At 65.7% G+C, this 224853-nt stretch carries 221 protein-coding genes, 3 tRNA genes and 1 riboswitch (2 of these 225 only partly in view); of the genes, 79 read left to right on the top strand and 145 right to left on the bottom strand.

What is annotated here, in order from left to right; all coding sequences use genetic code 11:
* Positions 1-1333, bottom strand: partial view of an ATP-dependent chaperone ClpB gene (gene clpB / locus GSH16_RS06050; protein WP_160852859.1) — the 5' portion only. It extends 1274 nt beyond the left edge of the window; the window shows 1333 of its 2607 coding nt (coding positions 1-1333); it begins with the start codon at positions 1331-1333; its stop codon lies beyond the left edge, outside the window.
* A gap of 236 nt (positions 1334-1569) precedes the next feature.
* On the opposite strand from clpB, the gene pyrF reads away from it, so the two are divergent.
* Positions 1570-2256, top strand: coding sequence for an orotidine-5'-phosphate decarboxylase (pyrF, locus tag GSH16_RS06045; protein ID WP_160852857.1), 687 nt, complete (start codon positions 1570-1572; stop codon positions 2254-2256).
* A gap of 66 nt (positions 2257-2322) precedes the next feature.
* Entirely contained in the window at positions 2323-3576 is a 1254-nt protein-coding gene (locus GSH16_RS06040) for a DNA polymerase IV (RefSeq protein WP_160853075.1), read from the top strand.
* Between the two features lie 195 nt (positions 3577-3771).
* Here GSH16_RS06040 and GSH16_RS06035 read toward each other — a convergent pair whose 3' ends face one another.
* A complete protein-coding gene (locus GSH16_RS06035) occupies positions 3772-4629 on the bottom strand; it encodes an N-formylglutamate amidohydrolase (protein ID WP_160852855.1) in 858 nt (285 codons plus the stop codon).
* A gap of 133 nt (positions 4630-4762) precedes the next feature.
* Between GSH16_RS06035 and GSH16_RS06030 the strand changes: the two genes are divergently transcribed.
* Together GSH16_RS06030 and ykgO are read left to right on the top strand one after the other, a co-directional pair.
* Positions 4763-4837, top strand: a tRNA-Val gene (locus GSH16_RS06030).
* A 93-nt stretch (positions 4838-4930) separates the two neighbouring features.
* Positions 4931-5056, top strand: a complete 126-nt coding sequence (gene ykgO, locus GSH16_RS06025; protein ID WP_010141322.1) for a type B 50S ribosomal protein L36 — start codon at positions 4931-4933, stop codon at positions 5054-5056.
* Between the two features lie 93 nt (positions 5057-5149).
* On the opposite strand, the gene GSH16_RS06020 is transcribed toward ykgO, so the two are convergent.
* From GSH16_RS06020 to GSH16_RS06010, 3 genes are read right to left on the bottom strand one after another with little or no spacing between them, the layout of a single operon-like run.
* Positions 5150-5761, bottom strand: a complete 612-nt coding sequence (locus tag GSH16_RS06020; protein WP_160852853.1) for a TadE/TadG family type IV pilus assembly protein — start codon at positions 5759-5761, stop codon at positions 5150-5152.
* A complete protein-coding gene (locus tag GSH16_RS06015; RefSeq protein WP_160852851.1) occupies positions 5761-6303 on the bottom strand; it encodes a TadE/TadG family type IV pilus assembly protein in 543 nt (180 codons plus the stop codon). Before GSH16_RS06015 ends, GSH16_RS06020 begins: the two co-directional genes overlap by 1 nt.
* Positions 6300-7670, bottom strand: a complete 1371-nt coding sequence (locus tag GSH16_RS06010) for a TadE/TadG family type IV pilus assembly protein (RefSeq protein WP_160852849.1) — start codon at positions 7668-7670, stop codon at positions 6300-6302. The genes GSH16_RS06015 and GSH16_RS06010 overlap by 4 nt, the downstream gene beginning before the upstream one ends.
* Before the next feature lie 572 nt (positions 7671-8242).
* Here GSH16_RS06010 and aqpZ point away from each other — a divergent pair.
* Both aqpZ and GSH16_RS06000 read left to right on the top strand, forming a co-directional pair.
* Positions 8243-8938, top strand: coding sequence for an aquaporin Z (gene aqpZ / locus GSH16_RS06005; RefSeq protein ID WP_160853073.1), 696 nt, complete (start codon positions 8243-8245; stop codon positions 8936-8938).
* A 92-nt stretch (positions 8939-9030) separates the two neighbouring features.
* Positions 9031-10074, top strand: a complete 1044-nt coding sequence (locus GSH16_RS06000) for an aldo/keto reductase (RefSeq protein ID WP_160852847.1) — start codon at positions 9031-9033, stop codon at positions 10072-10074.
* A 16-nt stretch (positions 10075-10090) separates the two neighbouring features.
* On the opposite strand, the gene GSH16_RS05995 is transcribed toward GSH16_RS06000, so the two are convergent.
* The 9 genes from GSH16_RS05995 to GSH16_RS05955 form a co-directional block, all read right to left on the bottom strand.
* The gene (locus GSH16_RS05995; protein ID WP_160853071.1) at positions 10091-11314 is read right to left on the bottom strand and encodes a phenylacetate--CoA ligase family protein; all 1224 of its coding nucleotides are present in this window, start codon (positions 11312-11314) and stop codon (positions 10091-10093) included.
* Entirely contained in the window at positions 11314-11625 is a 312-nt protein-coding gene (locus tag GSH16_RS05990) for a DUF6958 family protein (protein WP_160852845.1), read from the bottom strand. The genes GSH16_RS05995 and GSH16_RS05990 overlap by 1 nt, the downstream gene beginning before the upstream one ends.
* A complete protein-coding gene (locus GSH16_RS05985; RefSeq protein WP_160852843.1) occupies positions 11625-12449 on the bottom strand; it encodes an ABC transporter ATP-binding protein in 825 nt (274 codons plus the stop codon). Before GSH16_RS05985 ends, GSH16_RS05990 begins: the two co-directional genes overlap by 1 nt.
* Before the next feature lie 68 nt (positions 12450-12517).
* Positions 12518-13804 carry an ABC transporter substrate-binding protein gene (locus tag GSH16_RS05980; RefSeq protein WP_160852841.1) on the bottom strand — a complete coding sequence of 429 codons (1287 nt, stop codon included), beginning with the start codon at positions 13802-13804 and terminating at the stop codon, positions 12518-12520.
* 75 nt (positions 13805-13879) lie between these two features.
* Entirely contained in the window at positions 13880-14956 is a 1077-nt protein-coding gene (locus tag GSH16_RS05975; RefSeq protein ID WP_160852839.1) for a branched-chain amino acid ABC transporter permease, read from the bottom strand.
* Positions 14943-15170, bottom strand: coding sequence for a hypothetical protein (locus GSH16_RS05970; RefSeq protein WP_160852837.1), 228 nt, complete (start codon positions 15168-15170; stop codon positions 14943-14945). Before GSH16_RS05970 ends, GSH16_RS05975 begins: the two co-directional genes overlap by 14 nt.
* Positions 15171-15174: 4 nt before the next feature.
* Positions 15175-16161 (bottom strand): branched-chain amino acid ABC transporter permease, encoded by a 987-nt coding sequence (locus tag GSH16_RS05965; protein WP_160852835.1) that lies wholly within the window; start codon positions 16159-16161, stop codon positions 15175-15177.
* A gap of 12 nt (positions 16162-16173) precedes the next feature.
* Complete coding sequence (locus tag GSH16_RS05960) at positions 16174-16989, bottom strand: ABC transporter ATP-binding protein (protein ID WP_160852833.1); 816 nt, start codon at positions 16987-16989, stop codon at positions 16174-16176.
* Entirely contained in the window at positions 16986-19022 is a 2037-nt protein-coding gene (locus GSH16_RS05955; RefSeq protein ID WP_160852831.1) for an AMP-binding protein, read from the bottom strand. Before GSH16_RS05955 ends, GSH16_RS05960 begins: the two co-directional genes overlap by 4 nt.
* A 263-nt stretch (positions 19023-19285) precedes the next feature.
* Here GSH16_RS05955 and GSH16_RS05950 point away from each other — a divergent pair, with 263 nt between their 5' ends.
* Positions 19286-20221: a threonine/serine dehydratase gene (locus GSH16_RS05950; protein ID WP_160852829.1), complete on the top strand. Its 936-nt coding sequence runs from the start codon at positions 19286-19288 to the stop codon at positions 20219-20221.
* Between the two features lie 3 nt (positions 20222-20224).
* On the opposite strand, the gene GSH16_RS05945 is transcribed toward GSH16_RS05950, so the two are convergent.
* The 6 genes from GSH16_RS05945 to GSH16_RS05920 form a co-directional block, all read right to left on the bottom strand.
* On the bottom strand, positions 20225-20665 hold the full coding sequence (locus GSH16_RS05945) for a globin domain-containing protein (protein WP_160852827.1): 441 nt from the start codon (positions 20663-20665) through the stop codon (positions 20225-20227).
* Between the two features lie 195 nt (positions 20666-20860).
* A complete protein-coding gene (locus GSH16_RS05940; RefSeq protein WP_160852825.1) occupies positions 20861-21313 on the bottom strand; it encodes an Hsp20 family protein in 453 nt (150 codons plus the stop codon).
* A 145-nt stretch (positions 21314-21458) separates the two neighbouring features.
* Positions 21459-22295 (bottom strand): trypsin-like serine peptidase, encoded by an 837-nt coding sequence (locus GSH16_RS05935; protein ID WP_160852823.1) that lies wholly within the window; start codon positions 22293-22295, stop codon positions 21459-21461.
* 42 nt (positions 22296-22337) lie between these two features.
* Positions 22338-23639, bottom strand: a complete 1302-nt coding sequence (glcF, locus tag GSH16_RS05930; protein ID WP_160852821.1) for a glycolate oxidase subunit GlcF — start codon at positions 23637-23639, stop codon at positions 22338-22340.
* A 48-nt stretch (positions 23640-23687) separates the two neighbouring features.
* Complete coding sequence (locus GSH16_RS05925) at positions 23688-24833, bottom strand: FAD-binding protein (RefSeq protein ID WP_160852819.1); 1146 nt, start codon at positions 24831-24833, stop codon at positions 23688-23690.
* Positions 24830-26266, bottom strand: a complete 1437-nt coding sequence (locus tag GSH16_RS05920) for an FAD-linked oxidase C-terminal domain-containing protein (RefSeq protein ID WP_160852817.1) — start codon at positions 26264-26266, stop codon at positions 24830-24832. Before GSH16_RS05920 ends, GSH16_RS05925 begins: the two co-directional genes overlap by 4 nt.
* Positions 26267-26353: 87 nt before the next feature.
* On the opposite strand from GSH16_RS05920, the gene GSH16_RS05915 reads away from it, so the two are divergent.
* On the top strand, positions 26354-27055 hold the full coding sequence (locus GSH16_RS05915) for a DUF599 domain-containing protein (RefSeq protein ID WP_235912947.1): 702 nt from the start codon (positions 26354-26356) through the stop codon (positions 27053-27055).
* Between the two features lie 95 nt (positions 27056-27150).
* Positions 27151-28359, top strand: coding sequence for a porin (locus GSH16_RS05910; RefSeq protein ID WP_160852815.1), 1209 nt, complete (start codon positions 27151-27153; stop codon positions 28357-28359).
* A gap of 13 nt (positions 28360-28372) precedes the next feature.
* Here the strand turns inward: GSH16_RS05910 and GSH16_RS05905 are convergent, their stop codons facing one another.
* From GSH16_RS05905 to GSH16_RS05890, 4 genes are read right to left on the bottom strand one after another with little or no spacing between them, the layout of a single operon-like run.
* Complete coding sequence (locus tag GSH16_RS05905) at positions 28373-30493, bottom strand: hypothetical protein (RefSeq protein ID WP_160852813.1); 2121 nt, start codon at positions 30491-30493, stop codon at positions 28373-28375.
* Positions 30493-33324: a DUF4159 domain-containing protein gene (locus GSH16_RS05900; protein ID WP_160852811.1), complete on the bottom strand. Its 2832-nt coding sequence runs from the start codon at positions 33322-33324 to the stop codon at positions 30493-30495. Before GSH16_RS05900 ends, GSH16_RS05905 begins: the two co-directional genes overlap by 1 nt.
* A complete protein-coding gene (locus tag GSH16_RS05895; protein WP_328803181.1) occupies positions 33325-34242 on the bottom strand; it encodes a DUF58 domain-containing protein in 918 nt (305 codons plus the stop codon).
* On the bottom strand, positions 34239-35252 hold the full coding sequence (locus GSH16_RS05890) for an AAA family ATPase (RefSeq protein ID WP_407941050.1): 1014 nt from the start codon (positions 35250-35252) through the stop codon (positions 34239-34241). Before GSH16_RS05890 ends, GSH16_RS05895 begins: the two co-directional genes overlap by 4 nt.
* Before the next feature lie 91 nt (positions 35253-35343).
* Between GSH16_RS05890 and GSH16_RS05885 the strand changes: the two genes are divergently transcribed.
* Complete coding sequence (locus GSH16_RS05885; RefSeq protein ID WP_160852809.1) at positions 35344-35988, top strand: DUF1285 domain-containing protein; 645 nt, start codon at positions 35344-35346, stop codon at positions 35986-35988.
* Positions 35989-35992: 4 nt separating this feature from the next.
* On the opposite strand, the gene GSH16_RS05880 is transcribed toward GSH16_RS05885, so the two are convergent.
* The 9 genes from GSH16_RS05880 to GSH16_RS05840 all read right to left on the bottom strand — a co-directional run bounded on the left by GSH16_RS05880 (position 35993) and on the right by GSH16_RS05840 (position 43982).
* Complete coding sequence (locus tag GSH16_RS05880) at positions 35993-36517, bottom strand: RNA pyrophosphohydrolase (protein WP_328803180.1); 525 nt, start codon at positions 36515-36517, stop codon at positions 35993-35995.
* 10 nt (positions 36518-36527) lie between these two features.
* Positions 36528-37856: a S41 family peptidase gene (locus GSH16_RS05875; RefSeq protein ID WP_160852807.1), complete on the bottom strand. Its 1329-nt coding sequence runs from the start codon at positions 37854-37856 to the stop codon at positions 36528-36530.
* The gene (locus tag GSH16_RS16070) at positions 37853-39028 is read right to left on the bottom strand and encodes a murein hydrolase activator EnvC family protein (protein ID WP_160852806.1); all 1176 of its coding nucleotides are present in this window, start codon (positions 39026-39028) and stop codon (positions 37853-37855) included. The genes GSH16_RS05875 and GSH16_RS16070 overlap by 4 nt, the downstream gene beginning before the upstream one ends.
* Complete coding sequence (gene gpmI / locus GSH16_RS05865) at positions 39025-40566, bottom strand: 2,3-bisphosphoglycerate-independent phosphoglycerate mutase (RefSeq protein ID WP_160852805.1); 1542 nt, start codon at positions 40564-40566, stop codon at positions 39025-39027. Before gpmI ends, GSH16_RS16070 begins: the two co-directional genes overlap by 4 nt.
* A gap of 100 nt (positions 40567-40666) precedes the next feature.
* Complete coding sequence (gene rlmH, locus GSH16_RS05860; protein ID WP_160852804.1) at positions 40667-41137, bottom strand: 23S rRNA (pseudouridine(1915)-N(3))-methyltransferase RlmH; 471 nt, start codon at positions 41135-41137, stop codon at positions 40667-40669.
* A gap of 9 nt (positions 41138-41146) precedes the next feature.
* Positions 41147-41488 (bottom strand): ribosome silencing factor, encoded by a 342-nt coding sequence (rsfS, locus tag GSH16_RS05855; protein WP_235913039.1) that lies wholly within the window; start codon positions 41486-41488, stop codon positions 41147-41149.
* 202 nt (positions 41489-41690) lie between these two features.
* A complete protein-coding gene (locus GSH16_RS05850; protein ID WP_160852803.1) occupies positions 41691-42632 on the bottom strand; it encodes a nucleoside hydrolase in 942 nt (313 codons plus the stop codon).
* A gap of 155 nt (positions 42633-42787) precedes the next feature.
* Positions 42788-43024, bottom strand: a complete 237-nt coding sequence (locus tag GSH16_RS05845; RefSeq protein WP_160852802.1) for a YdcH family protein — start codon at positions 43022-43024, stop codon at positions 42788-42790.
* Between the two features lie 82 nt (positions 43025-43106).
* Positions 43107-43982: a branched-chain amino acid aminotransferase gene (locus tag GSH16_RS05840; RefSeq protein WP_160852801.1), complete on the bottom strand. Its 876-nt coding sequence runs from the start codon at positions 43980-43982 to the stop codon at positions 43107-43109.
* A gap of 194 nt (positions 43983-44176) precedes the next feature.
* Between GSH16_RS05840 and GSH16_RS05835 the strand changes: the two genes are divergently transcribed.
* The 6 genes from GSH16_RS05835 (at position 44177) to dxs (ending at position 49515) form a co-directional block, all read left to right on the top strand.
* Positions 44177-44692, top strand: coding sequence for a MarR family winged helix-turn-helix transcriptional regulator (locus tag GSH16_RS05835; RefSeq protein WP_160852800.1), 516 nt, complete (start codon positions 44177-44179; stop codon positions 44690-44692).
* Positions 44689-45402, top strand: a complete 714-nt coding sequence (locus tag GSH16_RS05830) for a response regulator (RefSeq protein WP_205523968.1) — start codon at positions 44689-44691, stop codon at positions 45400-45402. Before GSH16_RS05835 ends, GSH16_RS05830 begins: the two co-directional genes overlap by 4 nt.
* A 78-nt stretch (positions 45403-45480) precedes the next feature.
* Positions 45481-46416 carry a histone deacetylase family protein gene (locus GSH16_RS05825; protein WP_160852799.1) on the top strand — a complete coding sequence of 312 codons (936 nt, stop codon included), beginning with the start codon at positions 45481-45483 and terminating at the stop codon, positions 46414-46416.
* A complete protein-coding gene (locus tag GSH16_RS05820) occupies positions 46413-46652 on the top strand; it encodes an exodeoxyribonuclease VII small subunit (protein WP_160852798.1) in 240 nt (79 codons plus the stop codon). The genes GSH16_RS05825 and GSH16_RS05820 overlap by 4 nt, the downstream gene beginning before the upstream one ends.
* Positions 46653-46675: 23 nt before the next feature.
* A complete protein-coding gene (locus GSH16_RS05815; RefSeq protein ID WP_160852797.1) occupies positions 46676-47563 on the top strand; it encodes a polyprenyl synthetase family protein in 888 nt (295 codons plus the stop codon).
* Between the two features lie 23 nt (positions 47564-47586).
* The gene (dxs, locus tag GSH16_RS05810; RefSeq protein WP_160852795.1) at positions 47587-49515 is read left to right on the top strand and encodes a 1-deoxy-D-xylulose-5-phosphate synthase; all 1929 of its coding nucleotides are present in this window, start codon (positions 47587-47589) and stop codon (positions 49513-49515) included.
* Between the two features lie 38 nt (positions 49516-49553).
* Here the strand turns inward: dxs and GSH16_RS05805 are convergent, their stop codons facing one another.
* From GSH16_RS05805 to GSH16_RS05795, 3 genes are all read right to left on the bottom strand, one after another.
* The gene (locus GSH16_RS05805) at positions 49554-50237 is read right to left on the bottom strand and encodes an outer membrane protein (protein WP_160852793.1); all 684 of its coding nucleotides are present in this window, start codon (positions 50235-50237) and stop codon (positions 49554-49556) included.
* Positions 50238-50340: 103 nt separating this feature from the next.
* On the bottom strand, positions 50341-50943 hold the full coding sequence (locus tag GSH16_RS05800) for a phosphatase PAP2 family protein (RefSeq protein ID WP_160852791.1): 603 nt from the start codon (positions 50941-50943) through the stop codon (positions 50341-50343).
* 94 nt (positions 50944-51037) lie between these two features.
* Positions 51038-51487: a tRNA (cytidine(34)-2'-O)-methyltransferase gene (locus GSH16_RS05795; protein WP_160852789.1), complete on the bottom strand. Its 450-nt coding sequence runs from the start codon at positions 51485-51487 to the stop codon at positions 51038-51040.
* Positions 51488-51643: 156 nt separating this feature from the next.
* Between GSH16_RS05795 and petA the strand changes: the two genes are divergently transcribed.
* Genes petA through GSH16_RS05780 form a run of 3 tightly spaced genes read left to right on the top strand, consistent with a single transcriptional unit; the run spans position 51644 to position 54311 of the window.
* Positions 51644-52204 carry a ubiquinol-cytochrome c reductase iron-sulfur subunit gene (gene petA / locus GSH16_RS05790; RefSeq protein WP_160852787.1) on the top strand — a complete coding sequence of 187 codons (561 nt, stop codon included), beginning with the start codon at positions 51644-51646 and terminating at the stop codon, positions 52202-52204.
* A 15-nt stretch (positions 52205-52219) separates the two neighbouring features.
* Positions 52220-53509 carry a cytochrome b gene (locus GSH16_RS05785; protein ID WP_160852785.1) on the top strand — a complete coding sequence of 430 codons (1290 nt, stop codon included), beginning with the start codon at positions 52220-52222 and terminating at the stop codon, positions 53507-53509.
* A 22-nt stretch (positions 53510-53531) separates the two neighbouring features.
* Positions 53532-54311 carry a cytochrome c1 gene (locus tag GSH16_RS05780; RefSeq protein ID WP_160852783.1) on the top strand — a complete coding sequence of 260 codons (780 nt, stop codon included), beginning with the start codon at positions 53532-53534 and terminating at the stop codon, positions 54309-54311.
* A 57-nt stretch (positions 54312-54368) separates the two neighbouring features.
* Here GSH16_RS05780 and GSH16_RS05775 read toward each other — a convergent pair whose 3' ends face one another.
* From GSH16_RS05775 to thiB, 3 genes are read right to left on the bottom strand one after another with little or no spacing between them, the layout of a single operon-like run.
* Positions 54369-55070, bottom strand: coding sequence for a thiamine ABC transporter ATP-binding protein (locus GSH16_RS05775; RefSeq protein ID WP_235912944.1), 702 nt, complete (start codon positions 55068-55070; stop codon positions 54369-54371).
* On the bottom strand, positions 55054-56640 hold the full coding sequence (locus GSH16_RS05770) for a thiamine/thiamine pyrophosphate ABC transporter permease ThiP (protein WP_160852779.1): 1587 nt from the start codon (positions 56638-56640) through the stop codon (positions 55054-55056). Before GSH16_RS05770 ends, GSH16_RS05775 begins: the two co-directional genes overlap by 17 nt.
* Positions 56616-57620, bottom strand: coding sequence for a thiamine ABC transporter substrate binding subunit (thiB, locus tag GSH16_RS05765; RefSeq protein ID WP_160852777.1), 1005 nt, complete (start codon positions 57618-57620; stop codon positions 56616-56618). The genes GSH16_RS05770 and thiB overlap by 25 nt, the downstream gene beginning before the upstream one ends.
* A gap of 48 nt (positions 57621-57668) precedes the next feature.
* Positions 57669-57768: riboswitch (TPP riboswitch) on the bottom strand.
* Between the two features lie 95 nt (positions 57769-57863).
* Here thiB and aroC point away from each other — a divergent pair.
* From aroC to GSH16_RS05750, 3 genes are read left to right on the top strand one after another with little or no spacing between them, the layout of a single operon-like run.
* Positions 57864-58967, top strand: a complete 1104-nt coding sequence (aroC, locus tag GSH16_RS05760) for a chorismate synthase (RefSeq protein ID WP_160852775.1) — start codon at positions 57864-57866, stop codon at positions 58965-58967.
* A gap of 15 nt (positions 58968-58982) precedes the next feature.
* Complete coding sequence (locus GSH16_RS05755; RefSeq protein ID WP_160852773.1) at positions 58983-59699, top strand: haloacid dehalogenase type II; 717 nt, start codon at positions 58983-58985, stop codon at positions 59697-59699.
* A gap of 48 nt (positions 59700-59747) precedes the next feature.
* Positions 59748-60545: a mechanosensitive ion channel family protein gene (locus GSH16_RS05750; protein ID WP_328803174.1), complete on the top strand. Its 798-nt coding sequence runs from the start codon at positions 59748-59750 to the stop codon at positions 60543-60545.
* A 4-nt stretch (positions 60546-60549) separates the two neighbouring features.
* Here GSH16_RS05750 and GSH16_RS05745 read toward each other — a convergent pair whose 3' ends face one another.
* Entirely contained in the window at positions 60550-61776 is a 1227-nt protein-coding gene (locus GSH16_RS05745) for a class I SAM-dependent RNA methyltransferase (RefSeq protein ID WP_160852769.1), read from the bottom strand.
* A 126-nt stretch (positions 61777-61902) separates the two neighbouring features.
* Here GSH16_RS05745 and GSH16_RS05740 point away from each other — a divergent pair, with 126 nt between their 5' ends.
* A complete protein-coding gene (locus GSH16_RS05740) occupies positions 61903-62406 on the top strand; it encodes a VOC family protein (protein ID WP_160852767.1) in 504 nt (167 codons plus the stop codon).
* Between the two features lie 3 nt (positions 62407-62409).
* Here GSH16_RS05740 and GSH16_RS05735 read toward each other — a convergent pair whose 3' ends face one another.
* From GSH16_RS05735 to GSH16_RS05715, 5 genes are all read right to left on the bottom strand, one after another.
* The gene (locus tag GSH16_RS05735) at positions 62410-63336 is read right to left on the bottom strand and encodes a sterol desaturase family protein (RefSeq protein ID WP_160852765.1); all 927 of its coding nucleotides are present in this window, start codon (positions 63334-63336) and stop codon (positions 62410-62412) included.
* Positions 63329-63754 carry a hypothetical protein gene (locus GSH16_RS05730; RefSeq protein WP_160852763.1) on the bottom strand — a complete coding sequence of 142 codons (426 nt, stop codon included), beginning with the start codon at positions 63752-63754 and terminating at the stop codon, positions 63329-63331. Before GSH16_RS05730 ends, GSH16_RS05735 begins: the two co-directional genes overlap by 8 nt.
* Before the next feature lie 76 nt (positions 63755-63830).
* A complete protein-coding gene (locus GSH16_RS05725; protein ID WP_160852761.1) occupies positions 63831-65663 on the bottom strand; it encodes an ABC transporter ATP-binding protein in 1833 nt (610 codons plus the stop codon).
* The gene (locus GSH16_RS05720) at positions 65660-67498 is read right to left on the bottom strand and encodes an ABC transporter ATP-binding protein (RefSeq protein WP_160852759.1); all 1839 of its coding nucleotides are present in this window, start codon (positions 67496-67498) and stop codon (positions 65660-65662) included. Before GSH16_RS05720 ends, GSH16_RS05725 begins: the two co-directional genes overlap by 4 nt.
* Positions 67491-67760: a hypothetical protein gene (locus GSH16_RS05715; RefSeq protein WP_160852757.1), complete on the bottom strand. Its 270-nt coding sequence runs from the start codon at positions 67758-67760 to the stop codon at positions 67491-67493. The genes GSH16_RS05720 and GSH16_RS05715 overlap by 8 nt, the downstream gene beginning before the upstream one ends.
* A gap of 223 nt (positions 67761-67983) precedes the next feature.
* On the opposite strand from GSH16_RS05715, the gene hemF reads away from it, so the two are divergent.
* Positions 67984-68883, top strand: coding sequence for an oxygen-dependent coproporphyrinogen oxidase (gene hemF, locus GSH16_RS05710; RefSeq protein WP_160852755.1), 900 nt, complete (start codon positions 67984-67986; stop codon positions 68881-68883).
* Complete coding sequence (locus GSH16_RS05705; protein ID WP_160852753.1) at positions 68880-69470, top strand: hypothetical protein; 591 nt, start codon at positions 68880-68882, stop codon at positions 69468-69470. Before hemF ends, GSH16_RS05705 begins: the two co-directional genes overlap by 4 nt.
* Here GSH16_RS05705 and GSH16_RS05700 read toward each other — a convergent pair.
* From GSH16_RS05700 to hslO, 5 genes are all read right to left on the bottom strand, one after another.
* Positions 69447-70028: a LysE family translocator gene (locus GSH16_RS05700; protein WP_160852751.1), complete on the bottom strand. Its 582-nt coding sequence runs from the start codon at positions 70026-70028 to the stop codon at positions 69447-69449. The genes GSH16_RS05705 and GSH16_RS05700 overlap by 24 nt on opposite strands.
* Before the next feature lie 40 nt (positions 70029-70068).
* The gene (locus GSH16_RS05695) at positions 70069-70674 is read right to left on the bottom strand and encodes a LysE family translocator (RefSeq protein WP_160852749.1); all 606 of its coding nucleotides are present in this window, start codon (positions 70672-70674) and stop codon (positions 70069-70071) included.
* A 78-nt stretch (positions 70675-70752) separates the two neighbouring features.
* The gene (locus GSH16_RS05690) at positions 70753-71907 is read right to left on the bottom strand and encodes a CCA tRNA nucleotidyltransferase (protein ID WP_160852747.1); all 1155 of its coding nucleotides are present in this window, start codon (positions 71905-71907) and stop codon (positions 70753-70755) included.
* Positions 71907-72524: an NUDIX hydrolase gene (locus tag GSH16_RS05685; protein WP_160852745.1), complete on the bottom strand. Its 618-nt coding sequence runs from the start codon at positions 72522-72524 to the stop codon at positions 71907-71909. Before GSH16_RS05685 ends, GSH16_RS05690 begins: the two co-directional genes overlap by 1 nt.
* Before the next feature lie 55 nt (positions 72525-72579).
* Positions 72580-73602 (bottom strand): Hsp33 family molecular chaperone HslO, encoded by a 1023-nt coding sequence (hslO, locus tag GSH16_RS05680; protein ID WP_160852743.1) that lies wholly within the window; start codon positions 73600-73602, stop codon positions 72580-72582.
* Between the two features lie 156 nt (positions 73603-73758).
* Between hslO and GSH16_RS05675 the strand changes: the two genes are divergently transcribed.
* A complete protein-coding gene (locus tag GSH16_RS05675; protein WP_160852741.1) occupies positions 73759-74223 on the top strand; it encodes an NUDIX hydrolase in 465 nt (154 codons plus the stop codon).
* Here GSH16_RS05675 and GSH16_RS05670 read toward each other — a convergent pair.
* From GSH16_RS05670 to GSH16_RS05655, 4 genes are read right to left on the bottom strand one after another with little or no spacing between them, the layout of a single operon-like run.
* A complete protein-coding gene (locus GSH16_RS05670; protein ID WP_160852739.1) occupies positions 74184-74648 on the bottom strand; it encodes a YaiI/YqxD family protein in 465 nt (154 codons plus the stop codon). The two genes, GSH16_RS05675 and GSH16_RS05670, sit on opposite strands and share 40 nt — an antisense overlap.
* Positions 74645-75589 carry an AEC family transporter gene (locus tag GSH16_RS05665; protein WP_160852737.1) on the bottom strand — a complete coding sequence of 315 codons (945 nt, stop codon included), beginning with the start codon at positions 75587-75589 and terminating at the stop codon, positions 74645-74647. Before GSH16_RS05665 ends, GSH16_RS05670 begins: the two co-directional genes overlap by 4 nt.
* The gene (locus GSH16_RS05660; protein WP_205523967.1) at positions 75586-76335 is read right to left on the bottom strand and encodes an NYN domain-containing protein; all 750 of its coding nucleotides are present in this window, start codon (positions 76333-76335) and stop codon (positions 75586-75588) included. Before GSH16_RS05660 ends, GSH16_RS05665 begins: the two co-directional genes overlap by 4 nt.
* Entirely contained in the window at positions 76335-77447 is a 1113-nt protein-coding gene (locus tag GSH16_RS05655; RefSeq protein WP_160852735.1) for an S-(hydroxymethyl)glutathione dehydrogenase/class III alcohol dehydrogenase, read from the bottom strand. The genes GSH16_RS05660 and GSH16_RS05655 overlap by 1 nt, the downstream gene beginning before the upstream one ends.
* 182 nt (positions 77448-77629) lie before the next feature.
* On the opposite strand from GSH16_RS05655, the gene GSH16_RS05650 reads away from it, so the two are divergent.
* Both GSH16_RS05650 and GSH16_RS05645 read left to right on the top strand, forming a co-directional pair.
* Positions 77630-78754, top strand: coding sequence for an APC family permease (locus tag GSH16_RS05650; protein WP_160852734.1), 1125 nt, complete (start codon positions 77630-77632; stop codon positions 78752-78754).
* Between the two features lie 39 nt (positions 78755-78793).
* Positions 78794-79075 carry a DUF6455 family protein gene (locus GSH16_RS05645; protein WP_160852732.1) on the top strand — a complete coding sequence of 94 codons (282 nt, stop codon included), beginning with the start codon at positions 78794-78796 and terminating at the stop codon, positions 79073-79075.
* 3 nt (positions 79076-79078) lie between these two features.
* Here GSH16_RS05645 and arfB read toward each other — a convergent pair whose 3' ends face one another.
* Positions 79079-79501: an alternative ribosome rescue aminoacyl-tRNA hydrolase ArfB gene (gene arfB / locus GSH16_RS05640; protein ID WP_160852730.1), complete on the bottom strand. Its 423-nt coding sequence runs from the start codon at positions 79499-79501 to the stop codon at positions 79079-79081.
* 66 nt (positions 79502-79567) lie between these two features.
* On the opposite strand from arfB, the gene GSH16_RS05635 reads away from it, so the two are divergent.
* The gene (locus tag GSH16_RS05635) at positions 79568-80065 is read left to right on the top strand and encodes a cupin domain-containing protein (RefSeq protein WP_160852728.1); all 498 of its coding nucleotides are present in this window, start codon (positions 79568-79570) and stop codon (positions 80063-80065) included.
* A 257-nt stretch (positions 80066-80322) separates the two neighbouring features.
* On the opposite strand, the gene GSH16_RS05630 is transcribed toward GSH16_RS05635, so the two are convergent.
* The 4 genes from GSH16_RS05630 to GSH16_RS05615 all read right to left on the bottom strand — a co-directional run bounded on the left by GSH16_RS05630 (position 80323) and on the right by GSH16_RS05615 (position 83742).
* Positions 80323-80955, bottom strand: a complete 633-nt coding sequence (locus tag GSH16_RS05630; protein WP_160852726.1) for a queuosine precursor transporter — start codon at positions 80953-80955, stop codon at positions 80323-80325.
* A gap of 120 nt (positions 80956-81075) precedes the next feature.
* Complete coding sequence (locus GSH16_RS05625) at positions 81076-81708, bottom strand: HAD family hydrolase (RefSeq protein ID WP_160852724.1); 633 nt, start codon at positions 81706-81708, stop codon at positions 81076-81078.
* Positions 81709-82917 (bottom strand): MFS transporter, encoded by a 1209-nt coding sequence (locus GSH16_RS05620; RefSeq protein WP_160852722.1) that lies wholly within the window; start codon positions 82915-82917, stop codon positions 81709-81711.
* A gap of 75 nt (positions 82918-82992) precedes the next feature.
* The gene (locus GSH16_RS05615; RefSeq protein WP_160852720.1) at positions 82993-83742 is read right to left on the bottom strand and encodes a TerC family protein; all 750 of its coding nucleotides are present in this window, start codon (positions 83740-83742) and stop codon (positions 82993-82995) included.
* Between the two features lie 185 nt (positions 83743-83927).
* Here GSH16_RS05615 and GSH16_RS05610 point away from each other — a divergent pair, with 185 nt between their 5' ends.
* The 4 genes from GSH16_RS05610 (at position 83928) to GSH16_RS05595 (ending at position 90376) form a co-directional block, all read left to right on the top strand.
* Positions 83928-85589 carry a Y-family DNA polymerase gene (locus tag GSH16_RS05610; protein WP_160852718.1) on the top strand — a complete coding sequence of 554 codons (1662 nt, stop codon included), beginning with the start codon at positions 83928-83930 and terminating at the stop codon, positions 85587-85589.
* Between the two features lie 755 nt (positions 85590-86344).
* Positions 86345-86653, top strand: a complete 309-nt coding sequence (locus tag GSH16_RS05605; protein ID WP_160852716.1) for a hypothetical protein — start codon at positions 86345-86347, stop codon at positions 86651-86653.
* A 310-nt stretch (positions 86654-86963) separates the two neighbouring features.
* On the top strand, positions 86964-89840 hold the full coding sequence (locus GSH16_RS05600) for an error-prone DNA polymerase (RefSeq protein ID WP_160852714.1): 2877 nt from the start codon (positions 86964-86966) through the stop codon (positions 89838-89840).
* A 95-nt stretch (positions 89841-89935) separates the two neighbouring features.
* A complete protein-coding gene (locus GSH16_RS05595) occupies positions 89936-90376 on the top strand; it encodes a c-type cytochrome (RefSeq protein WP_160852712.1) in 441 nt (146 codons plus the stop codon).
* Positions 90377-90481: 105 nt separating this feature from the next.
* On the opposite strand, the gene GSH16_RS05590 is transcribed toward GSH16_RS05595, so the two are convergent.
* The 8 genes from GSH16_RS05590 to GSH16_RS05555 form a co-directional block, all read right to left on the bottom strand.
* Positions 90482-90934 (bottom strand): I78 family peptidase inhibitor, encoded by a 453-nt coding sequence (locus GSH16_RS05590; protein ID WP_235912941.1) that lies wholly within the window; start codon positions 90932-90934, stop codon positions 90482-90484.
* 20 nt (positions 90935-90954) lie between these two features.
* On the bottom strand, positions 90955-92439 hold the full coding sequence (gene glpK, locus GSH16_RS05585; protein ID WP_160852710.1) for a glycerol kinase GlpK: 1485 nt from the start codon (positions 92437-92439) through the stop codon (positions 90955-90957).
* A gap of 132 nt (positions 92440-92571) precedes the next feature.
* Positions 92572-94521, bottom strand: coding sequence for an acetate--CoA ligase (gene acs, locus GSH16_RS05580; protein WP_160852708.1), 1950 nt, complete (start codon positions 94519-94521; stop codon positions 92572-92574).
* Between the two features lie 105 nt (positions 94522-94626).
* Entirely contained in the window at positions 94627-95391 is a 765-nt protein-coding gene (locus GSH16_RS05575) for an ABC transporter ATP-binding protein (RefSeq protein WP_160852706.1), read from the bottom strand.
* Positions 95388-96146, bottom strand: coding sequence for an ABC transporter ATP-binding protein (locus GSH16_RS05570; RefSeq protein WP_160852704.1), 759 nt, complete (start codon positions 96144-96146; stop codon positions 95388-95390). The genes GSH16_RS05575 and GSH16_RS05570 overlap by 4 nt, the downstream gene beginning before the upstream one ends.
* Positions 96147-96157: 11 nt before the next feature.
* Positions 96158-97351: a branched-chain amino acid ABC transporter permease gene (locus tag GSH16_RS05565; RefSeq protein ID WP_160852702.1), complete on the bottom strand. Its 1194-nt coding sequence runs from the start codon at positions 97349-97351 to the stop codon at positions 96158-96160.
* A gap of 3 nt (positions 97352-97354) precedes the next feature.
* Entirely contained in the window at positions 97355-98383 is a 1029-nt protein-coding gene (locus GSH16_RS05560; protein WP_160852700.1) for a branched-chain amino acid ABC transporter permease, read from the bottom strand.
* A gap of 98 nt (positions 98384-98481) precedes the next feature.
* Positions 98482-99825, bottom strand: a complete 1344-nt coding sequence (locus tag GSH16_RS05555) for a substrate-binding protein (RefSeq protein WP_160852698.1) — start codon at positions 99823-99825, stop codon at positions 98482-98484.
* 212 nt (positions 99826-100037) lie between these two features.
* Between GSH16_RS05555 and GSH16_RS05550 the strand changes: the two genes are divergently transcribed.
* From GSH16_RS05550 to GSH16_RS05535, 4 genes are read left to right on the top strand one after another with little or no spacing between them, the layout of a single operon-like run.
* Positions 100038-101372, top strand: coding sequence for an XRE family transcriptional regulator (locus GSH16_RS05550; RefSeq protein WP_160852696.1), 1335 nt, complete (start codon positions 100038-100040; stop codon positions 101370-101372).
* Entirely contained in the window at positions 101369-101857 is a 489-nt protein-coding gene (locus GSH16_RS05545; protein ID WP_328803172.1) for a response regulator transcription factor, read from the top strand. Before GSH16_RS05550 ends, GSH16_RS05545 begins: the two co-directional genes overlap by 4 nt.
* Complete coding sequence (locus tag GSH16_RS05540; protein WP_160852692.1) at positions 101850-102110, top strand: hypothetical protein; 261 nt, start codon at positions 101850-101852, stop codon at positions 102108-102110. The genes GSH16_RS05545 and GSH16_RS05540 overlap by 8 nt, the downstream gene beginning before the upstream one ends.
* 3 nt (positions 102111-102113) lie before the next feature.
* Entirely contained in the window at positions 102114-104819 is a 2706-nt protein-coding gene (locus tag GSH16_RS05535; RefSeq protein ID WP_235912939.1) for a sensor histidine kinase, read from the top strand.
* Here the strand turns inward: GSH16_RS05535 and GSH16_RS05530 are convergent.
* From GSH16_RS05530 to GSH16_RS05500, 7 genes are all read right to left on the bottom strand, one after another.
* Complete coding sequence (locus GSH16_RS05530; protein WP_160852690.1) at positions 104805-105743, bottom strand: ornithine cyclodeaminase family protein; 939 nt, start codon at positions 105741-105743, stop codon at positions 104805-104807. The genes GSH16_RS05535 and GSH16_RS05530 overlap by 15 nt on opposite strands.
* Positions 105740-106924, bottom strand: coding sequence for an amino acid aminotransferase (locus GSH16_RS05525; protein WP_160852688.1), 1185 nt, complete (start codon positions 106922-106924; stop codon positions 105740-105742). The genes GSH16_RS05530 and GSH16_RS05525 overlap by 4 nt, the downstream gene beginning before the upstream one ends.
* A gap of 2 nt (positions 106925-106926) precedes the next feature.
* Positions 106927-107508, bottom strand: coding sequence for a GNAT family N-acetyltransferase (locus tag GSH16_RS05520; protein WP_160852686.1), 582 nt, complete (start codon positions 107506-107508; stop codon positions 106927-106929).
* The gene (gene sseA / locus GSH16_RS05515) at positions 107505-108356 is read right to left on the bottom strand and encodes a 3-mercaptopyruvate sulfurtransferase (protein WP_160852684.1); all 852 of its coding nucleotides are present in this window, start codon (positions 108354-108356) and stop codon (positions 107505-107507) included. The genes GSH16_RS05520 and sseA overlap by 4 nt, the downstream gene beginning before the upstream one ends.
* 105 nt (positions 108357-108461) lie before the next feature.
* Positions 108462-110522 (bottom strand): DNA helicase RecQ, encoded by a 2061-nt coding sequence (gene recQ / locus GSH16_RS05510; RefSeq protein WP_160853055.1) that lies wholly within the window; start codon positions 110520-110522, stop codon positions 108462-108464.
* A 38-nt stretch (positions 110523-110560) separates the two neighbouring features.
* Positions 110561-111124 carry a 16S rRNA (guanine(966)-N(2))-methyltransferase RsmD gene (gene rsmD, locus GSH16_RS05505; protein ID WP_160852682.1) on the bottom strand — a complete coding sequence of 188 codons (564 nt, stop codon included), beginning with the start codon at positions 111122-111124 and terminating at the stop codon, positions 110561-110563.
* Complete coding sequence (locus tag GSH16_RS05500) at positions 111124-112335, bottom strand: NAD(P)/FAD-dependent oxidoreductase (RefSeq protein WP_160852680.1); 1212 nt, start codon at positions 112333-112335, stop codon at positions 111124-111126. Before GSH16_RS05500 ends, rsmD begins: the two co-directional genes overlap by 1 nt.
* A 104-nt stretch (positions 112336-112439) precedes the next feature.
* Between GSH16_RS05500 and GSH16_RS05495 the strand changes: the two genes are divergently transcribed.
* Positions 112440-112931, top strand: a complete 492-nt coding sequence (locus tag GSH16_RS05495; protein WP_160852678.1) for a peroxiredoxin — start codon at positions 112440-112442, stop codon at positions 112929-112931.
* A gap of 5 nt (positions 112932-112936) precedes the next feature.
* On the opposite strand, the gene GSH16_RS05490 is transcribed toward GSH16_RS05495, so the two are convergent.
* The 13 genes from GSH16_RS05490 to GSH16_RS05430 all read right to left on the bottom strand — a co-directional run bounded on the left by GSH16_RS05490 (position 112937) and on the right by GSH16_RS05430 (position 127504).
* Positions 112937-113230, bottom strand: coding sequence for a 4a-hydroxytetrahydrobiopterin dehydratase (locus tag GSH16_RS05490; protein ID WP_160852676.1), 294 nt, complete (start codon positions 113228-113230; stop codon positions 112937-112939).
* Complete coding sequence (locus tag GSH16_RS05485) at positions 113227-114414, bottom strand: GNAT family N-acetyltransferase (protein WP_160852674.1); 1188 nt, start codon at positions 114412-114414, stop codon at positions 113227-113229. The genes GSH16_RS05490 and GSH16_RS05485 overlap by 4 nt, the downstream gene beginning before the upstream one ends.
* 53 nt (positions 114415-114467) lie before the next feature.
* Positions 114468-115247 carry a glycerophosphodiester phosphodiesterase family protein gene (locus GSH16_RS05480; RefSeq protein WP_235912937.1) on the bottom strand — a complete coding sequence of 260 codons (780 nt, stop codon included), beginning with the start codon at positions 115245-115247 and terminating at the stop codon, positions 114468-114470.
* Positions 115240-115704 carry a RidA family protein gene (locus GSH16_RS05475; protein WP_160852670.1) on the bottom strand — a complete coding sequence of 155 codons (465 nt, stop codon included), beginning with the start codon at positions 115702-115704 and terminating at the stop codon, positions 115240-115242. Before GSH16_RS05475 ends, GSH16_RS05480 begins: the two co-directional genes overlap by 8 nt.
* Before the next feature lie 109 nt (positions 115705-115813).
* Complete coding sequence (gene garD, locus GSH16_RS05470) at positions 115814-117304, bottom strand: galactarate dehydratase (protein WP_205523966.1); 1491 nt, start codon at positions 117302-117304, stop codon at positions 115814-115816.
* Positions 117305-117331: 27 nt separating this feature from the next.
* Positions 117332-118582 carry an enolase C-terminal domain-like protein gene (locus GSH16_RS05465; protein ID WP_160852668.1) on the bottom strand — a complete coding sequence of 417 codons (1251 nt, stop codon included), beginning with the start codon at positions 118580-118582 and terminating at the stop codon, positions 117332-117334.
* Positions 118575-119729 carry an enolase C-terminal domain-like protein gene (locus tag GSH16_RS05460; RefSeq protein ID WP_160852666.1) on the bottom strand — a complete coding sequence of 385 codons (1155 nt, stop codon included), beginning with the start codon at positions 119727-119729 and terminating at the stop codon, positions 118575-118577. Before GSH16_RS05460 ends, GSH16_RS05465 begins: the two co-directional genes overlap by 8 nt.
* A 12-nt stretch (positions 119730-119741) precedes the next feature.
* On the bottom strand, positions 119742-120629 hold the full coding sequence (locus GSH16_RS05455; RefSeq protein ID WP_160852664.1) for an alpha/beta hydrolase fold domain-containing protein: 888 nt from the start codon (positions 120627-120629) through the stop codon (positions 119742-119744).
* A complete protein-coding gene (locus GSH16_RS05450; protein ID WP_160852662.1) occupies positions 120626-121828 on the bottom strand; it encodes a mandelate racemase/muconate lactonizing enzyme family protein in 1203 nt (400 codons plus the stop codon). The genes GSH16_RS05455 and GSH16_RS05450 overlap by 4 nt, the downstream gene beginning before the upstream one ends.
* Entirely contained in the window at positions 121825-123528 is a 1704-nt protein-coding gene (locus GSH16_RS05445; protein WP_160852660.1) for an ABC transporter ATP-binding protein, read from the bottom strand. The genes GSH16_RS05450 and GSH16_RS05445 overlap by 4 nt, the downstream gene beginning before the upstream one ends.
* Complete coding sequence (locus tag GSH16_RS05440) at positions 123503-124642, bottom strand: ABC transporter permease (protein WP_160852658.1); 1140 nt, start codon at positions 124640-124642, stop codon at positions 123503-123505. The genes GSH16_RS05445 and GSH16_RS05440 overlap by 26 nt, the downstream gene beginning before the upstream one ends.
* Positions 124635-125621: an ABC transporter permease gene (locus GSH16_RS05435; protein ID WP_205523965.1), complete on the bottom strand. Its 987-nt coding sequence runs from the start codon at positions 125619-125621 to the stop codon at positions 124635-124637. Before GSH16_RS05435 ends, GSH16_RS05440 begins: the two co-directional genes overlap by 8 nt.
* Positions 125622-125686: 65 nt before the next feature.
* On the bottom strand, positions 125687-127504 hold the full coding sequence (locus tag GSH16_RS05430) for an ABC transporter substrate-binding protein (RefSeq protein WP_235912935.1): 1818 nt from the start codon (positions 127502-127504) through the stop codon (positions 125687-125689).
* Positions 127505-127722: 218 nt separating this feature from the next.
* On the opposite strand from GSH16_RS05430, the gene GSH16_RS05425 reads away from it, so the two are divergent.
* From GSH16_RS05425 to GSH16_RS05405, 5 genes are all read left to right on the top strand, one after another.
* A complete protein-coding gene (locus tag GSH16_RS05425; RefSeq protein WP_160852654.1) occupies positions 127723-128445 on the top strand; it encodes a FadR/GntR family transcriptional regulator in 723 nt (240 codons plus the stop codon).
* 58 nt (positions 128446-128503) lie between these two features.
* Entirely contained in the window at positions 128504-129682 is a 1179-nt protein-coding gene (locus tag GSH16_RS05420) for a mandelate racemase/muconate lactonizing enzyme family protein (protein WP_160852652.1), read from the top strand.
* Positions 129683-129722: 40 nt separating this feature from the next.
* Positions 129723-130523, top strand: a complete 801-nt coding sequence (locus tag GSH16_RS05415) for an NAD-dependent epimerase/dehydratase family protein (protein WP_205523964.1) — start codon at positions 129723-129725, stop codon at positions 130521-130523.
* 257 nt (positions 130524-130780) lie between these two features.
* The gene (locus GSH16_RS05410) at positions 130781-131518 is read left to right on the top strand and encodes an MlaA family lipoprotein (protein ID WP_160852650.1); all 738 of its coding nucleotides are present in this window, start codon (positions 130781-130783) and stop codon (positions 131516-131518) included.
* A complete protein-coding gene (locus GSH16_RS05405) occupies positions 131499-132122 on the top strand; it encodes an MlaC/ttg2D family ABC transporter substrate-binding protein (RefSeq protein ID WP_160852648.1) in 624 nt (207 codons plus the stop codon). Before GSH16_RS05410 ends, GSH16_RS05405 begins: the two co-directional genes overlap by 20 nt.
* Before the next feature lie 61 nt (positions 132123-132183).
* On the opposite strand, the gene GSH16_RS05400 is transcribed toward GSH16_RS05405, so the two are convergent.
* Positions 132184-134247 (bottom strand): transglycosylase domain-containing protein, encoded by a 2064-nt coding sequence (locus GSH16_RS05400; protein WP_160852646.1) that lies wholly within the window; start codon positions 134245-134247, stop codon positions 132184-132186.
* 288 nt (positions 134248-134535) lie between these two features.
* Between GSH16_RS05400 and GSH16_RS05395 the strand changes: the two genes are divergently transcribed.
* The 7 genes from GSH16_RS05395 to GSH16_RS05365 all read left to right on the top strand — a co-directional run bounded on the left by GSH16_RS05395 (position 134536) and on the right by GSH16_RS05365 (position 140998).
* Positions 134536-134874 carry a P-II family nitrogen regulator gene (locus GSH16_RS05395; RefSeq protein WP_160852644.1) on the top strand — a complete coding sequence of 113 codons (339 nt, stop codon included), beginning with the start codon at positions 134536-134538 and terminating at the stop codon, positions 134872-134874.
* 34 nt (positions 134875-134908) lie between these two features.
* Positions 134909-136225: an ammonium transporter gene (locus GSH16_RS05390; RefSeq protein WP_160852642.1), complete on the top strand. Its 1317-nt coding sequence runs from the start codon at positions 134909-134911 to the stop codon at positions 136223-136225.
* 124 nt (positions 136226-136349) lie between these two features.
* Entirely contained in the window at positions 136350-136808 is a 459-nt protein-coding gene (locus GSH16_RS05385) for a GAF domain-containing protein (protein WP_160852640.1), read from the top strand.
* 65 nt (positions 136809-136873) lie between these two features.
* Entirely contained in the window at positions 136874-138679 is a 1806-nt protein-coding gene (gene ade / locus GSH16_RS05380) for an adenine deaminase (protein WP_160852638.1), read from the top strand.
* Complete coding sequence (locus tag GSH16_RS05375) at positions 138676-140172, top strand: AMP nucleosidase (RefSeq protein ID WP_160852636.1); 1497 nt, start codon at positions 138676-138678, stop codon at positions 140170-140172. The genes ade and GSH16_RS05375 overlap by 4 nt, the downstream gene beginning before the upstream one ends.
* 189 nt (positions 140173-140361) lie before the next feature.
* Positions 140362-140652: an HU family DNA-binding protein gene (locus GSH16_RS05370; protein ID WP_160852634.1), complete on the top strand. Its 291-nt coding sequence runs from the start codon at positions 140362-140364 to the stop codon at positions 140650-140652.
* Positions 140653-140800: 148 nt separating this feature from the next.
* Positions 140801-140998 (top strand): hypothetical protein, encoded by a 198-nt coding sequence (locus GSH16_RS05365; protein WP_160852632.1) that lies wholly within the window; start codon positions 140801-140803, stop codon positions 140996-140998.
* A 6-nt stretch (positions 140999-141004) separates the two neighbouring features.
* Here the strand turns inward: GSH16_RS05365 and maoP are convergent, their stop codons facing one another.
* From maoP to mutM, 10 genes are all read right to left on the bottom strand, one after another.
* Positions 141005-142225, bottom strand: a complete 1221-nt coding sequence (maoP, locus tag GSH16_RS05360; protein ID WP_268893926.1) for a DUF413 domain-containing protein — start codon at positions 142223-142225, stop codon at positions 141005-141007.
* Between the two features lie 78 nt (positions 142226-142303).
* The gene (gene gyrB / locus GSH16_RS05355) at positions 142304-144721 is read right to left on the bottom strand and encodes a DNA topoisomerase (ATP-hydrolyzing) subunit B (protein WP_160852628.1); all 2418 of its coding nucleotides are present in this window, start codon (positions 144719-144721) and stop codon (positions 142304-142306) included.
* A gap of 75 nt (positions 144722-144796) precedes the next feature.
* Positions 144797-145420, bottom strand: a complete 624-nt coding sequence (locus GSH16_RS05350; RefSeq protein ID WP_160852626.1) for a LysE family translocator — start codon at positions 145418-145420, stop codon at positions 144797-144799.
* Positions 145417-145854 carry a VOC family protein gene (locus GSH16_RS05345; RefSeq protein ID WP_160852624.1) on the bottom strand — a complete coding sequence of 146 codons (438 nt, stop codon included), beginning with the start codon at positions 145852-145854 and terminating at the stop codon, positions 145417-145419. The genes GSH16_RS05350 and GSH16_RS05345 overlap by 4 nt, the downstream gene beginning before the upstream one ends.
* Positions 145851-146966, bottom strand: a complete 1116-nt coding sequence (recF, locus tag GSH16_RS05340; RefSeq protein ID WP_160852622.1) for a DNA replication/repair protein RecF — start codon at positions 146964-146966, stop codon at positions 145851-145853. The genes GSH16_RS05345 and recF overlap by 4 nt, the downstream gene beginning before the upstream one ends.
* A complete protein-coding gene (gene dnaN, locus GSH16_RS05335) occupies positions 146966-148084 on the bottom strand; it encodes a DNA polymerase III subunit beta (RefSeq protein WP_160852620.1) in 1119 nt (372 codons plus the stop codon). The genes recF and dnaN overlap by 1 nt, the downstream gene beginning before the upstream one ends.
* A gap of 130 nt (positions 148085-148214) precedes the next feature.
* A complete protein-coding gene (dnaA, locus tag GSH16_RS05330) occupies positions 148215-149606 on the bottom strand; it encodes a chromosomal replication initiator protein DnaA (protein WP_160852618.1) in 1392 nt (463 codons plus the stop codon).
* Positions 149607-150055: 449 nt separating this feature from the next.
* On the bottom strand, positions 150056-150322 hold the full coding sequence (gene rpsT, locus GSH16_RS05325) for a 30S ribosomal protein S20 (RefSeq protein ID WP_160852616.1): 267 nt from the start codon (positions 150320-150322) through the stop codon (positions 150056-150058).
* An 86-nt stretch (positions 150323-150408) separates the two neighbouring features.
* Positions 150409-151185 (bottom strand): enoyl-CoA hydratase, encoded by a 777-nt coding sequence (locus GSH16_RS05320; RefSeq protein WP_160852614.1) that lies wholly within the window; start codon positions 151183-151185, stop codon positions 150409-150411.
* Between the two features lie 63 nt (positions 151186-151248).
* Positions 151249-152115: a bifunctional DNA-formamidopyrimidine glycosylase/DNA-(apurinic or apyrimidinic site) lyase gene (gene mutM / locus GSH16_RS05315; RefSeq protein ID WP_160852612.1), complete on the bottom strand. Its 867-nt coding sequence runs from the start codon at positions 152113-152115 to the stop codon at positions 151249-151251.
* Positions 152116-152245: 130 nt separating this feature from the next.
* On the opposite strand from mutM, the gene ubiE reads away from it, so the two are divergent.
* A complete protein-coding gene (gene ubiE, locus GSH16_RS05310) occupies positions 152246-152998 on the top strand; it encodes a bifunctional demethylmenaquinone methyltransferase/2-methoxy-6-polyprenyl-1,4-benzoquinol methylase UbiE (RefSeq protein WP_160852610.1) in 753 nt (250 codons plus the stop codon).
* Position 152999: 1 nt separating this feature from the next.
* Entirely contained in the window at positions 153000-154532 is a 1533-nt protein-coding gene (gene ubiB / locus GSH16_RS05305) for a 2-polyprenylphenol 6-hydroxylase (protein ID WP_160852608.1), read from the top strand.
* Here ubiB and GSH16_RS05300 read toward each other — a convergent pair.
* Positions 154509-155393: a phosphotransferase gene (locus GSH16_RS05300; protein WP_235913035.1), complete on the bottom strand. Its 885-nt coding sequence runs from the start codon at positions 155391-155393 to the stop codon at positions 154509-154511. The two genes, ubiB and GSH16_RS05300, sit on opposite strands and share 24 nt — an antisense overlap.
* A gap of 5 nt (positions 155394-155398) precedes the next feature.
* Positions 155399-156892: a M48 family metalloprotease gene (locus tag GSH16_RS05295; protein WP_160852604.1), complete on the bottom strand. Its 1494-nt coding sequence runs from the start codon at positions 156890-156892 to the stop codon at positions 155399-155401.
* Between the two features lie 109 nt (positions 156893-157001).
* Here GSH16_RS05295 and GSH16_RS05290 point away from each other — a divergent pair.
* A tRNA-Arg gene (locus GSH16_RS05290) sits at positions 157002-157078 on the top strand.
* Between the two features lie 70 nt (positions 157079-157148).
* Here GSH16_RS05290 and GSH16_RS05285 read toward each other — a convergent pair.
* Entirely contained in the window at positions 157149-157427 is a 279-nt protein-coding gene (locus GSH16_RS05285) for a hypothetical protein (RefSeq protein ID WP_160852602.1), read from the bottom strand.
* 207 nt (positions 157428-157634) lie between these two features.
* On the opposite strand from GSH16_RS05285, the gene GSH16_RS05280 reads away from it, so the two are divergent.
* The 3 genes from GSH16_RS05280 to GSH16_RS05270 all read left to right on the top strand — a co-directional run bounded on the left by GSH16_RS05280 (position 157635) and on the right by GSH16_RS05270 (position 160104).
* The gene (locus tag GSH16_RS05280) at positions 157635-158282 is read left to right on the top strand and encodes a phosphoribosylanthranilate isomerase (RefSeq protein WP_205523963.1); all 648 of its coding nucleotides are present in this window, start codon (positions 157635-157637) and stop codon (positions 158280-158282) included.
* A gap of 5 nt (positions 158283-158287) precedes the next feature.
* On the top strand, positions 158288-158911 hold the full coding sequence (locus tag GSH16_RS05275; RefSeq protein WP_160852600.1) for a ribonuclease HII: 624 nt from the start codon (positions 158288-158290) through the stop codon (positions 158909-158911).
* Between the two features lie 83 nt (positions 158912-158994).
* Entirely contained in the window at positions 158995-160104 is a 1110-nt protein-coding gene (locus GSH16_RS05270; RefSeq protein WP_160852598.1) for a site-specific DNA-methyltransferase, read from the top strand.
* Positions 160105-160201: 97 nt separating this feature from the next.
* On the opposite strand, the gene GSH16_RS05265 is transcribed toward GSH16_RS05270, so the two are convergent.
* Both GSH16_RS05265 and mutY read right to left on the bottom strand, forming a co-directional pair.
* Positions 160202-161347 carry an alkane 1-monooxygenase gene (locus tag GSH16_RS05265; protein ID WP_160852596.1) on the bottom strand — a complete coding sequence of 382 codons (1146 nt, stop codon included), beginning with the start codon at positions 161345-161347 and terminating at the stop codon, positions 160202-160204.
* Between the two features lie 30 nt (positions 161348-161377).
* Positions 161378-162424, bottom strand: coding sequence for an A/G-specific adenine glycosylase (mutY, locus tag GSH16_RS05260; protein ID WP_160853045.1), 1047 nt, complete (start codon positions 162422-162424; stop codon positions 161378-161380).
* A gap of 98 nt (positions 162425-162522) precedes the next feature.
* Between mutY and GSH16_RS05255 the strand changes: the two genes are divergently transcribed.
* On the top strand, positions 162523-163062 hold the full coding sequence (locus tag GSH16_RS05255) for a DUF721 domain-containing protein (protein WP_160852594.1): 540 nt from the start codon (positions 162523-162525) through the stop codon (positions 163060-163062).
* A gap of 28 nt (positions 163063-163090) precedes the next feature.
* Positions 163091-163777: a DsbA family protein gene (locus tag GSH16_RS05250; protein ID WP_160852592.1), complete on the top strand. Its 687-nt coding sequence runs from the start codon at positions 163091-163093 to the stop codon at positions 163775-163777.
* A gap of 9 nt (positions 163778-163786) precedes the next feature.
* Here GSH16_RS05250 and lpxK read toward each other — a convergent pair whose 3' ends face one another.
* The 6 genes from lpxK to GSH16_RS05220 all read right to left on the bottom strand — a co-directional run bounded on the left by lpxK (position 163787) and on the right by GSH16_RS05220 (position 168971).
* Entirely contained in the window at positions 163787-164785 is a 999-nt protein-coding gene (gene lpxK, locus GSH16_RS05245) for a tetraacyldisaccharide 4'-kinase (RefSeq protein ID WP_160852590.1), read from the bottom strand.
* On the bottom strand, positions 164785-166089 hold the full coding sequence (locus GSH16_RS05240) for a 3-deoxy-D-manno-octulosonic acid transferase (protein ID WP_160852588.1): 1305 nt from the start codon (positions 166087-166089) through the stop codon (positions 164785-164787). The genes lpxK and GSH16_RS05240 overlap by 1 nt, the downstream gene beginning before the upstream one ends.
* A gap of 3 nt (positions 166090-166092) precedes the next feature.
* Positions 166093-166335 carry a DUF4170 domain-containing protein gene (locus tag GSH16_RS05235; RefSeq protein WP_160852586.1) on the bottom strand — a complete coding sequence of 81 codons (243 nt, stop codon included), beginning with the start codon at positions 166333-166335 and terminating at the stop codon, positions 166093-166095.
* A 56-nt stretch (positions 166336-166391) separates the two neighbouring features.
* Positions 166392-167192 carry a 3'(2'),5'-bisphosphate nucleotidase CysQ gene (locus GSH16_RS05230; protein WP_160852584.1) on the bottom strand — a complete coding sequence of 267 codons (801 nt, stop codon included), beginning with the start codon at positions 167190-167192 and terminating at the stop codon, positions 166392-166394.
* On the bottom strand, positions 167179-168525 hold the full coding sequence (locus GSH16_RS05225; protein ID WP_160852582.1) for a TldD/PmbA family protein: 1347 nt from the start codon (positions 168523-168525) through the stop codon (positions 167179-167181). Before GSH16_RS05225 ends, GSH16_RS05230 begins: the two co-directional genes overlap by 14 nt.
* A gap of 83 nt (positions 168526-168608) precedes the next feature.
* On the bottom strand, positions 168609-168971 hold the full coding sequence (locus tag GSH16_RS05220) for a VOC family protein (RefSeq protein ID WP_160852580.1): 363 nt from the start codon (positions 168969-168971) through the stop codon (positions 168609-168611).
* A 113-nt stretch (positions 168972-169084) separates the two neighbouring features.
* Here GSH16_RS05220 and GSH16_RS05215 point away from each other — a divergent pair, with 113 nt between their 5' ends.
* Together GSH16_RS05215 and GSH16_RS05210 are read left to right on the top strand one after the other, a co-directional pair.
* Positions 169085-169849: an SDR family oxidoreductase gene (locus tag GSH16_RS05215; protein WP_160852578.1), complete on the top strand. Its 765-nt coding sequence runs from the start codon at positions 169085-169087 to the stop codon at positions 169847-169849.
* 4 nt (positions 169850-169853) lie between these two features.
* Positions 169854-171107, top strand: a complete 1254-nt coding sequence (locus tag GSH16_RS05210; RefSeq protein WP_328803168.1) for a TIGR03862 family flavoprotein — start codon at positions 169854-169856, stop codon at positions 171105-171107.
* Here the strand turns inward: GSH16_RS05210 and GSH16_RS05205 are convergent.
* The 5 genes from GSH16_RS05205 to GSH16_RS05185 form a co-directional block, all read right to left on the bottom strand.
* Entirely contained in the window at positions 171104-171709 is a 606-nt protein-coding gene (locus GSH16_RS05205; protein WP_160852576.1) for a glutathione S-transferase family protein, read from the bottom strand. The genes GSH16_RS05210 and GSH16_RS05205 overlap by 4 nt on opposite strands.
* Positions 171710-171720: 11 nt before the next feature.
* Positions 171721-172743, bottom strand: a complete 1023-nt coding sequence (holA, locus tag GSH16_RS05200) for a DNA polymerase III subunit delta (RefSeq protein WP_160852574.1) — start codon at positions 172741-172743, stop codon at positions 171721-171723.
* Positions 172740-173249 carry an LPS assembly lipoprotein LptE gene (gene lptE, locus GSH16_RS05195; protein ID WP_160852572.1) on the bottom strand — a complete coding sequence of 170 codons (510 nt, stop codon included), beginning with the start codon at positions 173247-173249 and terminating at the stop codon, positions 172740-172742. Before lptE ends, holA begins: the two co-directional genes overlap by 4 nt.
* Positions 173239-175794, bottom strand: a complete 2556-nt coding sequence (gene leuS / locus GSH16_RS05190; RefSeq protein ID WP_160852570.1) for a leucine--tRNA ligase — start codon at positions 175792-175794, stop codon at positions 173239-173241. Before leuS ends, lptE begins: the two co-directional genes overlap by 11 nt.
* Before the next feature lie 65 nt (positions 175795-175859).
* A complete protein-coding gene (locus tag GSH16_RS05185; protein WP_160852568.1) occupies positions 175860-176327 on the bottom strand; it encodes a DUF3576 domain-containing protein in 468 nt (155 codons plus the stop codon).
* 263 nt (positions 176328-176590) lie between these two features.
* Here GSH16_RS05185 and GSH16_RS05180 point away from each other — a divergent pair, with 263 nt between their 5' ends.
* Together GSH16_RS05180 and GSH16_RS05175 are read left to right on the top strand one after the other, a co-directional pair.
* Complete coding sequence (locus GSH16_RS05180; protein ID WP_160852566.1) at positions 176591-177667, top strand: porin; 1077 nt, start codon at positions 176591-176593, stop codon at positions 177665-177667.
* Between the two features lie 137 nt (positions 177668-177804).
* A complete protein-coding gene (locus GSH16_RS05175; protein WP_160852564.1) occupies positions 177805-178461 on the top strand; it encodes a YggS family pyridoxal phosphate-dependent enzyme in 657 nt (218 codons plus the stop codon).
* A gap of 4 nt (positions 178462-178465) precedes the next feature.
* On the opposite strand, the gene GSH16_RS05170 is transcribed toward GSH16_RS05175, so the two are convergent.
* Together GSH16_RS05170 and ribA are read right to left on the bottom strand one after the other, a co-directional pair.
* On the bottom strand, positions 178466-178966 hold the full coding sequence (locus GSH16_RS05170; protein WP_328803167.1) for a L,D-transpeptidase family protein: 501 nt from the start codon (positions 178964-178966) through the stop codon (positions 178466-178468).
* On the bottom strand, positions 178963-180003 hold the full coding sequence (gene ribA / locus GSH16_RS05165; protein ID WP_160853039.1) for a GTP cyclohydrolase II: 1041 nt from the start codon (positions 180001-180003) through the stop codon (positions 178963-178965). The genes GSH16_RS05170 and ribA overlap by 4 nt, the downstream gene beginning before the upstream one ends.
* Positions 180004-180224: 221 nt before the next feature.
* Between ribA and GSH16_RS05160 the strand changes: the two genes are divergently transcribed.
* The 3 genes from GSH16_RS05160 (at position 180225) to GSH16_RS05150 (ending at position 182530) form a co-directional block, all read left to right on the top strand.
* A complete protein-coding gene (locus GSH16_RS05160) occupies positions 180225-180911 on the top strand; it encodes a response regulator transcription factor (RefSeq protein ID WP_160852562.1) in 687 nt (228 codons plus the stop codon).
* Positions 180912-180995: 84 nt separating this feature from the next.
* A complete protein-coding gene (locus tag GSH16_RS05155; RefSeq protein WP_160852560.1) occupies positions 180996-181793 on the top strand; it encodes an exodeoxyribonuclease III in 798 nt (265 codons plus the stop codon).
* On the top strand, positions 181790-182530 hold the full coding sequence (locus GSH16_RS05150; protein WP_160852558.1) for an enoyl-CoA hydratase/isomerase family protein: 741 nt from the start codon (positions 181790-181792) through the stop codon (positions 182528-182530). Before GSH16_RS05155 ends, GSH16_RS05150 begins: the two co-directional genes overlap by 4 nt.
* On the opposite strand, the gene GSH16_RS05145 is transcribed toward GSH16_RS05150, so the two are convergent.
* The 4 genes from GSH16_RS05145 to GSH16_RS05130 all read right to left on the bottom strand — a co-directional run bounded on the left by GSH16_RS05145 (position 182527) and on the right by GSH16_RS05130 (position 188687).
* Entirely contained in the window at positions 182527-183138 is a 612-nt protein-coding gene (locus GSH16_RS05145; RefSeq protein WP_160852556.1) for a LolA family protein, read from the bottom strand. The genes GSH16_RS05150 and GSH16_RS05145 overlap by 4 nt on opposite strands.
* Positions 183139-183233: 95 nt before the next feature.
* Positions 183234-186044 carry a DNA translocase FtsK gene (locus tag GSH16_RS05140; protein ID WP_160852554.1) on the bottom strand — a complete coding sequence of 937 codons (2811 nt, stop codon included), beginning with the start codon at positions 186042-186044 and terminating at the stop codon, positions 183234-183236.
* Positions 186045-186047: 3 nt separating this feature from the next.
* Positions 186048-187262, bottom strand: coding sequence for an aminotransferase class I/II-fold pyridoxal phosphate-dependent enzyme (locus GSH16_RS05135; protein WP_160852552.1), 1215 nt, complete (start codon positions 187260-187262; stop codon positions 186048-186050).
* Between the two features lie 84 nt (positions 187263-187346).
* Positions 187347-188687 (bottom strand): amidase, encoded by a 1341-nt coding sequence (locus tag GSH16_RS05130; RefSeq protein ID WP_160852550.1) that lies wholly within the window; start codon positions 188685-188687, stop codon positions 187347-187349.
* 84 nt (positions 188688-188771) lie between these two features.
* Between GSH16_RS05130 and GSH16_RS05125 the strand changes: the two genes are divergently transcribed.
* Positions 188772-189998: an FAD-dependent monooxygenase gene (locus tag GSH16_RS05125; RefSeq protein ID WP_160852548.1), complete on the top strand. Its 1227-nt coding sequence runs from the start codon at positions 188772-188774 to the stop codon at positions 189996-189998.
* On the opposite strand, the gene GSH16_RS05120 is transcribed toward GSH16_RS05125, so the two are convergent.
* From GSH16_RS05120 to GSH16_RS05105, 4 genes are all read right to left on the bottom strand, one after another.
* Complete coding sequence (locus tag GSH16_RS05120) at positions 189980-190210, bottom strand: Trm112 family protein (protein WP_160852546.1); 231 nt, start codon at positions 190208-190210, stop codon at positions 189980-189982. The genes GSH16_RS05125 and GSH16_RS05120 overlap by 19 nt on opposite strands.
* A complete protein-coding gene (locus tag GSH16_RS05115) occupies positions 190207-190866 on the bottom strand; it encodes an LON peptidase substrate-binding domain-containing protein (protein ID WP_160852544.1) in 660 nt (219 codons plus the stop codon). Before GSH16_RS05115 ends, GSH16_RS05120 begins: the two co-directional genes overlap by 4 nt.
* Positions 190867-190900: 34 nt before the next feature.
* A complete protein-coding gene (locus GSH16_RS05110; RefSeq protein WP_160852542.1) occupies positions 190901-191812 on the bottom strand; it encodes a tetratricopeptide repeat protein in 912 nt (303 codons plus the stop codon).
* Positions 191813-191920: 108 nt separating this feature from the next.
* Positions 191921-192508 carry a YfbR-like 5'-deoxynucleotidase gene (locus GSH16_RS05105; RefSeq protein ID WP_160852540.1) on the bottom strand — a complete coding sequence of 196 codons (588 nt, stop codon included), beginning with the start codon at positions 192506-192508 and terminating at the stop codon, positions 191921-191923.
* Positions 192509-192627: 119 nt separating this feature from the next.
* On the opposite strand from GSH16_RS05105, the gene ahcY reads away from it, so the two are divergent.
* Entirely contained in the window at positions 192628-194022 is a 1395-nt protein-coding gene (gene ahcY / locus GSH16_RS05100; RefSeq protein ID WP_160852538.1) for an adenosylhomocysteinase, read from the top strand.
* Between the two features lie 281 nt (positions 194023-194303).
* On the opposite strand, the gene GSH16_RS05095 is transcribed toward ahcY, so the two are convergent.
* From GSH16_RS05095 to tsaD, 4 genes are read right to left on the bottom strand one after another with little or no spacing between them, the layout of a single operon-like run.
* Positions 194304-194723 carry an EVE domain-containing protein gene (locus GSH16_RS05095; RefSeq protein WP_160852537.1) on the bottom strand — a complete coding sequence of 140 codons (420 nt, stop codon included), beginning with the start codon at positions 194721-194723 and terminating at the stop codon, positions 194304-194306.
* A gap of 7 nt (positions 194724-194730) precedes the next feature.
* Positions 194731-195003 carry a YciI family protein gene (locus GSH16_RS05090; protein ID WP_160852535.1) on the bottom strand — a complete coding sequence of 91 codons (273 nt, stop codon included), beginning with the start codon at positions 195001-195003 and terminating at the stop codon, positions 194731-194733.
* Between the two features lie 4 nt (positions 195004-195007).
* A complete protein-coding gene (locus GSH16_RS05085) occupies positions 195008-195979 on the bottom strand; it encodes an NAD(P)H-dependent glycerol-3-phosphate dehydrogenase (RefSeq protein WP_160852533.1) in 972 nt (323 codons plus the stop codon).
* Positions 195976-197085, bottom strand: a complete 1110-nt coding sequence (gene tsaD, locus GSH16_RS05080; RefSeq protein ID WP_160852531.1) for a tRNA (adenosine(37)-N6)-threonylcarbamoyltransferase complex transferase subunit TsaD — start codon at positions 197083-197085, stop codon at positions 195976-195978. Before tsaD ends, GSH16_RS05085 begins: the two co-directional genes overlap by 4 nt.
* Here tsaD and GSH16_RS05075 point away from each other — a divergent pair.
* The 4 genes from GSH16_RS05075 (at position 197084) to GSH16_RS05060 (ending at position 201160) form a co-directional block, all read left to right on the top strand.
* Positions 197084-197893, top strand: a complete 810-nt coding sequence (locus GSH16_RS05075; protein WP_160852529.1) for a uroporphyrinogen-III synthase — start codon at positions 197084-197086, stop codon at positions 197891-197893. The two genes, tsaD and GSH16_RS05075, sit on opposite strands and share 2 nt — an antisense overlap.
* A 99-nt stretch (positions 197894-197992) precedes the next feature.
* Entirely contained in the window at positions 197993-199552 is a 1560-nt protein-coding gene (locus GSH16_RS05070) for a COG4223 family protein (protein WP_160852527.1), read from the top strand.
* A 16-nt stretch (positions 199553-199568) separates the two neighbouring features.
* The gene (locus GSH16_RS05065) at positions 199569-201029 is read left to right on the top strand and encodes a heme biosynthesis protein HemY (protein ID WP_160852525.1); all 1461 of its coding nucleotides are present in this window, start codon (positions 199569-199571) and stop codon (positions 201027-201029) included.
* A gap of 55 nt (positions 201030-201084) precedes the next feature.
* Positions 201085-201160 (top strand) — tRNA-Thr (locus GSH16_RS05060).
* Between the two features lie 30 nt (positions 201161-201190).
* Here GSH16_RS05060 and GSH16_RS05055 read toward each other — a convergent pair.
* From GSH16_RS05055 to GSH16_RS04975, 17 genes are all read right to left on the bottom strand, one after another.
* The gene (locus GSH16_RS05055) at positions 201191-201931 is read right to left on the bottom strand and encodes a polysaccharide deacetylase family protein (RefSeq protein WP_160852523.1); all 741 of its coding nucleotides are present in this window, start codon (positions 201929-201931) and stop codon (positions 201191-201193) included.
* A gap of 60 nt (positions 201932-201991) precedes the next feature.
* On the bottom strand, positions 201992-202687 hold the full coding sequence (locus tag GSH16_RS05050; RefSeq protein ID WP_160853037.1) for an RraA family protein: 696 nt from the start codon (positions 202685-202687) through the stop codon (positions 201992-201994).
* Positions 202683-203384, bottom strand: a complete 702-nt coding sequence (locus tag GSH16_RS05045) for an alpha/beta fold hydrolase (RefSeq protein ID WP_160852521.1) — start codon at positions 203382-203384, stop codon at positions 202683-202685. Before GSH16_RS05045 ends, GSH16_RS05050 begins: the two co-directional genes overlap by 5 nt.
* On the bottom strand, positions 203381-204514 hold the full coding sequence (locus GSH16_RS05040; RefSeq protein ID WP_160852519.1) for a cobalamin-independent methionine synthase II family protein: 1134 nt from the start codon (positions 204512-204514) through the stop codon (positions 203381-203383). The genes GSH16_RS05045 and GSH16_RS05040 overlap by 4 nt, the downstream gene beginning before the upstream one ends.
* Positions 204515-204516: 2 nt before the next feature.
* Positions 204517-205566 carry a dipeptidase gene (locus GSH16_RS05035; protein WP_160852517.1) on the bottom strand — a complete coding sequence of 350 codons (1050 nt, stop codon included), beginning with the start codon at positions 205564-205566 and terminating at the stop codon, positions 204517-204519.
* A gap of 5 nt (positions 205567-205571) precedes the next feature.
* Positions 205572-206537, bottom strand: a complete 966-nt coding sequence (locus GSH16_RS05030; protein WP_160852515.1) for a cupin domain-containing protein — start codon at positions 206535-206537, stop codon at positions 205572-205574.
* Positions 206534-207019: an SRPBCC domain-containing protein gene (locus tag GSH16_RS05025; RefSeq protein ID WP_160852513.1), complete on the bottom strand. Its 486-nt coding sequence runs from the start codon at positions 207017-207019 to the stop codon at positions 206534-206536. Before GSH16_RS05025 ends, GSH16_RS05030 begins: the two co-directional genes overlap by 4 nt.
* On the bottom strand, positions 207019-207993 hold the full coding sequence (locus GSH16_RS05020; RefSeq protein ID WP_160852511.1) for a nuclear transport factor 2 family protein: 975 nt from the start codon (positions 207991-207993) through the stop codon (positions 207019-207021). The genes GSH16_RS05025 and GSH16_RS05020 overlap by 1 nt, the downstream gene beginning before the upstream one ends.
* On the bottom strand, positions 207990-209024 hold the full coding sequence (locus GSH16_RS05015) for a LacI family DNA-binding transcriptional regulator (protein ID WP_160852509.1): 1035 nt from the start codon (positions 209022-209024) through the stop codon (positions 207990-207992). The genes GSH16_RS05020 and GSH16_RS05015 overlap by 4 nt, the downstream gene beginning before the upstream one ends.
* A 5-nt stretch (positions 209025-209029) precedes the next feature.
* The gene (locus GSH16_RS05010; protein ID WP_328803190.1) at positions 209030-209794 is read right to left on the bottom strand and encodes an SDR family NAD(P)-dependent oxidoreductase; all 765 of its coding nucleotides are present in this window, start codon (positions 209792-209794) and stop codon (positions 209030-209032) included.
* A complete protein-coding gene (locus GSH16_RS05005; RefSeq protein ID WP_160852505.1) occupies positions 209794-210852 on the bottom strand; it encodes an ester cyclase in 1059 nt (352 codons plus the stop codon). The genes GSH16_RS05010 and GSH16_RS05005 overlap by 1 nt, the downstream gene beginning before the upstream one ends.
* 5 nt (positions 210853-210857) lie before the next feature.
* Complete coding sequence (hisD, locus tag GSH16_RS05000; protein WP_160852503.1) at positions 210858-212168, bottom strand: histidinol dehydrogenase; 1311 nt, start codon at positions 212166-212168, stop codon at positions 210858-210860.
* A complete protein-coding gene (locus GSH16_RS04995; RefSeq protein ID WP_160852501.1) occupies positions 212168-212710 on the bottom strand; it encodes an ester cyclase in 543 nt (180 codons plus the stop codon). The genes hisD and GSH16_RS04995 overlap by 1 nt, the downstream gene beginning before the upstream one ends.
* On the bottom strand, positions 212707-213864 hold the full coding sequence (locus GSH16_RS04990; RefSeq protein WP_160852499.1) for a carbohydrate ABC transporter permease: 1158 nt from the start codon (positions 213862-213864) through the stop codon (positions 212707-212709). Before GSH16_RS04990 ends, GSH16_RS04995 begins: the two co-directional genes overlap by 4 nt.
* Positions 213864-214886 (bottom strand): carbohydrate ABC transporter permease, encoded by a 1023-nt coding sequence (locus GSH16_RS04985; protein ID WP_160852497.1) that lies wholly within the window; start codon positions 214884-214886, stop codon positions 213864-213866. Before GSH16_RS04985 ends, GSH16_RS04990 begins: the two co-directional genes overlap by 1 nt.
* A gap of 136 nt (positions 214887-215022) precedes the next feature.
* A complete protein-coding gene (locus GSH16_RS04980) occupies positions 215023-216231 on the bottom strand; it encodes an ABC transporter substrate-binding protein (protein WP_160852495.1) in 1209 nt (402 codons plus the stop codon).
* A gap of 49 nt (positions 216232-216280) precedes the next feature.
* Positions 216281-217369, bottom strand: coding sequence for an ABC transporter ATP-binding protein (locus tag GSH16_RS04975; RefSeq protein ID WP_160852493.1), 1089 nt, complete (start codon positions 217367-217369; stop codon positions 216281-216283).
* 170 nt (positions 217370-217539) lie between these two features.
* Here GSH16_RS04975 and GSH16_RS04970 point away from each other — a divergent pair, with 170 nt between their 5' ends.
* The 8 genes from GSH16_RS04970 to GSH16_RS04935 form a co-directional block, all read left to right on the top strand.
* On the top strand, positions 217540-218598 hold the full coding sequence (locus GSH16_RS04970) for an ester cyclase (RefSeq protein WP_160852491.1): 1059 nt from the start codon (positions 217540-217542) through the stop codon (positions 218596-218598).
* Between the two features lie 70 nt (positions 218599-218668).
* Entirely contained in the window at positions 218669-219430 is a 762-nt protein-coding gene (locus GSH16_RS04965) for a DeoR/GlpR family DNA-binding transcription regulator (RefSeq protein WP_160852489.1), read from the top strand.
* 153 nt (positions 219431-219583) lie between these two features.
* Entirely contained in the window at positions 219584-220174 is a 591-nt protein-coding gene (locus GSH16_RS04960; protein ID WP_235912932.1) for a TRAP transporter small permease, read from the top strand.
* The gene (locus GSH16_RS04955) at positions 220174-221661 is read left to right on the top strand and encodes a TRAP transporter large permease (RefSeq protein WP_160852485.1); all 1488 of its coding nucleotides are present in this window, start codon (positions 220174-220176) and stop codon (positions 221659-221661) included. The genes GSH16_RS04960 and GSH16_RS04955 overlap by 1 nt, the downstream gene beginning before the upstream one ends.
* Before the next feature lie 31 nt (positions 221662-221692).
* Complete coding sequence (locus GSH16_RS04950) at positions 221693-222757, top strand: TRAP transporter substrate-binding protein (RefSeq protein ID WP_160852483.1); 1065 nt, start codon at positions 221693-221695, stop codon at positions 222755-222757.
* Positions 222758-222920: 163 nt separating this feature from the next.
* The gene (locus tag GSH16_RS04945; RefSeq protein ID WP_160852481.1) at positions 222921-223808 is read left to right on the top strand and encodes a PfkB family carbohydrate kinase; all 888 of its coding nucleotides are present in this window, start codon (positions 222921-222923) and stop codon (positions 223806-223808) included.
* Positions 223805-224848 carry a tagatose 1,6-diphosphate aldolase gene (locus GSH16_RS04940; protein ID WP_160852479.1) on the top strand — a complete coding sequence of 348 codons (1044 nt, stop codon included), beginning with the start codon at positions 223805-223807 and terminating at the stop codon, positions 224846-224848. Before GSH16_RS04945 ends, GSH16_RS04940 begins: the two co-directional genes overlap by 4 nt.
* A gap of 1 nt (position 224849) precedes the next feature.
* A protein-coding gene (locus GSH16_RS04935) for an L-fucose/L-arabinose isomerase family protein (RefSeq protein WP_160852477.1) crosses the window boundary here: on the top strand, positions 224850-224853 show its 5' portion. Its footprint extends 1385 nt past the window's final position; 4 of the gene's 1389 nt are visible here — the first part of the coding sequence; its start codon is at positions 224850-224852; the stop codon falls past the right edge of the window.

Genomic DNA, 224853 nt, shown 5'->3' with positions numbered 1-224853 from the left:
CCAGCCGGTCCAGACGGTCGCGCGAGGCGTCGTCCTTCTCCTTCTTCAGGGCCTCGGCCTCGATCTGTTTCTGAAGCAGTTCACGGTCGATCGCGTCCAGCTCTTCGGGTTTGCTGTCGACGGCCATCCGCAACCGCGAGGCAGCCTCGTCCATCAGGTCGATGGCCTTGTCGGGCAGGAACCGGTCGGTGATGTAGCGGTGCGACAGGGTCGCGGCCGCCACCAGCGCCGAGTCGGCGATCCGGATGCCGTGGTGAAGTTCGTACTTCTCCTTGATGCCGCGCAGGATCGAGATCGTGTCCTCGACGGTCGGCTCGTCGACCATCACCGGCTGGAACCGACGGGCCAGAGCGGCGTCCTTTTCGACATATTTGCGATACTCATCGAGAGTCGTTGCGCCCACGCAGTGCAGTTCGCCCCGCGCCAGCGCCGGCTTCAGGAGATTGGACGCATCCATCGCCCCATCCGACTTGCCCGCGCCGACAAGCGTGTGCATCTCGTCGATGAAAAGGATGATGCCGCCCGCGGCCTCGGTCACCTCGGTGAGCACGGCCTTAAGCCGTTCCTCGAACTCGCCGCGATATTTCGCACCAGCAATGAGCGCGCCCATGTCGAGCGCCATCAGCGTCTTGCCGGCAATGCTGTCGGGCACATCGCCGTTGACGATGCGCAGCGCCAGTCCTTCGGCGATTGCCGTCTTGCCGACGCCCGGGTCGCCGATCAGCACAGGGTTGTTCTTCGTCCGGCGGGTCAGCACCTGCATCGTGCGCCGGATCTCGTCATCGCGGCCGATGATCGGGTCGATCTTGCCCTCCCGCGCAGCGGCGGTCAGATCGCGCGCATATTTCTTCAGCGCGTCATAGCCCTCCTCTGCGCTCGCGCTGTCGGCCGTGCGACCCTTGCGGATATCGTTGATCGCCTCGTTGAGCGCCTGCGCCGACACACCCGCCGATTTCAGCGCATCATTCGCACCCGACCGTGTGACGGCCAGCGCGGTCAGCACCCGTTCGACGGTGACGAAACTGTCGCCCGCCTTTTGGGCGATCTTCTCCGCCTCGGCCAGAACCTTGCCGGTCTGGGCGTCCATATAGAGCTGCCCGTCACCGCCTTCGACGGCCGGCTGCTTGGCGAGTGCCGCATCCACGGCCTCGCGCGCACGGTTCGGATCGCCGCCCGCGCGTTTGATGAGATTTGCGCTCAGCCCCTGCTCGTCATCGAGCAGCGCCTTGAGCAGATGTTCGGGAAGCAGCCGCTGGTGGCCGTCTCGCATTGCGATCGTCTGGGCTGCCTGCACGAAGCCGCGCGCCCGATCGCTGAACTTTTCGAAGTTCATACCTCACTCCTTATAAGCGTCTGATTGTCTGCTGGCCCGAATCCGGCGCCTTCAGACGTGACCTTGATCTGTGGACCGCCCGTATCGGCGCGATCCCTTGCACAAGAAATGGGCACTCGCAGGGGCCACGACAAGGCCCGTACGCCCCCAGATTTTCCTTCCACCGCCCTGTCGCGCCGCCTAGAAGTGGGGCGGAACGGCGCCGGCTGCGCCAGCTGCAATCGAAAGGTTCCGAGATGATTGATGATCGCCTGATCGTGGCACTGGACGTGCCCACCGCACTCGACGGTCTGCGCCTGGCGCGCACGCTGGAGGGCCGGGTCGGCTTCTACAAGATCGGACTGGGGATGCTGACGGGCGGCGGGCTGGCGCTGGCCAACGAGTTGAAGGAGAAAGGCAACCGGATCTTCCTCGACATGAAGCTCTTCGATATTGCCGCCACGGTGGAGGCGGCGGTCAGCGGGCTGGCGCAGTTCGACCTCGATTTCCTGACCGTTCATGGCGACCCGCATGTTGTGCGCGCCGCCGTGGCCGGACGCGGCACGCGCAAGACCAAGATCCTTGCGGTGACGATCCTGACCTCGCTCGACCGGGGCGACCTCGATCTGGCGCTCATCAAGCCGGGCAAGGTCGAAGATCTTGTGACCGAGCGCGCCCGGCTTGCGTTCCTTGCGGGTGCTGACGGGGTCATCGCCTCGGCCGAGGAAGCCCATGCGATCCGCGCCCTGCCGGAAGCCGAGGGCCGGCTCATCGTCACGCCGGGCGTGCGGCCGCTCGGTTCTGCCGCCGGTGACCAGAAGCGCATCGCGACGCCCGCAAACGCAATTCGCAACGGGGCGGACCATATCGTCGTGGGGCGCCCGGTCTGGCAGGCCGACGACCCCGCTGCCGCCGCGCAGGCGATCCTCGACGAATTGCCCTGACACTGGCGCCCCGCCCTTGCCGCATGGCGAGGGCTTTGAGACACTGGACGAATGACCGACACCGCCGTGCCCGCGATCTGCCGCGACTGTCTCGCGGCGTTCGACACGCCGGGCCGCTGCCCCGACTGCGGCTCGCCGCGGCTGTTGCGCCACGCGGAACTCAACGATCTGACCATCGCGCATATCGATTGCGACGCTTTCTATGCGTCGGTGGAAAAGCGCGACGACCCCGATCTGGCCGACAAGCCGGTGATCATCGGGGGCGGCAAGCGCGGCGTCGTTTCCACCGCCTGCTATGTGGCGCGCATTCGCGGCGTGAAGTCGGCCATGCCGATGTTCAAGGCGCTGAAACTCTGCCCCGAAGCGGTGGTCCTGAAGGGGCGGATGGATGTCTACTCGGATGTATCGCGCGACATTCGCGACCGGATGCTGCACCTGACCCCTGCGGTGGAGCCGCTCTCGCTCGACGAGGCGTTCCTGGACCTGACCGGCACGCAGCGGCTGCACGGTGCCTCGCCAGCCCGGATGCTGGCGGGACTTGCCGCGGAAATCGAGGCCGAACTGGGCCTGTCCGTGTCGGTCGGCCTGTCGCACAACAAGTTTCTCGCCAAGATCGCCTCCGACCTCGACAAGCCGCGCGGCTTCTCTATCATCGGACGGGCAGAGACGCCCGATTTTCTGGCGGCGCAGCCGGTCGGCGTGATCTGGGGCGTGGGGGCGGTCAGCCGCAAACATCTCGAAGAGGCGGGAATCCGGCGGATCAGCGACATCTTGCGCTGGGATCACGGCGATCTGGTCAAACGGTTCGGGGGGCTTGGCGACCGGCTCTATCATTTGGCGCGCGGGCAGGACCGGCGCCGCGTGACCGCACGGGCGCCGGTAAAGTCCATTTCCAACGAGACGACTTTCTTCGAGGATACCGGCGCCATGTCGCTCCTTGACGGCCATCTCTGGCGCCTTTCGGAGAAGGTCGCCGACCGCGCCAAGGCCCGCGACCTTGCAGGAGCGGTCGTGACGCTGAAACTCAAACGCGCCGATTTTCAGACGCTGAGCCGCCAGCAGCGGCTGGACGTGCCGACGCAGCTGACAGACACGATCTATTCCACCGCGCGCGCGCTTCTCGACCGGGTGGCCGATCAGGGGCCGTTCCGCCTGATCGGGGTCGGGATCAGCCACCTGTCGGACGCGGGCCAGGGCGATCTGGTGGCAGGGCTGCTCGATCCCGTCGCGACACGACGCGGCGAAGCGGAACGCGCCACCGACCGGATCCGCGCCCGTTTCGGCCCACAGGCCATCGTGAAGGGCCGTTCCCTCAACTGACCGGCTGGCAAATCATTTTTTTGCGATCAGCGGGAATTTTTTTGCCAAACTGCAATTGACTTTTGCTGCACTGCAAAACAATATGATCCTCATGATGCACTGCATCATACGCCCGATTGGGCGTTTCCTCCCTAGACTTGGGCCGTGCTAGTCACGGCCCCTTTTTTTTGGAATGCCGGGGCGGCCGCGCCGGACCTATTCGGCAGCCAGTGCCGCGTTGGGCCGCACGAGCGCGGCCAGATCCGCCGCCACCAGTCCGATCCGCCGCCGGACCTCTTCGAAATCGGGCCGTTTGACCTGCCGCGCCTCGTCCATGTAGAGCGCGCGGTCGATCTCGATCTGCAGCGCATGCTGGTTTTTCGAGGGCCGGCCATAGTGGCGGGTGATATGCCCGCCAGCGAAGGGCGCGTTGCGGGCGACGGTGAATCCCTGCGCCATGAAGGCTGCCGCCGCGCCATCCATGATCCAGCGGTCACAGGCCATGCCGAACCGGTCGCCCAGAATGACGTCCGGGCGGCGCGTGCCGACAAGCGGGGCCGCCGCAAGTGCTTCGTGGGGCATCGAATGGCAATCGAACAGCACCGCCATGCCGAACCGCTCCCGCTGCTCGTCGAGCAACCCGCGCAATGTCTGGTGATAGGGCCAGTAGGCGGCCTCGATCCGTTCGCGCGCGGCCTCCAGCGTGATCTTTCCGTTGCGGATCTCCCGCCCCTCGCTGACCACGCGGGGGATGACGCCAAGACCGGCCGCAACCCGCGGATTGATCCCGGTCTGGCGGACACCGGCCACAAGTGCCGGGTCCAATTCGTCCGCCGCGCGGTTCAGGTCGACATAGGCCCTTGCATAGACCGAGGACAGCAGCGGCGCTCCCTGTTGCGGAACGCTCGCGAAGAGCTGGTCGACAAACATGTCCTCGGAGGTGCGAATCTCCGCCGCGCCGAGTCGGGACGCGGCCATGAACCGGTCCGGATAATGCGCGCCGCTATGCGGGGAAGAGAAGACGGCACAAGTGGTTACACGCTGCGGATCGCTCCGCCGGAATGCGACTACCATGGGGTCCTGCCGTGCCATGATCCCCTTCTATCCTTCCCCGCAAAGATCGTCAAAAGCCTCTTGAACCCCGTCGCGACTCCTTTTATAGACACCGCACGCGGCGCCGCCGAATGGGGGTGCCGATTGCTTTTTCGGGCGTATAGCTCAGCGGGAGAGCACTTCGTTGACATCGAAGGGGTCACTGGTTCAATCCCAGTTACGCCCACCATTCCCCGCCCGCAGGGGAAGAGAAGCAGACAAGGCCCGCAAGGGCAGGATTTTGGCGCCGGCCACCGCGCGCCGCTGAAAAAGGAGAGAGGCCATGAAGGTCAGAAATTCGCTTCGCTCCCTCAAGCAGCGCCATCGCGATTGCCGTGTTGTGCGCCGCAAGGGACGGGTCTATGTGATCAACAAGACCCAGCGCCGGTTCAAAGCCCGCCAGGGCTGAACCCCGCAAGTTTCAAAAAAGGCCGCGTCCCCCGGGACGCGGCCTTTTTCTTTGTGCGGATGAGTTGTTGCCGACGCGGTGTGTGAGCGCGCGTCAGGTCGACGCCGACGGGCAGAGATTCGAACTGCTGACATCCTTGTGGGCGATCAGTTCGACAAAGCGCGGGCGGGTCACAAGGTGGCTCTCCCAGACCATGTCGGAGATTCCGACCCAATCGACCAGCGGCCGCCACGGCGCCCAGGATTCGGTCAGCACGATGGAATCCCCGTCGGACATGGCCGGGATGATCGCGAACGGGATCTCGCTCTGTTTCATCGGCTGGGCGATGCCCCGCCCCTCGGACCAGACGACGAAATATTCATCATCGGTGTTGGAGAACGGGTCGGCCCCTTCGCGGAAACAGATGCTCGTCATCCGCAGGGCGGTGCTGTTGTGCGACCGCGGCAGCATCTTCTGCTGCAGCGAATAGAGCTCGTCGAGATTGGCATCGGACACGGAGCTGTAACGCGACAGGATGTCGGACACCGTATAGGCCGCCTTGGCCGAATGGCTGCGCGACCGGAACCCGTCCCAGAAGACGAAACTGCCGAGGAACCAGACCATCAGCAGCGGGAAGCTGATGCAGAATTCCACGGTCATCGTCGCGCGCTCGTCGGCCCGGAAGGCCGCGAGACGGGACACCATATATGCGCGCATCACCCGCATCAGGCCGGCTCGTTCATGAATGCGCCGAAAGACACCATCCGGTAGCCACCGGTATTGTCCTTTTCCAGCTGCAGGCCGATGCCAAGGCCCGGGAAGATCGGATCGGTCACTACACAGGCGCGCACGAACATGATTTCCTCATGCGCGCCGGTGCTGAATTCCTTCTTCGGCTCGATCTCTTCGGTCCGGTCGAAACAGTTGGGCTCGTTGCCGGGATAGGCGGCGTTCAGGTCGAGCGGCACCAGTTCCAGCACCAGCGTCCGGCTGCAATCCTTGAAGATCTTGGCGTAGTTGCAGATGTCATCCTTCAGGTCGTCATGGCTCATCGTCGGGTTCTTCACGAGCCGCACGTCCCGAACCGCCATATCCACGCCACGGTCGAGCATCATGTATTTCGTCATCAGCCAGCCGCTTTCGAAGATCGAAAGCACGGTGGAGAAGAGCACGGGCGCGATGATCACGAATTCCACCGTCGCGTTGCCCGAACTGTCGGACCAGAAATGCCGGAGGTGACCGGTGAGGCGGGGCAGGATCTGTCTCATTGCGTCAGCTTCAGTTTCTGAATGTTGGCAGCGATCGTGCCGAAAGCTTCGGCCACGGTCTTGCTGTTCACCAGGAAGTGGTTCACATCCTTCGGTTCGCTGGCGCAATCCTTGAGCGCCGGTTCGCCGAACGTGTCGTTGGTGACAAAGTAGATCGTGTAGATGGTGACCTTCTGGTTGGCCTTGGCCAGATCGCAAATGTTCTTCAGATAGTCGTCACCGATCTTCGTCGACTTGTAGTTGTCGACGATATCATCCCAGTCATAGCCGTCATTATTGTCCCAGTAGGTGGGTTCGTCGACGCCCTTGGTGAACTTCGAGAAATAGGTCGATTCCTTCACCTGCCGCATCTTTGTGTTCGCGCCGTCGGTCATGAGCACGATGACCTTGACCACGTCCTCGTCCGTGTAGGGCAGCGGGCGATCGGCGAAATCGTCGATCACATGGCCCAGCGAATTGAGGTTCGCAACGATCGGCTGCGTGTCCGGATCAAGCAGGGCCACGGCCCATTTCATGCCGTTGTAGATCGCGGTCCAGTGTTCATATTCCAGCCCATTGATCTTCGCCTTGATGGCGGTGGGGTCGTTGGAAAACGGCAGCAGCGTATTGGCCTCCCGCGGGCAGGCCCAGCGCTTGAGGTTGTTGGAGTAGCTGTCCTTCACATGCTGGAACTGTTTCCAGGTCACACCCGTCGGCAGCGCGCCTTCCTTGAAATCCTGCTCGCCGAAGAGGAAGCAGTAGGAATAAGTGTGATAGGTGTCGAGCGCATATTGGTCGGCAAACCATTTCGGCACCGAAACCTGCGCGGAATAGGGAATGACCGAGATGGAGGTCTTCTCCCGCGCTTCCTGTTCGGCCAGCAGGATGTCGACGAACTTGGTCGCCGCATCCTTCATGTCGACCATCGGCTGGTTCTTCATCGAGCCGGAAATGTCGAGCACGAGGGACACTTCCACCTCGCGCTTGCGCTGCTCGGCGGTGCCGCTCGCCACGACAGCCAGCGTGTTGATGCCGATCAGTTTCAGGAAATAGGTCGGGATCTCGTAGCGCGCATGGGCCGTCACCCGCGAATAGTTGAGCCCGCGATCCTCGTTCACGACCAGCTTCAACTCGGCATTGGTGACGGTGCGTGACTTCATATAGTCCTGCACGACGAGTTTCTTGTCCGACAGGGTCTGCTTGAAATCGGCAGCGGCCAGCACGCCGCGGTCCACGGCGTTCTGCAAGTCGGCGCGGGCGGTTTCCTGGCGCATGAAGTCAACCGCCATGCCGGCAGCGACCACCATCATCAGGAACATCATCAGGATGTAGGCCGTGATGGCACCATCCTCGTCCCGCGTGAATTTCTTCAGCGTATGTCTGATCATGACCTTCTTTCCGTCCCCAAATCACCGCCGGATGAGCAAGGCCCCCACTCGCATCCGGACGTTCAACTCGTCACTTTCCGCCAAAGACGGTTACGTTCGGCAAATGCCCGGCTGCAGGTGCAGATTGGGGGCATTCCGGCTCTGGCCAACTGTTGGTCAGGGACCGTCCGATTGTCTTTGGCGAACCAATACACAGTCACCACATCACACGCTGCGGCCGTCAAAGGGATACGGAAACGCTTGCAAGAACACGGTTACGGACTTCGTCCGCAACAGCATTCGGACAGGCACGCAATCCCAAATTTGCCATCACCGGAATGAGCGATCCGGGCGCCGGAAACGTCGACGCAGGCAAACCACAACGGCCCAAAGCTAGCCGATTCTCGGGAATTAAGCAATTATTCCGATGAATTCCGGTGGGTTGTGACATTTTTTACCCAACCTTGGTTAATCCATTTCGGCAACAGATCCCGCCAACAGGCCACCTCTGGTTGCAAATTGTTTGGGTGCGTCGCCCGGCTGCCGCTACCGTTCGGGATGCAAAACAACGCAAACGGGGGACGAGAATGACAATGGTTCAAAAACTGGCGGCCGAGGCATTCGGCACGTTCTGGCTTGTGTTCGGCGGCTGCGGTGCCGCCGTTCTGGCCGCAGGCTTTCCCGACATGGGCATCGGGTTTCTTGGTGTGTCGCTGGCCTTCGGCCTGACCGTCCTGACCATGGCCTTCGCCGTCGGTCATGTCTCAGGCGGACATTTCAATCCAGCGGTAACGGTCGGCCTCTATGTGGGCGGGCGCATCCCCGCCTCGGCCATCCTGCCCTATTGGGCCGCGCAACTGGTCGGCGCCGTGCTGGGTGCAGCCGTCCTTTACGTGATCGCAACAGGGGCGGAGGGGTTCAGCCTGTCCGACGGTTTTGCCGCCAACGGCTATGGCGACTTGTCGCCCGGCGGTTACTCGATGACGGCCGGTCTCGTGGCCGAGGTTGTGCTGACAGCCTTCTTCCTGATCGTGATCCTCGGCTCCACCGATGCGCGGGCGCCCGTCGGGTTTGCCGCCATCGCGATCGGTCTGGCGCTGGTGCTCATCCACCTGATCTCGATCCCGGTGACCAACACGTCCGTGAACCCGGCGCGCTCCACCTCGCAGGCGCTTTTTGCCGGCGGGCCGTATCTTGGCCAGCTCTGGCTCTTCTGGGTCGCGCCCATCGCCGGCGGCATCATCGGCGGGCTCTGCTACAAGATCCTTGGCGGCGATGACGAGGTCTGAGCCCCTCAGCCTCTGAAAATCGGGCAGCGCAGGGTTGCGCTGCCCCGCCTGCCTGTGCACGGTCACGCCGACAGTCACGGGAGGCACTCCACATGAAAATGAATACGCTCGGCCGTTCCGGCATCGAGGTCAGCGAAATCTGTCTCGGGTCGATGACCTGGGGCACCCAGAACAGCGAGGCCGAGGGCCACGAGCAGATGTCCTATGCGGCCGATCAGGGCGTCAATTTCATCGACACGGCCGAGCTTTACCCGACCAATCCGATCAGCGGCGACACGCAGGGCCGCACCGAGGAGATCATCGGCACTTGGTTCAAGGCGCAAGGCAACCGCGACAGGATCGTGCTCGCCAGCAAGGTGACGGGTCCGGGCCCGAAATGGATCCGCGACGGCGGCAAGATCACGCCGCAGGGGATGGAAGACGCGCTCCATGCGAGCCTGAAGCGGCTCGATACCGACTATATCGACCTCTACCAGATCCACTGGCCGAACCGCGGCTCCTACCATTTCCGGCAGAGCTGGACCTACCGCCCGCATGAGCAGGACCGGGCGCAGTCGCTGGCCGAGATCGAGGCCATATTGGAGACGGCGCAGAAGTTCGTCGATCAGGGCAAGATCCGGATGCTCGGCCTATCCAATGAAACCGTCTGGGGGACGGCGAAATATCTCCAGATTGCCGAAGCGAAGAGCTTGCCGCGCGTCGTCTCGATGCAGAACGAATACAGCCTGATGCACCGGATCTACGATCTCGACTTTGCCGAACTGTCCCACCATGAAGAGGTCGGGCTGCTCGCCTATTCGCCGCTCGCCGCGGGCATGCTGTCGGGCAAATATGAAGGCGGCGAGATCCCCGCGGGGTCACGCCGGTCGATTGCCGCCGATCTGGGCGGGCGGGCAACGCCGCGCAGCCTTGCCGTGGTCACGAAATATGTCGAACTGGCCAAGAAGCACGGGCTCGATCCGTCCCAGATGGCGCTCGCCTTCTGTATCGGGCGGCCCTTCATGACTTCGACGATCATCGGAGCGACTTCTATGGACCAGTTGAAAACCGATCTCGGCGCCGCCGGCATGACCCTGTCGGACGAGGTGCAGCGGGACATTCAGGCGATCTACAAGGCCCACCCGATCCCGATGTGACGCGATAGAACAGGCGTCAGTCGTAGCTGCGCTTGTCCTCGATCACCAGCCCGTCGCGCGGCAGCGCGCCGGGCGCTTCCAGCACAACCTCGCCGCGCAACTTGAGCGCCGCGCGCACCGCATCGGCCGCCGCGTCCGCATCCATGCCGCTGCCTTCGAGCCGCACGACCATCCGGTCCTGCTCGCCCGCGCGGTCCACTTCCACCCGCGCCCGCTCCGCGCCGCCGACACGGCTGACCAGTTCGGCCACCTGTTCGGGTCGCACGAACATGCCCTTGATCTTCGCGGTCTGGTCGGCGCGACCCATCCATCCCTTGATCCGCAGGTTGGTCCGCCCGCACGGGCTCGTGCCCGGCAGAACCGCCGACAGGTCACCGGTGGCGAAACGGATCAGCGGATAGTCCCGGTTGAAACTCGTGACGAGCACCTCGCCCACCTCGCCCTGCGGCACCGGATCCCCGGTGCCGGGCGTGACGATCTCGATCAGCACATCCTCGTCAGCGATCATCCCTTCCATCGCGTCCGATTCGTAGGCGATCAGCCCCAGATCGGCCGTCGCGTAGCATTGGCGACAGGCGATCCCGCGATCGGCATAGGCCGCGCGCAGGCTCGGGAAAAGCGCCCCGCCGCTCACGGTTGCGCGGGTCAGGCGGGACAGGTCATGCCCGTCGGCGTCCGCAGCTTCCAAAATCACCCGCAGATAGTCGGGCGTGCCCGCATAGACGGTGACACCCAGATCGGCTGCCGCGCGGGCCTGCAATTCGGTCTGGCCGGTGCCCGCGGGCAGCACCGACGCGCCCACGGCCTCAGCCGCGCTCTCGAACATCATGCCGGCCGGCGTCAGGTGATAGGAAAAGCAGTTCTGCACAAGATCGCCAGCGCCGACCCCGCTTGCGCGCAGGAAGCGGCCCAGCCGGAACCAGTCCGCGCCGCGCCCGGCAGGCTCGTAGATCGGACCCGGCGACTGGAAATAGTGGCGCACCTGCCCGTCTCGGAAGGCCGCATAGCCACCGAGCGGCGGGCGGGCCGCCTGCGCGGCGACAAGATCGGACTTGCGCAACACCGGCAGCCGGACCAAAGCGGCGCGGTCGGTCACCGCTGCAGGCGAGACATCGGCAAGCGCGTCGCGCATCGCAGGTGCCTCGGATTTTGCATGGGCAATGAGGGCCGGCAGATCGCGGGCCAGATCGCTCGCCCGCTGGTCGGCGCTGCGGGTCTCTCGTGCGTCGGGCCTCGTCATCATGCCTCGCTCTCCTGTCGCAATTCGATCTGTTGCGGCGTCGCGCCGGGCACGCGCCCGATCTCGCCGCGCATTTCCAGTTCCAGTTTCACGGTGGCGACATGCCAGCCGACCGAGCCCATCCCCGCACGGTCCGTGTCCGACAGATGGTCGGGAACCGCATCGGTGAGCGCCTTCAGCGTCAATGGACCGCCGGCCAGCGCCGCCAGAATGGCCGCCCGCATCGCCTCGAATTTCCAAGCCGGAATGTTGGTCACGCCGTCCGCGTTCGGCGTCCGGCAGGCAACCTTGTCCGCTTCCGCGCCGGGCATCAACTCAGCCAGCGCTTGCGCCGCCGGTAGGACCGCACGTCGCGGAAGGATTTGCGCCCTTCTTCGGACATGCCGAGATAGAATTCCTTAACGTCCGGGTTTTCGCGCAGATCCGCTGCCGGTCCGTCCATGACGACGCGACCGCTTTCCAGAATATAGCCGTAATGGGCATATTTGAGCGCCACGTTGGTGTTCTGCTCGGCCAGAAGGAAGGAGACGCCCTCCTTCTCGTTCAGGTCGCGCACGATCTGGAAAATCTCTTCCACAAGCTGCGGAGCCAGACCCATGGACGGCTCGTCGAGAAGGATCGTCTCGGGCCGGGACATGAGCGCGCGCCCGATCGCGCACATCTGCTGCTCGCCGCCCGACGTGTAGCCTGCCTGACTGCGGCGGCGCTCTTTCAGGCGCGGAAAATAAGTATAGACCATGTCCAGATCTTCCTGCACGCGGGCCGCGCCGTCACGACGCGTGTAGGCGCCGGTCAGCAGGTTTTCCTCGATGGTCAGATGTTCGAAACAATGGCGGCCTTCCATAACCTGGATGACGCCCGTCTTCACCAGCTCCGACGGATTCAGGTCCGCGACGGGCCGGTTGCGATACAGGATGCTGCCTTTCGTCACTTCTCCGCGCTCGGAATGGAGCAGATTGGAGATCGCCTTCAGCGTGGTCGTCTTGCCCGCGCCATTGCCGCCCAGAAGCGCGATGATCCCGCCCTTGGGCACCGTCAGGGACACGCCTTTGAGCACGAGGATCACGTGATTGTAGATCACCTCGATATTCTTCACCTCGAGCAGGGTGTCCTGAGCGTCGGTCGCGTCGAGCATGGTGCAAGTCCTTGTGGGTGGGGGCCTGCCCGGCGCTTGGCCGGACAGGCTTTTGTCATGTCAGCCGATCAGCTGCAGGCCGGCTCGATGCCGTTCTCTGCCGCATAGGCCGCGCTGTCTTCTTCGATCAGCGCGCCGATCACCTCCATGTCGGAGGGACCGAAATCGGTGATGAGCGACCAAGTCTGCGCTGCCGCATCCCACTGCTGCACCGCGCCGAGGCCCGGGCCGCCATGGTTTTCACAGGACACGGTGAAGGTCGGACCGAAATTCGGCATGCCGAGCGCGGCCTGGCTCTCTTCGGAGATTTCCAGCGCTTCCATCCCGTCGCGCATCATCGCGGGCGTGATGTCTGCCGTGCCATGGATTTCCTGCGCCTTCTTGGCGGCTTCGACGGCCAGCATCGCGGCATAGAGACCACGGTTGTAGAGCACGGTGCCGATCTGGTCGCCCGCGCCCGCAGCCTTGCCCGCATCGACGACATATTTCTGGATATCGTCGAAGACCGGGAAATCGCTGCCGGTATTGTGCAGCGCCAGCGCCTTGTAGCCATTGGCTCCGTCACCGGCCGGAATCACGTCATTTTCCGAACCCGACCACCAGATGCCGACGAAGTTTTCCATCGGGAAGCGGATGTTCGCGGCTTCCTGAATGGCGACCTGGTTCATCACGCCCCAGCCCCACATGAAGACATAGTCGGGCTTTTCGCGGCGGATCTGCAGCCACTGGGACTTCTGCTCCTGACCGGGATGGTCGACGGGCAGCAGCGACAGTTCGAACCCGTGCTTGGCGGACAGTTCCTCCAGCGTGCGGATCGGTTCCTTGCCATAGGCCGAGTTGTGATAGACGAGCGCGATCTTCTTGCCCGACAGGTCGCCACCGTTCAGGTCGAGCACATGGTTTACCGCGTGGCTCGCCCCGTTCCAGTAGTTGGCCGGATAGTTGAAGACCCACGGGAACACCTTGCCGTTGGCCGCCGATGTGCGCCCGTAGCCCATCGAGTGGATCGGGATTCCGTCGGCCGAGGCTTTGGGGATCAGCTGGTAGGTGATCCCGGTGGACAGCGGCTGATAGACCAGCGCACCCTCGCCCTTGGTCGACTCGTAGCACTCGACACCTTTCTCGGTGTTGTAGCCGGTCTCGCATTCCAGCACCCGGGCCGGCACGCCACCGATCCCGCCGTCACGTTCGTTGACCAGCGTGAAATAATCCGCATAGCCGTCCGCGAAGGGGATGCCGTTCGCGGCATAGGGGCCGGTGCGGTAGCTCAGCGACGGAAAGACGAGATCGGCCAGCGCCGGGCTCGCGGCCATCAGCGCCGTCAGGGCGACCGCGGCGGTTCTCTTGAATGTCATGCGATTTTTCCTCCCAGAAAAGTTTCGGCAATGTCGCCCCGCCTGTGGCGGGTGCGGGTCTTGGGCCACCCCCGCTCAGTGCGGGAAGGGCCAGAGTCGCAGTTTCTCCTTCAGGATGCGCCAGAGCTGCGCCAGCCCGTGCGGCTCCACGATCAGGAAAAACATGATCAGGGCGCCAACGATGATGAACTCGAAATGCGCCGCGATATCCGTGGGCCACCCAAGGCTGCCCACCATGACATTTTTCAGAAGCACCGGCAGCAGGACCATGAAGGCCGCGCCGGCGAAGGACCCGAAAATGGATCCCAGGCCCCCGATGATGATCATGAAGAGGACCAGAAAGCTCTTCTGGATGCCGAAAGCCTCCGTCACCTCGACCGCGCCGAGATAGACGCTGAAGAAGAGCGCGCCCGCCACTCCCACGAAGAAGGAGGAGATGGCGAAGGCCGACAATTTGGTGCGCAGCGGGTTCACGCCGATGATCTCGGCCGCGATGTCCATGTCGCGGATCGACATCCAGGACCGCCCGATCCGCCCGCGTGTCAGGTTGCGCGCGACAACCGCGAGCAGGATCACGAAGAAGAGGCAGAAGAGATATTTGGCCGTCGGACTGGCCGCCGCGCCGGTCACCGCGTGGCCGAAGATGGTGCGCTCCGGCGCGTTGATCTGGCCAGAGGCGGAATAGTTGTAGAACCACGGCACCTTGTTGAAGAGCCAGACAAGGAAGAACTGCGCAGCAAGCGTCGCCACCGCCAGATAGAAGCCCTTGATGCGCAGCGACGGCAGGCCGAAAATCATCCCGACAGCCGCAGTGACCCCGCCAGACAGAAGCACCACCAGCACGAAGTTGAGATCCGGGAAGGCGGTCATCAGCTTGTAGGACGCATAGGCACCCACCGCCATGAACCCACCGGTGCCTAGGCTGACCTGCCCGCAATAGCCGGTCAGGATGTTCAGCCCGATCGCCGCAATCGCGTAGATCAGGAAGGGCAGCAGGACCGCATTGGCCCAATAGTCGTTGATGAAGAAGGGCACGACGCCGATGGCGATGGCCAGCACCGCCCAGTAGCGGTAGCGGTCGAACGCAATCGGGAAGGTCTGCTGGTCGGCCGCGTAGCTCGTCTTGAAGTCGCCTGCCTCACGATAGAACATCCGGTGCCTCCCCGCTGTCATCCTGCAGGCGCGGCATCGGCGACTGCCGGCGCGCCAGTGTCAGGTAGCTCCAGCTGCCGGCGATGAAGCCGGCAAAGGCCAGCAGCATCGGCAGGGTCGCGGCCTGCGGCGCCGGCGCGCTCAGCGCGAGGAACCCGAAACACCAGAAGGCGGACCAGCCGATCACGCAGAGCGTGGCCACCGATTTCGACATGCGATCAGACCCGTTCAATGATCTTCTCCCCAAACAGGCCCTGCGGGCGAAAGACCAGGAAGATCAACGCCAGCACATAGGCAAACCAGTTTTCCGTCGCGCCGCCGACCATCGGGCCGATGGCGAATTCGAAGAGTTTCTCACCCACCCCGATAATCAGCCCGCCGACAATCGCGCCCGGGATCGAGGTGAAGCCGCCCAGCATCAGCACCGGCAGAGCCTTCAGCGCGATGAGCGACAGCGAGAATTGCACGCCCGATTTGGCCCCCCACATGATGCCCGCAACGAGCGCCACGAAGCCTGCAATCGACCAGACGATGACCCAGATGCGCCGCAGTGAGATGCCGACAGACAGCGCCGCCTGGTGATCGTCGGCCACGGCGCGCAGCGCCCGGCCGGTCTTGGTATACTGGGAGAAGAGCGTCAGCGAGATCACGAGGATCACCGCCACGATGGTCGCGGCGATATCGAGCCTGTCGATAAAGAACCCGTAGCCGAACCACTCGTAAGTGGTGGTGTCGATCGTCTCGGAAATGCCCTGCGGCAGGCCGACATCGAGCTTCTTGATGTCCGACCCCCACATCAGATCCCCGAACCCTTCCATGAAATAGGCAAGGCCGATGGTCGCCATGAACAGGATGATCGGCTCCTGATTGACCAGATGTTTCAGGAGCACCCGCTCCACGAGGATTGCGAACAGGATCATCACGCCGAGCGTCAGCAGGATCGAGAGTAGCGCCGGCACGTGCCAGCCGAAATGGTGGATCTCGGTGCCGAGGATCGTGTTGATGAGATGCGCGAAGGGCACCTGCCCCGTCTGGATGCCGACCAGCGTCATCGCGGCGAAGAGCGCCATCACACCTTGGGCATAGTTGAACACACCCGACGCCTTGAAGATGAGCACGAAGCCCAGCGCCACCAGCGCATAGAGCACGCCCGCCATGAGCCCGTTCAGGATCACTTCGGTCGCAAAGAGGAGTTGTTCGGGCATCTGTCTCTCTCCTCAATCGTGCGGAACGCCGAGATAGGCGTCGATCACGTCCTGATTGTTGCGCACTTCGTCGGGCGTGCCGTCCCCGATCTTGCGGCCGTAATCCATCACGACCACACGGTCGGAAATGTCCATCACCACGCCCATGTCATGCTCGATGAGCGCGATGGTCGTGCCGAACTCGTCATTCACATCGAGAATGAAGCGGCTCATATCCTCCTTCTCCTCGACATTCATGCCGGCCATCGGCTCGTCGAGAAGCAGAAGGCGCGGCTCGGCCGCGAGCGCCCGGCCCAGTTCCACCCGCTTCTGCAGCCCGTAGGGCAGACGGCCCACCGGCGTCTTGCGGATATGCTGGATTTCCAGAAAGTCGATGATCTTCTCCGCGATCTCGCGGTTTTCCACTTCCTCGCGCTCCGCCGGGCCTTTCCAGAAGGCCTGCATCAGGAGATTCGACTTCATGTGGGTGAACCGCCCGGTCATGATATTGTCGAGCGTCGACATGCCCTTGAAGAGCGCAATGTTCTGGAAGGTCCGCGCGATGCCCTGATGGGCGATCTCGTGCGGGCGCATCGGGGCGCGCTTCTCGCCCTTGAACCAGATCTCGCCTTCCTGCGGATGGTAGAACCCGTTGATGACATTGAGCATCGAGCTTTTGCCCGCGCCGTTCGGGCCGATGATCGCACGGATCTCGCCCTCGCGGATGTCGAAGCTGATATCCTTGATCGCGACCACGCCGCCGAAGCGCAGCGTGATGTTGCGCATTTCCATGACGGTCGCGCCGATGGTGCGACCGTCGGCGGTTACATAGCTTTCCGCCGCGCTCATGCCGCCACCTCGCGCGGGGTTGCGGGCACGGTGGCTGCGTCGCGGATCTCCAACGTGGCCGAGATCGCACCCTTGCGCCCGTCCTCGTAGGTCACTTCGGTGGTGGTGAAGATCTCCTGCGACCCGTCATAGAGCGCGGTCAGCAGGTCGGCGAACTTCTCCTCGATGATCCGGCGGCGGACCTTGCGGGTCCGGGTCAGTTCGCCATCGTCGGCATCCAGTTCCTTGTGCAGGATCAGGAACCGGCTGATCTGGCAGCCCGACAGCATCTCGTCCTCGGCCACCGAGCGGTTCACCTCCTCCACATGATCCTGGATCATCGCATAGACCTGCGGGTGGCCTGCCAGTTCCTGATAGGAGGCATAGGCGATATTGTTGCGCTCGGCCCAGTTGCCGACCGCCGTCAGGTCGATATTGATAAAGGCCGTGCAACTGTCGCGCCCGTCACCGAACACGACAGCTTCCAGGATGTTGGGATAGAATTTCAGCTTGTTCTCGACATATTTGGGCGCAAAGAGCGCGCCGGAGGCCATCTTGCCCACATCCTTGGCCCGGTCGATGATCCGCAGATGCCCGGTCGCTTCCTCGATGAAGCCCGCATCGCCGGTGGCGACCCAGCCCTCGGCATCCTTGGTATCCGCCGTGCTGTCGGGATTCTTGTAATATTCCACGAAGACGCCCGGCGATCGGTAGAAGACCTCGCCAGTATCATCGATGCGCAGCTCAACCCCCGGGCTCGGCACGCCGACCGTGTCGGCCCGCACCTGCCCGTCGGGCTGCTGGGTGATGAAAACGCTCGCCTCGGTCTGGCCGTAGAGCTGTTTGAGATTGATCCCGAGCGCCCGGTAGAAGTCGAAAATCTCCGGCCCGATCGCCTCCCCGGCCGTGTAGCCGACGCGCACCCGGCTCAGGCCCAGCGTGTTCTTCAGCGGGCCGTAGACCAGAAGTCCGCCAAGCGCATAGCGCAACCGGTCGATCAGCCCGACCGATTCCCCGTCGAGGATGCGCGGGCCGACGTCGCGCGCGATCTTCATGTAATGGTGGAAGAGCTTCTGCTTCAACTTCGACGCATCCTCCATCCGGATCATCACCGATGTGAGCAGCCCTTCGAAGAAGCGCGGCGGCGCGAAGAAATAGCTCGGCCCGATCTCGCGCAGGTCGGTCTGCATCGTCTCGGGGCTTTCGGGGCAGCAGACGCAGAAGCCCGTCCAGTAGGACTGGCCCATCGAGAAGATGAAATCCCCGACCCAGGCCATCGGCAGGTAGGCCAGCACCGAATCCGAGGCTTTCAGGTGATCGAATTCGGAGGAGGCCTGCGCCGTGGAGATGATGTTGAGGTTCGACAGAACAACGCCCTTGGGACGTCCGGTCGTGCCGGACGTGTAGAGCATCACGCATGTGTCCGTCGCCGTGCCCGCAGCGGTCCGGTCGTCGAGCCGGCTTTGCAGCGTGCGCGCATGGTCGGCCTGCATGTCGTCGGCCCGTTCGCGGCCGCGCGCCTCCACCTCGGCCATCGGGTGCAGCTTGGAATGGTCGTATTTCCGCAGGCCCCGCGGATCGAGATAGATGATCTCCTCCAGCCCCGGCAATTTGGCCGTGATCTCCAGCAGTTTGTCGACCTGCTCCTGATCCTCGACCACCGCGAAGCGGGCGCCGCAATGGTCGAGCACATAGGCCATCTCTTCGGCCACCGCATCCTGATAGACCGGTACCGGCACCGCGCCACAGCTCTGAACCGCGACCATCGCCATATAGAGTTGCGGCCGGTTGTTGCCCACGATCGCGACGTGATCGCCCTTGGCCAGCCCCATGTCGAGAAGCCCGAGCGCCAGCGCGTTCACTTCCCGCGCGGCATCGGCCCAGGTCCAGCTCTGCCAGATCCCGAACGCCTTTTCGCGATAGGCCGGGCGGGACCCGAATCTCTCGGCATTGCGGGCCAGAATTTTGGGAAACGTCTCCAGGCCTTCGACAAGGCCAGCACCCGTCGTCACGTCAGCAATCCTCCCTAGCAGACCGGTTTGTCCCGGTCTCATGGTCCGCCGGACGTTGCCGGCGATCCTGCGGCTTTTGCCGCTTGCGAAAGATGATTACCGAAGCCCTGCGCCAGAACAACCAAAAAAATTGAACCAGCGTTCATTTCCATCGCAAGTCGGTTTTGCATTTTTGCAGTCCGTGCCCGCCATTGCCGGCGCTCGCGTGGAATTTTCCCGATGCGGCAAGCGCTTCCCGCCTCCGCGCAAACATGCCAGAAGGGCGAGGCGCCATTCCGTTGTGCTGCCTGCGAGAAGGACCCGCCATGACCCTGCCGATCACGCCGGACGATATCCGCGCCGCCCATGCCCGCATCCGGTCCCATATCCGCCGGACGCCGGTGCTCGAAGGGTTCGCAAACGGCGTGCCGCAGCCCGTCACACTGAAGCTCGAATCGCTGCAGCATGCCGGGTCGTTCAAAGCCCGCGGGGCGTTCAATTCGCTGCTGTCGCAGAATGTGCCAAAGGCCGGTGTCGTCGCGGCATCGGGTGGCAATCACGGGGCTGCGGTGGCCTATGCGGCCGCGCAGCTTGGTCATCCGGTCCGCATTTTCGTGCCCGAGATTTCCGCACCGGCGAAGGTGAACCTCATCCGGCGGCTCGGGGCGGAGGTGATCGTGACCGGACGCGCCTATGCCGATGCGCTGGCCGCGGCCGAAGCATGGCAGGCCGAGACGGGCGCCCTCTCGGTCCATGCCTATGACGCGCCGGACACCGTGGCCGGTCAGGGCACGACCGCGCTGGAGCTGGACGCGCAGGCCGAGGTCGACACGCTCCTCGTCGCTGTGGGTGGCGGCGGGTTCATCGGTGGAATCGCCGCCTGGTATGGCGGGCAGGTGCGGGTGATTGCGGTGGAGCCGGAAAACGCCCCCACCTATCACGCCGCCCGCGCGGCGGGTGCGCCTGTCGATATATCCGTGAGCGGCGTGGCCGCAGATTCGCTCGGCGCACGGCGGATCGGGTCATTGGCCCATGCCATCGGGGCAACCGCTATTACAGACAGTTTCACCGTGCCGGATGCGGCCATCACGGAAGCGCAAAAAACCCTCTGGCATCACCTCAATCTCGCCGTGGAGCCGGGCGGTGCAACGGCATTGGCCGCCCTGACGAGCGGCGCCTACCGGCCGGAGCCGGATGAACGGGTGGGTGTGATGGTCTGCGGCGCCAATGTCGATCTCGACCGGCTGGCCGCACTGGTTTGAGCGTCAGGCGATGCCGCCGCGCACCATCATCTCGGCGGCAACGCGGGTGAAGGCGATGCGCCACGCGGTTTCCGTATCATCGTCGAAGGCCGGCCCCAGTTCCTCGCGCAGGGTCTCGATCAGCGCCTCTTCCATCGACACGAAATGCTCGGCCTCCACCCCGATCAGCGCATGGCCCTGCCCAAGGTCGGTATAGCGCTCGGAAATGGCACCGGGATTTTCCAGATTGTCGATCAGGATGCGCAGCGTGCGCATGAAGCTCATCCCCTGCCCCAGAATATCGTCGCGGAACATCTGGCGCAGGCTCGGGTCGATCTCGAAGAGCCGGTTGTAGAAGGCGAGCGATGTCGGCTGGTAGCGTGACGACAGCAGGTCGAAACTGCGTTTGACGCGCGCCACGGTCTCCGCGGTTGCGTCAGGAAATCGGGTCTTCGTCTCCGCCATCATCCGTCATCTCCCCTTTTGGCGGGCGGCCCCGGACAGGAAAGGGGTAAACTGGATTTCGCCGGTGCCGCCCGACGCCCTTTCTAGGGACGGGCCCGGTCGCGGTCCTTGATCTGACGCAAAGAGAATCAAAAAGGGCCTGCCGGCTGGCAGGCCCCAACATCAGGTGCCATTGCGCGTGTTGCGCCTTGGCGATCAGGCGTCGGCCTTGTTCTCGATCGCGCTGGTCTTGCCGATGGAGATGCGGCGCGGTTTCAGTGCTTCGGGCACTTCGCGGACGAGATCGACATGCAGAAGGCCATTCTCGACCTCGGCGCCCTCGGCGCGCACATGGTCGGCCAGCTGGAAGCGCTTCTCGAAAGCGCGGGTCGCGATGCCGCGGTGCAGATAGGTGCGGTCGCCTTCCTCGGCATCTTTCTTGCCCGAAATCACGAGCTGGCCGTCGCGGGCCTCGATGCTGAGTTCCGACTCGGTAAAGCCGGCCACGGCGATCGTGATGCGATAGGCATCGTCGCCGGTTTTCTCGATATTGTAGGGCGGATAGCCGGTCTGGGCATTGTCGGTGGTCAGGACCGAATCGAGCATGTTGGCCAGACGGTCAAAGCCCACGGTGGACCGGTAGAGCGGGGTGAAATCGTAGGTACGCATGTGCATCCTCCTAAAGAAGCGATACGGGGTTCCGACCCTCCGTTCCGGACGGGTCGCTCTGTGTTTGCCGGGTCCGTCAGTGGCCCCCGGCACCAGATTATTTGGGAAGGTTGAAACGGGTTTCAAGACCCTGCGGTGCGCACCGTCAGGGCTTGGTGACGGTCACGAATTTCGCGCCGGTGCGGCTGCGGTTGAGCGAGCCGAACCCATGCTGGCCGGTGTTGCGGATTGTCCGGTTGCCCGGATTGGTCTGCGCCGCCAACTGGTTCATCAACTGGTCCAGCGGCGCCCCGAGCGAGGTGCCGAGCGCCACGCTTTCCCCGTCAAGCTGCGCCATGGACGACACCACGGACGCGATCTTGGGCCGGGCGTCCGACAGGACGAAGACCGGCGAACCGGAGGCCCCGAAATTCACATCGCAACTCAGGATCAGCACATCGCGCTCCGACCCGATCATGTGGCAGGTCTCCTGCAAGCTCGGATTGTCCGCCCGTCCCTTGGCATAGGATACGACCGACACCGTGTCGCCGGGGCGCGGCGCATGGAAGCGCTCGAACGGCCGGGCGGTCACCGAATCAATCGGCCGGTCCAGTTCGACGAGCGCGATATCGTTGGCTACGCGGCTGACGCGATCCTCCGAACTGTAGACATAGTCCGGGTCAACGACGATCCGCTGCGCTTTGCGATGCGCCACCGCGCGCCCGCCCTGAAGGCCCGCACGGAAGGTGATCTTCTTGGCCGGGATCTGTGCGCCGGTATCGGCTGAATAGACGCAATGGGCCGCGGTCAGCACAAGCTGCGGGGTGATCAGCGCACCGGTGCAGAACCCCTCGCCCGACAGGTCGAGCCGGCCCACGCCTTCCCACCCGCGCACCTGCGCGGATGTCACAAGGCTTTCAAGCGATGTATCCTCGGACTGGGCGAAGCCCGCTACGGGCAGACCCAGCGCCAGACAGATGAGAAAAGGCAATCGTCGCAGCATGGTGGCAGCATTAAGCCCCGCACTGGGCGCTGCCGCCAAGCATTATTTCACCAGCGCCGCCGGTTTCGGCCCGCCCGTTGCCCAATCGAGCAACTGCACCGTATGGACGACCGGCACGCCCGTGCCCGACCCGATCTGTTTCATGCAGCCGATATTGCCCGCCGCAATCACGTCCGGAGCGACGGCTTCCAGCGTGGCGACCTTGCGGCGCTTCAACTCGCTCGAAATCTCGGGTTGCATCAGGTTGTAGGTGCCTGCCGATCCGCAGCACAGATGCGCGTCACGCGGCTCGGCAACCTTGAATCCGGCGGCGGCCAGGGCCTCTTTCGGCGCGGTTTTCACCTGCTGCCCGTGTTGCAGCGAACAGGCCGCGTGATAGCCGACAGTCAGCGCCGCAACCTCCTCCGCCACATCCGGATCGGGCACAAGGTCCAGTTCGGCCACCAATTCGGATATATCCCGCGCGAGCGCCGAGACCCGCGCCGCATCTTCGGCCTCGGGCGCATTGCGGAACATATGGCCATAATCCTTCACCGTCGTTCCGCAGCCCGACGTGTTGATGACAATCGCATCGAGCCCTTCGCCCGTGATTTCCGCCGTCCAGGCGGCAATGTTGCGCGCGGCCGCGGCATGGCTGTCTTCGGTCCGGCCCATATGGTGGGTCAGCGCCCCGCAGCAGCCCATGCCCTCTGCGATGACCACATCGCAACCATGCCGGGTCAGAAGGCGGATCGTGGCGGCATTGATCTCGGCATCGAGCGCTTTCTGCGCGCATCCTGTCAGGAGCGCCACGCGCTTCCTGCGCGGACCCGTTGAGGCGTGGACCTGCGGATCGTCATGCCGCGCCGGACCCGCGATCGGAGCGTCCGCCATGTCGAGCATGGCGCGCAGGCGGCGGTCGGGCATCAGGCGGCGGAACGGCCGGCCGAGTTTCGCCCCGACGAGCGCCAGCCGGAACCGGCCCGGATAGGGCAGGATGGCCGCAAGCAGACGGCGGAGCGCCCGGTCCGCGAAGGGCCGCTTGTAGGTCTTCTCGATATGCTCCCGCGCGTGATCGACCAGATGCATGTAATGGACACCCGACGGACAGGTCGTCATGCAGGCCAGACAGGACAGGCACCGGTCGATATGGCGGACGGTCTTCTCGTCGGCGGGCCGGTTCTGCTCCAGCATGTCCTTGATCAGGTAGATCCGGCCGCGCGGGCTATCGAGCTCGTCGCCCAGCACCTGATAGGTCGGACAGGTCGCGGTGCAGAAGCCGCAATGGACGCAGGCGCGCAGGATCTCGTTGGCCCGCGCAATGCCCGGATCCTGCAACTGGTCCGCGGTAAATTCGGTTTTCACGGGCGGCGCTCCTCGGGGCAGACAATGAGACGTGCGGCAGGCATCGGGTCAGACATGTGCGGTCATCAGGCCGGGGTTGAACAGCCCCCTCGGGTCGAATTTCGCCCGCAGCCCCTCCGACAGACGCGCGACAGGAGCCGGTTCGGGCGCGAAACGCGGGACGGCGCCTGTGGCCCCCCTGCCCGCCCGGACCAGCGTGGCATGGCCCGGGATGCCCGCGAGATGCACCCGCAGGTCGCCCGTATCGGGCCATTCGGCCCAGACGAGCCCGCCCGACCAGTCGTAGACAATCCCGACATCGGGCTGCGCCGCGCGCAGGGCCGCACCCACCTTCGGCCCGTCGCTCGGTCGGACGGAGATTTTCCAGACGGCCGCATCGGCCTGCGTAAATCCCTTCAGGTCGCGCACGAAAGCCCAGCCGGCGGCCGTCCGGCCCATGTCGCGTTCGACCTCCGGCGTGCCGAACCGCACCAGATGCGCGGCCAGCGCCTTGGCGCGCAGCGCGACCGATCCCTCGAACCCTTCGATCCGGATCATCGTCACCGGATCGCCATCCACCCCGGCGGGCAGATGCGCGGCTCCCGTCACGTCGAAGGGCGACCCCATCGCCGCGCAAAGCGCTTCCACCGCTTCCGCGTCCGTCAGACCGTTGAAGAGCAGCACCGCACGCGCGTCGGGTGCGGGGAGTACCTTGATCGCCACTTCGCTCAGGACACCGAGCGTGCCATGGCTGCCCGCCATCAGTTTCACCAGATCGTAGCCGGTGACATTCTTCATCACCCGCCCGCCGTTCTTGATGACCCGCCCCTGCCCGTCGACGAACCGCACGCCGAGAAGGCTGTCGCGCAGCGCACCGGCCTGAATGCGGCGCGGACCCGAGGCATTGACCGCCACCGCTCCGCCGATGGTCGGCACGCCGTCGCGGCCGGTCAGGTGGCGGTGATCCATTGGCTCGAAGGCCAGCATCTGGCCTTCCGCCGACAGGGTCTCCTCGATCTCGGCCATCGGCGTGCCGGCGCCGGCGACAAGGGTCAGCGCGCCGGGCTCGTAGAGCGTGATCCCCGACAGGCCTGCAGCCGACAGAACCGGCAAGTCACCGGCATCGGGCGCCCGCGTGGCCCCGCAGCGCACCGCAACCGGTCCGGTCAGCCCGGCCACGCAATCGGCCAGTTCCGCCTCGCTTCCGGGCCTCATGCCGCGGACCGCCGGTTTGCGGTGGCATCAAGCGGGAAGACCTTGGCGGCATTGAGGAGCCAGCGCGGGTCAAACACATCCTTCACGGCCAGCTGCGCCTCCAGATCGTCGGCGGAATATTGGGTCATCATCAGGTCGCGCTTCTCCACACCCACGCCATGCTCTCCGGTCAGGCAGCCCCCCACCTCCACACAGAGTTTCAGGATTTCCGCGCCCAGCCGCTCGCATGTCTCCAGCTGGCCATCCGCATTGGCATCGAACAGGATCAGCGGGTGCATGTTCCCGTCGCCCGCATGGAACACGTTGGCCACGTCGAGACCGTATTCCTTCGACAGCTCCCCGATCCGGCCGAGCACGCGCGGCAGTTCGGTCACGGGAATCGTCCCGTCGAGGCACATATAATCGTTGATCTGCCCCATCGCGCCGAACGCCGCCTTGCGGCCTTTCCAGATGAGCGCGCTCTCCGTTTCGCTCCGGCTCTCGCGCAGCTCGACAGGATTGTGGCGGCGGGCGATCTCGGTGATCTTGGACAGCTGTTCGGCAATTTCCGCCTCTGCGCCCTCCACCTCGACGATCAACAGCGCCTCCACATCCGGGTAACCGGCCTTCGCGAAGGCCTCGCAGGCACGGATGCAGGGCCGGTCCATGAACTCGATCGCGACCGGCAGCACGCCTGCGCGGATAATGTCCGACACGCAGGCGCCGGCGACCTCGTTGCTGTCAAAACCCATCAGGATCGGGCGCGCGCCCTGCGGCTTGTGGATGATCCGCAACGTCGCCTCGGTGACGACCCCGAGTTGGCCCTCGGACCCGCAGATCAACCCGAGCAGGTCATAGCCCGGCGCGTCGAGATGCGCGCCGCCCAGTTCGATCACCTCGCCCTCCATCGTGACCATCGTCACGCCGAGCAGGTTGTTGGTGGTCACCCCGTATTTCAGGCAATGCGCTCCGCCCGAATTCATCGCGATATTGCCCGCGATGGCGCAGGCCAGCTGGCTCGACGGGTCGGGTGCATAGAAGAACCCGTCCGCTTCCACCGCGCCGGTCACCGACAGGTTGGTCCGGCCCGACTGCACGCGGATGATCCGGTTCGGATAGTCGGTCTCGATCACATCATTGAGGCGCGCCACGCCGAGGATGACCGAATCCGCCGTGGGCAGCGCCCCGCCCGCGAGCGAGGTGCCGGATCCGCGCGGCACCACAGGCACCCGTTCGGCATGGCAATAGGCCAGAACCGCCGCGACTTCTTCGGTCGAGGCGGGCAGGACAACCGCAAGCGGCGGGCATTTGTAGGCCGTCAGAGCGTCGCATTCGTAGGCCCGCGTTTCGGCCGGATCGGAAATCACCGCATCGGCAGGCAGGCGGTCGCGCAGACCGGCAACAATCTCCGCCTTGCGGGCGAGGATCCCGGCGGACGGTTCGGGCATCTGCATGGCGGCGCCTCCCTTCGGCTCGTTTGGTAAAGTAATATTACCAATTTTGAATTTTGACCAGAGGCAAACTGCCGCTATGCCTTGGCCATGATGGATCACACCATACCCGTTCTGGCCGGTCTCGGCTGGCTTGACAGTGTCGGACTGGGCCTCCTGATCGCGCTCTGGCTTGCGACCGGCATCGTGATCGACAGGGCGACCGGCACACGGCCGTCCACCCATGCGCTGATGACCCGCTACCGGCTGATCTGGATGCAGCGCATGGTCACGCGGGAAAACCGCATGTTCGATGCCTCGATGATCGGCACGATGCGGCAGGGCACGACCTTTTTCGCCTCCGCCTGCATGATCGGGCTCGGCGGGACGCTCGCGCTGATCGGCCAGACCGATCTGATGCGCTCGCTCTTCGGAGACCTTGGTGTCGACACGGCCGCGCCCCGCGCGGTGCTGGAAGCCAAGGTCCTCGTGATGGTGCTCTTTCTCGCCATTGCCTTCATGCGGTTCGTCTGGTCGCACCGGCTGTTCGGCTATTGCGCCGTTGTCATGGCCGCGGTGCCGAACGATCCGGACGACCCGGACGCCTATCCGCTGGCGGAAAAGGCGGGAAAACTCTCCAACCAGGCATCGCGCGCGTTCAACAGCGGGCTGAGGGCCATCTATTTCGGCCTCGCAGCGCTCGCCTGGCTGCTGGGCCCGATTCCGCTCATTCTGGTGACACTCGCGGTCGCCGCCATGCTATACAGACGGGAATTCAGTTCGCGGTCACGTGCCGCGCTGCTCGAACCCTGATCCGGGCGACCGGTCCGGATCGCAAACTGAGCCTTGCCCGCCAAGACCCGGAGAGCGACCGGATGTTCGACACACGACCCAGACGCGGACTGCGGATGACCGGCCTTCTGCTGGTCTGCGCATTGGCGCTTCTGCCGGATCGCGTCCGCGCACAGGCCGATGGCGGGGACGGCGACGGCACCGACCTGCCGACAGCGGGCGTCTGGGACAAGATCCCGCGTCCGCGCATCATCGGCTTCACCGAGGACAGCTTCTTTCCCGTCATCCGCTACGAGAATGGCGACCGGTTCATCGAGTTCTACGGCCAGATCAACAAGGGGTTCCTGACCTATAATGACGGGGTCCAGAGCGACCAGTATAATTTCGTCGACAGCGACGTGTCGGGCACGCGCGGCGGCCTGACCTTCCAGGCGCCGCTTACCGATGGCTGGACCAGCGGCGGACGGCTGGAATACGGTCTCGCCCCGTCCAATGCCGGCGACCTGACCCAGCCGCGCGACGGCAATGTCGACCGGGTGGACCCGAAGCTCCGGCATGCCGATGTCTGGGTCCGCAATCCCGACCTTGGCCGGTTCTGGGCCGGTCAGGGCGCCATGGCATCCGATGGCGTGTCGGGGATCGACCTGTCGGGCACCGGCGTGGTGGCCAGCGCACAGGTGAATGACCGGACCGGCGGCCTCTTCTTCCGCCGCTCTGATGACAGCCTGTCGCTGGTGGCGGTCGGGGATGTGTTCACCGATATGGACGGGCTCGGCCGCCGCACGCGGCTGCGCTACGATTCCCCCCGCATCAACGGGTTCGATTTCCGCACCTCGATCGGTCAGGATGTGCTGAACGGCGATGACACGACTGTCTATGACGCGGCCGTCACCTACCGGAAGGTGACGGAACCGCTCATCTACTATGCCGCTGTTGCGGCTTCGAAACCGGGGGACGACTGGTTCCGGCTGAACGGATCGGCCTCGTTCCTGCACACGCCCTCGGGCACCAGCCTGACGATGGCCGCCGGCAATGACCGGTATCGCGACCGGTCGGGGCGGTTCCTCTACCTGAAACTCGGCTATGAACAGGAACTGTTCAGCTTCGGCTCCACCGCCCTGTCGGTGGACGGCTATTTCGGCAATGACATCACGGTTGAGGACTCTAAGAGCCGTTCCTACGCGCTCTCGGCGGTGCAGAATATCGACTATTACAATACCGAGCTTTACGTCTCGCTGCGCTCCTACGATTTTCGCGGACCGCCCGGCAGCGCCGGCTACCAGACCGGCACGGCCTTCCTGACGGGCTTCCGGGTGCGGTTCTGACCGGACCGGCCGGTCAGCGCCCCTCGCGCCGCCATGCCGCCACGCTGAAGAGCGCGAAGAGCAGGAGCGCAAGCCAGCCCGGTGCTAGAGATGTGAGACGGATATCCGTCACCCGGTAAGCATTGCGCTCGGCCAGTCCCATCCAGCCGCGCCCCGCCGCCACCCGTCCCTCGGGCACGGAACGGAGTGCGGGCAGACCGGTCTTTGCAAGCCGGAACGTGCCGCCACGGCTGCCATCCACGAGCGGCGCGAGCAGATCGGGGCTCGCCACCGGATTCTCGAACTCGCGCGGCGCGGACGGGCCCATCGCGGCCACGGTCACCAGATCGCCCTGTTCGACGCGGTAGATACCGTGGGCTTCCGCAGGCACTCGCACCTGCCAGTCGCCGGGTGCGGTCTCCACCATCTGCGCTTCCAGCCGATCGCCGCCCGGCGTGTCTACGGTCACAGGCGGCACGCTTTCCTCCAGCGTGCGGCGGCGCAAGACAAATTCCCCGCCGTCGGCGCGGGCGGTCAGCGCCTCTTCCTCCAGTTCCGGCTCCTTCATCAGCCAGTGGGCCAGACGGCGCAAAAGCTCCGCCTGCGGGCCGCCGCCCTCAAAGCCTCTGCTCCAGAGCCAGGCATGGTCGGAGGCCAGCACCGCGATCCGGCCCGCGCCGGGTCGGTCGAGCACCAGAAGCGGCCGCCCGTCGGGACCGGTCATCACCACCGTGCCGCTCAGCTGTTCCGCCTCGATCAGCCGGAACCATCGGCCCCAGTCCGGACCGGCCACGGTCTGCGCAGCGTCGCTCTCCGTGGTGGCTGCGGTGACCGCCTCGGCCAGATCCCATGTCACCGGATGGCGCGCGCCAAGGTCGCTGATCGCTGGACGGTAGCCTTCCTGCAGCACATTGCCGGTCGGGCGCACCGGCAGGATCGACGCGAGCGGCGTCCGATAGAGGCTCTCCACGCCTGCGAATGCCGGGCCCGAGGCCACGAGCACCGCGCCGCCCTCCTCCACATAGGAGACAATATTGTCGAGATAGGGAGTCGGCAGCACACCACGCCGCCGGTATCGGTCGAAGATGATCAGGTCGAATTCGGTCACCTTCTCGATGAACAGTTCGCGCGTTGGGAAGGCGATGAGCGACAGTTCGAACACCGGCACGCCGTCCTGTTTGCTCGGCGGGCGCAGAATGGTGAAATGCACCAGATCGACCGAGGCATCGGCCTTCAGCAGGTTGCGCCACGTCCGCTCACCCGCATAGGGCTCGCCGGAGACGAGCAACACCCGCAGCCGGTCGCGGATGCCGTTGATCTGCACCACCGCGTCATTGTTGCGCCGGGTCAGTTCCCCCTCGGTCGCGGGCACTGACAGGTGGATGACATTCAGCCCCGCATTGCCCAGTTCCAGTTCCAGTTGCACGCTCTCGCCCTGCGGCACGAGAAACCGTTGCGTCGCGCCGCCGCCCACGGTCACTTCCAGCGGCAGGTCGCTGTCGGGTCCGGGCGCCGGTCCGATCGTCTCGACCCGCAGACCGAGGGTCACCGGCTCGCCGATCACCGCATAGGCGGGCGCGGTTTCCAGCACCAGCCGCCGGTCCCATTCATCCGTCCGGCCGGTCATCAGGTGGTGCACGGGCGCGGGGAACGTAGCGAGCGCATCGGGATCGTGGATCTGCCCGTCGCTCAGGATGATGGCGCCGGCGATCCGGTCGCGCGGCACTTCGGCCATCGCCTCGGCCAGCGCGGACAATAGCCGCGTCCCGCCTTCGGCCGCGCCACCGGCTTCAGCACGAGCATCACCCAGTTCGATCCTGCGGATATCAAGCGGTGCATCGCCGCTGCGAAACGCGTCGAGCGCCGCATCGAGTTGCGGCAGCAGCCCATCGATCTGGCCGGGGCGGATATCGATGCTTTGCGACGAGGAACGGTCGGTGACCACGAAGGCAATGTCGGGCAGCGGCGCGCGGTCCTCCTGCCGCCAGGACGGATTGGCGAGCGCCAGCAGGAGCACGGCCATCCCGAGGCCGCGCAGGGCCCAGCCCGACAGGCCACGCCAGAGCGCCAGAGCCACCCCCAGCGCCGCAAGCCCGACCAGCCCCAGAAGGAGCGGCCATGGCAGGAACGGCGCGAAGGACACGACCCCGTCCATCACTGGCCCAACCGCTCAAGCAGCGCCGGCACATGGACCTGGTCGGATTTGTAGTTGCCGGTCATCACATACATGATGAGGTTCACGCCGAAGCGGAACGAGATCTCCCGCTGGCGCTCCCCGCCGATGCCCCGCCCGACCGGATAGAGCGGCAGCCCGTCCGCGTCGATGGCCCAGGACGATGCCCAGTCATTCGCCCCGATCACCACCGGGCTCACCCCGTCATTGAGGTTCCGGAAAGGCGCGCCTTCGATCTGGCGGGCGGCGGGTGCGGCTTCGATCCAGACCGGCGCGTTGGCATGACGGCCGGGAAAATCCTGCAACAGGTAGAAGGTGCGCGTGAGCACATGGTCCTGCGGCACCGGCTCCAGCGGCGGGATGTCGAGGTCCTGCGCGATCCGCTGCAACACGCGCCCGTTGGGCGTGCCGCCTGCGCCGAACCCGTTGCCGAGCGGTGCGTCCCGCGTGTCGAACAGGATCATTCCGCCGGTGCGCAGGAAGGTGTTGATCTTGGCTGCCGCCGCGTCGGACGGCTGCGCCTGCCCCTCCGATATCGGCCAGTAAAGGAATGGGTAGAGCGCCAGATCATCGGTTTCGGGATCGACCGCCACGGGTGCCGCCGGCTCGACCGCCGTGCGGTAGGCAAGCGTCCGCGACAGGCCCAGAAGCCCTGCCGCGCTTACTGCATCGACCTGCGCGTCGCCGGTGGCGACATAGGCGAGCACCGTGTTGGATGTGGCGAGCAGTGCGGCCTGATCGGCTTCCGACAGGCTGTCCGACTGCGCCAGCGCCATATCCGCCCGACCCAGCGCCAGTGCGGCCAGCCCCGCGATCAGGAGCGGCGCGACCGCCTGCCCCTCACGCGCCATGCGCCCACCGCCGCGGCGCAATCCACCCGACAGGGCAAGAGAGGCCAGAAGATCGGCAAAGAGCGTGCCAAGTGCGATCAGGAGCGCGTAGGGCATGAGAGAGACCTGCGCCGCAGCGCCCAGCCCGCGATAGGCGACACCGGGCAGCGGTGCCTGCAGCGCCAGCTTTGCCCCGTCGCCGAGCAGGTTCACGGCCCGCGCCTGCCCGCCTGCACTATACAGGCCCGGTGGCGCATCGGCCGCGGGCGGTTCGCCCGCAAGCCGCGTCCCGGGCACGCCCGCCAGATCGCCTGCGGGCACCAGCGCGCCGAACCCGTCGAGCACGATCTCCGGCGTCCAGATTCGGGTGTCCCCGTCGAGGTCCGCAGCCGCCCGCCTTCCCGTGGCCGTCAGCGACAGCCGTTCCAGCATCGACAGGAACAGGCCGGAAAGCGGCAGGTTCGACCATTCGGCATTGGCCGTGACATGGAAGAGGATCACCTGACCGTCGCCCATGGCCGTGCCGGTCACCAGCGGCGTTCCATCCTCAAGCGCCGCCATCACCTTGCCCGCCAGATCGGGGTCGGGCTGCGCGACCACCTGACGGGATACGGACACATCAGCCGGCACATCCAGCCCGGCAAAGGGGCTCGTCTCGGGGAAGGGTCGCAAGGCTTTCGGCGCGCCCCAGGACAGGGCGCCGCCAAGGTCGCGCCCGCCGGCACGCAGGCGCACCGGCAAGAGCGGGTCGACACTGCCAGGGCCGCCCTGGCTCGCCGCCAACCGTGGTCCGGCAAACCGCACCAGCTTGCCGCCACCCTCGACCCAGTCGCTAATGAGCACCTGCTCGCCCGCCGACAGCCGCCCGACATCGGCCAGGATCAGCACATCGGGCGCGGCGTTCAGGATGTCGGTCAGCACCCCGTCGATCAGGTCGGCGCTCGGCTCCAGCGCCTTGCGCAGGTAGAAAAGCGGGTCGGTCAGGTTCTGCCCTTCCTGTGCCGCGGCAGCCGACAGGATGCCCACCTTGCGGCGGCGCAGCGTGTCGTCGGCCAGCGCGACGGCGCCCGCGGACGTCACCCCTTCGAGCCGCAGACGGGACACGCGGTTGCGGGTCTCCACCGGCAGGTCGAGCGCGACGGCGACCTCCGTCTCGCCGGGGGCAAATGCTGCGGTCACGGTGGCAAGCCGGCGTTCGGTTCCCGTCGGATCAAGGCCGATAATGGCAACCTGGCGGCTTTCCTCCGGACCCGCTTCGGGGCGCAGAACCGTGGCCGACAGCATCCCGCCATCGAGGGTCGGCGCGGTGAGCGCCCGCAGTTGCGCGCCGGTGCCCACCATCGTCACCGGTCCGAAACGCTGCAATTCGGCGGCCAGCGGCGCAATGCCGTCGCGGGCCAGCCCGTCGGTCAGCCAGAGTGTCTCGAACGCGGGCGTGTCCTCCGGAAGGCCGCGCAGCCAATCTGTGACGGGCGCCGCATCCGGTGCCCAGGGCCGCGGTTCCAGCCCGGCCAGCCGGGTGCGCAGCGCCTCCGCCTCGCCGAGCGGCAGATCGCCCGATGCAGGCGGTCCGGCGGCCACATGGACGAGCGCCACCGGCCGGCCCTCGCTTACCGCGGCGTCGACCGCGACCTCCAGCCGGGCAACCCTGTCGGGCCAGTCGTCGGCGCTGGCCCAGCCACCGTCGACCAGCAGCAAAAGCGGGCCGTCGGCAAGAGTGTCCTCCTGCGGGTTCAGAACCGGCAGGGCGAACCCGATGATCGCAGCGGCCAGCGCCAGCATCCGAAGGGCCAGTAGCCACCAGGGCGTGCGGTCGGGCGTCACTTCGGGGTCGTTCAGCCCCAGAAGCAGCCGCACGCCGGGAAAGATCCGCTCGGCGGGGCGCGGCGGCACGGCACGCAACAGCCACCAGAGCACCGGAAGGGCAAGAAGCCCGGCCAGAAGCCAGGGTGACAGGAAGGCGACGGGACCTAGGCTCAGCATTCAGTCCTGCCCCCCGAGCGCCATGTAGAGCCACAGGAGCGCCTTGCGCGGGCTCTCGGATGTCCGGTGGAACAGGCATTGCCAGCCGGTCCGCCGCGCCACGTCCTGAAGCTCCGCGCGGCGTTGCGCCAACCGCGCCTGATAGGCATCGCGCAGCGCGCGGGCACGCTGCGTTTCGAACCGCACCGATCCGCCAACACTGCGAAAGACCGTGCGGCCATCGAAAGGAAAGGTTTCCTCGCTCTCATCGAGGATCTGCACGAAACAGCCGGACACGCCGCGTTGGGCTGCACTGGCAAGCCCTGCGAACAGCTCGTCCCGTGCGCCCATGAAATCCGACAGGAACACCGCCCGTCCGCCGCGCGGCATCGGCCCGTCTGGCGGACGGCCATAGTCGGGCCGGTCATCGTCCTGCGCGGTCAGCGCCATCGCCATGCGCGACAGTTGCGCCGGTCCCGATCGTGGCGGCAGTGGCGGATCGACGCCCAGAAGCGAGACCCGCTCGCCCGAGCGATTGAGCAGGATCGCCAGCGCCAGTGCGATCAGCCGCGCGCGCTCCGCCTTGCTGCGCGGTGCATCCGCGCTGCGATAGTCCATCGCGCGGGACGGATCGACCCAGAGCGCGACCGTCTGCGCGGCCTGCCATTCCTTTTCGCGGATGAAGAGCCCGTCGGAGCGGGCGGAGCGCCGCCAGTCCACCTGGTCGAGCACGTCGCCCGGCATCGCGTGACGATACTGCCAGAAATCCTCCCCCGGTCCGGCGCGCTTACGTCCGTGCAACCCCATGGAGACCGTCCTTGCCAGCCGTTCGGCCTCGGCCAGAAGCGGCGGCAGAGCGCCCGATACCTGCTCGGCATCCCGGCGCAGCCAGACGGCGCGGCCGGGATGGTCGAGATGGGTCGGACGCGGCGTGCTCACGCGGCGGCCTCGACCCGCAGATGGTCGGCAACGAGCTGGTCGATCACATCCTCGACCGACCGCCCTTCGGCACGTGCGGCGAAGCTGAGCGCCATCCGGTGTTTCAGAACCGGACGGGCCAGCGCGGCCACGTCGCCCGCGTCCGGCACCAGCCGGCCCTCGATCAGGGCGCGGGCACGGCTTGCAAGCATCAACGCCTGCGCGGCACGCGGCCCCGGCCCCCAGCTGACGGCCTCGTCGGTGACGGCGGCGCTGTCGGGTGTTCCGGGCCGGGCGGCGCGGACCAGATCGAGGATCGCCTCGACCACCGCATCGCCGACCGGCATCCGGCGCACCAGCGCCTGCATGCCCATCAACTCGCCCGCATCCAGCACACCCGTCACATCCGCATCCGTGGCGCCTGTCGTTGCCAGAATGATGTCGCGCTCCGCCGCGCGGTCGGGGAAATCCACGTCGATCTGGACAAGAAACCGGTCCAGCTGAGCTTCGGGCAGCGGATATGTGCCTTCCTGTTCGATCGGGTTCTGCGTCGCAAGAACATGGAACGGCCGCGCAAGCGGGCGCTGCGCCCCGGCGATTGTCACCTGACCTTCCTGCATCGCCTGCAGGAGCGCCGACTGGGTGCGCGGGCTGGCGCGGTTGATCTCGTCCGCCATCAGAAGCTGGCAGAAGACCGGACCCTCGATGAATTTGAATGCACGGCTGCCATCCTTGCCGGTCTCCAGCACTTCGGCCCCGAGAATATCGGCCGGCATAAGATCCGGCGTGAACTGCACCCGCTTGCTGTCGAGGCCGAGCACCGTGCCCAGCGTATCCACCAGCCGGGTCTTTGCCAGCCCCGGTGCGCCGACGAGCAACCCGTGCCCGCCGCACAGAAGAGCGATCAGGCTCAGGTCGAGAACCCTGTCCTGCCCGATGATCCTGCGCGACAGCATTTCCCGCGCATCGCGCAGGCGCTGCCCTGCCGCTTCGATGGTTGCGACCGGGTCGTCCTGCTCAATCTCACTCACGCGTATGTTCCTCCCTTTGCCCGTGCCTTGCCGGGACTCACCCGCTATTCTTGCGCAAAGCAGGGGCCAGCGCCAAGGAAAGCACAGCACCATGTCGGGGAAAACTCAGAACTTCGTGACGCCGAAGAGTGATCCGGCCGCGGAAACAGGCGGAACGGACCGCGCCGCCGGACTGGCCGAGGCCGCCAGCACCGCGCAGGCCAAGGGTCGTGGCCTGCCGCCGGTGCACCTGTGGAACCCGCCCTTCTGCGGGGATCTCGACATGCGGATCGCGCGCGACGGCACCTGGTTTTATCAGGGCACGCCGATCGGTCGGAAACGCATGGTGCGGCTCTTCTCTACCATCCTGCGGCGCGACGGCGACGATTACTTCCTTGTGACACCGGTGGAGAAAGTCGGCATCACGGTCGATGACGCGCCCTTCGTCGCGGTGGATTTCACAGTTGAAGATCCCGGTCCGGACCAGCGCCTGACATTCGAGACGAATGTCGGCGACCATGTCACGCTGGACGCGGACCACCCGCTCCGTCTGGCGGAAGATCCGGAGACGGGCGAGCCGTCGCCCTATGTTGAGGTACGCGCGCGGCTAGAGGCGCTCATTGACCGGAAAAGTTTCGTGCGGCTCGCCGATATCGGGACGGTGGAACAGATGGACGGGCAGGACTGGTTCGGGCTGCGCTCATCCGGCCGGTTCTTTCCGCTGATGCCGGCCGACCGGCTCGACCTGCCGGGCTGACCGGTCAGCGCCGGACTGGCCCCGCGGCCAGATCATCGCCCAGCGCGTCGAAGACGGACCGGTAGAGCGCGCGTTTGAACGGCACGATCGCCGCAACCAGATCGTCGGGCGTCATCCATTGCCAGCGGGAAAACTCCGGCACCTCCGTCGCGATGTCGATCAAGCTGTCCGGCCCGTCGAAATCCATCAGGAACCATTTCTGCTCCTGTCCGCGATAGCGGCCTTTCCAGAGCTTGCCGACAAGCTCCCGCGGCAGGTCGTAGCGGAGCCAGTCGGGCGTCTCGGCGGTGACCCGCACCGCATGGGGGGCCAGACCTGTTTCCTCTGCCAGTTCGCGCAGGGCCGCGGTTTGCGGGGCCTCGCCCGGATCGATCCCGCCCTGCGGCATCTGCCAGGCCGGCCCGGGATTGTCGATCCGCTGGCCGGCGAAGATCAGGCCGTCGGGATTGCGCAGCACCACGCCCACGCAGGGGCGGTAGGGCAAGGCCGCATAGGCGGCCTCGCTCGGTGTTTGACCGGAACCGGGCACGGGTGCGCGCTCAGTCCCGTTCCAGAACCCGCAGGCCCTTGATGATGTCGAGCGCATAGGCGAGCTGGTAATCCTCCTCGCGCCGCTCGGCGATCTCTTCCTGCTCGGCCCGTTCCTCTTCGAGCTGCTTGCGCTCGTCTTCGGTCAGGGAGTCGTTGCCAAGCGCCCCGCGCAGATCGGCCTCCGACCGCAGTTCGGGCAGATCGCCCTCCTCGATCGCATCCGGATCGCGGAACCGCTGCTCCACCAGAATGTCAGGCGCGACGCCCAGCGCCTGGATGGACCGGCCCGACGGCGTGTAGTAGCGCGCCGTCGTCAGGCGCATCGCGCCACCGCCCTGCAGCGGCACGATGGTCTGAACGGAACCCTTGCCGAAGCTCGGCGTGCCGACAACGATGCCGCGCTGGTGGTCCTGAAGCGCGCCCGCAACGATCTCCGATGCGGAAGCCGACCCGCCATTGATGAGCACGACAACCGGCTTGCCCTCGGCCAGATCGCCCGGCGTGGCATTGTAGCGTTCGCTGTCGCCTGCATTGCGACCACGGGTCGAGACGACCTCGCCAGCATCGAGGAACGCGTCGGAGACAAGGATCGCCTGATTCAGCAGACCGCCGGGGTTGTTGCGCAGGTCGAGCACGAAACCGCCCACCTGCTCCATACCGCCCAGTTCGGCCACCTGTTCGGCGATCTCCTCTTCGAGATTGTCGAACGTCTGTTCGGTGAAACTGGAGATGCGCAGCACAACCGTGTCGCCGACGACCCGCGAGCGCACCGCAGCCACCTTGATGACGTCGCGCACGATGGTGAGCACGATGGGTTCGTCCTCATCCTCGCGGGCGATGGTGATCTCGATATCGGAACCAACCGGCCCGCGCATCAGATCGACGGATTCGTCGAGCGTCAGGCCCAGAAGCGGCTCGCCATCCACATGGGTGATGAAGTCGCCGGCCAGAACACCGGCCTCGGCCGCCGGCGTGTCATCGATCGGAGAGACGACCTTGACGAAACCGTTCTCCTGCGTGACCTCGATCCCGAGTCCGCCGAACTCGCCGCTCGTCTCCACCCGCATATCGTCGAAATCCTGCGGCGGCAAATAGCTCGAATGCGGGTCGAGCGCGTTCAGCATCCCGTTGATGGCGCTTTCGATCAGGTCGGCCTCGTCCACATCCTCGACATAACCCGAGCGCACCCGCTCGAAAATGTCGCCGAACAGGTCAAGCTGCTCGTAGGTGGACCGTTTCTCCTCGGCTTCCTGTGCAACCAGCGGTGCCGCCAGTTGCGTTGTCACCAGAACGCCGGCCGCCACGCCACCGACCGCTGCCATCAAACTCTTCTTCATTCGGCTTTCCCTTGCTGTTCGGACGGGTCCGTTTCGGACAGGGCGAACCAGTCTGCCGGGTCCACCGCCTCGCCGCGCTGCCTGACCTCTATATAAAGCGTTTCCTGAAATGTCCCGCCAGTCCCGTCTGTCGCCTCGATCAAAAATTCATCAGCTTGCGGCGCCTGACCGCCGAGCGCACCGACCGGATCGCCCCCGCGCACCACGTCGCCTTCGCGCAGGTAAAGCTGGTCGAGACCGGCCAGCACGAGGAGCAGATCGGCATGCGGCTCAAGAATTGCGACGAGCCCGTAATCGAGAAACGGCCCCGCATAACGTACGGTCGCATCGACAGGCGCGGTCACGACCGACAGCGGCGGCGCGCGCAGCACAAGACCGGGCCGTTCGATCCCGGCCGCGTCCGCATCTCCAAAGGCCCGCAGCACAGAACCCGCAACCGGCGGGGGCAGGCGTCCATCGGCGGTGAGCGGGTCCGATCCGGGCGCCGCGTCAGCCAGACCGGCCGCGACCAGCGACGCGGCAAACGCGTCAAGCGAGGCGCTGTCCTCGGCCATCTGCGCCATCCGCGCGGAACTGTCGGCATAGCGCGGCGGCAGGTCACCCGACCGTTCGAGGGCCGCGGCCAATTGCGCCCGCACCTGTTCGATCCCGTCCAGACCGATGCGCAAATCCTCTTGCAAAAGCCGCTGCTCCGCCTGCAGTTCTGCCAGCCGGCGTGTCGCGGTCGCCAGCGCCTCGGCCTCGCGGCGCAGGCCGGGCAGGATCTCGCTGACGATCATCGCCGCGCGGGCGGTCGCCAATGCGCCTTCGGGATGGATGAGCGTATCGGGCTCGCGCACCCGCTCCATGCGCCCCAACATGTCGAGAAGCCGGTCCCGCGCTTCCGCGCGTTCCGCCAACTGCCCGCTCAAAGCCTGCTCGGCCACCGATGTGCGCCGGATCGCATCGCGCAGAGCGACGAGCGCGGTCTCGTAGGCTCGGGCCGCCGCGGCAAGCGCCTGTCCGCGATTGGCCGCGGACCGCGCATCCGCAAGCGCGGCGGCCGCGTTGCGAATGAGTGCGGCGGCTCGGGCCGTGTCCCCCGCAGAACCAGAAGGCGTCTGGGCCGCAACAAACGACCCGACGGTCAGCGCCAGCGCCGCCAGCAGGGGAAGGGCAAGGCGACCGGTCACGCGCCAGCAACATCCCCGTCGAGAAGCGACCGGCCGGTCATCTCGGCAGGCTGCGGCAGGCCCATCAGGGCCAGAAGGGTCGGCGCCAGATCGCCCAGATTGCCACCGTCGCGCAGCTTGGCGCCGTCCGGACCGCCGACCAGCACCACCGGCACCGGATTGAGCGTATGCGCCGTGTGCGGCCCGCCGGTTTCGGGATCGACCATCACCTCGCAATTGCCATGATCCGCCGTGAGCAGCATCGCGCCACCCACCTCCTCGAGCGCTTCGAGCGCCGCACCGACACCCTCATCCACGGCCGCACAGGCCGCCATCGCGGCTTCCAGACTGCCGGTGTGGCCGACCATGTCGGGATTGGCGAAATTCACGACGATCAGGTCATAGGCGCCGCCGCGGATCGCGGAGACGAGCTTGTCGGTCACCTCGCCGGCCGACATTTCGGGCTGCAGGTCATAGGTCCGCACTTTCGGAGAGGGCGCCATGTAGCGGTCCTCGCCGGGATAGGGTGTCTCCACCCCGCCATTGAGGAAGAAGGTGACGTGCGGGTATTTCTCGGTCTCCGCGAGCCGCAACTGCGTGCGCCCCTGCGCCGAGACATAGGCCCCGAGCGTGTTGACGATTTCCTCGGGCGGAAACATCACGCCCATCAGTTCGGCATGGCGCGTGGAATATTCCACCAGACCACAGGCCGCCGCGAAGTCGGGGCGCGGGCCGGTGTCATAGCCATCAAATTCCGGATCGAGCAGGGCCGACAGGATCTCCCGCGCGCGGTCGGCGCGGAAATTGCCGAAGACGATCCCGTCCCCGTCCGAAGCGCCCGCATAGCCGCCGATCACGGTCGGCTCGACAAATTCGTCCGTGTCGCCATTGGCATAGGCCGCCTCGATGGCGGCCCGGGCGCTGTCAGCGCTGTTGCCGTCACCCTTCAGGATCGCGGCTGCGGCCCGGCTGACCCGGTCCCAGCGATTGTCGCGATCCATCGCGTAGAACCGGCCGCTGACCGTTGAAATCGTGGCACCGTCGGGCAGCGCCGCCTCCAGCTCTGCCACCTGGTCGAGCGCGGATTTCGGGGCCACGTCCCGCCCGTCGAGAAACGCATGCACGGCCACCGGCACGCCTGCATCTGCGATCACCTGTGCCAGCCGCGCGATGTGGCGCTGGTGCGAATGGACGCCGCCCGGAGAGACCAGCCCGGCCAGATGGGCCGTGCCGCCCGTGTCCTTCAGCCTGTCGATCACCTGCCCCAGCGCATCATTTTCGTCAAACGACCCGTCCTCGATCGCGCGGTCGATCCGCGGCAGGGTCATCCAGACCACGCGCCCCGCCCCGATATTGGTATGGCCGACCTCGCTGTTGCCCATCTGGCCCTCCGGCAGGCCGACATTGTTGCCCTGCGCATGCAGCGTGGCATTGGGACAGTCGCGCATGATCCGGTCGAAATTGGGCGTGTCGGCAAGCGCGACGGCATTGTCCTCGCGCCGGTCGCTCAGGCCCCAGCCATCGAGAATGCACAGAACGACGGGTTTCGGGTGGGTCACGCGGCTCTCCTTGCGGGGAATTGGACAGGCTGCCCCGTTCTAGGCGCGGCTCGGGCGCGGTGCAAGGCGCGGCGCGGCCCGCCCGCAACGGGTTGCCGGTTCACCCCCGGTGATACGGAGCGCCGGCAAGGATCGACGACGCCCGGTAGAGCTGTTCGCTCAGCATCACGCGGGCCAGCATATGCGGCCAGACCATCTTGCCGAAGGACAGGAGCATATCGCAGCGCGCCCGCAATTCAGGATCGAGCCCGTCCGCACCGCCGATCAGGAAGACAAGGTCGCGTTGCCCGGCATCGCGCCAGTCGGCGATGCGGGTGGCGAAGTCCGGCGATGTCAGGAGTTTGCCGCGCTCATCAAGCCCGACCAGCGCCGCGCCCTGCGGGACCGCCCGGTCCAGAAGCGCGCCCTCGGCGGCGCGGCCGCCACCCTTGCGGTCCTCGACCTCGCGCACCTCGGCCGGGCCAAGGCCCAGCGCGCGCCCGCTGCGGTCAAAGCGGGTCAGGTAGTCATCGATCAGGTCCTTTTCGGGACCGGCGCGCAACCGCCCGACGGCCAGTATGGTCACGCGCATCGGATCCGGTCAGTCCTGCTGGCCGGTCCGTTTGACCTGTTCGTCCACCGACAGCCACATCTTTTCGAGCTGGTAGAACTCGCGCACTTCCGGACGGAAGACATGGACGACCGCGTCGCCGCAGTCGATCAGGACCCAGTCGCCCTGGTCCTTGCCTTCCATACGGCACAGGATGCCGGCTTCGGCCTTGAGCGTGTCGACCAGATGTTCGGCAATCGCGCCGACCTGACGCGACGAACGGCCCGACGCGATGATCATCGTGTCGGCCATTTCGGATTTGCCACGAAGGTCGATGGCCACGACATCTTCGGCCTTGTCGTCTTCCAGCGATGTCAGGATGAGGCGGCGCAGCGTTGCGCTGTCGGTTTCGGTCCGGCCAGTCCCTGCCGCGGGTGCCGGATCGGGAGCGGAATGGTCCGCATCGAGTCGTTCTGACAGAACGTTTTCCTCCTATGAAGGCACCGGAACAGCCCGGTGCTGGTGGGATCAGGGTATCACAGCATTTATGACCGTCTCAAGACGGGTCAAGACGTGACGCGCCGCCCCACGGGAATCACAGCGTGGCAAGCCGCTCGGTCAAGAGCGCGAAGAAGCCCGCATCGTCGAGATCGCGCACATAGGTCGCGTTCGGCGCACGGTCGGTGACACCCCACCAGTCGACCACGGTCATGCCCATGGTCAGTTCCGATCCGGTCTCGATTTCCACGTTCACATGGCGGTGGGTGTAAAGCTCAGGCTGCAAGAGCCAGGCAATCACGTTCGGATCATGCAGGGGGCCGCCATCGGTGCCGTATTTGGCCTCGTCGAACCGCTCGAAAAAGTCGAGCAGTTCGGCCGTGGCGGTGCCAACCGGCGTGCCGAGTGAACGAAACGCCTCCACCCGGTCGCGCGACGTGAGCGCGCGATGGGTCACGTCGAGCGGGAAGACCGTGATCGGAACCCCGCTGGCAAAGACCGTCTTGGCCGCGTGCGGATCGACATAGATGTTGAACTCCGCCGCCGGGGTCGTGTTGCCGCCCTCGAAACAGCCGCCGCCCATCAGGACGATCTCGCGGATGCGCGGCGCAATGTCGGGCGCCTGAATGAGTGCGAGCGCCACATTGGTAAGCGGACCAAGCGCGCAGAGCGTGACGCTGCCTTCGGGTTCGGCGCGCAGCGTGTCGATGATGAAATCAACCGCGCCCTGCGCCTGCAACGGCATGGTCGGGTCCGGCAGGTCCGGTCCGTCGAGTCCGGTCTTTCCGTGCACATATTCCGCGGTGACGAGCGGACGCATGAGCGGGCGGGCGGCACCGGCAAAGACCTTCATGTCCGGCCGGCCGGCCAGTTCGCAGATCATCCGCGCGTTTTTCTGGGTGAGCGCCAGCGGCACATTGCCCGCGACAGCCGTGATCCCCAGCACCTCCAGTTCGGGCGAGGCCAGCGCGAGCAGGATCGCGACCGCATCATCCTGCCCCGGGTCGGTGTCGATGATGATCTTGCGTGTCTGGCTCATGGGGCGGCTCCTGAATTTCCGGCTGGTCGGTCGGGCACGGCGCCCGCCTTCACCTTGGCGACAGGGAAACCAGAAAGCGCGGCGCTCCACAAGCAAAACGGCGCCCCGCAACGGGACGCCGTTCGCTGTGTCGTGCGGTCCGAACCGGCGGGCTGTCAGCCGGCCAGCATCGCCGCGATCTCGTCCTTCAGGACCATCCGCTGCTTGCGCATTTCCTGCATGTGCAGGTCATCCGTCGGCTCGACATTCGTTTCCGCGCGGTGAATGTCCCGGTTCACGTCATGATAGGCGTCGAACAGTTTGGCGAAATGCGCGTCCGACGATTTCAGCTTGCTGATCCTGTCGACGGACTCGGGAAATTCCTCGGCCAGTTCGTGGGGCGTGTGCGACATGGGTCACTTCCTTTCCTGTCTGTTCGATCAGGGTGTAGCAGGGGCCAGCGGACCGCTGCCTTGACCCTGATCAACAGCTAGGTCAGGAAATGCCGCGCACAAGCTTCTCGTAGGCGTCTGCGACATCTCGCGTCAGCTGGCCGACCTCGAACGTATAGTCGCCGATCTGGCCGACGGGCGTGACCTCGGCCGCCGTACCGGTCAGCCAGCACTGTTCGAACCCTTCCAGTTCCTCGGGCAGGATATGGCGCTCGTGCACCTTGATCTGGCGGTCCTTCAGCATGGTGATGACGGTCTGCCGCGTGATCCCGTTGAGGAAGCTGTCCGGCTTGGGCGTGTGCACCTCGCCATCCTTGACGAAGAAGATGTTGGCGCCGGTCGCCTCGGCCACATAGCCGCGATGGTCGAACATCATCGCGTCCGAACAGCCCTTTGCCTCTGCCGCATGTTTGGACATGGTGCAGATCATATAGAGACCCGCCGCCTTGGCATGGCAGGGGATCGTCTCGGGGCTGGGCCGCTTCCACTTGGAAATGTCGAGCTTTGCGCCCTTCATTTTCGCATCGCCATAATAGGCGCCCCATTCCCAGGCGGCGACCGCCATGTGCACGGGATTGCGCGAGGAGGCGACGCCCATATCCTCGCCCGAGCCGCGCCAGCAGATCGCACGGACATAGGCGTCCTTGAGGTTGTTGGCCTTCAGCGCGGCCGCCTTTGCGGCCTCGATCTCGTCGACCGAATAGGGAATCGGGATATCCATCGCACGGCCCGATGCCAGCAGGCGCTCGGAATGTTCTCGCGATTTGAAGATGGTGCCACTGTAGCAGCGCTCGCCCTCGAAGACCGAGGAGGCATAATGCAGCGCATGGGTCAGGATATGCACCTTGGCATCGCGCCAATCCACCAGCTGGCCATCCATCCAGATGAATCCGTCACGATCGTCATATGATCCCGCCATGGGCCTGTCCTATCCTGTCTCGCCGCGCGACACCTCCCTGATGACGCTGCGGACATTTGCAATAATTGCGCTACACCCGCCTCTTTTGACGGAAAGTTTCACAAAACACGGGGTTTGCTAGCAATTGATTCTTGGAAAGTCAACAAGACTGACATAAACTGATCACGCAGGTGAAACATGCGGGGCACGCAGGCATGCAGAATTCGACATTGACCACCGGGCAGAGCAAGGGCGAGCAACTGCTCTTCCTGACCGACGACCAGCTCCGGCAGGGCATCGAACTGATGTTCTTCGCCTATCGCTGCTTCACCGCCGATCCCGACCGGATCCTCGAAAATTATGCGTATGGCCGCGCCCATCACCGCGCGATCCATTTCATCAACCGGCGCCCCGGCCTGACGGTCAACGACCTGCTCGACATTCTCGGTGTCACCAAGCAATCGCTGAACCGCGTGCTGCGGCAACTGGTGGAGGACGGGCTCGTGGACAGCCGTGTCGGGCGCACCGACCGGCGGCAGCGCAACCTCTTCCTGACCGACAAGGGCCAGGCGCTGGAACAGGAGCTTTCGGCCTCGCAACGGGTACGCATGCGCCGCGCCTATTCCACCGCCGGACCGGAATCGGTGCAGGGGTTCCGCACCGTGCTGGAACAGATGATCGATCCGGACCTGCGGGAACGCATCCTGCGGATGATGGAGACCCGGGCATGAACGGCGCGCTGCAGCATGATGACGCGCATATCCTGGTCATCGACGATGATGCGCGCATCCGCGACCTGATCCGCAAGTTTCTCGCCCGCAACGGGTTCTGGGTGTCGGTCGCGCGCGATGCGGCGCATGCCCGGCGGCTTCTCAAGGGGCTCGATTTCGACCTGCTCGTCGTCGACGTGATGATGCCCGGGGAGGACGGGTTCTCGCTCACCCGCGACCTGCGGCGTGAGATGCAGACCCCGATCCTGCTCCTCACCGCGAAGGGCGATGCGGAGGACCGGATCAAGGGGCTCGAATGCGGCGCGGACGACTATCTGGCCAAACCGTTCGAGCCGAAGGAACTCCTGCTGCGGATCAACGCGATCCTGCGCCGCGTCCCGCGCGAGGACCCCGAACCGCAGCCGCCCAAGACCCTGCACATGGGCAACGCGCGCTATGACCTCAGCCGGGGCGAGCTCTGGATGGACAATGAGCCGGTGAAACTGACCGCGACGGAAAACGCGCTGATGCGGATCTTCTCCGCCAAGCCCAACAAGCCGATCTCGAGGGCGCAACTGGTCGAGGAACTGGGCCGCGACGACGGTCAGGCGCAGGAGCGCGCCGTCGATGTGCAGATCACCCGCCTGCGCCGCAAGATCGAGGCCGACCCGCGCCTGCCGCGCTACCTGCAAACGGTGCGCGGCTCGGGCTATATGCTCGCGCCCGACTGACGCGCCGTCCCCGCACCCCCCAATCCGACCACCCGCCGCGCCGCACGGCGTGGCCCGCCGACAGCGGAGACCCGACCGATGACCACCGCGCTCTATACCCACCCGTCTGCGCTCGACCACCTGACGCCCGACGGCCACCCCGAACGGGTCGCCCGGATGGACGCGATCCTGACCGCGCTCGACGCACCGGAATTCGCCGCGCTCGACCGGCAGGAGGCCCCCGCCGCCAGCGATGCCGATCTTCTGCTGGCGCACCCGCAATCCCATATCGACGCGGTCCGCGCCGCAGCGCCCGCGCAGGGCAGCGTCGCGCTCGATCCCGATACGCATATGTCGCCCGGCAGCCTTGACGCCGCGCTGCACGCCGTCGGCGGCTGCATCGCGGCGGTCGACCGCGTGCTGGCCGGTGACGCCGGGAACGCTTTCGTCGCCATGCGCCCGCCCGGCCACCATGCGGAACGGACCCGGGCGATGGGCTTCTGCCTGTTCGGCACGGTCGCGATCGCGGCGAAACACGCGCTGGAGCGGCACGGGCTCGACCGGGTGGCCATCGTCGATTTCGACGTGCATCACGGCAACGGCACGCAGGACCTGCTGTGGGACGAGCCGCGCATCCGCTTTGCCTCCACCCACCAGATGCCGCTCTATCCCGGCTCCGGGCGGGCCGACGAGCGCGGTGCGCATGGCCAGATCCTCAACGTGCCGCTGGCGCCCGGCAGCGACGGCGCGGACCTTCACCGCGCGATGGACCGCCAGATCCTGCCCATGCTCGACGCGTTCAAGCCGGAGCTTGTGCTGGTCTCTGCGGGCTTCGACGCCCATGCCCGCGACCCGCTCGCCAACCTGAACTGGCAGGACGCGGATTTCGCCCGCGTGACGGCGGATCTCTGCCGGTTAGCGGCCACCCATGCGGGCGGCAGGCTGGTCTCGACTCTGGAGGGCGGATATGATCTGGAAGGTCTGGCGTCGGGCATGGCGGCGCATGTGGCAACGCTGATGGAGCATGGACAATGACCGCACCGCTTTCCGATCTGAGTTTCGAACAGGCACTGGCCGAACTGGAAACGCTGGTCGAGAAGCTGGAATCGGGCAACGTGCCGCTGGAGGAGTCGATCGCGCTTTACGAGCGCGGCGCGGCGCTGAAGGCCCATTGCGAACAGAAACTGAAGGCGGCCGAGGAAAAGGTCGCCCAGATCACCCAAGGGCCCGACGGTCAGGCCACCGGCGCCGCGCCGGTCGAGATCAACTGATCCAGAGCCACGCGGAGCCCACCATGGACCCCAAACAGCTGGCGTTTCACGCCGCCCTCTCGCAGGCGGCTTCTGCCGTTGAGGACCGTCTCGACGCGCTTCTGCCCGCCGCCGAGACCGAACTGGCCGCCGCCATGCGCTATGCGACCCTGTCGGGCGGCAAGCGGCTGCGCGCGTTCCTGACGCTGGAAATCGCGGGCATGTTCCGTGCCCCGCGGGTGCCGGCCGAACGGGTGGGGGCCGCGATCGAATGTATCCACGCCTATTCGCTCATCCACGACGATCTGCCCTGCATGGATGATGACGATCTGCGGCGCGGCAAGCCGACCGTCCACAAGCGCTGGGACGAGGCGACCGCGGTGCTGGCCGGCGACGCGCTCCAGACCCTGGCCTTCGAGATTCTGACCGGCGCGCAGACCGCGCAGGACCCGGCGATCCGGATCAAGCTCATCCGCAGCCTTGCGCAGGCGGGCGGCGTCTTCGGCATGGTCGGCGGTCAGGCGCTCGACATCGCGGCGGAGACGGCGGTCTCGCCGCTGTCACTCGACGAGATATCCGCGCTGCAATCGCTGAAAACCGGCGCGCTCATCCGCTGCGCGGCAGAGGCCGGCGCGCTCCTGTCCCGCTCCGACCCGTCGCCCTTCGTGGCCTATGCAGATGCGCTCGGGCTGGCCTTTCAGGTGCAGGACGATATTCTCGACGTGACCGGCGATGCCGAGGCCGCGGGCAAGCGGCTGCGCAAGGATGATGCGGCAGGCAAGGCGACCTTCGTGTCGATCCTCGGCATCGACGGCGCCAAACGCCGCGCAAGCGAACTGGCGGAGGAGGCGATCAGCCATCTGTCGCCCTTCGGCCTGGCGGCGGAAAACTTGCGTCAGGCGGCCCGTTTCGCCATACAGCGCACCAGCTGATTTCGACCAAACCGGGAGCACCCGTGACCGACAGCCGACCAGAGACCCCGCTGCTTGACCGCGTCCGCTTTCCTGCGGACCTGAAGGGCCTGTCCGATACCGAGCTGCGCCGGCTGGCCGACGAGTTGCGGGCCGAGACGATTTCCGCCGTGTCAGAGACCGGCGGGCATCTGGGCGCGGGCCTTGGCGTGGTGGAGATGACGGTCGCGATCCACGCGGTTTTCGACACGCCGCGCGACAAGCTGATCTGGGATGTCGGCCATCAATGCTACCCGCACAAGATCCTGACCGGCCGGCGCGACCGGATCCGCACGCTGCGTCAGGGTGGCGGGCTGTCGGGCTTCACCAAACGCAAGGAAAGCCCCTATGACCCGTTCGGGGCGGCGCACAGTTCCACCTCGATCTCGGCGGCACTCGGCTTTGCGGTCGCGCGCGAGCTTGGCGGCGCGCCGGAAACCGGCCTTGGCGACGCCATTGCCGTGATCGGTGACGGCGCCATGTCGGCCGGCATGGCCTATGAAGCGATGAACAATGCCGGACATCTCGGCCAGCGGCTGATTGTGATCCTCAACGACAATGAAATGTCGATTGCCCCGCCGGTCGGCGCCATGTCGGCCTATCTGTCGCGGCTCTATGCCGGCGCACCGTTTCAGGACCTGAAGGCCGCGGCCAAGGGTGCGGTCAGCCTGCTGCCGCCGCCCTTCCAGGAAGGTGCGCGCCGCGCGAAGGAAATGGTCAAGGGCATGACGGTCGGCGGCACGCTCTTCGAGGAACTGGGCTTTACCTATGTCGGGCCGATTGACGGGCATGACATGGAGCAGCTTCTCAGCGTGCTGCGGACCGTGAAGGCCCGCGCCGACGGACCGATCCTGATCCATGCGCTGACCCAGAAGGGCAAGGGCTATGCCGAGGACCGCCCCGACCGCGGCCATGCCACGGCCAAGTTCGACTTGGTCACCGGCAAGCAGCACAAGGCGCCGAGCAACGCGCCCTCCTACACCAAGGTCTTCGCCCAGAGCCTGATCGCGGAGGCCGAGCGCGACCCGTCGGTCGTCGCCGTCACCGCCGCGATGCCCGACGGGACGGGGCTCAACCTGTTTCAGGACCGGTTTCCGAAACGCTGTTTCGATGTGGGCATCGCGGAACAGCATGCGGTGACCTTCTCCGCCGGGCTGGCAGCGGGCGGGCTGAAACCCTTCTGCGCGATCTATTCCACCTTCCTGCAGCGCGGCTATGACCAGGTCGTGCACGATGTGGCGATCCAGAAGCTGCCTGTGCGGTTCGCGATTGACCGGGCGGGCCTGGTGGGTGCCGACGGGCCGACCCATGCGGGTGCGTTCGACATTGCCTATATGGCCAACCTGCCCGACATGGTGGTGATGGCCGCTGCGGACGAGGCCGAGTTGGTGCATATGGTCGCCACTGCGGTCGCCATCGACGACCGGCCCTCGGCCTTCCGTTTCCCGCGCGGCGAGGGCGTGGGCGTCGACCTGCCCGACCGCGGCGAGGCGTTGGAAATCGGCCGTGGCCGGATCCTGCGCGAAGGCGCGCGCGTCGCGCTTCTGTCCTTCGGGACGCGGCTCGGTGAATGTCTGGTGGCAGCCGAGGCGCTGGCGGCACGCGGCCTTGCCCCGACCGTCGCGGATGCCCGTTTCGCCAAACCGCTCGACATGGCGCTGATCCGGCAGTTGGCGGCCGAGCATGAGGTTCTCGTGACGTTGGAGGAAGGCGCGGTCGGCGGGTTTGGCAGCCATGTAATGCAGGCGATGGCCGAGGACGGGCTGCTCGACGGCGGGCTGAAGGTCCGGTCCATGACCCTGCCTGACACGTTCATCGATCAGGACAGCCCGAAGGCCATGTACGAGGCTGCGGGCCTGTCCGCGCGCCATATCGAGGCGCGGGTGCTCGACCTGCTCGGTGTCGACCGGATCGAGGCGACGCGCCGCGCCTGACGGGCGCGGCTGGCCTTCAGATCCGGATCGGACCGGGATCAGAAGCCGAAACTGACGCCCAGATTGATCGCGTTGGTGATGATGTCGGTTTCCAGATTGCCGCCGTTCTTCAGTTCCACATCGTTCGACGTGTAGTTGAACTTGTATTCGGCAAAGACCGACCAGCGGTCGCTCAGCGCATAGTCGACACCGACCTGCGCCTGCGCGGCATAGCCGCCGAACTGGTAGCCGTTGGTGCGCGCGCCGCCATCGGCCTGCACTTCCACATGCGGCACGGTGATCCCCAGCCCCGCCCCGACATAGGGTGTCCAGGCGCGGTCGGGCTCGGAGAAGCGGCGCATGGCATTGACCGTCAGCACGTTCAGGCCGTCGGTAAATTCCAGCACCTCGAACCCGTTATCGTCGCGGGTCGCATCGTCGGAATAGACCTTGGAATGGCTGAAATCGAGCGACAGGCCCCAGTCATCCTTGCGCCAGTAATTGTAGCGCACACCCCAATAGGGCGGCATCTCGAACGACTTGCCGTCCCATGCGGCGGTGAAGTCGAAAGCATTGCCCTCGCTGTCGACACCTTGGACCACGCTGTGCGGCGCGGTCTGCAGCCCGCCATAGAAGGACAGTTGCTGGTCCGCCGCCTGCGCCGCACCGGTGGCGCCCGCCGCACCGATCAGTCCGGCGGCGATATAGGGTGCAAAAAGGGTCTTGCGGCGGATCAGGGTCATTGCGGTCCTTCCCGGGGGGTTCACAAGCATAGAATGGCTATGTCTTGGGTTTGGTTCAAGTTTTTGTCACATGCACCGCATTCGGCAGCGCCGGAACGCGACGTCAGGTCGGCTGGATCGGCCCGTCCACCTGCGCCTCATCCCCGGCCCTGCCGCGGACAAGCGCCAGCAGCCGGCGGCGGCGGCGGCGAACCATGGAGCCGAGCGCGGACCCGAATGTGCCGCGGAAGGCACGGTCGGCCATGAAGCCGACAAGCCCGCCCCAAATGACCTGGAAAAGGAAATGTTTGCCCGCTTCGATCCGGCTGCCGCCGACGAACATCGCGGCGCCGAACAGCGTTGCCTGTGCCCAGGGGTTCGACCGCACGCATTCGCGGGCCAGATAGGCTGCGCCCTGCATCGATGCGGCCGTATGGCCGGAGGGAAATCCCTTGTCCCCGCCGTTGGGGCGCTTGTTGATCTGCGCTTCGCCAAGCAGGTTTTTCGAGCCGTGGACGAGCCCCATATTGAGCACGAACCGCCCGGCAAAGTCCTTGAATGCCGATTTTCCGAAGGAACAGAAAGCCGCCGTCACCGGAAGGGCGATCTGAAGCGTGTCACCGATCCGTTCCATACGGTCGGCATCCGCGCTGGCGCGGGTCGGAGCAAGAAGGCACGTCAGAACCAGAAGGCACATGACCGACAGAGGGGCTAGTCGGGAAAGCATTGAAAACCTGTAATAAACGCACACCCGGAGCACGGGTATCACGGAAGCGTTACCGTGCTGTGAACGCGGGTTTCAAGTTTTCGGACGGTTTTATTCAGCCAGTGTGACCGATTTGCCTAACTGCCTCGCCGACCGCGATGGCCGCGGCGGTGACCACATTCATCGATCGTGCGGGCGGCACCATCGGGATGCGCAGGCGGGCATCGGCGGCGCCAGAGACAGGCGGGGGCACGCCGGCGGTCTCGCGTCCGACCATGATCCGGTCCTCTGGCGCAAATGTGAAATCCCAGAGCGGGTCCGCCCCCGCGGTCGTCAGCAGGACCAGACGCCCGGCATGCGGCGCACCGGCGTAATCGTCCCAGCTGTCATGGCGGCAAATGTCGGCCAGATCGGCATAGTCCATCGCCGCGCGCCGCAGCGCCTTGACCGAGAAGGGAAATCCGCAGGGCTCGATCACGTCGAGCGGCATCCCGAAACAGGCGGCCAATCGAATCATGGCGCCCAGATTCGGGGCTATATCCGGCTCAAAGGCCACAAGGCGCATCGATTCGTCCGTTTTTCGTGCCTTTATGGGCATGCGTCGCAAAGTCCGCTGGACCCATGCGGTTCCGCCCATTAAAGCAATTCGTGGACCAGCCTGCCCGGCTGGACATGTCGAATTCATAGCCCCCGAGGGGGAAGACACAAGGGGGAGATACTCTTGTCTCACGCAGAAGAAACAGAAGGCAGCCGCCGCGACTTTCTGTACGTGGCGACCGGCGCAGCCGGTGTTGTCGCGACAGGTGCCGTCGTGTGGCCCCTGATCAACCAGATGAACCCGAGCGCGGACGTTCAGGCCCTGTCCTCCATCCAGGTGGATGTGAGCGGCGTGGAGCCCGGCACCCAGCTCACCGTCAAATGGCTCGGCAAGCCGGTCTTCATCCGTCACCGGACGGAAGAGGAAATCGCCGCCGCCCGTGACGTGGCGCTGGCCGACCTGCCCGACGCCAATGCGCGCAATGCCAACATTGCCAGCGACGCGCCCGCGACCGACGAGGACCGCGCGCTCGACGAGAATGGCGAATGGCTGGTGATGATGGGGGTCTGCACCCATCTCGGCTGTGTGCCGCTCGGCGACGCAGGTGACTTCGGCGGCTGGTTCTGCCCCTGTCACGGGTCCCATTACGACACGGCCGGCCGCATCCGCAAAGGCCCGGCCCCTGAAAACCTTCCCGTTCCGGTGGCGACTTTCGTCTCCGACGGCGTCATTCAGCTCGGTTAAGGGAGACACATCAAAATGGGTGGTATTCCGCACGACAAATACGAGCCGAAATCGAAATTCGAGAAATGGCTCGATACGCGTCTCCCGATCGTGGGGCTTGTCTATGACACGCTGATGATCCCGACGCCGAAAAACCTCAACTGGATGTGGATCTGGGGCATTGTCCTGACATTCTGTCTGGCGCTGCAGATCGTGACCGGCATCGTTCTGGTCATGCATTACACGCCGAATGTCGACATGGCCTTTGCCTCGGTCGAGCATATCATGCGCAACGTGAATGCGGGCTGGGCCATGCGCTACCTGCACGCCAACGGTGCTTCGCTCTTCTTCATCGCCGTTTATATCCACATCTTCCGTGGCCTCTATTACGGGTCCTACAAGGCCCCGCGCGAAGTGACGTGGATCATCGGCATGCTGATCTATCTGGCGATGATGGCGACCGGCTTCCTTGGCTATGTTCTGCCCTGGGGCCAGATGTCCTTCTGGGGCGCGACCGTGATCACCGGCCTGTTCGGTGCAATCCCGGGCATCGGCGCACCGATTCAGGAATGGCTGCTCGGCGGGCCCGCCGTTGGCAACCCGACGCTGAACCGCTTCTTCTCGCTGCACTACCTGCTGCCCTTCGTGATCGCGGGTCTGGTGATCGTCCATATCTGGGCCTTCCACACGACCGGCAACAACAACCCCACCGGGGTCGAGGTGCGCCGCGGATCGAAAGAGGAAGCCGCCAAGGACACGCTGCCCTTCTGGCCCTATTTCGTCATCAAGGACCTGTTCGCGCTGGTCGTGGTTCTGGCGATCTTCGCCGCGATCGTCGGCTTCATGCCGAACTATCTGGGCCACCCGGACAACTATATCGAAGCGGATGCGCTGAAAACGCCCGCACATATCGTGCCGGAATGGTATTACCTGCCCTTCTACGCGATGCTGCGCGCGATCACCTTCGACGTGCTCTTCCTCGATGCGAAGTTCCTCGGCGTGCTGGTGATGTTCGGCTCCATCTTCATCATGGCGCTGGCGCCCTGGCTCGACACCTCCTCGGTGCGTTCCGGCCGCTACCGCCCGATGTTCAAATGGTGGTTCTGGATCCTCGTCGTGGACTTCTTCGTCCTGATGTGGTGCGGCGCGATGCCGGCCGAGGGGCTGATCCCGACGATCTCGCTCATCGGCGCGATCTACTGGTTCGCCTATTTCCTGATCATCCTGCCGCTGCTGGGTGTGCTGGAGAAACCGCTGCCGGTGCCCGCGACCATCGAGGAAGATTTCGATGCGCATTACCCGCCCAAGGCCACTCCGGCCGAGTGATCGAGACGAGAGGAAACACGTGATGATCAAGAAAAGCATCCTGTCCGCCCTCGTCGCGGTTGGCCTTGTGAGCGGCGGTGCCGCTCTGGCCGCCGGCGGTGCCGGACATGTCGAGGATTATGCCTTTAGCTTCGAGGGGCCGTTCGGCACCTACGATCAGGACCAGCTTCAGCGCGGACTTCAGGTCTATACCGAGGTCTGCGCGGCCTGCCACGGCCTGAAATTCGTGCCGCTGCGCACGCTGGAGGATCTGGGCTATTCCGAGGAGCAGGTTCGCGCCTACTCCGCCCAGTTCGAGACCTTCGACACCGAACTGGACGATTTCCGCGCCAGCATCCCGTCGGACCACTTCCCCGAAGTGACCGCCGTGGGCGCGCCCGACCTCAGCCTGATGGCCAAGGCCCGCGCGGGCTTCCACGGTCCGGCCGGCACGGGCATCAGCCAGCTGATCAACGGCATTGGCGGTCCGGAATATATCGCCTCGCTCCTGACCCACTATACGGGTGAGGAAGAAGAACAGGCCGGCACCATTCTCTACAAGAACGAGACCTTCCCCGGCGGGTTGATCTCGATGGCGCCGCCGCTCAGCGACGAGCTGGTCGAATATGCCGACGGCACGCCCGCAACCGTCGAGCAGATGGCCGTGGACGTGGCCGCCTTCCTGATGTGGACGGCGGAACCGAAGATGATGGATCGCAAACAGGCCGGCCTGACGGCGGTGATCTTCCTCATCCTTCTGTCGGTCCTGCTCTACCTGACCAACAAGAAGCTCTGGGCCCCGATCAAGCGCAAGACAGCCTGATCCGGCACACAGACGACACAAGAAGGGGCGGTCACCACCGCCCCTTTTCTTTTGCCGTCAAACCTCGCCCAGATAGCGTTTCAACGCCGGAGGCGGATCGGCCAGAAGCACCTCTGTCTCCACCGGCGCATGGGCGCGGCCCTCATCAACGAAGATCGTCAGGGGGGCAATCCGGCGCGCATCGGCCGGATGATGGGTGACCATCAGCAGCGTCGCCCCCTGTTCGGCACGGATACGTGCCACAAGGTCGAGCATGTCCGCGCGCAGGGCCGGGCCGAGCGCGGCGAAAGGTTCGTCGAGCATCAGGAGCGGCCGGTCGCGCAACAGCGCGCGCGCCAGCGCGGCTCTCGACCGCTGCCCGCCCGACAGATCGGACGGGTAGCGCGCGCCCAGACCCGACAGGCCAACCTCGTCGAGAGCCGCATCACGGCGGGCCTTGTCCTCGCTAGACAGTTTCAGGTCCGGCCGCAGCCCCAGCCCCGCATTTTGCGCCACCGTCAGGTGCGGAAAGAGATTGTGCTCCTGGAAGAGAAGCGTCATCGGCCGGTCGCCCGGCGGCACACCGTCGAGCGGCGCGCCGTTCAGGCACACCCGTCCGGCCACCGCCGGCAGGAACCCTGCGAGACCGGCCAGAAGGCTGCTCTTGCCGCCGCCCGACGGCCCCATCACCGCCACGCTTGCACCCTGCGGCACCGAGAAATCGGCCGTCAGTTCGAAACTTCCGTTGCGCAGGCGCAGCCCTTCACAGTCGAGTGTCAATCCGTCCTCCCCGATCAAAAATCCAGAACAGCGCCGCGCTGAGCGCCAGCAATAGGAGCGCCACACCGGCGGCGGCATCCGAACGGTAAGCCCCCATCAGCTGGTGCATGACAAGCGGCAGTGTGCCGCGATCGGGCGTCGCGAAGAGCGCGATCACACCAAGGTCGCCCATCGACAGCGCCGCCGACAGACCGGTCGCGAACCCCGCCGGGCGGCGCAATAGCGGCCAATAGAGGAGCCGGACCCGCTGCCAGCCCCGAAGACCGACACTTTCCGACAAGCCGCCATAGGCCCGCGTGATCTCGGTCCAGGCGGGGCTGATCACGCGGAGCGCAAACGGCAGGCTCATCGCGGCATTGACGAGTGCCGTCACCGGCAGCGCCAGCGCGAACGGATCGGCAAACGGATTGATCGCGATGAAAAGTGCTGTGCCGATCACGAAGGGCGAGGCCGCGAGGGTCAGCACGCCCACCACATCCCCCGCGAGCGCCAGCCCCGCGCGGCGGCCGCGCAGCGTGTCGATGAAGGCGGACAGGGCGAGCGCCATCATCAAACAGAGGAACGCAGAAGCAAGCGCCACGAGGACCGAGCGCAGCGCCGCGGGCCAGACCTGTGCCGGCAGGCCGACCACCAGTTCCGGCAGGCCGCGGACGCCAATCATGCCCAGCGGCAGCAACAGGAACAGCCCGCCCAGCGCCAGCACGGCGCGGTCGGCGGCGCGCGCCACCCGCCCGTCGGCCAAAGTCGGGCGCCCGACCGCGACCGCGCCCTTCAGGTCGAGCACGCCGCGCCCGACCCCGAGCGCGAGCAGCGCCGCCAGCGCGCAGAGCGTGAACTGGATGAGCGCAAGGAACGCCGCATGGCCAAGGTCGAACTCGAAGCGCAGCGCCTGATAGATGGCCAGTTCGATCGTCGTCGCTTTCGGACCGCCGCCAAGCGTCAGGGCCACGGCGAAACTGGTCATGCACAGAAGGAACACGAGCAGAAAGGCCCCCGACAGGCTGCGCCGCAGCATCGGCGCTTCGAGATGCCGGAACTGGTCGCGCGGTGTGAACCCGAGTTGGCGGGCCAGCCTGAAATGTTCGCGCGGGATGCCCACCCACCCCTGCAACAGAATGCGCGTGACCAGCGGCAGGTTGAAGAAAAGATGCGCCAGCACCACCCCGCGCAGCCCGTATATGTCGAGCGGGCCGAAGCCGAGCGGCGCGATCAGGTCGCTCAACAGGCCCGACCGGCCCCAGACCGCCAGCAGTCCGAGCACGGCAACGATCGCGGGCAGGATGAAGGGCGCGCCGAGGAAGGCGACATAGAGCCTGTGTCCGGGAAAGCGCCGCCGGAAAAGGGCGCGCGCGAGCGGCACAGCCAACAGGCAGGACAGGGTGGCAGACAGAAACGACTGCCAGAGCGTGAAGCGCAGGGCCGCCCAGTCGGCCGGATCGAGGCGCCAGCCGGTATCGGCCTGCGCCCCGAGCAGCAGGATCGCGCCGAGCGTCAGAGCGGCGAGCACCAGAAGTGCCGCACCGCCCGCCAGCCGCGGAACGAGGCTTACTGGCTCAGCGCCGCGCGCCATTCATCCAGTGCCGCATCACGCAGGCCCCTCGCCTCTGCCGGGTCGAGAAGAAGCGCCTTCTCCGCGGGCAGCGGATCACCGAACCCGTCCGGCAGGCCGCCCTCTGGCAGAACGGCAGGATACATCCAGTTGGTCTCGGGAATGATCGACTGGAACGCATCCGAGAGCATGAAGGCCAGGAACGCATCGGCCAGTTCCGGCTCGTCCGTGCCGGCGATCTTGCCCGCCACCTCGACCTGCATGTAATGGCCCTCATCGAAAATGGCGGCTTCCTTGGTCTCGTCGCCTTCCGCGATCCGGTGATAGGCGGGCGAGGTGGTGTAGCTCAGCACCATGTCGGCCTCCCCTTCGAGGAACATGCCATAGGCTTCGGACCAGCCGGGCGTGGTGGTCACGATCCGCGGCGCGAGCGTCTTCCAGACCTCGCCCGCCTTGTCGCCATAGATCGACTTCACCCACATCAGGAGCCCCAGACCCGGCGTGGAACTGCGCGGATCCTGAATGACCAGCGACAGATCCTCGGGCGCGGCCAGCAGCGCTTCGAAGCTCGCCGGCGCTTCGGGCGTGCGGGTCGTGTCATAGACGAAGGCGAAATAGCCCCAGTCGAAGGGCAGGAAAATCGGGTCGGTCCAGTCGACCGGCAGGTCGAGCGCGTCGGGCGTCTGGCCGTGCAGCGCGAAGAGGCCCGTCTCGACGGCCTCGGCGGTCAGGTTCGTGTCGAGCCCCAGCACCACGTCGGCGCGGGTACGCCCGCCTTCGAGCTTCAGCCGCGACAGGATCGCCGCACCGTCACCGACACCGACCAGTTTCAGCGTGCAGTCGCAGGTGGCCTCGAACGCCTCCACCACGGCCGGTCCTGGTCCCCAGTCGGAGACGAAACTGTCATAGGTGTAGACGGTCAGTTCCGGTTTGTCCGCTGCCATTGCCGGTCCCGCAAGGGGGATCGCAATGGCCGCAGCGAGGAGGGGAAGTCTTGTCATGGCATGTCTCCTATCTGCGGCGAAAGGCAGGGGAGCGCCCATGAGAAGCGGGTCATCTCTCACCTTCCCTACGCCGGTATCAGCCGGTTCAGGTTCAACGGGTCCGCATCATGCATCTCAGCCCTGTCAGGCTCCCCGAGGCAGCGCAGACCCTAACGATCACCGGCCCATGTGCAAGTCCAAACGTGTTTCCCCCTGCCACGCTTTGGGATATGCACAGGTCGAAAGAGGAGTGAGCAGCCCATGTCCATGAATACATTCGGCCATCTGTTTCGGGTCACCACCTGGGGCGAAAGCCACGGGCCGGCCCTCGGTGCGACGGTCGACGGGTGCCCGCCGGGCGTGGAGGTCAGCGCCGAGATGCTCCAGCACTGGCTCGACAAGCGCAAGCCGGGCCAGAACAAGTTCACAACCCAGCGCCGCGAACCCGATGCGGTGGAAATCCTGTCCGGCACGTTCGAGGGCCGGACCACGGGCACGCCGGTGCAACTGATGATCCGCAACACCGACCAGCGGTCGAAAGACTATGGCGACATAGCCGAGAAATTCCGCCCCGGCCATGCCGACATCACCTATTTCCAGAAATACGGAAATCGCGACTATCGCGGCGGCGGACGCTCTTCGGCACGCGAAACCGCGGCGCGGGTCGCTGCGGGCGGTCTGGCCCGCGCGGCGCTGGCGCATCTGGCTCCGCAGATCGAGATCACCGGTTGCATGGTCCAGATGGGTCCGCACCGGATCGACGAGGCGCGCCGCGACGCGGCCGAGATCGCCAACAATCCGTTCTGGACCCCGGATCCGGTCGCAGCGGAAGACTGGGCGGACTATCTTGACGGGCTGCGCAAGTCGGGCTCGTCGGTCGGCGCGGTGATCGAGGTGACGGCCACCGGCGTGCCCGCGGGCCTCGGCGCGCCGGTCTATGCCAAGCTCGATACCGATATCGCGGCGGCGATGATGTCGATCAACGCGGTCAAGGGCGTGGAGATCGGTGCCGGCATGGGCGCCGCAACGCTGACGGGCGAGGAAAATGCCGACGAGATCACGATGGGCCCCGACGGGCCGGTCTATTCCTCCAACCATGCGGGCGGGATCCTGGGCGGCATCTCGACCGGCCAGCCGGTCACCTGCCGGTTTGCCGTCAAACCGACCAGCTCGATCCTGACCCCGCGCCGCACGATCACCAAGTCGGGCGCAGAGACGGAGATCATCACCAAGGGCCGCCACGACCCGTGTGTGGGCATCCGCGCGGTGCCGGTGGGCGAGGCGATGATGGCCTGCGTGCTGCTCGACCATCTGCTCCTGCATCGCGGCCAGATCGGCGAGAATCAGGGCCGCATCGGCGGCTAGGCGAAAGGGGTTTCCATGGCGGTTCAGGCGCTCATCTTCGACGTGTTCGGCACGCTGGTCGACTGGCGTGGGAGCATCGCCCGCCAGCTTGCGCCTGTCTTTACCGCGAAGGGGATCGGCACCGACCCGGCGGCCTTCGCCGACGCATGGCGCGCGCGCTACGATCCGGCGATGGATCCGGTCCGCGAAGGGCTGGAAGCCTATCGCCCGCTCGACGACCTGCATCTGGAAAACCTGCGCCACACGCTCCTGCAATTCGGACTGTCCGACCGGTTCGAGACCGCGGAACTGGACGAGATGAACCGCGTCTGGGAACGGCTCGACCCGTGGGAGGATGTGGTCCCGGCCCTGACGCGGCTGAAGCGCGACTATCTGATCGCGCCATGCTCCAACGGGTCGATCGCGATGATGGCCCGGCTCGCGACCCACGGCGCCCTGCCGTGGGACTGTGTGTTGGGTGCCGATATCGCGCGCAGCTACAAACCCGATCCCGAAGTCTACCGTGCTGCGGTGAACGCGCTCCGGCTCGATGCCGGCGAGGTCGTGATGGTCGCGTCCCACAATGGCGATCTGGCCGCTGCGGCCGCCTGCGGCCTGAAAACCGCCTTCGTGCCGCGCCCGGGCGAGCACGGACCCGGCCAGACCAGCGACCTGCGGGCCGAGGGTGCCTGGACATGGGTGGCCGAGGATCTCGTACAACTCTGTGACTTGCTGGACGGCCCTGCCCTGTGATTTGATCGCGGCGGCGTCCGTCCGGGCGCGATGATCCGTGGATTGGGAGTGGGACCTTTGGAGAATTTCACCGAAATCGCCTTGAACATCGCGGCCGCCGCCGCAATCCTGATTGCTGCCCTGTGGCTGTCCGGCTTCGTTGCCGGTCGTATCCGGAACCTGTCCAGCAAGCGCCCGGAACTGGACGACATGCTGTTCAAGTTCCTCGCCTCGCTGGCGCGCTGGGCGATTCTCGCCATTGCCGTGATCGCGGTTCTGAACCGGTTTGGCGTGCAGACGACCTCACTCGTCGCCCTGCTCGGTGCCGCCGGTCTGGCCGTCGGTCTGGCGCTTCAGGGCACGCTGTCGAACCTGGCCGCGGGTGTGATGCTGCTCCTGTTCCGGCCGTTCAAGACTGGCCATTTCATCGAGGCTGCGGGCCATTCCGGCACGGTAGAGGAGATCAGCCTCTTCACCACCGAACTGACCACGCCCGACAATGTCCAGATCATCATTCCCAACAATGATATCTGGTCCTCCTCGATCGTGAATTTCTCCGCCCATGACCGGCGGCGGGCGGATTTCACCTTCGGCGTCAGCTATGACACCGACCTGAAAGCGGCCGAAGCCGCGATCCGCGAGCAGGTGGCCGCGGACGACCGGGTGCATGACGATCCCGAGCCGTTCATCAAGGTCGGCAATCTGGGCGACAGTTCGGTCGATTTCACCGTCCGGCTCTGGGTCGCGGCCGCCGATTACTGGGACGTGAAATTCGACATGACCCGCAAGGTCAAGGAAGCGTTCGACGCGAAGGGCATCGACATTCCCTTCCCGACCCAGCTGCAACTGGAACGCAAGATCGACTGATGCGTCAGCCGCGCGTGAACCCGGCGACCAGTTCCACATGGCCCGACCAGCGGAACTGGTCCACCACCCCGACCGCACCGATCCGGAATCCCGCCCCCGCCAGAACCTGCGCATCCCGCGCGAAAGTGATGGGATTGCAGGAGACATAGACCACCCGGTCCACCGGTCCGGTCGCGATCTCGGCCACCTGCGCCGCAGCCCCGGCGCGCGGCGGGTCAAGCAGGATCGCATCCAACCCCTTCATCTCCGCGCCCAGAAGCGGCCGCCGGAAGAGGTCGCGCCGCCGCGCCACGACGGGCTTCAGACCGGAGGATTCACGCCAGGCGCGGTCGAGCGCGGCCACCATCGCCGCGTCGCCTTCGAGCGCCAGAACCTGCGCCGTCTCGGCCAGCGGGAAGGTGAACGTGCCGGCGCCACAGAACAGGTCCGCCACGCGCTTCGCGCCCTTCAGCCCTGCGCGAACCGCGGCAACCAGCGCGGCTTCGCCATCCGCCGTTGCCTGCAGGAAGGCGCCGGGCGGCGGCACGACCTGCGCGCGGCCGAAGACATGCACCGGCGGGCGCCGGGTGGCGATCCCCTCCCCGTTCCATGTGAGCCGCGCCAGATCGTGGGTCGCGGCCAAATCGGCCAGATCACGCTCCAGCCCGCGATCAAGCGCGGTCGCCTCCTCCACCGCGATGTCGAGCCCTGCGCGGCTGTCGGTGACCGACAGGCGCACCTGCCCCTTGCGGGATGCCCCGCGCCGCGTCAGATCCTCCAGCGCAGGGCGCGCAGCAAGGATCGCCGGTGTCACAAGCAGGCAGTCCGCAATTTCGAGAAGAGTGTCGGTTCCGCGTTCGTGGAAACCGACCTGCACCGTCTTGCGGGTCCGGCGGCCGGAGAAAGTCGCCCGGCGGCGCGACCCCGGTGCCGATGTTGCAATGAGCCGCACCGGCGTATCGATCCCGCGCGCGGCCAGCGCCCGCTCGACCTGCGCGCATTTGTAGGCGCCGAGGAAACCGTCGGACGCATGTTGCAGCGCGCAGCCCCCGCACCGCCCGAAATGCGGACAGGGCGGGGCGACGCGGTCGGGGCTGGCCGAGATGACCTTCGGGTCGGCCATGCGTCCGTCGGTCACGACGCCTTCGACCCGCTCGCCGGGCAGGCTGAAGGGCACGAAAATGTCGCCCGCGTCCGATTGTGCAATGCCGTCGCCCTGCGCGCCGAGCCGGTCGATATCCAACTGTTCCATCCCTGCCCTTTAGCCGCGCCCGGCCGCGCAAGCCAGTGTAAAGCGCACAATACTGTTTCCGAATTGGCTGATTATCCCGCGCATTGATCTGCGTTATGTTCATTTCGGAAACGAAAGGATGATCCAATGGGTTCAGATCAGTCACGACCTGTCGCGCCGGCCACACGGATCGGCCATGTCCATCTGCGGGTGGCGGACCTGGACCGCGCCATCGCCTTCTATTCCGGCGTGCTCGGGTTCGAGGTCACGCAGCGCTACGGCACGCAGGCCGCCTTCCTCGGCGCGGGCGGATATCACCACCATATCGGGCTCAATACATGGGAAAGCGCGGGCGGCACCCCGCCGCCGCCGGGCCATACCGGCCTCTACCATGTGGCGATCCTCTATCCCGACCGCGCGGCACTTGCCGATGCGCTGCACCGCCTGCGCACCGCCGGTATCGCGCTCACCGGCGCTGCCGACCACGGGGTGAGCGAGGCGCTCTATCTGGACGATCCGGACGGCAACGGGGTGGAGCTTTACCGCGACCGGCCCGAGGTCGACTGGCCGCGCGACGCGGACGGGCAACTGGCCATGGTCAATACGCGGCTCGATCTGGCCGACCTGTTGGCTGCACGAAACCCGGGCTGAACGTCAAAGTCCGGGTTTGCCCGCCGCGTCCGGATTGGCGGCGACATATTTCCGCTTGATCTGGGTGGACGTGTCGCGGCTGCCATCATGGCTCCAGCCCGGTGCGGCAAACATGTAGGCGAGCCGCTGGCGCAGCGTCAGGCCGGGCTGCGCGATGTCCCGGAAGATCCCGAGCCATTCATGGAAGGCCACGCGCAACGGGTTGAACGTGCCCAGATTGTGCACAAGCCCGTAATCCACCGGCTCATCCTCCTGCTCGGGCACGAAGGTGCCGAACATCCGGTCCCAGATGATCAGCGTCCCGGCATAGTTCGCATCCAGATAGCGCGCGTTGCGCCCGTGATGGACCCGGTGATGGCTCGGCGTGTTGAAGATGAACTCGAACCAGCGCGGCAGCTTCCCGATCGCCTCGGTATGGATCCAGAACTGGTAGACGAGGTTGATCCCGTTGCAGAAGAGGATGACCTTCGGGTGGAAGCCCAGAAGGATCATCGGCGTGGACAGGAGCATCATGCCGGTGAACGTGCCGGTCCATGTCTGGCGGAGCGCCGTCGACAGGTTGAAATGCTGGCTCGAATGGTGGTTCACGTGGCTCGCCCAGACCCAGCGCACCTCATGCCCCAACCGGTGCTGCCAGTAATAGGTCAGATCATCGAGCAGGAAGGCCGCGACGATCACCAGCACCGAAACACCGAGGTCGAAAAAGGCGAACTGCCAGAGGAAAGTGTAATAGCCGTAGGCCACGAAGCCGAGCACCAGCCCGGTCGCCACATTGCCCGCCCCCATCAGGAGCGAGGTCAGCGTGTCGCGCGTCTCGTATCGTCCGCCGCGGCCCGACAGGCGGATCCAGCCGATCTCGCCCAGCATGGCGATGATGAAGAGCGGCACGGCCAGTTTCACCACATCGGGGAAAACGATCGTGTCAGGCATGGCGGTCCTCCGTCTGTGGCGTCGTGAGCGGCGCAAGCTGCGCCTGCCAGCGCGTCGCGCCCGCCGCATCCAGCGCGACGGACATCCGCGGTGCGGTGAAATCGGCGGGGCGGATGTCGATCCCCGTCTCCGTTTCGCTCAGCTTCAGGCCCGGTCCCAGCCGCCGCGCCACGCTGTCCTGCCCGAAGGACCAGACGATGCCCGCGCCGCCGCCGGGCAGGCGCAAGAGCGCGTGGCGGCGGTCGGTGGAGAGGTCCACAGCTTGCGGCGGATCGTCGGGAAACTCGCGCAGCCACGCCCGCGCGGCATCCTTTTCGTCGGCAAATGCACGCGGGGACGACCAGCCCAGCGCGTGGACGATCACGACAATGAGCGTGATCCCGAAGATGACGAGCGGCAGAAGCAGGGTCAGTGACATGGGCAATCCTCGGCCGCGATCTTGATGCCGCGACAGGGCGGGGATCAAGACCCGGCATCGGGTGACGTAAGGGGAACTATTCGGCAGCTGCCGGCAGGAAACCGCCCGACTGGCGCGACCAGAGATCGGCATAGAGCCCGCCTGACGCGAGCAGTTCCTCATGCGTGCCAAGTTCGACAATCCGGCCCGCATCCATCACCGCGATCCGGTCCATCTGCGCGATGGTGGACAGCCGGTGCGCGATCGCGATCACCGTGCGGCCGGCCATGACCTCCACCAGAGCGTCCTGGATGAGCGCCTCGACCTCGCTGTCGAGCGCCGATGTCGCTTCGTCGAGCACCAGAACCGGCGCATCCTTCAGGATGGCGCGCGCCAATGCGATCCGTTGCCGTTGCCCGCCCGAGAGCTTCACCCCACGCTCGCCCAGATGCGCGTCATAGCCGGTGCGGCCCTGCCCATCCTCCAGTTGGGTGATGAACTCATGCGCATGCGCTCGGCGGCTGGCCTCTATGAGATCGGCCTCGCTCGCATCGGGCCGCCCGTAAAGGATATTGTCCCGCGCCGAGCGGTTGAACATGGCCGTGTCCTGCCGGACCATGGACACGGCTGCGCGCAGCCCGTCCTGCGGCAGGTCACGAATATCATGGCCGTCGAGCCGGATCCGTCCCTCGCCAAGCTCGTAGAGCCGCAGCATCAGCGACACGGCCGTGGTCTTGCCCGCGCCGGACGGGCCGACCAGCGCCAGTTTCTCGCCCGGCGCGACATGGAGCGAGAACCGGTCGAGCCCGGCCCCGCCTTCGCGGTCATAGGTGAAGGTGACCTCCTCGAACCTAATGTCGCCGGAGACCGGCCGGGGCATCATCGCGCCGTCCGCGTCGGTTATGTCATGGGGAGGTGCAAGCGTGCGGACGCCATCCTCGATCTCTCCGATATTGGAGAAGACGCCCATCGCGGTGAAGGAGACCCAGCCGGTCATCTGTGCGAGCCGGGTGGCGATCAGGCCGGCCATGGCAATGTCGCCGGTGCTCGCCAGCCCCTGCCCCCAGAGCCAGAGCACGCCGCCGATCATCACCACGGGCAGGGTGCCGGCAAAGGCCGTCATCGCAACCCGGAACGCCGTTGCCATCCGCCCGAAGGACAGGGCCGCGCCACGGAACCGCTCCATCGCGTCGATGGCCGCGCCGTCTTCCTCGGCCGAGCGGGCGAAGAGCTTGACCGTCGCGATATTGGAGATCGTGTCGACAAGCTGGCCGCTCACCGCCGCGCGGGTGCCGGCGCGCGCCTTCGCGCGGGCACGGATGCGCGGCAGGAACCAGCGGACGATGAAGAAATAGGCGACCATCCAGAGGGTCATCGCCAGCCCCAGACGCCAGTTCACATTGCCCACCAGCGCGATCGCCCCGATCAGGAGCGCGAGCGCGAAGCTCATCACATTGGCAAATTCCAGCGCCACGTCGGTCACCGCGCGGGCGGTCTGCATCTGCTTCTGGCTCAGCCGGCCGGCGAAATCATCATCGAAGAAGGCCATCGCCTGCCCCAGCGTGTGCCGGTGCAGGCGTGACAGGACAAGCGGCGTCAGGTTCGGGCCGAGCACCAGCGAAGTCATCGCCCCGTTCAGCCCCTGCGTCGCGGGCCGGAGGATCAGGAAGAAACCGGCAATCGCGAGCAGGACCGGCCAGCGGTCGATCAAGTAGCTGCTGCCGCCATGGCCGAGCGCATCATCGATCACCCAGCCGACCAGAAAGGCGCCGACCACTTCCGACAGGCCGTTCAGCGCCCCGGTGACAAGCGACAGGCCGACGACCGGCCATCCGCCGCTGACGGCCCAGCGCAGGAAGGCGCCAAGCCGGCGAGGCGGCGGCCCGTCACCGGGCGCGAACGGATCGATCAGTGGCCGGCCACCCCTCATTCGGCCGCGTCCAGACCGATGAAGCCGCCCGATTGCCGAGCCCAGAGCCCGGCATAGACGCCGCCCTCGGCCAGCAGCGCCTCGTGGCTGCCATCCTCCACCACGCGGCCCTGATCGAGCACGATGATCCGGTCCATCTGCGCGATGGTGGACAGCCGGTGCGCGATCGCGATGACGGTCTTGCCTTCCATGACCCCATACAAGGTCTCCTGGATCGCGGCTTCAACCTCCGAATCGAGCGCCGAGGTGGCTTCGTCGAGGATCAGCACCGGCGCATCCTTCAGGATGACACGCGCAATTGCGATCCGCTGGCGCTGCCCGCCGGACAGTTTCACGCCCCGCTCGCCCACGAACGCATCATAGCCGGTGCGCCCCTGCGGATCTTCGAGCGATGCGATGAACGCATCCGCCTCCGCCCGCTCGGCCGCGCGGACCATCTCCGCCTCGCTCGCCTGCGGCCGGCCATAGAGGATGTTCGCCCGCACCGACCGGTGCAGCAGCGAATTGTCCTGCGTGACCATGCCGATCTGCGCCCGCAGACTGTCCTGCGTCACATGGGACACGTCCTGACCGTCGATCAGCACACGGCCCTGTTCGGCGTCCTGAAAGCGCAGAAGCAGGTTCACGAGAGACGATTTGCCCGCACCCGAGCGGCCGATCAGGCCGACCTTCTGGCCGGCCGCGATGGTCAGGTCGACATGGTCGAGCCCGCCCTTGCCCTTGCCATAATGGTGCGACACATCCTCGAACCGGATCTCGCCTTGGGTGACGGCCAGCGGTTTCGCATCCGCCTCGTCCGTCACACCATGCGGCACGGCGATGGATTGCAGCCCCTCGCGCATGACGCCGGCATGCTCGAAGAGCCGGATCGTCACCCACATGATCCAGCCGGTCATCCCGTTCAGCCGGATGGTCAGGGCCGCCGCCGCCGCAGTTTCGCCCACGGTGACTAGCCCCTGCGTCCAGAGCCAGATGGCCGGACCGACCACGCCCACGATCAGCATGCCGTTGATCGCGTTCAGCCCAAGGGTCAGCGAGGTCATCAGCCGCAGGAACCGCTGGAACCGCAGCCGCTGCCGCCGCATCGCGGACTGGGCATAGTCTTCCTCACGCCGGCCATGGGCAAAGAGCTTCACGCTCTCGATATTGGCATAGGCATCGACGATCCGCCCGGTCACCATCGACCGCGTCTCGGACAGTTTCTCCGACGCGTGCGACACTTTCCGCGCGATGTGCCGCGTATAGAGGATATAGGCCACCAGCCAGAGTGCGAGCGGCAGCGCCAGCCGCCAGTCGATCTGGTTCAGGACCAGAAGCGCGCCCAGCACATAGGCCGAGGCATACCAGATGCCCTCGAACGCCATGTAGGTGCTGTCCTCCACCGCCGGCCCCATCTGCATCACCCGGTTGGCAAGCCGTCCGGCGAAATCGTTCTGGAAGAAGCTCGACGACTGGCCCAGCAAATGCTTGTGCGCCCGCCAGCGCGCCTGTTCCTGCATGTTGGATGCCAGCGTCTGCTCCAGAAACAAATGGTTGAGCGTGATGATCGCGGGCCGTGCGAACAGGATGAACCCCGCCGCCAGCAGCATTTCCAGACCGTGATCGGTCCAGAAACTGCCGACGCCGCTCTGCGTCATCAGGTCGACGACGCGGCCCGAATAGAAGATGAGCCCCGATTCCATCACCGCGACCAGCACGCCGAGCACCGCCATCCACGGCAGCCAGCGCCGGAACGGCGCCAACTGCGTGCGGATATAGGGCCAGAGCTGCGCGGGCGGTGTGGTTTCGGCCACCGGCGCAAAAGGATCGACCAGATTTTCGAACCGCTTATACATGGCGCGACTCCTTGTTCTTGCTTCGCCACCGGACGAGGCCGGCGCGGATTTGGGCCCACCAGCGGCGGGTCGGAACCGGCTCCGGCACAGTGGCCGGAACGGGCTTTTCGTCGGGCGGCCCGACCTGCTCGTCGAGCCGGTCGAGGCCGGAATCCCGGCGCAGATGGGAAGATCGGACAGGGTCGACCCAATGGTCGATACGGTCCGGCTGGGACTTCGGATGCATGCGCGGATCGCGCATCATGTCAGAGATGCGAAACATCGAGGGGCCCTCCAAGGCCTTGAAATATAAGGAAAAGCTAATGCAACGGGTCGGCGACCCGCAGACGGGTCAGCAGCCGGTCGCTGGTGTCCAATCACTGTGCATTAACAATCCTCCTCGATGTGAGTCGCGACCTTTTAGCGCACCGGATCGCGCCCGTCACCCCTCTCGCCTTGAATTTTTTGAGAAAGTGCAGATAACCCCCTCAGAGCAGGAGAAGATGATGAACGACAGCCCCGAATGGACCGCCCGCAAGTCCGAGGCCTCGCTTTGGTTCCAAGGCCTGCGTGATCGGATCTGCACCGCCTTCGAGGCGATCGAGGACAGCCAGACCACCGGCCCCTTCGCCGACCAGCCCGCCGGCCGGTTCGAGCAGAAGGTGACGAGCCGCGCGGCCGAGCCCGGCAGCGATGCGGGTGGCGGCGTCATGTCGGTGATGCGCGGCGGCCGCGTCTTCGAGAAGGTCGGCGTCAACATCTCCACCGTCTATGGCACGCTGGGCGAGGCCGCGCGGCGTTCGATGAAATCGCGCAAGGACATGGACGGGATCGACGAGGACCCCCGTTTCTGGGCGTCGGGCATTTCGCTCGTCGCGCATATGCAGTCGCCCAAGACGCCCGCCGTCCATATGAACACGCGGATGTTCTGGACCCCGCATGGCTGGTGGTTCGGCGGCGGGGCGGACCTGAACCCGATGACCGAGGTGCCCGAGGATACGGCGCATTTCCACGCGGCGCTCAAGGCGGCCTGCGATCGCCACGATCCGGACTATTACCCGCGCTTCAAAGCGTGGGCGGACGACTATTTCATGATCCGCCACTGGAACGAGGCGCGCGGCGTGGGTGGCATCTTCTACGACGATCTGTGCACCGGCGACTGGGAAGCCGACTTCGCCTTCACCCGGGATGTCGGCAGCGCCTTTCTCGACGCGTTCCTGCCGATCACCGAGACCCGCCGCACCGAGACCTGGACCGACGCGGACCGCGACTGGCAACTGGTGCGGCGCGGGCGCTATGCCGAGTTCAACCTTGTCTATGACCGCGGCACAAAGTTCGGGCTGGAAACCGGCCACAATCCCGAAGCGGTGCTCATGTCCCTGCCGCCCATCGCAAAATGGCCGTGACAGGCGGACCGGTCGCGATCCTCGCCTGGGGGTCGCTCGTCTGGGACATCGACAACCTGGCCCCGCATGTGACCGGCGACTGGCAGATGGGGGCGGGACCTGTCCTGCCGATGGAATTTTCCCGCATTTCCCCGAAACGGCTGATGGGGCTGGTGCTCTGCCTCGATCCCGCGGATGGCACGCCTTGCGTGACCCACGCGATCCGCTCGCGCCGCGCTGCGGTGGCGCAGGCACAGGCCGATCTGGCCGCCCGCGAACGCGCTCCCCTGTCCCGGATCGGATGGGTCGACCGGGCCGGCGGCCAGAGCCGCGTGCCCGGCATTGTCGATCTGATCGGCGCATGGTGCACCGACGCGGGCTGGTCCGGCGCCGTCTGGACCGATCTGGAACCGAATTTCGAGGCGCAGACGGGGCGGTCCTTTACCTATGTGGAAGCGGAAACCTATCTGCGCGGCCTCGAAGGGGCATCACGGGAAGAGGCCGAGCGCTACATCCGCAACGCGCCGGCGCAGACCGACACGGGTTTCCGCCGCCACCTCGCGGCGCGGGACTGGTGGGCCGCGTCAGACAAAGACAAGCAGGGCTGAGAGCGCCAGCAATCCCGCCATCACCGACATGAAGATGCGCCAGGACCGCTCGCTTTCGAGAAACCGCCGCAGCCACTGCCCTGCATTGGCATAGAAGAGGCAGACACAGAGGTTGATACAGGCGAAGGCGGCGCCGAGATGTAGTCCCGCCGCCAAGGGAGCGTCGCTGCCACCGGCAAGCGAGGCCGCCGCCAGCGCCACCGCCCAGACCTTCGGATTGACCCACTGGAAGAGCACCGCCTGCCCGAAGGTGAAGGGCCGCGCATCCGCAGGCGCCGTCCGCCGCGCCGCACGCAGAAGCGTCCAGGCCAGCCACAAGATCCAGCCCGCCGCCACGATGGCGAGCAGCCGGGACAGGCCCGGCAGGCCGGTCAGGATCGCAGCCAAGCCCGCGCCTGTGAGCCCCGCCGTCACGCCGACGCCGGCAGCGACGCCCAGAACATGCGGCAGCGTAGCGCGGAAACCGAACCGCGCGCCGCTCGCCAGAAGCAGGATCACATTCGGACCGGGCGAAAACAGACCGGCGAAGATGAAGAGATAGAGCGACAGTGCCGTCACGTCGCGGCGCTCCGCGCACCGCAGGCAGCACTGCCGTGCATCACCGGAACCAGTCCTCGAAGAGGTAGATGACACCCAGCGCGATGAAGCTCGCCATTGCAATGTTGAAGATCCGCAACCGCAGGGGCGTGTTCAGAACCCTTTGCAGGGCCGCACCGAAGGCCGCCCAGCCATGGGCGGAGGTCAGGCTCATGCTGAGCGCGATGAGCGCAAGGATCGCTGCCTCGCGCAGGGGCGCTGTGCCGGTGACGAATTGCGACACGACGCTCACGCACATCACCCAGGCTTTGGGATTGACCCACTGGAAGGCGGCCGCCTGGAAAAAGGTAAAGGGCCGGCCGTCGCGCCCCGACCCGAGCCCGCCCGAAGCCGTCGCGATCCGCCACGCGACCCAGAGCAAAAGCGCAGCGCCGCCGAAGCGCAGCACTTCATGCAGGATCGGCACGGCCTGGAAGATCTGTCCAAGCCCGAGCGCCACGCAGAAGATCATCAACGGAAACCCCCAGGCCACGCCTTGCGCGTGGGGCAGCGTCCGGCGGAAGCCGTAATTGGCCGCGGAGGCCGCGAGCATCGCGTTGTTCGGCCCCGGCGTCCAGGCGGCCGCGCCCAGAATGCCGAGAATGGCAATCATGCTCTCCACCGTCATGTGATCCCCCTTTGCCAATCCGGCGACCGGCTATTCGGTCACCGTTCCTGACCTTTTTCAGCAGCCGCCCACGCGCGGTCAATCGTCAAGAAGGTCCCTGTAACGCAATGTGAAGTCGCTGGCGATCCAGCGGGCCTTGCGCGCGGCCAGTTCCGCGCCCAGTTGCGGGCCGGGCGGGAACCGCTCGGCAAGGTCGCGCGCCTTGATGGGAAACACCGCTTTCGCGCCGCGTTCCAGTTCCGCGGTCAGCCCGTCCGGCCAGACCTGTCCCAGCGCGGCCTGCGTGAGTAGCGCTGCATCGCGGGCAGCCTCGAACCCGTGCAGGTAGGCGCGTCCGGCAGGCGCGGTATCATCCGCCATCGCCGCGCGGATCGCTTCGAGTGCGCGGATCTCGGCCTTGGACAGACGCAGGCGGGATGCGGCTTCGGTCTCGCCCAGCGCCGCAAGCCGGCGCAGCCAGCGCGGCGCCGTGGGCACCTGCGGCTCCAGATGCACAAGCGGGGCCAGAAGGTCCGGATCCGCGCCCGGCAGGAGCCGCGCGAGGATGCCCGTTGCCGCCATGGCCGCCACCGCGGGTGCCGGGTCCGGCGCGGCCAGAAGCTTGCGCATCTCCGCGCCGACGCGTTCCCGCGACAGGCTGTCGATCCCGTCCGCGAGCGCCGCGCAGGCCGCCAGCCCCTCGGGATCGAGCCCGGCATCCGGGTCGCCGAACCAGGCATGGAAGCGGAAGAAGCGCAGGATCCGCAGGTAGTCCTCCGCGATCCGGTCTTCCGGCTGACCGATGAACCGCACCCGCCGCTCCTGCAGGTCCTCCAGCCCGCCGAGCGGGTCGAACAGGGTCCCGGCCCGGTCCGCATAGAGCGCATTCATGGTGAAATCCCGCCGCCGCGCATCCTCGGCCGCATCCTGCGCATAGGCCACGGTCGCGCGGCGGCCGTCGGTCTCCACATCGCGGCGGAAGGTCGTCACCTCGTAGCCCGTGCCCCCCGACACCAGCGTGACCGTGCCATGGGCGACACCTGTCGGCACCGCCTTCATCTTTGCAGCCCCGGCAAGCGCCAGCACCGTTTCGGGGCGGGCATCGGTGGCGATGTCGATATCCGTGCCGCCCTGGCCCAGAAGCGCGTTGCGCACGCAGCCGCCCACCATCAGCGCCTGATAGCCGCCATCTTCGAGCAGAGCGCATACTTTCTGCGCGCCGCGATCCTCCAGAAAGGCCCCTTCGATCCGCATCAGAGCGGCCCCAGCCGGTCGGCCAGTCCCTTGATCATCCGCGCCGTCGCGCCCCAGATGTAATAGGGGCCGTAGGGAATGGTGAAATAGGCCCGCCGCTGCCCCTGCCAGATCCGGCTGTGAATTTGCAGATTGTCGGGATCGAGCAGATGCGCGAGCGGCACGGCAAACACCTCGTCCACCTCTCCGCGCTCGGGCACCGGACGGAATCCGGGGTCGATTTCGGCCAGATAGGGCGTAACGGTGAACCGCGTCACGGTTTCATGTGTCGACAGGGGGGCGAGGACCTGTGCCAGAGCGGGGTCGAGCCCGATCTCCTCCTGCGCTTCCCGCAGGGCTGTGGCCTGCAGGTCCGGATCATCAGGCTCCTGCTTGCCGCCGGGGAAGGACACCTGACCGGGATGATGTTTCAGATGGCTTGCCCGCTTGGTCAGCAGGACATCCAGCCCGTGCCGCCGTTCCACGAGCGGCACCAGCACGGCCGCCGGGCGCAGCTTGCGCTCTGCGGGCAGCGCCGCCAGCCCGCCGGGATTGAGGTCATAATCGGACGAGGGCGCAATCGGCCGCGCATCAAGCGCGGCGCGGATGTCGGACAGGGAGGGGCCGGAACGTGTCATGCCCCGTTTCTGCGCAAGCCCGCGCCGCAAATCAATACGGCGCGGGCCCGCAATCTCAGGACCCGCCTGCGCCGGAGCCGCCGTCGACCCCCGGCGCATCGGTGGCTTCAAAGCCGAGCGAGGCCGGATCGAGCGCATAATGCGCGCCACAGAACTGGCAATCGGCCGTCACGATCCCCTCGTCCGTCGTCATGTGGCCGATATCCTTGGCCGAATAGATCGACAGGGACTGGCGGACCTTTTCCTCCGAACAGGTGCAGCCGAAGCGCACCGGCTGGGCGTCATAGACGCGCGGCTGCTCCTCGTGGAAAAGCCGCAGAAGCAGGCGGTCGGGCGACACGTGCGGCCCGATCAGCTCGGTTTCCTCCACCGTGTCGAGCAGCGTGTTCACCCGGCTCCAGTTCTCGTCATCCTCGCCCTGCACCAGATCGGCCGCCGCCAGAAGCCCATCATCGCCCGTGGCACCGCCCTTTGCGAAAGGGCTCGCCTTCGGCATGTGCTGGATCATGATGCCGCCGCCGCGCCAGGCCGCGCCCTTTCCGGGCTCTGACACCTGCGCCATCGACAGGGCAAAGCGCGTCGCCAGCTGCTCGGACTGGGCGAAATAGGTCGCGGCACAGGCCGCAAGCGACCCGCCGGCCAGCGGCGTGATCCCCTGATAGGGGGTCGTGCCCTCGCCCTGATCGATCAGGATCGCGAACATGCCCGCGCCGATCTTGTCGAACGGGGTGCCGGGCTCTGTTTCCAGACGTTCCGCATCGAAAGAGGCATAGGCCCGCATCCGCGCCGGCTTTCCGTCGGCGCTCGGACCATAATAATCCGTTGCGATGAGCCGGATCGGCCCGTCGCCGCGGATCTGCAGCGACAGTTTCCAGCGCAGCTTGATCGTCTGGCCGATCAGCGCCGTCAGCATGGCGGCTTCCGCCACCAGTCCGGCGACCGCATCGGGATAGTCGTGCTGCGTGAGGATTTCCTCCAGCGTGCCGTCAAGGCGCGCCACACGTCCACGAATGTTGGACATGTCGAGCTGAAACGGCAGGACGGTATCGTCCCAGGCGATTTTTTCGGCCAGTGTCATGTCATGGTCTCCGGTTTGTTCCAAGCGCCTGCACTTAAGGTGCCGGGGGCGAAGATTCAAACCCCAACCTGCCACAGATCGCGCGGATGCCAAAAACCTGCCCGTCGGCGCGCGAAAACACATGACCCCTGCCGGGGCCTGTGCGACAGACAGGGCATGAGACGTTTCGGAGAACCTGTCGAGCGCGACCGGCGCTACATCCCGCGCCCCGGCGCCTATGCGATCATCGAGGGACCGCAGGGGCTGCTCGTCACCGAACAGTCGCATCCCTATTTCGAGATCCAGTTGCCCGGCGGCGGGATCGACCCCGGCGAAAGCCCGCTGCGCGCGCTCCACCGCGAGGTGATGGAGGAAACCGGCTGGACCATCGCGGCTCCGCGACGGCTCGGGGCCTTCCAGCGGTTCACCTTCATGCCGGAATACGAGATCTGGGCGCAGAAGGTCTGTCATATCTACCTGTGCCGCGCCGTCCGCCGGCTACGCGCGCCCAGCGAACCGGCACATCGTGCAATCTGGATGGATCCGGACGAAGCCGCAGCCGCGCTCGGCAATGCCGGTGACCGAGACTTCGTGACCCGGCTCTACGGGTTGCCAGCGTCGCGTATGGCACCCCGCAACTGACGGTCGAGCGCATCGAGAAACCGTGACCGGTCGGCCTTGCCGAACGGTTTGCCACCGCCCTGCCGAAACGGATCCGCCGCCCGCAGATCGGCCTGCAGGTCGCGCATCGCCAGCTGGTGCCCGATATTGGCGGCGGTGAACGGGTCGCCGTTCGGGCGCAGCGCCCGCGCGCCGGCCTTCAGGCAGCGGTCGGCCAGCGGAATGTCGGATGTGACGCACAAGTCTCCGGTTCCGATCTCCTCGGCGATCCACTTGTCGGCTTCGTCCGGCCCGTCGGGCACGATCACCAGACGGATCAGCGGGTTTGGGTCGGGCCGGATACCGCCGTTCGACACGACGAGCACCTCGACCCTCAGCCGTGTCGCGACCCGGTAGCATTCGGCCTTCACCGGACAGGCATCCGCATCGATGAAAAGCCGCGTCATGGCACCAGCATCCCCCGCCCGGTCAGTTCGGCCAGCACCAGCGACAAGGTCACGACCGCAAGCACATGCGACACAAGGATCGTGGCTGAAACCCGCTGCGGCGCCACGCCGTAATGCTGCGCGATGATGTAGATATTGCCCGCCGTCGGCATGGCCGCCGCGGCGATCATCATGCCCGCCATGAAAAGTGGCAGATCGAAGAGCCAGAGCGCAACGGCGGCGGCAGCGAGCGGGTGCAGCACCAGTTTGGCGCCCGACAGCCAGAGCGCCACGCTCAGCCGTTCCGCCGACCGCGCCGCAAGCGAGGCGCCGATGGCAAAGAGCGCGACCGGCGTGGCAGCGGCCCCGAGCAGGTTCAGGAAGGAATCGACGGGCCGCACGAGCGGAATCCCGAGGAGCGACCAGACAAGGCCCGCAAGGATGGCCATGATCATCGGGTTCTTCACCAGTCCCAGCCCGACGGCGCGCAAGGCAGCCGCCTGATCCCCGTCACCGCGCGCGCCCGTGATGATGATCACGATCAGGCTGCCGAAGACCACAAGGTCGATGAGCAGCATCATGATGATCGGCGGCGCGGCATCGGGGCCGATCAGCGTCACCAGAAGCGGCAGCCCGAGGAAGCCGGTGTTCCCGATGACGGAACATTGCGCCTCCACAGCGGCCTCGCCGAAGGGCCGCTTGCGCAGGAGTGCGGCCAGATTGACGATCAGGTAGACCGGCAGACAGGCGAAGAAATAGGCGACCATGAAACGCGGCTGGATCACCTCGGCCATCGGCAGGCTGGCGGTGAAGCGGAAGAGCATCGCCGCCAGCGCGAAATAGAAGACGAACCATGTCAGCCAGGCGACGGCCTCTGGCGGGCAGAACCCGGCCCGCGCCGCGCCGTAGCCACAGGCGATCACCGCGAAGAACGGCAGGGTGGTCAGAAAGATGTCGATCATTCGCCGGACTTGGCCCGGCCGCGTCCGCCCTTCGGCTTGAACCGCATCCGCGCGGGACGCGTCTTGCGGTCCACCTCGATCTCGCCGGTGCGCTCCAGCAGGTCGCTCAGCTTCGAGGAGCCGTAGTTGCGCGGGTCGAAATCGCTCTGCAGCGCATTGAGCGACGTGCCGAGCCGGCCGAGCGTGATCCACTCGTCATCCACATCCATCCCGCTGATCGCGCGGCGCACCAGCGGCAGCACCTTGGTCGGCGGCTCCTTGGTGCCGGCCTTCTCCTTGCCGTCGCCGCTCTCAGGTCCGTCCTCGTCGAGCAGGTTTTCGACGTAGAGGAACCGCTTGCAGGCCATGCGGAAGCTTTCCGGCGTCTTCTTCTCGCCGATCCCGTAAACATCGAGCCCCTGCTCGCGAATCCGGCTGGCAAGCCGGGTGAAATCGCTGTCCGACGAGACAAGGATGAACCCGTCGAACCGGCCGGTGTGCAGAAGGTCCATCCCGTCGATGACCAGCGCGATGTCGGAACTGTTCTTGCCCACCGTGTTGGCAAACTGCTGGAACGGCACGATCGCGTGCTTGGCCATCACCTTTTCCCAGCTTTTCAGCCGGCCGGTGGAAAAATCGCCATAGATGCGCCGGACGCTCGCCTCGCCGATCTTGGCAATCTCGGCAAAGATCGCGTCCGACCATCTGGCCGATGTGTTGTCCGCATCGATCAGGACCGCGAGCAGCGGCGGGGTCGGATCCGCCATCAGTAGAGCACGACCGAGCGGATGCTCTCGCCCTTGTGCATCAGGTCGAACCCGTCATTGATCTGGTCGAGCCCCATCGTGTGGGTGATCATCGGGTCGATCTCGATCTTCCCTTCCATGTACCAGTCGACGATCTTCGGCACATCGGTGCGCCCGCGCGCGCCGCCGAAGGCCGTGCCGCGCCAGACCCGGCCGGTGACAAGCTGGAACGGGCGGGTGGAGATTTCCGCGCCCGCGGGCGCGACCCCGATGATGATGCTCTCGCCCCAGCCCTTGTGGGCGCATTCGAGCGCCGCGCGCATGACGTCCACATTGCCGGTCGCGTCGAAACTGTAATCCGCCCCTCCCTTGGTCAGATCGACCAGATAGGGCACCAGATCGCCCTCCACCTCGGCGGGGTTGACGAAATCGGTCATGCCGAACCGCTCGCCCATCGCCTTCTTGTCGGGATTGAGGTCCACGCCGACAATCTGGTCGGCACCGGCAAGCCGCAGCCCCTGAATGACGTTGAGCCCGATGCCGCCCAGCCCGAAGACCACGCAGCGCGAGCCAATTTCCACCTTGGCGGTGTTCATGACCGCACCGATGCCGGTCGTGACCCCGCAGCCGATATAGCAGATCTTGTCGAAGGGCGCGTCGGGCCGCACCTTGGCCAGCGCGATTTCCGGCAGAACGGTGAAGTTCGAGAAAGTCGAGGTGCCCATATAATGGAAGATCGGGTCGCCATCGAGCGTGGTGAAACGCGACGTCCCGTCCGGCATCAGCCCCTGCCCCTGCGTCGAGCGGATCGCCTGGCACAGGTTGGTCTTGGGGTTGAGGCAATAGTCGCATTCCCGGCATTCGGGCGTGTAGAGCGGGATCACATGGTCGCCCGGTTTGAGCGAGGTGACGCCCGGACCGACCTCGGCCACCACGCCCGCGCCCTCATGGCCGAGGATAGCAGGGAAAATCCCTTCCGGATCGGCACCGGACAGGGTGAATTCGTCCGTGTGGCAAATGCCGGTCGCCTTGATCTCGACCAGAACCTCGCCGGCCTTCGGGCCTTCGAGGTTCACGTCCGTCACTTCCAGCTTCTCTCCGGCTTTCACAGCCAGCGCGGCGCGTGTCTTCATGATCGTCCCCTTCGCCCTGTCCCATATCCTGTCGTTTCGCCTTCAGGCTTACGCGGCGCGCGGCGCGCCGGTCAAGCGCAGCGCCCGCGCTGACGGCAGAATTGACCGGCGGGGCCCTTCCCGCCAGATTGGCGGAAGAGGCCGGGCACGCAGACGCGGCCGCACCACGGAACGGACCGATCATGGCAGGCAATCGAGCGACAGACATACGGGCGATGGTGACGCCGCTCGCCTCGATCTTCGGCAGCGGGTTTCTGGTGATCCTGCCGATCCTCGCAAACACGGTCGGGCCGGCAGCGCCCGTCGCCATGGCGGCCATTTGCGCGGTGGCCTACGCAGTCGGCTGGGTGGTGCGCGGCAATATCGCCCGCGCGGAACCCGCACTTGCCGACGGGTCGGACCATCTGCTCCTGCGGCTCGACAGGCTGGCCGACATCGCCATTGTCGTGGCCTATGTGATCTCGGTCGCGCTCTACCTGCAGATCCTGTCGGGCTATGCGCTGAGCGGGATCGGCCAGCATAGCGACACGGCCGAGAAAATCCTGACGACGGCGGTGCTCCTCTTCATCGTCGGTGTGGGCGTGCTGCGCGGGCTGGCGCGGCTGGAGATGCTGGAAAGTTTCGCGCTGGCCGCGACACTGGCGATCGTCGCGGCGCTGATCCTCGCCTTCGCACTGCATGATGCACAGGCAAGCGAGGCCGCCGCCCGCCCCGAAACCCAGCCCGGCTGGTGGCAGCTCGCAACCGTGCTCGGCGGCGCTCTGATTGTTGTGCAGGGGTTCGAGACGACCCGCTATATGGGCAACCAGTATGCGGCCGGCACACGTATCCGCGCCTGCCGGAACGCGCAGATCCTGTCCACCCTCATCTATGTGGCGCTGGTGGCGGCCGCCATTCCGGTGACCGGCACCGTGGCGCTGCCCCTGCCCGATACCGGCCTCATCGCGCTGGTGAAGATCGCCGCGCCGCTCCTTGTCGTGCCGCTTGTCATTGCGGCCGTCTTCAGCCAGTTCTCCGCCGCGGTCGCGGATACGATCGCGGCGCTGGGCAACCTGCGTGAGGTCAGCCGCCAGCGCCTGACACCGGCGATGATCTATCTTGGCATCGGCGCGGCCGCCATCGCGCTCAACTGGCTGGCCGACACCTACCAGATCCTCGCGCTCGCCTCGCGGGCGTTCGCGCTTTTCTACCTGTGTGAATGTCTGGTGGCGCTGCGGCTCGGCGGTCCGGTCTGGCGACAGGCGGCCATCGTGGCGCTCGGGCTTGTCCTCCTGTTCATCGTGCTTTTCTCGGTCCCGGCGGGCTGAGCTTGATCCCGGTCAAAGACGGCACCGCTGCGGACGCGCATGCTGGGGACCAGAGAGGAGACCGAACAGATGCTCAATTTCCGCCGCGCCGCCGAAAGCCTCGACCGTATGTCGACCATGCTCGCGCTCACCGTCTCGCCGACGGATGCGCAGCCTGACGAGTTGATTTCCGATATCCAGATGCGCGACGCGCTGCGCGCCTGCCGCGACTGCGACAATGTCGATCAGTGCGACGCGTGGCTGGCGGTGGCGCCTGCCGGCGCGAAAACGCCGGATTTCTGCCCGAACCGCGCGCGGTTCGAGTTCATCCACGGCCACTGACGCCTAGCCGTCGGGGTCGACCCGACCGCGCAGCGCCTTCTTCTCGCCGCGCTGCGCCTTGGCTTCGAGCCTGCGCCGCTTCGAGGCGAGTGTGGGGCGCGTCCGTATCCGTTTTTTCGGTGCCTTGAGTGCGCTGCGGATCAGGTCCGCCAGCCGGTTCCGCGCTTCCTCGCGGTTCATCGCCTGTGACCGGTGCGTGTCGGATGTGATGATGAGCGCGCCGTCCCGCGTCCAGCGTCGTCCGGCCAGCCGCTTCAGCCGCGCCTTCACCGCATCGCTCAGGTTCGGCGATCGGGCCGCTTCGAACCGCAATTCGACCGCGGTCGAAACCTTGTTCACATTCTGCCCGCCCGGACCGGAGGACCGAACAAACTGTTCGGTTAGTTCCCAATCCTCGATACGCGTTCTGTCGTCGATCTCCAACATGCTAGACTTCTGCCACCCGCGCGCCGGCCTGTCGAGCCGCGAGCGTTTGTGCGAAAGGAGCCGCTGATGGCTAGTCCTGTGATCAACCTTGATGACGTGCCGACCCGTGACACGAGTCACGGCGACCGTTTCGCGGCCACACTCGGCCGGATCGGTCCGCTCATCGGCGCGCAGAAACTGGGCTGCATGCTGCACCGCGTGTCACCGGGCAAGGCGGCCTTTCCCCGCCATGCCCACCACGCAAACGAGGAAATGATGATCGTGCTCGAAGGCGCGGGCACCTACCGGCTGGGGGATCGGGAGCATCCGGTGCGCGCGGGCGACATCGTGTCCGCACCAGCCAGCGACGGGAGCGGGGCGCACCAGATGGTCAACACATCCGATGCCGATCTTGTCTATCTCTGTGTTTCAACCCGGCTCGACCCCGAGGTTGTCGAATATCCCGATAGCGGCAAATTTGCCGTGGCCTCCATGGTGCCGGAGGATACCGGCCTGCTCGGCGCGCGGATCGCCTATATCGGGCGGGTGGAAAACAGCCTCGACTATTTCGACGGGGAAGAGTGAGGCACAACGCCGAAAGCAGCCATCGAAACGAAGTGGGCGGACCGCACGATCCCGCGCGATCCGCCCTTTTTGTTGAGCATGGAGGTCCGGCCGGGCGGGAAATTCCCTCGGCCAGTCCGGAGAGTAAGAGGGGCTGCCCCCTTAGGTCACGTCCTTACCGAAAAACCCGACAACCTGCTCCACCATCTCAAAAGACATTGGCACCTCCTTTCTCGTTGTTTCCGATACTCAGAATCGTGCCACGGCCTGTGGAAAACTCAAAGCGCTTTTTGCGGCGCCCGGCGGAAATATTCCACAAGGATGCGGAACGGGATGAGCGCGATCAGCGCAAGCGCCAGCTTGACCATGAAATCGGCAACCCCGAGGCTGACCCAGAGCGGCACGACCGGACCGCTGCCCAGAAGCGGCAGCGCCTCGTTGGCCCAGCTCACGTCATTGGCCGGCTCCAGGAACGCCAGTTGCGCCGAGAAGGCGATGGTGAAGAAGAGCGCCGTGTCGAGCGCCGAGCCGATCAGCGAAGAGCTGAGCGGCGCCTGCCACCAGCGGCGCGACCGCAGACGGTCGAAGATGAACACGTCCGTCAGCTGCGCCACAAGGAAGGCTGTGCCCGACGCCAGCGCGATGCGCAGCGTCACCAGCGGGCCGAATTCGCCCACGATCTGGGTGCCGATCAGCGAGCAGATCACGCCGACGACAAAACCCGCCGCAACCACGCGCCGCGCCAGCTGCGGGCCGTAGATCCGGTTGGTCAGGTCTGTGATCAGGAAGGCAATCGGATAGGTGAAGGCGCCCCAGGTCAGCCAGTTGCCGAACAGGAATTGCACCAGAATGTTGGAGGCGACGACAACAGCCGCCATGGCGATCACGCCAATGATAAGTCCACGAGTCACGATGTAGATCCGTTTTTTAGAAGGTAGCGGAGACTTCGGTCCGGCCCGTCCGGCCGGAACAAGCGTGCCTCTTAGTCTGCTGTCCCCTGCTTGACAAGGGGTGAACGGATCGCGCGTCGGTCAGGGCCGGGCGGCACTTGCGGGCAGAAGCCCGCGCGCGACCATGTCGTCGGCCAGTGCCTCTGGACCCTTGAAATGGTGGGTTTGCCAGCCGCGCGAAGCGGCGGCTTCAATATTGTCGGCCCGGTCGTCGATGAAAAAGAGCGCGTCGCCCGACAGGCCGCTATCTTCCTCAACCATCTCGTAGATGCGCGTCTCGGGCTTGATGACCTTCATGTGGCCCGAAATGTAGCGCCGGTCGAACTCGCCCAGTTCGGGATAGACGGTTTCCGCATAGGCGAAGCTCTCCACCCCGAAATTGGACAGGGCAAAGACCGGTGTTCCACGGGCACGCAGGCTACGGAGCAGATGCCAGCTCAGATCGATGGTCGGGCTTGCCATCTCGATCCAGCGGTCGTGCCAGAGCCGGATCAGGTCGCGATATTCGGGATGCGCCTCCGCGGTCGCGTAGATCGTGTCGCGGAACGGGGCACCGCGGTCGATCCGGTCGTTCATCCCGTGCAGATCGACGGCCGCGAACAGCGCCTTGCGCGCATCCCGGTCGGGCAGGAGCGCATCGTAGAGCCGTTCGGGGTTCCAGGTGATGAGCACATTGCCGATGTCGAAAATGACGGCTTCGGGGGTGCGTGCCATTCAGGCCTCCTGCGCAGGTGTGGGGTGCGGCTGGACCTTGCCGCTCATGACCAGCGCGAGCGGGATCAGCCCGAATGGGGTCAGAAGGGCGAGCGCGAAGGGTAGCCCGATCAGATGGGCGGTCGTGCCGATGAAAGGCGGGCCGAACAGGAAGACCGAGAAGGCGCAGAAGGCCACGGCGGCCACGTTCTTTTCCGCCCGCTGGCCCGGCATCACGGCGGCGAGCGACATGGTGATCGGATAGATGTTGGAGATGCCGAAGCCCACCAGCACCGATGCGGCCAGCGCCATCGGAATCCCGTTCGACAGGCCGAAGGCCAGAATGCCCACGGCCGCGAAAAGCGCCGATGCGACCAGCACGCGCAGCGGGCCGAACATGTCGGTGATCCAGTCCCCGCTCAGCCGGCCGATGGCCATCGCCATGGCGAAAGTGGCAAAGCAGATCGAGGTCATGAGCGGGCTTGCAAGCAGCGTCTCGCGGGTCAGGATCGCGGACCATTCCATCATCGCGCCCTCGATCAGGAGCGCCCCGAGCGGCAACATGCAGAGCGCCGCCAGCGCGCGGGTCGGCAGGGTGAACCCGTGGGACAGGTCTTCCTCCTGCGGGGCATCGGCGTCGAGCCGCAGACCGGCCCAGATCGCGGCCAGCGCCAGCAGCGGTTCGGCGATCACCTGCTGGGTGCGGAAATCGATCCCCAGATGCGCGCAGCCGCCGGCCACCAGTGCACCCAGCATCGAGCCGATCGACCAGAAGCCGTGGCAGCGCGACATGATGCGCCGGCCCAGCGTCGTCTCGATCTGGCTCGCCTTGGCATTCATCGCCACCTCGATCGTGGCAACGATCAGGCCGGCAAAGAAGAGCGTGCCTGCAAGGGTCGGCGCATTCCAGGCGAGCGCGGGGCCGACAAAGCTGACAAGAAAAGCCGCATTGCCCCAGGTGCAGGCGCGCCGCAGCCCGAGACGCGCCACGATCGGCGGCGCCAGAAAGAAACCGAGGATCACGCCCACGGGCATCGCGAAAAAGCAGAGCGACAGGATGAACAGGTCGAGGTCGAGCGCCGCCTTGACCTCGGGGATACGCGGGAACCAGAGCGCGAGCCCCATGGAATTGATCAGGAAGACGAGCTTGATCATCCGCAGGGCGGATTGTGCCTGTGCCTGATCTTCCGCCGTCGCCCGCGACCTGCCGCCGCCCGTCTGATCCGCCATGCCCTGTCCCGTCGCCTGTTGATTGCCTGCCCGCCCGTCCCGTTTAGACGAGCGGTTGGGAAGTGCAAGCGTGGATCAGTCGCCCGACGGTCCGGCCAGCCGCGCACGCCGCCGGCGGGCCAGCATGTTGAGCGCCTCCACCAGCGCGGAAAAGGCCATCGCCGTGTAGATATAGCCCTTGGGCACATGCAGGCCGAACCCTTCGGCGATCAGCGTCATGCCGATCATCAGCAGGAAGCCGAGCGCCAGCATCACCACTGTGGGATTGTCGTGGATGAACCGCGCCAGCGGCCCCGCGGCGACCAGCATGATGATGACCGCCACAACGACCGCGACCACCATGATCGGCAGGTGCGGGGTCATGCCGACAGCCGTGATGATACTGTCGAGCGAGAAGATCAGGTCGAGCATGATGATCTGCCCGATGGCCGCCCCGAAACTGCGCACGACCGCGGCCTTGGCGTCAGGCTCCGGCCCGTGCGGATCGACGGCCTCGTGGATTTCGGTCGTGGCCTTCCAGATCAGGAAGAGCCCGCCGCCCAGCATGATCAGGTCCTTCCACGAGAAGTCCTGCCCGAGGAGCGTGACCACCGGATCGGTCAGCCGCACGATCCAGGCGATCATCGACAGAAGCCCCAGGCGCAGCACGAGCGCCAGCCCGATCCCGATGCGCCGCGCCATCGGGCGCTGGTGTTCGGGCAGCTTGTTGGTGACGATGGAAATGAAGATCAGATTGTCGATGCCGAGCACAATCTCCATCACCAGAAGGGTGATGAGCGCGGCCCAGGCGGTCGGATCCGCGAGCAGCTGGGTGATCTGGTCCATGCGATGTTCCCCTGTTGTCCCGCTGCCAATCTACTGTGCGCTCAGGGACTTGGCTACGGGCCGGGATGGTGCGGGCGCGGCGGCGGCCGGTGCCGGAGCACGGACGGAGCAGAATCCGCTTTCCTTCGCGCCTGCGGGGCGTAGAATTGGAACATATCAGGAACATTGGAATCACTGCCCGCGCCATGCCCGACCGCCGCATCCTGTCGATCTGGTTTCCCCGCCTCGCGGCGGAGCGCGTGCTGCGGCTGGAACCGGGGCTGGCGGACCAACCGTTCGCCATCGTGGCGGAGGCCGCCAACAGCCAGATTCTCGCCAGCCTGTCGGCGCGGGCGGAGGCCGAGGGGCTGCACCGCGGCATGGCGCTTGCGGATGCGCGCGCGCTCTGCCCCGACCTTCTGAGCCGCCCCGCCGCCCCGCTGCGGGAAGCCGCCTTCCTTGCCACGCTGCGCCGCTGGGCGGGGCGGTTCTCGCCCTGGGCCGCGGAGGAAGGCGCGGAATCGCTGGTGCTCGACATTACCGGCTGCGCCCATCTCTTCGGCGGCGAGGCCGGCCTGGTGGAGGAGATCGCCGATGGCTGCCACCGGCTGGGGCTGAGCCAGCGGATCGGGCTTGCGGACACGCTCGGCGCGGCCTGGGCGCTGGCGCGGTTCGCCGGATCGCCGGCCATGTCGGCCCGGTCGGGCGACGCGATCGATCAGGAGGCGCCGGCCACCCGTTCGCGGGCCTTCCGGCGCAAACGCTGGGAACGGGGCGGCCATGCGCCATCCGCGCCCCCGCCGTCGGCGCCGGTGCCGCGGATCGTGCCGCCCGGTCATGCCCGCGCGGCGCTCGGACCCCTGCCGGTCAGCGCGCTGCGCCTGCCGCCGGACACGGTGGCGGGGCTTGTGCGGCTGGGCCTGCGCCGGATCGAGGATCTGGCCGTCATGCCGCGCGCGGCGCTGGCGCGGCGCTTCGGGCTGGAACTGGTGCGGCGGCTCGACCAGGCGATGGGGGCGGAACCCGAGCCGGTGTCCCCGGCGCGGCCCGAAGAGCGGTTCGCGGTGCGGCTGACCCTGCCCGACCCGATCGGGCTGGAGGATGACCTGCTGGCCGGGCTGGACCGGCTGCTGCCGCCGCTTTGCGCCAAGCTGCGTCGCGCCGGCTGCGGAGCCCGGCGCGTCCGGTTCGGGCTGCACCGGGTCGACCGCAGCGTCGAGATGCTGGAGGTCGGGCTGGCCCGGCCGAGTTTCGAGCCGGACCGTATCCGCCCGCTGCTCGCGCTCAAGACCGGCGGGGTGGATGCAGGCTTCGGCTTCGACATGCTGCGGCTGGAGGCACATGTGACCGAGCCGCTCACCGCCACACAGCACAAGGGGCATCTGGCCGCCGCCGAAGAAGCCCGCGCCCGCCACGCGCCCGGCGGCGGGGCGGAAATGGATGCGCTGGTCAACCGGCTCGGCGCGCGGCTCGGGATGGAGGCGCTCACGCGCCTGCACCCTGCCGACAGCCACATACCGGAAAAATCCGCCACCGCGATGGTTGCCGCCTATGCCGCCCCGCCGCCCCGCTGGCCCGCGCCGCCGGGGCCGCGGCCGCTGCGGATCTTCCCGCCCGAGATGATCAGCCCGGCCGACAGCCAGCGCCCGCCACAGGGCTTCCGCTGGCGGCGGCAGGATCATCGCTGCACGCTCGCCGTGGGGCCGGAACGGATCGCGCCGGAATGGTGGCTCGACGATCCGGCCTGGCGCTCCGGCCCGCGCGACTACTGGCGGATCGAGACCGAGACGGGCGAACGGCTCTGGCTGTTCGAGGCGCGCGGCGCGGAAGTCGAAGGCGGCTGGTTCGTGCAAGGCGCATTCGGCTGACCGGACCGCGTGGTCCATCGCACCGGAACGGGCCGGACCCGCACGCGGCCACGGGCAGACGCGGACAGCACCGGCATGAACCGCGTGGCTGATGTGGCGCTGCAAGGGACCCGGCGGACGCACCAAAGTCCGCATGGTGCCATGTGATTGCTCCCCGCGGCGAGGGAACAGCCGCACCCTTGTCCCCATGATCCTAATAGTGGCGCACCGGAACACAGGCCGCGCACAGACCCGAACGCGAACAGGTCCGGCACGACACCTCACCCTGTCCGGCCAACCCTTGCAGGTCGATGCCGGACGGCCCATCCGCCCTCGCTTGCCGCAGCCTCGACACCTCCGCGCCCGACTTGCAAACATTCGCCGCGCCCCGTCGGTTGCACCCACACACCCGGACCCGCCGCACCCGCGCGCGCCGCCACGCTCTTTCCATGCACGCCGCGCCCAGCGACCGTTCCTGCCTCTCTGTCGATCCGCACCGACCGATGCACATGGCGGCGCGACAGTGAGCCATGTTTCAGCATCGGCGCCCATATATCGCCCAGCCGCCAACCATCTGGCGCAAAAGCAGGAAACCGCTGCCCGGCCGCGCACCGGATGGCACGCCCGCGCATGCATCCCTCACGCGGCGACACGCGATCGTGCATCGCAGCGCGTTGAGCGGACCCGCCGGCGGACCCATGTCAGAATTATGCCCCAGTGGCCCAATCCGGTGATGCCCGCGCCGACGTGCTTCGCCGCCAGACAAGGAGATCGGCATGTTCAAACGTCTTTTGTCCCTCGCGCTCGTGTTTGGCGCCGTCTCGACCGCGCCACCCCTCTACGCGCAATCGGTCTGCGGTGACCGCGACAGCGTCATCGACCAGCTGGAAAGCCGGTTCGGTGAGGTTCACGCCCATTCCGGCCTGACCGGTCCGGGCGCGCTGCTCGAGATCTGGACCTCTCCCGAGACGGGGAGCTTCACCGTCCTGATGACCCGTCCGAACGGATCGACCTGTGTGATGACGACCGGCGAGCACTGGCTTGACCGCGCGGCGACCATGCCCGTGATGGGCGACCCGGCCTGAGCATCCGGCCCCGGGTGCCTACACCCGTGACCCGATATTGCCGGCATTGGTCCGTGCCGGCGCAAATCTACCAATCAGCGCCCTTTGAGGATGACCGGCCCTGTCGCAGGCCGACAGTTCCGAACGCCCGATCCCGTCGGGTGACGATCGGCCGGATGGCCCCTCGGCACGATTGCCCTTCGGCGTTCCATCTTCCGCCCGTGCCACAGGCCCATCGGCCGCCGTCATCCCCCTGTCCCGCATCAGTCTGACGCATCCGTGATGCCAGCTTGGACTCCAAACAAGAACAAAAGGTGAATATACTGGCGCCATGTTCGTTGAGCTTTGCGCCACCTCCAATTTCACCTTCCTCACCGGTGGCAGCCATCCGGAGGAATATATCCGCCGCGCTTCCGCGCTCGGCATGCCGGCGCTCGCGGTGGCGGACCGCAATTCGGTGGCCGGTATCGTGCGCGCCCATAGCGAGGCACGGACCATCGCCCGCGAGGTGGAAGAGGCCCGCCGCATCGCCGCGGGCGAAGAGACCGGACCCTCCACGCTCGCCCATGACCTGACGCCCGACACGGTGGTGCCGCGGCTGATCCCCGCCGCCCGGCTCTGCCTGACAGGTGGCGAGGAGATCACCGCCATCCCCGCCGACCGCGCCGCATGGGGGCGGCTCTGCAAGCTTCTGACACTCGGCCGGCGCCGCGCGCCGAAGGGCGAATGCGAGATCGGGCTCGACGACCTGATCGACCATGCCGAAGGGCTGGTGCTGCTCGCCCATCCGCCCGCCGGTGCCGACCGGCCGGAGGCCGCGGGCTGGCGGGCCTCGATGGCCCGTCTGGCCGCCTGCCCCGCGCCCGCGGCGCTCCATCTGGTGGCCGCCCCGCGCTATGACGGCCGCGACCGGGGGCGGTTCGACCGGCTGGCCGCGCTTGCGGCGCAGCTCGGCCTGCCGCTCGTCGCCTCTGCCCTGCCGATCATGCATCACGGCCGCCGCCGCCGGCTTGTCGATGTGCTCACCTGCATCCGCGAAGGGCTGCGCATCGACCGGATCGGGCGGCAGGCCCAGGCCAATGCCGAACAAAGGCTGCGCAGCGAGGCGGAAATGCTCTCCCTCTTCCGCGGCCATGCGGATGCTGTCCACCGCGCGGGCGAGGTCGCCGCTGCCTGCCGCTTCTCGCTCGACGAGCTGCGCTACGAATATCCGCACGAGATCTCGCAAGGCGAGGACCCGCAGACACGGCTGGAGCGGCTGACGCTCGCGGGGTTGCGCTGGCGCTATCCCGAAGGCATTCCGGACCGTGCGCAGGCCCAGGCCGACCACGAGATCGCGCTCATCGGCAAGCTCGGCTACGCGCCCTATTTCCTGACCGTGCACGATATTGTCGCCTTTGCACGCGACCGCGGCATCCTGTGCCAGGGGCGCGGCTCGGCGGCCAATTCGGTCGTCTGCTACGCGCTCGGCGTCACCTCCGTCAGCCCCGAGATCGGCACGATGGTCTTCGAGCGGTTCGTGTCGGAAGCCCGCGACGAGCCGCCCGATATCGACGTGGATTTCGAGCATGAACGGCGCGAGGAGGTGATCCAGCATATCTACGAGAAATACGGGCGCCACCGCGCCGGGCTCTGCGCCACGGTCATCCACTATCGCGGCAAGCGCGCCATCCGAGAGGTCGGCCGCGCGATGGGCCTGTCGGGGGATACGGTGGCGGCGCTGTCCTCGCAAGTCTGGGGCTGGGGCAATATCGGCGCGCCCGAGGAGCGGCTGCGCGAGCTCGGCCTCGACCCGACCGACCGGCGCATGGCCCAGACGCTGGAACTGGTGGACGAGATCATCGGCTTTCCGCGCCACCTCAGCCAGCATGTGGGCGGGTTCATCATCACGCAGGGCGATCTCGACGGGCTGGTGCCGATCGAGAATGCCGCGATGGAGGACCGCACCGTCATCTGCTGGGACAAGGACGATATCGACACGCTGGGCATCCTGAAGGTCGATGTGCTGTCGCTCGGGATGCTGACCTGCATCCGCAAGGCGTTCGATCTGATCGAGCAGCATCACGGGCCGCGCTATTCCCTCGCCACGCTGCCGCCCGAGGACCCGGAGGTCTACAACATGCTCTGCGTGGCCGATTCGGTCGGGGTGTTCCAGGTCGAGAGCCGCGCGCAGATGAACTTCCTGCCCCGCATGCGGCCGCGCTGCTTTTACGATCTGGTCATCGAGGTGGCGATCATCCGCCCCGGCCCGATCCAGGGCGACATGGTCCATCCCTATATCCGACGGCGGCGCGGCGAGGAAAAGGTCGTCTTCCCGTCCGACGCGCTCGGACAGGTGCTCGGCAAGACGCTCGGCGTGCCGCTCTTTCAGGAACAGGCGATGCAGATCGCGATCATCGGCGCGGGCTTCACGCCAGAGGAGGCCGACCGCCTGCGCCGCGCGCTCGCCACCTTCAAGAAGACCGGCACGATCCACCTGTTCCGCGAGAGGTTCCTCGCCGGAATGGCGGCAAACGGCTATGACGCGGAATTTGCCGAACGTTGTTTCTCGCAGATCGAGGGGTTCGGCGAATACGGGTTCCCCGAAAGCCATGCGGCGAGTTTCGCGCTGCTGGTCTATGCATCGGCCTGGCTCAAGCGGCACCATCCGGGCATTTTCGCCTGCGCCCTTCTGAACGCCCAGCCTATGGGCTTCTACGCCCCGGCGCAGATCGTCCGCGATGCGCGCGAACACGGGGTCGAGGTGCGTCCGGTCTGCATCAATGCCTCCTATTGGGACAATGTGATGGAGCCGGACGGGCGCGGCGGGCTGGCGCTGCGGCTGGGCTTCCGCCAGATCAAGGCGATGCGCGAGGAAGAGGCGCTCTGGCTCACCTCCGCCCGCGGCAACGGCTATCGCGAGGTGGAAGATGTGTGGCGGCGCGCCGGCACGCCGCCGCGGCTCCTGACCATCCTGGCCGAAGCGGATGCCTTTGCCGGGCTCGGCCTCACCCGGCGCGACGCGCTCTGGCAGGCGCGCGCGATCAAGGGCCACGAACCGCTGCCGCTCTTTGCCGACGATCTGGAGGGCGAGGGGCTGCGCGAACCGCAGGTGCATCTGCCCGCGATGAGCGAGGGCGAGGAGTTGGTGGAAGATTATGTCTCGATGCGGCTGACGCTGCGCAGCCATCCGATGGCCCTTCTGCGGCCGCTCTTCACGCGCCAATGACAGGCTCAACACATTGATGTGATAAGCGTGAAATCGTCGCATGGTCCCGCGCCGATTTGCTAGGATCGCCCGACGCGCAACCCAGGGAGCCACACATGAAAAGACCCATCAGAGCCATCCTCGCAACCGCCGCCCTTGCCGGGTTGGCCATCGGCGCGCCGGTCGCGGCCGACGCCATTTCCGACCGGCAGGCGGCAATGAAAACCGTCGGCAAGAATGTCGGGCCGCTTTTCGGCATGATGAAGGGCGAAGTCGATTTCGACGCCGATCTTGCAAAATCCTCGGCCGAGGCGATCGCCGAACAGGCCGCCAAGGTGCCGATGCTCTTCGAGGAACAGGCGCTGGACGGCAAGACCGAAGCCAAGCCGGAGATCTGGGCCAACTGGGACGATTTCGTCTCCAAGGCCGGCGATATGGAGAAGGCTGCAATGGCGGTGGCCGCAGCCGCAACCGACCTTGACGGGCTGAAGGCCTCGCTCGGCCAGCTCGGCGGCACCTGCCAGGCCTGCCATCAGGAGTACCGGGTCAAGAAATAGGCACCCGAATCGGCTTGGGGCACAGCCGGAACGACAGGGGGCGGCCCATCGGGACCGCCCCTTCTTCATACGACGCTGCGCAGCGCGCCGCGCGCAACACAAGTGTCAGCCGCATTCGACCTTCACGATCACATCATCCGCATCGGTCGTGATGTTGAGCCGTGTCGGATTGAAATCCGACGTGACCGCATCGGTCGGTCCGGCCACCCGCGTGCCTTCGGGCAGGGTCTGACCTTCAAGCGCCGAGCGCGGCTGGCCAACCAGTTCCGCGAACGCCGCGGCACCGCACTCATCCCCGCCATCGGCGGTGGCGGTGGCATCATCTGCGGGGGCCTCGGCCTCCGAATCGGACGCGGTGTCGGTCGACGCATCGGTGCCGCTGTCGGCCGCACTGTCCGTCGCCGTGTCCGTCGACGTATCGGTCGCGGCATCGCTGCTTTCGGTGGTTTCCGTGGTCTCGGTCGTGCCGCCATCATCGGCGGCGCTGTTATCTTCCTCGTCACAGGCGGCGACGCCGGTGGCGAGCGCGAGGGCAATCATGGGCAGGAACAGGCGCATTGGACTTCTCCTCCTTGATTTCAGCCGGACAATGTCCTCCGGACAGCGTCCTTCCAGCCATCATAGGCCGATTCCCTCACATTGGCATCCATCAGAGGCTCGAATTGGCGGTCGAGCGCCCATTGCGCGGCAAATTCGGCCATGCCCGGATAGAGCCCGGCGCGCATACCCGCGAGCCACGCGGCCCCGAGCGCGGTGGTCTCCGCGACCCTGGGCCGGTCGACGGGCGCGCCCAACTGGTCGGCCAGATGCTGCATCGTCCAGTCGCTCGCGACCATCCCGCCATCGACGCGCAGCACGGTTTCCGACGGGGCGGTCCAGTCGCGATGCATGGCTTCCAGCAGGTCGCGGGTCTGATAGCCGACGCTTTCGAGCGCCGCGCGGGCCAGTTCCGCCGGGCCGCTGTTGCGGGTCAGCCCATAGATCGCGCCGCGGCACTCCGCGTCCCAATAGGGCGCGCCGAGCCCGGTGAAGGCCGGCACCAGATAGACCCGCTGGTTCGGGTCCGCCTGTTCGGCAAGGCCCTGCGTCTCGCTGGCCTCCCTGATGATCTTCAGCCCGTCGCGCAGCCATTGCACGACGGCTCCGGCGATGAAGATCGAGCCTTCGAGCGCATAGGTGGGCGAGCCGTCGATCTGGTAGGCAATCGTGGTCAGGAGCCGGTTTTTCGACGTCACGGCCTCGTCTCCGGTGTTGAGCAGCGCAAAACAGCCGGTGCCATAGGTGGATTTCATCATGCCGGGCGCAAAACAGGCCTGCCCCACGGTCGCCGCCTGCTGGTCGCCCGCCACGCCAAGGATCGGAACCGGCCGCCCGAACAGGTCGGGCCGTGTCGTGCCGAAATCGGCGGCGCTGTCGCGCACCTCGGGCAGCATCGCCTCGGGAATGTCGAGCAGGCGCAAGAGGTCGGCGTCCCACCGCCCTTCGCGGATATTGTAGAGCATGGTCCGCGCCGCATTGGTCGCATCTGTGGCGTGGACGGCACCGCCGGTCAGCCGCCAGATCAGGAAACAGTCGATGGTGCCGAAGGCCAGATCGCCCGCCGCGGCCCGCGCACGGGCACCTTCTACCTCGTCGAGTATCCAGGCGAGTTTGGTGGCGGAAAAATAGGGATCGAGCAGCAGACCGGTCTTCTCTGTGACCATCGGCTCCAGCCCCTCGGCCTTCAGGGCGGCGCAACGTGCGGCCGTCCGGCGGTCCTGCCAAACGATTGCATTGTGCACAGGCTTGCCGGTCTTGCGGTCCCAGACCACCACCGTTTCCCGCTGATTTGTGATGCCGACGGCGGCCAGATCGTCCGGTTTCAGCCCGCCGCGCTCCAGCGCCGCCCGGCAGGTGGCCGCCGTCGTGGACCAGATTTCCTCCGCATCATGCTCGACCCATCCGGAATCGGGGAAGATCTGGCGGAACTCCTGCTGGCCGGTGGCGACCGGCTTCATAGCGGCGTCGAAGATGATGGCGCGGCTCGAAGTCGTGCCCTGATCGATGGCCATGATGTGGTACATGCGTCCCTCCCCTGACATGTCCCCCATCAATCGCCTTGGCCCGCGGCAGGGTCAAGCGCGGGCCGGCCGCAGAACGAAAAAGGGCCGGCGCGCAGCCGGCCCTTTCGGGTCTCACGGATGGATGAAGGCGTGTCAGCCGCGGTTCATCCGGTTCTCGATCAGATCGTCGACCACGGCCGGTTCGGCCAGTGTCGAAGTGTCGCCAAGCGCCCCATAGTCGTTTTCCGCGATCTTGCGCAGGATGCGGCGCATGATCTTGCCCGACCGCGTCTTCGGCAGGCCCGGTGCCCACTGAATCAGGTCGGGCTTGGCGATGGGGCCGATTTCGGTGCGGACCCATTTTTCCAGCTCGCTGCGCAACTCGTCGGTAGGTTCCACCCCGTTCATCAGCGTGACATAGGCATAGATGCCCTGCCCCTTGATATCATGCGGGTAGCCGACCACGGCGGCCTCGGCCACCTGGGCATGGGCCACGAGCGCGCTTTCGACTTCGGCCGTGCCCATCCGATGGCCCGAGACGTTGATCACGTCGTCCACGCGACCGGTGATCCAGTAATAGCCGTCCGCGTCGCGGCGGCAGCCGTCGCCGGAGAAATAATAGCCCTTGTAGTCCGAAAAATAGGTCTTCACGAACCGCTCATGGTCGCCATAGACGGTGCGCATCTGCCCCGGCCAGCTGTCCTTCAGGCACAGCACGCCCTCGGCCTCCGTCTCGGTGATCTCGGCACCGGTTTGCGGGTCGAGGATGACCGGTTCCACGCCGAAGAAGGGCAGCGTGGCCGATCCGGGCTTGGTGGCCGTCGCGCCCGGAAGCGGGGTCAGAAGGTGGCCGCCTGTTTCGGTCTGCCACCATGTATCGACGATCGGGCAATTGCCCTTGCCGACAACGTCATTGTACCAGTTCCAGGCTTCGGGGTTGATCGGCTCGCCCACCGTCCCGAGGATCCGGATCGAGCTGAGGTCGCATTTCTCGACGAACTCGTTGCCCTGCCCCATCAGCGCGCGAATGGCGGTCGGCGCGGTGTAGAACTGGTTGACCTTGTGCTTTTCGCAGACCTGCCAGAAGCGCGACGCGTCCGGATAGGTCGGCACGCCTTCGAACATCAACGTCGTGGCGCCATTGGCGAGCGGCCCGTAGACGATATAGCTGTGGCCCGTCACCCAGCCTACATCGGCGGTGCACCAGAAGATATCGCCCTCGTGATAGTCGAACGTGTACTGGTGGGTCATCGCCGCATAGACGAGATAGCCGCCCGACGTGTGCACGACGCCCTTGGGTTTGCCGGTCGAGCCCGACGTGTAGAGGATGAAAAGCGGGTCCTCGGCCTTCACGGCGCGCGGCGGGCAGTCGGGGCTGACATGCTCCATCAGCGCCTTCACGTCCACGTCGCGATCCTCGATCCAGGTGGTCTGGCCGCCTGTATGTTTCACGACAAGGCAGCGCACCTTGTCCGAACAATGCAGAAGCGCCGCGTCGGCATTGGACTTGAGCGGCGTCTTGCGACCACCGCGCGGCGCTTCGTCGGCGGTGATGACGACCTTGGCGCCGCAATCGTTCACGCGGTTGGCGAGCGCATCGGGCGAGAAGCCGGCAAAGACGATGGAATGCACGGCACCGATCCGCGCACAGGCAAGCATCGCATAGGCCGCTTCGGGGATCATCGGCAGGTAGATCACCACACGGTCGCCGGCCACGACACCCTGCGATTTGAGGACATTGGCGAAGCGGCAGACCTTGTCATGCAACTCACGGTAGCTGATGTGGAGCGCCTCATCCTCCGGATTGTCCGGCTCCCAGATGATCGCCGTCTGGTCGCCGCGCGTTTCCAGATGCCGGTCGATGCAGTTGGCGGCCACGTTCAGTTCGCCATCCTCGAACCATTTGATGGACACGTCCGGATAGGCGTAGCTGACATTTTTGACGATGCTGTAGGGCTTGATCCAGTCGATGCGCTTGCCTTCTTCGGCCCAGAAGGCTTCGGGGTCGGCGACGGATGCTGCATACATCGCATCGTATTTTGCCTTGTCGGCATGGGCATTGGCCGCCAGTTCGGCGGAAGGTGGGTAGATCGTGTCGGTCATGTTGGGCCCTCGGTTCGAGAGTTTGTGTGCATGTGGTCGGCGCCAGCGGGGCCGCGGCGCGCGGTGTCCGTCCGGCAGGCGCATGGCCCGCCGGAAGGGATCTGGTCAGATGGCGAGATATTCCTCGCGCAGCTCGGCATTGTCGAGCACCTCTTGCGCGGTGCCGTCGAACACGACCTGCCCCATATCGAGGATGATCGCCCGGTCCGCGAGTTTCAGCGCGGCAATGGCATTCTGTTCCACGATGATCGTGGTGATGCCGAGCGCCTTGATCTCGGACAGTGTACGCTCGATCTCCTGCACGATGACAGGCGCCAGCCCCTCATAGGGTTCGTCGAGCAGCAGGAGCTTGATGTCGCGCGCCAGCGCCCGGCCGATGGCCAGCATCTGCTGTTCGCCGCCCGAGAGCGTCACGCCTTCCTGCTTGCGGCGCTCGCCCAGGCGCGGGAAGAGCTCGTAAATCCGCTCGATGCTCCAGCCGTGCGGCGGGGCGATCTGCGCCAGTTCGAGATTTTCCTCCACCGTCAGGCCGGGGATGATCCGCCGGTCCTCCGGCACCAGCGCGATCCCGTTGCCCGCCGCCTGATAGGAGGTCATCTCGTGCACCGGCTTGTGGTCGAGCCAGATCTCGCCGTGGCGCAGTTCCGGATCGTCGGTGCGTGCGATGGTCCGCAGGGTCGAGGTCTTGCCCGCGCCGTTGCGTCCCAGAAGCGCAAGGATCTCGCCCTCGTGGATGTTGAAGGTCACGCCCTGCACGATGTAGCTCTCGCCGTAATAGGCATGCAGGTCATAGGCCTGAAAATAGGCGGGTTCCTGACGCGGCAGGTGCTGGGTGTTGGCGGAAGTGTAATCGGCGTCGGTCAGGGTCATACCTGGGCCTCCCCAAGATAGGCTTCGCGGACCTTCGGATGGCCCTTGATGTTTTCCGGCGTGTCTTCGACGATCACGTGCCCCTGTGCGAGGACCGAGATCTTCTGCGCCAGCGAGAAGACGACATGCATGTCATGTTCGATGATGACCTTGGTCAGCTTGCGCTTCTCGGCCAGTTCCTTCAGCAGGTCGATCGTCCGGTTCGTGTCGGCACGCGCCATGCCCGCAGTCGGCTCGTCGAGCAGCAGCAGCTTGGGATCCTGTGACAGGCACATGGCCATTTCGAGCCGCCGCTTGTCCCCGCGCGACATGGAGCTTGCGACCATGTTGCGCTTGTCCTGCAGGCCGACATCGAGAAGCGTGGCCTCCGCATGGTCGCGAATATCCACTTCCTTGCGGACCGGATCGATGGCGTTCAGTTTGAACGCCCCGTCGCGGTGCGCGAAGGTCGCGATCATCACATTTTCCAGCACCGACAGATCGGTGAAGATCTCCGGCGTCTGGAACACGCGGCTGACGCCGAGCTGGTTGATCTCGTGCGGCTTGATCCCGAGCAGGGAATTGCCGTTGAACATCACCGTGCCCGTGTCCGGCACGAGCCGCCCAACGAAACAGTTGAGCAGGGTCGATTTGCCGGCACCGTTCGGGCCGATGATCGCGTGGATCGAGCCCTCTTCGACATCGAGGTTCACATTGTCGAGCGCCTGCAGGCCGCCGAAGCGCTTGTTGACGTTCTGGACTTCAAGAATACCCATCCGTCAGCTCCTTATTCTGCCGGTGTCGACGCCGCGTCGGACGAGGTGTCGGACGTGGCTGTCTCTCGTTTGCTGGTGATTTTCCGCCAGATCCGGTTGAACCCTTCCATCAGGCCGCCCGGCAGGAAGATGACGATGGCCATGAAGAGCAGGCCGAGCGTCAGGTGCCAGCCCTTGCCGACGAACGGGTGGACGAGCGTGACCATCACATTCTCCAGCCCGTCGGGCATGAAGGCGAACCAGCTGTGCAGGACATTGTCGTTGATCTTCGAGAAGATGTTCTCGAAATACTTGATGAAACCGGCGCCCAGTACCGGGCCGAGCAACGTGCCCGCACCGCCGAGGATCACCATCAGCACGACCTCGCCCGAAGCCGTCCACTGCATGCGCTCGGCGCCTGCCAGCGGGTCCATCGAGGCCAGGAGCGATCCGGCCAGACCGGCATACATGCCCGAGATCACGAAGGCCGCGAGCGTGTAGGGGCGCGTGTTGACGCCGGTATAGTTCAGGCGGTTCTGGTTCGTCTTCACCGCCCGCAGCATCAGGCCGAACGGCGACCGGAAGATGCGCAGCGACAGGTAGAAGGCGAGGATCAGGATCACCGCGCAGAAGTAGAAGCCGAAGTTGAACTGCAGCGTCATGCCCAGGAACTCGACCTTCTGGGTCGCATTCATCGGGATGCCGAAAAGGTTGGTCAGCGGCAGCTCGCCCGGCTTGGTCCCGCCGTCGAGGACGCGCGGATCGTCGAGCAGGATCTGCAGGCCGGTCTCGCCGTTGGTGATCGGCGTGAAGACCGAATAGGCGAGGTTGTAGCTCATCTGCGCGAAGGCGAGCGTCAGGATCGAGAAGTAGATCCCCGAACGCCGCAGCGAGACATATCCGATCACGAGTGCAAAGAGGCCCGAGATCACCACACCGAGGATGATCGCCGGAATGACGTTCATCGACAGGAGTTTCAGCATCCAGACCGCCGAGTAGGACCCGACACCGAGGAAAGCGGCATGTCCGAAGGACAGGTAGCCGGTCAGCCCGAAGAGGATGTTGAACCCGATGGCGAAGATCCCGAAGATCGCGAAACGCTGCAGAAGGTCGGGATAGCCGGCGCCGAACGGCGCCAGGATGATCGGTCCGGCCAGCACCACGATGATGAAGAAGATCATCAGGAGCCGGTCATTGGCCTTTGACGGGAAGATTGCGTTGGTCATCGGTTATTCCTCCATCACGCCCTTGCGGCCCAGAAGGCCACGCGGCCGGGTCAGCAGAATGACCACCGCGACAAGGTAGATGATGATCTGGTCGATGCCCGGAAGGATCGACTTGATTTCGTTCATGGATGCAAAGCTTTCGAGAATGCCGAGCAGGAAGCCCGCGGCCACGGCGCCGGGCAGCGAGCCCATGCCGCCGACCACGACGACCACGAAGCAAAGCACAAGGAAATCCATGCCCATATGGTAGTTGGGCGGCAGGATCGGCGTGTACATGACGCCCGCGACCCCGGTCACGGCGGCGGCGAGGCCGAACATCAGCGTGAAGCGGCGGTCGATGTTGATGCCGAGCAGCCCGACCGTCTCGCGGTCGGCCATGCCGGCCCGCACCACCATCCCGAAGGTGGTGAACTGCAGGAAGGCGAAGACCGCGCCGATGATGAGGGCGGCAAAGACGAAATAGATCAGGCGCCAGACCGGATAGATGATCGCATTCTCCGCAAAGCCCAGCATAACACCGATATCGACGGAGCTGCGCAGCGCTTCGGGCGCCGGCTGCGGGATCGGGTTGGCGCCGAAAAAGGCTTTCACGATCTCCTGCAGGACGATGGCCAGACCGAATGTCACGAGGATCTGGTCGGCATGCGGCCGCTTGTAGAAATGCTTGATCAGGCCGCGCTCCATCGTGAAGCCCACGATCAGCATGACCGGGATCGCGAGAAGGATCGAGACCGGCACCGAATAGTCGATCAGTTTCGCGCCGAAATCGCCGAACCAGATCTCGGCATAGGGCGTCTTGATCTCCGACGGCGTGCCCCAGGCGGTCAGGTTCTCATTGTCGAGCACCACCTTTTGCAGCGTCAGGATCTTCTGCAGAACCACGGCACAGAAGGCCCCGATCATGAAGAGCGCCCCGTGGGCGAAGTTGACGACACCGAGCGTGCCGAAGATCAGGGTCAGACCAAGAGCGATCAGCGCATAGGCGCTGCCCTTGTCCAGCCCGTTCAGAATTTGCAAGAGGATGGCGTCCATCGTTCGTCCCGCCCTGTTTTAAGTCCTGTCCCGCACCTTGCGGGAAAAGCCGGCCGCACGCTCAGGCGCGGCCGGAAGTTAGTTCCCGAGGGGGAATCTTAGGCGCCGGGGTTACACTCGCCCAGCGCGCCGCCTGCGAACATCGGATGGTCGGGTGCATACTCGACCTGTGCCCGCGGCGTGACCTCGACGACCTCGAGAAGGTCGAATTCGGAGGTCGGGTTTTCCTTACCCTGCACGACCAGCACGTCTTTGAAGCACTGGTGGTCTTCGGCACGGTAATGGGTCGGACCGTTGCCCAGCCCGTCGAAGTCGAAGCCTTCGAGAGCTTCCGCAACCCCGCAGGGGTTGAAGGTGCCGGCACGCTCGCAGGCATCGGCATAGAGCAGGGTCTGGCAATAGACCGTGTGGGCCGCCTGGCTCGGCGGGAAGCCGTATTCCTGGCCGAAGGATTTGACGAAAGCCTGCGAGCCTTCATCCTGCAGCGACCAGTGCCAGTTGGTGGACCCGAGGATCCCCTTCACGTTCTCGCCGGCACCGCGGGCCATCAGGCGCGAGTAGAGCGGCACGACGATCTCGAAGTTCTTGCCGTTGACCTGCTTGTCCTTCAGGCCGAACTGGACGGCGTTGGTCAGCGAGTTGACCATGTTGCCGCCATAGTGGTTCAGCACGAGCACGTCGGCGCCCGAGTTGAGGACCGGCGCGATGTAGGACGAGAAGTCCGTCGCGGTCAGGGGCGTCAGCACGTTGTTGACGGTCTCCCAGCCGAGCGCCTCGGTGGCGGCGGCGATGGATTCCTGCTGCGTCCAGCCCCAGGTATAGTCCGCGGTCAGGTGATAGGCCTTGCGGTCGGTGCCATAGCGGTTGGCCAGCACCGGCGCGAGCGCCGCACCCGACATGTAGCCGTTGAAGAAGTGACGGAAGCCGTTCGCCTTCTTGTCCTTGCCGGTCGTGTCGTTGGAGTGGGTCAGACCCGCCATGAAGATGACGCCCGCTTCCTGGCAGAGGCCCTGCACGGCGATCGCCACACCCGAAGAGGAGCCGCCGGTGATCATCACCGCGCCGTCCTTCTCGATCATCGATTTGGCCGAGGCACGGGCCGCGTCCGATTTGGTCTGGGTGTCGCCGGTCACATATTCGACCTTCTTGCCCAGGATGCCGTTCCCCTTCAGCTCTTTCGAGGAGAAGGTGTTCATCATCCCGCCGTCGCCTTCACCGTTCAGGTGCTTGACGGCCAGCTGGTAGGCACGAAGCTCGTCCGCGCCCTCGTCTGCATAGGGGCCGGACTGGGGCACGTTGAAGCCCAGCGTCACGGTGCTTCCGGTCGGCTCGTTGGTATAGGCGCGTGCGGCGCTGGTGAAGAACATCGGCGTGGCGAGGCCCGCACCGGCGACAGCGCCCGTCTTCAGAAGACCGCGACGGCTGAGTTTGAAGTCTGACATGAATTTCCTCCCATTCGTGTCGTTTTGTCCCGCCACAGGGGCGAGTGGGCATATTTGCCCTAGGGTCATGCTCACCCGAAATCGTCAACCGAGCAATAAATTATTGCTTTTCCTGCATTTTTTTGTAAAAGATTGAAATTGTTGCAGTGCAATTTTGTAAAATAATTTTCACCGCACTGCAAAAAGCGCTGCATTTGGAAAGGGTTCGGCTCATGGGACGATCGCTGGCAGGCACGCGGATCAGGGAGCGGCGGCGGGCACTCGGGCTGACCCAGACGGCGCTGGCCGAAGCTGCGGGCATCTCGCCCTCCTATCTCAACCTGATCGAACATAACCGGCGGGGAATCGCGGGCCGCGTTCTGGTGGCGGTGGCGCGTGCCCTCGACCTGCCGCCCGCACAACTCGCCGAAGGGGCGGAAAGCGCGCTTGTGAACGAGTTGCGCGAGATCGCCGCGCAGATGCCCGAGCACGGACCCGAGGAAGCCGGAATCGAGGAGATGATTGGCCGGTTTCCCGGCTGGTCGCGCACCCTGTCGGCGCAGATGCGGCGCATCCGGGATCAGGACCGGGCGATCGCCGCGCTCACCGACCGGCTGACCCACGACCCGTTCCTGCAGGAAAGCCTGCACCTGATGCTCTCCAACATCACGGCGATCCGCTCCACCTCCAACATTCTGGAGACGATGGACGATATCCCCGAGGAGATGCAGAGCCGGTTCCACACCAACATCCATGCCGAGAGCGTGCGCCTTTCGGAAGCCGCGCAATCGCTGACCGCCTATTTCGACCGCGCTGCCGACACAGGCAGCGATGCCGTCACCGCGGATGAGGAGATCGACCGGTTCCTGTCCGGACAGGACCATCATTTCCCGACGCTCGATGCCGCAGCGGAAGCCGGTGGGGACGGGATACTGGCACGCACCGCGCTCCTTGACGAGGTCGCGGGCGGGCCGGACAGCCAGGTTCGGGTGGCGGTCGGCCGGGTCCTCGACCGCTATTTCAAGGATGCGCGCGCGATGCCGCTCGATCGGTTCGCCGAAGCCGCCGCCGATCTGGACTATGACCCCGCCGCGCTCGCTACCGCATTCGGCGCCGATCTCCATGCGACCTTCCGGCGCCTCGCGACGCTGCGCCGGCCGGGCATTGACGCACCGGCCTTCGGCCTCTTCATCGTCAATGCGGCCGGCCATGCGCTCTACCGCCGTCCGGTGGCGGGTTTCGCGATGCCGCGGCACGGCAATGCCTGCCCGCTCCTGCCGATCTTCCAGAGCCTCGCCCAGCCCGCACGCGCGCTCCGCCGCCGCATCGCGCTGCCCTCGGGGCAGACGTTCGACAGTTTCGCAGCCACGATCGATCTGGCGGCACCGGGGTTCGACCGGCCGCCCGTGCTGGAGGCCGCAATGCTCCTGCGCGCGGTGGAAGCGGGCGACCGGAGCGGTGCAGGCGGGCCGCCCCCCGATCCGGTCGGACCGGGCTGCCGGGTCTGCCCGCGCGCCGACTGCGCAGCCCGCGCCGAGCCGCAACTGCTCGACCCGCGCACCGCTTGATCGCCCCCGGGCGCCCCCGCCCGGGCCGGCCGAAAAGCCTTGCCCCCATTTCCGGCATCCCGTTACAGTCAAGGCACACTGCCGTCAGAGCAGGACTTAAGGGAGTTGCCGCGTTGGGGAAGCGCATTTTGATTGTCGAGGACGAACCTCATATTGCGGAGTCCCTGAGTTTTATTCTGGATCGCGCGGGCTACGACGTGGCCGCGCTTGATGACGGGGCGCAGGCGCTCGACCAGATCCGCAAATCCTCTCCCGACCTCATCATCCTTGATGTGATGCTGCCGAACCGCTCGGGCTTCGATATCCTGCGCGACCTGCGCGCAGGCGGGCCGCATGCAGGGCTGCCGGTCCTGATGCTGACCGCGAAGGGACAGGCGCGGGACCGCAGCGCCGCGGAGGATCTGGGTGCCTCGCGCTTCATGACCAAGCCCTTCTCCAATGCCGAGATCCTTGACACCGTGTCGGAGCTGATGGCCGGTGGATGATCCGGGCGGCGACAGCGGGCTTGCGGAACGCCAGCACCGCCAGCGGCGGCTCCAGGATGCCGCACTCCTGCTGCCACTCGTCGGTGCCTTCTTCCTGATCTCGCCCGTGATCCTGATCTTCCGGGACAGCAGCGGCGGCGAGGGTGTGCCGGCGGTTGTTGTCTATCTGTTTTCCGTCTGGCTGGGCCTGATCGTGGCGGCCGCACTCCTGTCGCGCAGCTTCCTGCGTCAGGACACGCACGAAGACGGCTGACCGATGCTGTCGTGGAACGCGCTCATCTGGGTCTGCATCCTCTATGTGAGCTTCCTGTTCCTGATTGCCTTCTGGGCCGAGCGCCGCGCCGCCCGCGGTGCGCTGGGCTGGCTGCGCTCGCCGGTTGTCTACACGCTGTCCATCTCGGTCTATTGCACCGCATGGACCTTCTATGGCGCGGTTGGCTCGGCGGCGCGCAACGGGCTGGAATTCGTCGCCATCTATACTGGCCCGACACTCGTATTCATCGGCTGGTGGTGGGTGCTGCGGAAGTTGGTGCGGATCGGGCGGGTGCAGCGGACCACCTCGATCGCCGATCTCATCTCCTCGCGCTATGGCAAGAGCCCGGCGCTGGGCGTGGCCGTGACCCTGCTCGCGGTCATTGCGACAACGCCCTATATCGCGCTCCAGCTCCAGTCCCTGACACTCAGCTTCTCGGCCTTCTCGGCCTCGGTCGAACAGGCCGAACAGATCCCGACCGCCGGCGTCACCGCCTTCTGGATCGCGGCCGGTCTGGCGCTTTTCACGATCCTGTTCGGCACCCGAAACGTGGACGCGAACGAGCGCCACCACGGCGTTGTCACCGCCATCGCGGTGGAGGCGGTGGTGAAACTGGTCGCGCTCCTTTCGGTCGGCATTTTCGTGGTCTGGGGCGTCTCGTCCGGACCGGCGGACGCGTTTTCCGGCATCACCGCAGAGGCGCTGCGCACGGACGAGATTTTCGGACCGCGCTGGGTGGCAATCACCTTCCTGTCTGCCTCGGCCATCATCTGCCTGCCGCGCATGTTCCAGGTCACGGTGGTGGAAAATGTCGACGAGCGGCACCTCGCCACGGCCTCCTGGGCCTTTCCGCTCTACCTGTTCCTCATGTGCCTGTTCGTCCTGCCGATCGCGATTGCGGGGCAGACGCTTCTGCCCGAGGGCGCCAACCCCGACCTTTACGTGCTGAGCGTGCCGCTTGCGGAGGGACGCAACACGCTGGCGCTGCTGGCCTTCCTCGGCGGCTTCTCCTCGGCCACGTCGATGGTGATCGTGGCGGCGATTGCGCTCTCTACCATGGTGTCGAACCATATCGTGATGCCGCTCTGGCTCGCGACCCGGCAGGACGACACGAAGACGAGCGGCGATGTGCGCTCCGTCCTCCTCCTGAGCCGCCGGATCAGCATCGGCGGGATGCTCCTTCTGGGCTATCTCTATTTCCGCTTCACCGGCGGCACGGGCGCGTTGGCCTCCATCGGGCTGATCGCCTTTGCCGGTGTCGCGCAGGTGCTGCCGGGGCTGATCGGGGGCATCTTCTGGCGCGGAGCCACGAAAGCCGGGGCGCTCAGCGGTCTGGCGGCGGGCTTCATCGTCTGGGCCTATACGCTCTTCCTGCCGAGCTTCGAAGGGTCGCTTCTGGTCAGCGCGGCAGCGATTGCCGAGGGCCCGTTCGGCATCTCCGCGCTGCGGCCGCAGGCGCTCTTCGGCCTGTCGGGTTTCGATCCGCTGGTCCATTCGCTCTTCTGGTCGATGGCCGTCAACATATTCGCCTTCATGATCGTCTCCGTCCTGACCGTTCCGGGCCAGCTGGAACGCATTCAGGGCGCGCAATTTGTCGACGTGTTCCGGATGAGCGAGGACGGGCCGGGCGTCGTCGTGCAGCGCTCCGCCACGTCAGAGGACCTGTTCACGCTGGCCCAGCGCATTCTGGGGCCGAACCATGCCCACCGGCTCTTTTCCGCCGCCGCCATGGAACAGGGCAAGAATTCCGGGCTCCCCGATCCGACCGACGGGTTCATCCAGCAACTGGAACGCGAACTGGCCGGGTCGGTCGGCGCGGCCTCGGCCCATGCGATGGTCAGCCAGATCGCGGGCGGCGGGACCGTCTCGGTCACCGACCTGATGCAGATCGCGGACGAGACAGCCCAAATCATGACCTATTCGCAGCGGCTGGAGCGCCAGTCGCGCGAACTGGAGGAAACCGCCCGCCAATTGCGGCTTGCCAACACACGCCTGACCGAGATCAGCGCCCAGAAGGATGCGTTCCTGTCGCAGGTGAGCCACGAGCTGCGCACGCCGATGACCTCCGTCCGGTCCTTTGCGGAAATCCTGCGCGACACGCCAGATCTCGACGCCGCGCATACGCGCCGGTTCCTCAAGATCATCCATGATGAAAGCGAGCGTCTGACCCGTCTGCTCGACGAGATCCTCGACCTCAGCTTCCTCGAATCGGGCCGGATGTCCTGGCGGCGGGACGAGGTGAGCCTGACGGAGGTGATCGACCGGGCGCTGGCCTCGACCGAGGGTCTGCGCGACGGGACCAACATCGTCATCCACCGCGACCGCGCGTCGGAAGATGTGATCGTGACCGCCGATTTCGACCGGTTGGCGCAGGTCTTCATCAACCTGCTGTCGAACGCCGTGAAATACGGCAAGGCAGATGCGCCGGAAATCCGCATCGCGGTCACCCGCTTCGGCGGCAAGGTCCATGTGGACGTGTCCGACAACGGCCCCGGCATCCCGATGCATGACAGCGAGCGTGTGTTCGAGAAATTCGCCCGGCTGGGCGAGATCACACTGGCCGGCGGGGCCGGGCTTGGCCTGCCCATCAGCCGCGAGATCATTCACAATCTGGGCGGGTCGCTCGACCTGCTGCCTGTGCCGGTCGGCGCGACCTTCCGCGTGACCCTGCCCGTCTCGGAAACAGCGAGCCTGTCAGCCCGCGCCTGATGCCTGCCAGACATCGAGCATATGGCGCGCCACCATCAGGTCGAGATGCGCGCCCCCGCCATTCTTGAAGAGCGTGATCTCATCATCCGTGGTCCGGCCGGCCGTGCCGGCGACCAGCGCCGACAGGTCGCCTTTGACATCGGCGCGGCCGATCACACCGCGTGCCAGCGGGTCCTTCAACTCGCCGATATGGTCGAGCGTCGTCTCGCGGCTGTCGACAAAGAGCGCCGCCCGGGTCAGGGCCGTATCGTCGACCTCTCGCATCTCGGCGGTGAAGGCACCGATCAGGTCGAGATGCTGGCCCGGCCGCAGCCACGCCCCGTCGAGCACCGGCGTCCGGCTCATCGTCGCGGTGGAGATGATGTCGGCCCCGGCCACCGCCGCTTCCAGATCGGTCACATGCCCGGCGCCGACCTCGCGTGCCAGCGCAGCCGCCTTGTCGGGCGACCGGTTCCAGATCACGGTCTCGATGCCCGGAAACTGGGCGCGATAGGCTGCCACAAGCGAGCGTGCAACGGCGCCAGCCCCAAGGATCAGGTGCGTTTTGGCGCCCTTGCGCGCAAGCAGACGTGCCCCGAGCACACTGTCGGCGGCGGTTTTCCACTTGGTGACCAGCGCGCTGTCGATGAGTGCGACCGGACGGCCGTCGCGATCTTCGAACACCACCATGACCCCGTGGACCGACGGCAGGCCGCGATCCGGATTGCCCGGCATCACCGTGACGGATTTCACGCCGACGCCCATCCCGTCGATCCAGGCCGCCCGCGACAGGAGCGTATCGGGCCCGCGGGTCAGGAACTGGTCGGACAGGCGCGTGTCAGCCCCCCGGTGTCCGTCGGCAATCGCATCGGCCACCGCGACCCAGTCGAGCCGCCTGTCCAGCGCCTCGACCGTGAGGTAGGGCAGCCCCGCGCCTTGCGTCACGACAGGACGGCGGCCACAGCCTGCGCCAGACGGGTCAGCCCGTCTTTCGGCAGGCCCGCAATGTTGATGCGGCTGTCGCCCACCATGTAGATCGCATGCTCGTCGCGCAGCTTTTCCACCGCCTCCGGCGGCAGGCCGAGACGCGAGAACATGCCGCGATGGTTGGCCACGAAATCGAACCGGTCGGAATTGGTCGCGCGGCGCAGTTCCTCGGCCAGTCCGGTGCGCAGGTCGAGCATGCCGGTGCGCATCTCCTCCAGCTCCGCCTGCCAATCGGCGCGCAAGTCCGCATCGTTCATCAGGATCGACACGAGCGCCGCGCCGTGATCGGGCGGGAAGGAATAGTTGAGACGGTTGAGCGAGGACAGCGCGCCCTTGGCCAGATCGCGGGTCTTCTCGTCCGGTGCGATGACAAGCGCCACACCGACCCGGTCACGGTAGAGCCCGAAATTCTTCGAGCAGGAGGCCGCCACCATGGCCTGCGGCACCGCACCGAGCAGATGGCGCATGCCCTGAACGTCATCTTCCAGACCGTCGCCAAAGCCCTGATAGGCCAGATCGACAAACGGGATCAGTCCTTTGCGCAGCACAAGATCGGTCACGGCCCGCCATTGCAGCAGGTCGAGATTGGCCCCCGTCGGGTTGTGGCAGCAGCCATGCAGCAGAACCACGTCCCCGGCCTGCGCCTGTTCAAGATCTTCCATCATCGCATCGAAATTCACCTCGCAGGTCGCCGCGTCGAAATAGCGGTAGCTCTGCGTCGGGATATCCAGATGTTTCAGGATCGCCGGATGGTTCGGCCAGGTCGGGTCGGACAGCCAGACCGTCGCCTGCGGGTTGGCCAGTTTCACCAGTTCCGCCAACTGCCGGATCGCGCCGGTGCCGCCGGGCGTCTGGGCACCCGTGACACGGTCGGCGGCAACAGACGTGCCGAGAACAAGATTGCGCATCGCGTCCACGAAGCTCAGGTCGCCGAGCAGACCGACATAGGATTTGCTCGTCTGCGCCTCGTGGAGCCGCGCCTCGGCCGCCTTGACCGCACGCATGATCGGGGTCTTGCCGTTCGCATCCTTGTAGACGCCGACCCCGAGGTCGATCTTGCCGTCGCGCGGGTCGGCGGCATAAAGGCCCATCAGGGCGATGATTTTGTCAGCAGGCTGCGGTTTGAGAAGTTCGAGCATGGTCACTGGTCCAGGGTCTCATGTGGGGCGACCGGTGTGATCCGGTCGCGGGTCAGGATGCGGGATTGCCGTTCCTGCCGGACGGGCGAGAAGCCCATCTTCTGGTAGAGCGGCAGGGCGCGGGGATGGTCGAGCGTGCAGGTGTTCACGGTCATGCGCTGCACGCCGGGCTGGTCCCAGCCGGTATGCACCGCCGTCTGCAGCAGGTAGCTGCCGAGCCGCAGCCCGACGGCTTCGGGCACAAGACCGAAATAGGCCAGATCGCAGACACCTGCCTCGCGCGTGTCGAGCATGAAGAAGCCCGCCGGCCATCCGGTGCGCATCAGCGTGAAGAGCGTGACATCGGGATCGGAGACGAAGGCCGCGAGTTCTTCGGCCGGGCGCTGGTGCCAGTCCGTCCATTCCAGTTCGCCGCCCACGGCGTCATAGAGCGACAGGAAATACCAGGGCGGCGGATTCTCGGCCGCGATCAGCAGCAGGTTCTGGTTGAGCGGCGCATGCGGCCGGGCGACGGACGGACGGTCGGTCATCTCCAGATAGGTGACCGTGTAGTCGATCCGGGCGCCGGCCTTCAGTTCCGTCATCCCGTTTCCACCTGAAGATCGTCATACATGCCCCATTCGACCCAGGATCCGTCATAGACCGCATGGTCGCGATGGCCGATCTGTTCGAGCGCAAGGTTGAGCACGCAGGCCGTCACACCCGAGCCGCAGGAGGTGATGACCGGCCGGTCGAGATCGACCCCGGCGCTTTCAAACTGGGCCTTGAGCGCATCTGGCGTCTTCAGCGTGCCGTCGGCATTCATCAGGCTGGCATAATGGACATTGCGCGCGCCCGGAATATGGCCCGACCGCAAGCCGGGGCGGGCTTCGTGTTCCTCGCCACGGAAGCGCGACGGGGAGCGCGCATCGACAATCTGCACATCACCGAGCTTCGCGTGACCCGCCACCTGCGTCACATCCTTCACGAGCCCCGCATGCCGGCGGGCGGTGAAGTGGCGTTCGCGCAGCACCGGCGCGCCATCTTCAAGCGGGCGGTCCTCGGCGATCCATTTCGGCAGGCCGCCGTCGAGCACGGCCACATCGGTCTTGCCGAAAAGCCGGAACATCCACCAGACGCGGGCGGCGCTGAACAGGCCCTGCGTGTCATAGACGATCACCTTGTGCCCGTCGCCGATGCCGAGTGCCCGCATCCGCGAGACGAATTTCTCGACCGGCGGGGCCATGTGCGGCAGGGTCGACAGATCGTCGGAAATCTCGTCAATGTCGAAGTACCGGGCGCCGGGAATGTGGCGCTCCAGAAATTCCGCATGGGCGTCACGCCCGTCGGCGGGCAGGTGCCATGACGCATCCAGAATGCGAATGTCAGGGGCGCCGAGATGGCGCGCGAGCCAGTCGGTGGAAACGATCGTCTGCGGATCTTTTTGTGCCATGTCCGTCCTCGGGTGCAGCCGCGCGGGGTTCCTGCTCCACCGGATAGACCCACGCCCCGCTGGATGCAAGCCGGCACTGCCGCCTGCCGGCTGCGGACGAAGCGCCTAGCCCTCGTTCAGAACCGCAAGAAACGCGTCCGCGAACCGGTCGAGTTTCTGGTCGTCCATGCCGCTGATCCGGCTGAGCGCCGCCCGGTCGTGGGGCGCCTCGGCCGCGATCCGCGCCAGCAGCGGCTGGCCGAGGCTGACCGGCTTGTCGAGACCGCTCTCGCCACGTTCAAGCGCCCGTGCCGCCTCCGCCAGACGGTCGAAGAGCGGACCGCTGTCGCGCCCGGCGAGCTTGCGGCGTGCCGGATGGGGTGCGGGTTCTGCCGCGCCGGTGATCACGTCCAGAAACGTCTGGCCGTATTTTTCCAGCTTCTTTGCGCCGATCCCGGGCAGCGACATCATCGCATCGAGATTGGCGGGGCGTTCGGTCGCCATGGCGATCAGCGTGGCATCGTTGAACACCATATAGGCCGGCAGGCTTGCAGCCTCGGCCAATGCGCGGCGACGGCTCTTCAGCGCCGCGAGCAGCGGCTCGTCCTCCTCGGCGATGAGCGCCCGCGCCTTGCCGGACCGGCGGCGCTCCTGCGCGGCCATCCGGTCCTTCCGCAGCGCGACCACGGCCTCTCCGCGCAGGACCGGCCGGGCGTTTTCCGTAAGCCGCAGCGCCCCGTGGCGTGACGGATCGGGCCGCAGGATATCGAGCGCCAGCATCTGGCGGACAATCGTTTTCCATTGACCTTTGGAAAGGTCGCGCCCGACCCCGAAGGTCGGCAACTGGTCGTGGCCACGGGCGCGCACCTTTTCGGTCTCCTCCCCCAACAGGATGGAAATCAGGTGGCCCGCGCCGAAATATTCTCCGGTGCGGATCGCGGCCGAAAGCAGTTTCTGCGCCGCTTCGGTCCCGTCGAAACTCTCCGGCGGGTCGGCGCAGATATCGCAGTTGCCGCACGGTTCGGGCGGCGCGCCCTCGTCACCCGTTTCCCCGAAATAGGCCAGCAGGCGCGCGCGGCGGCAGGTCAGCGATTCCGCGATCCCGAGCAGGCTGTTCAGCCGCTTGTGATCGGCCTCCTTGCGCTCCATCGGGGCCAGCCCCTCGTCGATCTGCGCGCGGCGGAAGCTGATATCATCCGCCCCGAACAGGGTCATCGTCTCGGCCGGCGCACCGTCGCGTCCGGCGCGCCCGATCTCCTGATAATAGGCCTCGATGCTCTTGGGCAGGTCGGCATGGACCACGTAACGGATATCGGGCTTGTCGATCCCCATGCCGAAGGCGACGGTGGCGCAGACGACGAGCCCGTCTTCCTGCTGGAAGCGGATCTCGGCGGCGCGGCGTTCCTCCGCTTCCATCCCGCCGTGATAGGCCATTGCGCGGATGCCCTCGGCATTCATGGCCTGCGCCAGCACTTCGGTTTTCTTGCGGGTGCCGCAGTAGACGATCCCGGACTGGCCCGGCCGGGCGGCCACGAAATCCATCACCTGACCGCGCGGACCGTTCTTCGGCACGAAGCGCAGCCCCAGATTGGGCCGGTCGAAGCCGCGCAGAAACTGGCGCGGCGGAGCGGAGAAGAGCCGCGTGCCGATCTCGGCGCGGGTCTCGGCATCGGCGGTGGCGGTGAAGCCTGCGACCGGCACGCCGAGGCGCCGGCGCAACTCGCCGATGCGCAGATAATCGGGCCGGAAATCATGCCCCCATTGCGACACGCAATGGGCCTCGTCCACAGCCAGGAAGGACACGCCGATCCGCGACAGGAGCTGCCCCGCGCCCGACAGGCGCTCTGGCGCCATGTAGAGAAGTTTCAACGCGCCCGCATCGAGCGCGGCGAAAACCTCTTCGGTTTCTTCCTCGCTATTGCCCGATGTGAGGGCGCCTGCCGCAACGCCTTGTTCGCGCAAGGCCCGCGTCTGGTCGCGCATCAGCGCGATGAGCGGAGAGATCACAACAGTGACGCCCGGGCGCAGGAGTGCGGGCAGTTGGTAGCAAAGCGACTTGCCACCGCCCGTCGGCATGATCGCGAGCACATCCTCGCCGGCAAGGATCGCGCGGACGATCTCTTCCTGCCCCGGGCGGAAGGCCTCGAAGCCGAACACATCGTGCAGGACGGCATGGGCGTGGTCCATGTCCGGCGCGACGGCCGGGGCGCTGTCACGGACCGCCATCAGGCCGCGCCGCGCTGGAGTATGGTGATCTGCGTGTCGCCATAACGGCGCCGGTCGCGCTGATGGAAACCGGCCGGCACGGTGATGTCGGCTGACTCTTCCCAGATGACAAGCGCATCGTCGCTGAGCCAGTTGCCGTCCACCGCGCTTGCGAGCGCCTTTTCCCCCAGTCCCTTGCCATAGGGTGGGTCGAGAAAGACAAGCGTGTAGGGCGCGCCGCGATTCTCCCCCAGACGGGTCGCGTCGCGGCGGTAGAGCTTGGTCGCGCCGATCACGCGCAATATGTCGATGTTGCGCCGGACGAGCGCGCGGGCGGCCGCGCCATCATCCACGAAAAGCACCCGTTCGGCGCCGCGGCTGAGCGCCTCGAACCCCAGCGCGCCGGTGCCTGCGAACAGGTCGAGCACGCGCGCGCCCTCCATGTCCGGATAGTCCCCGTGCATGATCAGGTTGAACAGGCTTTCGCGCACCCGGTCGGTGGTCGGGCGCAAATGCGCGCCCGCGTCGCCCTTTCCGACCGGTGCCAGCGCCGTGCCGCGAAACCGCCCGCCCACGATCCGCATCAGACGAGCCCTTTCAGGTCGGTGGCAGGATCGGCGAGCGCATCCGGATCGGGCGATCGTCCCGCCTCGATCCAGCGTTTGCCGGTCATGTAGGCGCGCGGGTCGTTCATCGCGTCGACCGCGAGCAATCGGCCGCCTTTGAAGTACCAGACGGATTGCGCGCCCTCACGCGAGCCGGGCCGCGTGACGGTGCGGTCATGGCCTGCATTCAGCCCCGCGATCTGCAGTTTCACGTCATACTGATCTGACCAGAACCATGGTTTCGGCACATAGTCCGCACCCTGCCCCGCCAGTTCGGCCGCCACGGCCTCTCCGTGGTCGATCGCATGCGGGACGCTTTCGAGCCGCAACCGGCCGCCGGATACGGGGAAACTCGCGCAGTCCCCGACCGCGAAAATGGCCGGGTCCGAGGTCCGCCCGCGCGCATCGACGGCAATGCCGTTGTCGATGGCCAGTCCGGCCTCTTCCGCCAGCGCCGTTGCCGGTGCGATCCCGATGCCCACGACCACGATATCGGCTGCAATGCCGGTCCCGTCAGCCAGTTGCGCGCCGGTCACCCGCCCGTCCTCGCCGGTCAGATGGTCGAGCGCCACCCCCTCGCGGATATCGACCCCGTGCGCACGGTGCAGGGCGCGGAAATAGTCGGCGGTCTCGGCGCTCGCGACGCGGCCAAGGATGCGCGGTGCGGCCTCGATCACGGTCACGTCCATACCGCGTTGGGCGGCAACCGCCGCAGCCTCCAGCCCGATATAGCCGCCCCCCACAACGAGCATCCGCCCGCCCGGTTTCACATGCGGCGCAAGCCGGTCGATATCTTCCAGCGTGCGCACGACCTCCACGCCTGAATGTTCCCCGCCAGCCGCCGCCGGCAGCCGCCGCGCAACCGAACCGGTGGCCAGCACAAGCGTGCCATAGGGGCGCGTGGACCCATCGTTGAACCGGACCTGTTTCGCCGCGCGGTCGATGGCGTCTGCCCGCAGGCCGGTCAGAAGGTCGATCTTCTGGTCGGCATAATACTGTTCGGGCCGCAGGAAGAGCCGCTCGCGCGCCATTTCGCCGAGCAGATACTTCTTCGACAGGGGCGGCCGCTGGTATGGCGGGGCCGCTTCCTCCCCCACCAGCGTGACGGGCGCCGTTACCCCCAGATCGCGCAATTTGGCGACCAGCGCTGCGCCAGCCTGCCCGGCGCCGATGACAAGAATATCGTCCATCAAAATGTTTCTCGGTGATCCGTTGCCCGGGGGGATGCGTAGTTCCAAAGGGAACCCTATATGCCCTCACGTCGCAATCAACCGCAACCCAACAGAGAGTTCAAATGACCCTTTCCTCCGGAGACACACTTCCCGATGCCGACCTGATGGTCATGAGCGAGAGCGGCCCGGCGGTCCAGCGCCTGTCCGATCTGACGAAAGACCGCAAGGTGGTCATCTTCGGCCTGCCCGGCGCCTATACGGGCACCTGTTCCACCGCCCATGTACCGAGCTTCATCCGCAACATGGACAAGCTGCGCGGCAAGGGCGTGGACGAGGTGATCTGCGTCTCGGTCAACGACCCGTTCGTGATGACCGCATGGGGCAAGGACACCGGTGCAACGGAGGCCGGCATCCGAATGCTGGCCGACCCCGAGGCCAGCTTCACCAAGGCGATGGGCCTTGATTTCACCGCGCCGCCGGCCGGGCTCATCAACCGCTCGAAACGCTATGCAATGGTGGTCGAGAAAGGGGAGATCAGGCTCCTCAACATCGAGGACACGCCCGGTGTCTGCGACATGTCGGGCGGCGAACGCATCCTTGACGAGATCGCCTGACCGGATCAGGCCAAAGCGTCGATATGGTCCGCCAGGGTCACATCCTTGGCGGACAGACCGCCCGCATCATGGGTGGTGAGTGTCACCGTCACCCGGTTGTAGACATTCGACCATTCGGGATGGTGATCGAGTTTTTCCGCCCAGAGCGCGACCCGCGCCATGAATCCGAAGGCGGCGTTGAAATCCTTGAATTTGAACGTTCGGGTGATCGCGTCGCGGTCGCCGTCCAGGTCCCAGCCATGCTGGGACAGACGCTCCAATACCGCCTCGCGCTCCGTTCCGGTCAGCTTGTCGGTCATTCCGGTTCCTCCATGACCTTTCTAAACGGACCATAGCCCGTCAGCACCTCTATTTCCTCGTCCACGGCCTCGCGCTCGGCGACCAGATACTTGTCCACCGCGTCGCGGAATCCCGGATCGGCAATCCAGTGCAGCGAATAGACCGGCACCGGCAGATAGCCGCGCGCGAGCTTGTGCTCGCCCTGAGCGCCGGCCTCCACACGCGGCAGGCCCTGGGCGATCGCGAAATCCATCGCCTGATAGTAGCAAAGCTCGAAATGCAGGCAGGGATGGTCCTCGACACAGCCCCAGTAGCGGCCGTAGAGCGTCTCCGCCCCGATGAAATTGAGCGCGCCTGCGACCGGGCGGCCCTCCCGCATTGCCAGCACCAGCAGCATGTCATCGCGCATCGTGTCGTGCAGATGGGCGAACATGGCCCGCGTCAGGTAGGGATGGCCCCATTTCCGCGCACCGGTATCCTGATAGAAGGTCCAGAACGCGTCCCAATGTTCCGGTTCGATCGCGTCGCCCGTCAGCTGCACGATCTGCCCGCCGAACGCCTGCGCGCGCGCCCGCTCCTTGCGGATGTTCTTGCGTTTGCGCGACGAGAGCGCGGCGAGAAACGCGTCGAAATCCGCGTAGCCGGGATTGGCCCAGTGATATTGCTGGCCGCGCCGCTGCAACAGGCCCATCGCGCCGCCTGCCAGATAGTCCGCCTCGGTGCAGAAGGTCATATGGACAGACGACAACCCGTTTTCCGACGCCAGTTGCACCGCGCCTTGCGTCAGGGCCGCAATGCCCGCCTGCTCTGCACCGGCAGCACACAGGAACCGCCGGCCCGTTGCCGGAGTGAAGGGCACTGCGGCTTGCAGTTTGGGATAGTAACGACCGCCTGCGCGTTCATAGGCATGGGCCCAGTTATGGTCGAAAATATACTCGCCCTGCGAATGGCCCTTGGCATAGAGCGGCATGACCGCGATCACCCGCCCGTCCTGCCGCGCCACCAGATGTTTCGGCTCCCAGCCCGTGCCGGGACCGACGGAGCCGCTTTCCTCGAGCGCGTTCAGAAAGCGGTGGGTGGTAAACGGGTCGCGGGGGCGCCCGTCCGGCGCAGCGTCAGGGTTGGCGCAGGCGTCCCAGTCCGCCGCGTCGATATCGGCGATCCGGTCGATGACGCTGATCTCGATCATCGTGCTGCCGTCCATGACCCCTCCCTTCCCTGCATCTGACTGTCACATGGGCGGGGGGCCGGGTGCAATCAAGCGGCGGGCGGTTCGGGGCGATATCCCTCAAACGTGATATTGTCGGCCACCTGCCGCGCCGCCGCCTCCTCTGCCGCGCTGCGCACGGTCCAGCAGAGCAGCGGCATCCCGCGCGCCTTCAGGGGCGCCAGCGCCGGATTGCTCAGGTCGCGCCGGTCATGGGACACGAAAGCCGCCCCGACACGGTCCACATCCGGCAAGGGCTGCAATTCGCGCAACCGCGCCATCGGCACTTTCAGAAAATCGCGCCGCCCGAACCGGCAGGTCACAAGCCCGCGCGGGATCGCTGGCGCAAACTCCGCGCAGCGCGCGACGCTGTGCGGGTTGAAGGACATGAGCGCCACCGGCCCGTCATAGTGTTTCAGCAGCGCACAGGTCCGCTCTTCCAGCGGCCCGACCGCCGGCCCGAGCTGGCCGGTCTGGTCCTTGATCTCGATCAGGAGCGGCACATGGCCATTCACCCGGTCGAGCAGATCGGACAGGCGCGGGATGGTGCCGCCGCCGGCTTTGAGCGGCAATGCGGCCAGTTCGTCTGCCGTCCGCGCGCGCACCGCCCCCTTGTGGCCGGTCAACCGCTTCAGATCATCGTCATGGAAGACCATCGCCTCACCGTCGGCGGAGAGTTGAAGATCGACCTCGATCCCGTAGCCCGCGCCCAGCGCCGCCTCGATCGCGGCCATGCTGTTCTCGGCAACACCGCCTGCCGCACTGTGCAGCGCGCGATGCGCGATCGGGCGCTCCAGAAAGGCGCCGGGCAGGTCAGGGGCGTCAGTCAATTTCGAAGATCCCCTCGACCTCGACCGCGACACCGCCGGGCAGAGACGGCGAACCGACAGCGGCACGCGCGTGACGCCCGGCATCATCGAAGAGCGCGACCATCAGGTCGGATGCGCCGTTCATCACTTTCGGATGGTCCGTGAAGTCCGGTGCGGCATTGACGAATCCGGTCAGCTTCACGACCCTACGCAGCCGCCCCAGATCGCCGCCGCATGCGGCTTTGAGCTGGGCGACAAGGTTCAGCCCGCAGGCCCGCGCCGCGGCGTAGCCGCCCTCGATATCCGTATCGGTGCCAAGCTGGCCGCAGATGAGCGCGTCGCCCTTCTTGGCGACCTGGCCGGAGATGAAGACGAGCGAGCCGCTTTGCACATAGGGCACATAATTGGCCGCCGGTGCGGGTGCGTCGGGCAGGGACAGTCCAAGCGCGGACAGGCGGGCGTCGATCTGGTCGGACATGGGGTGGACCTCCGGTTGAATTGAATAGGCCGGAGACTAGACCGCGTGCCTGTCATGCGGAAAGCCGGAAATGCCGGCGGCAGCGATTTTCCGCAGGCGCCGCCGCCCGTCAGGTCACAGGGGCCGGATTGAACAGAACCAGACTGTTATGCGTGCCATGGCGCTCGGCCCATGTCGGTGCGCCGGACGCTACGTCCAGCATATGGTCGAACAGCCGTTCGCCCATCTCGCCGATGCTCGCGCCACCCGTGGCGACCGGCCCCGCATCCACATCGATCAGGTCCGGCCAGCGGCGCGCCAGATCGCTGCGGGTCGAGACCTTGATCGTGGGCAGTGCTTGCAGGCTGTAGGGCGTGCCGCGTCCGGTGGTGAAGATATGCAGCGTCGCCCCGGCCGCCAGTTGCAGCGTGCCGCAGATGAAGTCGCTCGCGGGCGTCGCCGCGAAATTGAGGCCGCGCGCCTGCACCCGTTCGCCCGGCGCCACCACGCCCGCAATGGGCGCGCTGCCCGATTTGACGATCGAGCCCATGGCCTTTTCAACGATGTTCGACAGCCCGCCCGCCTTGTTGCCGGGCGTCGTGTTGGCTGACCGGCCCACGCCAGAGCGGGCCAGATAGGCGTCGTACCAGCCAAGCTCCCGCAGGATCGCGTCGGCAATCTCCGGTGTCGCGGCCCGCGCGGTCAGCTGCGCCACCCCGTCGCGCACCTCGGTCACTTCGGAGAAGAGCGAGGTGCCGCCGGCCCGCACCAGCAAGTCGCTCGCCACGCCCAACGCGGGGTTCGCGGTCACGCCAGAAAAGGCATCCGATCCGCCGCATTGCATGCCAATGACAAGATCGGAGGCCGGACAGGTTTCGCGCTTGCGGGCGTTCAGCCGCGCCAGCCTGTCCTCGGCCTCTTCCATGATCCGGACAACGATCGCCGCAAAGCCCGCATTGTCCTGAAAGCGGATGTCGCCGGCCTCCAGTTCGGGAAAAAGCCGGGAGGGCTGGAGCTTTTCGCAGCCCAGCCCCACGGTCATCAATTCGCCACCGAAATTCGGGTTGGCGGCGATGTTGCGCAGGGTGCGGATCGGGATCGCGGCATCTTCCGCCTCGATCGCCACGCCGCACCCATAGTGATGGTCGAGCGCCAGCACCCCGTCCACATTCGGGTAGAGCGGCAGGATCTCGTCGCGGATCCGCCGCACCGCATGGTCGAGAATGCCCGACACGCAATGGACCGTGCTGGTGATCCCAAGCAGGTTGCGTGTGCCGACCGTCCCGTCGGCATTGCGATACCCTTCGAAGCTGCGCCCCGTGACGGGCGGCCCGAGCGGATTGCTCATGGTCGCTTTCGGCACCCCGTCGAGACCGGGCGCGTCGGGCATGTCGAGCCGGGCTTCATGCACCCATGCGCCGGCGGGCAGGTCCTCGCGCAAATGACCGATCACGACATTGTAGCGGCGCACCGGCGTGCCGGCAGGCGCGTCGCGAAGAAGGATCTTGTGCCCTTGCGGTACGGGTTCGGACACGGTCAGACCGTCGACCGACTGGCCGGCCCCGAGGTCCATGGGCGTGATCGCCACATTGTCCCCGGGGTGCATGCGGATGAGCGGCATGGGTTCTATCCTGCGCCGGTCGCGCGATCAGAATTTCGGGCGGGCGAATTCCCAATCGGGCTGGTACTTCTTCATTTCCGTCGCGTCGTCGCGCTCGGTGAACCCGCAGTCGAGATAGTTCTGGTGCAGCCGTGCCAGTTCCGACCGGTCGAGCGTGACGCCGAGACCCGGCCCCTCGGGCAAGGTCACCTTGCCGCCCCGGAAGGGCAGTTTGCCGCCCTCGATCACCTCATCGGTCTGCCATGGCGAATGGCTGTCGCAATCATAGGTCAGATTGGGCGTTGCCGCTGCCAGATGGGCCATGGCCGCAAGACTGATGCCCAGATGCGAATTGGAATGCATCGACAGGCCAAGTCCCCAGATCTCGCAGACCCGCGCCAGTTCGCGGCTGGCCTGCAGCCCGCCCCAGTAATGATGGTCCGACAGGATCACCCGGAATGCATCCTGCGCCATGTTGGGCGGCAGGTGCGACGGGTGAACCACATACATGTTGGTGGCGAGCGGCGTGTCCGTCGCGGCCTGCACGCGGGCATTGCCCTCCAGCCCCACGGTCGGGTCTTCGAGATATTCCACAAGCCCGTCGAGTTGCGGCAGGAGCTTCAGCGTTGTCTCCACGGTCCAGCCGCCATTGGGGTCGATCCGGAGCGGCGCATCGGGGAAGGCGTCGCGCAGGGCGCGCAGGCCGGCGATTTCCGCCTCCGGCTCCAGCACGCCGGCTTTCAGTTTCAGCGCCTTGAACCCGTGCAGATCGACCATCCGGCGGGCCTCGTCGACCAGTTGCTCGGGCGTCAGAACCTCGCCCCACACATCCGGGCCGCTTTCATGCTGGTGCTGGCCGAACTTGTAGAACAGATAGGCCGAGAAGGGCACGGCATCGCGCACCTGCCCGCCGAGCAGGTCCACGACCCGTCGCCCAGTGGCCTTGCCGAACGCGTCCCACATGGCGACCTCGATCGCGCCGCCCACACGCAGGACGAGCCGCCCCGCGCCGGTATTGTAGCCGTCCACCTGATCGGTGAGCGTCGCGTTGATCCGCGCCCAGAGCCCGTTCAGGTCGGTCACGTCGAGCCCCCGGCAGGCTTCGGCCACCGCGCGAACCCCGTCGATGGTCATGCTGTTGCCGTAGCTCTCCCCCAGACCGATCACGCCGTCCTCGGTCTCCACCTCTATGATGGAGCGCAGCGCGAAGGGCTGGTGGCAGCCGGCATTGTTGAGGAGCGGTGGATCGTAGAAAGCGATCGGCGTGATCCGGATATCGGCGATGCGCGTGTCAGCCATTGACGAGGTTTCCTTCGATATATTCCATGTTCAGATCCTGCCCGAGACCCGGCTCGTTGCGGCCGTGGACATAGCCCTCCATGTCCATCTCGTCGTCGATCCGGTTCTGATATTCCTTCGGCTTGTCGTAATCGATGAACGGGTGCAGCAGGCCGCGCTCGACGAAGCTGGTGTTGTGGATGGCAAGCGCGACGGCAAGGTTGCCCGCACCGTGGCCGTGCATCTCGCAGGACATGTGGAAACATTCCGCCATGGCCGCGACCTTCATCGACGGGGTGATCCCGCCCACATCCCAAACACCGGACCGCACGAGGTCACAGGCATCGTTCTTGACCCATTCGCCGCGCGTCCAGTGCTTGCCGGTCATCGTCTCGGGGCCGAGGATGTTGAGCTTGGTGTTGGCGGTCAGCCACTGGTAGGAGGCCATGGACGCCTCCTCCATCGGCTCCTCCATCCAGCGGAAATCCAGTTCGGCCAGCCGGTCGGCGAGCCAGAGCGTGTCTGTCCGCGAATAGAAATGGTGCGGGTCGAGCATAAGCGGGATGTCGGGGCCGACAGCCTCGCGGACGGCCGCACAGGCCTTGTAATCCTTGCGCACGTCCGGCGCGCCGGGAACGGGCGGCATCCAGCCATGCAGCTTCACGGCCTTGTAGCCCCGCTCGTTCACCATCCATGATGCGAAACGGGCATAATCGTCCGGCGTAGCAAGCCCGTTTTCCAGATCGTCACCGCACATGGTCGAACCATAGGCGAGGATCTTGGGCCGCGCCCCGCCAAGCAGCTTCCAGACCGGCATGCCCGCCGCCTTGCCCTTGAGGTCCCAAAGGGCAAGGTCCACCGCCGTCAGCACACGGTCGGTCAGCATTTGCGCCGACAGGCGTTGCCATTTGTAGATCTTGTACCAGAGATGCTCGATCAGCAGCGGGTCTTCCCCGATGAGGTTCGGACGCACGAACCGGTCGAGCACGGCTTCCGACACATTGGCGGGGCTGACGATCACGCGGCCCTCGAGCCCCGTGTCGGTGGTGATGGTCAGAACCGCGTTGACGGTATCGCTCTCCGGACCCGGGTGACCATGCCCGTCGCTGTCGCGGACGGTGTTCGTCTTGTGGCGGAACCGCTGGACGGTGACACGTTCGATTTTCATGGGCAGGCTCCCTCAGGCATGCTGTTTCAGGAAACCGGCCGCGCGTGCGACGGCCCGGTCGGCCGACGGCACAAGGCGGCCGCGATTGATGAACCCGTGCGTGACGCCGGGCTCGATATGGAATTCATGCGCCGTTCCGGCCTGCGCGAGCGCAGCGGCAAAAGCCCGGCTGTCATCGAGCAGGACATCCAGTTCCGCCGCGATGACCACCGTGGGCGGCAGCCCGTCGAGCGCGTCCGAGGCAAGCGGCACCATCAGCGGGTCGGCGCGGTGCGCGGCGGCCGGGTCATACATGTCGAACAGCTCGATCATGCGCGCGCGTGTCAGTCCGTACCCGTCCGCATAGCGACGGTAGCTGTCGGTATCAAAATCGGCGCCGAGCACGCCATAGAAGAGCAGAAGACCGGACAGGCGCCCGGGCCGGGCCAGGGCGACTGCAGCCGCCAGATTGGCCCCCGCCGACGCGCCGCCTGCCGCGACCCGCGCGCCGTTCAGCCCCTGAACCTTGCCCGCGGAGGTGATCCAGTCGAGCGCGGCGAGGCAATCTTCAAGTCCTGCGGGGTAAGGACGGGCCGGGGCCAGCCGGTAGGAGATGCTGACGACATTGATCCCGCCAAGCACCGCCAGACCGCGGGCCGAACGGTCCTGCAACTCGATGGAGCCCCCCGTCCAACCGCCGCCGTGGATATAGAGAAGCGTGAGCGCATCCGCGCCGCCGCCGCGATACAGGCGTAGCCGCTGGGACTGGCCCGCGCCGCCCGTATATGTCAGGTCAACCGTCTCGACCGCCGGCCCGCCTTCGGACCAGAAGGCAGCGGCCTCTTCCGGCGACTGGAACTGTTCCGCCCTGGCAATGGCCGCGGCCATGCCGGGCGCGAAACTTCGTGCGGCGTCGTTCATCGCCGCAGCCTCCGGGCGCGGGACATGCGGGTCTGCATATGCACGGCTTCGTCCGCCGTGCCTAGCGTGTAGGCGTGGCCATCATCGACAGGCGCATCGGAAATGTTCCGGCTGGAGGGATATTTGGCGATCTCCTCCTTGATCAGTTCCACACCCAGGCCGGGCGCTGTCGGGATCGGCAGGCAGCCATCCTCGACCTGCAGGACGGGCGTCACGACCTCGTAGCGTCCCGGCCAGTCGAACTCCATCCGCTCCAGTTGCAGGATGTTCGGCACGGTCGCCATCACATGGAGTGCGGCAAATTCGGCCACCGGCCCAAGCGATCCGGAATGGGGCGCGAGCATGATCCCGTGCGGCTCGGCCATCGCGGCGATCTTGCGCATCTGGGTGATACCGCCGGCGCGGCCCGTATCCGGCTGGATCACGTCGACAAGGTCGCGCTCGATATAGGGCCGCAGCCCGTAGATCGTGCCGACCCGCTCGCCGGCCGCCAGCGGTACCGACACCGCGTCGCGCACCCGTGCGAGCATGTCGAGATTTTCCGGCGGCACCGGATCCTCGAAGAAGAGCAGATCGAGCTGTTCCAACTCGCGCCCGACAAGGATCGCATCCTGCGCGGTCATCCAACTGGGTCCATGCGCATCCACGGCAAGGTCGATATCCGGTCCGATCACGTCGCGCAGCATCCCGACACGGTCGAGATCGACAATGCCGGTGAAAGGCGTCTTGATCGTCTTGTAGCCCAGATCGATGAGCGCCTTCGCGCGCGTCTCGTCGCTCGCATGGCCATAGACCGGAATCCGGTCACGGATCGCGCCGCCGAGCAGTTGCCACACTGGTGCGCCCAGCGCCTTGCCCTTGATGTCCCAGAGCGCCATCTCGATGCCCGTGAGCGCCCCTGCCCCCACCGTGCCGGTCAGCCCGTGGCCGAGCATGGCGCGGTAGAGCTGGTTCCAGATCCGGTCGACATGCGCCGGGTCCTGCCCGATCAGCACATGGGCCAGATCCTGCACCGCGGTCTGCACGACGCGCGGCCAGCCCGAACATTCGCCCACGCCGGTCAGCCCCTCGTCGGTGGTGATTTCGACAAAGAGCCAGTTGCGCGAGCCGCGGAAGCCCGCATCGGCGCCAAGGACGCCGCTGCTGTCGGGCCGCGGGCCCACCTGCATCAGATAAGTGTCGACGGAAGTGATCTTCATGCGTCTGCCTGATATCTGTGGCGCTGGCGGGTGCCGCGCAGGGATGGATCGGGGATCGGGACCGAGGAGAGGAGCGCCTTGGTATAGGGGTGCTGCGGATCGGTGATGATCTGCTCGGTCTCGCCGATCTCGACGATCCGGCCCTGATACATGACCGCGACCCGGTCGCAGAAATAGCGGATCACCGCCATATCGTGGCTGATGAAGATGAAGCTGAGCCCCATCTCGGCCTGCAGCTTCAGAAGCAGGTCGAGCACCTGCGTCCGGATCGACACGTCGAGCGCTGATGTCGGCTCGTCCGCGATCACCAGTTTCGGCTCCAGCGCGATGGCGCGCGCCACCACGATCCGCTGCCGCTGGCCACCGGAAAAGGCATGCGGGTACCGTTCCATCATCGAGGGGTCGAGCCCGACCTCGGTCAGCAGTTTGGCGACGCGGTCCTCCAGTTCCTGCCCCGATGCGATCCCGTTCACGATGAGCGGTTCGGCGATGATCTGCTTCACCGTCATGCGCGGGTTGAGCGAGGCGAACGGGTCCTGGAAGATCATCCGGATCTGTTTGCGCGACTCGCGCAGTTGCGCGTCGCCGGCGGCCATGAGGTCCTGCCCCGCATAGTCGATCACGCCGGAATTGGGGTCATAGACCCGCGCGATGCAGCGCCCGACCGTGGTCTTGCCGGACCCGCTTTCACCCACGATGCCCAGCGCTTCGCCGCGTTTCAGCGTGAAGCTGACCCCGTCGACCGCCTTGGTCACATCGGTGACACGCTGGAAGAACCCTTCCTTCTTCTCGAACCGCAGATGCAGGTCTTCGACCCGCAGGATGTCGCCCTGGTCGCCGGTGGGCCGCACCTTCGCCTCGGCCGGTTCCTCAAGCCGCTTCACGGCGCCGAGCAGTTTCTGCGTGTAGGGATGCTGGGGCGCGTCGAAGATCTGGTGGATATCGCCCTTCTCCACCACATGGCCCTTTTCCATCACGACGACCTCGTCGGCGATCTCTGCCACCACGCCCATGTCATGGGTGATGAACATGATCGCCATGCCAAGCTCGGTCTGCAGCGACTTCATCAGATCGATGATTTCGGCCTGCGTGGTCACGTCGAGCGCGGTGGTCGGTTCATCCGCGATCAGCACATCGGGGCGGCAGGCCAGCGCCATGGCGATCATCGCGCGCTGGCGCATGCCGCCGGAGAACTCGAAGGAATAGCGGTCAACCGCCTTGTCGGGGTTCGGGATCTCGACCTGTTTCAGGGCCTCGACCGCCATCTGGCGCGCCTCGGCCTTGTCGACGTCCTGATGCAGCCGGATCGCCTCGACGATCTGGTTGCCGATCGTATGAACCGGCGACAGCGAGGACATGGGCTCCTGGAAGATCATGCCGATCCGCCCGCCGCGAATGTCACGGATCGCCTTGCCGCGCGGGTCGAGCGCGGTCAGGTCGGTCTCTCCGGTCCCGTCGGGATTGAAGGTGATCCGGCCGCCATTGATGACGCCCGGACGCGGCACCATGTTCAGGATCGCCCGCGCGGTGACGGATTTGCCCGACCCGGACTCGCCCACGATGCAGGTGGTCTTGCCGCGGTGCAGGTCGAAGCTCACGCCGTGCAGCACGTCGAACATGCCCTGCCGCATGTTGAACCCGATATTGAGGTTCTGAACCCGGAGAATGGGGTTGTCAGTGTCCATAAGGGTCTGCGGCATCACGCATGCCGTCTCCTAGAAAGTTGAAAGCCAGCACGGCCAGAACGACGAAACCGCCGGGAATGAAGAGCCAGGGCGCCTGGCTGATCGAGATGATGTTCTGCGCCTCCTTCAGGAGCACGCCCCACGAGATGGCCGGCGGGGTCAGGCCGAGCCCGAGGAAGGAGAGGCCGGTCTCCGCAAGGATCATCAACGGGATCGCCAGCGTCAGCGAGGCGATGATATGGCTCGTCAGTGACGGCAGCATGTGGCGGAAGATGATCCGCGCCTCGGACGCGCCGTCGAGCCGTGCGGCGATGACGAAATCATCGTTCTTCATGGCCAGGAAGCGTCCCCGCACCACGCGGCCAAGCTCGGTCCAGCCGACAAGACTGATGATGAGCGTGATGACGAAATACTGTTTGTAGATCGGCCAATCGGGTGGCAGCGACGCGGCCAGCGCCAGCCAGATCGGGATTGTCGGAAGCGACAGGACGAACTCGATCAGCCTCTGGATCGCGGCGTCGATCCGCCCGCCATAATAGCCGGATATCCCGCCGAGCGTGATGCCGAGCACAAGGCTGATCGCCACGCCCACCAAGCCGATCGACATGGATATGCGTGTGCCGTAGACGATCCGGCTGAACATGTCGCGTCCGAGCCGGTCGGCCCCGAAGATGAAGAACTTGTCGCGCGGGTTTTCCGTCGCGAAGAGTTTGATGTCGGTCGTCCAGATGCCCCAGAACTCGTATTCAGGGCCGCGGCCGAACAGTTCCAGATAGATCTTCTCGCCGGAATTCACGTAGGTGACAGCCAGCGTGTCGGGATCGCGCTCGCGGTCCATCTTCCACACGAAGGGCCGGATGCGGGTGCCTTCCTCCGTCCGGTCGATCAGGTGGATCATCTGCGGCGGGTGATAGACCGCGCGCCGGTTTTGCTTCGACGGATTGTCGGGCGCGACCACCTCGGCAAAGATCGAGATCAGGTAGAGAAACCCGATGATCCACAGGCTGAGCATCGCCATCTTGTGTTTCTTGAAGGCCCACCATGTCAGCTGCCACTGGGAGGCAATCGCCACATCGGAGCCGCTATGGCCGGTCTCCACGACGACGGTGGTTTCGGTCGTGTCACTCATAGCGCACCCGCGGGTCGAGAAGGACGAGAAGGATGTCGGAGATCAGCATGCCGATCACCGTCAGCGAGGAGAGCAGGAGCACGAAGGCCCCGGCCAGATACATGTCTTGGCTGAGCAGCGCCTGCAGCATCAGCGGACCGGCGGTCGGCAGGCTGAGCACGATGGCGGTCACGACCGCGCCCGATACGAGGTTGGGCAGCACCCAGCCGATGGTGGAAATGAACGGGTTCAGCGCCACGCGGACGGGGTATTTCATGATCAGCCAGAATTCCGACAGGCCCTTGGCGCGGGCCGTATCGACATAGGGCTTGTTCAGCTCGTCGAGCAGGTTGGCGCGCATGATCCGGATCAGGCTCGCGGTGGCGCTGGTGCCGAGCACGATCACCGGCAGCCAGAGATGTTTCATCAGGTCCCAGACCTTGCCCCAGCTCCACGGCGCATTCTTGTATTCAGAAGAGAAGAGCCCGCCCACATCGCTGCCGAAATGGACGACGCCGATATACATGAGGATCAGCGCCAAGAGGAAGTTCGGGGTGGCAAGGCCGATAAAGCCGATCGTGGTCGCGATATAGTCGCCGATCGAATATTTCCGGACCGCGGAATAGACACCGATCGGGAAGGCCACCGCCCAGGTGAAGAGGAGCGTCGCGAAGCTCAGGCACATGGTCAGGCCCATCCGCTCCCAGACAAGGTCGGACACGGGCTGGCGCCATTCGAAGGACATGCCGAAATCGCCCTGCAGGATGTTCCCGACCCATTTGAAATATTGCACGTAGAGCGGCTGATCGAGGCCGAAACGGGCGCGCAGGTTGTCGATCGAGGCCTGATCGAGGATTTCGTCGGATTCGCCCAGCTTGGCGATGTAGGTGGTCAGATAGTCGCCCGGCGGGGCCTGGATCAGCAGGAAGGCCACCACCGAGATGGCGAACATGAACGGGATCATCCAGATGATCCTCTTGAGAATAAAACGCCAAATCATTTCGGGAGATCCGTTTGTTCAGGGAGCACCGGCCCGCGGACGGGCCGGTGCGTCATTTCAAGGCCTTACTCGGCGAAGAAATACTGCTGCGGCAGGGTCGGACCCGGATCGGGGTACATCCATGCGCCCGGCAGGCTTTCCGGCACGTTGCGCAGCTTGGCGTTCACGACGCCCCACTGGTTCGGTGCGGTGGAGATGCCGAAGAACTCGAACTCGTCGGCCGCGATCTGGTGGATCTCGCGGAAGATGTCGAGCGCCTTGGCCTGGTCAGCCTCTGCCTTGAAGGCATCATAGAGGGCCAGACGTTTCTTCATGCTCTCCGGCGGCTCTTCGCCGTCCTTGCCGCCCGACAGATACCAGCGCGTCCACGGGATCGAGAACCAGCTGGCCTGCGGGTGGATCGAGACCACGTCACGCGGGCTGAGCGTCGGATCGAGACCGCCCGGTGCGCCCCAGACCATGAAGTCATGCTCGTTGGCCTCACCGCGGCTGTAGTAGATCGACCGTTCCACGCTCGACGTGGTCAGACCGACACCGATCTCGGCCCACTGCTCGCGGATGATCTCCAGCGCGTCACCCCAGTCGGGCTGTTCGACGCCCGGGAAGTTCACGTTGAAGATGAACGGGCGACCATCGGGCATCAGGCGGATGCCGTCACCGTTGCGCTCGGTCAGACCGGCCGCATCGAGCAGTTCGTTGGCCCGGTCCGGATCATATTCGGTGAACTGGGTGCCGAGCTGTTCGTTGTAGAGCACATGGCTCTTCGACGGCCCGATCTGCCACGGCTCGCCCTGACCCTGCCAGACGATGTCGATGATCTCCTCGCGGTCGATCCCGAGCGAAAGGGCAACACGCACATCCTTGTTGCGGATCAGCTCGCGCATCACCGGATCCTTGTGCGAATGGTTCAGGTGCACAGCCATGATGTTGGAGTTGGACGCCACGCGCTCGTAGAGCTTGTAGCCGCCTTTTTCCATATTCTCCGACAGGACCGGCTTGTTGGCCGGGTTGGAGATGCGGCGTGCCTGCATGTCGATATTGCCGGCAATGGCTTCGAGAAGGATCGCCTGGGCGTCCTGTGCCACGCCCCATTGCAGCTTGTCGACATAGGGCAGCTGGTTGCCCTCGGTGTCGACCTGCCAGAAATAGGGGTTCCGCTCCATGATGACCTGCGTGGAGCCGGCCGAATAGCCGTCGCCGGTCACGATCCACGGATCGAGCGTCGGACGGTCGGCATTGGCCCAGCGGTTCGGGGCCTCGACCTCGCCGCATTTCAGGCGGAAGAGGGCCGGCCAGTCTTCGACGGCCTCGGTCTCGTCCACCATCGCCTGCACATTGTCATTGTAGGCGGGGTGGAACTGCTTGCAGAAATGCTTGGCCCAGAGCACCGGCTCCTGCGCGAGCGGCGTGGCCAGCTCGGTCAGGAAGGTCCCGTAGGGCGCGGCAAATTTCAGCTTCACCGTGTAATCGTCGATCTTCTCGGCGGTCATCGTCTCGCCACCGACGACGAAACGGGCCGGTGCGTTGGGATAGAATTCCTCGTTGAGGAGCAGGTCCTCGACGAAGAACATGATGTCATCGGCGGTGAACGGCTCGCCGTCGGACCATTTCATTCCCTCGCGCAGCTTGAAGGTGAACTCGGAACTGTCCTCGTTCACTTCCCAGCTTTCCGCGACATTCGGGATCACTTCGGAGAAGTCGGGCTTCCAGCGCGTCAGGCCCTGGGGCGAGACGAAGCGCAGGATCGAGTTGTGGTCGTTCGACCCCGACAGGAAGCGGCGCATCGTGCCGCCATAGGTGCCCACTTCGCTCAGGGGCGTGATCACTTCGGGGTTGGCCGGCAGACGTTCGTCCACAGGCGGCAGGTCCATACCATCAAGCATCGGGGCTTGCTGATATGCGAATGCCCCGAGGGGCATCATCAACACGCCGATGGCGGCCGAAGCCAGCGACGCTTTTCGCCATATCTTTGACATTTCTTTCCTCCCTTGGCGCGCCTGAACGCGCTCTGTCAGTACGTTAAGTCTGCATTAAGAGGTCAATCTGTCAAACTAATTTTTCCAACTTGTAACCAATTCAAATCTGGGGCTATGCTGCCGGCATGGTAGAAGCCCTGTCCAACACCCCTTCCCGGACCGACCGGCGCGGCGCGCGTCTGGAGGAGCGTGTCTATACAGGCCTTCTCGATGATATCCGCCTTGGAAAATTCACGCTCGGCCAACGGCTTCCGAGCGAAACGGAACTTGCCAACCAGTATGGATGCTCGCGGCCCGTGATCCGTTCCGCGCTTGCTAAACTGCGGGAAAGTGGCCTGATTGTTTCCAGACAGGGCTCCGGTTCCTATGTCAGCAGCGGCCATCCGGGCAGCGGTTCCGGCTATGCTGCGCTCGACTCGATCAACGACATTGCGGGCTATTTCCGGTTCCGCAAACTCATCGAATCAGAGGCCGTGGCGCTCGCGGCCGCCCATGCCGGCCCTGAAGATATTGCCGCTCTGCGCCGGCTCGTGGCGCGGATGGACAAGCAGGCGGACAGCGGCGCGGCCACCGTGGAATCGGATATCGAGTTCCACGAACTTATTGCAAATTTGTCAAATAGCCGGTTCATCGTGGAGACCGTGCGCATGCTCCGGCCGCATTGGCTGTTCATCGGGAAATTCGTCCGGTCGCTTGGAAATTCCGGCTATCGCAGCGGCAAGCGCGACATGTCGGACGAGCATCTGGCGGTCATCGACGCGCTGGAGGCCGGCGATGCCGCTGCCGCGCGCAAGGCGATGCAGGCCCATATCGACGGGTCCGAGCGACGGGTCTTCAAGGGGGAATGATGGACCGGTTGCACGCGCCCGCCCGCCGCCCCGCATCTGAAAAGGGGCAGACCGAGCGATGAAAATCACCGGATTGCGCAGTTTCATGGCCCGCGACGGCAACCGCCCGCGCGTCATCGTCGCCATCGACACGGATGAGGGCATCACCGGCTGGGGCGAATGCTACAATCACGGACCCGACCGCGCGCTGCCGCCGCTCCTCGACTATCTCTACCTGCAGATCGAGGGCGAGGACCCGCGCCGGATCGAGCGGATCATCCTGAAGCTCCTCCAGCAATCGCGCTTCCCGCCCGGGGCGCTCGGGCTTGCGGCAATCTCGGCCATCGACCATGCGCTGTGGGACATTTCCGCCAAGGCCGTGGGCGTGCCTGTCTACATGCTCCTTGGCGGCCATGTGCGGGACCGGGTGCGGGTCTATCTGGGGGTCTACTCAGCCCCCGAGCCCGACAAGGTGAAAGACCATTGCGACCGGATGAATGCCGACTACGGGCTGACGGCGTTCAAACTGTCACCCTACCGCGCGGATATGCATGCGACCCCGTGGGGCAAGATGCTGCGGGCGACCACCGACTGGGTGGCGGAACTGACTTCGCTCTGCCCCGACTACGAGTTTGCCTTCGACGCGCATGCCAAGATTTTCGAACCGTGGCAGGCGGCGCAGCTTGGCAACGCACTCGCGCCCTTCAATCCGCTGTTCTACGAAGAACCGATGCGACCAGAGAATTTCGAGGCCTGGGGACGCTTGAAATCGGAAGTGAACGTGCCGCTCGCCACCGGCGAGAGCCTCTACTCGAAATTCGAGTTCCTGCGTCTGTTGCAGGTTGGCGGGGCGGACATCATCCAGCCCGATATATGCGTCGTCGGCGGCCTGCTGGAGATGCGCAAGATCGCGATGATGGCGGAATCCTTCTACGTTCCCGTCGCGCCCCACAATCCGATGGGCCCGCTCGCGACCGCCGTGAACCTGCATTTTGCCGCGGCCTGTCCCAACTTCAAGATCCTCGAATACCGTCTGCCCGGCACCATCGCCTATCTGAGCCGCGATCTTGCGCCCGAGGAGCAGAAGGCGGCCTATGTGACCGATCCGTACCTGCCGGTCGACGGGCATCTGGAGCTGCGCCCCGACCGCCCCGGCTGGGGGGTCGAGATCGACGAGGATTACCTGCAATCCGACCATTACATCCACTGGGAGCGCAAGCTGCCGGTCCGCCCAGACGGGTCGACCGGCTATACCTGAGCCCTCCTGCCGACCATCCCCGCATATCAACGAGAAAGACATGCTGAAAAAACTGCTGATCACCGGTGCCAACGGCAATCTTGGCGCGGTCTGCCGCGAACGGCTTGCCCCGATTGCCGAATCCGTCCGGCTGAGCGCCCGCAAGGGGCTGGGCGAGGCCGCCCCCCACGAGGAAATCGTCTATTGCGACCTGTCCGACAAGGATGCGGTCGAAGCGCTCGTCGACGGGTGCGACGGCATCGTCCACATGGGCGGCCAGGCGACGGAGGCCAAATGGGAGACCATCCGCAGCGCCAATATCGACGGGATGTTCAACCTCTACGAGGCCGCGCGCAAGTCGAGCGTGACACCGCGGATCGTCTTTGCCAGCTCCAACCACGCCATCGGCTACCACAAGCAGACCGACAGGCTCGACGCCAAGTCCCCGACACGGCCGGACGGGCTCTATGGCGTGTCCAAGGTCTTCGGCGAAGCCATGGCGAGCATGTATCACGACAAGTTCGGGATCGAGACGGCCTGCGTGCGCATCGGCTCCTGCTTCCCCGAGCCGCGCAACCACCGGATGCTCTCCACCTGGATGAGCTATGACGATTTCATCCTGATGATCGAGCGCATCTTCATGGTGCCGAAGCTCGGCTGCCCGATCATCTACGGCGCATCGGCGAACGACGCCTCATGGTGGGACAATCGGGAGGTTGCCTATATCGGCTGGCAGCCCAAGGACAATGCGGAAGCCTACCGCGCCAAGGTCGACGCCGAGGCCGAGCGGCCGGGCCTTGATGATGTAAACGCGGTCTATCACGGCGGCGCCTTCTGCGCCGATGGCATTCACGAGGATTGAGGCGCAGACAGCTGTCGCGCCTTTTCGCGCCCTGCATCCGCCCCGATGCAGGGCGTTTTCTGTGGCAACGCCCCGATCTGGCCCCGTCGCGCCACAGAGCGTGACAAAATTGGCGCAATCTGCGCCCTGCCGTGACCCTGATCGCACATTCTTGAGCAGGAAACCGCTGGAGCCGATGGAAATGCCGCGCAAACACCTATATGGCGAGGGAATAGATTTCGACTACCGGTCCGATTTTCACGAGGGGCAGCTGACGGATGGGGTGGAAAAGCAGAAGTCTGGCCGCTTGTGCGGTTCTGGGATTGGCTGGCTGTGCCGCGAACCCGGACCCCACATCGACCGTCTTCGATCCATTTGAAGAGCAGAACCGAGCCACGCACAATGCGAACGTGAGCCTCGACAGGAATGTCGTGCGCCCCTTTTCCAAGGGCTATGTCACCTATGTGCCGGAGATTTTCCGCATCTTCCTGCGCAATGTGATCACCAATCTCGAACAGCCCGCCATCGCGGTGAACCACGTGCTGCAGGGCGAGTTCGAGGATGCGGGCCATACGGTCGCGCGGTTCTCGTTCAACACGGTGCTTGGACTCGGCGGGCTGCTCGACCCGGCCACCGATTTCCAATTCGAGGAACGGCGCACCGGATTTGGCGAGACGCTGGAGGATTTCGGCGTCAACGAGGGCCCCTATGTGGTCCTGCCCTTCCTCGGCCCGAGCACCGAGCGCGAGGCTTTGGGGCGGTTCGTGGACTTCTTCTCGAACCCCTATACGAGCATCGTGCCGACAACCGTGTCGAACTATATTATCGTGGGCACCGGACTGACGCTGGTCGAGGACCGCCAGACCTTCGGCTCCACGATCGACAGCGTGTTCTATGATAGCGAGGACAGCTATATCGCTGCCCGCACCGCCTATCTGCAGTTTCTGCGGGCCCGGGCGGAAGGTGAAACAACGATCGAGAATCTGGAGGACCCCTATGCCGACCTACTCGAATGACCGCACTTGCTTTTCCCGCCGCGGGGCACTGGGTCTCGTCGCGGGCGCCGGTCTGCTGCTGGCGGCCATGCCCGCCGCGGCCCAGAGCACGGCACAGGGTCAGGCACATGTGGAAGCGGCCATGCGCGACGTGCTCGCGGTGGTCAATTCCGGCAAGTCGACCGGTCAGGCGGTGAATGACTTCCAGCGCATCCTGTCGAAATATGCCGATATGGCGATCATTTCGCGCTCGTCGCTCGGCAATGCTTGGCGGTCGGCAAGCGACGCCCAGAAACGCGCCTATGTGGCGGCCTACCAACCCTATCTGGCCCGCAAGTACGGCAAGCGGTTCGCCGATTTCAAAGGGTCCAGCTTCGCGGTGACGCGGGTGCGCGATGCCGGCAACAAGGGCGTGCTGGTGGAGGGCGAGGCCCGCGTACCAGGCCGCGCGCCGATCGCGGTCGAGTTCCAGGTGTCCAACCGGAGCGGGTCGATCAAGATCTACAACCTGATCATCGAAGGGATTTCGCTGCTCTCGTCGGAGCGCGAGGAGATCGGGCAGATGCTCGCCGCGCGTGGCAACAATATCGACAAGCTGACCGCAGACCTGCGCACTGCGGGCTGATCACGGGAACAGGTGACCGAAAGGGCGGGCCGCAGGTCCGCCCTTTTGCGTTTGTGACGCCCTAGTTGGTGTTGCGCCCCAGCAGCCCGTTCAGAACATCCTCGAAAATGGTCTTGGCGACGCTTTCCACCTTCTCGTCGATGGAGGCGCCGTCGATATTGACGGTGAAGAGATCATCCAGCCCCTGACGCGGTGGCTCGGGCACGATGAGCGGCAACGGGCGTGGCGGCAGCCCTTCGTGGACCCGCACCATGGTTTCGCGCCAGATCTCGGCCGGCAGGCCGCCGCCGGTGACGCCGGTCAGCTTGGAATTGTCGTCATAGCCCATCCAGACACCGGTCACATAGTCGCCGGTGAAGCCGATGAACCAGGCGTCGCGCGCGCCCTGCGTGGTGCCCGTCTTGCCGGCGGCCGGCCGCCCGTCGGGCAGCCGCGCGCGCCCGCCGGTGCCGGTCTCCACAACTTGATTGAGCATATAGACAAGATGCCCGGCCGCGCGTTCGTTGATCACCCGGTATCCCTGTTCGCGGTCGGCGCTCATCAGCACCTGATCGTCGCCGCGCAGCCGAAGGTCGAGCCAGCCATAGGGCGAGGTCCGACGTCCGCCATTGAGGAACCCTGCATAGGCACCTGTCATCTCGATCAGGGTCGATTCCGATGCGCCCAGCGCCAGCGCTGGACCGGCGGCCAGCGGGCTGTCGATGCCGAAATCCTGCGCCACCGCCTGCACCCGGCCGCGGCCGACCTGCTCGGACACGCGCACGGCAACCGTGTTGACCGACTGCGCCAGCGCTTCGGTCAGGGTGATCGGTCCGCGAAACTCGCGTGTGTAATTCTTCGGGCTGTATGGACCCGAGCCCGGCACGTTGATCGTGATCGGTTCGTCCACAACGATGTCGAGCGGGTTCATCCCCGATTCCAGCGCCGCCGCATAGACGAACGGCTTGAAAGAGGAACCGGTCTGCCGCATCGCCTGCGTCGCGCGGTTGAAGCTGCCCGGTCCGGCGTCGATGTCGCGCCCGCCGACAATCGCCCGCACCGCCCCGTCAGGCGACATGACGACAATCGCGGCCTGCGCCTTCGACCCCTCGCGCACCTTGGTTGCGAACACATGTTCCAGCGCCGATTCCGCCGCTTTCTGGATGCGCGCGTCGAAGGTTGTCAGAAAGGCGACATCCTCGGTCGTGTTGCGGGTCAGATAGTCGGGCGCGTCCTGCATCACCCAGTCGGCAAAGGCCTCGCCCGCCAGATCGCGTGCGGCACTCGACAGGGTTGCAGGGTTGGCCCGTGCGATATCGGCTTCCACACGGGTCAGGTAGCCCTGGGTTTCCATCAGCCCCACGACCGTTTCCGCCCGCGCCTGCGACCGTTCCAGATTGGTCGTCGGTGCATAGCGTGTGGGCGCGGTCAGAAGGCCGGCCAGCATGGCGGCCTCTGCCGCGGTCACGTCGCGCGCGGACTTGTTGAAATAGCGCTGCGCGGCGGCCTCGAACCCGTGTGCGCCCGCGCCGAGATAAGCCCGGTTGAGATAGATCGAGAGAATGCCGTTCTTATCGTATTTCAGCTCCATCGCCATGGAGAAGGGCACTTCCTTGATCTTCCGCGCAAGGCTCTGACGCCGGCACTCGGCCTCGGTCCCGTCCTCGCCCAGACACAGGAGCTTGGCGACCTGCTGGGTGATGGTCGACCCGCCATGCCCTTCGAGCGGGCCGCGCCCCTCCGAGAGGTTGATCCGGATCGCGCCCGCAATGCCGCGCGGCGAGATGCCGAAATGGCGGTAGAAGCGCTTGTCCTCGGTCGCGATCACCGCATTGCGCAGCACCGGCGACACGGTTTCGGCGCGCAGCGAGCCGTCAAACTGCTGGCCCCGCCATGCAAATACCTTGCCACGATGGTCGAGCATCGTGACCGAACCGCCGGCGCGCCCGTCGAGCAATGTCTCCATCGGGGGGAGCTTGAAATAATAGTAGGCGGTCGCGCCGCCGAGCACGAGCCCGCCCACGATCGCGACCCGGATCCCGACCCACCATGTGACGCGGAACAGGGTGCGGAACACCCATCTCAAGAAACGCTCGATAAACCCCGGCTTGCGCTGCGGGGACGCCTGCTTCGCCGACTTCGCCATCGGACCGGATACCTGCTCTTGTTTGTTTTGCCGCCAGCATACGCGGAAGCGCCCGATTTGTGCACCCCGCTTTTGCTGCGCTGCAGGACAAGTGATCTGACCATTTTTTAACCATTGTCAAAAAAATGTGCACAAATTGCACACCAAACCGCGATTCATGCGCCTCGGAATGCATCAAATTCTTCTCTGGCCAGCGGAATCCCGCCATTCCCTTCCTATCGCTGCGGCCAGTTGCGGGGTCTCCCGTGTCAGCCCGGCACAGGCGAGCCCAGGAGGGAAACGAACCGAATGAAACTTGTTATCGCTGTCATCAAGCCGTTCAAGCTGGAGGAGGTCCGCGAGGCCCTGACCGGCATCGGCGTCCAGGGACTGATGGTCTCTGAAGTTAAAGGCTACGGCCGCCAGTCCGGCCATACCGAAATCTATCGCGGCGCAGAATATGTCGTGAACTTCGTCCCCAAGATCAAACTCGAGATGGTCGTCTCCGACGGCGATGCCGCCAAGGTTGTCGATACGCTTTCCGAGACCGCCAAGACCGGCAAGATCGGCGACGGCAAGGTCTTCGTGCTCGATGTCGAGCAGGCCGTCCGCGTCCGCACCGGCGAGACGGGCGACGAAGCGCTCTGAGCGCCCTCCCGAGACAGAAAGGATACATGACCAAATGTCCAAAACCCTGAAATTTGCCGGACTTGCAGGCGCTGCGACGCTCGCGGCCGTCCCGGCTCTGGCGCAGGACGCTGCCGCGCCCGACATCAACCCCTATATCTTCACCACGCTGCTCTTCCTGATCGGCGGGTTCCTCGTGTTCTGGATGGCGGCCGGCTTCGCAATGCTCGAAGCGGGCCTCGTGCGGTCCAAGAACGTCACCATGCAGCTGACCAAGAACATCGCGCTCTTCTCGATCGCGGCCATCATGTACTGGCTGGTCGGCTTCAACCTGATGTATCCGGGCGACGGCTGGATCATCTCCGGCTGGTTCGGCACCTTTGCCACCACCTCGCTGGAGCCGGTCGGCCTTGCCGCCGAGGAAGCCGCGCTCGACTATGCATCCGTCGGGTCCGACTTCTTCTTCCAGCTGATGTTCTGTGCGACCACCGCCTCGATCGTCTCGGGCACGCTGGCCGAGCGCATCAAGCTGTGGCCGTTCCTGATCTTCACCGTCCTGCTGACCGGCCTGATCTACCCGATCGAAGCCTCCTGGCAGTGGGGTGGCGGCTGGCTGAGCGAACTGGGCTTCTCCGACTTCGCCGGTTCCACGCTGGTTCATGCCGCAGGCGGTTTCGCCGCCCTGGCCGGTGCCATCATCCTCGGGCCGCGTATCGGCAAGTACAAGGATGGCCGCACCGTGCCGATGCCGGGTTCCAACATGCCGCTCGCAACGCTCGGGACGTTCATCCTGTGGCTCGGCTGGTTCGGCTTCAACGGCGGTTCGCAGCTGGCCATGGGCACCATCGGTGACGTGACCGACGTGTCCCGCATCTTCGCCAACACCAACATGGCCGCAGCGGCCGGTGCCGTGGTCGCGCTGATCCTGACCCAGGTCCTCTACAAGAAACCGGACCTGACCATGATCCTGAACGGCGCGCTGGCCGGTTTGGTATCGATCACCGCCGAACCGCTGGCCCCGTCGCTCTTCATGTCGCTGATCATCGGCGGTATCGGCGGCGCGATCGTGGTCTTCGCGGTCCCGATGCTCGACAAGTTCAAGATCGACGATGTTGTCGGCGCGATCCCGGTCCACCTGATTGCCGGTATCTGGGGCACCCTCGCGGTTCCGCTGACCAATGGCGACGCCTCCTTCGGGGCGCAGATCACCGGCATCGTGGCCATCGGCGCCTTCGTCTTCGTGGTCTCGCTGGTTGTCTGGGCGATCCTCAAGGCGGTCACGGGCATCCGTGTCGACGAGGAAGCCGAGATCAACGGCCTCGACATGACCGAGCTTGGCATCGAAGCCTACCCGGATTTCAGCCACCGCTGATCCAAGCAATATCCCCCGGGGGCCCGTCCCCCGAACTTCAACCCGGGCGTTCGCGCCCGGGCTTTTTTTTGGCGTTTCGCCATGCGGCAGAATCGGATAGGCGGGGCCGCGAAGGAGCCATGCCATGACCGAACCGCAGCCGCTGACCGAGATTGAGACACGCATCGCCGCCCTTGTGGCCGGCGAGGAGGATGTCATCGCCAAGATGGCCACGGTTGCGTGCGAGCTGTTCCAGTCCGACGACCGGTTCGACTGGGTCGGTTTCTACCGCGTGACCGCGCCGGGCATGCTCAAGATCGGTCCCTATCAGGGCGGACATGGCTGCCTCGTGATCCCGTTCGACAAGGGCGTGTGCGGCGCCGCGGCCCGCACCGGAGAGGTGCAACTGGTCGATGATGTCGACGCGTTCCCCGGCCATATCGCCTGTTCCAGTTCCACCCGCTCGGAAATCGTACTGCCGGTCCGGGACGACACTGGCGCGCTCCTGGGCGTGCTCGATATCGACAGCGACCGGCCGGCGGCCTTCACGGGTGCGGATGCCGCGATGCTGGAGCGGATGCTGACGGCGACTTTTGGCGGCTGAGGGCCGCCTCCGGCGTCACTCAAATTTCGCTTGAAGCCCTCTTTGGCCTTGTGACATCCTTGGCCATGTCTGACACACACTCCTTCAAAACCTGGCCCCAATCCGCTGCGCGGCTCATCTCCGTTGCCGCCGGGCGCAGTCCTGCCGACCTCGTCATCCGCAATGGTGCATGGGTGAATGTCCATTCGCGTGAGGTCGTCCGCGATACCGATATTGCCATCGCAGACGGGCGGTTTGCCTATTGCGGGCCGGATGCCGGACCGATGATCGGGCCAGAGACGCAGGTGATCGACGCGGGCGGGCGCTTCATGCTGCCGGGCCTGTGCGACGCGCATATGCATGTCGAGAGCGGCATGCTCACCGTCACCGAATTTTCCCGCGCGGTCATGCCCCATGGCACAACATCCATGTTCATCGATCCGCATGAAGTGGCCAATGTGCTCGGCCTCGACGGCGTGCGTCACATGCATGACGAGGCACTGGAACAGCCGATCAACGTCTTCGTGCAAATGCCGTCCTGTGCGCCATCCGCGCCGGGGCTGGAGACGACGGGCCATGAAATCAGCCCCGAAGATGTGGCCGAAGCCATGGGCTGGCCGAACATCATCGGCCTCGGCGAGATGATGAACTTTCCCGGCGTCATGGCGGGCGACCCGAAGATGCTGGCAGAGATCGCCGCTACACAGGATGCCGGAAAGACGGTCGGCGGGCATTATGCCTCTCCCGATCTGTCGGGCTTCCACGCCTATGCCGCAGGCGGCCCGGCCGACGATCACGAAGGCACGCGCGAGGAAGACGCGATCATGCGTGTGCGACAGGGCATGCGCGCGATGCTGCGGCTCGGCTCGGCATGGTATGATGTGGAAAGCCAGATCACGGCGGTCACCGAAAAGGGCCTCGATCCGCGGAACTTCATCCTCTGCACCGACGATTGCCATTCCGGCACGCTGGTCAATGACGGGCATATGAACCGCGTTGTGCGTCATGCAATCGCCTGCGGGCTCGATCCGCTCGTGGCCATCCAGATGGCCACGCTGAACACGGCCTGCCATTTCGGGCTGGAGCGGGAACTCGGCTCGATCACGCCGGGCCGTCGCGCCGATGTGATCCTGAGTTCAGATCTGACCGCCCTGCCCGTCGAAACGGTGATCGCCCGCGGTCAGGTGATCGCGGAAAACGGCGCGCTGAAGGCGCCGATGCCCGCATTCCGCTGGCCGGACAGCGCGCGCGCCACGGTGAACATGGCCCGCGACCTGACAGCATCGGATTTCACCATCGCCGGAAAAGGGGACGAGGTTCGCGCCAACGTGATCGGTGTGGTGGAAAACCAGGCACCGACACGGGCGCTTGTCGAAACGCTCTCCGTGTCCGGCGGTCAGGTTCAGATGGACCGGGACCGCGACATCTGCCAGATCGCGCTCGTAGAACGCCACCGGGCGACAGGCGGCGTGGTCAACGGGTTCGTGTCGGGTTTCGGCTACAACTTGGACTGCGCGCTTGCCTCCACCGTTGCCCATGACAGCCACCATATGATCGTCGTCGGCACCGATCACGCGGACATGGCGGCGGCTGCAAACCACCTGCGGAAAATCGGCGGCGGTGTCTGCCTTGTGCGGAACGGAGAGGTCCGCGCCAGCGTTGCCCTGCCGATCGCCGGGCTGATGTCGGATGCGCCCGCCGCCGAGGTCGCTGCGGCGGCCGACCGGCTCGGCGACGAGATGCGCGCCGCGGGCTGCGACCTCAACAATGCCTATATGCAGCATTCCCTGCTCGCACTGGTGGTGATTCCGGAGCTTCGGATCTCCGATCTGGGGCTTGTGGACGTCAGGAAATTTGAAAGAATCGAACTTTTGGAACCGCAAACCGTATGAATTTGCATAAAACACTTGGACAAATCGAACTTCCGCTCATCGTGGCCAAGGCGCGCCCGAATGTGACGGCCCAGACGGGCCGCGAGGCCGTGGAAGCGTTGAAATTGCGCTATGCGGACGCGACCGATTTCCTGCGCAACCGCTTTCAGGCCGTGATGGACGGCGCGGCGCCGGAGGGGCGCTACCGTGCCTATTATCCCGAGCTGCGGATGACGACGACATCCTATTCCAAGATCGACAGCCGGCTGAGCTTCGGCCATGTCTCCGAACCCGGCACCTATGGCGCGACCGTTACGCGGCCCGATCTCTTCTCGAACTATCTCGAACAACAGATCCAGCTCCTGATCGACAATCATCAGGTGCCGTTCGAGATCGGCATGTCCGACACGCCGATCCCGCTCCATTTTGCGATGGAGGAAGGCGCCCATGTCGAAGGATCGATCGAGGACCGGCTCGACCGGCCGATGCGCGATGTGTTCGACGTGCCCGACCTCGACACGACCGACGACCGGATCGTGAACGGCACCGACCGCGCGGCGAGCGATCCCGTCCGCCCGCTCGCGCCGTTCACCGCGCAGCGCGTCGATTATTCGCTCGCACGGCTCGCCCATTACACGGCGACAAGCCCGGCCCATTTCCAGAACCATGTGCTCTTCACCAACTACCAGTTCTACATGGACGAGTTCGTCGCCTATGCGCATCAGGCGCTTGCGGATCCGGACTCGGGCTATACCGCACTGGTGGAACCGGGCAATGTCGTGACAACGCGCGAGGGCACCGACGGAGCGCCGGTCGCGCGGCTGCCGCAGATGCCGACCTTCCACCTCAAGCGGGCGGACGGACAGGGCATCACCATGGTGAATATCGGTGTCGGCCCGTCGAACGCCAAGACGATCACCGACCATATTGCCGTGCTGCGACCCCATGCCTGGCTGATGGTCGGCCATTGTGCCGGCCTGCGCAATTCGCAGAGCCTTGGCGACTATGTGCTCGCCCACGCCTATGTGCGCGAGGATCATGTGCTCGATGACGACCTGCCGACATGGGTGCCGATCCCGGCTCTGGCCGAGGTGCAGATCGCGCTCGAAACGGCGGTGGCCGATGTGACCGGCCTGAGCGGCTACGAGTTGAAACGGATCATGCGCACCGGCACTGTCGCGACCATCGACAACCGCAACTGGGAATTGCGCGACCAGTCCGGCCCCGTTCAACGGCTGTCGCAGTCGCGCGCCATTGCGCTCGACATGGAGAGCGCCACCATCGCCGCGAACGGTTACCGGTTCCGTGTGCCCTACGGCACGCTTCTTTGCGTGTCCGACAAGCCTTTGCATGGCGAGTTGAAGCTGCCAGGCATGGCCACGGCCTTCTACAAACGGCAAGTGGCGCAACACCTCCAGATCGGCATTCACGCGATGGAAAGCCTGCGCGGCATGCCGCTCGAACGGCTTCACAGCCGCAAACTGCGCAGCTTCGACGAAACCGCTTTTCTCTGATCCCGGCCGGATGACGCGGCGGCACCCTGTTTTGGGTGCGCTGCACAATGAAAAATGGCTCGAAAACCCAATAATAATTGGGTTTGAGCGCATTTCTGACATTGTTTTTGGTGAACGGTTCCGCTTTAGTCTTAGCCGAGGACCTGCAGGGTTCCACGCATAAACCTAAACCCGAACGGGAGCAGAGAGATGACCCAGAAACCGATGACCAAAACCCAGCTTGTAGCTGCACTGGCCGAAAAGACCGGGACCGACAAGAAATCCGCCAATGCCACGCTGGAGGCTCTGGCCGAAATCGTGTCGACGGAAGTGGCTGCCGGCGGTGCCGTGACGCTGCCCGGTCTCGGGAAATTCGCCTGCCGCGCCCGCCCCGAGCGGATGGTGCGCAACCCCGCCACCGGCGAGCAGATGAAAAAGCCGGCCGACCGCGTGGCGAAAGTGACCATCGCGAAAGCCCTGAAAGACGTGATCAACGCCTGATCCGATCGGCTTCGATCTTCGGCAGGCCGTCCCCCGGGGCGGCCTGTTTTCGTTTGCGCCTCGCTCACGCAGAACTGAGCAAGCCTTCCTTTACCGGTCCGTGCGACCTTGCTAGCCTGACGTCAGGCATCAACGGTGGGGGTCGGACATGCTGCGCAACATTTCACTTTTCTATCTGACGGCCATGTATCTGGTCTTCGTCATCGCGATCAGCAGCGGTCTGCGTGGCGCGGCTCCGGCAGAAATGTTCTTCGTCGCGCTCCTCGGCTGGCCCATCTCCGCCCTCCTCCTCGTCGCGGTCTATCGTGCCAACCGGATCTTCCGGCCGGGATTGGGTGGGGAGTAGAGGCTCTCAAATCGGTGCCTCGTTTGGTCTTCGCTTCCGGAAAATATCCACAGCGAGGACACCGACATACGAAAAGAACCCATTTTCGGTAAGCTTTCTTCCGGCACAGCGTGCCATCAATGCAAGCACAATGCCTGCGATTGTTCCGACAAGGATGGGTCCGGATACGGTTGCACTTGTAGCTATTACGATTCCGCTCAGAACGCCTCCTTTGGCAACGCCACGCATCGAATCCGTCAATGCACCAGCATCCCTGCTTTTCTGATAGGCTTGCGCTGCGGAAACCAGAACAAGCATCAGCAACAGGGGATTGGCAGCAACTGCTCCGCTTATCGCAAGAGCACCAACCATTTCCGCAAACCGTTCTTGCTCGGCCTTGTTCCAGCAGAACAGAACGGCAATTCCCGGAATGGCAGCGCTTAGCATCTCTTCGGCGTTGTAGTGCGTCATATCGAGTGTCCACGTTCTCGATAGGCCGAGTCTCTCTAATGAAGAACTCAGAAACGCATAGTTTTCCGCTGACAGGGTGACGACTGGCATACCGAGTGCTGAACTTGCGTCCGAAGCAAAAGCGGCCAACCAGTTATTCGCTTCTTCCCAAACAGAGTCGTCCGGCACCGCGTTTCGAACCGCTTCCATTGACCCCGGAAGCGTATGGTTTCCGTCAAACAGACGGTGCCAGCTTGGCGGGACCCCGCCTTCCCGCATGACGCCGAAGCCTGCATCCATCGCCCTGGTATAGGTGTTGCTAAGCGTATTGAAACTCTCGGCCGACCAACTGGCCAAACGTTGAGCGAGCTCGCGATCCGCCAGAACCGTGGGCACCCATTTGCCGCTAGCAAGCAAGAGGAACTTCAGTTCCTCCATGGTAGCGCTGGCCGAGGCACGGTTGGGCATACGACGCAGTATTGAACGCCCGTAGTTCAAACTTGCGTTCAAACTGTCGCGCGCGCCGCGGCGCCCGCTTGCAGGTTCCTCCACGAAATCAGCATCATCAGCCGATTCCAGATATTCGACGTAGCGGATGTACGCCTTTTCATGGGCAGTCTGCGGCGCTTTCACCTTCCGGCAGCAGGCAACAAACTCACGTTGCGCCGGTGTGGCTGGAACCCGCGCTCCGGAATCCAGTGCAAGGTAAAAAGGCAAGTACCTCGAAAGGAGGTCCCAATCTTCTTTGCGTAGTTTAAGAGGTTTTCTACTACTTTTTCTTATCTTTGTTCTAATCAATTCTAGTCACCCGTTGTTCAACGGATGAATCTATAGGTTCAGATATTGACCCGAATATGGCACCCCCGGCCCCTCAGATCAGAAATCCAGGTTCTCCACACTCAGGGCGTTCGCCTGAATGAACTCGCGGCGCGGTTCGACCACGTCGCCCATCAGTTTGGTGAAAATCTCGTCCGCCTCGTCGAGCTGGTCGATCTTCACCTGCAGGAGCGTCCGCGCCTCGGGGTCGAGGGTGGTTTCCCAGAGCTGGTCGGGGTTCATTTCCCCGAGCCCCTTGTAGCGCTGAAGCGTCAGGCCCTTCTCGCCCTCGCGCAGGATCGCAGAGAGAAGATCTGTGGGCGCGTGAATGGCCTGACTGCGATCCTTGCGCTGGAGCGTCGCCGGTTGGGCATAAACCTCCTGCAATGCGTCGGTGAAAGAGCCGAGCTTGCGTGCCTCCGCGCTCCGCAGGACCGGACCGTCGAGCGTGCGAACCTCGTCCACGCCGCGCAACTCGCGGCTGAAGCGCAATCCGCCATCCTGTGTCGGGCGACCGGACCAGCCCTTCTCATATTCGGTGGCGATCAGGTCGAGCCGCTCGGCCACGTTGGTGGCTGTTTCCTGCGGCCGGGCATCCAGTTGGCCGGACACCAGCGCGCCGGCAATGGCCGCCTGTTCGATCACGAATTGCGGGTAGAGCGTCGGGAAGGCGTTCAGGATCGTGCGCACCTGCCGTGCCTCGTCCACCACGCGGGCCAAATCGGCACCGGCCAGAACCGACCCGTCGCCAAGCTGCAGCGATGCGTCCGTCAGCCCCTGTTCGATCAGGTAATCCTCCAGCGCCATCTGGTCCTTGAGGTAGACCTCTGACTTGCCGCGCGCGACCTTGTAGAGCGGCGGCTGCGCGATATAGAGATACCCGCCTTCGATCAGTTCGGGCATCTGCCGGAAGAAGAAGGTCAGCAAAAGCGTTCGGATATGCGCGCCGTCCACATCGGCATCGGTCATGATGACCACCTTGTGGTAGCGCAGCTTGGAGATGTCGAACTCGTCGCGGCCGATCCCGGTGCCGAGTGCGGTGATGAGCGTGCCGATCTCCTGGCTCGACAGCATTCGGTCGAACCGCGCGCGCTCCACGTTCAGGATCTTGCCCCGCAGCGGCAGCACCGCCTGATTGTGGCGCGACCGGCCCTGTTTGGCCGACCCGCCGGCGCTGTCACCCTCGACGAGGAAGATCTCCGACTTGGCGGGATCTTTCTCCTGACAGTCGGCGAGCTTGCCGGGCAGGGATGCGATGTCCATCGCGGTCTTGCGCCGGGTCAGTTCGCGGGCTTTGCGGGCCGCCTCGCGTGCGAGCGCGGCCTCCACGATCTTGGAGACGATGTTGCGGGCCTCGGCCGGATTTTCCTCGAACCACTCGGCGAGCTTCTCGTTCATCAGCGACTCGACCGCCGGACGCACCTCCGAGGAGACGAGCTTGTCCTTCGTCTGGGAGGAGAATTTCGGGTCCGGCACCTTCACCGACAGGACACAGGTCAGCCCCTCGCGCGCGTCATCGCCCGAAAGGTTCACTTTCTCCTTCTTCGCGATGCCCGACGACCCCGCATAATTGTTGATCGTGCGCGTCAGCGCCCCGCGGAAACCGGCCAGATGGGTGCCGCCGTCGCGTTGCGGGATGTTGTTGGTAAAGGGCAGGACATTCTCGTGGTAGCTGTCGTTCCACCACATGGCGACCTCGACCCCGATGCCGTTCATCTCGCCGGACACGAAAATCGGCTCGTCGACGAGCGGGGTTTTCGACCGGTCCAGATAGCGCACGAACTCGCGCACGCCGCCCTCGTAGAACATTTCCGTCTCGACCGGTTCGGCCGGCCGCTCGTCGCGCAGCGTGATGCGCACGCCGGAATTGAGGAAGGCCAGTTCGCGCAGCCGGTGCTCCAGCGTCGCGAACTTGTAGTCTCGGTTGGAAAACGTGTCCGTGGAGGCCAGAAACCGCACCTCGGTCCCGGTGCGCCCGTCCGAGTCGCCCACGACCTCCAGATGCTTGACCGTCTCGCCATGTTCGAACCGCGCGCTATGCTCCTTGCCGTCGCGCCAGATCCGGAGTTCCAGCCAGTCGGACAGGGCATTGACGACGGAGACGCCGACCCCATGCAGGCCGCCGGAGACCTTGTAGCTGTTGCTGTCGAATTTCCCGCCAGCATGCAGCTGGGTCATGATGACCTCGGCTGCGGAAACGCCCTCTTCCTCATGGATGCCGACCGGAATCCCGCGCCCGTTGTCGCTGACAGATACGCTCTCGTCGGCATGGATTGTGACGGTAACCGTGTCGGCATGGCCGGCCAGCGCCTCGTCGATGCCATTGTCCACGACCTCATACACCATATGGTGGAGGCCCGACCCGTCATCCGTGTCCCCGATATACATGCCGGGGCGCTTGCGGACAGCCTCCAAACCCTTGAGAACCTTGATGGAATCGGCGCCGTATTCAGATTGCGGCTGCGTCGGCTCTGACATGCATGAAATCCCTTATTTTGTGGGTGCGATTCTATCGGTTTCCACCGGGAATGTCACGCTGTTGCAGGGTTTAAATCAGGACAGGAAGCCGATCGCCAAGCCCACGCCGATGAGCGCGAGTCCGGCGCCGGTATTGGTCCGCTGCACAGCCGACGGAGAGGCCAGAAACCGCCGCACCTGTCCCACGCCCAGAGCCAGCATCAGGTTGCCCGCAAGCGGCACGGCCGCGGACAGGATGCAGATCGCGGCAATGTCGAGCGCGGTCACCGCGGACAGATCGAAGAAGCCCGGCAGGATGCCCATGTAGAAGAGGATCGCCTTGGGATTGCCGAGGATCACCAGAAGGCCGGCCGCAAAGCCCGCCCAGACACCCGGCTTCGTCAGGCGGCTGTCGCTGCTGAGCGCCCGGTCGGCATGGCGGATCAGCATGACCCCCATGAATATGAAGACCCCCGCCCCAGCCCACCGCATCGCCGCCAGAAGCCCTTCGAAGAAGGAGGACAGGAAGGTGACGCCGAGCACGGCCAGAAGCGGCCAGAGCACATCGCCCACCACCACGCCGAGCGCCAGCGGCCAGGCAGCGTGGAACCCGCCCGAGACGGCACGCGCCAGCAGCGCCACCCAGACCGGTCCGGGTGTGAGGAACAGGATGAAAAGGGCGCCTGCGTAAAGTGCGAGGCTGGACGCCGATAGCGTCATGCCCCGCTGTCAGGCAGAGTCAGCGACCCGTCCTCGCCCAAGGGCCAGAAGGGATTATGCGCCACTTCCCAGACATGCCCGTCCGGATCGGCATAATAGCCCGAATAGCCACCCCAGAAGACCTCCTGCGGGTCTTTCAGCTTGGTCGCGCCTGCGTCGAGTGCTTGCGCGAAGGCGGTGTCCACGGCGGCGCGGTCTGGCATGTTCTGCGCCAGTGTCATCGCGCCGGTGCCAAGCGGCGCGCCCGGACGGCCCTGATCGTCGGCCAGCGCATCTCGCCCGAACAGTCCCAGAACCGTGCCGTGCAGCTGGTAGAATGTGATGCTGTCCTGCGAGTTGCCATGCGGCACCCAGCCAAGCGCGGCGTAGAAGGTTTTCGACCGGTCCATATCGTCAACGCCAAGCGTGATGAGTGTGACGCGTTGCGGTGTCATGGCATCCCCTTCTGTTCCAGATGTGACAGGCCGTCAGCCTCGCTCACCTCGACATAGCTTGCACGATCGCCCAAAGCATCAAAAAGTTCCGGCCCCGTTCCGGTCATCCATGCCTGCGCGCCAAGCGCGCAGATCTCGTCGAAAAGCGCGGCGCGGCGGGCCTCGTCCAGATGGGCTGCCACCTCGTCGAGGAGCAGAATGGGCGGCGCGCCGAAATCCTCGGCCAGTGCGCGGGCGCTCGCCAGCACCAGAGAGACAAGGAGCGCCTTCTGCTCGCCCGTGGACGCATTGCGTGCCTCGATCCCCTTGGCGGCGTAGATGGCGCGCAGATCGGCCCTGTGTGGCCCGACAAGGGTGCGCCCCGCGCGCAGGTCCGCCGGGCGGGAGGCCGCCAGCGCCTGCGCCAGATCGTCCGTCGCGGGCGCGGTCGCTGGCACGTCTCCGTCGAGCAGCGTCAGGTCTGCGGCGGGAAAGGCCGTGCGCGCGCCGCCCTGCGCCGCGGCCAGACGGTCGAGGCAGGCCAGCCGTGCGGCTGTGATGCGCGCGCCATGGTCCGCCATCTGGCCTTCCAGCGCGGCATACCAGCCCGCATCGCGGCTCTGGTCGCGCAGCAGCCGGTTGCGTTCGCGCATGGCCTTCTCGTAGCCGAGCACGGCCTCCGCATGGGACGGGTCGAACCCGAGAACCAGCCGGTCGAGAAACCGCCGCCGTTCCGCCGCGCCCTCGGTCCAGAGCCGGTCCATCGCCGGCACCAGCCAGGTGATCCGCGCAATCCGGCCGAGCGCCACCTGCGGCGCGGGCTTGCCGTCGATCTCCACCAGCCGGCTGGCATCGCCCTGCGCGCTCGTCGCAACCTCGTGCAGATCAACAAGGCTTTCCATCTCGGCCGCGACTTTCCAGCCGATCCGTTCCGGCGCGCGCGCCATGTCGGCCGGTGTGGCACGCCGCAGCCCGCGCCCCGGCGACAGGAGCGACACGGCCTCCAGGATATTGGTCTTGCCGGCCCCGTTGGCGCCGTAAAGCGCGACGGGCCGCGCATCCAGTTGCAGATGCGCGGCCCGGTGCGATCGGAAATACGAGAGTTTGAGCGCGCGGAGCGCCAGGCGGGGCATCAGACCCGCATGGGCATCACGACATAGACGGCCGTGTCGTCATTGCCTTCGCGCATCAGCGTCGGATCGCCCGAGGAGTTGAAGAGGAAAACCGCATTCTCGCGGTCCACCTGTCCGGCGATCTCCAGCAGGTATTTGGCGTTGAAACCGACCTCCAGCCGCTCGTCGCTATAGGCCACGGCCAGTTCCTCATCCGCGGCCCCCGCGTCGGGCGCGTTGACCGACAGGGTCAGCCGGTCCTCTTCCAGAAGCAGCTTCACCGCGCGGGACCGCTCGGACGAGACAGTCGACACACGGTCCACGGCCTGTGCGAACTCGGCCGCATCGACCTCCAGCCGCTTGGTGTTGTTCTGCGGGATGACCCGCGAATAATCGGGGAACGACCCGTCAATGACCTTGGAGGTAAGCGTCACCTCGGGCGTCGCGAAACGGATCTTCGTCTCCGACACGGATACGGCAATATCGGCATCGTCATCGTCAAGCAGCTTGCGCAATTCGTTGACCGTCTTGCGCGGCACGATCACGCCCGGCACGTTGGCCGCGCCGTCGGGCAGCGGCGCGTCGATCCGCGCCAGACGGTGGCCATCGGTGGCCACGCAACGCAGCGCCGGACCGTTGGCCCCGTCGGCCGCATGCATGAAGACCCCGTTCAGGTAGTAACGGGTTTCCTCGGTCGAGATGGCGAATTTCGCCTTGTCGAACAGGCGCCGCAGAACCGGGGCCTTGGCGGCGAAATTGCAGTCATATTCCGCGGAGGCCATGATCGGGAAATCCTCCCGCGGGAGGGTGGCGAGCGAGAAATGCGACCGCCCGGCCCGCACATCGAGCCGGCCCATCGTGCCGTCATCGACCAGATCGACGAGCGCGCCGTCCGGCAACTTGCGCACGATTTCATGGAGCGTATGGGCACCAACCGTGGTGGCGCCGGCCTGGCTGACCTTGGCGGGCGACTTGTCGATCACCTCGATGTCGAGATCGGTGGCGCGGAAGCTGATCGTGTCGCCTTCGGCCTCGATCAGGACATTGGCCAGGATCGGAATCGTGTTCCGGCGTTCCACGACACTCTGCGCCCGGCTCATCGCCTTGAGCAGCGCGCTCCGCTCGATGCTGACTTTCATTCTATCTCGTCCCTCTTGGCCGCGTGGGGTGGGTCGAAGACCCTAGCGGCATCGGTGTTTTTTGCAACATCGTAAGGAATGGCGCGGCGGTCAAGCGCAACCCGTTGCAGCCGGGCTGCAACAGGGGCGTTCAGGCTTCGAGCATCCGGCGCAGAAGCTCCACATCTTCCGCCACCTGACCGTCCGTGGCGCGCAGCTCCTCGATACGGCGCACCGCATGGATGACGGTCGTATGGTCGCGCCCGCCGAACCGGCGGCCGATCTCGGGCAGGGATTTGGAGGTGAGGTTCTTCGACAGGAACATGGCGACCTGACGCGGCCGCGCCACCGCCCGCGCGCGGCGCGGGCTCAGCATGTCGGACATGCGCAGATTGTAATGGTCGGCCACCTTGCGGATGATCTCGTCGATCGTGACCTTGCGCTCGGAGGCGCGCAGCACATCGGCCAGACATTCCTGCACCATGTCGAGATTGATTTCCCGCCCGATCAGCGAGGCGAAGGCGAAGAGCCGGGTCAGCGCGCCTTCGAGCACCCGCACATTGGACGAGATACGGTGGGCAAGGAACTCCAGCACGCCCGGTGCCAGCGTCACGCCGGGATTGGCGGCCAGCTGGGCCTCTGCCTTCGACTGGAGGATGCCGAGCCGCAATTCGTAATCGGTCGGGTGCAGGTCGACCACGAGCCCCCATTGCAGACGCGAGCGAATACGCTCTTCCAGCCCGTCGATCTCCCCGGGCGCGCGGTCTGCGGAAATGATGATCTGCTTGTTCTGGTCCACCAGCGCGTTGAACGTGTGGAAGAACTCGTCCTGCGTGCTGTCCTTGCCGGCAATGAACTGCACGTCATCGACCATCAGCACGTCGACAGACCGGAACAATTCCTTGAACCCGTGCATGTCCTTGAAGCGGAGCGCCTGCACGAACCGGTACATGAACTGTTCGGCCGACAGGTAGAGCACGCGCGATTCGGACTTCCGCGCCTGCACTTCCCAGGCGATGGCATGCATCAGATGGGTCTTGCCGAGCCCGACGCCGCCATAGAGGAAAAGCGGGTTGAACGTGACGGGTCCGCCCTCGGCCACCCGGCGGGCGGCGGCATGCGCCAGTTCGTTGGGCTTGCCGACCACGAAATTGTCGAAGGTGAAACGTGCATCGAGCTGCGAGGTGGGCAATTCGCCCTGCGCGCCGCGCATCGTGGCGCGGGCCGCAGGCTTCGGAGCAGAGGCGGCCGGCACATCGCCGGCATCGGATCCGGCAGCAGCCTTGTTCGCCTTCGCCCCGCCGGCGGTCACGGTAAAGTCGATCCGGTCGGCGGCAACGCCGTCCTCGGACAGGATCTGGACAATGGAATCGCCATAATTGCGCTGCACCCACGTGCCGATAAAACTGGTGGGGGCATTCAGACGAACGACGCCATTTTCGGCTTCGACGAATTCGAGAGGGTCTATCCAGTTCTGAAAAGCCGCCTGACCGATCTTGGTGCGCAACTCGTCACGAACCCGGCCCCAACATTCCTTCGTCATTTCTTCCCTAACGCCGTCTTTTTATTGTCACACTTCGCCATATGCAGGCGGCTCTTGCCCCAACTTCGAGCCTGTATTCCGGGCGTGGAGCCCGTCTCCGTTCATTCATGCTAGCGAGAACCCTTCGTGATTCTCAAGCACAACTCAAACTTGACAGCGAATTCCCAAAGAATCTGCAAAGGACTCGCAACAGTCGAAATTCAATTATCAAGTATTAACGAACAACAAATCCCACGCCTTGAACTAGTGTCAAAGCATGTGCGCAGGAACGCCATTCATTTTTTTCAGAGAACAACCAGAGCAGGGGTTTGTTCGTAGGGGGAAATGGGTACCCCAGACCCGAGATTCGGACAACCGGACCGAAAAGAGAACATAACAATCTTGCGACAAAAAAATAACGCGCGCCGGTTGGCGCGCGTCACATCACAGTGTCAGACCTGTGGTCCGGTTCAGGCGCCCATGGCCTTCACGCGGGAGCTCAGACGGGAGATTTTCCGGCTGGCAGTGTTCTTGTGAAGAACGCCCTTGGTCACGCCACGCATGACTTCCGGCTGTGCGCTCTTCAGAGCTTCGGCGGCAGCGGCCTGATCCCCACCGGTGATCGCTTCTTCGACCTTACGCAGGAAGGTGCGGATGCGCGAGCGGCGGGCCTTGTTCACTTCCGTGCGGCGCTCTGCCTGGCGGGCACGCTTTTTAGAAGACGGCGAGTTGGCCATTGTGTAATTCCGGTTCTGTCGAATATCGAAAGATGAAGCGCGTCTCTACACCCGCCTCTCGGGTGAGTCAACACGCGCTCCGGAATTTATTTTCCCTTGAAATGCGGGCTGCGCTTCTCGATGAACGCGGCCATCCCCTCGGCCTGATCGCGGGTCGCAAAGAGCGCGTTGAAGAGGCGCCGCTCGAAGAGCACGCCCTCGCGCAGGGTCGTCTCGTAGGCACGGTTGACCGCCTCTTTGGCGGCCTTGACCGCGAGCGGCGATTTCTCCGCGATCTTGGCGGCCGTGGCGCGCACATCGTCAAGCAGGTCGTCGGCCGGCACCACGCGGCTGACCAGCCCGCAACTCTCAGCCTCGGCCGCGTCCATGAACCGGCCCGTCAGGTTCATTTCCATCGCCTTCGACTTGCCCACGAAGCGCGTCAGGCGCTGGGTGCCGCCGATGCCGGGGATGACGCCGAGGTTGATTTCCGGCTGGCCGAATTTGGCCGTGTCGGCGGCGATGATGAAGTCGCACATCATCGCCAGTTCGCATCCGCCGCCCAGCGCATAGCCGGCCACGGCCGCGATGATCGGTTTGCGGATCGCGGTGATCGCCTCGGCCTGCGCGGCGAAAAGATCGTCGCCGAACACGTCGACAAATTCCTTCTGCGCCATGTCCTTGATGTCGGCGCCGGCGGCAAAAGCCTTTTCCGATCCGGTGAGCACGATCGCGCCCACGCTGTCATTGGCGTCCATCGCGCGCAGCGCATCCACCAGTTCGTCGAGCAGGGTCTGATTGAGCGCGTTGAGCGCATCCGGCCTGTTGAGACGGATCAGACCGACGTGATTTTCCACCTCGACGATCAGGGTTTCATAGGCCATGTGCGCATCCTTTTCTGTCCGCCGCAGAAGCACAGCATTAGCATGGCGCGGGGCGGGCGCAACCTATCTCTGGCACTGCGGACAGTAGAATGTGGAGCGCCCCGACTGGACGATCCGGGCGATGGTGCCGGCGCAATCGACGTGCCGGCAGGGCGCGCCTTCACGGTCATAGACGGCAAAACGATGCTGGAAATAGCCAAGCTCGCCGCTCGCCTGGCGATGGTCGCGCAGGGACGAGCCGCCCGCCTCGATCGCCTCGCCGAGCACGTCGCGGATATCGCGGGCCAGCTGATCGAGCCGCGCGCGCCCGATGCGCCCGGCCGGGCGGGCCGGATGGATGCGCGACCGCCAGAGCGCCTCGCACACATAGATATTGCCAAGCCCCGCCACGTTGCGCTGGTCGAGCAGCGCCGCTTTCACCGGCCCGCGCCGCCCCTTGAAGACAGTGGCGAGGTGATCGGCGCTGAACCCGTTGCCAAGCGGCTCCGGCCCCAGAGCGGCCAAGAGCTTGTGCGCCTCCGCCGCGTCTGTCGCCACAAGATCCATCGCCCCGAACCGGCGTGGGTCGTTGAAGGTGACGCGGGTGCCGTCATCGAGATGCAGGCAGACATGGTCATGCTTCTGTTGGGGCGGGTGGTCGCGATGGAAGAGCCCCGGCATGGCGGCGGCGGCGGCCGGCCCGCTCAGCGTCATCCGGCCGGACATGCCCAGATGCACCAGCAGCGTCTCGCCGCTGTCGAGATCGGCCAGCAGATATTTGGACCGCCGCCGCAGCCGCTCCACCCGCTGCCCTTCGAGCCGCGAAGCCATATTGTCGGGGAACGGCCAGCGCAGGTCGGGCCGCCGGACCTCGGCGCGCAGGATCCGCCGGCCGGTGACGGCAGGGTCGAGCCCTCGGCGGACGGTTTCAACTTCGGGCAGTTCGGGCACGCGGCAACTCCGGCTGTCGGGCGGCAGGATCAGCCCCGGCACGCGGCCGGGGCGGGCTCAGGTGACGCAGTTGTATCGGCGGCACACTCCCCTATAAGCAGTAGGAACCGCAGACGGAAAGACAAGGCCCATGAGCGACACTGGCAAGACGACCCATTTTGGCTTTCAGGAAGTGGCCGAGGAGCAGAAGGCCGGCATGGTGCACGGCGTCTTCACCAATGTCGCGTCCAAATATGACATCATGAACGATGTCATGTCGCTCGGCATCCACCGGGTGTGGAAGGACGCGATGATGGACTGGCTCGCACCCCGCCCGGGAATGCGGATGCTCGATGTGGCGGGCGGCACCGGCGACGTCGCCTTCCGTTTCCTCAAACGGATCGGCAATGACGGACATGCCACGGTCTGCGACATGACCCAGTCGATGCTGGACGAGGGCCAGAAACGGGCCGAAGCGGCGCAGTTGCAGGATAAGCTCGACTGGGTGTGCGGCGACGCGATGGCCCTGCCCTTTGCCGACAACAGCTTCGATGTCTACACGATCAGCTTCGGCATCCGGAACGTCACCCGCATCCCCGATGCGCTGGCCGAAGCGTTCCGCGTGCTGCGCCCGGGCGGACGGCTCATGGTGCTGGAGTTCAGCCAGTTGCCCAACCCCGCGATGCAGAAACTCTATGACAGCTATTCCTTCAACGTGATCCCGCGAATGGGACAGGCGATCGCACAGGACCGCGAGAGCTACCAGTATCTGGTCGAATCGATCCGCAAGTTCCCCGATCAGGAGGCTTTCGCCGCGATGATCCGGCAGGCCGGGTTCGAGCAGGTTTCCTACCGCAACCTCTCCATGGGGATCGCCGCGCTCCATTCGGGCTGGAAGATCTGAGATGCGCGGTCCGCACAATATCTGGCGCCTGATCCGCACCGGCGCCACCTTCGAGCGCACCGGCGCGATGAAGATCGCACTCGAAGCGCTCGACGCGCCGCGTTCGCTCCGGATCACCGCACGGGTGCTCGGCTGGCCTTTCAAATGGCTCGGCTACAAGGGCGACCCGAGCCAGCCGCCGGTGCTGCGCGCGCTCACCGCGCTCGGCCCCGCCTACATCAAGTTCGGGCAGATCATGTCGACCCGCCCCGATGTGGTCGGACCCGATCTGGCGCAGCAATTGCGCGTCCTGCAGGACAAACTCCCCGCCTTCCCGACCGAGACCGCTCGCGCCATCGTCGAACAGGAACTCGACCGGCCGGTCGATGATCTTTTCTCGGAATTTTCCGAACCCGTGGCAGCGGCCTCGCTCGCACAGGTTCACAAGGCCACGGTGCGCGGGTCGGGCGATACGGTCGCCGTCAAGGTGCTGCGCCCCGGCATCGAGCGCCAGTTCCTGCGCGACGTGGACGCGTTTTATCTGGCCGCTTGGCTCATCGACCGTCTGGCGCCAAGCGCCCGGCGGCTGAAACCGCGCGCCGTGATCGAACATTTCGACAGCGTCGTGCAGGGCGAGCTGGACCTGCGCATGGAAAGCGCGGCCTGCGACGAGTTTCACGCCAATACCGAAGGCGACGAGGGGTTCCGTGTCCCCAAGCTCTATTGGGACCTGTCGGCACGCCGGATGATGACCACGGGCTGGGTCGACGGCATCCCCTTCGGCGAGGTCGAGGCGATCCGCGCCACCGGCATCGACATGCCGGACCTTGCAAACCGCGTCGTCCAGAGCTTCCTGCGCCACGCGCTGCGCGACGGGTTCTTCCATGCCGACATGCATCAGGGGAACCTGAAGCTCGCGCCCAACGGCGACATTCTGGCGATGGATTTCGGGATCATGGGCCGGATCGACGCCTATACGCGCCGCGTCTATGCCGAAATCCTGATCGGGTTCCTGCGCCGCGACTACCGGCGCGTGGCGGAGGTGCATTTCGAGGCCGGCTATGTGCCCGCCGACCGTGACGTGGAAGCTTTTGCCCAAGCGCTGCGCTCCGTGGGCGAGCCGATCTTCGGTCATGATGCGAGCCAGATCTCCATGGCCCGCCTGCTGGCCCATCTCTTTGATGTCACCGAGCGGTTCGGGATGGAGACGCGCACCGAACTGATCCTTCTGCAGCGCACGATGGTCGTTGTCGAAGGCGTGGCACGATCGATCGATCCGGCCATGAACATGTGGCAGGGCGCCCATCCGGTGGTGGAGACCTACATTGCCGACAATATCGGCCCGAAAGCCGTCATCCGTGACCTGCGGGACACGGCGATCGTCCTGTCGCGCTTCGGTCCGCGCCTGCCCGATCTGGTGAACCGCGCGCTCATCCGCGCCAATGCAGGAGACACGGAACCGGATACCGCGCCGCTTCCGGTCTGGCTCTGGCTTCTGCTCGGCGCCGCCGGTGGGGGCCTCTTGGTCGCGCTACTGGAGCTCGTCGCCGGTTAGCGCTGCCCATTCCGCTTCTGCCCCTGCACGATAGGCACGGGCGCCTTGCTCTGCCCGCCACAGGCAATAGAGCGCCATCCGGTAGCCTGCGAGCGGTGCAAGCGCCTGCACCCGCGCGGCCACGTTCCGGTCAGGATAGGCGGCCAGCACCCTGTCACGCGTATCGCCATCCGGTGGCTGACTCCCGTGGAGCACATGCATCGCGGGCGACAACAGCGTCAGCAGATCATCGGCGGCTTCGGCCGCCGCAGGGCATTGCCAGTCGATGAGCCGCCACTGCCCCGGCCGACCCACCAGATTTTCCAGCGTCACGTCGCCGTGGCAGAATACGGGCGGCAGCACCGCACCCGCCGGCGCGTCGGGGCGGGCCTTGCGCAACCGCGTGACCGTCGCCTGCGGCAGGGCAGCCTCCAGCCGGTCGGCCTGCGCGGCATAATGCGCATCAAGCGGTCCGATCGCGCGCAGCCAGTCCGGGCGCGGCGCGGCATGCAAGCGGGCCAGAAGCGGCGCGACCTCCGCCAGATCACCGCAAAACCCGCCGCCCGGCAAATGGGCATAGGCGATGAAGGGCGCTGGCGACGCCCGCCCGTCGAGCACCGGATCGGGCGCAAGCCCGCTGCCGGCAAGCGCCGCAAGGCTCCGCCATTCATCGTCCGGCGAGTTGGGGAACACGTCCGTGCCGGCATCGGCGGAGAAGAGCTTGACCACAAGCGGCCCATCGCGGACGGCGACCTTGTAGGCGCGGTTCGTCCGCCCGCCATCGAGCCTCTCGGCCGCTCCGGGGGACAGACCGGCATGCTCCAGATGATCCCTGACAGACGCGGGCAGAAGGTCAGGCGCGACCGGCGCGCCGCTCGGCATGGCGGTCACTCATGCGCCTCGACGATCAGTTTCACGCGGTCACCGCGGCGCGGTTCTTCCCCCTCGGCCAGGCCGTTCAGCGTGCGGAACTGCGCCTGTTTACGCGGCAACGCGGGGAGTTTGTCGGCAAGCGTCGCGACCGTGTCGCCGCGGCGCACGGTGTAGCTGCGGATGCGATAGGGTTTCAGGCGGGCGGCTTCTTCTGCCGAGAGGGCGCGGAAACTGCCGACCGCGTCCGACAGTTGCCGCACCACCGCCGCATCGTCGCGCGGCGCGATTCCGACGAACCGGAAAATGCGCCCGTCATGGCGGATCGCGACCAGAAGCGCCGTGGCCGGCTTGCCGCGCCGCTCTATGGGAAGGGTGACGCGCGCCATCGGCAGGCCATTCACCTCGCCCCGGCTGATCTTGCCGGGTGCGCCGCTTTTGACCTCGCGCTGGAAGGCCGGAAGCCAGTGGCGGCCCAGATAGGTCGCCATATCCTCGGACCGCAACGCATCGCCCGACAGGGTCAGGCGCTGCATCCCCGGCCCGTCTGCATCGACCGTCCGGTCGGAATTGAGGATCGCGAACCCGTCCGGCACCGCGAAGGTGAAGCGCATGGTCGGGTGGCTGAAACGCTGGCCGCGCACATAGCCCTGCTCCGGCGCGTCGCCGTAGATCAGCCCGTCCATCGTATCGATATAGCGCGCCGCACCGCGGTCGGCCCCGTCCGACGCACCCGGTCTGGCGGCGCGCACAGCCTTGCGGACCCGGTCGCCGGTCGCCGGATGGCTGGAGAAGAAGTCGACCGAATTGGGATTGTAGCTCTTGCCGCGCAACTCCGCATCGAGCCCCGCCTTGGCCGCCATCCGGTCCAGAAAATCGGCCTGCGCCATCGGGTCATAGCCCGCGCGGGCCAGCAGCCGGACGCCGATCTCGTCGGCCTCGAACTCCTGTTTCTGCGAGAAATGGGCGACATAGCCACTGCCGATCTTCGACGCCCAGTCGAGCCCCTCGCCGATCCCGTCTGACCCGCCGAGCAGGCCGCCGATCACCGCACCCGCCAAAAGGCCGATCCCGGCATGCAGGTTGCGTTCTCCGCGGTCCTGCACATGGCCCGCGGTCAGGTGCCCGATCTCGTGGCCCAGAACGCCGGCCAGTTGCGCCTCGTCCCCGGCGAGCGCGAGCAGGCCGCGCGTCACATAGATATAGCCGCCCGGAATCGCGAACGCGTTGACCACCGGCGTGTCGAGCACGGTGAAAGTCCAGGTTTCATCGGGGCGGGCAGAGGCGGCGACGAGCTTGCGGCCGATCCGCTCGACATAATCGGTGCGTGTCGCGTCGTCGAGCACCCCGCCATTCTGCTCCACGATACCCGGATGCGCCCGCGCGCCGATCTGCTGGTCGGATTCGGGCCATGCCAGCGCCGGTGTCGCTGCGGGTCCGTACACAAGGCCAGCGGCCAGCAGAAGCGACAGTGCCGCGGCACGTAACCGGTCCGTCCAACGCCTCTTCATCCTGTCCCTCCCGCAGCTGGTCACCCCTTTCAGATGCGCCATCGCCGCGCGCTCTGCAAGGGCAAGCCCGCTTGATCCGGCCGGACCCCGCCGATAGAAGCGCACTCGGGACCCCGTGGCTCAACTGGATAGAGCAGCCCCCTCCTAAGGGGCAGGTTGCAGGTTCGAATCCTGCCGGGGTCGCCAACTGTCCCGCTGAAAAGCCGAGGGGCGACCCGATGCCAGACCGCCCCCCTCACGTTTCATGTCACCGGTTTCAGCCCTCGGACGTGTAGTATACCTCGGCCACCGATCCGTCATTGTTGGCAACGCAGTTCCACGGCGCCTCGGCGCCTTCCACCTGCACCATCACGCTCGTGCCCGCTTCCGACGGAGTGACGCTGATTGTCGAGACATTGGGCTGGCCGGTCTGCTGGGCCACGGCAGCGAGGCAGTTGGCCTCTGTCGCGCTGACCGTTCGGGTCGTCGTGGTCGTGCCCGTGTCGCAGGCTGCCAGCGCCAGGGCGGCACCGCCGAGGATCATCAGATGTTTCATGTCATGTCCTTTCCGTCTGTCCCTGTTGGTCTTGCGGCGCGGTTCAATCCGGCAGGGGCCGGCGACCGCGCCGTTGCGCGCGGGCCCCTCGGTCACCAGCGTGGGCGCAGCACCTGCGCGCTGTCAAGGCGCAGGGCACGGCGACATGATTGCCCGCCGGCACCGGTTCGCGCTAAGGAGAATGGGACGCGGGCGCTTGGGGGTCATGTGACACGGGTGAAAATCTGCTGCATCGGCAGCCTCGGGGAAGCGCAGGCCGCTGCGCGGGCGGGTGCAGATGCGATCGGTCTGGTCGCGGCGATGCCCTCCGGTCCGGGCCCGATCCCCGAGCCCCTGATTGCCGATATCATCGCCGCAACACCGCCCACGGTGATGACCGTGCTCCTGTCGGCTGAAACCAATTCGGCGTCGCTCCTCGATCAGGTCAAGCGGATGCAGCCAAAGGCGATACAGCTTGTCGACCCGGCGGCGGCCGCCGCCGTGCCGGACCTGCGGGCCGCGGCGCCGACCCTGCGGATCATCGAGGTGCTGCATGTCACCGGACCAGAAAGTCTGGTGGATGCGGAGCGGTCGCAGGCCGACATGCTGCTCCTTGACAGCGGCGCGCCCGATGCGGCCGTGCCCGAGCTTGGCGGCACGGGCCGGGTCCATGACTGGTCCGTCTCGGCAGAGATCGTGCGCCGTGCGGACCGTCCGGTCTGGCTCGCGGGCGGGCTGACGCCGGACAATGTAACGGACGCACTCAGGACCGTGCGCCCCTATGGCGTGGACATCTGTTCCGGCCTGCGGCCGGCAGGCGCACTCGATGGCCAAAAGCTGGCATCCTTCATGCAGGCCGTGCGGGGCCGGCGGTGAGTCCCATGCCGGGACCGGATGACCGGTTCGAACGCGACGCGCCCGACTGGCCTGTCTGCGGGATCGACGAGGCCGGGCGCGGCCCCTGGGCCGGACCGGTGACAGCAGGGGCGGTCATCCTCGACCTCGACCGGCTTCCCGCCGGTCTGAACGACAGCAAGAAGCTCAGCCCCGCCCGAAGAGAAGCCCTCTTTGACGAGATCAGAGCGACGGCGATCTGCGGCATCGGTGCGGCATCGGTGGAAGAGATCGACCGGCTGAACATTCTTCAGGCGACCTACCTTGCCATGCGGCGTGCCGTGGCGGCCCTGCCTGTCACACCGCGCTTCGCGCTTGTCGACGGCAACCGCATGCCGCCCGATCTGCCCTGCCCGGGCCTGCCGGTGGTCAAGGGCGACGCCCGCTCGCTCAGCATCGCCGCCGCCTCGATCCTGGCCAAAGTGAGCCGCGACCGGGCTATGGCAGAACTGTCACAGCAGCACCCCCAGTATGGCTGGGAGCGCAATGCAGGATATGGCGTAAAGGCCCATCAGGAGGCCCTCAAGATTTATGGCGTCACACCACATCATCGTCGCAGTTTCAAACCTATCCACAATATGTTGTGTAAAGACTTTACCGTAAGTGATTGATTCAAAAAAATAATTTGACGGCGATTCGCTTTTGACTCATCCTTGGCGTCAACAAACAAAAAAACAAAACCCAAGGCAGAGTTATGGCGACGGACAAGGCGGCTGGGGCGCGATCGGCGCTCCCATTGGATCAGATATTGTCAGGTGACTGCATCGACGTGATGAACAGTCTTCCGGCAAATTCGGTCGATCTGATTTTTGCGGACCCCCCCTATAACCTGCAGCTGAAGGGCGAATTGCACCGCCCCGACAATTCCAAGGTCGACGCGGTGGACGATGCCTGGGACCAGTTTTCCAGCTTCCGTGCCTATGACAAATTTTCCCGCGCCTGGCTGAAGGCCGCGCACCGTATCCTGAAGCCCGATGGCGCGATCTGGGTGATCGGCTCCTACCACAACATCTTCCGCGTCGGCGCCGCGCTTCAGGATCAGGGCTACTGGATCCTCAATGATGTTGTCTGGCGCAAGTCGAACCCGATGCCCAATTTCCGCGGCAAGCGGCTGACCAATGCGCATGAAACGATGATCTGGGCGGCCAAGTCGGACAGCGGAAAATACACGTTCAACTACGAGGCCCTGAAGGAACTGAACGAGGGAACCCAGATGCGCTCGGACTGGGTGATCCCGATCTGCAACGGGAACGAACGTCTGAAAGACGCGAACGGGCAGAAGGCCCACCCGACGCAGAAACCCGAGGCTCTGCTTCACCGCGTGCTGGTTGGCTCATCCAAGCCCGGCGATGTCATCCTCGACCCATTCTTCGGCTCCGGCACGACCGGCGCCGTGGCCAAGCGGCTCGGACGGCATTTCATCGGCATCGAGCGCGAGGCGAAGTACCGCAAAGTGGCCGAGGCCCGGATCGCCAAGATCCGCCGCCATGACCGCGACGCGCTGGAAGTTACCCAGCCCAAACGCGCCGAACCGCGCGTGCCCTTCGGCCATCTGGTCGAACGGGGGATGCTGACGCCGGGCGACCAGCTCCATTCCTTCAACGGCCGCTACAAGGCCAAAGTCCGGGCTGACGGCACGCTCGTCGCCCATGATGCCCGCGGATCGATCCATCAGGTCGGCGCCATTCTGGAAGGTGCGCCTTCCTGCAACGGATGGACCTACTGGTGCTTCAACCGTGACGGACAGAAAATGCCGATCGACGTGCTGCGACAGCAGGTCCGGTCAGAGATGCGCGAGAACTGACCCCCACTCGGTTATCGCGTTGGTGTGAAGGTGCACCAGCAAAGGCCCTGCCACCCCCACTGGCAGGGCCTTTTAGCATTCCGGCGCCACCGATGCCCTAGCGCGGCAGCGGATTGCGCATGTCCTTGTAGGGTGTCCAGTCGGTGATCTCGGGATAGAACTGCTTGCGCCACGCTCGGACGCGCGGGTTCATCATCCGCCGCCACCAGAGCGGATTGGCCGAGATCATGATCATCAGCGGATAGCCATAGGGCAGTTGCGGCGCCTCCTCCTCCGAATAGGTCTGGAGGACAGGAAAGCGGCGGCTCGGCTTGAAATGATGGTCCGAATGGCGCTGCAGGTTGATGAGCAGATAGTTGGAAAACCGGTGCGAGGCATTCCAGCTGTGCCGCGGTTTCGCCGGCTCGTATTTGCCCTCGCCCAGATGTTTGCGCGTCAGCCCGTAATGTTCGACATAATTGACCATCTCCAGCTGCAGGATCGCGACCGCGGCCTGCACGAGGAAGAGCAGCACACCGAACCAGCCGCCGATCAGCCCGGCAATCGCCAGGAACAGTAGCCCGCCGAGCCCGTAGCGCCAGAACGGGTTCTGGCGGCTCCAGACCGGCAGGTCCTTGCGGGCCAGCATCGCGGCCTCGGCCTTCCAGGCGGATACGAGCGAGCCGGGCAGGACACGGGCGAGAAACCCGTAAACGCTTTCATTGTAGCGCGCGGTCACCGGATCGCGCGGCGTGCCCACATAGCGGTGATGCACCAGCAGATGCTCGCTCACGAAATGGCCGTAGAGAACCGAGATCATCAGCCATTCGCCGAGCCGCCGCTCCAGCCGGTTGCGCTGGTGCATCAGCTCATGCGCATAGTTGATCCCGACGCCCCCTGTTGCCGTCCCGAGGGCCGCCATCAGCGCCACAGCCTCCCAGCGGCCCAGATGCCCGGACGTGCCGGCCCAGATGCAGAACCCGATCAGAAAAAGCTGCACCGGAAGCCAGATCATCGTGACGAAGCGATACCAGAAAAGCCCCTCCTCGGGGCTGTCCGGGTCGGCATTTTCACGGTTGAGGCCGGTCGCGCGGTCCAGAAGGCTAATGACAATCCACGCATAGATCGGGACGCCGAGGATCGCCCAGCCGCCGGCAAGCGCGGCCCACAGGATGAGCGGCACGAAGACGAGGGACAACCAGAACGGCAGGGCCGGTAGAAATCCGGCCGCGACCGTCGGGGGCCTGCTGCTTGTATCGGTCATGGCTGCTCCTCCCTTGAGCCGCTTGCCGGCCTATCCGGCCGTGTGCGGAGCCTCCGGTTCGCGCGGCGGCTCGACCGCATCGAGCACCTTGCGCATGACCGTCGGCAGCGCGCCGCGCGCCGCGCCGGGGGCCAGCCACTGGCCGTTGAGCCCCTCGGGCGCCGCGTCGGCCACATGAATATGAAGCGTGAGCGCAAAATGCGTAAAGACGTGACGCACCGTCAGCTTGCTGTCGCGCCACCGGGCGCGGACCGGCGGGGAGTCATCGGCCAGATTGTCTGACCAGTCCCCCGTCGGGAAGCCGAGCATGCCGCCAAGGAGCCCCTTCTCCGCCCGCCGTTCCAGATAAATGCGACCCTGCGGATCGCGCAGCACATAGGCAATGCCGACCCGCTCGGGCTTGCGCGCCTTGGGGCTTTTGCGCGGCAGATCGGCCGCCAGCCCCGCCGCACGCGCCTTGCACCCGCTTTGCACCGGACAGGCTCCGCAGGCGGGTGACTTGGGGGTGCAGACGGTTGCGCCCAGGTCCATCAGCGCCTGCGCATGGTCACCGGGCCGGTCGTCGGGCGTGAATTTAGCGGCGAGGGCCTTCAGCTCCGGTTTGGCCGCAGGCAGCGGCGTTTCCACGGCGCCGAACCGCGCCATGACCCGCTCGACATTGCCATCCACGACGACCGCACGCCGTCCGAAGGCGATACTGGCGATGGCCGCGGCCGTGTAGGGGCCGATGCCCGGCAGACCGAGCAGCGCCGCCTCGCTGTCGGGAAAACGGTCATCATGGTCCTGCACCACGGCGCGGGCACATTTCAGAAGATTTCGGGCACGCGCGTAATAGCCAAGCCCGGCCCAGGCTGCCATCACATCCTCGTCCGCGGCCCCTGCAAGGTCGTCCACGGCAGGCCAGCGGGTGGTGAACCGTTCGAAATAGGGCCGGACAGCGGCGACGGTCGTCTGCTGCAGCATGATCTCCGACAGCCAGACGCGGTAGGGATCAGCCCGCTCGCCCGCGCGGGACCGGTCGGGCGGAACGCGCCACGGCAGGTCACGGGCATGGGCGTCATACCAGTCGAGCAGCATCGGCGAAAAGTCACGCAAGATTGACGCTCCGCTTCCGAAAATGGATGGCATGCCCGTCGGGGCGCGGTAGAAAGAGGGAACGGCAGGAACAGGGTCGCATGCAGCGCAGTACAACCACAGGACCGGGGAAAGGCAAGGGCACGTCACGCGGGCGGCGCGGCTTCGTGCAAACCGGTGCGCTGGTGGGCAAACGGATCCGCGGCGCGACCGAGAAACGCGGCTTTTCCGAATTGCGCCTGCTCACCCACTGGACGGAGATCGCCGGCCCCGATCTGTCCAGGATTGCCCGCCCGGTGAAAGTGTCCTATGCGCGCGACGGGTTCGGAGCGACGCTGACCCTGCTCGCCCACGGCGCCTACGGGCCGGAACTGGACATGCAATTGCCGGCGATCCGCGACAAGGTAAACGCCTGCTACGGCTACAATGCAATTGCGCGCGTGCGCGTGACACAGACGAGCAGCCACGGCTTTGCCGAGGATCAGGCCGGGTTCGACGGGGCGCCGCCGCGCAGGCCATCCGCGCCCGAGCCCGACCCGGAACGGTTGCAGGCGCTCGACAAGGACCTATCTGAACTGTCGGACCCGGGGCTGAAAGCCGCGCTGGAACGGCTGGGCCGGAACATTCTGGCCCGCAAGTGATTTTGACCCAAAGGAAGGCAAGAGACGCATGACAGACAAACCGACGCTGGGCCGCCGCCCCCTCATCCTTGGCGGTGTCGCACTCGCCGGCGCGGCTGCGGCCGGCATTTATGCGCTGCGCGGCACCGGCGCGCCGGAACAGACGATGCTGACCGCAATCACCGATGCGCAAGCCAGCGACGCGGATGCGGGCACCGTGCCCGACATGGTTCTGGGCGACCCGGATGCACCGATCGAGATTATCGAATATGCCTCCTTCACTTGTCCGCATTGCGCCAATTTCCACAAAGAGGTCTTCCCGCAGCTGAAGGCCGAATATATCGACACCGGCAAGGCGAAACTCGTCATCCGGGAGGTCTATTTCGACCGGCTCGGCCTCTGGGCCGCGGCCGTTGCCCGCTGCGGCGGCGAGGCACGCTATTTCGGCATTTCCGACCTGATCTACGAGCGCCAGCGCGAGTGGACCAAGGGCGATGATGCCAACACGATCATCCAGAACCTGTTCGCCATCGGGCGTCAGGCCGGCCTGACCGACGACGAGCTCGACGCCTGCCTGCGCAACGAGGACAACCTCAAGGCCATGGTCGCCACTTATCAGGCCAATGCCGAGCGAGACGGGATCACCGGAACGCCGAGCTTCCTGATCAACGGCGACAAACATTCCAACATGGGCTGGCCGGACTTCAAGGACGTGCTTGAAGGCTACGAAAGCTGAGCCAGCCGGTCAACTGACGGGCGGCCGGGGCAACCGGCCGTCCACCACAGCCCAGTCCGGCCCTTCGAGCCGCACCGGCAGGGTCAGGACCTGCCCGCGCATGGACGCCGGCAACCGCACCGCATCCTTTTCCGTGGTCACGAGCTGTGCGCCGAGCGCTGCCGCGTCCGCTTGCAGGCGCCGCAGGAGCGCAGGCGTCAGTTCTGCATGATCGCTCAGCGCGCGCGTGCCTGCCAGATCGACGCCGAGACCGCGCAACGTATCAAAGAACTTCTCCGGGTGGCCGATGCCGGCGAAGGCGAGAACCCGCATGTCCGCCCAGTCCATACCGGTCCGGAGCGGCGTGATCCGGCCATCGACAGAGGGCAGCGCGCCCAGCGCGGGCCAGGTCTCGACAAGTGCCGCCCGCTCCGCGTCGGTCCCGATCGCGAGCAGGATATCGGCCCGTCCGACACCGACCTCCACCGGCTCGCGCAGCGGCCCGGCAGGCAGGCAGCGGCCATTGCCGAAGCCCCGTCGCGCGTCGACGACGAGGATCGAGAGGCTTTTCTTCAGATCCGGATTCTGGAACCCGTCATCGAGCAGGATGATGTTTGCGCCTGCAGCGACAGCCGCATCGGCGCCCGCGGCGCGGTCCTTTGACACCCAGACCGGTCCGAACGCCGCGATCAGGAGCGGTTCATCACCCGTGTCGCCGGCATCATGGGCGTGCGGGTCGACCCGCACCGGACCGTCGAGCCGCCCGCCATAGCCGCGGGTGACGACATGCGGCGTCCAGCCTTGCGACGTGAGATGCATCATCAGCGCGATGACGGTCGGGGTCTTGCCGGTGCCGCCGACGCTGAGGTTGCCAACGCAGACGACCGGCACGCCGGGGTCGTGATACCGCCCGCCCGAGAGCCGCCGCCGGGTGCCCGCCGCATAGAGCCGGCCAAGCGGCGCCAGAAGCCGTGCCGCCCAGCCCGGCCGGTCGGGCGGGCGCGACCAGAAGGCGGGCGGCGCCGGCATCAGACCGGCTCCGGCAGATGGTCGAGGAGCAGTTTCAGGGCCCGGTCGGTCACCGCGGCACCGGCACTGCTCGCATCCCATGCCGCCGAGGCCATGGCCGCGGCCACCTCGGGTTGCAGCGTATCGGCCAGGGCCGCACCGAGCGTCGCGCCATCGGTCACGGTCAGGGCTGCACCGGCCTCTTCGAATCGCGCGAACGCGTCGCGGAAATTGTCCACATGCGGGCCGGTCAGAATGGCCGAGCCCAGCGCCGCCGGTTCGAACGGATTGTGGCCGCCGATATCCGCCAGCGAACCGCCGATGAAAGATACGGCCGCCAGCCGGAACCACAGGCCCATCTCGCCCAGCGTGTCGGCCAGATAGACCTCTGTGTGCATGTCCGGCAGCGCCCCTTCCGAGCGGCGCGCCATGTTCCAGCCCTGACCTGCGATCAGCTCCGCCACCTCGTCGCCGCGTTCGGGATGGCGCGGGGCGAGCACCAGAAGCAGATTGGGATATTGCCGCCGCGCAATCCTGTGCGCGGCCAGTACCGGCTCCTCCTCGCCCGCATGGGTGGAGGCTGCGAGCCAGACCCTGCGGCCCGACAGGGCGCGGGACAGGAGCCGGAACGCGTCATCGTCGCAACCAAGCGGTGCAGAGCCTTCTTTCAGCGTGCCGGTAACTTCGATCCGTTCCTCAGACACGCCCAGTTCCTTGAGATAGCTGCAGGTGGTCGCATCCTGCGCCAGCACATAGTCGAACCCGCCAAGCAGGTGCCGCGACAGGCCGGAGAGCCGCCGCCAGCGGTTGCGCGACCGGGCCGATAGACGCGCATTGACGAGCAGCATCGGGATGCCGCGCGCCCGTGTCTCATGCATCAGCGCGGGCCAGAACTCGCTTTCGGTCCAGACCGCCAGATCGGGTTTCCAGTGATCTAGGAAGGACTGCACGGCAGGCAGCGCGTCGACCGGCACGAACTGGTGCAGGCACCGATCCGGAAGGCGCGGTCCCAGAAGTGCGGCGGAACTACGGGTCCCGGTGGTGATGAGCGCGTGCAGGTCGGGCCGGCTGTCGAGGAGCCGGCGCAGCAGTTCAAGGATCGACAGGCTCTCGCCGACACTTGCGGCATGGAACCAGACCAGCGGCCCGTCCGGGCGCGGCACTTCGGTCCGGCCCAGCCGCTCGGGCAGACGCGCCGCATCTTCCTTGCCGCGCGCCTGCCGCCGTTTCAGCTGCCATCCTGCCACGCCCGTCATCCGGCGCGACAGCGCCAGATAGAGGTCAAGCAGGACGGAGCCCCGGTCCTCGGGGTCAGGACCGGGCATGTGTCAGCCCAGTTCCTCGGTCGGGCTGGCCGCCACTTCCTCGTCCCGCAGGCGGTGCAGGTGTGCGATGAAGTAGCGCATATGGGCATTGTCCACGGTCCGCTGGGCGGCCGATTTCCATGCGTCATAGGCAGCGGCATAATTGGGATAGATCCCGACGATATCGAGCGCGTCGACATCGCGGAACTGGGTTGTCTGCGGGTCGGTGAGCTCACCGCCGAACACGAGATGCAGGCGTTGCGTCATGGTGTCATCTGCTCCGTTTTGAACTGGCGCGCACATTAGCCACGCGCGGCGTCGCGTCAATGGGTCTGGGCGCTTGGGATGGGCCGTGGACCATGGGCCAGAAGCGCCGATGCGAGCGCCGCGGGCGCCACGATCACACCGGGCAGAAGCCGCGTCGGGCCGTTGAAGGACAGCGGCGCGCCGCTGCGATCCTGCACGTCGAGCCCCGCTTCTGCCGCGATGAGCGCGCCTGCGGCAATGTCCCATTCCCAAGCATCGCGGAGCGTCAGCATCGCATCGGCCGCCCCTTCGGCGGCCAGACACAGCCGGTAGGCCAGCGACGGCCGGAACATCTGTTCGACATCGGGCACACCGCCCGTCCAGTGCAGGTCTTTCATCTGCGCCTTGTTCACCAGTAGCCGCGCCCCCGCCAGACTGTCCTTGCGGGGCGGGGCGAGCGGCGCGCCGTTGAGCGTCGCCCCCTGACCCGCTGCCGCAGCATAGGTCAGCCCTTCCAACGGCAGGTGGACGACAGCGGCCGACACATGGCCGTTCCGCACGATGGCAAGACTGTGGGAAAAGCTCGTTTGCCCGTCAATGAAGGCCCGCGTCCCGTCGATCGGGTCAATGATGAAAACGGCCTCGCGCGACAGGCGCTCGGGCGTGTCGGGCGTCTCTTCGGACAGCCAGCCATAGTCCGGCCGCGCGGCGGTCAGGTCCCGCTGCAACATCCGGTCGATCTCCAGATCGGCCTGTGTGACGGGGCCGAGACCGCCGCCCTTGTCCCAGACCTCCGGGCCGGACCGGAAATGGCGTTTCGCGATCTCGCCGGCGGCCAGGGCGGCCTCGGTCAGCAGATCGAGATCACGCGCCGGCAATCGTCAGCCCCTCCACCAGAAGGCTCGGCACCACGCGGGACAGATGGGTGCGCGCGTCATTGGCGGCCTGCAACCCACGCAGCATGTCGCGCAGATTGCCCGCAATGGTGCATTCGTTGACGGGGCGGGTGATCTGCCCGTTCTCGACCCAGAAGCCCGATGCACCCCGCGAATAATCGCCCGTGGTCGGGTTGATCGACGATCCGATGAGCGAGGTGACGAGCAGGCCGGTTCCCATGTCGGCCAGCAGATCATCGCGGCTCTTGTCCGACTGCGTCAGGGCGACATTGCCGATACCGGGCGATGGCGGCGCGGAGGTGCCGCGCACGGCGTTGCCGGTGCTCTCCAGCCCCAGTTTGCGCGCCGTGGCAAGGTCCAGAGTCCAGCTTTTCAGGATCCCGTCCTCGACCACCATCCGGCGGCGCGCGGGAAGGCCTTCGGCGTCAAAAGGTTTCGAGCCGCCGATCCGGGGACGCGACGGATCTTCCACCAGATCCATGCCAACCGGCAGAACCTGCTCGCCCATCGCATCCTTCAGCCAGCTGGCACCCCGCGTGATCGCACTGCCGCTGATCGCCCCGAGCAGATGTCCGATCAGACCCGAGGAAATCCGCTCGTCATAGAGCACCGGATAGGCACCTGTGGGCGGCTTCGATGCGCCGGCGCGGGAGACAGCCCGCTCGCCTGCCAGCCGACCGATCTCCTCGGGCGACAGGAGGTCCGCACCGTAAGTGCGGCTGTCGCCATAATAGTCGCGCTCCATCTCCAGCCCTTCGCCGGTGATGGCCACGCAGGACATGCTGCGCGAACTGCGCGCATAGCCGCCGGTAAATCCGTTTGTCGCTGCCAGATGGATACGGGAGCGCCCAAAACCGGCGCCTGTCGCATCGACCTGCGACACGCCGGGCACGGCCCGTGCTGCAGCCTCGGCCCGCAGCGCATCCGCCTCCAGCTCTGCAGCGGCGGGGTCGGGCGCTGGGTCGTTCAGGTCGAGCGCCGCCACGTCCCAATCCTTGGCCAGCTGGTCCGGATCAGCCAGTCCGCAGGTCGGGTCCTCGGGCGCTTCGCGGGCCATGGCGACCGCGCGTTCGGCCATCGTCTCCAGCGTGTCAGAACGGATGTCGGAAGCCGAGACGCAGGCTTGCCGGCGGCCGATCAGCACGCGCAGGCCGAGGTCGATTCCCTCCGACCGTTCGGCATGTTCGAGCGCCCCGCTGCGGGTCTCGATCGACAGGCTGTCACCGGCCACCGCGATCGCATCGGCGGATTCGGCACCGGCCTTGCGTGCCGCGGCCAGAAGCGCCGACGTCAGTTTTTCCAGATCCTGTGCCATCCTGTCTCCTCTCCGCGCCAAACGACCGCGTGGTGCGGCGGTCCGGTGATGATCCGTCTGTCCTTACCTAGGGAAGCGAACCGTCAGCCGCCAGTGGCCGACGGCACTTTCACCTGACCATCTTCGATTTCCACAAGCCCCATCCGGTTGCCCGCCGGGTCAAGAAACAGACCGAGGATCACACTCCCCGGCACTTCGAATCGCGGCACGTCGATAGTGCCGCCAATGGCTGCGATCTTGTCGAGCGTCGCGGCCACATCCTCCACCCCGATATAGACCAGCTTCTCTGCCGGATCGCTGCGCAGGGCCGCCGGCATGGGCGACTGGACCGGCACCGAAAAGCGCCCGTCGGCGCCGATTTGCCAGTCGAACAGATGGGCATAGAAAGCACGCTGGCCGGCATCGGCGGGTCCAGCTATGTCGAGAAAGACGATCGGGGCAGGCATTGGGTCTCCGGCGCTTGATAAACATCGCGCTAGAACCTAGCAGAGAGCGACCGCGATCAGATAGACTGAAATGAAACCGGGCCAGACGGCCGACACAGGGGAGCCGCAAGACCATGACATCGCTATCGGGCAAAGCCGCCATCATCACGGGTGCCAGCCGCGGCATCGGCGCCGCGACCGCGAAAATCCTTGCCGCAGAGGGCGTGAAGGTTCTGCTTGCGGCCCGCACCGTGCGCGACATTGACGCCGTCGCCGCCGAGATCCGCGACGCGGGCGGCACGGCAGAAACACTGGCCTGCGACGTGAGCCGCTATTTCGGACTGCAGGCGCTGGTCAAACGCTGCAAGGAACAGTTCGGCAGCGTCGACATCCTGATCAACAATGCCGGTGTCATCCAGCCGATCTCGATGCTCGGCAAATCCGACCCCGAGGATTGGGGCCACGCGATCGATATCAACCTCAAGGGCGTCTATTACGGCATCCGCGCCGTTCTGCCCGACATGGTTGCGCAAGGGTCCGGCACCATCATCAACATCTCGTCGGGCGCGGCCCATGCCCCGCTGGAAGGCTGGAGCGCCTATTGCTCCTCGAAAGCCGGTGCCGCCATGCTGACGCGTTGCGCCGACCATGAAGTGGACAGTTCCAAGATCCGGGTGATTGGCCTCAGCCCCGGCACGGTCGCGACCGAAATGCAGGTCGCGATCAAGGCGAGCGGCGTCAATCCGGTCAGCCAGCTCGACCCGTCCGTGCATATTCCTGCCGACTGGCCTGCGCGCTGCATCGCCTGGCTTTGCGGGGACGCCGGAAACGAGTTCACCGGACAGGAAGTGTCCCTGCGGGACGAGGATATCCGCCGCCGCATCGGGCTGATCGACTGACACGGTGACGCTGGCGACACCTGATGCGCTTGTCATCGGCGGCGGTCCGGCCGGGCTGATGGCCGCCGAAACGCTGGCCGCAGCCGGCCGGTCGGTTCTGGTGGCCGAAGCCAAACCGACGCTTGCCCGCAAGTTCCTGATGGCCGGCAAGTCGGGCCTCAACCTGACGATGGATGAACCTGCTGCGCAGTTTCGCGCCGCCTTCCGGCCCTGCCCGCCGGCGCTTCACGATGCGCTGACCGCCTTCGGACCGGAGGAGGTGCAAACCTGGGCCCGCGGTCTCGGCAGCACCGTTTTCACCGGCACATCGGGGCGGGTCTTTCCCACCGAGATGAAGGCAAGCCCGCTCCTGCGGGCGTGGATCGCGCGGCTTCGAAACGCCGGGGTCGAGCTGCGCACCGGCTGGCGCTGGACCGGGCAGCTTGGCGCATGCCCCGTGCCTTTCGACACGCCCGAAGGCGCGCAACACGTCCACCCGCGCGTGACACTGCTGGCGCTCGGCGGCGCAAGCTGGCCGAGACTGGGCTCCGATGGCGTATGGGTTGGCCAGATGCCGGGTCCGTCAGACTGCGCGCCCTTCCGCCCCGCCAATATGGGCTTCCGACGGACGTGGAGCCGCCATATGGAGCCCCATTTCGGCGCGGCCCTGAAACAGGTCCGGCTCTCATGCGGGCCGGACAGCGTGCTCGGGGAATGCGTGATCTCGAAAGCCGGGTTTGAGGGCAGCGCGATCTATGCCCTGTCCCGCGCCTTGCGTAAGGGCGGTGCCGGAGATGAAAGCGGTTGCGAGGGCGGTCCTGTCACGCTGCACATCGACCTGATGCCCGACCGCACGGCAGACCAGTTGGCCCAGCGGCTTCACCAGATGCCGAGCAAAACGAGCCTTTCCAACAAATTGCGCAAACTCGGATTGCCGCCGGCAAAACTGGCTCTCCTGCAGGAATGCGCCCGCCCCCTGCCCGGTGATCCCGCCGCGCTCGCGGGTCTACTCAAGGCCTTGTCGGTGGCGCTCGACGGTCCCATGTCGCTCGACCGCGCCATTTCGACCGCGGGCGGCCTGCGGTTCGAGCGGCTGACCGGAGACCTCGAACTCGCAGCCCATCCGGGCTGGTTCAGCGCCGGAGAGATGCTTGATTGGGAAGCACCGACAGGCGGCTATCTTCTGACGGGGTGTTTTGCGACCGGGCGCCATGCGGCGCGCGGCGCACTGAAGCGGCTCGATGCCGCGAAGCGCGGCCCCGATGCAGGTCCGAATTAGCTCTGAAAGGCCGCCGCGCGCTCCATTGCGCGGGCCAGCGCGGGACGCGACCGGACCCGTTTGAAATAATCCGCGACGATGCCATCCGGCACCGCAAAAACGGCATTCACGGCCCAGCCGCCGCAATGGCCTAGGATCAGGTCCGGCACGGTCGGTGCATCGCCCGTCACATAGTCCTTGTCGCCCAAGCGCGCCGCGAGCGTCTTCATCGCCAGCCCGAACTCATACTGCGCCACCGGCTCCACTTCCGGCATCCGCATCTCCTCGGGGTGGACATAGCGTGCCTTCGACATGGTCCAGAGCGGACCCTCGACCTCTTCACAGGCAAATTGCGTCATCGCATCCTGCCGCGCCCGCGCGATCGAGCCGGGCGCATGGGTCAGACCGCCATGGCCGTCGGCAAGAAACTGGATGATCGCCACGCTGTCGCTCAGCGCCTCGCCGTCGGCCACCAGCACCGGGATCTTGCCGGTGCCGTTGAGCGCGCGGGCCTCTTCCGACCGCGGCCCGGCCGGGATCCAGTCATAGGGCTGTTCCAGTTCCTCCAGCGCCCAGGCAACACGTATGGTGCGGCTGCGCGGTGTTCCGACAAGTTTGTACATATCCGGGTCCTTCAGCGTCCCGACATCATCGCGATGCGGATGAGGGCGCGTTCCATCAGCGCCATGTCCGGCGCGCGTGACGATGAACGCAGGGTCAAGTCCGTGTCCGTCAGTTCGCGGATCGCCCGCTCCACGCTCGCCGGCCGCCACCGTTGGGCCTGGGCCTTCAACCGTGCCTTGCGCGGGCCGAACACCGGCGGGCGCAGGGCGCCGATGCCGGCCTCCACGCCGCCGGGGTGGAACACGATCCCGTAAATCTGGCGGAAGGCGCGTTCCAGCGCGATGCAGAGCGTCGTCGGCGGCACGCCGCGCGCCGACAGGCGGTGCAGGTGGCGGCAGGTTTCCTCCACCTTGCCTTCGGCCACGGCGGCGGCCAGATCGTCCGCGTCGCTGTCGATGGTGCGCGGCAGGCAGGCCTCGACATCCGCCAGCCCCGCCGCCGCATCCGCGTTCCACATGTAGAGCGACAGTTTCTCCAGCATCTGGACCAGGTCCGTCGGCTCCAGATCCTGCGCCAGCTCCTGCAGGCGCCGCTTGGCTGACGGATCGACCTCGATCTTGCGGCTGGCCAGCCACTGGTCGATCTCGGCCGCACTTGGCGCGTCCGTGTAGACGGCAATCGACAGGATGCCCGCCGCGGCGCCCTCGAAGAACTTGCGCAGTTTAGACCGCGCAGGCAGCAGTCCCGCGGTCACGACAAGGGTCGCATCCTCGGGCGATGCATTGCCGAGCGCTTCCTCGAAAATGGCGAGCATGCCGTCGGTTGCATCCTCGACCACCGTAACACGGGGCCCGGGGAAGAACCCCTGTGCGCGCAGCGCATCCTGCAGCGATGCCGGATCGCGGCGGACCTCGTCGGCGCCGAGCCGCACGAGCCGCATTTCCTCCTCCGCGTCCTTGCCGCCAAGCGCGGCGACAAGCTCGCGCCGCTTCAGCGCTGTGCGCGCCTTGTCTTCTCCATGCAGAAGCACGGCACGCGTCGCGGGATCGGGCGTGCGCAAGAAGCGCGCGGCATCTGCGCCGTTCAGCTTCACCGCGGCCGCTCCACCGTGGCGGCGAGCCGGACGGCAAGCTGGTCGGCCAGGCTGATCGCCAGCCGTTTCTCCGCATCGCGGCGTGCGACACGAGTTGCATAGGCGCTCGAGGTTGCCGAATAGGCGGTGAAAGTCCGCACCTGCCCCTCGGCCGCCGCCGCTCCGGTCGCCCGTTCGGTCAGCCTGTAGGTGGCCGTACCGGTCAGGTTGTAGCGGGTGATGTCGTTCGACTGGGTGATGCCGATCCCCTCACGCTCGACCGTCAGGTCGACGCGCAGGTCATATTCGGCACCCGAGGGCAGGCCGAACTGCCGGATCAGCTGTTCGCGGAACGTGAACCCCGCCAGCCCGTCGATGGGCGCGATCTCGACGCGGCCGGCAAGCCCCTCTCCGGCAGCGCGGTCCTGATAGACAGGCGAGAAACCGCAGGCGGTGAGCAGAAACAGCAGGAGGGCCGCGACGGGCGCGGCCCCGAAGCGCGGCTGATGCCCGCGCCTAGACGACAAGATTGACGATCCGTCCCGGCACCACGATGACCTTCTTGGGCACCGCGCCGTCGAGCACCCGCTGCACCGCCGGATCGGCAAGCGCCTGAGCCTCGACCGCCGCCTTGTCGGCATCGCGGGCGACCGAGATTTCGGCCCGCCGCTTGCCGTTCACCTGAATAGGCAGGGTCAGCTGGTCCTCAACCAGAAGCGCGGGATCGGCTTTCGGCCAGGGCGCGGCGCTCACGAGCCCTTCGCCGCCGAGCAGCGTCCAGACCTCTTCGGCCAGGTGCGGGGTCATCGGCATCATCAGCTGTGCCATGGTCCGGAGCGCCACGCGGCGGGCGCCGGCCGGCGCTTTGGATTTCGCGAGAAGGTTCGTGAACTCGTAGAGTTTCGCCACGGCCTTGTTGAAGGCAAAGCTCTCGATCCCTTCGGTCACATCATGAATGGCCCGCGCAGTCGCGCGCTCCAGATCGGCGTCGGTCGCATCCGCGCCGCCCGCCTCCGCCACCTCGGAGGCCAGTCGCCAGACCCGCTGCAGGTGCCGCCATGCGGCCTCGGCCCCGGATGCGGTCCACTCCACGTCCCGCTCGGGCGGGCTGTCGGACATGACGAACCAGCGCGCCGTGTCGGCCCCGTACTGGTCGATGATGTCCTCGGGGTCGACGACATTCTTCTTCGACTTCGACATCTTGATGGTCGGACCGACCGTCACGGCGCCACCGCCGTCGCGCAGGGTCGCGCCGCTCTCGCTGCGCAGCACCTCGTCGGGCGTGTGCCAGACCACCCGCTCGCCGCCGTCGGGATGCGGCGTCGAATAGGTTTCATGCGTGACCATGCCTTGCGTGAAGAGCGCATTGAACGGCTCGATCGCGCTGTCCGGCAAGTGCCCGGTCTTCGCCATCGCACGGGCGAAGAACCGCGAATAGAGCAGATGCAGAATCGCATGCTCCACACCACCGATATACTGGTCGACATTCATCCAGTAGGCCGCGGCCTCGGCATCGGTCGGCGTGTTCGCCCGCGGCGCGGTGAAGCGGGCGAAATACCAGGAACTGTCGACGAACGTGTCCATTGTGTCGGTCTCGCGCCGTGCCGCACCCCCGCAGGCCGGGCAGGCCACGTCGCGCCACGTCGGATGCCGGTCGAGCGGATTGCCCGGCTGGGAGAAATTCACATCCTGCGGCAGTTCGACGGGCAGGTTTTCCTTCTTCTCCGGCACGATGCCGCAATCCGGGCAGTGGACGATGGGAATCGGACAGCCCCAGTAGCGCTGGCGGCTGACGCCCCAGTCCCGCAGCCGGTATTTGGTCACGCCCTCGCCCACGCCCTCGGCCTCGATCCGGCGGATCACCTCGGCTTTAGCCTCCTCGATGCTCATTCCGTCGAGGAACTTGGAATTGATCAGGTGGCCGGGGTCGGTATAGGCCTCGGCGCCGATCTCGAACGTGGCGGCCAGCGCGTCGGCGGGCGCCACGACCGGCGTGACGTCGAGCCCGTATTTCCGAGCGAAATCAAGGTCTCGCTGGTCATGCGCGGGGCAGCCGAAGATCGCGCCCGTGCCGTAATCCATCAGGATGAAATTCGCCACATAGACCGGCAGCGTCCAATCCGCATCGAACGGATGGGTCACGGTCAGACCGGTGTCGAATCCCTTCTTCTCGGCTTTCTCCAGATCTTCCTCGGACGTGCCCGTGCGCCGGCATTCCGAATTGAATGCGGCCAGATCGGCATTGTCCTGCTCCAGCCGCCGCGCCAGCGGATGGTCGGGGGAGATGGCGGCGAAACTTGCGCCGAAAAGCGTGTCGGGCCGGGTTGTATAGACTTCCAGTTCGTCGATCCCGTCCGGCGCGCCGTGCAGCGCGAAGCGGAATTGCAGGCCCTGGCTGCGCCCGATCCAGTTGCGCTGCATCAGGCGGACCTTTTCCGGCCAGTCGGTCAGGCCGTCAATCGCGTCCAGCAGCTCCTGCGACATGTCAGAGATGCGGAAGAACCATTGGGTCAGTTCCTTGCGCTCGACCAGTGCACCGGAGCGCCAGCCGCGGCCGTTCTCCACCTGCTCGTTGGCGAGCACGGTCATGTCGACCGGATCCCAGTTCACGACCGCATTCTTGCGATAGACCAGTCCGGCCTCCAGCATGTCGAGGAACAGGGCCTGCTGCTGGCCATAATATTCCGGGTCGCAGGTTGCGAATTCGCGGGTCCAGTCGAGGCTGAAGCCCAAGGGCTTCATCTGAGTCTTCATGTCCTCGATATTCTGGTAGGTCCAGGTGCCGGGGTGGACGTTCTTTTCCATCGCGGCATTTTCGGCGGGCATGCCGAACGCGTCCCACCCCATCGGATGCAACACGTTGAAACCACGGGACGATTTGTAGCGCGCCACAACGTCGCCCATCGTATAGTTGCGCACGTGGCCCATGTGGATGCGCCCCGACGGATAGGGGAACATCTCCAGCACATAGTATTTCTCCCGCGCCGCATCGGGCGCGGCGGTGAAAATCCCGGCCTCTTCCCACGCGGCCTGCCATTTCGGCTCGACCGTGCGCGCATTATAGCGAGACATAATCCATTCCTTGTATTCTCGGTCTCCGGCGCCGGTCGGACGTGCCGCCGCGCCGTGATGTTGTTTCAGCCCTCGGCCGCGATCTTGAGCTGCCGTGCCCGGGTCAGGATCGCATCCTCGATCTGGCGCACCGCCTGCGGCGGCACCGGCACCGAACTCGACCCCGACTGGCGATAGGCCGCCACGCGCAGCGAGCGGGCATCGAGCGCCCCGTCCTGAATGAGCACGGTCGCGCGATAAAGGCCGGATGTGCCCGCCACGCGGCCCCAGCCGGTCACGATCACGCCGGAGAAGGGATCGGCCCCTTCGAGCGGCAGGAATTTCAGCACATCGAGCGTTGCGATCCACAGATAGCGGTTCACCTGAATGGTCGAGTCGCGGTCGGGCGAGTTGAACAGGTCGAGCAGCGTGTCCGAATCCTGTGCCTGCGCCCATTCGGGCGCATTCTGGAACTGGGCCTCACTCGAGGTGCTGCCGCAACCGGCCAGCAGGCCGGCCAGGATCAGGGCGAAAATCCGAAACAAGTTCGACAAAACAAGGCCTCCCGCAGACTGGCGATCGAAATTCTAGTATCGGCTCGCCCCCTTTGGGACAAGCCAAAAGCGCGAAACCGCCCCGCAGCGGGCCGATCCGGGCGCCTGATCCCACTGTGGCATGTCTGCATCACGGATATGCGCTTTTATTTAAGGGGGGCGGGTCGCGGTTGCCTTTGAATCGGTCAGGAGTAAAACACACTCACACTCAATTCGGTTTTCCCCGGGTTGAGGTGCACCTTAAACACTCACGAGGGAAAACGATGAAAAAAGCTCTCTTCGCAACGTCCGCGCTGCTCGCAGCCTCCGTTGCTGGCTCCGCGTTCGCGCAGGGCATCTCCTTCTCCGGTTCTGCTGAACTGGGTATCACCAACAACTCCCGCGACTACGTACTGCCGCTCGGCCTTGGTGTCCGTCCGTCGGACGACCGCACCGTGTCCGGCACCAAAGGCACGAAGTTCGTCAAAGACTTCGACTTCGACGTTGCCTACTCCGGCACCTCCGACAACGGCCTGTCCTTCGGCGCCAACGCCGACCTGGACAACAACACCGTTGCTTCCTCGGTCTCCGCTTTCGTTTCCGGCGGCTTCGGCACGATCACCCTGGGTGACACCGACGGCGCTTACGACAAAGGCATGATCGAAATCGCTGGTGGCGGTATCGACGACGAAGCTTCCTGGGAAAACGGCCATGCCGGTCTTGACGGCCTGGGCGACGCTGAGCGCGTTCTGCGTTACGACTTCTCGGCTGCCGGCTTCACCGCCTCGCTGTCCGCTGAAATCGCTGGCCAGATCAACAAAGACGCTGGCGCATACGGCGACGAAATCTTCGGTGTCGGCCTCGGCTACGCTTCCTCCACCGGCACTGTCGACTGGGGTGTAGGCGCTGGTTACCAGCAGGGTAAACTGAAGTGCTCCGCGACCGCGGCTGCTTCCTCGCTCTGCGGCACCACCCTGTCCGGCGCTGCTGGCGGTGCTCTGGATGAGACCCTGAAAGTCTACGGTATCTCCGGTTTCGTTGGCTTCTCGGGCTTCACCGTGAACGCAGCTTACGAAAAGCGTGACGCTGACTTCTCCGACGCTGGCTTCCTGGATCAGTCCGGTGAATCCTATGGCATCTCCGGCACCTACACGACCGGCGCTGCCACCATCGGTGCTCAGTACTCCCACTACAAGACCGACAGCAACGTGTTCGCTGACGGCACCGGCTACGGCCTGTGGGTTGACTACGACCTCGGCGGCGGCCTCGTGGCTTCCGTTGCTGCCGGTCAGGCTCAGTCCTCCGACAGCTCCGTCGACGACGTCACCCGTATCGGTGCCGGTCTGTCGATGTCCTTCTAATCCTTACGGATCAGAAGACCATTCAGGGAAGAGCGGGCCTAGTGCCCGCTCTTTTCTTTTGCGCGGCCCCTTTTCGGCCCTTCGGCTTCACGGCATAAGTGGGCGACCGAAACCGATGCCAAGGCCCGACCGCGCCCATGTCCCTTTCCGATATCCAGTCCCGCATCGACGCCGCCGCCCGTGCCGCCGGGCGCGCGCCTGAAGACGTCCACTTGATTGCCGTCTCGAAAGTGCAGCCGAATGCGCGCGTCGAAGCCGTGTTGCGCGACGGACATCGCCTGTTCGGCGAGAACAGGGTGCAAGAAGCGGCGTCGAAATGGCCCGACTTCCGCGCGGCCTTCCCCGATACGCAGGTGCATCTGATCGGCCCGTTGCAGACCAACAAGGTCAAACAGGCGCTTGACCTGTTTGACGCGATCCATTCGCTCGACCGTCCGAAACTCGCCGCGCGGCTTGCACGAGAGGTTCAGGCCCGCGGCACCTGTCCCGACCTGTTCGTGCAGGTCAACACGGGTCGCGAGGCGCAGAAGGCCGGCGTGTTGCCCGAAGAACTCGACGCATTTCTGGAGAGTTGCCGCCGAGACTATGACCTGCCGGTATCGGGCCTGATGGTCATCCCGCCGGTCGAGGAGCATCCGAGCCTGCATTTCGCACTGTTGCGGACCATGGCGGAGCGCAACGGCCTGCGCGGCCTGTCCATGGGGATGAGCGGCGATTTCGAGGCGGCAATTGCGCTTGGTGCGACCCATGTGCGGGTCGGCTCGGCGCTTTTCGGGGCGCGCAGCGCAGGCTGACGCGCTAGCCTCGAACGACGACGCGGGACCCTTCGGTCCAGCGCTCCAGAATCCAGACCAGATCGACCCGCGCGAACGCGATGCAGCCCGCCGTCGGCACACGCGGCCCGCGCCAGACATGCAGGAAGATCGCGCTGCCCTTGCCCGGCCGCACGGGCGCGCGGTTGAAATCGAGCACACCGACAATGTCGTAGAGCGGGTCGGGCCGGTGCATTCGCTCGGCAGACGCGCCGAACGGCGCCTGCACTTGGGTATTGTAGTCCGGATGGTCCGGCGCGTCGCACCAGAGGGCGCGCGGCCCGATTACCCTTGCCCCGGGAAGCTGCAGCCTGTCGCCGCGCACATAGACATCGGTCAGCCGGTGCGTGCCGACAGGCGTGACATTGTCGCCCTCGCCCCGCTTATGCCCGATCCCGCCGCGCCCGATGGCACAGGCAAAGCGCCGCCCGCGATAAAGCGCGCCCCAGCGGGTGACGGTCAGGTCCGCGAATCGGGTCTGCGTCACAGAAGGTGGCCGCTCTTGCGCGCCTTGGTGTCGAGATAGGCACGGTTGTGCCGCGTCTCACCCACCCGCAACGGCACGCGTTCGGCCACCGCGACCCCGCAGGTTTCCATCATCCGCACCTTGGCGGGATTGTTGGTCATCAGCCGAACGGACGAGAATCCCATGCTGCGCAGGATCTCCGCGCCGATCTTGAAATCGCGCTCGTCATCCTCGAAGCCGAGCCGGTGGTTGGCTTCCACCGTGTCGAACCCCTCATCCTGCAACTGGTAGGCACGCATCTTGTTGGCCAGACCGATGCCGCGTCCCTCCTGGTTGAGGTAGAGGAGCACGCCCGCGCCCTCGGTCCCGATCTGGGCCAATGCGGCGCGCAATTGCGGCCCGCAATCGCATTTCAGAGAACCGGCCAGATCGCCGGTGAAACAGGCCGAATGGAGCCGCGACAGCACGGGCTCGGACCGGTTCGGCTGGCCGATCTCGATCGCATAATGTTCCTCGCCCCCGTCGCGGGGCCGGAACACATGCACGCGCGAGGCTTCGCTCACATCAAGCGGCACGCGGGCGGCGGACACGGCCAGAAGCGGGCTGGAGCGGTGCAGGATCGGCCCGATCACGTCGAGCGATTCGCACGACAGGCCCGCGTCACGTGCCAGAGTGCGGGCGGCATCGGCGGGCAGGGTGGCAATCAGGATTGCGGGCAGCAGATGCGCCTGCTTGCACAGCAGAAGAAGCGCCGCGTCGAGCGCCGGCGAGCCACCGCGCAGGCTCGCATAGGGGCCTTTCATCGGATAGCGCAGATCGTCGGCAGGGTTGGCGGTGGCCTTCAGCCAGTCGAGCCCGGCATCGGCGGGCAATGCGATCCGCGCCAGATCACCGTCATAGACACGGGCGTGCAACGTCTCGGCCCGCCGCGCGGTGACCGCCGCGTGCAGCGGCCAGCCGCCGTCGCGCAGATCGCCCAGCCGCACGGCGTCGAGCGTTTCCACCGCAAGAGCGAGTGCTGCGCTCTCTCCGTCGGTCAGCACCACAGGCGCGCCCATGCGCAGGTCCGCGCGCAACCGCGCGAGCCGTTCTTCCGTGCTCAATGCCAGCAAAGCGGGGCCCCGATCTGTTTCAAACCCAGCCGCTCTTATAGGCCCCTGTCAGGGAAAAGTGAAACATTTGGCGCATTCTCCACACAGCTGTGTGAGTTCACGACACCGGTCACTTGTTCACAACGTAGTGCGCTCTCAGCTAAGGATTGTGAAACAGGAGACCCGCAATGAACGCACTGAAGAAGATTTTGCTTGTCGATGATGACGGAGACCTTCGGGAAGCGCTTGCCGACCAACTCGTGCTGACCGAGGAATTCGACGTTTTCGAGGGGGAAAACGGTGCAGACGGGCTGGAGAAAGCCAAACAGGGCCATTACGACCTCGTCATCCTCGATGTCGGCCTGCCGGACATGGACGGGCGCGAACTGTGCCGCCTGATGCGCAAGCAGGGCGTGAAATGCCCGATCCTCATGCTCACCGGTCACAATACGGATGCGGACACGATCCTCGGGCTCGATGCGGGCGCGAACGACTATGTGTCAAAACCGTTCAAATTTCCGGTTCTGCTCGCACGGATCCGCGCCCAGCTGCGCCAGCATGAACAGAGCGAGGACGCGGTCTTCACGATCGGGCCCTACACGTTCAAGCCCGCCGCGAAGATGCTGCTCGACGAGACCGAGCGCAAGATCCGCCTGACGGAGAAGGAAACCAACATCCTGAAGTTCCTTTACCGCGCGACGGACGGTGTCGTGGCGCGTGATGTGCTCCTGCACGAGGTCTGGGGCTACAATGCCGGTGTGACCACCCACACGCTGGAGACCCATATCTACCGGTTGCGCCAGAAGATCGAGCCCGATCCGTCGAATGCGCGGATTCTGGTGACCGAATCGGGCGGCTACCGGCTCGTCGCCTGACCGTCTGCGCGGCGGGTGTTTCGCGGGTTGCGGCCCGCGCCCGCCGCGGTCTAGGGTCTGGCAGCCAACCTGCCGGAGCACCCGATGACCCTGACCGTCTGCACCTGGAACATCAATTCCGTCCGCCTGCGCGAGCCGATCGTGCTCGACCTGCTGGCCCGCGAGACGCCCGATGTCCTGTGCCTGCAGGAGATCAAGTCGCCGGTCGAGAAAATCCCGACAGAGGCCTTCACCGAGCTGGGCTACGGTCACATGGTCGCCCGCGGCCAGAAAGCCTATAACGGCGTTGCCATCCTGTCGCGCCTGCCGCTGGAAGACGTGACCGACCATGCCTTTTGCCGCGAGGATCACGCCCGCCATGTCGCGGCAAAGCTGCCGGGCGGCACCGAGATCCACAATTTCTACGTGCCCGCCGGCGGCGACGTGCCCGACCCGGTGGAGAACCCTAAATTCGCCCACAAGCTCGACTTTCTCGACCGCATGGCCGACTGGGGCCGCACCGCGAAACCGCAGCGGTCGATCCTTGTCGGCGACCTCAACATCGCCCCGCGCGAGGATGATGTCTGGTCGCACAAGCAGCTTCTGAAGATCGTGTCGCACACGCCGATCGAAGTGGAACGGCTGACGGCCACGCAGAATGCCGGAAACTGGGTTGATGTCACGCGGCAGGACATTCCCGAGGGGCTGCTCTACAGCTGGTGGTCCTACCGGGCGCGGGACTGGGACGCGGCCGACAAAGGCCGCCGGCTCGACCATATCTGGGCCACGCCAGATCTGGCAGCGCGCTCCACCGGACAAAGCCGCGTCGCGCGTGATGTGCGCGGTTGGGAAAAGCCGTCCGACCACGCGCCGGTTTTTGCCAGCTTCGACATCGACCCGTGATCGTTGCGGCGGCCGCGGACGGGATCGGCCGTATCCGGCTCGACGCGCCGGAGCGTCACAATGCATTGACCCAGGGCGCGATGCGGGACCTGTCGGCGCTCCTCGATCGGTGGGCGGATGACGGGGTCAAGGCGCTCAGCCTCACCGGAACAGGCCGCAGCTTCTGCGCCGGTGCGTCGCTCGATGAACTCGACAGTGCCGACTGGGCCGACAATCCGCTGACGGCCCTGTGCGACCGGCTACAGGATTTCCCGGCTCCGACGCTGGCGCTCCTGAACGGCGGGGTCTACGGCGGCGGGGTCGAACTGGCGGCTGCGTGCGACATGCGCATCGGCGTGGACGGGATGCGCGCCTTCGTGCCGGCGGCCGAGCTTGGCATCCACTACAGCCCCGAGGGGATGGCGCGCGTGCGCCGGATCATCGGACCGCAGGCCACGCGGCGGCTCTTTCTTCTGGCAGAGCGGTTTGATGACGCAGCGCTGGCAGCAACGGGTTTTGTCGACCGGCTGGTGTCGCAGGCGGATCTGGACAGGGCGGGCGAGGACTGGCTCGCCCATGCGGTCACGCTCGCGCCGCTGGCGGTGCGCGGCATGAAAGAGAGCCTCAACGCGCTCGACCGGGGCGTGGATGATCCGGACGCGCCGGCGCGCATCCGCGCGGCTTTCTCATCTGAAGATCACGCCGAAGCCCGCGCGGCGCGGCGCGAGAAACGCCCGCCGCGCTTCACCGGGCGCTAGCCTTTCTGGTAGTTCCGCGCCGCCAGATCGATGTTGAAGAGCCCCATGTCGATCTGGCCACCGATCCGCACCTCGGTCAGCGAGATCTGCGTCTCCTTGCCCGCCTTGTCGCGGATGATCCAGCCGTCGAGCAGCAGCGGGTCGTTGCGGAACAGCATGGTGATGGAACCGATCTCTCGGCTCGACGGATCGACAAGCGTGATGCGCGTGCGCTGGTCGTTGCTGCCGAAACTGCGCACGAGCGCCGAACTGTTGAGGTTCACATTGTTCCGCAGGAGCACCGACAGCGGCGAGCTGCGCAGCGGATAGCGCTGGGCGCCGGTGTTGGATTTGGCATCGATCACCCCGATCGACACGCCATCCGCGACGACGAGCGCCTTCGGCTGCCCGTCATATTCGAACCGGATGCGGCCCGGCTTGGCGAGCAGGAACCGCCCAGACGAGCGGGAGCCGTCGGGATTGGTCTGCCGGAACCGCCCCTCGGCCCGCTGCAGGCTGTTGAGGTAGTTGGACAGCTGGGTCCGGTTGACGGGCGCTGCTGCGGCCGGCCATGCCAGGCCGAGAAGCGGGGAAAGGGCGCCGAGCGCCAGAAGATCGCGTCTGTTCATGCCCTAGATGTAGCGAACCCGCGCACCTGTTCCAGCCCCCATCCGCGCAAGCCCCTGACGGGCGGCGATTTTCCGCCCGTCCGAAGGATGCCGGATCAGCGTTCCGGCAGCAGGATCTCGCGCTTGCCGACATGGTCCGCCGCGCTGACCACGCCTTCCTCCTCCATCTGCTCGACGAGCCGCGCGGCCTTGTTGTAGCCGATCGCCAGTTTGCGCTGGATGTAGGAGGTGGAGCATTTGCGGTCCCGCGCGACGATGGCCACCGCCTGATCGTAGAGCGCATCCTCGCCATTGGTGTTGCCGCCAAGACCGAGCACCTGATCGATCTGGCTCTCGGCCTGCTCGTCGGGCCCCTCGACCACGCCGGACACATATTCCGGCACGCCCTGGCCCTTGAGGAAGGTCACGACCTCCTCGACCTCCTCGTCGGAGACGAAGGGCCCGTGCACACGCGTGATCCGCCCGCCGCCGGCCATGTAGAGCATGTCGCCCATGCCGAGCAGCTGTTCCGCGCCCATCTCTCCCAGAATCGTCCGGCTGTCGACTTTCGAGGTGACAGAGAAGGAAATCCGGGTCGGGAAGTTGGCCTTGATCGTGCCGGTGATGACATCGACCGAGGGCCGCTGCGTCGCCATGACGATATGGATGCCCGAGGCCCGCGCCATCTGTGCAAGCCGCTGGATGCAGGCCTCGATCTCCTTGCCCGCGACCATCATCAGATCGGCCATCTCGTCGACGATTACGACGATGAAGGGCATTTTCTCCGGCGTGAATTCCTCGGTCTCGAAGATCGGCTCGCCGGTCGCATCGTCAAATCCGGTCTGCACCGTGCGGGTGAACCCCTCGCCCTTGCGCAGCGCATCCTCGACCCGGGCATTGTAGCCGTCGATGTTGCGCACGCCCATCTTGGACATTTTCCGGTAGCGCTCCTCCATCTCCGCCACGGTCCATTTGAGCGCAACGACCGCCTTTTTCGGGTCGGTCACCACCGGCGACAGGAGGTGGGGGATCCCGTCATAGACGCTGAGTTCCAGCATCTTCGGGTCGATCATGATCAGCCGGCATTCCTCGGGCGAGAGCGAATAGAGCAGCGACAGGATCATCGTGTTGATCGCCACCGACTTGCCCGATCCGGTGGTCCCGGCGATCAGCAGGTGCGGCATCCGGGCAAGGTTGGCCACGACCGGCTCGCCGCCGATATCCTTGCCGAGCGCCAGAGGCAGCTTGTGGTTGCTCTCGCCATAGGCGCGGGCCGACAGGATCTCGCGCAGGAGCACCTTCTCGCGCGATTCGTTGGGCAGTTCGATACCGATGACAGAGCGGCCCGGCACGGTCGACACACGCGCCGCCAGCGCCGACATGGAGCGCGCGATATCGTCGGCCAGTCCGATCACGCGGCTGGCTTTCAGGCCCGGCGCCGGTTCGAGTTCGTACATGGTCACGACCGGGCCCGGTTTCACGGACACGATCTCGCCCTTCACACCATAATCGTCGAGCACGCTTTCCAGCATCCGCGCATTTTCCGCGAGCGCATCGTTGCTCATGGTCTGGCGCACGATCTCGGTCGGACTTTCGAGCAGCGTGAGCGGCGGGATCTGGTACTGGTCGCCAGTATCCTCGAGCGCCAGTTGCGGCTGTTCATCGGCCTTGGCGCGGCGGCTCTTGGCCACGCGGCGCGGCTCGTTGCCCTGCACCAGCGCCGGCGCGGGCTCCGGCGGGGGGGCCGCGGCAGCCGGCGCGCCATAAGGATCGCCTCCTGCGGCACCGTGGCCATGGGCATCCGCCATGGCCGGCACGGCTGCGTCATAACCTGCGTCATAACCTGCGCCACCACCATAGCCGCCAGTGTCCGCCGTCAGCGGCGGATCCATGTCGCGCGACACGCCGCCGAGCGCGGGCAGGCCCTGTTGGCCGTCATCATAAGGCGCACCATGGTCGGACGGGTCGATCAGGTGATCCTCCGTCCCGTCCGCATAGGTGCCGTTCGCCATGTTCTCTTCCTTGCGCGCCCGCACAGCCGCGCTGATCCGCGCCATCAAGCGGTCCTCGTTGGCGGACGCCACGCGGGGATCATGGGTCGGGCGCTGCGGGGCAGGCTCCTCGACGCCCGCGCGCAACTGGTCGAACCGGCTGTTGACCGCCGCTTCCTTGGCGGCGCGGCGTTCGGCCGACTTGGCTTTCTGGACCTGTCGCGCCTCGCCCGCTTTCACGGCGGCGCGGCGGGCGCCGACGCCCATCAGGGACAGCAGAGTCAGGATCCAGGACCAGGCAATACCAAGCCCGCGCCGGAACCCGCGCCAGAGCGCTGCGCATTCCGCCTTGTCGAGCCCGAGCGCGTAGCCGGAAATGACGATGAAGGCGACCGCCAGCGCGAGCGTCGCGACCAGAAGCGACAGGCCTGTGTCGAGCGGCAGGAGCGACAGGATCATGCCAAGGACCGAATCGCCGAACATGCCGCCCAGACCGTAGCTGAAAGGCCAGTCGGCCGGCGGCACATGCGCGGCGGCAAAAACCGACGCCACCGCGAATGCGATGGGGGCCAGAATGGTGCGGGACAGGACCCGTTCCTCGCCGCGATGGCGGATAAGCCGCCCGCCCCAGACAAAGGACATGACCGGAAGCCCGTAGGCCGCCCAGCCGATGACACGGTGCAGCGGGTCGGCCAGCGACGCCCCGAGCAGGCCCAGCGCATTGTTCGGCGCATCGCCCGTCGCGTTGAAGAAGCTCGGATCGGTGGGGTCGTAGGTCCACATCATCGCGGCCAGCGCGCCTGCGAGAACGACAAAGGCAAGGCCCAGAGCCTCCCTGCCGCGTTTGCGGAGCGCCTCGCTCGTCTGCGATTCCACAAGCGCCTTGCGGCTCTTGCTCGCCCGTTTGGCCTTTTTCGGCGCCGTCAGAGATACCATGCCTTACTCCACGCTCCCGTAAAGACAGTCCCGCAGGGCGAGAAGCCCGCGTTCCACGTCTTGCGCGGCAGCAACCAGCGCCACGCGAATATATTGCGCTCCCGGATGACTGCCCCCAAGCACCGGATCTGCTGGCCGGGACAGATACGCCCCCGGCAGAACTCGAATGCCTGTCTCTCGCCACAGACGCACTGTGGCGGCCTCGCCGTCCCCGACATTCAACCAGAGAAAAAACCCGGCCTGCGGAGACTTGTATCCCGGCATGTTACCAAGAATCCGGTCCGCAAGGTCAAATTTTTCACGGTAGAGCGCCCGGTTCGCGGCCACATGTGTCTCTTCGGCCCAAACAGCGGCGGACACGCGCTGCAGCGCATTGGGCACCGGCGCGCCGCTATAGGCCCGCAGGCGGCGCATCTCGGCAATCGCGCCCGGTCCGCCGGCGGCGAAGCCCGAGCGCAACCCCGGCAGGTTCGACCTTTTCGACAGCGAATGGAACACGACCAGCCGTTCGGGGTCGCCACCCATGTCCGCCAGCGCGGCCAGCGCGCCGTCGGGCGCGGCGTCCGGATCGGTCGTGCGGTAGATCTCGGAATAGCATTCGTCGGCCACCACCCGGAAATCGTGCCGCTCGGCGAGGGCAAGCAGGTTCCGCCAGTAGGCACGGTCGGCCACAGCGCCCTGCGGGTTGCTCGGCGAGCACATGTAGACAAGCGCGGTCCGGTCAAGAAGCGCGCGCGGAACCGCGTCGAAATCGGGCAGGAAGCCCGTCTCCTCGGTTGCCGGCACGAACACCGGCTCAGCCCCGACGGCAGCGGCGGCCACGGCATAGCACTGGTAGAAGGGATTGGGCATCAGCACGACCGGGCGCGCACCGGACTTTGCCTCGGGGCAGAGCGCAATTCCGGCGTTGAAGAGCCCCTCCCGCGTGCCGTTCAGCGACAGGATCTGCCGCTCCGGATCGAGCGTGACGCCGTAGCGGCGCACCAGCCAGTCCGCAATCGCCTCGCGCAGTTCCGGCAGCCCCTCGTTCGACGGGTAGACGCCGAAATCGGCGCTGTGCTGCGCGATCAGGTCGGGCACGAAGTCGGGAAACGGATGCTTGGGCTCGCCGATCGACATGGCAAGCTCCGGCCCGCCGGGCGGGATCGGCGCCAACAGGGCGCGCAAGCGGGGAAAGGCGTATTCCGGAAGATCCGAAAACCGCGCGGGGTTCTGCATTGGTGGCCTCAATATCTGGGGGTCTGTCGCCCCTCTTGATCCGCCAGACTAGCCGCGCAGCGCAGACCGGTCCAGCGGCGCCGGTCAGGTTGCGCGAAGGGCTGACTCAACCGCCACACCCAGCCGCAGGAGCCGCTCCTCCTGCCCGGGCAGGGCCAGCAGCATCAGCCCGCAGCCCGGATGGCCGGTCGGCAGGGTCAGGCCACACAGGTCGAACAGGTTGCCGATCCGCGTGTTGCGCAACGTCATCAGGTTCTCGGTCACATAATAGGCCCCGTCCGATTCGAGCCGCGCCCGGTCGGGCGGCAGGTTCGGCGCCGTCGGCAGAATGAATGCATCCACGCCGGCGAGCTTTGCATGAAGGCGCGCGCGCAACCGGTCGAGCCGCGCCCATGCGGCCACATAATCCGGCCCCGAATGTTCCGCGCCGGAGCGGAACCGGTCGCGGATGGGCGCGTACATCTTCTCCGGCGCGGCCTCGATCCGGTCCCGCCAGAGCCCGTAGGCTTCGGCCGTGAACAGGCAGGCAGAGAGCGGCATCGCCTCCTCCACCTCCGGCAGGTCGAGGTCGAACAGGCGGGCGCCAGCGCCGCCCAGACGCTCCGCTATGTCCGCGAAAGCTGCCGCCGGTTCGGGGCGGATATCGTCAAAAGCGGTGCGGGTGCAGATCGCAAGCCGCGCGCCCCCGATTGCGCTGCCCGCCAGATCGGGGGCCCGGTCCACCCCTTCCATCGCCGCCATCAGATGCGCGGCATCGGCCACGCTGCGGGTCAGGGGGCCGACCGTGTCGAACCGCTTGCAGAGCGGCACCACGCCCTCGAGCGAAAGCCGCCCGTGGCTCGTCTTCAGGCCGACCAGATCGTTCCAGGCGGCGGGGATGCGCACCGACCCGCCCGTGTCCGACCCGATGCCTGCCGCCGCCAGCCCGTGGGCCACCGATGCCGCCGCGCCGGAGGAAGATCCACCCGGCGCGCGGTCGAACCCCGCCCGGTTCGGCGGGGTTGCGGTGACCGGGTTGATCCCGAGGCCAGAGAAGGCCAATTCGGACATATGGGTCTTGCCGAGGCACACGAGCCCCGCGCGGGTCGCGTTTGCGAGCACACGCGCATCGCGGTCCGGCACGCGGCCTTGCAGAAGCGCCGATCCGGCTTCGGTCGCGCATCCGGCCGTATCGAACAGGTCCTTCCAGCTGATCGGCACCCCGTCGAGCGGCGAGCGGCGCAGCCCGGCTTTGGCGCGCGCAGCCGCTGCTCCGGCCTCGGCGCGGGCGCGGGCAGGCGTCGTGCGGGCATAAATGGCAGGTCCGGCGTCCGACGCCGCAACCGCGTCGAGAAACGCCTCCGTCAGGTCGCGCGGGTCGAGCCGGCCGGTCTCGATCGCATCGCCCATATCGACCGCAGTGCGGGTGAGCCAGTCTGACGCCATCGAAACTCCTCCATCTGTCTGGCCGCGCACGGTAGCGACGGAATGGCGTCTGGACAATCGCTCTGCGCGATCCATAGTGCGCCTATGGATCGAGACAGTGACATTCTGATCGTGGGTGGCGGGCTGAACGGCCCGGTTCTGGCGCTGGCGCTGGCGCAGGCGGGGCTGACGAGCACGGTGATCGATGCCCAGCCGGCACAGGTGCACCGCAACGCCGATTTCGACGGGCGCGGCTACGCGCTGTCGCTGACGACCGTGCGGATGCTGACGGCGCTGGGGCTGTGGGAGGCGGTGGCCGACCGCGCCGAGCCGATCCTCGATATTGTCGTCTCCGACGGACGGGCGGGCGAGGGCGCATCGCCATGGCACCTGCATTTCGACCATGCCGAGATCGAAGAAGGACCGATGGGCCACGTGCTGGAGGACCGTTATCTGCGCCCGGTCCTGCTCGACGCGCTGCGCGCCGTGCCCGGCATCACGCACCTGACCGACGAGACCGTGACCGCACAGGCAACCTCGCCGCAAACGGCGGAGGTAACCTTGGCCTCCGGCCGGACCTTGCGCGGCGGGCTGCTCGTCGGCTGTGACGGACGCCGCAGCGGCACGGCAGAGCGTGCGGGCATCCGGCGCACCGGCTGGGGCTACGCCCAGACGAGCCTTGTCTGCGCCATCGCGCATGAGCGCCCGCATGGCGGCGCGGCGCACCAGTTCTTCATGCCCTCGGGACCGCTCGCCATCCTGCCATTGCCCGGCAACATGTCCTCGCTCGTCTGGACGGAAACGACAGAGCGGGCCGCGCAGATCATGGCGCTCGATGATGCAGGCTATATGGACGAGCTGCGCCCGCGCATCGGCGCGTTTCTGGGCGAGATTGCGCTGTGTGGAAAACGGTTTGCCTATCCGCTCGATCTGACGATCGCAAACAGCCTGACAGGCGAACGGCTTGCGCTCGCCGGCGACGCGGCCCACGGCGTCCACCCGCTGGCGGGACAGGGGCTGAACCTCGGGCTGCGGGACGTGGCAGCGCTGGCTGAAGTGCTGGTCGATGCGACCCGGCGGGGGGAGGATTTCGGCGCGCGCGACGTGCTTGCCCGCTACCAGCGCTGGCGCGGCGTGGACGTAACCGCTCTCGCGGTCGCCACCGACGGGATCAACGCGCTTTTCTCGAATGACAATCCGCTCCTGAGGCCGCTCCGCGACCTTGGCCTTGCGGCAGTCAATGCCGTCCCGGGCTTGCGGCGGGGCCTGATCCGGGAGGCCGCGGGCCTGACCGGCGACCTTCCGCGCCTGCTTCAGGGCGTGCCGCTCTGAGGCGGCGCCGCACCGTTCGGTGCGGCATCGAGCGGTCGCGCCTCGTCCACCAGCATCACCGGCACACCGTTGCGGATCGGAAAGGCCAGACCGGCCGCCGCTGACACCAGCTCCTGTCTGGATGCGTCATAGCGCAGGGTCGCACGGGTGACCGGACAGACCAGCCGTTCCAGCATATGCCGGTCGGAGACCGGCGGATCGGCCGGGCTCATTGGAGCGCCCCCTCATCCCCGCCGCCGGTCGCCATGGAAAATTCCATCAGCGCCTGCAGGGTCTGCCGGCGCTCGGTCAGATGCGGCGCTTCGAGCAGGGCCTGTTTTTCCTCCTCCTCGAACGGAAGGAGCATGGAGAGCGAATTGATGAGCAATTCGGTGTCGGCCTGTTTCATCGTTTCCCAGTCGGACGTCAGGTTCGACTGGGTGAAATACTGCTCCAGCACCCTGAAGAAAGCCGCGCGGTCGAAGCCCGGATCCTGCTCCTTGCCGCCAAGGTCAGCGGAAAAATCGGACCATTCGACCCGCGCCTTCAGATAGGGCGTGAACCCTTCCTCGACCGTCTGGATGCGAAACCGGCTGACGCCGGCCAGCGTGATCATGTAGCGCCCGTCCTCGGTCTCGGAGAAGGAGACGAGCCGGCCTGCGCAGCCGATCGCATGGAAGCTCTGTGCGCCTGGCTGGCCGCCCGGGCCGGAGCGCGGCTGGACCATGCCGATCATCCGGCTCGGATTGGCCAGCACATCGTCGAGCATGGCCAGATAACGGGGTTCGAAAATGTTCAGCGGCAGCCGTGTGCGCGGCAGAAGCACCGCGCCGGGCAGGGGGAAGACCGGAACAATGTCCGGCAGATCCGCAAGACTGTCCGTCTTCACCGCTTCCCCCCGTCAGGCCCGGCGCCGCGCGTGCTCAGGCAAAAATCATGGAGGACAGGCGCCGCCGTCCCCTCTGGGCATCCTCATTCTTGGGACCGAGCGAGTCCAGAAGTTTCAGCAATTGGGTCTTGGCCGCCGCGTCGTTCCACTCGCGGTCGCGGGCGAAAAGATCGAGCAGCGTGTCGATCGCATCCGCATTGCGCCCGTCGGAGATATAGGCCGTCGCGAGATCGAGTCGCAGCTGCATATTGTCAGGGTCAGCCGCCACCTGCGCCTCGATCGCGCCAGCCTCGCCCGCGCCCGCGCTGTCGCTGGCCAGATCGAGCTGCGCGAGCGCGGCTGCGAGAGCCGGATCGCCTTCCTTGCCTTCGGGAACGAGCGCGCGGAGCTGTTGTGCCTCTTCAACCTGACCGACAGCCAGTTGCGCCCGGATCATGCCGCCCAGCGCCTTGAGATTGTCGCGGTCCTCGGCAAGGATCGCGGCAAAGGTCTGGGCCGCGTCGGTCGCATTGCCTTCCGCCAGCATTTCCTCGGCCATCTCGATCGCCTCGTCGAGACCGCCACCGCCGCCCTGTGCGATCAGACCGTCGATGAATTGCTTGATCTGGGCGGGACCCTGCGCGCCCATGAACCCGTCGACAGGCTGGCCGTTGACGAAACCGAAAACGGCCGGGATCGACTGGACCCGCATCTGTCCGGCGAGCATCTGGTTCTCGTCGACATTGACCTTGACCATGCGGACCTTGCCGCCGGCGGCCTGCACGGCGCTCTCCAGAGCCGGGCCGAGCGTTTTGCACGGGCCGCACCAGGGCGCCCAGAAATCGACGATGACCGGTACCTCGCGCGAGGCTTCGATCACATCCTGCATGAAGGTGGCTTCGCTGCTGTCCTTGACGAGCTCGGCCCCTGCCGCGCCCCCGGCGGCACCCTGTCCGAATTCCAACATCCTACTGTTCCTTTCCCGCGCGGCGCTTCGGCGCGCATCTGGCATATGCTTGCCGCAGATATACGGTGCGCACGGCACGAATTAAACCCGTGGCCATGCGTGCCGTCGTCAGAGCGCCGACAGGAGCTCCCTATGTCGGTCAAGAAACGCCCGGCGCACATCGGCGGGCGGCGCCGCACTCAGCATCCGGTCGGCGACCGGTGCCACCGGACGGGTGAAGAACCTGTCGGCCTCGGCCTCGGAGAAGCCGGCTATATGCACGGCCTCCATCCAGGCGGACATGCGGTCGGCTTTCTTGATCTGGCGCTTGACGGTCGCCGGGATCTCGGCCGGCAAACCGTAGCGCAGATGCACGGCGGCCATCAGGCGCGCATCCATCGCCTTGTAGCCCGGTCCGACAGCGGCCTTTACCGGCGAGATCATGTCCCCGATCACATATTCCGGCGCATCGTGGAGAAGCGCCGCGAGCCGCCAGCGGACCGGGGCTTTCGGCGCGATCAGGCCGAAAAGTTCCTCCACCAACAGCGAATGTTCGGCGACCGAATAGGGGAAATCGCCCCGCGTCTGGCCGTTCCAGCGCGCCACGAAACTCAATCCGTGGGCGATATCCTCGATCTCGATATCGAGCGGCGACGGGTCGAGCAGGTCGAGCCGTCGGCCGGACAACATCCGCTGCCAGGCGCGGGCAGGTGGCATGGCGGGCAACTCCTTCGTGAACCTCCCCTTACCTAGTCGCGCGGGGCAGCCCTTGTCGATACCGCGCGGCGGGTGGTAAGGGGGCTGCTGTAACTTCCAATGGGAAAGGGGCCTGGCCCATGTCGAACGACTATATCGTCAAGGATATCGCGCTGGCGGATTTCGGGCGCAAGGAACTGGACATTGCCGAAACGGAAATGCCGGGCCTGATGGCGCTGCGTGCCGAATATGGCGACAAGAAGCCGCTGAAGGGCGCGCGGATCGCCGGGTCGCTGCACATGACGATCCAGACCGGTGTGCTGATCGAGACGCTGGTCGCGCTCGGCGCGGAAGTGCGCTGGGCCTCGTGCAACATCTTTTCCACGCAGGATCACGCGGCGGCGGCCATTGCCGAGGCCGGCGTTCCGGTCTTCGCCATCAAGGGCGAAACGCTGGAGGAATATTGGGACTATGCGGACAAGATCTTCGATTTCCCCGAAGGCACCGCGAACCTGATCCTCGATGATGGCGGCGACGCGACCATGTACATCCTGCTCGGCGCACGGGCAGAGGGCGGCGACACGGCCTTCCTCGACACGCCGGGTTCCGAGGAAGAGGTCGCGCTCTTCGCCCAGATCCGCAAACGGCTCGCCGCCGCGCCGGGCTGGTTCACCAAGCAGCGTGACGCGATCCAGGGCGTGTCGGAGGAAACGACAACCGGCGTCAACCGGCTCTACAAGCTGGTCGAGCGGGGCGAACTGCCCTTCCCGGCGATCAACGTGAATGACAGCGTCACCAAGTCGAAATTCGACAACAAATATGGCTGCAAGGAATCGCTCGTCGACGGCATCCGCCGCGCGACCGACACGATGATGGCCGGCAAGACGGCGGTCGTCTGCGGCTATGGCGATGTCGGCAAGGGCTCGGCTGCATCGCTGCGTGGCGCGGGTGCGCGTGTCAAAGTCACCGAGATCGACCCGATCTGCGCGCTTCAGGCCGCGATGGACGGGTTCGAGGTGGTGACGCTCGAGGATGCCGTGTCCTCGGCCGACATTTTCATCACCACGACCGGCAACAAGGACGTGATCCGCATCGAGCATATGCGCGAGATGAAGGACATGGCGATCGTCGGGAATATCGGCCATTTCGACAATGAAATTCAGGTCGCCGCGCTGAAGAACCACAAATGGACCAACATCAAGGACCAGGTGGACATGATCGAGATGCCGTCGGGCAGCCGGATCATCCTGCTCTCCGAAGGGCGGCTCCTGAACCTTGGCAACGCGACCGGACACCCGTCCTTCGTCATGTCGGCCTCCTTCACCAATCAGGTGCTCGCGCAGATCGAGCTCTGGACCCGTGCGGATGCCTATGAGAACAAGGTCTACATCCTGCCCAAACATCTCGACGAGAAGGTCGCTCGCCTGCATCTGGAACGGATCGGCGTGAAGCTGACCGAACTGTCCGACGATCAGGCCGACTATATCGGCGTGACGCCCGCGGGCCCGTTCAAGCCGGAACATTACCGCTACTGATCCGGCACGCGCAGAACCCCTTCAGGAAACGGCCCCCGCGCGGGGCCGTTTTCGTTGGTTTCGAACCGAATTTTAAGGACTATGCGTTTGCCCGTCCCGCCCAGCTCTGGCATCGTTTCAGGGTCGGGATCGAATTTGTAAGCCCCCACGCGTCAACGAGATCCTGGCCGGCTGGTGGTCGATCCAAGGTGACCTGACCGCCGAAAACACAGAAGGGAACCCGTGTTGAACCGGGTTCCCTTTTTTCGTTGGGTCCTGCGTTTGAGTCGGCCTCGCGGGCGTCAGCCCGTGTAGCCCCCCATCCCGCAGACGATGGCCCATTCCTCGGCCGTGACCGGCTGCACCGACAGGCGCGTATTGTTGACGAGCACCATGTCGGACAGGCGCGGCTCCGCCTTGCAATCGTCCAGCGTCACCGGTGTCGGGAAAGACCCGACGGCGCGGATATCGACACATTCCCAACGTGCATCATCGGTGGTGCTGTCGGGATGGGCCTCGGCGATCACCTCGACCACGCCGACGATCCGCTTCTCGTTCACCGAATGGTAGAAGAAACCAAGGTCGCCGACCGACATCTCCCGCATATTGTTGCGCGCCTGATAGTTGCGGACGCCGTCCCATTCCTCGCCCGCGTCGCCCTTGGCCAGCTGGTCGTCCCAGCCCCAGGTGTTCGGTTCGGATTTGAAGAGCCAATAGCGCATCGTCCCGTTACCCCACCACCCGGTTCCAGGCCTCGATGGACACATTCTCGAAAAGACCGGCCTTCGCATAGGGGTCCGCGGCGGCCCAGGCTTCCGCCTCGGCGCGGGTCTCGACATCGAGGATCAGGAGCGAGCCGCACATCTGCCCGTCCGCATCAAGGAACGGACCGGCCTGCTGGACGACACCCGAGCTGCGGATATGGTCCAGATGCGCCTCGCGGTTGGCCTTGCGGGTTTCAATGGCGCCGGGCTTGTCGCGGCAGATGAGGGCATAGAGCATGGGTTCAGGTCTCCTGTCGAAGGGGGCGGGACAGTAGCCTGTCCATCGCCTCGTGAATGGAAAGGTGTCCGGCGAGCACATCGGCAACGGCGGCGGCAATCGGCGCCTCCTGCCCGTGGGCCTGCGCCAGCGCAACGGCGGCGGCGGCGGTGGCCGCGCCCTCCACAGTCTGGCCCTCGGCCGGCACGGCGCCCGACGCGCGGTCCATGCCAGCGGCGAAATTGCGCGACTGGCGCGAGGTGCAGGTGAGCGCAAGGTCGCCAAGCCCCGACAAGCCGGTCAGCGTCTCGGCCCGTGCGCCCATCGCCGCTGCGAGCCGGGTCATCTCCGCGAACCCCCGCGTCATCAGCGCGGCACGGGCGCTTTCCCCGAGCCCAGCGCCAACCGCCAGCCCGCAAGCGATGGCGATCACGTTTTTCAGCGCGCCGCCCAACTGCACGCCGGTCGGATCGTCGCTGAGGTAGAGCCGCAGACGGTCTGTCGACAGCGCCTGCTGGAGCATAGAGGCGCATGCCGCGTCATGGCCGGCGAGCGACAGGGCGGTCGGCAACCCGCGCGCCAGCTCGCTCGCGAAACCGGGGCCCGACAGGACGGCAATACCGTCCTTCGGCCAATGGTCGGCGGCGATGTCGGACATGAGCGCACCGGTATCGCGCTCGATCCCTTTGGCGCACAGGACGAGCGGGACCTTCGGCAGGGCTGCGGCATGCGCTTCCAGAAAACGTCGGGTCGCCTGCGCGGGAACCACGCACAAAAGCAGGTCCGCGCCCGAGAGCGCATCGAGCGCTCCGGTCACGGCCAGCCCTTCGGGCAGGGGGAGGCCGGGCAGGTAGCGCGCGTTTTCCCGCGTCCTGTCCATGGCAGCGACCTGGTCCGCGTCACGACCCCAGAGCGTGACTGTCGCGCCGCCGCGGGCCAGCGCAATCGCCAGTGCCGATCCGAAGGCCCCGGCCCCGATGACGCCGATGCGGTTCATGCTTTCGCGCCCTTGCGGCCCGACCCGACGAGCGGCCGGGCGGCTGCGTCGAGCGGCCAGCGCGGCCGGGCGGTGATCGATGCGTCAAGCGCCGCGCCGTCGGCGATCCGTTCGATCCCGGCCCATGCGATCATCGCCGCATTGTCGGTGCAAAGCGCAAGCGGCGGTGCGGTGAAGGCGAAACCGGCATCGGCGGCCACCTGTTCGAGGCCGGCGCGGATTGCGCCGTTCGCCGCCACCCCGCCGGCCACGGCAAGTGTCGCGTCGCGCCGCCCTGTCCGGTCGGCAAACAGGCCGATGGCACGGCGGGTCTTTTCCACCAGAACGTCACGCACCGCGGCCTGAAAGCCCGCGCACAGATCGGCCCTGTCTCTCCGCGTCAGCCCGCCCTTCTCGGCCACGATCCCGTCGCGGGCCCGGCGCAAGGCGGTCTTCAGACCTGAAAAGCTCATATCCGCGCCCGGTCGGTCCAGAAGGGGGCGCGGAAAGGCGAACCGCTCGGGGTCGCCGTCGCGCGCCTCGGCCTCGACCAACGGTCCGCCGGGATAACCGAGCCCGAGAAGTTTCGCCGTCTTGTCGAACGCCTCGCCCGGCGCGTCATCGATCGAGCCGCCCAGACGCGCGAACCGGTCCGGCCCCTCGACCGCGAGAAACTGGCAATGGCCGCCGGAGACGAGCAGCATCAGAAAGGGATAGGTCACGCTATCGGTGAGCCGCGGGGTCAGCGCATGGCCGGCCAGATGGTTCACGCCGACGAGCGGCAGGTCAGCACCGGCGGCAAGGCCGCGCGCGCACATGACACCCGACAGGACGCCGCCGATCAGGCCCGGACCGGCGGTGACCGCGATCGCATCGAGATCGGACAGGCTGCACTCGGCGTCGGCAAGGGCCCGCGCAACGCACAGGTCGAGCTGTTCCGCATGGGCGCGGGCGGCGATCTCCGGCACGACGCCACCAAAGGCGGCATGAAGGTCGGTCTGGCCTGACACGACAGAGGACAGGATCCGCGGCGCGTCGTTGCCGCCCGGCCAGCCGGTCACCACAGCCGCTGCCGTGTCATCGCAACTGCTTTCCACGCCGAGCACCGTCAGCGGGCGCCCTGTCATGTCTATGATCCGTTTGCCTGTCATCCCCGCGAGCGGTAACACCATGGTCATGAACACGCAATCCTCGCGCCGGCCCTGCCTGCTCCTGACCCGTCCGCAACGGGCGGCTGACGCGTTTGCCGCCGCGACCGAAGCCGCGCTCCCCGGCCGGTTCGAGATCCTGATCGCGCCACAGCAGCGGATCGTCCCGCGACCAGACCCACTGGCGGGCATGGACCTGTCCGGTCCGGGCACGCTCATCCTGACATCGCGCAACGGGGTGGCCGCCGCTGCCGCATTGTCCGGCCTGCCCGACCTGCCTGCCGTCACTGTCGGGGAAAAGACCGCGGAGGCGGCCCGCGGAGCCGGGATCGCGGTTCGCGCTGCCTATCCCGATGCTGACGCGCTGGTGGCCGCCTTGCGCGATCCCGGACCGGAGCCGCGCCCGATGCTCCACCTGAGCGGCGCGCACCACCGCGGCGATATCGTGGAACGGTTGCAGGCGGCCGGGCAACCGGCATCCCGGATCATCCTCTATGATCAGCCGGAGGTGCCGCTCTCGGATGCAGCGCAGCGCGCCTTGCGGAACGGGCGCGTGGACCTTCTGCCGCTCTTCTCGCCACGCAGTGCGGCGCTCTTCGCCAACGCAGCCCGCACCGCAAACTGGCCCACAGACGACCTGACCCTGATCGGGATGAGCAGCGCCTGTCTGGACCCTCTATCGGACCTGCAGGTCCGTGCTCGCCACACCGCCGCGCGGCCCGACGCAGCTTCCATGCTCGACGCCCTGCGTCAGTTCGCCCAACAGATTGGCGGGGAACCGCTTTAACCTTTGCCAAGTTGACCTTGAGATAGACCTCGGGAGTCCATACTCTAAACGAAAAGCACCGTGCCCGCGTATTTCAAGGCACGCCTTCAGGACAGGTTGATGGCCAGAACACCCAAGACGCCCGAAGAGGCGACCGATCCGGACGCGCTCAAGGACCCGAAAGACAGCAAATCGACACCCGACACCGCGGCCGACGCCACGGACGGGGAGGCTGTGACAGATACCAGCGATGCGGGATCGGACGCGCCGGCTGAGAAAGCGCCGAAGCCAGCCCGCAAGAAACCGGCGTCCAGCCGGTCGAAAAGCAGCACGGGCCGCAAGAAGGTACCCGCACCGGCCGATCCGTTCGCGCAGGGCGAAAACGGCGCCTCGGACGCTGCGTCCACCGACACGCCGGACACGGAACCGCTCACGGATGCCGTGGAGGCTCCGGCAGAAGAAGCGGCGCCTGCCGAAGCGGAACTGGCCGATATTCCCGCTGAAACACCTTCAGAGGCGCCCGACCTCGCCGCCACCGCCTATGCCGAGGAGCACCATGCCGCGGACGCGGCGCTGGAGGCGGAAGAGGACCATTCCACAAGCCTTGCGGCCCGCGCGCTCCAGATCATCGCGCTTCTGTTCATCGGCGCGCTGATCGCGCTTTGGGCCGCGCCGAAGATCGCGCAGAACCTGCCCGCGGGCATGGCGCCAGTCGCCGAGTGGTTGGCGCCAGGTCAGGCGGAGCTTGCCGAACGGCTGGAGGCAGAAAATGCCGCCCTCGCCGCCCGGATCGCCGCGCTGGAGGAGGCACCGGCCCCCGAGACGGGCACGCCTGCGGAAGTGGAAACGCTGCGCGCCGAGCTTGACCAGTTGCGCGATGCGCTGCAATCGAGCGGCGCCGGTGATCTGGAAAGCCGGATCGCGGCCGCGGAAAGCCGGATCGACGGGCTCGTCGGGGCATTCGGGTCGCTGGAACAGCAACTGACGGACGCCGCGGCCTCCGAAGGCGGCACGATCAATTCCGCGCAACTGGCCGCCATGGCCGCAAATGTCGACGGGCTGAAAGCAGAGATCGAGACGCTCCTCTCGCGCAACGAGGATCTGAACCGCCGGATCGGGGAAATCGCGGCCACCGCCAGCGACCGGGCCGAAGCTGCGGAGGAAAGCGCCGCCCAGGCCTCCCAGTCGGCCGAAATCCGCACCGGACTGGCCGCGGTATCCGCTGCGATCACGACGGGACAGCCGTTTGCGAGCGACCTGTCGCGGCTCGAGGAGGCGCTAGGCACGGACGCGCCGGATGACCTGACATCCGTGGCAGACAGCGGCGTGGCGACCATGCCGGCCCTGCGCGCCAGTTTCGGCGGGGCCGCTCATGATGCGATCCGGGCCTCGATACGGGCCGGGTCCGGCGACGGGGCGGCTTCGAAACTCGGCGCGTTCCTGAAAGCGCAGATGGCCTCCCGCTCGCTGGAGCCGCAATCGGGCCTGACACCGGATGCGATCCTGTCGCGGATGGAGGATGACCTGCGGCAGGACAATCTGGCCGCGGCCCTCGACGAGGCAGACGACCTGCCGAGCGAGGCGCAGGCCGCGATGCAGGGCTGGCTCGACCGCGCACGGGCGCGGCAGGCCGCCGTGGCCGCACTGGCGGAGCTTGAACGCTCCGCCGCTTTGAACTGAGCGAGGGGGAAGGCCGATGCTCTGGTCGATCGTCAAGGTCACTGTCTATGTCGCGCTCGTCGCGGTTCTGGCCTATGGCGCCGCCTGGCTCATGGACGCGCCCGGGGAAATCTCGCTGGCCTTCGCGGGGCGGGAATGGACCCTGTCGCCGCTCGGCTTCGTCATCCTCGGCATTCTCGTCTTCGTTCTGGTCTGGGTGCTGATCCGGCTCGCCGGTCTGGTCACCGCCACGATCCGGTTCCTGACCGGCGATGAAACCGCTCTGTCGCGTTTCTTCGACAAGAGCCGCGAGCGGAAAGGCTACCGCGCCCTGTCGGACGGGATGATCGCACTGGCCAGTGGCGACAGCCGTGCCGCGATGGCGCAGGCAACCAAGGCCGAGCGGCTGTTGCAGAACCCGCGCATGACCCGGCTCCTGAACGCACAGGCCGCCGAGATGGACGGCAACACGGTCCGGGCCACGGGCTATTACAAGGAGATGCTGCAGGACGATCTGACGCGGTTCATCGGCATACGCGGCCTGATGCGCCAGAAGCTGGAGGAAGGCGACACAGAAACAGCCGCCAAGCTGGCCCAGAAGGCGCTGGAAGTGAAGCCGAAGAATCTGGAAGTGATCGACACGCTCTTCGAGATCCAGGCGCAGGAACAGGATTGGGGCGGCGCCCGCCAGACGCTCGACGCCAAGGTGCGCGCAGGCGGTCTGCCGAAGGATGTCGGCACGCGGCGCAGCGCGGTCCTGTCCCTGGCCGAAGCCATGGAGCAAGCGCCCGACAGCGAAGCGGCCCGCAGCGCGGCGATCGAGGCCAATCGGCTCGCCCCGACGCTTGTTCCGGCGGCAGCGCTGGCCGCCCGCGCGCAGGTGGCCCGCGGCAACAGCCGTGCCGCCCGCAAGACGATCCTGAAAGCCTGGGCGACAACCCCGCATCCGGATCTGGCAGCCGCCTATGCGCAGCTCGAACCCGGAGAGACGCCCGGGGAAAGGCTGACCCGGTTCGCGCCCCTGTTCAAAGCCGCGCCCGACCATCCCGAATCGGTCATGCTGAAGGCCGAACTACAACTGGCGGCAGAGGAATTCCCCGCTGCCCGAAGCACGATCGCCCCGCTGGTAGAGGAAGACCCGACCGCCCGCAGCCTCGCCATCATGGCGGCGGCGGAACGCGGCACGGGCGCCGAGGACCGCGTGGTGCGCGGCTGGCTCGCCAAGGCGCTCGAAGCGCCGCGCGGCCCGCAATGGGTATGCAGCAAATGCCGCGCCATTCACGCCCAGTGGCACCCGGTCTGCGCCAGTTGCGAGGCATTCGACACGCTGAGCTGGACCGCGCTGCCGAAACAGGAAGCGGACGGACAGGCCCGCTCGGCCATGCTGCCGCTGATCGTCGGGCTCCTGTCCGAACAGGATGCCGACACGGCGGATGCGATGGCCAGCGAGGGTGCGGAAGAGGAAATCGAGGATGCAGAGGAAGTGGCGACCGGCTGAGCCGCCATAACCGCTGGACACGCCCCGCGAACTGGCATAGAAACCGCCCCGGTTGGCCGCTGTAGCTCAGCTGGTAGAGCACGTCATTCGTAATGATGGGGTCGGAGGTTCGAGTCCTCTCAGCGGCACCAGTTTTTCCCGAAAGTATTAAGTAGCGGACTTTATGGTCCGGCGAGATCTGCCTGACTTTCCAACGCCATGGCGCGCGCGAAACCGGTCAATGTGTGGAACTTCAGACCGCGCCTGCGGATCATGGCCAGCGCGCGTTCGAGGTCTTCAAGCGTCGCGTAGCGGCCCGGGCCGTCATTGCGCAACCTTATGTCATGACCGGTGAAAATACCGACGCCGCCCCCGTCGGCAATGGAGTCCAGAATCGTGGCAAACCACCCGGTGCCACCCTGTCCGACATGACGGAAATCCACCGATCCGATATTGTGGACCATCCGATGGCGACCGGTTTGCCGATAAACGCGGCGGGGCAGACGGTCTGCCGTCAGGCCTCTTGGCCCCTTGGTCCGAACAATCTCGAACCGCGTGCCCAGCGCGCGGCGCGTGTCATGGGTCGAGGCGTGATAGGGGCAGGCGAAGCTGGTTGCCGGAAACCCGGCAGCGCGATGCTCGCGGATGCCGGCATCCACTTCTTCTGCCAGCCAATGCTCGATCCCATGGCGCTCGAGATAGGGCCTTAGCCTTGGGTGGGTCCGGCTGTGCAGCGCGATTTCGTGCCCGTCATTCTGAAGCTGGTGCAGCCCGTCAAGCTGCGCCTCGGTCGCCATGTGGAGCATCGTCACGCAAAAGGTGACACGCGCATCAAACCGGTCAAAGAGCGGACGCGCCGCCAGCCAGTTCTCTACAAACAGATCGTCGAATGTCAGGCAAACGCCCGGTTGGATCGCGGTCATCGGGGGCCTGATCGTTGCATTTTCTAAGCGCATTCAGCCAACAACAGACCCCGCTCTGGATCAAGTTCGCGCTTTCTCGAATGCGGCCCATGCTTCGGCAAACGCCTCGATATCGAACTCCGGCCTGCGGGCGGGTTCCAGGATCAGAGCCTCGGCTTGCTGCAAGGTCCGGATCGCCGTGGCCATCCGGTTGATCAGCTCTGCCGGGATGATAAGCGCGCCGTGGCGGTCGGCATGGACCAGCTCGCCCGGACGGACCTCCATCCCGAAAATCCGCACCGGCTCGTCGATCGCGGTGACGTGTACGAAAGCATGGCTCGGGCCGACCGACCCGGCCACCACGGGAAACCCGTCGGGCAGGTCGCCGAGGTCCCGCATCACACCATTGGTCAGCGCTCCGCTCAGGCCCAGCCCCTTGTGAACGGTGGTGTTGATCTCCCCCCAGAAGGCGCCGACAGCGTCCGCGCCGTCCTCATCCTCCACCACTGCGACAGACGGATCCGGGCCGCCCGCCATGTAGCGGTAATAGTCCATCCGGCGCGCTTTCAGGACGTCCGCCGGTTCGGCCGGCGGATCGGCCGCGCGGATGCGGGCGGTGCGCGCGAAGCCGACAATGGGCGGTGCAACGGGATCGGAGCAGAGCATCGTGCCGCGGGTGAACCGGTCGAACCCGCGCCGCCCCTCTGCCGTCTCGATCGCGTTGCAAACCGTTGGCGTGTCGACGCTGCGCAGGAGCGCCAGCAGATCGGGATCAATGGACATGGGCAAGCCAGCCTTCCAGCGCCGCGGTCACATCATCCGGCGCTTCCAGAGTTGCAAGATGCCCGATGCCGGGCAGAATCGTCAGCGTGCTGTCGGGGATGAGTTCGTGCATCATCTCGTGCCGCGCCACCGGGCACAACAGGTCTTCCGACCCGCAAAGCACCAGCGCGGGCACATCGAGCGCGCGGAGCGTCTCTGTCTGGTCGGGCCGCGACTGGAGCGCGCGCGACTGGCGTACGAACACGTCCGGGCCCAGTTCCACCGCCATGGTCATGCAAGTGTCGAGCACCTCCTGCCGGTGCGGCACGTCCGAGACGTAATTGGGCTTCAGTTCGTCCCGCATAACCCGTTGCAGATGCCCGGCCTGAACGGCCTCGATCTGCGGTTCCCGCCAGAGGCGGATTGTGTCCGTCTCTGGCAGGGGATTGGTGCTGAGAAGCGCCAGCCCGGCCACTCGGTCGGGCGCCTGACGCACGATCTCCATCGCGACGATCCCGCCCATCGAGACACCGCCGAGCGCGAACCGGTCGGGCGCGTCGGCAAGCACGGCCGCCGCCAGTTCCGTCATATTGTCCGCTCCGCCAATCCCCGGCACCGATACGGTGCGCGACGGCGACAGGGCCGCCACCTGCGGGGCGAAGAGCCGCGCATTGCACATCATGCCGGGCAGGAGGAGGAGCGGCAGCGTCATGCGCAATCTCGCGCCAGCGCCGCCCCTTCGGACAGGGTCGCCAGTTTGGCATAGGCAATGTCGGGATCGACCGCGCCGAATCCCGCGAATGTGCCGAACCCGCAATCCGTGCCTGCCATCACGCGGTCGGCTCCGACAATTCCGCCAAAGCGGGTCAGCCGCTCGGCCACCAGTTCGGGATGTTCGACGAAATTGGTGGTCGTATCGACGACGCCGGGCACCAGCACGCGGTCATCGGGAATGTCCGCCCGCCGGTCACGGAACACGGTCCACTCATGGGCGTGACGGGGGTTCGAGGTCTCGAACAAAAGATACCGCGCCTTCGCTTTCATCAGGATGGGAAAGACTTTCGCCATATCGATATCGCAGCAATGCGGCCCCTCGTAATTGCCCCAGCAGATATGCACCCGCACCCGGTCTTGCGGGACATTGGCCAGCGCATGGTTCAGCGCCTCGACATGCATCTCGGCGACCTTCAGGAACTCATCATCGGACAGATCGGTAAAGAGCATGTGACGCGACAGGGCGAGGTCGGGACAATCGAGTTGCAGGTCGAGCCCGGCACTGGTGATCGTCTCATACTCGTCGCGCATCGCGTCGGCGAGCGCGGCCAGATAGGCCTCTCGGTCGGGATAATGCTGGTTCTGCAGGAAGAGCGAGATCACGCCCGGGGATGCCGCGTTCATGAAGCCGCGCTCGACCCCGGCCGCCGCCATTCCGGCTTTCAGATTGTCGATATCCTTCTGCAATTCGCCCTGACCCTTGGAGCGCACCTCGCCCGTGCACATCGGTCGGGCATATTTCGGCGTGCCGCCATCGTTGGCGAGTCGCTCGAGAAAGCCGGGAAACATCTTCAGATCGGCCGGCGCATTGCGGGGGCTGTCACCGGAGAAGCCCGTATAGCGGTCCTTCACATAGGTCGCGTAGGAGATTTTCGATGTCTCCCCGTCGCTGACCACATCGACCCCGGCCTCCTTCTGGCGGGCGACGGTCGCGGCGACGTTGCGGGCCATGCAGGCGTCGAAATCGGCCCCGTCATAGTCTTCGCCTCGTTCCCGCGCGAAGATGAAATCCACCACCTCCTGGCTGCGCGGCAGGCTGCCGACATGGGTCACGGCAAATTTGGTCATGTTCAGTTCCCCCAGACGCGGCGGAGGAGCCGCCGCCAGTTCGCATTGCAAATCTTCTCGATGAGCGGTTCGCCGAACCCGTGGTCCCGCATCGCCCTGCGCAGGTTCGGCAGGTCCGCCGCGGAGCCAAGCCCCTCGGGCATCGGCGCCCCGTCGAAATCGGAGCCGAGTCCGACATGGTCGTCCCCCGCGAGCGACACCATCCGGTCGAGATGGCGCATCGCGGCTTCCATCCCGCCAGCCGGGTCGGCGCGCCCGTCCTCACGCAGGAAGATCGTCCCGAAATTGAGTCCCACAATCCCGCCGGTCTGGCCGATTGCGCGCAACTGATCATCCGTCAGGTTGCGCGCACCGGGCGACAGGGCATGAGTGTTCGAATGGCTGGCAACAAGCGGCAGTCCGGCATCGGCCACATCTTCGAACCCCGCCATATTGAGGTGGCTGAGATCGACGATGATCCGAAGCTCCGCGCAGCGCGCCACCAGCCGGCGCCCGGCTTCGGTCATCCCCGGACCGGTATCGGGGCCCGATGGAAACCGCAGCGGCACGCCATGGCCGAAGATCGTCGGGCGGCTCCAGACCGGCCCGAGCGACCGCAACCCCGCCGCATGAAGCGTGTCCAGCGCCAGCAGATCGGCATCGATCGCCTCCGCGCCCTCCATATGCATAACGGCCGCCAGCCGGCCCGCGCCCATTGCGGCATCGATCTCGGCTGCGGTGCGGCAGAGCGACAGGAGCCCGGCGCGGTCGAGCCGGTGCAGGATCGCGGCCTGTTCCGTGGCGACACGCAGGGCGCCGTCCTGCGCGACCGGATCGGGCAGCGGAATGTCATAGCCCTCCTGCAGGAAGGCCGCGAAATCGAGCCCTTCGGGGCTTGGCACAAAGATCGCGAAGAGCCCGCCTGCGAACCCGCCTACGCGGGCCTGCTCCAGCGACAGATGCCCGCCGTCAGCCGCTCGGAACCGCTCCTCGACCCCGTCTGCGCCGCCCGACCAGAGCCGCAGGAGCACGTCATTGTGCCCGTCGAAAACGGGCGGGTCCTGCACGCCCATCGCGGTCAACCGGTCCAGGTCGGGCCGGCCGCATCGGCCGTGTTCGTCACCCGGTAGAGGCTCGCCTCGCCCGTCATGGCGGGGGCCAGCGTATGGGTCAGACCGGGCGGGACGGCGCAGGTGTCCCCTGGCGCGAGCGTCGCCGCGCCACCGTCCCAGGTCAGCCGCCAATGGCCGCGCATGACCATCAGGATCTCGTGCCGGTCGAGCGCATAGGCTGACGGAGCGATGCTGTCACGGCTGAGGAACTCCACCTCGAAGCCCGGCCGGTCGCGCAATAGCGCATCCGTGCCGATCACCTTGGCCGGTTTTTTGCCCGACAGCGCCATCAGATCCCAATAGCGGGCGACATAGTCGCGGACGACCTCCTCCACCGGTGTTTCGGGAAATCCTGCCAGTTCAGCCTCCGACAGGAGCGGCATCGGGCCGACCCCGTCCGGCAGGGTTTCACCCTTCTTGCTGTCGTAGAGCTTGCCATTCTCGCCCAGCACCAGCCCGTGGTCGCGCGCATCCTCGATCACCTGCGGCGCCCAGATCACACCGCCGCCCGCATCATCCCCGCCGAGGATCGCCATGATCATCCCGTAGTCGGTGCCGATATTCTCGAAGCCGCGGAATATGCCGGTCGGAATGTTGAAAATGTCGCCCTCTTCGAGCACCACCTCGCCAGCCGTGCCCCAGCGCCCCCAGAAGAAGCGCCAGCGCCCCTTGAGGACGAAGAACACTTCCGCCGTGCGGTGCGAATGGAGCGAGTTGCGGCATTTGGGCGGCTGGCCCGCCGCGCCGATGTTGAAGCCCGGCGTGTCCTTGATATGGACATGCTGGTCGGGGCTTTCCGACACACCGCCGCCGATGATCGTGAAATTCTCCTTCTGGTCCGAGCCCGGCGTGTGGGCGTCGATGAAGGCCGTCTTGCAGGGCACCAGATCGCCATAGCGCACGATGCGGGTTTCCATCTCCTGCGGGGTCATGTCCTGTCCTCCGGATTGGCGGGCGCGAGCCCGTGTTCGGCAATGTCGGCCTCGAACCGGTCGAGCAGCCAGGCCCAGCCCTGTTCCTGCTGCTCGCCCGGGTCACGGCCGCCCAGATCGGTCGCCTGGGTGACGGCCTCCAGCCGGCTGCCACCCTTATGCGCGCTGAACCGGACGGTGAGTTGCATCATCATCGTGACAGCGCCGCCGAAATGGCCTTCGACCGAAACGGCCAGAAGGCGCGGCGGGTCCACCACATGGATCCGCTGGACCATGTGGCCGACCCCCTTGCCCTCATGGGTGATATGCACGGTCTCGACCCCGCCCGGACGGGTGTCGAAGCCGGCGTATCGCATGCCCGTGTCCGGTCCGGCTTCCCAGCGCGCGCGGGTGGCGGGGCTGGTCCAGTGGGCAAAGAGCCTGTCGACCGGATGGTCGAAATTGCGCGCGACGGTGACCGTCGCATGGGCCGGCGCGGGCATCAGACTTCCCCCGTGGCGAGCAGAATCTGCTTCCAGATCGCGGTTTCATCGAAGAGCGCATATTCGCGCCGCAGCCCCCAAGGGCCGAACTCGGCATGAGCGGCACCCATGACATGCACTTCCGCCCCCGTCGGTGCGCCGAACATGCCCCAGCCGGAATGCCTGCCCTGCAGGCTCCAGCGCAGCGCGGCGCGCGGCGGCATCATCGGGTCGTCCCGCCCGATCCGGTGGTGGATCGTGAACGTCGCATCGGGAAAACTCGCCCGCAGCCCCATCCAGAACCGGTCGGCCCCGTCATGGCTGAGCGCCTCCACCCCGCCCGGATAGGCGAGTTGGCTGGCCCGGTCATATTCCGCCGGGATCACGCCCATATCGGCGTCCATGATCCGGTTCAGGATATCCGCGTAGCGCTGGCCCCATTCATTGTCATTGCCGCTGCCCGTATAGGGTCCGGCAACATCGCGGTCGGGTGTGAACGGGTGCACACAGGCTTCCGGCCCGCCCTCGCGCGCGATCAGGTCACGGGCATAGTCTTTCGGGTCATGGCCAAGCTGGCGCACGATCGCGCCCTGATCGCGGATCAGCCATTCATCGTTGATCTGGTTCGCAATCGCATGACAGTCGGCAATGATCCGATAACGCAGCGTCTTCCCGGTGGCACGGCCATAGACCCCGTCGCCGCTATGGGTGGCCGTGGAAATGATCCGGTGGGACGAAAGCATCCCCGCCTCCGGATCGCCGGACCAGATCACATCTTCCCCCAGGAGCCGCCGGTCGGGAAACTCCGCAAGGGTCGCCATGGTCGCGCCAATCACGTCGCGGTTGCCGACCACCACCGAAGCCGGCGAGCGCACGACGATATCGGGAGCGTAATAGTCATGCAGCGTGGCGATCCGGCGGTCCTCCCAGATCTCCTTGGTGATCCCGATAATATAGTCGGGGAAATCGCTGAACTTCGGATCGAACCCTTTCATGGCGTCCACCCTTCCGGTTTGCGGGCCGATCCGCGCACGATGAGCGGCCCGTCGATGGTTGTGCGTTCCGGCGCGCTCGCCGCGCCGTCGATCCGGCCGAGCAGCATGCGGACGGTTTCCGAAACCATCCGCCGCGCCGGCTGGCGCACGGTTGTCAGATCGAAGCTTGGCCAGGCAGAGGCCATCACGTCATCATAGCCGACGACCGACACGTCGTCCGGCACCGACAGGCCCAACTCGAAACGCAGCGTGTCCATGACGGCGAAGGCCATATGGTCATTGCCGACAAAAACCGCGTCCGGCCGGTCGGCGCCCGCGAACATCCGCCGTGCCGCCGCCTGGGCCGCGGGATAGCTGAATTCTCCGCAGTCGCGCGCCCAGAGTGTCTGCCCAGCGGCCTCAAGCCCGGCCCGGAAACCGGCTTCGCGGTCGCGCTGGGTGGAGGCTTCCTCCCACCCGGCAATATAGGCGATCCGGCTGTGACCGCCGGCCACCAAAAACTCTGCCAGCTTGCGCCCGCCTTCCACATTGTCCGACGTCACCGCCGAGAGGCGGGCATCATCCTGACTGCGGTTGAAGAGCACCACGGGTATGCCGGCATCCGTGCAGCGTCCTGCCAGGTCGGAGGACAGGCCGACCGAGGCCAGCACGATCCCGTCCACCTGATAGTCGAGGATCTCCTGCACGACCGTCTCGATATTATCGGAACTGTTGGACGCCATGAAAACAAGGACATGGTAGCCCTCGGCCTGCAGAGCGTTCGACAGGTTTTCCAGCGCTTCGGGGTAGAAGAGGTTTTCCAGATAACCGACCACCACGCCGATGATCCGCGACCGGCCGGTGATCAGCGACCGGGCCAGAACGTTCGGCCGGTAGCCCAGTTCGGAGGCCGCGCGGCGCACCTTGTCGATCGTCTTCTGCGAGGCCGACGCGCCGGGGGTGAACACCCGGCTGACGGCGGATTGGCTGACGCCCGCGCGGCGGGCCACTTCGAGCGAGGTGACGCGGTCTGTCGATTTCTCCTGCCCCATGGCGCTCACTCCGCCGTCCAGCCGCCGTCGATCATCAGCGCCGAGCCTGTGATCATCGCGGACGCATCGGAGGCAAGAAACGTCACGGCGCCCATCACATCTTCGATCTCGCCCACACGGCCGAGCTTGATCCGGGCTTCGACCCAGGCGCGTTTCTCCGGGTCTTCCAGCGTCACGGCAGCAAGCGGCGTGCGTATGAAGGTCGGGCAGATCGTGTTGACGCGGATGCCCAAGGGGCCCCATTCGATCGCCATCGCTTTCGTGAAGCCCTCGACCGCATGTTTGGTGGCGCAATAGACCGACCGGTCGATCCCGCCGACATGGCCCATCTGACTGGAAATGTTGATCAGCGATCCGGCCTTGCCTGCGGCCGCCAGTCCGCGTGCCACCGCGCGGGTCAGAAAGAAAGCCCCGCGGACATTGCCGTCCATCACCGCATCGAAATCGGCCACGGTGGCGTCGAGCGCCGGCGCATGGCGGGCCAGTCCGGCACTGTTCACCAGAATGTCGAGCGGGCCGAGACCATCCACACAGGCCTCGATCGCGTCCGGGTCGGTGATGTCGAGCGTGCAGGCCTCCACCGAATGGCCGGCCCCGGCAAGAGCGCCCGCGACGGCATCGAGCCTGTCGCGGCCGCGCGCCGCCAGCACAACCTGCGCCCCTGCTTCCGCCAGCGCCGCGGCGCAGCCCAGACCGATGCCGGAGCTTGCACCTGTCACAAGTGCGCGGCGGCCGTCGAGGCGGAAGGAAGGTGTGCGGGGCAGGTCGATCATGGGGCAAGGCCTTCGGGCAGGGTGAAGCCGGGCGTCCGGCGGGCGGAGACATATTCCCGCATCCGTGCCAGCACATCCACGCCCAACTGGTCGAATGCGTGCAACAAATCGACCATCACCCAGTTTTCGCGAATCCGGTCGCCTTCGAGCCGCCAGAAATCGAGCGACCGCATCTCGATCCGCTTGTCAGACGGCGCGATGCCGAGCCAGCCGCCCGCGCTCACGGTCTGGATCATGTCGGGCCAGCCGGTGACCGCCACATAGTCGCCGTCGCCGAAGAAATGATAGTCGATCTCGTCCACATAGCGGCCACGGTCCGGCATGCCGTTAAGGAACGGGATCTGGTGCCAGTGCCGGAACCCGCCGATACCGCGCCCGGTGCCGATGCCGCTCGGCCCGTACCAGCTCATCCGTTCGTGCCAAAACCGCTCCATTTCCATCACGTCCGGTCCGCCCTGCGCCGGGTGCCGTTTCATATGCTCCAGCATGTCGATCACGCGGTCGCGGCTTCGCACGGACCGCGCTTCGTCGTGCGGTCCGGGCACCAGCCCGTCCTGCGTCGCGGGCCCCGGAATATGCCATTCGCGGCCGAGACTCGGCCCCATCGGCCAGGCGCCCGCCTGCATGATGAGTTCCGGAATGTCCCAAAGCGCCTGCATCTCCACGACACGGTTATCCTCGAAGCGGAAAAACTCGTGAAAACGCATATGCGCCATGTGACCGGTCGGCGGGATGTCGAGGAAGGGCGCGGCGAAGGTGCCGCAATAATAGCCGCCGCACCCGACCCACTGCGCCCCGTCCGTATCCGCGCCGGCCATGACGATATGGTCCCGCCGCTCCAGATCGGGCATCGCTGTCTTGAGCGGGCCGAGCGCATCGCCAAGCCAGCCCGCGGGACCGTCAAGCGTCTCGAACGGGAAAGCCAGGTGCATCGGCGCATCGGGCGCGACAAGTTCGGACAGGCGGTCCCGCACAGTCTCGGTCGCAAACTCGTACATGGCGGCCCGCAGCGGGGCGATCAGCGCCTTGTGGCGGCTGTGGGGATCGGCCGTCATCTGCGTCACTCCACCGTTCCGCCATAGGGCACGTTGCGCTTGCCATAGCGGCGGACCCGAATGTTGGCTTGCTCCGCATGGCCGACGAACCCTTCCAACTGGCAGAGGCGCGAACAATAGGCGCCCATATCGGCCGCGGCCTCGTCGCTGGTGATCCGCTGGTAACTGTGGGTTTTCAGGAACTTGCCGACCCAGAGCCCACCAGTGTAGCGGCCGGCCCGTTTGGTCGGCAGCGTGTGGTTGGTTCCGATCACCTTGTCGCCATTGGCCACATTGGTGCGCGGGCCGAGGAAGAGCGCGCCATAGGCCGTCATATTGTCCAGAAACCAGTCGTCACGATCCGTCATCACCTGCACATGTTCGCTGGCAATCTCGTTGGCGACTTCCAGCATCTCCTCGTAGCTGTCGCACAGGATCACCTCGCCATAATCGCGCCAGCTTGCGCCTGCCGTCTCGGCGGTCGGCAGGATGGTCAGGAGCCGGTCCACTTCCGCCAGTGTGGCCTCCGCCAGCTTGCGGGAGTTGGTCACGAGCACCGCCGGACTGTCATAGCCGTGCTCCGCCTGCCCGAGCAGGTCAGTCGCGCACAACTCGGCATCGACCGTATCGTCGGCGATGACCATGGTCTCCGTCGGGCCGGCAAACAGGTCGATGCCGACACGCCCGAACAACTGGCGCTTGGCCTCGGCCACAAAAGCGTTGCCGGGGCCGACGAGCATGTCGACCGGCGCGATGGTTTCGGTCCCGATTGCCATGGCGCCGACAGCCTGAATGCCGCCAAGAATGTAGATTTCATGCGCACCGGCCATATGCATGGCCGCGACCACCGCCGCGTTCGGCTTGCCGCCGAACGGCGGGGTCATGGCGACGATCCGCGGCACGCCGGCAACCGCGGCCGTCAGCACAGACATATGGGCCGCGGCGACCATCGGGAACTTGCCGCCCGGCACATAGCAGCCGACAGATTGCACCGGAATATGACGGTGTCCGAGCACGATGCCGGGCAGCGTTTCCACCTCGATATCCTGCATCGAGTCGCGCTGGGCTTTCGCGAAATTGCGCACCTGTTCCTGAGCGAAACGGATATCCTCGATGTCGCGGTCGGGCAGGGTCGCGATCAGCGCGTCGATCTCGGCCTGCGACAGGCGGAAACTGTCCGGCGTGTAATTGTCGAACTTCTGCGCATAGTCGCGCACCGCCGCATCGCGTCGCGTCTCGATATCGGCCAGCGTCGCCTCCACGATGGAGCGGATCTTGCTATCATCGGAGGAGCGGTCGGCATCGGACCGGCCGCTCTTCAATTTCTGGATCGCCATCAGCGCGCCTCCGGTTGGCCGGGTCGCGGGGGCACCCGTGACCCGTTGTCGAAATTCTCCCATCCCTCGCCGTTGAACACGTCCACGCCGAGCTGGGCCAAAACATGCGGGAAATCGACCATCACCCAATTGTCTTCGATCCGGCCGTCCACCACTTTCCAGAAATCCATGTAGCGGATCTCGACCCGCTTTCCGGTCGCGGCAATGCCCATGAACGGGCCGGAATGAACCGCTTCCTGCCGCCCGAAGGCCGCCGCCCATTCGCCCATATAGAGCCGCGCCTCGTCGATGCAGACCTTGTCGCTGAATGCCGCCTGGAACGGGCGCTGCCAATTGTCCTGAAAGGCCTGCAGCCCGATCTTGGTGCCGCAGCCCTGATTGCCCATCCAGCGGAAACTGTCGGCGAAGAATGCGCCGATATCGTCGATCCGGTGATCGTTGAGCCCGTCGACCATCGCCTCGATCACGGCCCGCGTCTCGTCTGTCTTGCTCAGGTCCGTATCGCGGCTGAGTGCTGCCTGTTCCGGTCGCGCGCCCTTCATCCCTTGACCGCCCCGGCCGTCAGGCCCGACACGATCTGGCGCTGGAAGATCATCACCAGCAGGAAGAGCGGCGCCGTGATCGACACGGCGGCGGCCACGGCCACAACCTGATCTGTCGTCGTGGTTTCCATGTTGAACATGCCCGCAATCGCCGGAACCATCGTCTGGTTCTGCGCATCGAGCAGGAGCGAGGTGACAAGGAAGTCATTATAGGCCAGCAGGAAGCTGAAAAGGCCGGTGGTGATCACACCGGGCCACATGACCGGCATGATGACCCGCCGGAACGCCTGAAAATGCGAGCAGCCGTCCACCCGCGCAGCTTCATCCAGGTCGGCCGGGATATTCTGGAAGAAACTCCGCAACATCCAGATGGTGAAGGGCTGGTTGATCGCGACGAGCACCGCGATGGTGGCAGCGGGCTTGCCGTAGAGCGTCGGTGCGGCATCGCCAAGGATCGGGCGCAGGATCTCGGCCGAATTGATGAAGACCGGAAGGTAACCGGCAACGAGCACCGCATGGGGCAGGGCCCGGAAAATAAGCGCGATGATCAGGATCCAGAAGGCGAGCGACGAGCCCGACCGCGCCAGCCCGTAACCGGCCAGTGTGCCGAACGTCAGGGAAATCGTGACAACGCCGGTCGTCACCAGAAGCGAGTTCTGGAAATTGCGGGTAAAGCCGCGCTCGATCCAGACCGTGTGATAATGTTCGGTCGTCAGTCCGATCACGTCGCGCCCGAGCGGCCCGGCAATGCCGTTCAGCAGATCCATGACCGGCGGCAGCACGCCGAAAAGCACAACCACGAAGGCCAGCCCCGTCACCAAAGCGCCGATGATCCAGCCGATCCAGACCTGACCGCCCGGAGACCATTCCCGGACCGCGCGCGGCAGCGGACCGATGGCAATGCGCCACGTGGCGTAGAAGAGCGTCAGCCCGGCAAGAATATCGAGGGTCGACAATCCCTTGCCGCGCGCCCGTGTTTCCGGCCCGAAGATCACGTTGAACGGATTGGCGTCGAACGCATCGACGGGGGCCTTGAAGCTCATCACCGTGATCCAGAAGATCGGGAAGGCCGCGACGAGGCACCAGAAGGCCAGAAAGGCGGCCGAGGAGATGCGGAGCAGCGCTGGCTGGCGCAGGGCGCGTGGCTGGGACATCAGTGGCCTCCGCGATGGTCGCGCCAGGTCCGGCGCAGGACGGGCACGAGCAGGATGACAATGCCGATCATGGTCAGCATGGCGCTGGCGGAGGCACGGCTCACCGACCGGTTCCCGGCCTGGTCTGGCACGAGGAAGTCATAGGTCAGCCATTGCAGCGAGATCACATGCGCCTGCGAGGAAAAGCCGACAACCTCTTCGAAGACGCGGTAGGCATCCATCAGGTGGATCAGCGTCACAAAGACGATGAGCGGCATCAGATGCGGCACGATCACGTAGCGCAGGCGCTGCCAGCGGCTCGCCCCGTCAATGACCGCGCTTTCCAGACTGTCCTGGTTCACGGTCTGCAGACCGGCATAGAAGATGATCGCGGCAAAGGGCGCCACATGCCAGACGCGGTAGAACATCATCATCAGTTCCAGCGTCCAGGCCTGCGCGAACATGGCGATGTCACGCTCCAGCCACCATTCCAGACCGGCGGTCAGGATCCCGTCTCCGATAAAGAGCCAGCGGATCGACAGGGCGCCGATCACCGGCGTGATGATCATTGGCAGAAGCGACAGGAAGATCACCGGCCCCCGCAATGCGCGGGTGGCATTGTTGATCACAAGCGCGATGCCAAGCCCCATGCCGAGGATCAGCGGCAGGGTGATGAAGGTGAAGGTGAGCGTGAAACGCAGCGCTTTCCAGAAATCGATGGTCTGGAACTCCGACCAGCTGCGCTTGGCCCAGGCGGCCTTGACCCGCCCGAATTCCAGCACGTTCTGGTAGGATTGCAGGCCGACGAATGTTGTTGTCGTGACGATCTTGCCGAACTCATCCAGCTGCGGCTGGGCCTTGGTTTCGGTCACGCAGGTCTGGGTCAGGAAACCCGGCGTGCAGGTTTCGACCTCGACCATCTCGTAGACGGGCTGCGTCAGGTAGAAGCTCTGTTTCAGCACGCTGACAAGCGGGAAGGCGATAAAGAGGAGCATCATCAGGATCGACGGCGCGACAAAGGCGGCGAAGGTGCGGAACTTCATGCGCGGTCTCCCTGTTGGATGCACCGCCCCGGGGCGGGCGTAGGTGCGGTTGGAACCGCCCCGGGGCGGTAGAGGTAACTGTGTCGGGGAAGGACGGGCCGGGACAGATGCCCAGGCCCGCCCGGCTCGCCAGGGGTTACTGGACCAGTCCGGCCTCCTTGGCCGCGGTCGTATATTCGGCTTCGATATCGGCCAGCGTCGTTTCGGCATCCTTGTCGCCGGTCAGGAAGGCCGCGACGCCATTGCCAAGCGCGGTGTGCATGATGCCCATCGGCCCGCTGGCCGGATAGGGCAGCGCACCGGCCGCAGCCGTGGCGGCGGCACCCATGGCAACCTCACCCGGCTCGTAGCCGTTGATCAGCCAGACAGCCGTGTCGTTGTTGGCTTTGACCATTTCCTCGTCGATGCCTTCCATGGCGACACGGAAGGCCGCGTCGGCTTCCTCGTCGGTCATGTTGGTGGCGAACACGAGACCGTCCCACCAGAGCGTCGTGGCCGGCGCGGCGGAGCCCATCGGGGCGGCCGCCATTTTCACCTTGCCGACGACCTGGCTCTCAGCCTCGTCATCCATGGCACCTGCGCGGCTGGCCCAGAGGTTGGCAATCGCGATCTTGCCCTGCTGGAACTGCTGCTGGACATAGGTGCTGTCGGACACGAGATATTCCGGGTCCATATATTCGGTGAGTGCCTTCAGCATCTCCAACGACGCAACGCCCTGCTCGTTGTTGATGGCCGGCATGTTGCCCTCGCCGAAGAAGCTCCCGCCCTCGCCGATATACATGTTGATGAATTCCTCGCCGAGGTTCCAACCCGACTTGAACGTGCCGCCGATCGGATATTCGACCACGCCGGCCTCCTGGATCTTGGCCGCGGCGTCGAGCATCTCCTGATAGGTGGTCGGCACTTCCAGCCCCAGATCGCTGAAGATATCCTCGCGGTACATCAGGTGCTGGGTGTTGACCATCATCGCGATGGCCATGGTCTGGCCGTCCACCTTGATGAGCTGGTTCGGCGTCAGGTTCTGGCCGTATTTCTCGACCAGATCGTCGAGCGGACGGATCGTGCCGGCATTGAGCAGCGGCACCATCGTGGAGTTGGCCACGCCACCGATATGATAGAGCGAGGGATTGGCCTCGAACGCGGAGGGCTGCTTCTCGCGGAACTCCTGATCGAGCTCGGCTTCCACATTTCCGCATTCGGCCATCGCATCGGTCACGGCCTTCCAGGCTTCGAATCCGGCCGACAGGGATTTGATCGGCACGTCATTCTCAAAGGCACACCCGGCCCAAGCACCGGTCGAGATCAGCGAAACGGCTCCGGCCGCAAGCATCGTCTTGAGTTTCATTGGTCGTCCTCCTTGTTGCGTTGCGGTCCGTCGTCGACGGCCGGACCGATTATCCGGCCATGCCCGGCATGGCCGTTTGTGGCGGGGTTTCCCCCAGTCGTTCACCACTCTGCCGATCGAACAGGTGGCAGATCTCCGGCGGGACCGAGATCCCGACGGGCGTGCCGATCTCGGCACGGAAATTCTTGTCCGCCTTGACGGAGACGAGCGCGTCGGCGATGCGCACGGTGATCATGGTCGCGTCGCCGAGCAGTTCCAGCGTGTAGATGGGCGCTGTGATGTCGCCTGCACCATCGGCCGCGAGCGTCGCATCCTCGGCCCGGAAACCGAGGGTCACGGGACCGTCGGGCACATCCAGCCCGCCTATGTCCGTGGAAGGTGCCGTGAACCGGCCCGCCGCCATGTCCCCGTCGATCAGGTTCATCGCGGGCGATCCGATGAAAGACGCCACGAACGTGTTGGCGGGATTGTCGTAGATCTCGGTGGGTGACCCCACCTGTTGCACCCGGCCCTGTTTCATCACCACGACCCGGTCGGCCAGTGTCATCGCCTCGATCTGGTCGTGGGTGACATAGATCGTCGTCACGGCCAGTTCGTGGCTCAGGTTCTTGATCTGCGCGCGGGTGGAGACGCGCAGCTTCGCATCGAGGTTGGAGAGCGGCTCGTCCATCAGGAAGACGTTCGGCTCGCGGACGATGGCGCGCGCCAGCGCCACGCGCTGCCGCTGGCCGCCCGACAGTTCCGCTGGCTTGCGATGCAGGAAATCGGTCAGCTCTACCATCCGGGCGGCGCGCTGCACCTTCTCTTCATGCGTGGACGTATCGACCCCGCGCACCTTCAACGGGAAGCGGATATTCTCGTAGACATTCATGTTCGGGTAGAGCGCATAGGACTGGAACACCATCGCAACGTCGCGGTCCTTGGGTTCCAGATCGTTGACGACGCGCCCGTCAATCGCGATCTCGCCGTCGGTCACATCCTCCAGCCCGGCGATCATCCGCATGGTGGTGGTCTTGCCGCAGCCCGAGGGTCCGAGCAGCACCAGAAACTCGCGGTCTGCAATGGTCAGGTCGAATTTGTGGACGCCGACGAAACTGCCCCAGCGCTTGGAAATGCTGCGCAACTGAATCTCGGCCATGGCGCGAAGGCCCCCCGTTTCCGTCCCTGTTTCCGTTGCTCCCGACGCCTGACGCCGCCGGGGAATCGCTTTTTGCATACGATTGCAACAAATCGTAGACTCGCGGTAAACGCTATGGCAAGGGATTTTTGCATACGATTGCAAAACCAACCGGACGGACGGGGGACAGAATGATCGATCCAGCACATCACAAGGCGCGGGTTCACGGCATGATCGATGCGCTCGTCAGCGGGGCCGCGGTTGACGAGGTCTACCACCCCGATGCGCTCTGGTTCGGCGCGCACCCGTTCAACGAGCGCACCGGACATGCCGCCATCGCCGAGGTCTGGTCCCAAATCCGCACCGCCTTCCCGAAGCTGGAGCGGCGCACCCATCTGCTGGCGGCAGGCATCTCAAAACCCGACGCGCGCACTTCGCCGGGCTCCGAGGGCCAGGCACTGGTGGCGAGCATGGGTGTCTATCAGGGGCGGTTCGACGCCCCGTTCTGCGATATTCCCGCCACCGGCGGTCTCGTCGCTCTCCGCGTCTGCGAGGTGCACATGCTCCAGGGCGACCGGATCATGCGAAGCTGGGTCTTGCCGGATCTGCTCGACCTGATGCGGCAGGCCGGGGTCTGGCCCTTTGCACCCTCGCTCGGGACCGAGGGTGCGTGGCAGCCGCCCGCCCGCGGCGCGCTCGAGCCCTCGCAGATCAATGCCGCGCTCGGCGACCGGAACTACCAGACCGTGCTGGACATGCATGGCGCGCTCCTGTCCTTTGACGGGCGGAGCCTCGACTCGATGGATCATGGCCGGTACTGGAGCGAGGATTTCCTCTGGTACGGACCGGCGGGCATCGGAACCACGATCGGCATGGGCGGTTTCCGCACACATCATCAGATCCCGTTCCTGATCGGCTTTCCCGACCGCACCGGCACCGGCCACTATATCCGCATCGGCGACGGGCCGTTCGTCGTGACCGGCGGCTGGCCGTCGGTCCGCGGCACGCATCTGGGCGAATGGCTCGGCCTGCCGCCGACCGGCCGCCCGATCGACATGCGGGTGATGGATTTCTACCGCCTGTCGGACGGCGTGATCGAAGAAAACTGGGTGCCGATCGACGTGATCCACATGGCGCTGCAGATGGGCTTTGATGTGTTTGCCCGCATGCGCCACCTGACCGGGCATCCGCAGACAGACCTGCCGACCGATTACGGGGCGCGCTATGGCAAAACGAAAGCGTGGGACTAAAATTTCTTTCGTTTTGTCGCGAATCTGCTAGGGTTCGGGTTCGTTTCAGGTGAACCGAAGGGCGAGGCCCATGTCCCTTTCCGCGCGTCAGGCCCAGATACACGCCCATGTGCTCAACGCAGGGCGCGCCACGGTGGATGCGCTGGCCCAGCGGTTCGACACAACCCCGCAGACGATCCGGAAGGATCTTCAGTCGCTCGCGGATGCGGGACTGGTCGAGCGATTCCACGGCGGCGCACGGGCGGCGCTGCGCGCTGAATATATGCCCTACGAGTTGCGGGCCGATCTGGCGCGGGCGCAGAAAGCCCGGATCGGACAGGCGGTCGCCGCGCTCATCCCGAACCAATCCTCGGTCTTCATCAACGCCGGCACAACGACGGATGAGGTCGCCCGTCGCCTGACCAGCCATTCCGGCATCAAACTCTTCACGGACAATATCAACACAGCCAATGAAATAAGGTCATATCCGGGGCTAGAGGTGATCGTGGCAGGCGGCGTTGTCCGCGCGTCCGACGGCGCCATCGTGGGTGAGGAGGCGGTCGAGTTCATCCGGCAGTTCAAGGTCGATCTGGCGATCATCGGCGCGGCCTCCATCGATCCGGACGGCACGCTTCTGGACTATGATTTCCGCGAGGCCGCGGTCGTGCGCGCGATAACCGGCAATGCGCGCCATGTCATTCTGGCCGCCGACAGTTCAAAGATCGGGCGCGCCGCCCCGATCCGCATCGGCCACCTGTCGCAGGTGGACAGTTTCGTGACCGACCGGTTGCAAGATCCCGGCCTGCGCCAGCTCTGCGCCGACCATGGCGTCGCGCTTGTCGAGGCCAGGTGATGTGACACCGGCAGCGGGAAAAAGATTGACTCGTGCTTTCGTTTTCTCAAACGTAACGAAACCGTTTCGCAAATACCGCACCCGACAAGAGGAGCGGATGGGGGCGGTTCCGGCTGCGGCCCGTCCGCGGCGATGGTTTTGGGAGGAACCGTCTTGGCCCTGATTTCCGCCCTGTTGCGGCCCTTGTCGGTCCTCAACACCTGGCTTTTGCGGCTGGGCCGCGCGCTGGCATGGGTGGCGCTCGGCCTGATGGTAGCGATCATCCTGGCGCAGATCTTCTTCCGCTATGTGATCGGTGACGCGCAGAACTGGACCGAAGAAGCCGCCCGGTTCCTGATGCTCTGGATGACGGGACTTGCCGCGCCGAGCGCCTATCGCTGGGGCGGGTTTGTCGCCATCGACATGGCCGTGACCAGCCTGTCGCGCATCCCGGGCCTGATCCTGCAGCTTTTCCTTCTGGCGATCTGCCTCGCCGTCTGCCTGACCGGCGTCTATTTCGGCTGGGACCATGTGACGGGCTTTGCCGGACGGTTCAATTCCTCCAGCCTGCGGCTGCCGCTCGATCTGGTCGGCGGCGAGGCGGTGAAGGTCAAGCTGGCCTATATGCATGCAGCGCTTTTCACCTGCATGGTCCTGATGGTGCTCGTGACACTGGAGTTGATCCTGTCGCGGATCGTGGCGCTCTTCGATGCGGATGCCGATCCGGTCTGGGACCCGGACCGCCGTGTGGTGGAGACGGATTGATGCTGGTCTGGTTCCTCCCGCTCTTCCTGCTTCTCTTGCTGATCAGCCTGCCGGTCTTCTTCGCGCTTCTGGCCGCACCGGGACTGCTCCTGTGGATGGACGGGCAGGAGAAGCAGCTCGCCGTGCTCTACCGCAATGTCTACAACGGGATGGACAGTTTCCCGCTGATGGCGCTGCCCTTCTTCATGCTCGCGGGCGAATTGATGAACCGTGGTGGCATCACGCTCCGGCTTGTCGAATTCAGCCAGGCGATGATGGGCCACCTGCGCGGCGGGCTGGCGCATGTGAACATCCTCTCCTCGATCCTCTTTGCCGGTCTGTCGGGCTCGGCCGTGGCCGACACGTCGGCGCTTGGCTCGACCCTAATCCCAGCGATGGAGAAGAACGGCTACTCGCGCAAATTCGCCGCCGCGATCACCGCGGCTTCGTCGGTCATCGGGCCGATCATCCCGCCCTCGGGCATCATGATCATCTATGCCTATGTGATGGGGGAAAGCGTCGCGGCGCTCTTCCTTGCCGGCATTGTGCCGGGCATCCTCGTGGGCGTCGGCCTGATGCTGATGGTGCGCCTGCTGGCCGACCGCTACGACCTGCCGAAGGCCGAGCGGATCGTGCGCAAGGGGCACAGCCTCGGCCGGGTGGAAGACATGCTCGCCCGCATCCTTGCGCGGATCAACATGATCGGCGCGCTCTGGCTTCTGATGCTGCTCGTCGGTCTGGCGGTGCCTGCGGTCCACAGCCTGCCGGTCTGGCTCATTCTGCTCGTTTTCGCGCTGGTGAGCGAGGCGATTTTCTACCGCCAGCGGCAGCGGATGGACGCCGAGTTGCGCATCGTCTGCAAACGCGCTGTCGTGCCGCTGCAAACGCCGATCATCATCCTCGGCGGCATCCTTGCCGGTGTCTTCACCCCAACCGAAGCCTCGGTGATCGCGGTGGCCTATGCGCTCCTGATCTCGCTTCTGCTGTTGCGCTCCATGTCGCTGCGCGACCTGCCCGCGATCCTGACCAAATCGGCGCTGGCCTCCTCCACCGTCCTGCTTCTGGTCGGCGCGGCGGTCGCCTTCAAGACCGTCGTGTCGCTCAGCCATGCGCCCGAACATATGGCGGATTTCATCCTCGGCCTGACCGACAATCCGCTGGTGCTGCTCTTCCTCATCAACATCCTGCTCTTCGTCGTCGGCATGTTCCTCGATGCCGGACCGGCGATCATCATCCTCGGGCCGATCCTCGGACCGATCTTTGTCGATATCGGCGTGCACCCGGTGCATTTCGCCATCATCATGAGCGTCAACCTGACCGTCGGACTGGCCACGCCGCCGATGGGTCTGGTGCTCTTTGTCGCCTCCTCGGTCTCCGGGGAACGCGTGGAGACGATCTCCAAGGCCATTCTGCCATTTCTGGCCGTGGAGGTTCTGGTGATCTTTCTGATCACATTTGTCCCGGCACTGTCGCTGACCGTGCCGCGCCTGACAGGGTTCATCCAATGAGCGCTGAAACAGATAACATAGGGAGAAGACCATGAAACTGAACAGGATTCTGCGGTCGGTTCTGCTGGCCACCGCCTTGGGCGGTGCGGCGGCAACGGCAGCGGCGGCGGCGGATTACACGGTCCGCGCGACGGCCAACTCGAACGAGAATGACGAAGATTATGACGGGCTCGTCGTCTTCAAGAACTTCGTCGAAAGCGCATCGAACGGCGCGATCGAGGTGGAACTCTTCATCGGCACCCAACTCTGCGCCAACGGGGCGGAATGTCTGCAAGGCGTCGCCGACGGCACCATCGATGTCTATATCTCCACCTCCGGCGGGGCCGCGGGCATCTTCCCCTATGTGCAGGTGCTCGACCTGCCCTACCTGATGCGCGACGACCGCGTGGCCGAGGCCGTTCTGTCGGGCGATTTCACCCGCAAGATGCGCGACATGGCGCTGGAAAGTTCCGGCGGTGCGATCCGCCTGATGACCATCGGTAACACCGGCGGCTGGCGCAATTTCGCCAACACCAAGCGGCGCATCGCAGCCCCGGCCGACATGGAAGGCCTGAAGATCCGCACCGTGGTCGCCGACCTGCCGCAGGAACTGGTGAAAGCGCTTGGCGCCTCGCCGACGCCGATCCCGTGGCCGGAACTTTTCACCTCCTTCCAGACCGGCGTGGTTGAAGGGTCGAAGAACGGCATCACCGACATCATGGGCATGAAATTCCCCGACGCGGGCCTGCAATACGTGACCCTCGACGGCCATGCCTATATGGGTGCGCTCTGGTGGATGAACAACGAGAAGTTCACCTCCATGCCCGAGGATATGCGACGTGTCGTGGTGGATGGTTTCGTTGCGCTCCAGCAGGCGACCTTTGCTTCGCCGAAGCGCAAGTCGATCCAGGCTTACGAGGATTTCGTGGCCGGTGGCGGTGACCTCTATGTCCCGACACCTGAAGAGAAAGCCGCGTTCAAGGCGGCGGCCGAACCGGTCTATGAATGGTTCAAATCCAATGTCGATGGCGGGGAGGAAATCTTCAACGCGCTGACCGAGGCCGTCGCGTCGGCCGAGGAGCAGATCGACGCGGATCTGGCCAAGGACCTGAACTGACCGCCTGACTTCAGGTCCGGGGCGCGCGCGGTCAACCACCGCCGCGCCCCGGCCGTCCCGCTGCGCCCCGCGCGGCGACCCAACCAGACCATCCGGAGAAGATTCGCGTGCCGCGTATTTCGCAACGACGCACAGGACCAACCATGCCCGCAGGACCGGACCGATGACCGGACTTCTCGTCACCGGCATGACGGCCATGGACCTGTTGATGCAGGTCCCCGACCTGCCGCGCGCCGGGGTCAAGTACCGCGCCACGGATGCCGCGCTGCGGCTTGGCGGCTGTGCGGCCAATGCCGCTGTCGCCGCCGCGCGTCTGGGCGGACAGGTGCGGCTCGTCAGCCGGATGGGCGATGATCTGCTGTCAGGCGCCGCCCGCGCAGCACTCGGGGCGGAAGGGATCGACCTGTCCGGCCTCCATGTCACGCCGGGCGCGCTTATGCCCGTCTCATCGGTGCCGATCGACAGTGCCGGCCAGCGACAGGTCGTCAATTTCCGCGGCGCGGGCCTGTCGGAAACGCCTGACCCGGCCTCCCTGTCGCTTGACGGCATCAACGCGGTGCTCGCCGATACGCGCTGGCCCGAGGCAGGTCTGGCGGCACTGGCCGCCGCGCGTTCTTCGGGACTGCCCGCCGTGCTCGACGGGGAGGCGCCGGTGCCGCGGGCCATGGCCGAGGCCGCGACCCATGTCGCCTTTGCCCGGGCCGGGCTGGCCGAATTTACCGGTATCGACTCGCCGGACCGTGCGCTCGAAGCCGCCGCGGCCACGCTTGATGCCACACTCATCGTTACGGACGGGGAGGCCGGCCTCTGGTGGACCGATGGCCGCGCTGTTCGCCACATGCCCGCATTCGACGTGGATGTGCGCGACACGCTCGGCGCGGGCGATGTCTGGCACGGCGCCTTCGCGCTTGCGCTCGGCGAGGGCCAGCCGCTCGACGCCGCCCTGCGCTTTGCCTCCGCGGCAGCGGCTCTCAAATGCATGGGCACCGGGGGCGGGTCCGCTGCGCCCGACCGTGCCCGCACCCTCCAGTTCCTGAAGGACATGACATGACCCATCTTTCGCCCGGCAAACTCTGGGGCATGCGCCGCATGGCCGATGCCGACGGTTTCTTTCTGATGACGGCCGTGGACCAGCGGCCGCCGATCAAGGGACCGATTGCGGTCCATTACGGTCAGGAGGAAGCCCCCTATGATGATGTGGCCGGGTTCAAACGGCTCCTGATCGAGACGCTGCAGGACCAGAGCAGCGCCATGCTTCTCGACCCGCATTTCGCCATTCCGCGCGGACTGCCGGCGCTGTCGCCGGCCAAGGGGCTGATCGTGACGCTGGAAGATTCGCTCTTCGAGGATACAGGCCGCGGGCGGCGGAGCGCCGAGATCGACGATTGGTCGGTCGGCAAAATCAAGCGCATGGGCGGCGATGCGGTGAAAGTGCTCGCCTGGTATCGCCCCGATGCGGACCCGGGGATCAACCAACATCAGCGCGACATGGTCGCCCGGATCGGGGATGCCTGCGCGCGCCACGACATTCCGTTCCTCTTCGAACTGCTCGTCTATCCGCTCGCCAGCGACGCAGAGCAGACCGGCGACTATGTGGAGATGCGCTCAAAACGCGCCGAGCATGTTCTGGCGTCGGTCGAAACCTTTGCCGCGCCCGATTTCGGCGTCGACGTGTTCAAGCTCGAAAGCCCGGTGGCGGCAGATGATATTCTGGCTGCGGACGGCGCGACTGACAGCGCCCATCAGGCGCTTTTCGACGAGATGGGCCGGCTTGCGGGCCGGCCGTGGGTGATGCTGTCGGCCGGGGCCGGCAAGGCGGCGTTCCGGAAAATCCTGACCCACGCCTATGCGGCCGGCGCATCGGGCTATCTGGCCGGTCGCGCCATCTGGCTCGACGCGTTCGCCGCCTTTCCCGACTGGGCGGCGATGCGCCGCGATCTGGAGTCCGACGGCCGCGCCTATTGCGCTGAAATCGCCGCTTTGACCCGCGCGGACGCCACGCCGTGGCACAAGCATGCATGCTTCGGCGGCACCGGGCTCGACTTCCACCCGGCGGATGCCAGTTTCCGCCATACCTATCCGGAGGCCTGAGATGA

It is taken from the genome of Oceanomicrobium pacificus (genome assembly GCF_009833495.1).
GTDB lineage: Bacteria > Pseudomonadota > Alphaproteobacteria > Rhodobacterales > Rhodobacteraceae > Oceanomicrobium > Oceanomicrobium pacificus.
This window is presented reverse-complemented; position numbering and strand designations above follow the sequence as displayed.

Bases quoted from the DNA above. Each gene is read 5' to 3' on its own strand.
- aqpZ (WP_160853073.1), top strand. From the start codon at position 8,243: ATGGTTCAAAAACTGGCGGCCGAGGCATTCGGCACGTTCTGGCTTGTG.
- GSH16_RS05695 (WP_160852749.1), bottom strand. From the start codon at position 70,674: ATGACGGTGGAGAGCATGATTGCCATTCTCGGCATTCTGGGCGCGGCC.
- hisD (WP_160852503.1), bottom strand. From the start codon at position 212,168: ATGGCGATCCAGAAATTGAAGAGCGGCCGGTCCGATGCCGACCGCTCC.
- GSH16_RS05875 (WP_160852807.1), bottom strand. From the start codon at position 37,856: ATGAAGAAGAGTTTGATGGCAGCGGTCGGTGGCGTGGCGGCCGGCGTT.
- GSH16_RS05935 (WP_160852823.1), bottom strand. From the start codon at position 22,295: ATGCTGCGACGATTGCCTTTTCTCATCTGTCTGGCGCTGGGTCTGCCC.
- GSH16_RS05090 (WP_160852535.1), bottom strand. From the start codon at position 195,003: ATGCTCTATGCCCTCATCTGCCGCGACAAGCCCGGCGCCATTGAAACC.
- GSH16_RS05820 (WP_160852798.1), top strand. From the start codon at position 46,413: ATGACCGCACCGCTTTCCGATCTGAGTTTCGAACAGGCACTGGCCGAA.
- GSH16_RS05915 (WP_235912947.1), top strand. From the start codon at position 26,354: ATGATGGATCACACCATACCCGTTCTGGCCGGTCTCGGCTGGCTTGAC.
- garD (WP_205523966.1), bottom strand. From the start codon at position 117,304: ATGCCGCTCATCCGCATGCACCCCGGGGACAATGTGGCGATCACGCCC.
- GSH16_RS05535 (WP_235912939.1), top strand. From the start codon at position 102,114: ATGCTGTCGTGGAACGCGCTCATCTGGGTCTGCATCCTCTATGTGAGC.
- GSH16_RS05235 (WP_160852586.1), bottom strand. From the start codon at position 166,335: ATGACGCAACGCCTGCATCTCGTGTTCGGCGGTGAGCTCACCGACCCG.
- GSH16_RS05145 (WP_160852556.1), bottom strand. From the start codon at position 183,138: ATGAACAGACGCGATCTTCTGGCGCTCGGCGCCCTTTCCCCGCTTCTC.
- dnaA (WP_160852618.1), bottom strand. From the start codon at position 149,606: ATGACGAAGGAATGTTGGGGCCGGGTTCGTGACGAGTTGCGCACCAAG.
- GSH16_RS05715 (WP_160852757.1), bottom strand. From the start codon at position 67,760: ATGTTTCGCATCTCTGACATGATGCGCGATCCGCGCATGCATCCGAAG.
- GSH16_RS05520 (WP_160852686.1), bottom strand. From the start codon at position 107,508: ATGACGGAACTGAAGGCCGGCGCCCGGATCGACTACACGGTCACCTAT.
- GSH16_RS04990 (WP_160852499.1), bottom strand. From the start codon at position 213,864: ATGTCCCAGCCACGCGCCCTGCGCCAGCCAGCGCTGCTCCGCATCTCC.
- GSH16_RS05175 (WP_160852564.1), top strand. From the start codon at position 177,805: ATGTCCCTTTCCGATATCCAGTCCCGCATCGACGCCGCCGCCCGTGCC.
- GSH16_RS05590 (WP_235912941.1), bottom strand. From the start codon at position 90,934: ATGCGCCTGTTCCTGCCCATGATTGCCCTCGCGCTCGCCACCGGCGTC.
- ubiE (WP_160852610.1), top strand. From the start codon at position 152,246: ATGAGCGACACTGGCAAGACGACCCATTTTGGCTTTCAGGAAGTGGCC.
- GSH16_RS05490 (WP_160852676.1), bottom strand. From the start codon at position 113,230: ATGACCGACAAGCTGACCGGAACGGAGCGCGAGGCGGTATTGGAGCGT.
- GSH16_RS05625 (WP_160852724.1), bottom strand. From the start codon at position 81,708: ATGGCACGCACCCCCGAAGCCGTCATTTTCGACATCGGCAATGTGCTC.
- GSH16_RS05725 (WP_160852761.1), bottom strand. From the start codon at position 65,663: ATGAGGGGTGGCCGGCCACTGATCGATCCGTTCGCGCCCGGTGACGGG.
- GSH16_RS05600 (WP_160852714.1), top strand. From the start codon at position 86,964: ATGTTCGTTGAGCTTTGCGCCACCTCCAATTTCACCTTCCTCACCGGT.
- GSH16_RS05015 (WP_160852509.1), bottom strand. From the start codon at position 209,024: ATGGGGCAGGAGAAATCGACAGACCGCGTCACCTCGCTCGAAGTGGCC.
- GSH16_RS05075 (WP_160852529.1), top strand. From the start codon at position 197,084: ATGTCTATGATCCGTTTGCCTGTCATCCCCGCGAGCGGTAACACCATG.
- GSH16_RS05845 (WP_160852802.1), bottom strand. From the start codon at position 43,024: ATGTCGCACACGCCCCACGAACTGGCCGAGGAATTTCCCGAGTCCGTC.
- GSH16_RS05265 (WP_160852596.1), bottom strand. From the start codon at position 161,347: ATGACCGATACAAGCAGCAGGCCCCCGACGGTCGCGGCCGGATTTCTA.
- GSH16_RS05885 (WP_160852809.1), top strand. From the start codon at position 35,344: ATGTCGGGGAAAACTCAGAACTTCGTGACGCCGAAGAGTGATCCGGCC.
- GSH16_RS05835 (WP_160852800.1), top strand. From the start codon at position 44,177: ATGCAGAATTCGACATTGACCACCGGGCAGAGCAAGGGCGAGCAACTG.
- GSH16_RS05685 (WP_160852745.1), bottom strand. From the start codon at position 72,524: ATGACACGTTCCGGCCCCTCCCTGTCCGACATCCGCGCCGCGCTTGAT.
- GSH16_RS05005 (WP_160852505.1), bottom strand. From the start codon at position 210,852: ATGACGGCCGATCCCCACAGCCGCCACAAGGCGCTGATCGCCCCGCTG.
- GSH16_RS06000 (WP_160852847.1), top strand. From the start codon at position 9,031: ATGAAAATGAATACGCTCGGCCGTTCCGGCATCGAGGTCAGCGAAATC.
- GSH16_RS05850 (WP_160852803.1), bottom strand. From the start codon at position 42,632: ATGAGCCAGACACGCAAGATCATCATCGACACCGACCCGGGGCAGGAT.
- GSH16_RS05065 (WP_160852525.1), top strand. From the start codon at position 199,569: ATGCTCTGGTCGATCGTCAAGGTCACTGTCTATGTCGCGCTCGTCGCG.
- recQ (WP_160853055.1), bottom strand. From the start codon at position 110,522: ATGGACCACGCCCATGCCGTCCTGCACGATGTGTTCGGCTTCGAGGCC.
- GSH16_RS05665 (WP_160852737.1), bottom strand. From the start codon at position 75,589: ATGATCGACATCTTTCTGACCACCCTGCCGTTCTTCGCGGTGATCGCC.
- GSH16_RS05225 (WP_160852582.1), bottom strand. From the start codon at position 168,525: ATGGCACAGGATCTGGAAAAACTGACGTCGGCGCTTCTGGCCGCGGCA.
- GSH16_RS05990 (WP_160852845.1), bottom strand. From the start codon at position 11,625: ATGCCCGGCGCGGAAGCGGACAAGGTTGCCTGCCGGACGCCGAACGCG.
- GSH16_RS05300 (WP_235913035.1), bottom strand. From the start codon at position 155,393: ATGCCGAGCGGCGCGCCGGTCGCGCCTGACCTTCTGCCCGCGTCTGTC.
- GSH16_RS05400 (WP_160852646.1), bottom strand. From the start codon at position 134,247: ATGGCGAAGTCGGCGAAGCAGGCGTCCCCGCAGCGCAAGCCGGGGTTT.
- GSH16_RS05130 (WP_160852550.1), bottom strand. From the start codon at position 188,687: ATGGCGTCAGACTGGCTCACCCGCACTGCGGTCGATATGGGCGATGCG.
- GSH16_RS05645 (WP_160852732.1), top strand. From the start codon at position 78,794: ATGCTGGGGACCAGAGAGGAGACCGAACAGATGCTCAATTTCCGCCGC.
- GSH16_RS05395 (WP_160852644.1), top strand. From the start codon at position 134,536: ATGAAACTTGTTATCGCTGTCATCAAGCCGTTCAAGCTGGAGGAGGTC.
- GSH16_RS05390 (WP_160852642.1), top strand. From the start codon at position 134,909: ATGTCCAAAACCCTGAAATTTGCCGGACTTGCAGGCGCTGCGACGCTC.
- GSH16_RS05610 (WP_160852718.1), top strand. From the start codon at position 83,928: ATGCCCGACCGCCGCATCCTGTCGATCTGGTTTCCCCGCCTCGCGGCG.
- GSH16_RS05785 (WP_160852785.1), top strand. From the start codon at position 52,220: ATGGGTGGTATTCCGCACGACAAATACGAGCCGAAATCGAAATTCGAG.
- GSH16_RS06010 (WP_160852849.1), bottom strand. From the start codon at position 7,670: ATGATCAGACATACGCTGAAGAAATTCACGCGGGACGAGGATGGTGCC.
- GSH16_RS05105 (WP_160852540.1), bottom strand. From the start codon at position 192,508: ATGCCACCTGCCCGCGCCTGGCAGCGGATGTTGTCCGGCCGACGGCTC.
- GSH16_RS05905 (WP_160852813.1), bottom strand. From the start codon at position 30,493: ATGGACGGGGTCGTGTCCTTCGCGCCGTTCCTGCCATGGCCGCTCCTT.
- GSH16_RS04975 (WP_160852493.1), bottom strand. From the start codon at position 217,369: ATGGCCGAGATTCAGTTGCGCAGCATTTCCAAGCGCTGGGGCAGTTTC.
- GSH16_RS05925 (WP_160852819.1), bottom strand. From the start codon at position 24,833: ATGAGGCCCGGAAGCGAGGCGGAACTGGCCGATTGCGTGGCCGGGCTG.
- GSH16_RS05670 (WP_160852739.1), bottom strand. From the start codon at position 74,648: ATGACGCGGCTTTTCATCGATGCGGATGCCTGTCCGGTGAAGGCCGAA.
- GSH16_RS04965 (WP_160852489.1), top strand. From the start codon at position 218,669: ATGTCCCTTTCCGCGCGTCAGGCCCAGATACACGCCCATGTGCTCAAC.
- GSH16_RS05085 (WP_160852533.1), bottom strand. From the start codon at position 195,979: ATGAACCGCATCGGCGTCATCGGGGCCGGGGCCTTCGGATCGGCACTG.
- acs (WP_160852708.1), bottom strand. From the start codon at position 94,521: ATGACCGACACGATCTACCCACCTTCCGCCGAACTGGCGGCCAATGCC.
- GSH16_RS05405 (WP_160852648.1), top strand. From the start codon at position 131,499: ATGCCGACCTACTCGAATGACCGCACTTGCTTTTCCCGCCGCGGGGCA.
- GSH16_RS05295 (WP_160852604.1), bottom strand. From the start codon at position 156,892: ATGAAGAGGCGTTGGACGGACCGGTTACGTGCCGCGGCACTGTCGCTT.
- GSH16_RS05475 (WP_160852670.1), bottom strand. From the start codon at position 115,704: ATGTCCGACCAGATCGACGCCCGCCTGTCCGCGCTTGGACTGTCCCTG.
- GSH16_RS05135 (WP_160852552.1), bottom strand. From the start codon at position 187,262: ATGCAGAACCCCGCGCGGTTTTCGGATCTTCCGGAATACGCCTTTCCC.
- GSH16_RS05800 (WP_160852791.1), bottom strand. From the start codon at position 50,943: ATGCTTTCCCGACTAGCCCCTCTGTCGGTCATGTGCCTTCTGGTTCTG.
- GSH16_RS05910 (WP_160852815.1), top strand. From the start codon at position 27,151: ATGACCGGCCTTCTGCTGGTCTGCGCATTGGCGCTTCTGCCGGATCGC.
- GSH16_RS05055 (WP_160852523.1), bottom strand. From the start codon at position 201,931: ATGACCGCGATCCAACCGGGCGTTTGCCTGACATTCGACGATCTGTTT.
- ykgO (WP_010141322.1), top strand. From the start codon at position 4,931: ATGAAGGTCAGAAATTCGCTTCGCTCCCTCAAGCAGCGCCATCGCGAT.
- GSH16_RS05045 (WP_160852521.1), bottom strand. From the start codon at position 203,384: ATGACGCTGCCGCTCCTCCTCCTGCCCGGCATGATGTGCAATGCGCGG.
- GSH16_RS05350 (WP_160852626.1), bottom strand. From the start codon at position 145,420: ATGACGCTATCGGCGTCCAGCCTCGCACTTTACGCAGGCGCCCTTTTC.
- ribA (WP_160853039.1), bottom strand. From the start codon at position 180,003: ATGGGCGCGCCTGTGGTGCTGACCGACGGAGAGAGCGCAGCACTCGCT.
- GSH16_RS05365 (WP_160852632.1), top strand. From the start codon at position 140,801: ATGCTGCGCAACATTTCACTTTTCTATCTGACGGCCATGTATCTGGTC.
- ubiB (WP_160852608.1), top strand. From the start codon at position 153,000: ATGCGCGGTCCGCACAATATCTGGCGCCTGATCCGCACCGGCGCCACC.
- GSH16_RS05655 (WP_160852735.1), bottom strand. From the start codon at position 77,447: ATGAAGACACGCGCCGCGCTGGCTGTGAAAGCCGGAGAGAAGCTGGAA.
- GSH16_RS05435 (WP_205523965.1), bottom strand. From the start codon at position 125,621: ATGATTTGGCGTTTTATTCTCAAGAGGATCATCTGGATGATCCCGTTC.
- GSH16_RS04970 (WP_160852491.1), top strand. From the start codon at position 217,540: ATGATCGATCCAGCACATCACAAGGCGCGGGTTCACGGCATGATCGAT.
- arfB (WP_160852730.1), bottom strand. From the start codon at position 79,501: ATGTTGGAGATCGACGACAGAACGCGTATCGAGGATTGGGAACTAACC.
- GSH16_RS05240 (WP_160852588.1), bottom strand. From the start codon at position 166,089: ATGCCCGGTCCTGACCCCGAGGACCGGGGCTCCGTCCTGCTTGACCTC.
- hslO (WP_160852743.1), bottom strand. From the start codon at position 73,602: ATGACACTGGCCGAAAAAATCGCCTGGGACGATACCGTCCTGCCGTTT.
- GSH16_RS05250 (WP_160852592.1), top strand. From the start codon at position 163,091: ATGACAGACAAACCGACGCTGGGCCGCCGCCCCCTCATCCTTGGCGGT.
- GSH16_RS05780 (WP_160852783.1), top strand. From the start codon at position 53,532: ATGATCAAGAAAAGCATCCTGTCCGCCCTCGTCGCGGTTGGCCTTGTG.
- GSH16_RS06015 (WP_160852851.1), bottom strand. From the start codon at position 6,303: ATGAGACAGATCCTGCCCCGCCTCACCGGTCACCTCCGGCATTTCTGG.
- GSH16_RS05255 (WP_160852594.1), top strand. From the start codon at position 162,523: ATGCAGCGCAGTACAACCACAGGACCGGGGAAAGGCAAGGGCACGTCA.
- GSH16_RS05650 (WP_160852734.1), top strand. From the start codon at position 77,630: ATGGCAGGCAATCGAGCGACAGACATACGGGCGATGGTGACGCCGCTC.
- GSH16_RS05140 (WP_160852554.1), bottom strand. From the start codon at position 186,044: ATGGTATCTCTGACGGCGCCGAAAAAGGCCAAACGGGCGAGCAAGAGC.
- GSH16_RS05615 (WP_160852720.1), bottom strand. From the start codon at position 83,742: ATGGACCAGATCACCCAGCTGCTCGCGGATCCGACCGCCTGGGCCGCG.
- GSH16_RS05030 (WP_160852515.1), bottom strand. From the start codon at position 206,537: ATGACCCCGCAGGAGATGGAAACCCGCATCGTGCGCTATGGCGATCTG.
- GSH16_RS05500 (WP_160852680.1), bottom strand. From the start codon at position 112,335: ATGGACGATATTCTTGTCATCGGCGCCGGGCAGGCTGGCGCAGCGCTG.
- GSH16_RS05620 (WP_160852722.1), bottom strand. From the start codon at position 82,917: ATGGCGGATCAGACGGGCGGCGGCAGGTCGCGGGCGACGGCGGAAGAT.
- GSH16_RS05465 (WP_160852668.1), bottom strand. From the start codon at position 118,582: ATGGCTGACACGCGCATCGCCGATATCCGGATCACGCCGATCGCTTTC.
- GSH16_RS05110 (WP_160852542.1), bottom strand. From the start codon at position 191,812: ATGTTGGAATTCGGACAGGGTGCCGCCGGGGGCGCGGCAGGGGCCGAG.
- GSH16_RS05560 (WP_160852700.1), bottom strand. From the start codon at position 98,383: ATGGACGCCATCCTCTTGCAAATTCTGAACGGGCTGGACAAGGGCAGC.
- GSH16_RS05430 (WP_235912935.1), bottom strand. From the start codon at position 127,504: ATGCTTGATGGTATGGACCTGCCGCCTGTGGACGAACGTCTGCCGGCC.
- GSH16_RS05795 (WP_160852789.1), bottom strand. From the start codon at position 51,487: ATGCGCCTTGTGGCCTTTGAGCCGGATATAGCCCCGAATCTGGGCGCC.
- GSH16_RS05460 (WP_160852666.1), bottom strand. From the start codon at position 119,729: ATGAAAATCGAACGTGTCACCGTCCAGCGGTTCCGCCACAAGACGAAC.
- GSH16_RS04945 (WP_160852481.1), top strand. From the start codon at position 222,921: ATGACCGGACTTCTCGTCACCGGCATGACGGCCATGGACCTGTTGATG.
- GSH16_RS05980 (WP_160852841.1), bottom strand. From the start codon at position 13,804: ATGACATTCAAGAGAACCGCCGCGGTCGCCCTGACGGCGCTGATGGCC.
- ahcY (WP_160852538.1), top strand. From the start codon at position 192,628: ATGTCGAACGACTATATCGTCAAGGATATCGCGCTGGCGGATTTCGGG.
- GSH16_RS05205 (WP_160852576.1), bottom strand. From the start codon at position 171,709: ATGTACAAACTTGTCGGAACACCGCGCAGCCGCACCATACGTGTTGCC.
- GSH16_RS05035 (WP_160852517.1), bottom strand. From the start codon at position 205,566: ATGGGCGTGCAGGACCCGCCCGTTTTCGACGGGCACAATGACGTGCTC.
- GSH16_RS05095 (WP_160852537.1), bottom strand. From the start codon at position 194,723: ATGCGCTATTGGCTCTTCAAATCCGAACCGAACACCTGGGGCTGGGAC.
- GSH16_RS04980 (WP_160852495.1), bottom strand. From the start codon at position 216,231: ATGAAACTCAAGACGATGCTTGCGGCCGGAGCCGTTTCGCTGATCTCG.
- GSH16_RS05425 (WP_160852654.1), top strand. From the start codon at position 127,723: ATGGTAGAAGCCCTGTCCAACACCCCTTCCCGGACCGACCGGCGCGGC.
- rlmH (WP_160852804.1), bottom strand. From the start codon at position 41,137: ATGCGCGTGACCATACTGGCCGTCGGGCGGTTGCGCGCCGGTCCCGAA.
- GSH16_RS05440 (WP_160852658.1), bottom strand. From the start codon at position 124,642: ATGAGTGACACGACCGAAACCACCGTCGTCGTGGAGACCGGCCATAGC.
- GSH16_RS04950 (WP_160852483.1), top strand. From the start codon at position 221,693: ATGAAACTGAACAGGATTCTGCGGTCGGTTCTGCTGGCCACCGCCTTG.
- GSH16_RS05410 (WP_160852650.1), top strand. From the start codon at position 130,781: ATGGGGTGGAAAAGCAGAAGTCTGGCCGCTTGTGCGGTTCTGGGATTG.
- GSH16_RS06035 (WP_160852855.1), bottom strand. From the start codon at position 4,629: ATGGTAGTCGCATTCCGGCGGAGCGATCCGCAGCGTGTAACCACTTGT.
- GSH16_RS05900 (WP_160852811.1), bottom strand. From the start codon at position 33,324: ATGCTGAGCCTAGGTCCCGTCGCCTTCCTGTCACCCTGGCTTCTGGCC.
- GSH16_RS05040 (WP_160852519.1), bottom strand. From the start codon at position 204,514: ATGACCAAATTTGCCGTGACCCATGTCGGCAGCCTGCCGCGCAGCCAG.
- aroC (WP_160852775.1), top strand. From the start codon at position 57,864: ATGTCCATGAATACATTCGGCCATCTGTTTCGGGTCACCACCTGGGGC.
- GSH16_RS05455 (WP_160852664.1), bottom strand. From the start codon at position 120,629: ATGAACGACGCCGCACGAAGTTTCGCGCCCGGCATGGCCGCGGCCATT.
- GSH16_RS04940 (WP_160852479.1), top strand. From the start codon at position 223,805: ATGACCCATCTTTCGCCCGGCAAACTCTGGGGCATGCGCCGCATGGCC.
- GSH16_RS05125 (WP_160852548.1), top strand. From the start codon at position 188,772: ATGGATCGAGACAGTGACATTCTGATCGTGGGTGGCGGGCTGAACGGC.
- GSH16_RS05025 (WP_160852513.1), bottom strand. From the start codon at position 207,019: ATGCCCGCGCCGGCCCATGCGACGGTCACCGTCGCGCGCAATTTCGAC.
- GSH16_RS06020 (WP_160852853.1), bottom strand. From the start codon at position 5,761: ATGCGGGTGATGCGCGCATATATGGTGTCCCGTCTCGCGGCCTTCCGG.
- recF (WP_160852622.1), bottom strand. From the start codon at position 146,966: ATGCCCCGCCTGGCGCTCCGCGCGCTCAAACTCTCGTATTTCCGATCG.
- GSH16_RS05550 (WP_160852696.1), top strand. From the start codon at position 100,038: ATGGGACGATCGCTGGCAGGCACGCGGATCAGGGAGCGGCGGCGGGCA.
- GSH16_RS05570 (WP_160852704.1), bottom strand. From the start codon at position 96,146: ATGGGTATTCTTGAAGTCCAGAACGTCAACAAGCGCTTCGGCGGCCTG.
- GSH16_RS04955 (WP_160852485.1), top strand. From the start codon at position 220,174: ATGCTGGTCTGGTTCCTCCCGCTCTTCCTGCTTCTCTTGCTGATCAGC.
- GSH16_RS05495 (WP_160852678.1), top strand. From the start codon at position 112,440: ATGACCCTTTCCTCCGGAGACACACTTCCCGATGCCGACCTGATGGTC.
- rsmD (WP_160852682.1), bottom strand. From the start codon at position 111,124: ATGCGGATCGTGGGCGGGCGGTTTCGCGGCACGGCGCTGGCACCGGTC.
- GSH16_RS05805 (WP_160852793.1), bottom strand. From the start codon at position 50,237: ATGACCCTGATCCGCCGCAAGACCCTTTTTGCACCCTATATCGCCGCC.
- GSH16_RS05320 (WP_160852614.1), bottom strand. From the start codon at position 151,185: ATGGCCTATGAAACCCTGATCGTCGAGGTGGAAAATCACGTCGGTCTG.
- mutY (WP_160853045.1), bottom strand. From the start codon at position 162,424: ATGCTGCTCGACTGGTATGACGCCCATGCCCGTGACCTGCCGTGGCGC.
- GSH16_RS05070 (WP_160852527.1), top strand. From the start codon at position 197,993: ATGGCCAGAACACCCAAGACGCCCGAAGAGGCGACCGATCCGGACGCG.
- dnaN (WP_160852620.1), bottom strand. From the start codon at position 148,084: ATGAAAGTCAGCATCGAGCGGAGCGCGCTGCTCAAGGCGATGAGCCGG.
- GSH16_RS05660 (WP_205523967.1), bottom strand. From the start codon at position 76,335: ATGGCGGATCCGACCCCGCCGCTGCTCGCGGTCCTGATCGATGCGGAC.
- GSH16_RS05155 (WP_160852560.1), top strand. From the start codon at position 180,996: ATGACCCTGACCGTCTGCACCTGGAACATCAATTCCGTCCGCCTGCGC.
- GSH16_RS05635 (WP_160852728.1), top strand. From the start codon at position 79,568: ATGGCTAGTCCTGTGATCAACCTTGATGACGTGCCGACCCGTGACACG.
- GSH16_RS05955 (WP_160852831.1), bottom strand. From the start codon at position 19,022: ATGAGACCGGGACAAACCGGTCTGCTAGGGAGGATTGCTGACGTGACG.
- GSH16_RS05215 (WP_160852578.1), top strand. From the start codon at position 169,085: ATGACATCGCTATCGGGCAAAGCCGCCATCATCACGGGTGCCAGCCGC.
- GSH16_RS05825 (WP_160852799.1), top strand. From the start codon at position 45,481: ATGACCACCGCGCTCTATACCCACCCGTCTGCGCTCGACCACCTGACG.
- GSH16_RS05370 (WP_160852634.1), top strand. From the start codon at position 140,362: ATGACCCAGAAACCGATGACCAAAACCCAGCTTGTAGCTGCACTGGCC.
- GSH16_RS05995 (WP_160853071.1), bottom strand. From the start codon at position 11,314: ATGACGAGGCCCGACGCACGAGAGACCCGCAGCGCCGACCAGCGGGCG.
- GSH16_RS05920 (WP_160852817.1), bottom strand. From the start codon at position 26,266: ATGCAGATGCCCGAACCGTCCGCCGGGATCCTCGCCCGCAAGGCGGAG.
- GSH16_RS05220 (WP_160852580.1), bottom strand. From the start codon at position 168,971: ATGCCTGCCCCGATCGTCTTTCTCGACATAGCTGGACCCGCCGATGCC.
- GSH16_RS05160 (WP_160852562.1), top strand. From the start codon at position 180,225: ATGAACGCACTGAAGAAGATTTTGCTTGTCGATGATGACGGAGACCTT.
- GSH16_RS05985 (WP_160852843.1), bottom strand. From the start codon at position 12,449: ATGCTCGACGCGACCGACGCTCAGGACACCCTGCTCGAGGTGAAGAAT.
- GSH16_RS05555 (WP_160852698.1), bottom strand. From the start codon at position 99,825: ATGTCAGACTTCAAACTCAGCCGTCGCGGTCTTCTGAAGACGGGCGCT.
- GSH16_RS05565 (WP_160852702.1), bottom strand. From the start codon at position 97,351: ATGACCAACGCAATCTTCCCGTCAAAGGCCAATGACCGGCTCCTGATG.
- GSH16_RS05415 (WP_205523964.1), top strand. From the start codon at position 129,723: ATGCTGAAAAAACTGCTGATCACCGGTGCCAACGGCAATCTTGGCGCG.
- GSH16_RS05180 (WP_160852566.1), top strand. From the start codon at position 176,591: ATGAAAAAAGCTCTCTTCGCAACGTCCGCGCTGCTCGCAGCCTCCGTT.
- GSH16_RS05970 (WP_160852837.1), bottom strand. From the start codon at position 15,170: ATGTCGAAATCGGTGGCCACGCTCTGCGTGATCGGCTGGTCCGCCTTC.
- GSH16_RS05745 (WP_160852769.1), bottom strand. From the start codon at position 61,776: ATGGAACAGTTGGATATCGACCGGCTCGGCGCGCAGGGCGACGGCATT.
- pyrF (WP_160852857.1), top strand. From the start codon at position 1,570: ATGATTGATGATCGCCTGATCGTGGCACTGGACGTGCCCACCGCACTC.
- GSH16_RS05730 (WP_160852763.1), bottom strand. From the start codon at position 63,754: ATGTCACTGACCCTGCTTCTGCCGCTCGTCATCTTCGGGATCACGCTC.
- GSH16_RS05945 (WP_160852827.1), bottom strand. From the start codon at position 20,665: ATGGCGGAGACGAAGACCCGATTTCCTGACGCAACCGCGGAGACCGTG.
- GSH16_RS05575 (WP_160852706.1), bottom strand. From the start codon at position 95,391: ATGACCCTGACCGACGCCGATTACACTTCCGCCAACACCCAGCACCTG.
- GSH16_RS05485 (WP_160852674.1), bottom strand. From the start codon at position 114,414: ATGGACGGCAGCACGATGATCGAGATCAGCGTCATCGACCGGATCGCC.
- GSH16_RS05950 (WP_160852829.1), top strand. From the start codon at position 19,286: ATGACCCTGCCGATCACGCCGGACGATATCCGCGCCGCCCATGCCCGC.
- GSH16_RS05740 (WP_160852767.1), top strand. From the start codon at position 61,903: ATGGGTTCAGATCAGTCACGACCTGTCGCGCCGGCCACACGGATCGGC.
- glpK (WP_160852710.1), bottom strand. From the start codon at position 92,439: ATGTACCACATCATGGCCATCGATCAGGGCACGACTTCGAGCCGCGCC.
- GSH16_RS05960 (WP_160852833.1), bottom strand. From the start codon at position 16,989: ATGAGCGCGGCGGAAAGCTATGTAACCGCCGACGGTCGCACCATCGGC.
- hemF (WP_160852755.1), top strand. From the start codon at position 67,984: ATGAACGACAGCCCCGAATGGACCGCCCGCAAGTCCGAGGCCTCGCTT.
- GSH16_RS05965 (WP_160852835.1), bottom strand. From the start codon at position 16,161: ATGCCCGAACAACTCCTCTTTGCGACCGAAGTGATCCTGAACGGGCTC.
- GSH16_RS05735 (WP_160852765.1), bottom strand. From the start codon at position 63,336: ATGCCTGACACGATCGTTTTCCCCGATGTGGTGAAACTGGCCGTGCCG.
- GSH16_RS05450 (WP_160852662.1), bottom strand. From the start codon at position 121,828: ATGAAGATCACTTCCGTCGACACTTATCTGATGCAGGTGGGCCCGCGG.
- GSH16_RS05385 (WP_160852640.1), top strand. From the start codon at position 136,350: ATGACCGAACCGCAGCCGCTGACCGAGATTGAGACACGCATCGCCGCC.
- GSH16_RS05975 (WP_160852839.1), bottom strand. From the start codon at position 14,956: ATGTTCTATCGTGAGGCAGGCGACTTCAAGACGAGCTACGCGGCCGAC.
- GSH16_RS05840 (WP_160852801.1), bottom strand. From the start codon at position 43,982: ATGGCGGGATCATATGACGATCGTGACGGATTCATCTGGATGGATGGC.
- GSH16_RS05375 (WP_160852636.1), top strand. From the start codon at position 138,676: ATGAATTTGCATAAAACACTTGGACAAATCGAACTTCCGCTCATCGTG.
- rpsT (WP_160852616.1), bottom strand. From the start codon at position 150,322: ATGGCCAACTCGCCGTCTTCTAAAAAGCGTGCCCGCCAGGCAGAGCGC.
- leuS (WP_160852570.1), bottom strand. From the start codon at position 175,794: ATGTCTCGCTATAATGCGCGCACGGTCGAGCCGAAATGGCAGGCCGCG.
- GSH16_RS05445 (WP_160852660.1), bottom strand. From the start codon at position 123,528: ATGCCGCAGACCCTTATGGACACTGACAACCCCATTCTCCGGGTTCAG.
- ade (WP_160852638.1), top strand. From the start codon at position 136,874: ATGTCTGACACACACTCCTTCAAAACCTGGCCCCAATCCGCTGCGCGG.
- GSH16_RS05270 (WP_160852598.1), top strand. From the start codon at position 158,995: ATGGCGACGGACAAGGCGGCTGGGGCGCGATCGGCGCTCCCATTGGAT.
- GSH16_RS05755 (WP_160852773.1), top strand. From the start codon at position 58,983: ATGGCGGTTCAGGCGCTCATCTTCGACGTGTTCGGCACGCTGGTCGAC.
- thiB (WP_160852777.1), bottom strand. From the start codon at position 57,620: ATGACAAGACTTCCCCTCCTCGCTGCGGCCATTGCGATCCCCCTTGCG.
- tsaD (WP_160852531.1), bottom strand. From the start codon at position 197,085: ATGACAGGGCGCCCGCTGACGGTGCTCGGCGTGGAAAGCAGTTGCGAT.
- GSH16_RS05595 (WP_160852712.1), top strand. From the start codon at position 89,936: ATGAAAAGACCCATCAGAGCCATCCTCGCAACCGCCGCCCTTGCCGGG.
- GSH16_RS05605 (WP_160852716.1), top strand. From the start codon at position 86,345: ATGTTCAAACGTCTTTTGTCCCTCGCGCTCGTGTTTGGCGCCGTCTCG.
- lpxK (WP_160852590.1), bottom strand. From the start codon at position 164,785: ATGCCGGCGCCGCCCGCCTTCTGGTCGCGCCCGCCCGACCGGCCGGGC.
- GSH16_RS05525 (WP_160852688.1), bottom strand. From the start codon at position 106,924: ATGCTCGAACTTCTCAAACCGCAGCCTGCTGACAAAATCATCGCCCTG.
- GSH16_RS05940 (WP_160852825.1), bottom strand. From the start codon at position 21,313: ATGCGTACCTACGATTTCACCCCGCTCTACCGGTCCACCGTGGGCTTT.
- GSH16_RS04985 (WP_160852497.1), bottom strand. From the start codon at position 214,886: ATGAAGTTCCGCACCTTCGCCGCCTTTGTCGCGCCGTCGATCCTGATG.
- GSH16_RS05720 (WP_160852759.1), bottom strand. From the start codon at position 67,498: ATGTATAAGCGGTTCGAAAATCTGGTCGATCCTTTTGCGCCGGTGGCC.
- GSH16_RS05345 (WP_160852624.1), bottom strand. From the start codon at position 145,854: ATGACACCGCAACGCGTCACACTCATCACGCTTGGCGTTGACGATATG.
- GSH16_RS05815 (WP_160852797.1), top strand. From the start codon at position 46,676: ATGGACCCCAAACAGCTGGCGTTTCACGCCGCCCTCTCGCAGGCGGCT.
- sseA (WP_160852684.1), bottom strand. From the start codon at position 108,356: ATGGCACAAAAAGATCCGCAGACGATCGTTTCCACCGACTGGCTCGCG.
- GSH16_RS05275 (WP_160852600.1), top strand. From the start codon at position 158,288: ATGCCGGGACCGGATGACCGGTTCGAACGCGACGCGCCCGACTGGCCT.
- GSH16_RS05020 (WP_160852511.1), bottom strand. From the start codon at position 207,993: ATGAAAGGGTTCGATCCGAAGTTCAGCGATTTCCCCGACTATATTATC.
- GSH16_RS05285 (WP_160852602.1), bottom strand. From the start codon at position 157,427: ATGAAACATCTGATGATCCTCGGCGGTGCCGCCCTGGCGCTGGCAGCC.
- GSH16_RS05120 (WP_160852546.1), bottom strand. From the start codon at position 190,210: ATGAGCCCGGCCGATCCGCCGGTCTCCGACCGGCATATGCTGGAACGG.
- gyrB (WP_160852628.1), bottom strand. From the start codon at position 144,721: ATGTCAGAGCCGACGCAGCCGCAATCTGAATACGGCGCCGATTCCATC.
- GSH16_RS05420 (WP_160852652.1), top strand. From the start codon at position 128,504: ATGAAAATCACCGGATTGCGCAGTTTCATGGCCCGCGACGGCAACCGC.
- GSH16_RS05830 (WP_205523968.1), top strand. From the start codon at position 44,689: ATGAACGGCGCGCTGCAGCATGATGACGCGCATATCCTGGTCATCGAC.
- GSH16_RS05690 (WP_160852747.1), bottom strand. From the start codon at position 71,907: ATGCGGATCGAAGGGGCCTTTCTGGAGGATCGCGGCGCGCAGAAAGTA.
- GSH16_RS05770 (WP_160852779.1), bottom strand. From the start codon at position 56,640: ATGGCGCGCGGCGCTGAGCCAGTAAGCCTCGTTCCGCGGCTGGCGGGC.
- GSH16_RS04995 (WP_160852501.1), bottom strand. From the start codon at position 212,710: ATGAAGGGCGCGCGACCGGAACAGGCAGCACTCAGCCGCGATACGGAC.
- GSH16_RS05675 (WP_160852741.1), top strand. From the start codon at position 73,759: ATGAGACGTTTCGGAGAACCTGTCGAGCGCGACCGGCGCTACATCCCG.